The following is a 163561-nucleotide window of genomic DNA, read 5'->3' as shown; positions in this document are numbered from 1 at the left end:
TTCCCTTCGGTATTTCGTGTTCCCGACTCTATCAGACTCTTTCGTGTCCGACTTCCTCGGTGCCTTTCCGGTTCTCCCTCTCGGGTTTCCCTTTCCGGCTGTTCCGACTCTATCAGATCCTTTCGGGCCTGATTTCCGGTCTCCCGGGTCCAAGTCGGCTTGTCTTCCCGGCTGTTGGGCCGTTCCGACTCCCGAACTCTAGCGGATTTTCCCGGCAACCCGTAATCGGGGCTTCCGGTCCGATCGAAATGAATTCGGCATGCCGAAAACACTCCCGGTCGGGAGATCGTGCTGAGTTGGGTGGCCGCAGAATCTGCGGCGGATGACTGTTGCAGAACCGTATCGGCTCCGCGACAACTCGAAGAACCTTACGGATCGGGGAGATCCGTGTCAACCCCGGCCCTGGCTCCTGTCCACTGGTTTTTTCAGTCGAGGTCGGTGAGGCGGCCGCCCGCGTCCGGCTGGGCGTGCTCCACCCTGCGGAGCAGGCGGATCAGCATCTCGCCGAGGAGGCCGCGCTCCTCGGCGGACAGGTCCTGGAGGAGGTCCTCCTCGAAGTCGCTGGCCATGCGCATGGCCTCCAGCCACTTCGTACGGCCCTCATCCGTCAGCTCGACGATGACGCGTACCCGGTTGTTCTCGTCACGGTCGCGCGTGACCAGGCCTTCGCCGGCCATGCGGTCGATGCGGTGCGTCATCGCGGCCGGTGTGAGGCCGAGGCGCTTGGCGAGTTCGCCGGGGCCCAGGCGATAGGGCTCGCCCGCCAGGAGCAGGGTCTTGAGGACCTCCCACTCCGCGTTGCTGATGCCGAGGGCGGCCACTTGGCGGCCGTACGCCACGTTCATCCGGCGGTTCAGGCGGCCCAGGGCCGAGACGACCTTTTCCACCTGGGGGTCGAGGTCGCGGTACTCCCGCTGGTACGCGGCGATCTGCTCGTCGAGGGTCGGCTCCTGGGGGCCGTCGGGCTCGGCGGGCTCGGTGGTCTCAGCCATGTCGCGAGTATGGCACGGGGTCCGTTGGCGTCTAAGTCCTTGAGTGTGTATTGTTAAGGATCTAATTTTAGTATTGAAGTCTTCAGAGCTGAGCCCTTCAGGTTCAAGTCCTCCAAGCTTCCAGACCCCAAGGTGGTGAAGTGTGACCAAGGCGATGGGTGCAGCGATGCGCCGGATCCAGGCAGGTAACGCGCTGAGCGCGTTTGGACTCGGGTTCACCGTTCCGTACCTCTATGTGTACGTGGCTCAGGTGCGGGATCTGGGCGCGACCACGGCCGGTGTCGTGCTCGCCGTCTTCGCCATGGCCGCGCTTGTCGTGCTGCCGTTCACCGGCCGCGTCATCGACCGGCGCGGGCCGCTGCCGGTGCTGGTCGGCGCCGCGATACTCGCCTCGGCCGGCGCGCTGAGCATGGGCTTCGCCTCCAGCGTGCCCGCCGCTGTCGCTTCGGCCGCGCTGCTCGGCGCGGGCACCGCCGTCATGCAGCCCGCGCTCGCGACGATGATCGTCTGGTGCTCCGGCCCCGCGACCCGCACCCGCGCGTTCGCCATGCAGTTCTTCCTGCAGAACCTCGGGCTCGGCATCGGCGGGCTCATCGGCGGCCAGATCGTCGACGAGAGCCACCCCTCCAGCTTCACCCTGCTCTTCTCCATCGAAGCGGTGATGTTCCTGGTGCTCGCCGGGATCGCCGGCTCCGTGAAGATGCCGCACTCGGCCGTCCTCTCGGACGCGCGTCCCAAGGGTGAGCAGGGCGCCGGCGGCGGGATCCGCACGATCCTCGGGCACCGGGCGATGGTGCAGCTGTGCGTCCTTGGCTTCGTGCTGTTCTTCGCCTGCTACGGGCAGTTCGAGTCCGGACTTGCCGCGTACGGCACCGAGGCCGCCGGGATCCAGCCCTCGACGCTCGGGATCGCGCTGGCCGCCAACACGGCCGTCATCGTGGTCGCGCAGTTCCTGGTGCTGAAGTTCGTCGAGCGCCGGCGTCGCAGCCGGGTCATCGCGTCCGTCGGTCTGATCTGGGCCGTCGCGTGGATCGCGGCCGGATACGCCGGGCTCGGGCACGGCAGCCAGGCGATGGCCACCGCCGCCTTCATCTCGACGTACGCGCTCTTCGGGCTCGGTGAAGCGATGCTGTCGCCGACCGTGGCGCCGCTGGTCGCCGATCTGGCCCCGGAGTCGATGGTCGGGCAGTACAACTCGGCGTTCGCCCTGGTCAAGCAGCTCGCGCTGGCCGTCGGTCCGGCGGTGGGCGGGCCCATGGGCGCCGCGCTGCACGGCCCGTACATCGTGACGTTCGTGCTCTTCTCGCTCGGGATCACCTTCCTCGCGCTGCGGCTCGGCAAGAAGCTGACGCTGGCGCAGGACCATCCGATGCTCGCGGCCAGCTCGCGCGTGGTCGCGGTGCACAAGCCCGAGCAGGCGCCCGCCAACGCCTGACCCGCGCCTAACCGGGCAGCGCGAACTCGCACCACACCGCTTTGCCGCCGCCCGGTGTGCGGCGCGAACCCCAGGACGAGGCGATCGTCGCGACGATCGAGATGCCTCGTCCTGCTTCGTCTCCGGGGTCGGCGCGGCGGCGGCGCGGCAGGTGATCGTCGCCGTCGGTCACCTCGATGATCAGGCGACGGTCGGTGCGGCGCAGGCGCAGGCGCATCGGCGGGGTGCCGTGCTGCAGCGAGTTGGCCACCAGCTCGCTCGCCGCGAGAACGCCCAGGTCGCGCAGCTCCACCGGGAAGCGCCACGAGGCGAGGACGCCGGACGCGAACGCCCGGGCGCGCGGGGCCGCTTCGATGCCGCCGAGCAGGTCGAGCGCCGCGTTGTGGAACAGCTCGGCGGCGGGTCCCGTACGGGCCGGGTGCTGGCAGACCAGGACCGCGACGTCGTCGTCGTGTTCGGCGGTGACCCCGAGCGAGCGGATCAGACGGTCGCACACCACCTGAGGGGTGCCGACCGCGCCGGACAGCGCCCGCTCAAGGGCGGCCACTCCCTCGTCGATGTCCTCTCCCCTGCGCTCGACCAGGCCGTCCGTATAGAGGACGGCGGTCGCACCGGGCGGCAGGTCGATCGTGCCCGAGGTGTGCAGCCAGCCGCCGGTGCCGAGCGGGGGCCCGGTCGGGTCCGCGGCGCGGTGGACGGTGCCGTCCTCGTGGCGCACGAGAACGGGCAGGTGGCCCGCCGACGCGTACACCAGGCGGCCCTCGTTGGGGTCGTGCACGGCGTAGACGCAGGTGGCGATCTGGCTGGCGTCGATCTCGGCGGCCAGGCCGTCCAGGAGCTGGAGCACCTCGTGCGGGGGCAGGTCGAGGCGCGCGTACGCCCTGACCGCGGTGCGGAGCTGGCCCATCACGGCGGCGGCGCGGACCCCGCGGCCCATCACGTCGCCGATGACCAGGGCGGTGCGGCCCGCGCCAAGGGTGATCACGTCGTACCAGTCGCCGCCGACCGCCGCGTCCTTGCCGCCGGGCTGGTAGGTGGCGGCCACCCGCAGGTCGTCGGGCTGTTCCAGCTCCTGCGGGAGCAGGGAGCGCTGGAGGGTGACGGCCGTCTCGCGGTGGCGGCGCTCGCTCGCGCGCAGTCGCTCGGCGGCCTCCGCGTGGTCGGTGACGTCGGCGGCGAAGACGAGCACGCCGCCCTCGTCGTGGCCGGGGATCTCCACCGGGCTGCACGTCACCGTGTACGAACCGGCGGCCTGGGTCTTGCGGGACTTGACCGTACGGGACGTGCCACTGCGCAGCACCTGGTCCATCAGCGGGAGCAGGCCGAGCTCGTCGAGCTCGGGCAGCGCCTTGGCGGCCGGGGCGCCAAGCGGGCGGGTCCCGAAGGCCGCGGCGTAGGCGTCGTTGACGTACGCGATGCGGTGCTCGGGGCCGTGCAGGAGCGCGACCAGGGCGGGGAGCTGGCCGAGGATGTCGCGCACGGAGAGGTCGTCCAGGGGCGGGGGCTCGGCCGCATCGTCCGGCCAGGGCTGCGGCTGCGGCCCGGATTCACCGCGGGCCGCGGGCACGGAGCCCCGGTCTGCGCGGTCGGTCCGTGCTGCGGCGCGGCGCGGCGTACCGGGGAGCCGGGCGCTCCAACGCGTGAAGTTCACGGTGTTCCAAGCCTCGTGTGTTGCTGCGGGTGCTGTGCTGCCGGTCCTTGTGCGGTGCTGGGTCGCTGGATCACTCTGTGCAGGTGTGGGCCCACCTATGGTCACACGTCCAGTGTGACGGACCACACTGACAACCGTCAGTTCTCCTGCGGGGCGGGGCCCTTGGCGGGCGGGCCGCCGCCCGCCGCGATCTCGAACTCGGCGCGCGGGTGTTCCAGCGAGCCGAGCGAGACGATCTCGCGTTTGAAGAGCCCGGCGAGCGTCCATTCGGCGAGGACGCGGGCCTTGCGGTTGAAGGTCGGGACGCGGCTCAGGTGGTAGGCGCGGTGCATGAACCACGCCGGGTAGCCCTTGAGTTTGCGGCCGTAGACGTGGGCGACGCCCTTGTGCAGGCCGAGCGATGCGACCGAGCCGACGTACTTGTGCCGGTACTCCTTGAGCTCTCCGCCCCGTACGGCCGAGGCGATGTTCTCGGCGAGGACCTTCGCCTGGCGGACGGCGTGCTGGGCGTTGGGCGCGCACTCCTTGCCCTTCTCTTCCGAGGTGAGGTCGGGGACGGCGGCCGCGTCGCCCGCGGCCCACGCGTGCTCGGTGCCCGCGACGCGCAGCTCCGCCGTGCACGCGAGGCGGCCGCGCTCGTTGAGGGGCAGGTCGGTGGCGGCGAGGATCGGGGCGGGCTTGACGCCGGCGGTCCACACGACGGTGCGGGTGGGGAAGCGGGCGCCGTCGCTGAGGACGGCGACCCGGTGCTCGCAGCTGTCGAGCCGGGTCTGAAGGCGTACGTCGATGTTGCGGGCGCGCAGCTCGCGGATCGCGTACCGGCCCATCTCCTCGCCGACCTCGGGCAGGATCCGGTCGCTGGCCTCGACGAGGATCCACTTCAGGTCCTCGGGCCGGATGTTGTGGTAGTACCGCGCCGTGTAGCGGGCCATGTCCTCCAGTTCGGCGAGCGCCTCGACGCCCGCGTAGCCGCCGCCGACGAAGACGAAGGTCAGGGCGGCGTCGCGGATCGCGGGGTCGCGCGTCGAGGAGGCGATGTCCATCTGCTCGATGACGTGGTTGCGCAGGCCGATGGCCTCCTCGACGGTCTTGAAGCCGATGGCGTAGTCGGCGAGGCCGGGGACGGGCAGGGTGCGCGAGATCGAACCGGGCGCGATGACGAGTTCGTCGTACGTCAGCTGGATGGCGCCGGTGCCGTCCTCGGGAGAGGCGAGGGTGGTGACGGTGGCGGTGCGCCCGGTGTGGTCGATGCGGTCGGCCTCGCCGATGACGATGTGGCACTTGTCCAGGACCCGGCGCAGCGGAACCACGACATGGCGCGGCGAGATGTTTCCGGCCGCCGCCTCGGGCAGGAACGGCTGGTACGTCATGTAGGGGTCGGGGGTGACCACGGTGATCCGGACGGCGCCGCTCTTCAGCTCTGCCTTGAGCTTCCGTTGCAGGCGCAGCGCCGTGTACATCCCGACGTATCCGCCGCCGACCACGAGAATGCGCACAGGTTCTGTCACCACCCCATGACGCAACGGGCCCCGCTCTTTGTCCACAGGCCCGGCAAATTGTGTGACTGGAGGGAACTGCTGTGGCGGGTGGCTCGTTCTTCGCGCCGCGATGATAGATGCGCAGGTCAGAGCGGGAGTGACACGTGATGGGCCGGGTCCGATTCGGTCAGGTTTCGGTCCTTGGTCCGATCGGGGGGCACACCGTGCGGAAGAACCCCTTCTGAATTGACTCCGGCTCAACTATGTTCGTATCCCGTCGGGGTGTCGGGTTAGGGACCGGTCCCCGGCTGTCAGGGCGGGGAGTCTCCGGGGGGAGACGTTATTACCGGGGGATAAATGCACATTCAGGACTCTCATTGGCAGACTGCCGTCGCGGCTTCCGACGGAAACGGTCGCGTGGGTACGGGTCCGAGCGCGGGCGGATCGCGTTCCGCGCCGCTGCGGGTGGATGCCCAGCGCAATCTTGAGCACGTGCTGCGCGCGGCACGCGAAGTGTTCGGCGAGCTCGGCTACGGGGCGCCGATGGAGGACGTGGCGCGCCGGGCCAGGGTCGGCGTGGGCACCGTCTACCGGCGGTTCCCGAGCAAGGACGTGCTGGTGCGCCGGATAGCCGAGGAGGAGACCTCGCGGCTGACCGACCAGGCCCGCACGGCCCTTGGCCAGGAGGAGGAGCCCTGGTCGGCGCTCTCCCGCTTCCTGCGCACCTCGGTCGCCTCCGGCGCCGGGCGGCTGCTTCCGCCGCAGGTGCTGCGGGTCGGCGTCGACGCCGAGGAGACCGACGGCGTACGTCCCGAGGGTCCCCGGTCTGACGGCCTGCGGGACGGGCTCGACCAGGCGCGGGTTCCGCAGCAGCGTCAGGTGGGCCTCGCCGAGCAGGGCGCCGGCTGGGGCCGGGTCATCGAGCAGCGGACGGCGCCCGAGGCGGAGCTGGACGACGCCGGCGCGGCCGAGCTGCTCGACGTGGTCGGGCAGTTGGTGGACCGGGCGAGGGCGGCCGGGGAGCTGCGCGGTGATGTGACCGTCGCCGATGTGCTCCTGGTGATAGCCACCGCGGCGCCCTCACTGCCGGACGCCACGCAGCAGGCCGCGGCCTCGTCGCGGCTGCTCGACATCCTGCTTGAGGGGCTCCGTTCGCGGCCGTCCTGAGGCTCAACTCCCTTGCACGGAGCGCTGGTTGGCGGCGGTGACGACCGCTCCCGAGCCTGCGGGCCTTCCCCGAAAGAGTGAGGGCCCGTGCCCGGGTGCGGTGGGAGCCCGGGGCTGAACTCCGTCCGGATCGGAGCGCGGCGGGGTTCAGACACAGTCGCTAAGTCTCCCCGGATGAGTGGTTGCCGGTCCTGGGACTCGGCTCCGCTTGTGCTCTGTGGCACGCTTGCCCGGTGGTCGGGTCTGAGCGTGCTTACGGGAGCTTCCGCGATGGGCGTTGAAGAGCGGGACGAGTCGCGCTCAGGCGGCGGCGGTCCGGAATCCGGTGGCCCTGACGGCGGTCTTCCGCCGCGCCAGGTGCCGAGCCAGGGCGGTCCCGGCGGAGGTTCGCCGGGCGGGCCAGCACCCGTTCCAGGGCAGCCCGGCGGGGATTCCGGTTCGGAGTTCGGCGAGCTCGGCGCGACCGTGCTGCCCGGGCCCTGGGGGCCGATGGACGGCGTCGGGGAGCCGGGCTCGACGGTGCCGCCGCAGCGCGAGGGCGGGCTGCGCGAGGGCACGGCCCTGGGGATCGCGGAGGCCGGGCAGTCCGACGCCGACCTCATCCACGCCATGCGGACCGGCGACGACAGCGCGTACGAAGAGCTCTTCAGGCGCCACTCGGAGGCGGTGCGGCGCTACGCCCGCAGCTGCTGCCGCGACGCGCACACCGCCGACGACCTGACGGCGGAGGTCTTCGCGCGGACGCTTCAGGCGGTACGCGGCGGGGCCGGGCCCGAACACGCCGTGCGCGCCTACCTGATGACCACCGTGCGGCGGGTCGCGGCCTCCTGGACGCGGACCGCCAAGCGGGAGCAGCTCGTCGACGACTTCGCGGTCTTCGCCCAGCAGTCCGCGCGCTCGGCCGAGGTGTCCGACGACGACACCATCGATCTCGGCGCCGAAGTGCGGGCCATGCACGAGGCCGAGCAGACGCTGGCCATGCAGGCGTTCCGCTCGCTGCCCGAGCGCTGGCAGGCGGTGCTCTGGCACACCACCGTCGAGGAGGAGTCGCCCAGCGAGATCGCGCCGCTGTTCGGGCTGACCGCCAACGCCACGGCGGTGCTCGCCAGCCGGGCCAGGGAGGGCCTCAAGCAGGCCTACCTCCAGGCCCACGTCTCCAGCGCGCTGACCTCCGGCGGGGACTGCGCGCGCTATGCCGACCGGCTCGGCGCGTACGCGCGGGGCGGGCTGCGGATGCGGGCCGAGCGCGGGCTCAGCAAGCATCTGGAGGAGTGCGCGAACTGCCGGGTCGCGGTCGTCGAGCTCAAGGACGTCAACGCCGGGATTCCCGCGCTGCTTCCGGTCGCGGTCATCGGCTGGTTCGCCGCCGGGTTCTCGCTCAAGGCCGCCGGAGTCGTGGCGGGCGGCGCCGCCGGGGCCGCCGGCGCGGGTGCCGCGGCCGCGGCGACGGGCGGCAGTTCGTCCGGCGGGACGGCGGGAGGTGCCGCGGCCTCCGAGGGGCTTGGCGCCCCGGCCAAGGCCGGGATCGCCGCGGCGGTGGCCGTCGCGGTGGCGGCGGGCGTCGTGTTCGCGCTGACCGGCCACGATGCGCCGCCGGCCAAGCCCGACGCGAAGCCGCCCGCGGTGGCGCCCGTCGTACCGCAAAAGCAGCCGCCGCCCTCGCCGCCCGCGGCCCCCGCGCCGAAGCCCGCGCCTCCGGCGCCGCCCGCGCCGAAGAAGCCGGCGGCCCAGCCGACGCCGCCCAAGCCGACGCATCCCCGGCCCACGCCGCCCCGGCCGGTGCCGCCGCCCAAGCCGACCCCGCCGAAGCCGACGCCTCCCCCGCCGCCGCCCGCGCCGACCGTGTTCCAGGTGAACCGCCTGCAGTACGGCGTGCTCGGCGACGGCACCAAGCCCGAGGTTCGGCTCGGCGAATCCAGCTGGCTGTGGCAGCGCTCGGGCATGCGGATCGGCGAGCAGCGGTATCCGCACGGGGTGACCGTGCACGGCCGGTCCTCGGTGACCATCGACCTCAACCGCCAGTGCCGTACGTACGACGCGTACGCGGGCGTGGACGACCTGACGATGGGGCTCGGGGCGGTGCGGTTCTCGCTGTACGGGGACGGGGCGAGGCTCTGGCAGTCCCCGGTGGTGCACGGCGGCGACCCGGCGGTGCCGGTGCACGCCGACATCTCGGGCCGCGGGACGATCCGCCTCGTCGTCGAACCGGCGGGCCCGTTCGGCGGCGCGACGCTGGCGGACTGGGCACAGTCGCAGATCAGCTGCGAATAGCTCCGGTGGCACCCCGGATCGGCTAGCGGGCGACCGCATCCAGGACCAGCACGACCTCGGCGGGGGTCAATGCCGCTCCGGCGGCCCGTTCCGCCTCGTACCGCTCGGGCGTGAGCGCGCGCCGGGCCCGTGCCGTGACGGATTCCTCGATCTCCTGCTCCGGTACGGAGTGTGGGATTCCGGCGCGCCAGACGGTGGCCGCCGCCAGGACCCGTACCGCGCGGGCGTGCTCGTCGAGGTCGCCGAGGAGCTGGGCCGCGCGCTCGGCCACGTGGGCCAGGACGATCTCGGTGCACTCGGCGCCGGCCGCCGTGCGCAGGGCGTCGGCCATGGCCCGCAGGCCCGGGAGCGGGCCCGACTCGGCGGCGATGATCCGGGCGCCCAGCGCGTCGAGCAGCGCGGCGAAGTGCGGGGGCAGCGGGCCCGTCATGGCGAGTTCGACGGCCTGCTCGCGCAGGGTGCGGGCGGCGGCGGGCTCGCCCCGGTCGAGGGCGATGGTGGCGAGCAGCGAGTGGATGTACGGAGTGGCGTCGCCGACCCGGTAGCGGTCCGCCTCCGCGGAGGCCTCGGCCAGGGACTTCTCGGCGGAGTCCAGGTCTCCGCTGCGGTAGGCGAGTTCGGCGACCCGGGCCATGAGGAACGGCGCCTCGTGGTGGGCGCCCACCTCGCGGGCCAGTTGCAGCGCCTCCTCGTAGGCGGGCTTGGCCTGCTCGGGGAGGCCGCGCATCATCGCGGCCTCGGCGGCGGCGCTGGCCACCTGGGCGCGCATCCAGCGGTCGCCCACCCGGCGGCCGAGCTCGCGCAGTTCGGCGAGGTCGTCGTCGATGCCCGCGAAGCCGCCGGGCGTGTCGATGGCCATGTGCGCACGGAACATCAGGGCCACTCCGGTCGCCCATGCGTCGCCGTGGCGGCGGCAGTTGACGACGACGGCGTCGATCGACTCGCGCACCAGGCCCGGGGTGTCGGTGAAGAACGTGGTGAACGGCCAGAGCAGCCCGGGGAAGCGGGCCGCCTCGGGCCCGCCGACCTCGAAGGCCTGCCGGAGCTGGACGAGGCGGTCCTGCACGACGGGGCTGTCGAGGCCCTCGCGGGGGTTGGCGTCGGAGAGCAGGAAGAACCGGAGCAGGTCGAGGTGGAGCCGTGGCCAGTGGCGCGGGTCGCAGTCCCCGGCGGGCGTCGGCGAGAGCTCGGCGACGGCCCGGCCCCAGGCGGCGCCTTCGGTCCGGTAGTTGCGCAGCCACCAGAACCAGCCCATGGACAGGGCGAGTTCGGTGGCTGCCACCTCGTCGGCGGTGGGCGGGGTCGTCGTGCGGCGCAGGACGGCCCGGATGTTGTCGAGCTCGGCCTCCAGGCGGCCGATCCAGGGGAGCTGGTCGCCCGAGCGGATTCTGGGTTCGGCCCGGCGGGCCAGGTCGCGGTAGTACGCGGTGTGGGCGTCGGCGGCCTCGCGCAGCGCCTCGGGGGTCTCGGCGGCACGCTCGGCGGCGTACTCGTGGATGGTCTCCAGCATGCGGTAGCGCATGCCGGCGCCGTCGGGCGCGGGGACCGCGATGACCAGGGACTTGTCGACGAGGGCGGCGAGGACGTCGGTGGGATCGGCGGCGCCCTGGGCGCCTTCGGTGGCTGCGGCGCCTTCAGCGGCGCCGGCCGGGTGCGTGGTGGCGCACACCGCCTGGGCGGCCGCGAGGTCCCAGCCGCCGGCGAAGACGGAGGCGCGGCGCAGGACGGCGCGTTCGGGTTCGTCGAGCAGGTCCCAGGACCAGTCGACGACGGCCCGCAGGGTCTGCTGTCTCGGCAGTACGGTGCGGCTTCCGCTGGTGAGCAGGCGGAAGCGGTCGTCGAGCCGGTCGGCGATCTGACGAGGTGTCAGTACGCGGAGTCTCGCCGCGGCCAGTTCGATGGCGAGCGGGAGCCCGTCCAGGCGACGGCAGATTTCGGCGACGGCCTCGGGGTCGGCGTCCTGGTCGAAGTCGGGGCGTACGGCGCGGGCGCGTTCGGCGAACAGGCGGTGGGCCGGGACGGGCGGCAGCGGCTCGACCGGGCGGACCGCCTCGCCGGGTACGCCCAGCGGCTCGCGGCTGGTGGCGAGGATGCGGAGCCGGGGGCAGCGGGTGAGGAGCGCCTCGGCGAGGTGGGCCGCGGCGTCGATGACGTGCTCGCAGTTGTCGAGGACGAGCAGGGTGTCCGGGCGGCGGGAGAGGTCCTCGACCAGGCGGGCGGTCGGGTCGTCGTGGCCGGGCGCCGGGCCGGCCTGCGGCAGCAGGATCGTCTCGCGCAGGCCGAGCGCGGAGACCACGGCGCCGGGGACGGCGTCGGGGTGGTCGAGCGGGGCGAGCTCGACGAGCCAGGCGGCCGCGTCCGACCCCGCTGCCGCCTGTTCCGCGAGCCGGGTCTTGCCGGTGCCGCCGGGGCCGGTGAGGGTGACGAGCCGCGACGCGGCCAAGTCGGCCCGGATCAGGGCCAGTTCGGGCTCGCGGCCGACGAAGGAGGTCAGACGGGGGCGGAGGTTGCCTTCCGTGGGGCGCGGGGCTTCGGGCGGCTCGGCGGGGCCGGGGCCTTCGGCGGAGGGCTGGGCGTCCTCGGCGGGGTGCGTGGGGGCGGCCTCCAGCAACTCCGCGTACAGGGAGGTCAGTTCTGGACTGGGGTCCGCGCCGAGAGACTCTGCCAAGATGCGGCGGGCCTTCTCGTACGCCGCCAGGGCGTCCGCCCTTCGGCCCTCGTTCCTCAGCGTACGGATCAGCTGGGCGTGCAGCGTCTCGTCGTACGGGTGCGAGGTGAGCAGCTCCGTCAGTTCGGGGAGCAGCGCGCTCGTGGCGCCTCGCCTCAGGTCGGCCTCGATGCGGTTGCGCTGCGCGGCCAGGCGCTGGGCTTCGGGGCGTACGGCGGCGTCCCGTTCCGGGAGGTCCGCGAGGGCGTCGCCGCGCCACAGGGCGAGCGCCGCGCGCAGGGTGCGGGCGGCGGACTCCGGGTCGCCCCCGGCAAGCTGGGCCGCGCCCGCTGCCGTGCGGTCCTCGAACTCGTGCAGGTCGATCGCGTCGCGCGGGGCGGTCAGGCGGTATCCGGCGGGGCCCGACTCCACGGCCGCTCTGCCGAGGGTGCGGCGGAGCCTTCCCACCAGGGCCTGGAGGGCGGCGGGGGCGTCCTGTGGTGGATCGCCCGCCCATACGTCGTCGATCAGGGTGGGTACGGGTACGGGGCGCGGGGCACGCAGCGCCAGCGCGGCCAGCAGGGTGCGCAGCCTGGGCCCGCCGAGGGGTATGGCGGTGCCGTTGTCGTCGTGCGCCTCTGTGGCGCCCAGGATCAGGTACCGCACGGTTGCCATTGTGACGGGGTTTGCCCGTGCGGGGGGAATCGTTTTCCTCGGCACGGCGGTTTTTCGGGCCGGGGGACTTTCCCACCCGCCCGCCCGTGACGGAGATGGAAATGGCTGGGCCACCAGTGGAGGCGCCTCGCCATCGGCAGCCGCCCCGCCTTGGGGCGGGCAGATATCTCCCACCCGACCGACCGCGACGCGGATCGGAAACGCCGGACCGCCAGCGGCGCCACCTCACCGCCGGTGGCCAACCATCGGTGGGACGACCCGGTGGGACAGCCCCCTCAAGACCGCAACGTAGGCCGCCGAGGCGGAACCACCCCTCCCGCCACCGCCCGCTGCCTCGGCGCTGCCGTGCCCGTCCAACAGGTGCCCCGGCGGGACAGCAGGCGCCGCAGCCACAGTTCCGTCGAGATCAGGTCCGCCAGGCCGTCCAGCGGGAGAGGTTCGCCTTCGGCCGCCGCTCGCAGCGCCTTGCGGATCGTGCGGGCTTCGATCAAACCCGCGTCCGCGAGCAGCGGTGCTTCGAAGAGGGAGATCAGCGGGTCGGCCGACTGACGCAGGCCCGCCCTGGCTGCGGCCGTCGAGGGGGCGTGGGACGGGGTGCCCCAGCCCGGGGGCAGGTCGCGGACCCCGGATGCCGAAAGCACCGTGCGCAGGATCGTCGCGCGGGCGCCCGGCTGGACCCGCAGGGATTCCGGCAGGGCCCGGCACGCCCGTACCACCTGGTTGTCCAGGAACGGGGCGTGCAGGCGCTGGCTGCGTACCTCCGCGGCCTGCTCCAGGATGCGGTGGTCCGCCGCGTAACGGGCGAGCGCCGCCGACGCGCGGGCCTCCCCCGGGCGCTGCGACGGGGCCGGGCGGGTCGCCGAGGCCATCAGGCGAACCGATACTTCGGCGAGTGCTTCCCCGGTCAGCCAGCGGGCCGCCGGGCCGGGGCGCGTCCATGACAGTGCCGCCAACGAGATCGACAGCGGGCTCGCCGCGTCGTCCGGGCGGGGCGAGCCCAGGCCGTCCGCCGCCGACGAGCGCAGCGCGTCCGCCGCCGATTCGATGCCGGTCCGGTACGGGGTCCGGGCCAGGCGGCGGGCCGCTCTGTAGACCGTCAGGGGGACGAAAAGAGAGTTCGCTGTTGGGCCTCCCGCCTTCGCCAGTGCCGTTGCCGGGCGGAGCAGGTGGCGGCGCTGACGGTCCATCAAAAGGTCGGCCAGGCGCGCCGGATGGGCGTCCAGGACTTGGCGGGCGCCGCTTCCCGTGAAGTGGTCCGCGCTGCCCGCGAGGAGGCGCCGGCGGTGGCGGGGGGCCGCGATCAGGGACGGGCCCGGCTCGTCGGTCAGGGGGCCTTCGAGGTCCGCGTACGGCAGGTACTCCTCGTCTCCCGTCACCACCACGTGGTGCAGGCGGGGGTTGGCGGCCATCGCCCCGGCCCGTTCCAGCTCGGCCTGGCGGCCCGCTCCCGGCACCGTGAGGTCGTTGAAGGTGACGGCGAGCAGGCGCTCGCCCGCGCCCGTGCCGTGCCCGAGCACCGTGCCCGGCACCCCGGGCAGCCCCGCCGCGAGCAGCGCGAGGGTCGCGGAGGCGGGGCCTCCGGAGAGGTCGGCCCCTATGCCGGGGGCCGGGCCCCCGCGGGCGGCGCGCCGCTCGGCCGGGCCCATGCCGGGGACCGGGCCGGGGTCGGGCGGCAGGGTCTCGGGGGCGTGCCGGGGTGCGGTGAGCCTGGCCCGTACCGCCGACACGAGGGCGTCGCGGACGCCCTCCACCGCGGCGGCGGGCGCCAGTTGGGGCGCGGCCACCGCGAGCGAGGCGACCGGCTCGTACCCGGTGATCTCGCGCGAGCCCTCGCGCAGGACGAGCGCGTGGCCGGGCGGGATGCGGCGCACACCCGCGTACGGGGTGGAGTCGCCGAGCGCCTCGGGCACGTCGGGGCAGGCGAGCAGGGCGGCGAGGTGGCCGATGTCGAGCTGGGCCTCGATGAGGTCGGCGAGCGGAAGTGCCGCCGTTCCATAGGCCGTTCCGCCCGCCCAGGGGGTGTAGAAGACGGGCCGGGCGCCGGCCAGGTCGCCGACGACCGTGACACGGCGGGCCACTTGGGCGACGGCCGTGTAGCTGCCGGGCCAGGCGGAGAGGTGGCGCAGCGCTCCCCCGCGCGCGGCGAAGAGGCCGACCCTGAGCTCCTCGTCGGTGGCGGCGCAGCAGCCCAGTACGGCCAGGCGGGTGTCGGCGCCGACGCTCACGATGCGGATCTCGTCGGGTCGCCAGTCGCCCACCGCCCACAGCGGATCCGGGTCGCCCCACAGGAGTTGGGCCCCGACGGGGTGGACCGTGCGCCCCTCCTCGGGCTCGCCGACGGAGCCTGCCGTGCCGTACCCGCCCGTACCGTAACCGCCCGCGCGGAAGCTTGCGGCGACGCTGCTCCACCCCACCAACCACCGCATCGCGCCTCCACAGGCTGTGGACAACTAGTGGACAACCCCGGGCCGACCCTCGATGTGACGATCCGTCAGGTGCTCGGCGCCGGGCCCATTACTGGACTCAGCGCTGGGTCCGGTACTGGGCTCGGTACGGGCCGAAGGAGGCCGGGACCCCATGCTGCCACGACAACGGCGCCCCGGAGGGGCTACGGGTAGCGGGCGCAAAAAGTGAATTCGCCTCGGCAGGTGGCCGATTGGTGTCGCTCCCGGGGCGTACGGAACCCGCCACCGGTGATCGACAACCGGCTCCGGGGCCCTCGACCGAGGGGCGATATCCAGCCATTCTCGGAGTGCGGCGGGCTCGTCACACCCGCCTCCGGGGGCCCTCAACACACAGTCCGGGAGGCGCTGTTCGCCTCCCGGACCGGTCCGCCGCCCGCGGGGATTGAGGCGGCGGTGTCCCCCAGCCCGCTGGATCCATGCAGCGGGCCGACCCACGCACCACACATGGAAGCGCTCCCCTGGGGGACCCGCGAGAGCGCACGGCCGGGCGCACGGCCACACGGCAGGAGCGCGGCGGCGGCCGGTCCCGCCTCACCCCCGGCGCAACGGTCCGCCGATCGCGCCGCGCCCGCGGGTGTCAGCAACTGTTCGTACGGAAAACAATCTCGCCATACGGAAGACCGCCTCTTAACGGTCGGGATGCGGCGAACTACGCTGTGTTTACTGCTGTTCCCCACGAGCGGCATATTCCCGAGGGCTCGGCCACATGCTTTTGCGGCCGACGATCCGGACACCACACCGCCCGGGGGAACGCCGTCTGTGTCGAGGGGTGGCGCATGTCCAGGGAGCAACGCGGGCCGAACGAGAAGCTCGGCACCGTTCTCGCCCTCGCGGGAATAAGCAACGCGGGCCTGGCGCGACGGGTCAACGACCTCGGCGCGCAGCGGGGCCTGACCCTTCGCTACGACAAGACCTCCGTGGCCCGGTGGGTCTCCAAGGGCATGGTGCCCCAGGGCGCCGCGCCCCATCTCATAGCGGCGGCGATCGGCGCCAAGCTGGGCCGGCCCGTCCCACTGCACGAAATCGGCCTCGCGGACGCGGATCCGGCCCCCGAGGTCGGGCTCGCCTTCCCGCGCGACGTGTCGGAGGCGGTGCGCTCGGCGACCGATCTGTACCGGCTGGATCTGGCCGGGCGGCGGGCCGGCGGCGGCATCTGGCAGTCCCTCGCGGGCTCGTTCGCGGTCAGCGCGTACGCGACGCCCGCGTCCCGCTGGCTCATAACGCCCGCCGACTCCTCGGTCGCCCGCAGCGTCGAGCTGACCGACCTGCCGCCGCTGAAGGTCGGCCACAGCGATGTCGCCAAGCTGCGCGAGGCGGCCGAGGACGCCCGCCGGTGGGACTCCAAGTACGGCGGCGGCGACTGGCGTTCGTCGATGGTGCCCGAGTGCTTACGGGTCGACGCGGCCCCGCTGCTGCTCGGTTCGTACAGCGACGAGGTGGGCCGCGCGCTGTTCGGCGCGACCGCCGAACTGACCAGGCTCGCCGGGTGGATGGCCTTCGACACCGGCCAGCAGGAGGCCGCCCAGCGCTACTACATCCAGGCGCTGCGGCTCGCGCGCGCCGCGGCCGACGTGCCGCTCGGCGGCTATGTGCTCGCGTCGATGTCGCTCCAGGCCACTTACCGCGGCTTCGCCGACGAGGGCGTCGACCTCGCGCAGGCCGCCGTCGAGCGCAACCGCGGGCTCGCCACCGCCCGCACCATGTCCTTCTTCCGGCTCGTGGAGGCGCGCGCCCACGCCAAGGCCGGCGACGGGCACCCCGCCGAGGCCGCCCTGAAGGCCGCCGAGGCCTGGCTGGAGCGCTCGCGCGACGGCGACTGCGACCCGTCCTGGCTCGGCTTCTACTCCTACGACCGCTTCGCGGCGGACGCGGCGGAGTGCTACCGCGACCTGAAGGCGCCCCGCCAGGTGCGCCGCTTCACCGAGCACGCGCTGTCGCGGCCCACCGAGGAGTTCGTCCGCTCGCACGGGCTGCGGCTCGTGGTGAGCGCGGTGGCCGAGCTGGAGTCGGGCAACCTGGACGCGGCGTGCGCGGCGGGCACCCGGGCGGTCGAGGTCGCGGGCCGGATCTCCTCGGCCCGTACGACCGAGTACGTCCGCGATCTGCTGCACCGCCTGGAGCCGTACGGGGACGAGCCGAGGGTCGCCGAGCTGCGCGAGCGCGCCAGGCCGCTCCTGGTGACCCCGGCGTAGACCCCTCCACCGGACGTTTACCGGGATTGTCAGTGGGTCAGTGCAGTATGTGGTGAGGGGGTCCGGGGCCGTCCTCCGGGAAAGACGCGACCGGGGTGGGAGGTGTGTGGGTGACGACGACGTACGACTGCGATGTGCTGGTGGTCGGCGGCGGGATCGTGGGTCTGTCGACGGCGTACGCCCTCACGCAGGCCTCGCCCGGGACACGCGTGGTGGTCCTGGAGAAGGAGAGCGGCCCCGCCCGGCACCAGACGGGGCGCAACAGCGGGGTCATCCACAGCGGCATCTACTACAAGCCGGGCTCGCTCAAGGCGCGCTTCGCGGTGCGGGGAGCGGCCGAGATGGTCGAGTTCTGCGCACGGCACGGCATCGCCCACGAGGTCACCGGCAAGCTCATCGTGGCCACCGAGCGCGCCGAGCTGCCCCGGCTGCACGCGCTGGTCCAGCGCGGCCGGGAGAACGGCATCCCGGTGCGCGAGCTGGGCCCGGCCCAGATAGCGGCGTACGAGCCGGAGGTCCGCGGCCTGGCCGCGATCCACGTCGGCACGACCGGGGTGTGCGACTACGGGGCGGTGGCGGCCCGCCTCGCCGAGCTGTCCGGCGCCGATGTGCGGTACGGCGCGGAGGTCGTCCGCATCGACCGGCGCCCCTCGCTGGGCGTCGCCGTGCGCACCGCCGACGGCACGGTGCTGCGCGCCCGGGCCCTGGTGAACTGCGCGGGCCTGCACTGCGACCGGGTGGCGCGGCTCGCGGGCGACGACCCGGGGGTACGGATCGTGCCGTTCCGCGGCGAGTACTACGAGCTGGCCCGGCCCGGCCTGGTCAAGGGCCTGGTCTACCCGGTGCCCGACCCAGCGTTCCCCTTCCTCGGCGTCCACCTCACCCGGGGTGTCGACGGCTCGGTCCACGTCGGCCCCAACGCGGTGCCGGCCGCGGCCCGCGAGGGCTACGACTGGCGCACGGTCCGCCCCGCCGAGCTGGCCGGCACCCTCGGCTGGCCCGGCACTTGGCGGATAGCCCGCCGCCACTGGCGCTACGGCGCGGGCGAACTGCACCGCTCCTGGTCGAAGCGAGCCTTCACGGAAGCGGTCCGCCGTCTGCTCCCCGAGGTGGCGGAATCGGACCTGCGCACGGCCCCGGCGGGAGTCCGAGCCCAGGCCGTCCTGAGGGACGGCACCCTGGTGGACGACTTCCTGATCCGGGAAACCCCGAGAGTGGTCCACGTGCTCAACGCCCCGAGCCCGGCGGCGACGGCGTCGTTGCCGATCGGCAGAGAGGTGGCGACCCGGGTCCTGGCAACCCTGCCGCACCCCTAGCCCGGCCATCCGTCCGCGCAGTTCCCCGCGCCCCTAAAGTCCCGGCTCCGTCCGCGGGCCGCGGTCGGTTCTCGCGCGGTTCCCCGCGCCCCTGGGGGTTTCAGGGGGCCGGGGTTAATGGGGGGGACTTCCTCTGGTGTGCGGGCCCGGCAGGTGCCTCCTAGGAGCGCGGGGGTGTGACATTGTGCGGCTCCGCCGCGTGGGCGCGACCAGCCACAGACGACCCGCACCCGACCACAAAGACGCGGAAGCACTCCCGCCCCACCGGGGCAAACCGTAAATACCCGGGGTCCGGGGCCGAGCCCCGCTGACGCCAGCGCCCCCGCCACCACCAGGGTCGTAGAATTGGCCGCATTGTGTCTGAGCACCCCCACACCCCAGAAGCCCCGGCCGCGGCGGCGACCGAAAAGGTCCTGCCCAGGAACAAGGCACCCCGATTCCCGGGCGGCCCGGCGGCCGACCCCGCCGGCTCGCACCACGAACGCCGCATCCGCAGCTTCCAGCCCCGCCGCAGCCGCGTCACCACCGGCCAGGGCGAGCACCTGGAGCGGCTGTGGCCGGTGTGGGGCTTCGACATCGACGGGCTGCGCAAGGTCGACCTGGCCGGGATGTTCGACGGGCTGCCCGTCGTCCTGGAGATCGGGTTCGGCATGGGCGAGGCCACCGCGCAGATGGCCGCGGACGACCCCGCCACCGGCATCCTCGCCGTGGACGTGCACACCCCCGGCCAGGGCAACCTCCTCGGCCTCGCCGAGCGCGGCGGCATGAGCAACATCCGCGTCGCCAACGGTGACGCGATCATCCTGCTGCGCGAAATGCTGGAGCCGGACGCCCTGGACGGCCTGCGCGTGTACTTCCCGGACCCGTGGCCCAAGAAGCGGCACCACAAGCGCCGCCTGATCCAGCCCGAGTTCCTCTCGCTCGCCGCGACGCGGATGAAGCCCGGCGCCCTACTGCACTGTGCGACGGACTGGGAGGACTACGCCGAGCAGATGCTGGAAGTCCTCAGCGCGCACCCCGACTTCGAGAACACGGCGGAGGGCGGCGGCTACGCGCCCCGGCCCGCGTTCCGGCCTCTGACGCGGTTCGAGGGGCAGGGGCTCGACAAGGGCCACGTGGTGCACGACCTGCTGTTCCGACGGGTCGGGCACAGCGGGTAGTGCAGGCACCGTCGCGGATTGTCAGTGACCCTCGTTAGGGTCGTCTGGTGTCCTTCGAGTCGCTTCCGCATCGCCCGCATCCCGGGCAGGCGCCCCAGCAGGCCGGGCCGGCCATTGCGGCCCAGCCCGTTCCGGCGTGCGCGGACGAGCCCCGGTTCGATGCGGTCCCGCCGGACCGGTCGAAGTGGCGCTACCGGCCGCGCCGTGACTTCTGGCGTTCCAAGGCGGTCCGCGCGGGCGCGCTGATCACCCTGCTCGCCCTGTGCGGCCTGGTCATCCTCGCGCTCGTACGGGAACAGACGGGCACCGAGGGGTTCCTCGTGGGGCTCGGGCTCGCGGTGCTTCCGGTGCCGCTGCTCGGCGCCGCGTTCCGCTGGCTGGACCGGGTCGATCCCGGGCCGTGGCGCAACCTCCTGTTCGCCCTGGCGTGGGGCGCCTGCGCCGCCGCGCTGGTGGCGATCATCGCCAACTCGTTCGCGACGCGCTGGATAGCCACGGCCACCGCCGACCCCTCCTCGGCCGACCATCTGGGCGCCAGTGTCATAGCCCCGATAGTCGAGGAGAGCGCGAAGGCGGCGGCCGTCCTGCTGCTCTTCCTCTTCAGGAGACGCGACTTCAAGGGGATCGTCGACGGCGTGGTCTTCGCCGGTTTCACCGCGACCGGCTTCGCCTTCACCGAGAACATCCTCTACTTGGGCAACGCGTTCGGCGAGGACCAGGCCAGTCACAGCGGAGGCTCTACGACGGCGGCGACCTTCTTCGTACGGGTCGTCATGTCGCCGTTCGCGCACCCGCTGTTCACGGTGCTCACCGGCATCGGGTTCGGCGCGGCCGCGCTCGCGCCGCCCGGCAAGCGGCTGCGCCGGGTCGTGTTCCCGCTGGGCGGCCTGGTGTGCGCGATGGGCATGCACGCCCTGTGGAACAGCTCGACGCTGTTCGGGGTGTACGGCTTCTACATCGTGTACGGGGCGTTCATGGTGCCGGTGTTCGGGCTGCTCACCTGGCTCGCGATCTGGAGCCGGCAGCGCGAGCTGCGCACGGTCGCCGCCGAGCTGCCCGCCTACGCCGCGGCCGGCTGGCTCGGGCCCGCGGAGCCGCTCGCGCTGTCGTCGATGCGGGCCCGCGCGGCGGCCCGCGACTTCGCGCACCGCACGTTCGGGGGGAAGCCGGCGGCGCGGGCGGTCGCCGAGTACGAGGCGTTCGCGACCGCGCTCGCCTTCCTGCGGCACCGCGCCTACCGCAGCGCGGGCGCCGTCGGCCCCGGCCCCGACTTCGCGGCCCGCGAGCAGGAGCTGCTCCACCATCTGTGGGAGCGCAAGCCGGTCGCAGGCCCGGCGCTGCTGTACGCGGCGGGGGCCACGGGCCGGATCTGGCTGCCCCCGCAGCCGGGCCCGCCCCACCCCTACACCCAGCACGCGCAGTACGCGCCGTACGTTCCCTACGTTCCGCAGGTTCCCTACGGGCGGCCGGGCCCGGCCGGGGGCCCGGGGCAGTACAACCCGTACCTACGCTGAGGCGGCCGTCAGCTCGGAGAGCTGTGCCTCGGTCAGCTCCAGGTCGGCGACCGCGAGCAGCGCCGGGAGCTGCTCGACGGTACGGGCCGAGGCGATGGGCGCGGCGACGGTCGGCCGGGCGGCCAGCCAGGCCAGCGCCACCGTGGCGATCTCGGCGCCGGTCTCCTGGGCGATCCGGTCCAGCGCGGCGAGCACCTTGCGGCCCCGCTCGGTCTCCAGGTGCTGGCCCGCGCCCTCGGCCCGCTGGCTGTTCACCGACTGGCCCGGACGGTACTTGCCGGTGAGGAAGCCGGAGGCGAGCGCGAAGTAGGGGACGGCGGCCAGGCCGGCGCGGGACGCGGTCTCCTGGAGGGCGCCCTCGTAGGTGCCGCGCGAGACCAGGTTGTAGTGCGGCTGGAGCACCGCGTACTTGGCGAGGCCCTCGCGGTCGGAGAAGTCCAGGGACTCCTGGAGCCGCTCCGGGCTGATGTTGGAGGCGCCGAGGGCGCGGACCTTGCCGTCCCGCACCAGCTGGTCGAGGGCGGTGACGATCTCCTCGACGGGGACGGAGGGGTCGTCGAAGTGCGTGTAGTACAGGTCGATGTAGTCGGTGCCGAGGCGGCGCAGCGACTCCTCCACGGCGGCCTTGATGTTGGCCGGAGCCAGGCCCTTGTACCCGGGCAGGGCGCCGACCTTGGTGGCCACGACCACGTCGTCCCGGTTGCCGCGGGCGGCCAGCCACTTCCCGATGATCGTCTCGGACTCGCCGCCGGAGTTGCCCTCCGCCCAGGCCGAGTACAGGTCGGCGGTGTCGACGAAGTTGCCGCCGCCGTGGGTGTAGGCGTCCAGGACGGCGAAGGACTGGTCCTGGTCGGCCGTCCAGCCGAAGACGTTGCCGCCGAGGGAGAGGGGGAAGACGGAGAGGTCGGAGCTGCCGAGCGTACGGAGAGAGGTCATGGGGTGATCAACTCCCTTACGGGGGCGGCTATTCCGGGGCGCCCCGCGCAAGGACAACCCTGCTAGGGGCGCGGGGAACTGCGCGACCAGCCGCGTACGGCCCGAGCGCGAAAGCGGGGTTAGGGGTTCAGCCCCTTCGACTGGAGCCACGTCATCGGGTCGATGCCCGTGCCGGAAGGCGTGTGCACCTCAAGGTGGAGGTGCGGGCCCGTCACGTTGCCGGTCGCACCGACCCGCCCGATGACATCCCCCGTGGACACCTTCTGCCCCACGCTCACCGCCAGCGACGACTGGTGGCAGTACCAGAGCTCACTGCCGTCATCCAGCGTGATCACCGTGCGGTAGCCGTACGCACCGGCCCAGCCCGCCGACTTGATCGTGCCGGAGTGGATCGCCTTGAGCGGCGTGCCCGTGGGGGCCGCGAAGTCGAGGCCGGTGTGGTGGCCGGAGGACCACATCGAGCCGGCCTCGCCGAAGGTGGAGGTGATCGTGTACGAGCCGACCGGCAGCGAGTAGCTCGCGGCCAGCTTGGCCAGCCGCTCCTCTTCCGCCTTCTTGGCCGCTGCCTCCTCGGCCGCCTTCTTCTCGGTGGCGGCCTTCGCGGCGGCCGCGTCCTGCTTGGCCTTGGCGTCGGCGGCCGCCTTCTCCGCCGCGGCCTTCTGCGCGGCGGCCTTCGCCTCGGCGATCGCACCGGCCTTCTGCTGCTCGGCCTGCTGGAGGATGCGGGCGCGCAGCGCCTCACCCGCGTCGGTGGCGCCCTGCTCGGCCTCGCTCGTGGAAAGACCGGTCATGGTCAGCGGCGCGGCGGCGATCTTCTGATCGGCCCTGGCGGCGGCGGTCTTCGGGGCGTCCGGGCTGTCGTGCGAGACCAGCTCGCCGACGCCGGGCAGCGACCCGAGGTCGGGCAGGCTCTCGGATATGGAGTCCGGCAGCGATATGGAGACCGGCGGCTTGGTCTGCGCGGTGGCCATGCCGCCCGCGCCGACCGCGGCGATGACGCCGACGCCCAGCACGGTGGAGCTGCGGGCGAGCCCGCCGCGCTGCTTGGCCACCCGGTGCCGGCCGCGGACCGGGCGCACGGACTCCTCGGTCGGGTCCCACTCCTCCCAGCTCTCGGTCTCGCCGGGTACGTCCCCGTACAGCGAAACCGGAGATGTGGGGGTGTCGAGGGCAGGCTCGTTGGACGCCACGAGGGCGCGCTCCTTTCCTTCCTTCTCGCCTACCGGGTTAGCTGACGGGTTCGGAGCAGGAAGGTCTCCTACGAGTGCCCATGACGGACGCCCGATTCACCCCACGTTGGTGGTTCCCCGGTTCCCTCGCGGGATTCGGCGCATGCGCACGGTGCCGCCTTTGCGGCGGCTGGGACAACCGCGCTGCGTTATCGAACGTTAATAGACGGCGGGGGTGGAATCCAAGCCGTTCCCACTGATCGTTAACGGTCCTGGCCAGGACTTAGTGCCCCATAACCGGTTCAAACCGGGCGAGTTGACAACCTCTCAGGGTCACCCTCGTCACACCTGCTTTCTGACGGTGTGTCAATTGTTATGCGCAGGGAGACCTTTCGAGCACACACGGTGACGCCCTCACGCCACGGTGACCGTGCTACTTCACGATCCTCACCGTGCGGCGCCGCTCCGGCTGGCCCTCGGCCGGGCGGGCCACCGCGAGCAGCGCCATGTCGTCGCTGGCGCCGCCGCCCGTGTAACGGCGTACGTCGTCGACGAGCGCGTCCAGGACCTCGTCCGGGCCGGGGAAGATCGCGCCGCGCAGCCGGGCTCCGGGGTCGTAGAAGACGCCCGACCCGTCGCGCGCCTCGGACAGGCCGTCGGTGTAGAGCAGCAGCGTCGCGCCCGCCGGGAAGGGGTACGCGTCCGCCCGGTCCGGCCACACCCCGAGGTCTGCCATGCCGAGCGGCAGCGCGGGCTCGGCCGGCACGAGCATGTCGAGGGAGCCGTCCGCGTGCAGCATGAACGGCTCGGGGTGCCCCCGGTTCACCAGGCGTACGGCGCCCTCGCCGCGCGGGATCTCGGCGAGCAGCGCCGTGGTGAACCCCTCGGCCGCATCCAGCCGGTCGCGCCGGGTGCCCTCGCGGGCCAGCGCCCGCTCCAGGCGCTGGGTGACCGCCTCCAGGGAGGACTCCTGCTCGGCGGCCTCCCGGAACGCGCCGATCACCACGGCGACGGCCTCCACCGCCTGGAGACCCTTGCCGCGCACGTCGCCGACGATGAGCCGGACCCCGTACGGGGTGTCCTGCACGGCGAACAGGTCGCCGCCGATGAAGGCGTCCGCCTGCGCCGCCTCGTACCGCGCGGCGACGTTGAGCCCGCCGATGCGGGCCGCGGGCGTGGGCAGCACGGCGCGCTGGGCGGTCTCCGCGATGACGCGCTGGGAGGCGAGCTTCTCGCCGCTGCGGCGCAGGATGCGGTTGATGACGAGGGCGAGCGCGCCCACCGTGAGCACGGTGAACAGCTCGCTGGACCCTTCGCCCAGGTTGGGCAGATCGTGTATGAACCAGAGCGCCACGACGGCGACCACCGAGCCCAGGCCCACGAGAGCGGTGCCGCGGCCCGAGTAGAACGGGGCGGCGGCGACCGGCGCGCCCGCGAACAGCGCGGCGGCGGTCAGGTCGGGCGGGGTCGAGGCGTCGAAGATGAAGCCCACGACGACCAGCAGTACGGGTAGCGCCCGTACCAGGCGCCCTTCGCCCTCTGCTCGCTGCCGCACCCGTCCAGCCTGACGCCTTCCGGTTCCCCGGGCGACCCGGGCGCACCCGAGCGGGTGGTCGGACACAGGCCCTCAGAGCCTGCGGCAGCGGTGGGGCCCCGGGCGTCCCCGGGAGCAGCTTCCCCTGGTGTGGCGATGGTTGGCGCCGTGGTCGGGCACGCACGGCAGCTCGACCCAGCCGCCGCGGTTCAGACGGCAGCCGTGCGCGGGGGCCGCGGACGCGGCGGCCGGCACCCCCTTGACGGGGACGGGCTCCCCCAGGTCCTCACAGCCGCTGAGGACGAAGGCGCACACGGCGAGCAGCAACACGACGGGCACCTTCCGCCGTGTCCCCACCCCTGTCCCCTTACTCGCGCGCTCACTCATGGCGCACGCGAGACTACTCCCCGCAGGCGCCCCGGGCGGCAGGACCATCCGTGAGGTGCCGCTCCGCGTACGCCTTCAGGGCGTCCCGGACGAAGGCCGCCGTGCCCTCGCCGTGCTGGTCGTAGTTGACGCCGAAGCGCGGGTCGTCGACGTACATCTGGCCGAGCCCTACGACGTACGACTTGCCGACACTCGCCGTGGTGGACAGCCAGGCGACATGGCGCCGGGCGATGTCCTGCGCCTCGTCGCCGTCGGCGGCGAGACCGGCCTCGTGCGCCCGGCCCCAGTCCCGGGCGATGTCCTCGTGCTCCTTCAGGAACCCGTTGCGCTGTTCCTCGGTGAGCGAGCGCCACCAGCGGTCGCCCTTCTCGTAGGCGTCCCGCCCCCAGCGCCGGCTCACCTCCTCCTCGTACCGCGTGTGGTCGAAGCCGTCGAACACTTCCTCGGCCATGAGCTCCTCTCCCTTCTCGGTCTTGTGCAGGGTGGTCCGCACGGACGCGATCTGCCGCGTGATGCGCTCACGCTCCTGTTCGAGGAGGTGCAGATGGGTCCGCAGGGCGGCCGCCGGATCGCGCTCGCCCTCCAGGAGCTCGCCGATCACCGGCAGCGAAAGGCCCAGCTCGCGCAGGAGCAGGATCCGCTGGAGCCGGACCAGGGCGTCCTGGTCGTAATAGCGGTATCCGTTGCTTCCGATCCGGCTCGGGGCGAACAGGCCGAGGTCTCCGTAGTGGCGGAGGGTGCGGCTCGTCGTCCCGGCCTTCTTGGCGATCTCCTGGATCGACCACTCCTTGCCGTTCACATCGACCAAGCTAGATCTTGACGTTGCGTAAAGGTCAAGGCGCGGAGGTCGACGACGGGGGAACGCGAAGAGGCCCGGCACTTGATGACAAGTGCCGGGCCTCTTCGTTCAGTAGCGGGGACAGGATTTGAACCTGCGACCTCTGGGTTATGAGCCCAGCGAGCTACCGAGCTGCTCCACCCCGCGTCGGTAAACACAACTGTACGCCATTCGGAGGGGTGCTCCGAACCGTTTGCCCCGCGCCCCTGCGGGGCGCGGGGCCACACCCGGTCGCAGGGATCACATGGACGAGGTACGACGGCGGCGCGCGCCCAGCCAGGCGACCGCTGCGCCGAGGGTGACCAGGGCGGCGGCGATGCCCGCGTACAGGCCCGTGTTGGAGTCGGCGCCGGTGTGGGCGAGGCTGCCGGTGGCGGAGGTGGTGGTGAGGTTGGCGTTGCCGGCCGCCGACACCGGGTTCGCGTTGCCGACCGCGGACGCGGACGTGCCGGGCTTCGCGGAGGGCGTGCCGGTGGGCTTCGCGGACGGCTTGGTGGCGGGGGCGGTGCCCTCGTCGATCGGGCCGAGCGCGAACTGCGCCGTGGCCCCGTCGAACGGGTAGGTGTTGCCCGAGGCCAGCGAGACGCGGACCTCCGCGGTGATCGGGGTGACCTTCTTGATCTGGGTCTTGACGCCCAGGTTGATCCGCAGCGGCAGGGTGCGCACGCCGGAGGCCGAGCCGAAGCCCTTCGGGACGGCGGGCAGGACGACGCTGTCGTAGTCGACCTTCAGGTCCTGCCAGCGGCCGTCGATCAGGCCCTGCACGAAGAAGGCCGGGGTCTTCACCTGGGGGCCGGCGTACGAGAGCTGGAGCCGGGTGGTGAGCGCGCTGCTGAACACGCCGTCGCCGGTGGCCTGGTAGTGCAGGTCCAGGTACTGGCGGTCGTTCGGGCCGTCCATGGTCGAGCCGGGCTTCTTCTCGAACCAGGTCTTCAGGTGGCCCGCCTTGATCTCCGGGTCGGCCTTGAAGGTGTGCGAGGCCTGGTGGTTCTGCGCGACCTCGCCGTTGAGGCTGGTGGCGGTGAGCCTGAAGTCCCCGTCGTTGGTCGGGTAGTTGGCGCCGAGCCCGATGGTGACCTTCCAGGTCAGCTTGCCGTTCGCCGGGACGTCGAAGCCGGCCGAGGCGTTCTTGCCCGCCGGGTAGAAGTAGCCCTGCCAGCCGCCGTCCTGGTGCCCGACGTTGTACGTGGTCGCGGGCGCGCTCACGGGCTCGACCTCGAAGGTGACGTCGTTCGTCCGCAGGGGGCTCGCGCCGGTCGCGTCGCCGAGCATCCACGGGTGGAAGGCCTGCGCCTGCTGCGTCGGGTTGCTCACCGTCAGCTCGAACGTCTCGGCGGCCCCGCCCCGGGTCAGCGGCCCGTTGGGCGCCGGGGTCCCCATCTCCATCACCAGCGGACGCTGGGCGTCGTCGGACGTGGCGGCCTGCGCCGACATCGGCAGCAGTACGGTGCCGGCGACGGCGGCGACGACAACGGCGGTGGCGGCGGGACGGAAGAGGCGGTGGGCGATGCGAGCGGACATGGTGGACTCCCCCCAAGGAGACACAAGGGCGTTCTGCGCGGCGGCAGTCGGCGCAGAAGACAGAGAAGACAGAAGAGAAGACGGAGAGGTTCAGCGCAGGATCGAGCGAAAGATCGGCCGTCTGCGGCAGAGCGCCGGAACGACGGGATGATCTGAGTGATGCGAGGTGTGGTGCAAAGGGTGATGTGAAGGGTGATGCGAAGGTTCGTCGCCGCTTCGCCGGTCTTGCACTCCCCCCGACTGCTGCGATGTGCTCATCTTCTGCCAGAACCTGACCCGGAACAATCTCCACTCTGTCACCGGTGGGCAACAGAGGTTCGGCCTTGTCAGCGGGGGGTCGGGGCCAGGGAACGGGCCAGGCCCAGCCAACGGGTGAGGGTCCGTGCGGCAGCCCCGGAATCGATCGAGTGCCGGGCCTCGCACAGCCCGGCATCGAAGGCGTCGTCCAGGCTCCGCTCCTCCAGCCCCCGGTACGCGGCGAGCGCCCCCGCGGCGTTGGCGAGGACGGCATCGCGGACCGGCCCGGTCTCCCCGTCCATGACGCGGCGGACGGCGAGCGCGTTGTAGGCGGCGTCGCCCCCGCGCAGCGCGTCGGGCGCACACCGGGAAAGCCCGAACTCGGCGGTATCCAGGCATAGTTGACGCACAGACTTCCCCGCGGCGACCCACACCCGGGTCGGGGCGGCGGTGGTGATCTCGTCGAGCCCGTCGTCCCCGCGCACGACCAGCGCACTGGTCTCGCGGGCCGCCAGCATGTCCGCGAGGACGGGGGCCAGGGCGGTGTTGGAGCAGCCGACGACGGCCGTACGGGGCCGGGCCGGGTTGGTCAGCGGGGCGAGGTAGTTGATGACGGTGGGCACGCCGAGGGACTTGCGGACCGGCCCCGCGTGGCGCAGCCCGTGGTGGAAGCGGGGCGCGAAGGTGAAGCCGATGCCGGCCTCGCGGACGCAGCGGGCGACGGCGTCCGGGGAGAGGTCGAGCGGCAGCCCGAGCGCTTCCAGTACGTCGGCGGCCCCGGCCTTGCTGGAGACGGACCGCCCACCGTGCTTGACGACCGGCACCCCGGCGCCGGCCACGACGACGGCAGCCATGGTGGACACGTTGACGGTGTGCGCCCCGTCGCCCCCGGTCCCGACGATGTCGACGACGTCGGCCCCGTCCACGGCCAGGGGAACAACCCTCTCCATCAGCGCGTCGAGCAGCCCGTGGATCTCCTCGGCACTCTCGCCCTTGGCGCGCAGCGCCACCAGGAACCCGGCGAGCCGGGCCGGCTCGGCGGCGTCGTCCATGACCTGCCGCATGGCCCAGCGGGCATCGTCCGCGCCGAGGTCCTCGCCCCGCAGAAGTACGGCCAGCAGGTGCCGCCAGGAGCGGTCGGGCTCGGTCACGATGTCCCCTCGGTGCGGGCACGGCGGGGCCGCGCGATGGTCCCGCCCACGTTATCGGCCACCTCGGCCCCTGCTCGGTACGGGGCAGGCCGATCTGCCGCACCGCGCCCTGCGTCGAACCACTAACGTGCGGCCGTGACCAGTTCCGTGGATCGTCCGCTGCTCTTCCTCGATGTCGACGGACCGCTCATCCCGTTCGGGCGCCCGGGCGGGTATCCGACGTACGACGTGGGGTGCGAACCTCGGGGAGCCGCCTCCAACCCTCTTCTGACCAGGCTGAATCCCGCGTACGGGCCGCGGTTGGCGGCGCTTCGCTGCGATCTGGTGTGGGCCACGACGTGGATGGCCGATGCCAACGAATGCGTCGCACCCCGGCTCGGCCTGCCGGAGCTGCCGGTGGTCAGCTGGCCGGAGGCATACGACGACGAGCGGGGCGGGCTGCACTGGAAGACCCGGGCCCTCGTCGCCCACGCGGCCGGGCGCCCCTTCGCCTGGGTCGATGACGAGATCACCGACATCGACCGGGCCTGGGTGACCGCACACGCTCAAGGACCGGTCCTGCTCCGCCGCGTCGACCCTGAGCAGGGGCTCACGGAGGCGGATTTCGCAGCGCTTGAGGAATGGTTGCGCGCCGCCGGCCGAGGTGCGTCGGCCTGACATTGGACGGGGAAGGCAGCACGCCGGGCCATCGCCACCGCCCTCTTGCGCACACCTCACCCTGCGGACGCTCACGTACGCGTCCGGAATTCGCGGTCCGCTCCAGAGCAATGTGCCCTAGCGTGAAGGTGACAGCAGCCGCGCCCGAGCATCCGGCGCCTCGCCGTCCTGGCCCCCTGCCCCTGGGTCGTGTCTTGACCGACCGAGAGCAGGCTGGAGCCGTATCTCACCGACAACGCAGCTCCAGCCGATGTCCTCGCCGATGCCGCGCCGGGGGTGAATCCCGCCGCCCCCAGGCGCCCGGAGAGGACGATCAGTGCGAGGACGCCGCTCAGCGAACCCGGGGGGGAACTGCGCGGTGTCCTCGCACCCAAGCCCGTTGCTGACGGACCCGGCGACGCCCGCGCCCGCCGTACCGGTTCGTACGATCTGGGTAGGCCGGCAGGGGCGGCAACTCACCTCGGACAGCCCCGCTGCGCAGGTCTGGAAGCGGTGACATCGTGAGCACGAACGCGATCATGGCTCGCATCCTGCGCGACCTCTCGACCGGGAACGGGAACGGCGCCGGTCTCCTCGGCGGCGACCCGGCACGGTGCGCACGGGCGATCGTCGTGGACGGGATCGCGGTGTCGCTGGGTACCAACGGCTCCCTGACCGAGCTGGTGTGGTCCACCCCGGGCCGCAGCTCCGCCCTGGAAGACGCGCAGTTCACCCTCGGCGAGGGGCCGGGGCTCGACTCCTACGTCCATGGCGCCTTGATCGCCGTCTCCGATCTGGAGACGGCCGACCCTCTCCGGTGGCCCGCCTTCCTGCCCGAGGCGGCGCAACTCGGCGTGCGGGCACTGTTCTGCTTCCCTCTGCGCCTGGGAGCGGTCTCCCTCGGCGTCCTCACCGCCCAGCGCGCCACCGCTGCTCCCCTGGACGCCGCCCAGACCGACGACGCGCTCGTGCTGGCCGCCGCGATCACCGCCGCGCTGCTGGCGGGCGGCGGACGGCGGGCGGCATTCGCACAGGCGGAACCGCACACGGCGCTGCACCGCGCCGCCGTCCACCAGGCCACGGGCATCATCAGCGTCCAGGCCGGGGTCTCCCTGGTCGAGGCCATCGCCATCCTGCGTGCCCACGCATACCGCACCGAGGCACCCGTACTGAGGACCGCCGAAGACGTGGTGGCCCGCCGATTGCATTTCCGGGACACTCAAGACGGGACGGCCGCACCGTCCGGAAATAGGGACTGATGACGATGACAAGTCAGCAACGCGTGCTCGACATCCTGGTGGAGGCCGTGGACACGCTCACGGAAGACTTCGATCTCATCGAGTTCCTGCACCGGCTCTGCGCCCGCAGCATCGAGCTCCTGGACGTGGACGCGGTCGGCGTGATGATCGTCGACCAGCACGGCGAACTCCAGCTCATCGCCGCGTCCGACGAGAACACCCGCCTCCTGGAACTCTTCGCCCTCCAGCACGAAGAGGGTCCCTGCGTCCGCTGCTACCGAACCGGCCAGGCCCAGTTGAACATCGACCTCACCTCGGCCCCCGCCACCCTCGGCTTCGGCCCGTTCGCCGCCCGGGCCCGCGACGCCGGCTTCGTCTCCACGCACGCCCTGCCGATGAAGCTGCGCCAACAGGTCGTCGGCGCCGTCAACCTCTTCCACTCCCGGCCCGGCCGGCTCAGCGAATCCGACGTCCAGATCGGCCAGACACTCGCCGACGTGGCGACCATCTCCATCCTCCAGCAGCGCAGCATCGAGCAGAGCTACATCGAGAAGGCGCAGCTCCAGGCCGCCCTGACCAGCCGCGTCACCATCGAACAGGCCAAGGGCATCCTCTCCGAACGCCACCACCTCAGCCTCGACAGCACCTTCGACGCCATGCGCGCGTACGCCCGCCCCCGCCACCTGCGCCTCACCGAGCTCGCCCAACAGGTCATCGACAACACCTTCGACGGCGACCTCGGCGACACCACCACCCCATGAGCCCGTTCACCGGCCGGAGACTTCGCCATCGGGCACCCGGCCGAAACGCAGGAACACGGGGACACGGGGACACAGGAACGCCCCCAGCCGATGATCCCCGGCTGGGGCGTTCCTTCGCAGTTCGGAGGGCCGACCCCTCCCAACGCGACCGGTAGGCCATGTCGGACTCGAACCGACAACCAACGGATTAAAAGACGGGGAGGACGAGTGATGTCGATCAACATCCCATGCCAGCCTATGCCGTTGTGGCTGGTCAGGGGAGGTGCCGCCTGACCCTCACGACCGGCTCATGACACCCGATCCGAGGGCGTCCGGGCTCACATCGGGCTCACTTCGTCGGGTGTCTGAGCTGCACTGATGGGCCGTTTTCTGTTGGGGCAGTTATGCGGACTGAGCCCAGTTACGCATGCCCTCATGCAACCGTGAGGGCGCGGTACTGGGCCCAAGCCGCGGCAGCGGCGATCAGCGCCGCTCTGTGCGGCAGGGGGTCAGCCCGCTCCCGGCTCTCCCAAACAGCGTGCAGAGCGGACGCGAAGGCGCTGACAGCAGCGGGGGATGCGCCGCGGTAGGCAGGCACTCTGCGGGCCAGGGCCTCGGCCTGTTCGGCGGTGTGGCCAGCGTGGATCAAGCGCGGCACGGTGAACGCGGTGTCGGCCCAGTCGGGTCCGGGGCAGGCGAGGGCCCAGTCGACGAGCCGAATGCCGTTGGCGGTGGCCAGCATGTTGAGCGGCGACATGTCCGTGTGCACGAGAGCCCGGCCGGCGAGGTGGTGCGCCCGACCATCCGGGATGAGCGAGCCCCACCGAACGGGGAGCGGTTTCTTGCCGACTTCCTCAGGCCAGTCAGCCGCCGACATGACGCCGAGGGCGTCGACCAGCGGCCCGAGATCGGCGGACCCGGGCGCGAGGTCGGGGTGACGCCCGGGGATGTACTCGTATCCGACGAGCAGCCACCCGCCCGCCTCCGCCTGCCACAGCAACCGGGGTGCAAGCAAGGCGTGTTCCGTGACCCGTGCCTCGATCCGGTACACCCACGCCGAGGTGTCGTCGGCCCGGGTGCCCTTGACGAACACGGGCCCCGACGCGGTGCGCAGGGTACAAGCCAGGTGCGACATCACGCCCTTGTCAGCACTCTCCGCCCCCTCGACCGTGCCCGTGTACGCCTCGACCGCGCGCCGTGCTGCGGGTGGAAGTTCCTGCCACGGTGTGCGCTCCACCCGCGTCTCTCCTCGTACGGAACGGAAGCCGGCCCCCGGCTCGGCCATAGCGTGGCACAAGTCGGGGGCCGGCACAGCGGACTGTCAGACCAGCCGAGCCGCCTTGTGCTTGGGGCTGTTGTGGCAGTTCGCATGGCACTGCGAGCAGTCAGCGATGTCCAGCTCGGGCCAGAAATCCATGTCGACCACAAACCCGGCCGAGGCGATGGCGTCTACCGTGCGGGCGCGCAGCGCCTTACCGCCGCCGTGCTCCTCCTTGTCGAGGAAGCCCGGCTGATGGTGGACGAACTTCCCGAGCGTCTGCTCGCAGAAGTCCTGATACGCCTTGGTGTGCAGCAGGAAGGCGTGCCAAAAATCGTCCACCAATGGGGACGGACTCAACGGGATGGGGCTGTGTGCGCCGGCGGCGAGGAAGGCGAGCATCTGCCCGATGCCCCGGTGCGCCTGCTCCTCGGTCATGTCCTCGAACTTGGCGCGCATGTTGGCCGCGAGAGTCGCCCGCAGCTCCGGGCTGATCAGTGTCCGCGCGTCGGTCGCGGGGCGTTCCTGTACTACGGTCACGGTCCTTTGCCTCCTTGATGGGGTGGTGCGTCGGACATGGGTGATGCGGCACCTGGCCGAAGTCGCGCGATGCGACGCGGGCCGGGACCCGCCCACCCAGTGGGTTGTGTCAGACGCCACTGAGCGGGTGGGAGATCGGAAGCCGGGAGCGTCGTCTACCGGCTGTGGTGTGGGTCTGCCTCGACAGCGAGCCATAGGACGAGAGCCGTGCACAGCAAGATCCATGCCAGAACGGCCAATCGCTGTCTCACTCGTTCTTGCCTTCGCTCACGCATCTGCGGCATCGGCACGGCGGATAGGCGCTCGACATCATCGGCGCATCGCTGCTCGCGGCCGTTCCTACGGCCACCAGCGCACGCTGCCGCACAACCTGGCCGGTCCTCCTGTCCATCTCGTACACGCGCATCGTCATGGCCACGGGATGTCCTCCATGTGTCTCAGAGATCCGTTGCTGCTGCACACGACCAGTGCACTGCTCCGGGAGACACAGCGGGCGCCGGAGGACCGGACGTTTGGGCGGACGTTTCCGCCCTGCTCATTGAGGTCAATTGGCTACGGTGAGCGGACAGTTCACTGTGCAAGGGGAAGCGCATGGCAGACGACGACACAAGCCCCTTGGGGCGGTTACGGCGGGCGTCGGGCTATACACAGGAGTCGTTCGTAGACGCGTTCACGCGGGAATCCACGCGCCTCGGCATCAACGCCTCGGTGAGTGTCCGGCAGCTCCGCCGCTGGGAGCGGGAGACTCCGCCACCGCTCCCCCATCCGAACCAGCAGGCCGTGTTGGAGGCCATGCTCGGGGTGCCGCTTGCCGAAATGGGATTCGACGTCCCCAGCCACCGGAGGACGATCGCAGCGCCAATCAGCGACCCTGGAGAGGTGAAGCGGAGAACATTCGTCGCCGATGCGGGCGGCCTCGCTGCGGCGGCCCTCGTCCCGACCCGCCCAGGACCGCGCATCGGCATGGCCGACCTCACCCGTCTGCGCGCGCGGCTGGACGGCCTCTATCAGACAGATCACGCGACAGGCAGCGTGCCGGCCATGAGACAGGCCCGCCGCATCGAGGGCGAGGTCACCCACGCCCTCGGGTCCGCCTCGTACACCTCACGGATCGGCCGTGAGCTTCAGACCATGCTTGCCGAATTGCACGGCCACCGGGCCTGGTACGGCTACGACGGCGGACACATCGAAGCCGGCCGAGCCGCGTGCCTGGAGGCGCTGACAGCGGCGCAGCTGGTCGAGAACCCGCTGCTCCAGGTCTCCGTACTGGAGACGCTCGTGCTCCTCTCCCTCAAGGCCGGACGCGCTTGGGAGGCGGCGAGCGCAGTCGAGAACGCCTACCGACTCGCCAGCCGCGCGGGCGCCGGCCCGACCGTGCACCTGGTGATTGCCCTGCGCGATGCCAACGTCGCCACGCACACAGGAGACCTGTCCGGGGCGCGCCGTGCCCTGAGCCGTGCGGTGAGCCACCAAGGGCGCGCGGACTGCGACGTCGAGGTGCCCAACTGGGCCCAGTTCGTCGGCCCGTTCGAGGTCGACTACGCAACGGCTGACATGTATGTGCGGGCTGATCAGCCCAGACGCGCCGTGCCGTTCCTCCAGGCGGCCGTGCGGGGCATCGGGGGAAATTTGGCGCGCAACAGCGCCTCGTACCGCGTCAAACTCGCAGGAGTGCTGCTTGCTGCGGGGGAAGTCGATGAAGCGTGCGCGGAGATGGGCGCGGCACTCGACGCGTGCGACGGCATTTCCTCACCGCGCCTGGTCGACAAGATGCACGAGTTCGAGCGTGCGGCCAGCCGCATCGACAGCACCGCGGCTCGTGACTGCACGGTCCGCATCCGCGAGACACCGCGAGGGAGTGACGTATGACGGAGCAAGTGTCGTTCTCTGTCGAGAACTTGGACGGGCCGGCAGCGATGCGGGCCGAGGCTGCGTTCCGGTTCGTATACGCCGAGGTGTTCGCCGAGCCGCCCTACTGGGAAACCGAAGACGACGTTTCGGCTACCTTCCGACGCTTCGGCTCCCAGACCCGCAAGCCGACCTTCCGCAGCGCCCTTGCCCGCTCAGCCGACGGCGAGCCAGTCGGCATCGCCTACGGCTACCCACTCGGCCCCAACACGGGCTGGTGGGACCAACTCACCACGCCCGTGCCCGACAACATGCGCCGAGAGGACGGACACCGCACCTTCGGCCTCATGGAACTGGCCGTACGGGCTCCGTGGCAGGGGCGGGGCATCGCCCGCAGGCTGCACGAGGCTGTACTCGACGGCACCGGAGCCGAGCGGGTGCTGCTCAACGTCCATCCAGAGAGCAAGGCAGCCGTAGCGGCATACCGAGCATGGGGGTACCAGAAGGTCGGGGAGGCTCTCCCGTGGGAGGGTGCGGACCTCCATGACGTGATGCTGCTCGACCTGCGCTGAGCAGAGCCTTGGGAGGTCCACGTGAGAGTCGGAATCACCGGGCACCGGGGCCTGTCCCCGAGGTCGCGCAGCAGATGCGCCGCGCGCTCGTCAAGGCGGTCAAGGCTTGCGCGCCTGCCGAGTTGGTCGGCTTGAGCTGCATCGCGGACGGGCCCCGACACCTGGTTCGCGCAGGCGGTCCTCGATCACGGTGGCCGGATCGAGGTCGCCATGCCCGCTGAGCAGTGTCGCGCCGATCTCCCCGACTGGCACCACCCGACGTATGACGACCTGCTGCACCTCGCCATGAAGGTGCACCGCACGGGCCTCGGCAACTCCGGCTCGGACGCCCACATGGCCGGCAGTGAACTCCTCGTCGACCAAGCCGACGAGTTGCTCGCGGTCTGGGACGGTCACCCCGCACGGGGGTATGGCGGCACGGCCGATGTGGTTGCCTACGCCGAGGGCAAGGGCCTACCGGTGCGCGTGCTCTGGCCGGTCGGGGCAACTCGGGACTAGTCCGTATACGTGGGCCCGCCCTGGGCTCCAACTCCTGCTCCGCATAGTCAAGGTCGTTGAAGTCCACGGCCAAGCCTTGGGCCCGATGTCCCCGCCCGAGCCGCCCCCGAGCTGCGGCCAGCGAAGGCCGGCGCCAAGGGGGCGCGGGCCCCAACCGCACGGAAGGCCTGAGCAACCCGGGATGTCTCGGCGCGCAGCAGTCCCGGGTACGGCCCACGAGTAAGGGCTTGGCCCTGGGCAGACAGGGGGTCCCGCCCTCCGCCGAGGACGGGACCCCCTGTGTCTGTGTTCGACCTGGTATGGGCCGGTGTGCCGTGTCAGGCTTTCTTGACCACGCTGGACTTGAGCTGCATGGGGCCGAACCCGTCGATCTTGCAGTCGATGTCGTGGCCGTCCACGCCGTTCACCAGGCGGATGTTGCGCACTTTGGTGCCCGCCTTGATGCCACTCGGGCTGCCCTTGACCTTCAGGGTCTTGACCACGGTGACCGTGTCCCCGTCGGTGAGTACGTTGCCGACTGCGTCCTTGATCACCCCGTCCTCGGCGCCGGCCGCACCTTCGGCGGATGCGGGCGACCACTCGTGTCCGCACTCGGGACAGACCAGGAGCGCACCCATCTCGTAGGTGTGCGCGCTGGAGCATTCGGGGCAAGGGGGCAGGTTCTCGGTCACCGGATGACCATCTCACGCCAACTATCTGAATTGCAAAATTCTGCAATTCAATAGATGCTGTGCTCTGCCGCGCCCCTAGGTAGCCGGGGGCGCAGCACTGCATGAAGGAGAAGGTTCGTGTCGGTTCCGCTGTATCAGGCCAAGGCAGAGTTCTTCCGGATGCTGGGGCACCCGGTGCGCATACGGGTGCTGGAGCTGCTGCAGGACGGCCCGATGCCTGTACGGGACCTGCTCTCCGCGATCGAGATCGAACCGTCCGCGCTGTCGCAGCAGCTGGCAGTGCTGCGCCGCTCCGGCATCGTCGCCTCCACCCGGGAGGGCTCGACCGTGGTGTACGAGCTGGCCGGTGGTGACGTCGCTGATCTGATGCGGGCCGCGCGGCGGATCCTGACCGAGCTGCTCGCCGGGCAGAACGAGCTCCTGACCGAGCTGCGGGAAGCCGAGGTCGCGGCGCAATGAACACCTCGCTGACGAGGCTGCTGCGGGTCCGGGTGTGGAACCCGGTACGTTCCCTGCTGCCCGCCCGCGCCGATCTCGCGGAGATGGGCCGCAGCCCGCGCCGTGATCTGCTGGCCGGTCTGACCGTGGCGATCGTTGCGCTGCCGCTCGCTCTCGGCTTCGGGGTCTCCTCCGGCCTCGGCGCCAAGGCCGGGCTCGCGACCGCTGTGATCGCAGGCGCGCTCGCGGCGGTCTTCGGCGGCTCCAACCTCCAGGTGTCCGGCCCCACCGGCGCGATGACCGTCGTACTGGTACCCATCGTCGCCCAGTACGGGCCCACCGGCGTCCTGACCGTCGGCCTGATCGCCGGGCTCATGCTGGTCACGCTCGCCGTACTCAAGGCAGGCCAGTACATGCAATACGTGCCCGCCCCCGTGGTGGAGGGCTTCACCCTCGGCATCGCCTGCGTGATCGGCCTCCAGCAGGTGCCGAACGCGCTGGGCGTGGCGAAGCCCGAAGGCGACAAGGTGCTGGCGGTGACCTGGCGGGCTATCCAGGAATTCGTGCACACGCCGAACTGGACCGCCATCGCCCTGACCTTGGGCGTGGCGCTACTCATGCTGGTCGGCGGCCGGCTGCGGCCCACCATCCCCTTCTCCATCGTCGCAGTGATCGCCGCGACGATCACTGCCCAGCTCTTCCACCTCGACGCCGCGAAGCCGATCGGTGACCTGCCGTCCGGGCTCCCAGCCCCCTCGCTCGGCTTCCTCGACCTGTCCGCGGTGGGCTCGCTGCTCGCCCCGGCCGTCGCGGTCGCCGCGCTCGCCGCGCTGGAGTCGCTGCTCTCGGCGCAGGTCGCGGACGGGATGACGGTGGGGCAGAAGCACAACCCGGACAAGGAACTGCTCGGGCAAGGCCTGGCCAATATCGCCGCGCCGCTGTTCGGCGGCGTGCCCGCCACCGGTGCCATCGCCCGCACCGCCGTCAACGTCCGCACCGGCGCGGGCTCGCGACTCGCAGCCCTCACCCACGCCGTCGTCCTCGCCACCATCGTCTTCGCCGCCGCACCCCTGGTCTCCAAGATCCCCCTCGCCGCGTTGGCCGGGGTACTGATCGCGACCGCGATCCGGATGGTCGAAGTCGGCTCGCTGCGCGCCATGGCGAAGGCCACCCGCTCGGACGCCCTGATACTCGTCCTGACCGCCGCCGCCACGCTCGCCCTCGACCTCGTCTACGCGGTGATCATCGGCCTGGTCGTGGCCGGAGCTCTCGCCCTGCGGGCGGTGGCCAAACAGGCCCACCTGGACCAGGTGCCACTGGACAGGGGCGATCACAGCGAGGAGGAGCACACCCTGCTCGCCGAGCACATCGTCGCCTACCGCCTGGATGGGCCGCTGTTCTTCGCCGGGGCTCACCGCTTCCTGCTGGAATTGAGCGAGGTTGCCGATGTCCGGGTCGTCATCCTGCGCATGTCGCGGATCACGACCATGGACGCCACCGGCGCACTCGTCCTCAAGGACGTGGTGGAGAAGCTGAACCGGCGCGGCATCGCGGTGATGACCTCCGGCATACGGCCCGGCCAGCGCCAAGTTCTCGACTCCGTCGGCGCGCTGGACTTGCTGCGCCTGGAAGGGCGCGAGTACGCCACCACCCCCGAAGCCATCGCCGGGGCCCGCACCTACCTGGAGGACGCCGGTATGCTGCCCGCCCCTCCTGCCCACTCGGCCCGCACCAGCGTCCAGGAGCACGCCCGATGACCATCCCCACACCCCGTCGTATGGTCGAGGTCTCTGGCACCGAAGCCCTGTGGCTGCTCGAAGGCGCCGTCCAGGGGCGCCTTGTGTACGTCCAGCGGGAGAGCGCGGTCGTGCGTCCGGCCGTGCACCGGCTCGAGTACGGTCGTCTGATCGTCCGTTCCCCGGCCCAGGCCGCCGCCCTGTCCGGCCGGCCCGCGCTCACCTACCAGGCGGACGAGATCAAGGTTGCGGGTGGCACCGGCTGGACGGTCACCGCTGTCGGCCCTGCCGAGGTGATCACCGACCCGGACGAGGCCGCGCACTACCGGCGTACGCTGTTCGGCTGGGCGCATGGCCCGCACGACACCCTCGTCCGTATCCAACCCCAGCGGGTGACGGGCTACCGCCTTGCCCATGCGGAGAGCGTCCGATGACCGTTCCGCTCGAAACCCTGCCCCACCGGCACGTGCTGACCCTGCCCCCCATGGGCTCCGCCGTCCGCATCGCCCGCGAGACCACCGAACAGGTCCTGGCCGAATGGGGCATCGCCCGGCGTCACCCCATCGTTGATCCCGCGCTTTTGATCCTCAGTGAGCTGGTCGCCAACAGCATCCAGCACGCCGCCGACGTCTCTCCGATGATCACCGTGATCTACGCGGCGGGCGCCGACACCTTCGCCTTCGCCGTTCACGACCGCCACCCCTACCAGCCCGTCCTGTTCTCGGCGGTCACCGGTATCGGTGGCAGCGGGCTGGGCACGGTTATGGAACTCACCCTCAACCTGGGCGGCACCGCTGTGGTACGCGGCGACGCGGACGGCAAGGGCAAGAGCATCTGGATCACCCTCCCCCTGTGAACATCCTGAACTCCCGCAGGTCCCGGCACGAATGAGGCAGCGAGCATGACCATCCAGTGGCGCTACACCACCCACGACAACCTCGGCGTCCTGTCCGTGGCCGGGCACCTCGGCGGCGAAGCGGTCGATCGGTTCACCGGCGCAATCGGCTGGGTGACGGCACGCGGTACCGGGCCGGTCGTGCTCGACCTGACCGAGCTGCGCGGCTGGTCCGCCTGCGGCCAGCTCGCCATCGCCCAGGCCGCCCAACTACTCGCCGTCCAGGGACGTTCCTTGGAACTCGCCGCGATCCCGGCCGACGGCTCCATCGTCCCCGACGGCACGCACCCGCCCATCCCCGTCCACTGCGACCTGCCCGCCGCACTCACCGCCCATCAAGTCTCCGAGGAACAGCGCCAGTGGCGCACCGCCGACTGGCCTGAAGAGCGCAATGCGGCGAACCGGAGTCCTCGGTAGGCGAGCAGCAGGAACGTCTTCAGCACCACCAGGCAGACGAGCCTGCTCAGTGGATGAGCCGGGTTCATCGGCGGGGCCGGTGCAGGGGCGCAACCGGCTGGTGCGGCCGCTGGTGAGGCGGTATCGCCCCTATTTCTGCAGTGTGGACGGCGTCATATGGCGGGCGCCGACAAGGAAAGGCGACATCTCGTGCTGATTGCTCAGCGTCCTGCACTGACCGAAGAGTTCATCGAAGGGTTCCGTTCGCGGTTCGCCATCGAGCCGCTGGAGCCGGGCTTCGGCTACACCCTCGGCAACTCCCTGCGCCGTGCGCTTCTTTACTCGATTCCTGGCGTCGCAGTCACGTCCGTCAGGATCGAGGATGTCCTGCAGGGGTTCACCACCGTGCCGGGCGTCAAAGAGGACCTTGCCGACCTCCTCCTGAACGTCAAGCAGCTGGACCTCTCCTCGGAGCACGACGACCCGGTCGTGATGTACCTGCACAAGCAGGGCCCGGGTGTGGTCACCGCTGCTGACATCGCCCCGCTGCCCGGTGTCGAGGTGCACAACCCCGACCTGGCGCTCGCCACACTCGACGGCAACGGCAGGCTGGAGATGGAGCTGACCGTCGAGCGCGGCCGCGGCTACGTCTCCGCCGTGCAGAACAAGCAGGCGGGCCAGGAAACCGGCCGCATCCCGGTCGACTCCATCTACTCCCCGGTGCTCAAGGTCACCTGTCAGGTCGAAGCGACCCGCGTCGAGCAGCGCACCGACTTCGACAGGCTGATCCTCGACGTCACCACCAACCAGGCCATGCGCCCGCGTGACGCCATGGGATCGGCCGGTAAGACGTTGGTCGAGCTGTTCGGTCTGGCGCATGCGCTGAACACCGACGCCGATGGCATCGACCTGGGCCCGTCTCCGGCGGACTCCGCACTGGCCGCCGGCCTGGCGGTGCCGATCGAGGAGCTCGAGCTCACCGTTCGCTCCTACAACTGCCTCAAGCGTGAGGGCATCCACTCCGTGGGTGAGCTCGTGGCGCGCTCCGAGGCCGACCTGAGCGACATCCGCAACTTCGGTGCGAAGTCGATCGACGAGGTCAAGGCGAAGCTGGCCAGCAGGGGCCTGGCCCTCAAGGACAGCCCGCCCGGATTCGACCCGACCGCCGCCGCGGACATCTTTGGCGGTGCCGACGACGCTGCGGACGCCGGAGTCTTCGAGCCTGAGCAGTTCTGGTCGCCATAGCAGGTCTGACGGGAACTGGAGCGCGCTGGCTGGCGCACAACGGGCACTTCGAGCTGGCCCCGCGGTCTGGACACTGTGGCTGAGCGGTAGTTGAAGGGCGCCGCTGAGCGGGAGCGGCGCCCGCCGACACGGCTGCGGTATGCGCAAGCTGTGATCCGGCCGTGCAGATCCACTCGGCTGTCGCAGCAGGGCCGAACCGTACCCTGGTGCGTGTGCAAGAACTCCACGACGTTGCGCTCGCCCCGCTGACCACGTTCCGGCTCGGTGGTCCCGGCACCCGTCTGATCACCGCGACAACGGAGGCCGAGGTGATCGAGGCCGTCCGCGCCGCTGACGCCGCCGATACGCCGCTGCTTGTCATCGGTGGCGGCTCCAACCTGGTCATCGCCGACGAGGGGTTCGACGGTACCGTGCTGCGCATCGCCACGACCGGCTTTGCGCTGGAGGGCACGCAGTTGGAGCTGGCCGCTGGCGAGGTCTGGACGGATGCCGTCGCCCGTACAGTCGAGGCCGGACTGGCGGGTCTCGAGTGCATGGCTGGCATCCCCGGCTCGGCCGGTGCAACCCCGATCCAGAACGTGGGGGCATACGGCCAGGAAGTCGCCCAGACGATCGCCGAGGTGGTCGCGTACGACCGCACGACGAGCACCACCATCGCACTGACCCACCCTGAGTGCGACTTCTCCTACCGTCACAGCCGCTTCAAGGCCGACCCGTACCGCTACGTCGTGCTGCGCGTCCGCTTCCAGCTGGAGGACGCGGGTGGGCTCTCCGCCCCCATCCAGTACGCCGAGACCGCCCGCGCCCTGGGCGTCACCCCCGGCGACCGTGTGCCGCTGGCGCACGCGCAGCGGATGGTGCTGAAGCTGCGCGCGGGCAAGGGCATGGTCCTGGACCCCGCCGACCACGACACATGGTCGGCGGGCTCGTTCTTCACCCACCCGATCCTGGCCGACGACGAGTACGCCGCCCTCTGCGCGCGCGTGCGAGAGCGGCTGGGCGAGGACGTCGCTGCGCCCGCGCACCCGGCGGGGCCGGGCCGCACCAAGATCCCAGCCGCCTGGCTGATCGACAAGGCCGGCTTCACCAGGGGTTACGGCACGGGACCGGCCCGCATCTCCACCAAGCACCCGCTGGCTCTCACCAACCGGGGTGGCGCCACCACCGAGGACCTGCTCGCGCTCGCCCGCGAGGTAGTCGCGGGGGTACGCGAAACTTTCGGCATCACGTTGGTCAACGAGCCGGTGACGGTTGGCGTGAGTCTCTAGGTTTGTCCGGGAGCGTACGCGCGCGCCCATCCGGCAGGCCGTTGGGCACGGACCGCGCGGGCGCCCGGGTGAGGTTCTGGCCGAAGGGTGAACCTCGGATACACCTCCCTGCCCTGCTGGCCACCACCCCAATCAGCCTATCCTCGATCGTGCATGAGTCCTCGTCGGTGTGCTGACGGGGACTCTGCGTTTACGAGGTGCGGTCTTTTCGGGGCTGGGGCAGGTTGACGGCGCCGGGTGTCCTCACCCGCCGGGGCGGGCCGCTACGTTCGCAGAGGTGGGGGTCAGCGGGCGGGGACGAACGTTCCCTCGCTGTCCAGGACGGGCACCACGATGCACGAGTCCACGCCAGCGGCGATCACGACGTCCTCGACGTATCCGAGCGCGGCCAGCTGCTGGCTGGTGGCGCAGGCGGCGATGGCCATGCCGAGGTCGACGGTGGCCTCGCAGGCAGCCTTGGCGGTGGCCGCCTCGACGGACAGTGGGCCGGCTCCCTGGGCAGCCAGTTCGGCGATGAGGGCTCCGGCGCCGAGCAGGTCCTCGGTCGCGGGGCGCAGGCTGGCACCTGGCCAGTGCTCGCCTGCGGCGATCACGGTGACGGGGCGGGCCGAAATTCCGTACCCCTGGGAGATGAGCCAGCTGCCGACTGCTTCCACGTTGCGCAGGCAGGCCGCCACGACGGTGGCCCCCGTGGTGGCGGCCAGGGCGGCGATGGCCGAGCCGTCCGGGCAGGGCAGCACCAGTCGCGCGGCGGGAGGTGCGATGCGCAGGCCGGCCGGGGAGAGCGACCACGGGGCCCTGGGGGTCACGTCGTGGCGGGCGACCGCGAGCTTCGCGCCTTCGCGGCGTGCGTAGGCCGCGGCGATCTCATCGCCGGGCGCGCAGGGGTAGATACGGGTGCCCAACTGTGCGGCGACGCTCACTGTGGTGGAGAACGACAGCACGTCCACGACCACCAGGCAGCCGTCTGGGTCGGCGAGCCGGGCGGCGCCGTGCATGCCCCATTCGAAGCGGACGCCCTTGCCCGGCTGCTCCGCCCACCAGATGTGTTCCTGCATGGGGCTGGTCAGCGGCCGTCCGACTCGTCGGCGGCAGGCGGCTGAGGCTGGGTGCGGCCGCCGAAGGCGAGCTTGAGCATGCGGGCCTGGCCGCAACGCGGACACAGTCCGTCCGCCCCGACGGCGGTGGGCCGGCACTTGAGGCGGCAGGCGGGGCACTTGAGCCACGCGACGCCCCTGCCGCGCAGCGGGGTGATTCTCACGCAAGCCTCCCTCATGGAGCCTATGGAGTTGCTAATCTTAGCAATTCATGAGGTCGGCACCACTGAATTTCGGCGGTTCCGTCCCAGTGCGCAGGTTCGGCCCGGCCCGTTTCACACGCGAGGATGGGCCGCATGTTCGTGATGTGTGGGTGGATACGATGCGCCAAGGACCAGCCGGTGCGGCCGCAGTGCTGCGCCGGAGAGGGGGCGGCACGGTGAGCGCGCCGCTGTACCAGCTGAAGGCCGAGTTCTTCAAAACCCTGGGCCACCCGGTCCGGATCCGGGTGCTGGAGCTGCTCAGCCGACGCGAGCACACGGTGTCCGAGATGCTGCCCGAGGTCGGAGTCGAAGCCGCCCACCTCTCCCAGCAGCTGGCCGTGCTGCGCCGGGCCAACCTGGTGGTCAGCCGCAGGGAAGGCTCCACCGTCGCCTACGCGCTGGCCAACCCGGAGCTGGCCGACCTTCTCAAAGTGGCCCGCTCGATCCTCTCCGGCGTCCTGGCCGGACAGGCCGAGCTGCTGGCCGACCTGCGGGCCGCGCAGCCGGACCGCACACCGCCCCCGTAAGCCGGGGGTCTTGGACCGGCGGTCGCCTCTTGTCCGATGGACAGCTCTGGACGGCTGGAGGCGACCGCCCTCTCCCTTCCTGCATCTGCACGGCCCGTTGCTTGCTGTCGGACCTGAGTGGCCAGTTGAGGGCGACAGCCAGACGGCGACGCCGAGTTCGCGGCGGGTCCGCTGGGCGAACTCCCGGACGGCTGACTCGCACCGCCACGGGGCGAGGGCGGCGTTGAACTCGCGGACGTAGTCCAGGGCCCGGATTGACTGGACGCGGGCGAGAATGTCGACGCTGCGGTGGCCGAGTTCGAGGCCGTGGTCGTCATCGCGGCCGTGGCCGTGTACGAGGTCTGCTACACCTTGCACGGCAGTTGACTGGTGCTGGTATTCACTGCCTTTGCGCCGAGGGGAAAGGTGGCGCGCTCTGGCCTGCCGCATCTGCCGTAGACGGGTCACGACAGCTGACCACCCCTCAGCTTGGATACAGAACCGCACCTTAGGGTGAATCAGGCATTCAGAACTCGCGCAGATAGGTGCGGCGCCCCTGGCAGGTAGGCAGGCGCAGGTCAGCCGGACTGGGCGATGGCGCGCAGGGCGTCGAAGGTCTCCTGCTCGTCTTGCTGGTCGCCGTGGTCGCTGAGTTTCACGACGACGGTCCTGTTTACGGGGTCGACGTAGATGTACTGCCCGTATACGCCGAGGGCGGAGTAGTCCTTGCCGTTGCCGCCGGGGGGATGCCACCACTGCGCGGAGTAGCCCCAGCCGTCGACTTCGTGGGGTGCTGGGGTGGCGATGCGCTGGATCCATGCCGGCGGGATGATCTGTCTGCCCTGGGCGCGGCCGTTGTCCAGGACGAGCTGGCCGAGCTTGGCGTAGTCGCGCGCGGTGGCGTTGATGCAGCAGAACGCCTTCTCGTCGCCGCCTTCGTGGTCGAGGTTCCAGGTGGCGCTGTCCTGTGCTCCCATCGGTACCCAGATGGTGTCCGCCAGGAGGTCGGCCAGCGGCCGTCCTTGGACCTTGGCCAGGACCTGGCCCAGGAGTTCGGTGTCGATGCTGCGGTAGGCGCCTTGGCTGCCCGGCGGGAACTGCAGGTCGCGATGGTCGTGTGCGAAGGCGGGCAGGTCACGGGTGAGGTACATCCGGGCGGTGCCGGTCAGCGGGTAGTACTCGTTGTAGTTCTCCGGGACGTCCACGCCCGAGGTCATGTCCAGCAGGTCGCGCACGGTGATGGCGTCGTAGGCCCCGCCGGTCTTCAGCCGGGGCAGGATGTCGACCAGCCGGTCGCTCTCCCGGAGTCGGCCCTGCTCGATGGCCTGCCCGGCGAGCAGGGACACCACCGACTTGGCGGCCGACCAGGAGGACAGGCGGGTGGTGGGGCCTATCCCGTCGCGGTACCACTCGTGGGTCAGCCGGCCGTCCCGCAGGACGAGGAAGGCGTTGGTGTGAGTGGTCGCCAGGAACTGCTCGACCGGTATCCGCTCGCCCTTCCACGGCACGGTGGCAGGAAGCGGCTCGTCGTGGACGGGCAGCGGTATCGGTGTGGCTGAGGCGGGGATCGTGCGGGTGGCGAACAGGTCGCCCTGCCGGGAGGGCTCAGTGGTCAGCAGTTGGGCCAGCATGGGCGGAGAGGGGATGTCGAGCAGCGCGGTGGCCGTGTAGGAGCCGGCCACCAGCACGCCGAGCGCCACCGGCAGCGCGATGAGGGTGCGCCGTAGTGCACGCAGTGCCCGCGGCTTCACTGGCCGCGAGGCGGCCGCGGTGTGGTCGGCCGGCGCGGCTCCCCGGGCGGCGGGGGCGTCAGCCGGAGCGGTCCGGTGGTTCACTGCCGGCTCGGGTCCGCTGCCCTGCGGAGCTTTCCGGTCCGTGTCGGCGGCTTCCTCGGCCGGGTGGTAGTCAGGCATCGGCGTCCTTGGCGGTGTTGCCGGCGGTCGCGTCGACGGCCAGCCAGAACGCCTCCATCAGCGTCTGGAAGACGGCCTCGTCGTCCTGCGCGGCCAGGTGGGGCAGGTGCGCGGTGATCGCCGGATAGTGCTCGGGGGAGATGGTGGCGTAGGCCCCGGCCCAGGCATGCTCGTCAGCTGCGCGCACGTCCTGGGGGAGCGCGGCATACCCGGCACGCATGCCCGCGTACGCCAGCACAGTGTCGGCGAGCATCCGCTGGTACCGGGCCACACTGCCCTCGTCCAGACCGATCTCCTCCAGCGCCGCGAGCATCATCTCCATCGCGGCGAACTCCCCCGGGCCACAGGTGGTCCGGCACGCAACGGCCGCACCGACATACGGGTGGGCCTCAAAGACCTCCACCAGGGAACGGGCCAGCTCCTGCAGCACCTCCCGCGGCCCCATGCCGTCGGGCACACGCTCCACGGCCATGGCCAGCAGCCGGTCACCCACCGCCAGCAACAGCGCGTCCCGGTCCGCGAAATGCCGCCAGACTGCCGATCGGTCCACGCCCAGTTCCTCGCCCAGAGCCCGTCCGGTCAGCCCGTCCGGCTCCGCCCGCGCCGCGATCCGCACGGCCGCCTCCACGATCAACTCCGGCGACAACCGCACCGCCCGGCCCTTGCCCACAGCCATATCCGCCCACCCTCCAAGTCATCAGCGTTGTCATCGATGATGACAACACTGATACGAGATGGTCAACCCCAGAACGGCGCGACCAGGATGCGGCGACGTTCGGGAAGGACCTATCAGTCGGACGCAGGCAGTCGAGGCGATCGCTGCCGCCAGCCCCAGCGCGAGGCTCTGTGATCACCGGGGAGACCTGTGCCCGTCCTTCCGTCATGGCTGACCGAACCGCTGTGGGACCAGTTCTCGGCGCTGCTGCCTCAGCGGCCGCTCTACCACCCGGACCATCCTCTGCGCTGCCACCGTCCGCGCATCAGTGACCGGATCGTGTTCGACAAGCTTCTGCAGTTGCTGCGGTTCGGCTGCCCCTACGAGGCGATCGCTGACACGGCCTGCTCGGCCAGCACCATCCGCAGCCGTCGCGACGAGTGGATCCGCCTCGGCATTTTCAGCCAGTTGAAGCAGACCCCGCTCGACTCCTACGACCGCATCGTCGGCCTAATGCTGGATCAGGTCGCCATCGATGGCTCCATCACCAAGGCCCCCGGCGGTGGTGAGGCCGCCGGGCGCTCCCCGGTCGACCGGGGAAAACAGGGCCTGAAACGCTCCGGCATGACAGACGGCTGCGAAATCCCGCTCGGCCGTGTTCTGGCCGGGGCGAACTGTCACGACTCTCCGCTGTTGGGCCCCGACCCTGGACTGGCCAGGCCGACCCACCACGCCCGTCTCGCGCGGCGCACTGGGAACCCCTGATCTTGGAGCGGAGCCTCAGGGGCCGTTCGCCATGCAGCGATGGGAATCCAATACCAGGTCCAGTCCGTGACGTTGGTGCGCACGATCTCGTTGTGGTGTCTCAAGCCAGATCGGAGTCCTTGGACATGCCAAGAGCCCCGGCACGGCCTGTCATTGGTCGGCGGCAGCAGGAGGACCGGCGGGGGGAGGCGGCGTCGCGCACGAGCCGGGCGCTGAGATCTTCTTCAAGGAGCGCCAGGTTCCACGGGGCGAGGTCACCATGCCCCACGACAGCGGTCATGACTGGTTGTTCCCTACTTGTGGGCGTGCTCGCCGACGTAGAACAGCAGCCACACGAACCCGGCGAACAAATGCGTGCCGAAAATGTAGAAGAAGGCCCGCAGCGCGACGCCGCTCTCCTTCTGTTGCTCCACGTCTTTCGCGGCCTTCTTGCCGCGTACCGGCCGCGCGTCGGTGGTCTCGTCACTCATCGCGTCACCTCCACAGTCGTCACGAACATCGCAAGCCTCACCTGGGGACCTCGAACCGGACAAGAACGATCTTCCCGCTGTGGTGGAAGGCCGGCTCACAGCTGAGGTCCCCGTCGTAGTCCGCGGCCAGCTCGGCCACCATGCGCAACCCCGCGCCCATGCCGTCACCGGACAGCTCAGGCATGGAGGGCCCGGTGTCCTCCACGCTGATCACCAACTGTCCCGAGCCGACCGTTATCCCGACACCGGCGAAGGGTGAGCGCGGCGCGTGCCGCAGCACGTTGGCGACCAGCTCACTGACCACCAGCAGCACCACATCGGCGAACGCCGACCGGGCCATAACCCCGGCCTCCGCGAAGCGTGCAGCCACCGCCTCCCGGGCCCGGGCCACCGCCTGCGGTCCCACCGGCACCGACACGACATGCCGCCGCACCTGGGGCGGCACATGCTCCACCGCCGCGACCGGCTTGCCCCTGCGCCACGGCCGCAACCAGCCCGTACCCGTCACGAGGTGGCCGCCTCGTCCGCCTCATGCAGCTGCGCCAGCAGGTCCTGCTGCCCGGCCAGCAGCGCCGACAGAATCCGCCGCGCAGCGGCCAGCAGCTCCGCGACGTCCCCGCCGGCCAGCTCATACACCACGGTCGAGCCCTCCCGGGTCGCGGTCACGATGCCGGAGCGGCGCAGCACCGCCAGCTGTTGAGACAGGTTCGACGCCTCGATCTCGATCGCCGCCAGCAGATCCCGCACCGGCAGCGGCCCGTCCTGCAGCAGCTCCAGCACCCGGATGCGCACCGGATGCCCCAGCATCCGGAAGAACTCCGCCTTCGCCTGATACAGCGGAACCGGCACCCCGATCACCCTTCCTCCGCCCCGACGTCGATCCCGTGTTTCCGGGCCAGCCGCAGCGCATCCTCCAGCTCGCCCTGCGCCAGCGACACCTCGTAGGCATCCTCCGCCTCCAGGGCCGCCTTCAGCGCCTCCCGCGCGTTGCGCACGCGCTCTTGCAGCGCCTCGGTGAACCCGCCCACTACTGACCGCTTCCTCCGTGACTTGTTCACCACGGCAACTAGCGAATTGAAGAACTCTTCAATTCTAGAGGACTCTGCCCGCAAGAAGGCCATTCCTGGCTACAGCAGCACCTCGTGGCGCGTCCTGTCTGGTCCGTGTCCGCCAGGGATCCGGGCTCAGCTGCGCCTTCGGCCCGAGCACGGCAACGGCCCTCGCGGCACGACGACGGAGCCTGGGTTCCTCCGCCTGCGGTGGATCACCGCGCCCCGCAGGTAGTTCAGCCGTCCGAGCGCGGCAGCTGCCAGTACGTGGAGCAGCACAACCAGCGGCGGCCACGGCACGGGGACACATCGATGCCCCCCCTTCCTCAGCACGTCCTCGCGCGAGCCGTCCTCACCGGCCGACCGCGGCTGCGGGAGAGCCCCCGGCGGGACACGTCGGCCGACAGGCCGATGGGGGCGCCGGGCGTCCGTCGCTCGAAGGGCCTCACGCCCAGCGAGACCGCCCCTCGCAAGGCTGCCCGTTTCCTCATCTGCCCGTTGGCGGCGCGAGATCGTGAGCGCATCCCGGGTGCCCAAGGGGTGGCGAACCGTCCCTTGGGTACCCGGCGCATGGTCAGGCGGCGCGCACCCGGATCAAGTGCGACTGCCCGGCACGAGCTCCCTTGAGGCGAAGCTGGGCAAGCTCGCGCCGGATCTGGGCTGGAATCGGTCCGCCGGCGGCACTTCCTGATGTGGACCACCCTGGGCCTCTGCCGAGCCGACGCTGACCGCTGGGGGCGGTGAGTCCGCTGGCCACCGCAGCGCGGGAGGCTGACAGTTCAGAGCAGTACGCTGCCGCGTCGTCGGCGTCAGCGGTCGGCACGGGGTCCACGTGCCGGCTCAGAAGTTCTCCCCGGAAAGGCGCCCACGCGGCGAGGATGTCGCCCGGCTCGATCGGCCGGAACTGCGCCGAGCGATCACCCTCACGCTGTTCGTAATAGCGGCGTACCGCGCGGGCCGCATCCCAGTGGCACGCACTAACTGTGGAGGGGACGTTGGCCAGTGGTGTGGCCCAGTTGCGTATGGTCTCCGCGGCTTGCTGCTCGTTGGTCATGTGGCGTCGTATGCGACCGTCCAGCTTGCCTGCATAGGCCAACAGGGCTGCGATTTCACCGTGCTTCACTCGGCGCCGCCTTCCGACGCGTAGGTGCGGACCACAGAGCGGATACCCGGCCAGCCGAGGGCAGATGCAATGGCTCGGAGATTGTCCACCCCCCGCCCCTCGCCGGTGGCGGCATCGTCGGCTTGGTGCCCGACGTCGATCGGCGCGTACAGCCTGCTGCTTTCGGCGACCGACGAGTGGTTCAACAAGGCTGCGGCCTCCCGGCGGTTCACTGGGCGATTCCTTCCTGCTCGGCGAGCAGAACGAGACCTGCGGTCAGGAGGTCGGTGTGGCTGTGAGGGGTGGTGGGGCGCAGATGAAGGACGTTCGCGCCTCGGTCTGCGGTGTTGTCCGGCCTGTGGTCGAGGTCGCCCCAGACCTTCAGCCAATAGCGGGCCGGCTTGGGCATGTCGGCTGCGCCACCTCGGTTCAGGGCGCGGTTGACGAGCACGGCGACGCCGTGCCGTTCCACTAGGCCCTCCGCCTCCCGCTGCTCACTCGTTCCGCCATTCCATCGGACGGAAATCCCGGCCGTCTGCAGGGCGGAGTCAAGTTGCTGCACTCTGCAGGGGAGGACAGTGGCCGAACGGGGCGTGCGCTGCTGTTCCTTGTGTTCTTCCTGGTTCTTTGCGTTCTGGGGGCAGATATCCGCTCCCCCGGTGATCGGTTTCCGCCCCCCACCGGGACCGGATTCCGATCCTCGGCGGGCCGGTTTCCGATCCGGGGCGAGATCCGGCCCGGACCGGATTCCAACTCCCTGGAGACCAGGCTCTTGGGACGTGAAACGAGAGTGCCCGACGGCATGTGGAAGGCGGTACACCGTCTCGCCACGAGGCCCCTTGGCGCCCACGACCATCTCCAGCTCGCCCAGGGCAATCAGCTTGTCGATCGATTCCCTGACGGACGTACGTGACGCGTTGACGTATCGCATGAGCATCGCTGTACCGGCGTAGGCAGTGCAGTCGGGGCCGGGGCACTTGTCCGCGATGGCCACCATGACCATGCGGGCGTTGCCCTTGGCAGCGGACCGGTTCCACACCCAGTCCATGGCGTCGAGGCTCACGCGACGACCACCTTGAGACAGTGAGGCTGGGTAGGCTTCTTCATGAGGAAATCTCCGTGCGGCGGTACGGGGCGGGCTTGGTCGTTCGCACCCCGTGCCGCCGTTCTCTCGTAGAGGTTTAGAACGGGGACGGCATCACGCGGCTTGAGTCTCGCCAGGGCTGGTGTGGTCAACCGGGATGGGTTCAAGGCCGAGGTAGCGCAGCAGGTCGTAGCGGGTGACCCGGTAGGCGCGGCCGTGTTGGAGGACGCGTACCGGGTAGGTGCCGGTCTTGGCCATGAAGTAGCCATTCGTCCGGCCGATGGCCAGGGCGCGGTTGGCTGTCTCCAGGGGGAAGCTAACCGGCAGGGCGAGCAGCTCGGTGTGGGTCATCTCTCGGGTGTGCTGGGCGTGAGCCACTCACGTCTCCGATCATGTCGATTTGCACAGTCGACGGTTCGAATCGACCTTGATCACAAAGTACGTCACCGAATGACACGACGCAATCTGATGCGCTAGCGTGTCGATATGCACAGCCACGAGATCTTGAGCGACCTGGTCGCCGACCAGATCCGGATGCACCGCACGCGCCTCGGGCTCAACCGCGAACAGCTCGCGGAGGAGTGCGCGCGGATCGGCGCGCCAGAGCTGACGTATGCGGCCATCACGAACATCGAGACCGGCCGCCGGGACAGGGAGGGCAAGCGCCGCCGCGAGGTCACCGTCGACGAGCTGATGACCTTCGGGTACGCGCTCGGCGTGCCGCCGCTCCTGCTGGCACTGCCGCTCGGCAGCGCGGACCGTGTGCCGTCGCCTGCTCGTTGGGGCGGGTTGCACCCGCACTACGCCTGGCGATGGATCACCGGCGAGGAGCCGCCGGCCTTCCGCACCGCAGAGGGCCGGATGGTCGTCGACGACACGAGTATCGGAGGCAAGGACGGGCCGGACCGCATGGGGGTCTGGCAGAAGGTCTCCGTGCCCGCTGATGTGTACCGCAGCCTCCAGGCCGCGCAGACCGCGCTGCGCAAGGCCAGCGGTCAACACCACTTCGCCAGTGAGCGGCACGGCGAGAACGCGGCAGAGACTCAGAAGGCCCGCGGGGCGTACCTCGACCGGCTCCAGGACCTCGCCACCGTGCTCAACGAGATGACCGACCTCGGTCTCCGTCCCCCTGCCTATGACGCCAAGTGGGTTGATGACATGCGGCAGTTCGAGATGCTCAAGCGCCCCGAGGCCGTGCAGGTCTACCAGCCTGCGAGCAAGGAGGGCCGGGGTTGAGCGGCTCGACCTTCCGGAGATGCGCGTGCCGGAACCCGGAGACAGGCAAGCAGTACGGGCAGTCGTGCCCGAAGTTGAAGAACCGGCGTCACGGCCTGTGGAACGTGCGCCAGGAGCTGCCGCCCGGCGAGGACGGGAAGACCCGCCGCATCTTCCGCCGCAGCGGCTACGACTCCCAGACGAAGGCGCAGGGCGACCTCGACAAGTTGCGCGCGCTACTCGCGACCCCGGACGAGGACGACGCCGACGGTAGGCAGCGCATCGGCGATCTACTCGCCCAGGTGTCGGCCGACAAGGAGCCGATACCGGACTACGACGAGACCAAGCGCCGCTTCCCCCCGGGGGAGGGGGGCTCGACAAATGGATCGGGGGAAAAAAGCCCCGCCGCAGGACGACCGGCGGGTACGCCTCGCACATCAAGGTGCACTTGAAGCCGCGCATCGGGCACATACGGCTTGACCGGCTCAACGTCCGCCACCTGGTCCGCATGTTCGAGGCCATCGCCGACGAGAACGAGGTGATCGCGGCCGAGAACCAGCAGCGGCGCGAACAGGTCGTGCGATGCAAGCCGAGCAAGGCGGGACGACCCGTCGCAGCCGAGCGGGAGCGGCTCGCCGCCGAGCGGGCCAAGCTCGCCGAGATGAAGCCGTACTGCCGGATCACTGGACCGGCGACGCGGCAGAGCATCCGGCGCACCCTGCGCGCCGCGCTCAACTCCGCGATCTCCGAGCAGCTGATCACCTTCAACGCCGCTGCCCACGTCGAACTCGAATCCGGCAAGCGGCCCAAGCCGCTGCTGTGGACCGCCGAGCGGGTACGGCGCTGGCGCGAGACGGGCGAGATCCCGAGCGCGGTCATGGTGTGGACGCCGGAGCAGTTCGGGGAGTACCTCGACGCCGCCGAGGACGATGACCTCTACGCCTTCTTCCACCTCGTCGGGACCCGCGGCCTGCGTCGAGGCGAAGGGGTCGGCCAGGACTGGACCGAGGTCGACCTCGTCGGCGGCAGCATCACGCCGGCCAAGGAACTCGTCGTCGACGGCTGGGACGTGTACGAGTCCGAGCCAAAGACCGACGGCAGCGCGAGCACGATCGCGCTCGACAGCCTGAACGTCACCGTCCTGACGGCGCATCGGCAGCGCCAGGAGGAGACGAAGCGGGCCCGACTCGCGCGCGGCGAGACGTGGCACGACACCGGCAAGGTCTTCACTCAGGAAGACGGCTCGTGGCTGCACCCCGAGACCGTCTCCGAGACCTTCCGCCGCATCCTCGCGACCACCGACCTGCCGCCCATCACGCTCCGGGACCTGCGGCACGTCGCCGCGACCCTCACGCACGGTGGGGGCGGCGACATCCACGCGGTGAAGGAGACCCTGCGGCACTCGACCATCGCGCTCACTTCGGACACGTACACGAGCCTGCTCCCGGAGCTGGATCGGGAGATCGCTGAGAAGGCCGCCCAACTCATCCCTCGCCGGGCCGCCCGCACTCCCGGGCTCACCTCGCTCACGCACGGGGGCCGAGAACGCAGAAGCGCCCCGCCCAGCAAAGCCAGACGGGGCACTGAAGCGCAGGTCAGGAGCTATGAAGCCCTTCCCGCGACCGGTAGGCCATGTCGGACTCGAACCGACAACCAACGGATTAAAAGTCCCGGCAAGATCATGCCAGACGGTTTTGACCGCTCCCCTGTCGTCCTATTTTGCCTAGTCAGCGAGGACCGGCTTGCTGGTCGGTCCGGCCCAGGATGGCGTGTGCTCGCGCGTCCGCTCACGCATCGCTCACGCATTCAGCGGGGCTGACCAGCAGTGCAGCGTTAGCCATCTACTCGCCAGCAGGAGTTGTTCAGCCGCGTTGCGGGATCGCTTCACGACCATCCCAACCCGTATGGCCCACCCTACGTTCCCGACCAGCTAAAACCCTAGCGGAAGCACTGCCGAAGGGTGCCTCCCACAGGATGGAAAACACCAGCGCAGCATCACGCAACCATCAGTACAGAAAGAACCAGTGACAGCAGACGCCACTTCACCGAGTGACGATCACCCAACAGGAATCGAGTGGCAGTTTCGAGCCAAGGCTTGTGCCAATCGAATGATTCCGTTAGGTGCCTAGGAAGGTTCAGGGCAGGGGTGCCCGATGGTGACACCTGGCCCGTTTTACTGGCTAGTGTCCCACGCGACCTCTCTTCGGGACGGTACGTGACTGGCCTGAGGAGGGCTCCACTTGGCGATTATTTTCAGCCGTTTCCTTGTTCGAGTAGGCCAAAACTCCTTGATTCCCCGCCGGTCAACCAGCAAAGATCTCGTACCGCTGCACGCATCTGATAGTGGATGCATGCCGAGGGGGAGGCTCGTAGTGATTTCTGTCAATTCGATGCAGTATGTGGTCGTTCAGTGTGCCGTCTGCGCAGCTCGCACTAGCGGAGCGCCGGGCACTCGATTTCTGAAGTGTTTACGCCGAGGGTGATTGCGGGGCGTAGCTACCTGTGGCATCGGTAGATATAGCCGGACCGGCGTTCTTCAGGACCGTCGGGCAGTAGGTAGCATCAGGTTTCCGTGCTCATTGCGTTGCGCATCAGTGCTGATGTATATGCAGATTCTGACCCAATCTGCGGCGATTGCAATGTAATTCTTTGCGCCGGTCGAGAGCCGTCACCTGGGCAGGAAGTCGCGCTATCAGTCACGATAGTGCGCCTCGAATCCGGAGGTGCCGAGCATCAGGCTGTTTCATACTCTTATGCGGCATGGACTACAACGGGGGGAAGATCGTGCCAAAGGACTTTAACACCACAGACCAGGAAAACTGCTGCTCCGGGATGCCACTTCTGGGGCTCCTCGGTGAAGTAGACATATCTCGACTGACCGGCAGAGAGCGGGAAGTGTTGCATCTGCTGGGAGTGGCTAGCAGTAATATGCGCATAGCGCACCGTCTGGGAATTTCGGAGCGCACCGTTAAAAAGCATGTGGCAAATATCCTGGAGAAGCTGGGCCTTTCCTCCCGATTGGAAGCCGCCCTGGTGGCCATAGTGCAGCATGACCTGGTCTGCCTGCAATAGGTGTCCTTCCGGACACTGGCCTCAAGCACACCGCCCCAATGTGCACTATCGGGCTGTGATCCCAATCCGCAAGAATCATGCATGCCTGCCGAGAAGTCCGGTGGGTCGGCCGGTCATTCTTCCTCCTTGTTGAGTGGTTTCGGCAATTTCATCACGCATGAGGAGAGTTCTGTGCGGAAGAGTGTGCGTTTTGCCTCAGCGGCGATTGTAGCTGCCATTGCGATTGGGGTTGCCGGCCCTGTTGCGACAGCGGCAGAGCAGGAACCGGTAGTTCCTGTCGTGGCTGTTGCAGGGGACGAGGAGTACGAGACCGTTGAACTGACGCAGGCCGAGCTCGATGAGGTGCAGGCTCTCTCGCAGGAGATCCAGAACGATGCCAGCCTCACCCAGCAGGCCGAAGGCCGGGGCGATATGGCTGCCGCGCAGGCCCTAAACGCAGGCGCGGGCAAGAAAATAATCAAGCTGCTCCAGAAATCCCCGAAGGTCTTCAAGGCGGCGATCCGGTATGCAAAGGCCGGGAACAAGGCGTTCAACGGCTGGATGTCTAAGCAGAACTGGGCAATCCGTGCCGCATGGTGGGCTCTCAATGGCAGTGCGCAGAGCTGGGTAATTGATTACCTCGCCCACCAAATATCCTGAGTTCGCCCCCGACCTGTACGGGGGACGGTGGTACGGCGCTATACAAGGAAGGATTCCCAATGTCTCGTACTGTCTCACGCAGGTCGGCTGTTCAGGATTCAGTAGCAGTGTTCGGCACCTTGCCAGTCATTCTGGCAGGAATCCTGCGTATGGCTTCGCGACATGATCACCCTGGCTATCTGGCGTGGGCCTGGGGCCTTCAAGGAATTGCTCTGTGCTTCATCGTAGCCGGCTTCATCATTGGCGCCGTCAAGAACGAAAAGCCGTCGCCGGGGATCTGGGGCGTGCTGGCGATTTGGGTAGTGTGCGCCATATTTGGCCTCACATACAGCACATCATGAATCTGTAGGGAGGATTCAGGGCCTGCCCCCCCCCCGGCCTGGGGGGCGGAGGACCCCCCTCCCGATTCTTGACGCTCTTCCCTGTCGCTTCTATGTGGCTCAGGGTCCGTACTTTGTTAACTTGCCGTGCGTGCACTGCTCGACGAGATTACACCCCCCAGTGGGGCCTTTAGTTGACACTCGGTCGCATGTGCGTAGTGTCGATCTCGCTGGGAAATCGCCTTCGCCTCCTTTTGGGGAGTCTCAAGTGGGCTACAAGACTCGGAGGAACTATGAAAATCTGGAAGACCTCGGCCGTGGTGGCCGCAGCTCTCGGACTCACCCTTGGGGTGAGCAATGTCAGTCAAGCGGATAGTCCCTATGAGACAACCCGCAACGTCGGTACTGGCAAATGCCTCGAAGTTCAGAACTCCAGTTCGAGCAACGGTGCGCCGGTTCAACAGTGGTCCTGTAACGGACAGTCTGGCTCCTACTGGGCGGGCTATATTGCCGGTTGGGATGGCAATGAGCCGTATTCCGTAATCGTAAATAACAGCGGAAAATGTCTGGAGGTTGCGGACTCCCGCACGGATTTGGGTGCGCCCGTGCAGCAATGGGATTGTGTCTCCAAGCCAACCCAGCAATGGTATTGGAAGACCGGATGCCAGGGTCATCACTTCCTTGAAAATAGGAATAGTGGCCTAGTCTTGGAGGTGAATAATGGCACCACGGCTAACGGTGCAAGGGCGCAGCAGTGGGGTGCTGTAGGGTCGCTCCACCAATGCTGGGACCGCCCTTAAGGAAGTCTCTCAGGTTGGCATGTGTGAGAGGGCCCCGCCCATATGGGCGGGGCCCTCTCACACATGCCAACCACCGGCGTCGCTGAGGTGATAGGAGTGGCGACCTATCAGTTGCAGGCCGCCTCGGAGGGAGCGAGGGCTGGGGGAGTCAGCCTTGATGGTCGACGCCCCAGACCAAGCGTTTAGAGCTGCTCAGCTCATCAGGCCCTGGACGAATCGGAGTACGGAAAGTGTCCGGCCCCGTTCGATGCCAGTGGGTTCGGCTCCGATCCGCCGCAGTACGGCCTTCGTTTGCTCTGCGACGGTGCTCTCATCCAGGCCGAGCAAGTGAGCCATGGATGCGTCCGAATGCCCCTGAACCAGGAGCGACAGCACTCTTCGCTCGCTTCGGGTCAGATGTTTCAGTTGGCTGTTTCCGGCAGGCTGTGCATCAAGATCGATGTCCATCGCCGTCCCGCCAGCTACGACGCGTCTCAGCGTTTCCATCAACTCCGCACCATCGACGATCCGCCGGTTTGAAAGATACCCGAGACCGCATTCGGCGTTACCCAAAAGCTCGATGGCGTGGCAGCGATCGACGAGTGGTGACAGCAGCATGACAGAGGTTGAAGGCCACTCTCGCTGGATCACCAGGGCAGCATATAGTCCCTCGTCCGTGGCCCCCGGCGGTCTACGGAAATCCAGAAGGACGGCATCCGGTCTGTGTTGCTCAACAGCCCTCAGCGCGGATTCTGCATCCTCCACCACGGCGACAACGTTATAGCCTGAGGCGATCAAGAGATTCCGCAATCCACGCCGCAGGAGGGGGGCACCCTCGGCGACTACGATCCGCATGGCAGCTCCACAGTGATAACCGTCGGGCCTCCGACCGGGCTGGAGATACTGAACCCCCCGTCGACTGCTGCGACGCGCTTGGACAGGCCAATGAGACCCGACCCGCCTGATGGGTCAGCGCCCCCGCAACCATCGTCCCCTATGACAACGAGCAGCGTCGCGCCGATGCGCTCGACGGTGACATCAACCCGACTGGCCTCGGCATGCTTGACGACGTTCGTCAGCGCTTCAGAGACCACAAAATAGGCCGCGGACTCGATGGTCGGGCTTGGGCGCGACGGCAAGTCCACCATCAGCCTGACCGGGATGGGTACGCGGCCCGCGATTCCAGAGAGGGCAGCATCCAGCCCTCGGTCTTCGAGGACTGCGGGATGCAGGCCGCGTACGAGGTTGCTCAACTCCACGATGGCCTCCTTCGCTTCGCGATGTGCCTCGTCTATGACGTCCCAGGCGTCTTCAGGGAGATCGGAGAGCTGGACCCTGGCCATCCCGAGATTGACTGCGAGTGACACAAGGCGTTGCTGTACGCCGTCGTGCAGGTCCCGCTCAATTCGACGTCGTTCTGCGTCCGTTGCTTCGATGATGGCAGCGCGGCGCTGGGTGAGCTCGTCGACCCGGGCGACCAACTGTTCGGCGAAGGTGGGCCTGAGAAGGTTCATTGCCATCCGGATGTCACATCGCGCAAGCCGTATCGACAGGCACGCAGCGCTGTACACCGCAGTTATGCCCGCAACCGTGACGTAGGCAGCCTGGGTTGAATAGCCGACATCACTCATCCGCCAGTTGGCTGGCAGCGCCCACACCCAGAGATAAATGGTCGAAGCCCCCACTCCTGACAGCCACAGGAGCATGAGAAGGACCGCACCCAGCGCAACCAACGGTCCGACCAGCAGATGGTATTGCACCTGCCGCAAGGACATTCTGGCCTGCAGCCAGGATGTCGCGCGCTCCCGGAGTGTACCCCCCTGCTGGCCACTAGCCAGCAAGGGAAGCTCAACCCCGAGACCCCTGAACCGGCGGCGCTGAATAGCAGTGAGAAGTGGTGACGCAAAGGCAAGAGAAACGAGTGGTATGAGAATAGCGATGAGGACGCTGAGCGCCTGGCTTGGCCCGCCGGTAAGCCAGGGGACCCCGATGACCAACAAAGCCACAGCCTGCACAGGGATGCCGGCGACCAGGAAGGCAATGTATCGCCGGGACTCGCTGAAGGGCCGCAGCACACCACGCGCGGCAGAGGGGAGGTCCATGTCTAGGACGCTATCTCCGTGAGTCTCGGGGCACGATAACGGTGCTGCCAGCCTTGATGGTGTAGCTAGTACCACCAGTGCCTTGGTGAGTCGCTGTGCCGGTTCTACGCGCTGCCTGCCCTCCCGGCCATCGACGCAACCAGCCCACCTCGGCCGTCACGGGAGGCCGCCGACGATCTCGCCGCCGGGTGGCCGCGCCTCGACGGGACATCGGACTACTCGACCGTGGCGACGCAGTCCGTCCTCGACGCGCACGCACGTGCCGACTGGGCCGCCGCCCGCCGGCCCGCCACGATCCCCGAAATCACGGTCGCCCTCCACCGCACCCCGCTCTCGCCCGCCCTGCTCGGCTCGACCATCCGGCTCCGGATTCGTGACCTGTGGTGGCCCGAGGGCCTCGACGCCCGGTACCGGATCGTGGGGCTGTCCATCCATTTCCTGGTCAGCTGAGGTTGGCTTGCTGGCCGGTCCGGCCCAGAACAGCACATGCCGACGCGTCCGCTCACGCATGAGCCCGACGGCGCCGATGCCATGAGTGGATCTCTAGAGCGCCAATCACCGGGCACGGGCGGGTGCCAAGGACAGCCTTGGGCGCGTGAACATGCGGCCATCCGCGAAGTAGAGGTGTCCTTCGAGACAGGCTGCGCAGTCAGCCTGCGACACGATCCGCCAGCAAGAGAGCAAGAGGGCCGGCCTGGAGAAGGAAGCGACCCTCCCCAGCAGCTCGGATGGCGTCCGGCATGAGCCACCATGACAGTTTGAAGTCCTCTTCTGTCGGGGTGAGTTGCTGCGGGCCCAAGGTCAGCCCGCGAGCTTCGTAGAGGTGGATGCGGGCTGTCGAGTCCAGAGTGATCGCGTACGTCCCAAGGGGGCGCCAGTGGTCTGCGGTGATGCCGGCTTCCTCGCTCAGCTCGCGCCGTGCGCACTCCTCTGCGGTCTCGCGGTCCTCCCGGCGCCCGCCTGGCAGGAACAGGTACTCGCCGCCCTGACGCGGGAAGTTCGCTGTCAGGATGGCCACTTGACCTTCCTCGTCCCGTGCCACGATCACCGAGGCGTCGCGGAGCGGGCGGGTGCGTTCGTCGCTCATGCCCCGCGAGCGTAGCGGGGTTCAGCCGCGCACCAGGGCCGCGTACGGCACGTTCATCACGACGGGATGGGCGATGCCCCGGCCGTGGAAGCCGTCCTCGCCAAAGGCGTCGCCGTGGTCCGCGCACAGGATGATCAGCCAGCGGCGGCGGGCCGTGAGCGTGGTGATGAGGCGGCCCAGGTGCTGGTCCGCGTAGGCCAGGGCGGCGCGCTGGGAGGCGGCGCTGTCGTGGCTGTCTCCGAGGTAGTGGCCGTGGGGGACGTGAGTGGCGGAGACGTTCACGAACAGGAAGAGGGCTTGCTCGTCGAAGAGGTCGGCGATCTCCAGGGCGCGGTCGACCTGGTGGCGGGTCGAGTCGGGGTCTGGGGAGCAGAAGTTGGGGCGCCAGTGGTCCTCGTCGAACATGTCCGGCAGCACGGAGCCGAGCGGGGTCTCGCGCGAGAAGTAGGTGACGCCGCCGACGCAGGCGGTGCGGTAGCCGTGCTGGCCCAGCCCGGCGAGCACGTTCGGGGCGTCGAAGACGAACGTCTCCGGCGGGACCGTCTTGAAGGCGGGCGGGCGGCATTCCCACAGCCGGGTGGGCTGTTCGGGTTGCGGGAGTTTGGGCAGGAAGCCGGAGAAGAAGGCCATGTGGGCGGGGAGGGTGAAGGTGCCGGGTGTCTGCCGTCGCTCCCAGCCTCCCTCGGGCAGCAGCTCGGCGAGGTGTGGAGTTGTGCCCTCCTCCAGGGCGGTGCGGGCGCTGTCGTAGCGCAGTGAGTCCAGGGTGATGAACAGGATCGGGTCCCGGTTGCCGATGATGTCGGCAGCGTTGATCACCGCGCGGCCCCTTTCTCTTGCTCGGCTGGGTGCGGGTAGTGCTCGATGCGGCCCTTGGCCGTTTCGTTGACCGGGATGGGGACACGGTCGCTGGCGATCAGGTGCCGGATGCTCGCAAGGCCGGTGTCCTCGTCGAGGGGTTTGCCGTCGGGCCCGTACAAGACGATCGAGACGGTCTCCTCGCCCTCCGGTCCGGTGGTGGAAACGCGGGCTCCCGGCACGCCGCCCAGCTCGGCCATCGCCCGCAGCAAGGTGTCCTCGTCGGCGACGCGGAGGGTGAGCACCGTGCAGGCGTAGTGCTGGGCGTTGATCGCCCCCCGGCACAGCCGCTGGTGAAACAGGACGCTGGTGGCACGGCCGCCGTGGGCGACGGCGATGCGGTGGGCCTTGAGGGTGGTGACGAGGCAGGCGCCGAGCCACCAGCCAACCGCCTCATGGATCTCGTCGGGGAAGCGGCCGTGTGCGCCACCGTCGCGGATCACCGCGTCGGCGTTGATGGGGTTAAGCACGGCCGCCCTCCACGTACGTGAGGATCTCGTCGGCGAGCTGGTCGGGGGTTCGGCCGTCGGTGTCCAGGACCACGGCGGTCGGGTCGCCGGCGGCGACCGTCTCGAAGTTCGCGAGCAGCTGCTTGAGCCGGTGGGGGACCTCGAAGAGGTCTGTGTCGTCCTGCTTCAGGTCCTGCTTGCTGCGCATCCGCTCCCGCAATGCCTCCTCGGAACAGCGGAGATAAAAGGTGCGGTCCGGGGCGGCCAGGTAGTCATCGAACGGGTCGAGCAGGCGAGTTACGTCCTCCGCTGCGACGCCGTGGGCTGCTGCGTGGCAGGCGATCACGGACGACCTGTACCGGTCGGCGATGACCGGTCCGGCCGTGAGCTCCTGTCGGGCCCGGTCCGAGGTGTGGAGCAGGCCGGACAGGTAGAAGCCGAACTGCGGCAGGGCGCGTAGCCGCAGCCTCGCCTCCTCCGCCCATCCCTGGTGCGGCAGTGTCAGCGTGTGCAGAGCGGTCGCGCCGAGCCGCTTGGCCAGGACGCGGGCGAGGGTGGACTTGCCGACGCCGGAGACCCCTTCCAGTACGCCGAAGAAGCCGCGAGGGAAGTCGTCGTACGGGATAGGTGCGTACGCGGGCGGAAGGCTCACAGGGTCCCCTCGGTGAAGGCGGTGACGTGGCGGGCGACGGCTTCGGCGAGCCGGTCCGGGTCGCTCAGCGCGTCTTTGATGTCCAGGCGCAGATCGCCGCGCAACAGGCAGGGCTGGAGGCCGGCGGCGTGGTCGGCGCGCAGGGCCCAGAAGCCTTCGACGCAGTTCGAGCGCACGGGGCAGGTGCCGCACTGGCCGACGTGGTGGCGGCCGAGACCGCGTTCGATGACGTCGATCTCCACCCCGTCGATGCGGAAGACGCGTCGGCCCTGGCCGACCCCGGCGACCTCGATGTGCTCGTCGGTGGTGAGGGTCCGGAGGTGCTGGACGATCTGCTCGGCCGGGACGGCGTTGTCGGCGTCGCCTTCGTTGAAGTCGGTGGGCACCAGCTCGATGAACTGCACCGGCAGGCTGCGCGCCAGGGCGTGGTCGAGGATGGCCCGGACCTCGTGCTGGTTCTGGCGCAGCAGAAGGCAGTTCAGCTCGACCCGTTCGAAGGTCTCGCGGGCGGCTTCGATCCCGTCGAGGATCGGCGCGATGCCCGTGCGGACCCCGGCGATGTCGAGGAGCGAGGCGTCGGAGAAATAGTGGAGCGAGACCTTGACCTTGTCGAGGCGGGTCTGGGCCAGCCATTCCTGGTTTTGGCGGATGCGGGTGCCGTTGGTGATCAGCGTGTACGAGCCGTCCGCGCCGATCTCCGGGAGGTTCGCCAGCACCTCGCGGGCCAGCGGCGACACCAGCGGCTCCCCGCCGCTGAAGTAGCCGCGCCGCAACCCGGCCTTGATCATCGCCCGGATGAAGGTCAGGAAGTCCTCGGCGGTCACGACACGGGGCCGTGGCTGCTTGGTGCGGTCGCGCAGCGTCAGGGGCGGCGGAACGTCGTCCTCGTTGTGGCAGAAGAAGCAGCCGAGGTTGCACCGGGGAGTCAGGGAGATCCGGAACTGGCCGCGCAGGGCGGCGAAGTTCCGCAAGGCGGTCCAGTCGACCGCCTCGGGGGCGGCCAGGGCTTCGGTAGTGCTCACGGCGTCCTCCGGACGAGTGGGCGGGGTGATGGCAGGTGCAGGGGCGGCGGGGTGGGCCGATGCATACGCGCTCGGCGGGTGCCGGCCACGGCCCGCCCGTTCTCGGGGGAGGCGTGGCCGTGACCGGCGTGGGCGCCGAGCAGGAAGGGCGCCCCGTTCCTCCCGCGCCCTGTCCTTCTTCGGGGAGCATCACGCGGGAGACCTGGAGGTCAGCCGCTCTCGGCGGCGATGGCGATCGTGAGGGCGGTGATCAGTACGACGAGGACCAGGACGTACGCCGTGACCACCCGGTGTGGACTCACAGGTCGGGCCGGAGCGGACGCGGCCCGTTGCGGGCCTGGAGGAACTGCGTGAACGAGCGGACCGCGCGGGCCAGCGCCCGCAGGTACGTCCAGTTCGCGAAGGGCCCGTCGCCAGGACCACGGTCGAGCAGCTCCGCCCAGTCCTGCAGCGCCCCAGCGACTCGTGCGTCCCGCCCCGATTCGGGCAACCTCGTTACGACACTGACCAGTTGCTCGCCACAGCCGAGCATGACAACGATCTGGCGGGCGTTCTCCTCGGGATCGGGCTGGTGCTCGAACCCGACCAGCGCCCGGTCGCAGTCCAGCGCGATCAACTCCAGTTCGCCCGCCGACGGCACGGCAGTCGGCGCGCTGTCCGCTGCTTTCTGATGCGTCACTGTGCCCACCGCGCTCCTCCTCGAAGCGGCCCTCGACGAGCCATCCGATCGGTCACAACGACCGTATGAGCGTGGGGAATGCGATAGGACTGACCCCGGGTACGTGTTATGCGGAGCGCCACGCCAGGACGGGAGGGCGTCATGGGCCACAAACCGCAGCCACGCAGGATCGACATCAGCGGGATCGTGTCCGGCTACGTGCTGCGCCTTGCCCGCGAGAGCATCCCCCGCACCCAGACCGGCCTGGCCGAGGATCTGCAGGTCGACCTCGCGACCCTCCAGGGCTGGGAGTCGGGCCGTCGCCCCCTGGCCAACATGAAGGCTGGCGCCCTGCTCGATCTGCGCCGCCGCTTACCCGCGCTCGGCGCGGAGACCGAACTGGTGCAGCTCCTGGACGCGGCGATGGACGCGGACCGCATCCTCAGCGGCGCGCTCAGCCCTCCGCTCCGGCTGGAGCAGCATCCGTTGGCGGAGTGGGTCCATACCCGTGCGACGGCCCATATGTTCGCCTGGGCGGTCAACGGAACCCCGCCCCCGATGCTGGCGAACCGGCCGGCGCCGCGTCGCCGTGGAGCCGTGCCGGAGGCGCCAATCATCCCTGTCCAACAGCGACTTGATCTCTTCACCCACCTGCGAGATGTCGCGGAAGGCGCATCCAGCACGAGCGGGACCGGAGTGCTGCTGCGCCGCCAGGCGGCGTATCTCACCTCGTACGACGACAGCCCCGACACCTCCGCATGGACGGCTCACGTGCTGCACAAGGGCCGGGGCGCGCTGTCCGTTCACGGCTGGTCGTCCCTGTGGCCCGAAGCCCGCTCGACCGCAACCGCCCTTGCCCGCCAGGGAGATCCGCAACCACTACGCGACTTCATCGAGCGCGCACTCGTGGACGACGATGCGGGCGAGGCGGCGAACCTGAACTACTGGGCGTACTGGCTCGGTGCCGCTTCCCGTCCCCAGCCCAGCGACCTGTTCATGCGGGACCGCGAACTCACCGGCTGGGACCCCATAACGCTCCTGCGCCTCCTGGCCCGAGGTCTCCAAGAAGCCCCTACCTATGTGGAGTTGTACGCCCACTCGATCTGGGCGCTGGTGCACGCGCATCCGTGGCTTCCGCAGGCCGCCCCTTCCGTGGCCGGCGTACTCGGTGAGAGGGTCGGGAAGATCCTCGACACCGGCGTGATCTCCCCCAGGTCCCGGCGCGATCTCTGCGCCGTGCAGTACCAGCTAAGCAACCGCACATGAGCAATGGAGGGCCACACATGGCAGACGACCAGAGCCGCGGCACCGCAGGGTTCCTGTTCGAGATGGGGATGCTCAAGAGGGCCAAGCGGTCCGGCTGGTGGATCGTCGGCGTCAAGGACCCCGAGACCATCGCGGAGCACAGCTTCCGCACGGCGATCATCGGGAGCGTCCTGGCCATGATGGAGGGCGCCGACCCCGCCAAGGTCGCCCTGATGTGTGTCTTCCACGACACCCAGGAGACCCGCGTCAGCGACATCCCCCGCATCGGCCGCCGCTACCTACAAGCCGCGACCAACGAAGCGGTGACCGCCGACCAGGTCTCCGCCGCCCACCCGGCCGTCACCGCCGGCGTGCAGCGCATCGTCAAGGAGTACGAGACCGGCGACAGCCCCGAGGTGATCGTGGCCCACGACGCCGACAAGCTCGAATGCCTCATCCAGGCCGTTGAGTACCGGGAGCAGGGCCACCAGAACGTCCAGAACTGGATCGACACCAGCCTCGCCAGCCTCAAGACCGCCTCCGCCAAGGAGCTGGCCGAGGCGGCCCTGAACATGCCTTCGCTGGAGTGGCAGCAGACCTATCTCCGGTAGGGGATGCGGCTCGACTGTGATCAACGCCGTCGCGCCGTTGGCGCCTGCGGCAGCGGAATGGCTGCCACAGGTTGATTAGGAGCGGCCCGGCGCTGCGTGACGCCGTAGGTCTTAGCTGCCTGGGCACGAGGGCTGGGTACGTGGCGTGGCGCTCGCCGAGGCGGCGGATGCGCCAGGTCAGTGCGCAGGCGAGGCTGTGGACATCGTCCAGGGGGCGCTGGCCGAGCGCTTGGTCGAGGACGGTGGCCGCGTTGTGCCCGGCGGCCTCTGCGTCGGCGAGCCCCTCCACCGACGACATCGCCCCGCACCCTCCCAGCCAAGCACCGCACACAGCCAGCCGTCAGCGACTTACCAACATCACCCGCAGAGTCACGGCATTGCATCAGGCGGGACGCCATCTGCTGGGGTGTGCCGGCCACGGCCGAGGCGAATGAGACATCATCGCGGCTTCCAAGAACAGAGGGTTACCCACGAGAGACCCTCCACTTCCCCCACCGGCTGGTGCCAACTGGCCAGCGTCTACGGCTACTTTCGCGTCCGTTACAGCCTCGAATAGGCACCTTAATGCTTAGGTTCAATAGGAGTGAATAAGCCAACTTCCTTGACTTGAGGGAGATCTGAGGGGGAATTGTGGCTTCCGTCACGGCTCTGCGGGTGAGGGAGTGGTGAAGTCGTTCGCGACCGCAAGGCATGATTCACCCTCTCTTTCTACAGGGGTTTGAGGGTTGAATTATGTCTGAAAATGCTTGTTCAAAGGAGGACGGCGCGTGCAGAGCAGCACTCACCGACGCAAGTTCAGCGCAGCAATTGCCGGAGTTGTTGTCGCGGCAATCGTTGGCACGGGGTTGGTCGGATCAGCGGAGGCGGCCGATCGCGGGAGCGATGGCGGCGCCAGGTCGGTGGCGATATCTCAGATGTCAGGTGAGGTTGACGCGTCCACCCCTGCCGAGTCGGGGCTGGACGGCGTGAGCGATGCGGAAGGTATTGCCGCGGTTCAGCGCGCGCTCGACCGCATCGCTGCGATCCCCGAGGCGCTGATCCAGAGAGTCGAGGCTGGCGACCCTGACGCGGTTCGCGAGGTGAGCGACTGGCTGGAGCGAAACCCGCAGGCTGCGCAGGCCATCCAGGCATTCGGGTGGTTCGGATGCGCGGCCGGGGTCGCGAAGTTCGCTGCCGAAAACGGAATCGGCGTCGCCAAGGCGTGGCGGCTCGTCAAGAACGGCAAAAAGGTGGCACAGGCCATCTGGGCGTACGTCAAGCACGGCCAATACCCTGGTAGGGGAATTGACGATGAAATCGTGAACCTCATCGTCAATTCCACGGGGCTGCCTGACTTGGCCCATGCATGCCTGTAGACGCGCACGAGGGAGGAACCTCTGATGAAGCGGACCCCGGAGCCGTCGCGCGCGCAGGACTCGGCTGACGAGCTGGGTGCTGCCGGCAGCGGTGTGGTCCTCACCGTCACGTTCCTGCTTTTCGCGTACATCCCCGCAACCTTCATCGGCGAACTCTTCGGCAACCGGGGCGTTCCGGCGTCCCCCTGGCTGGTGGCACCGGTGGTGGGGTTCGGACTGGCCGTGATGATGCTGTTCGAGCCGTATCTGCAGGGCCGTTCGTGGTGGAAGCGGGTTGACGATGTGTGGGGCGCCCTCTTGATGGGCCTGAGCGTCGTGGCCCCGATCGTCGTCGGTGTGGTGTGGCCGGTGTCCTTGTGGACGTGGCTGCCGCCGCTGGTCCCTACAGCGCTGTCCTTCGTGCCCATCGTGTTCGCCCGGTGGTTGGTCGCGCGCTGGCACGGGCATCTGCGAAAGCGGCAACGGCCTCGACTCGGCCCGTTCAAACCCGTTCCGAGGGTCGGCGAATCGGATTCCGGAGATTCCTGACCGGGGCCCGACTCAGATCGGCCTACGCACACATCATTGGGGCGCCCGGCAGCCTGCTGGGCGCCCCACCAAAGACGTCCGGTGCCGCCGCTGCCGCCGCCGGGCATGAAGATCGACCGCACCGTCCTCAACGCCGCGACCGTGCCCGGCTATGTGATCGAGGGCTTGTACAAGGGCCACGGCTTCGGCGGCGCGTTTTCGACGAGCCTGTTCGGTGGGGCGGCATGGGTGGCGCCGTAGGTACGGGGCAAAGCAAGCTCCTACGTCACGGGAACCCGCCCTGGTCACGGAGGTACCTGGTCCTCTCCCGCAGTTGTGAGCCCCATCATCTGTGCGGGTTTCACCGTCCTCGCCCCTGGGAGCCGGAGCCAGGAAGGCCGGCCCCCAGGGGTGCGTGTCGTGTCAGGCCGGAGCGGTCAGGCTCTGGATGAGAGCGCGGGCTTGGGGCGTGAGCCCGTTGAGGACATCCCGCGTATAGGGGGTGTCGGGTCGAGCGGCGAGGTCTTGGACGGTGGCCCAGTTCTCGGCGATCACCCGGAGGTCCTGTTGTGCTTGATGGATGGCGTTCTGCCGGTGGGCGAGGAAGTGTTCGGCACGCTGGTGGGCCTGGTCCCAGGTGATGTCCCCTTTCTCGACGAGGTGGACCGCGGGCGGGGCGGTGTCGCCGTCGGCACGGCGGAGGGCGTCGGTGTCCCGTACGTGGTGCCGGATTTGCGCCTCGTCGAGGGTGAGAAGGCCCTCGGTGACCTGCTCGGCGAGGTCGGGGGCGTGCTCGCGCAGGCGCTGGTACTGGGCCTCGACAGCGGCAGCGCGGGCCTTGTATTCGAGGGCGGTGTTGTAGGCGGCGTCGAGTTTGAGGGCGCCGGTGCGGACCTGTTCGGCCAGGTGCGGGGCGTGCTTGAGGACGGTGGCCGCGTTCGAGATGCGGGTCAGGCTGATGCTGTGAAGCTTGACGTGGTGGCGCAGGGAGTGTTCCGAAAAGGAACGAGCCATCGCGATGATCATGGCCCGCTGGCCCTTGCTGAGGCTCCGGCGGCGCAGGTTATAGGCGAGGATCAGCCCCTTGGGGTCGTTGCCGGTGTAGGTGGTGAAGCGGGGCTTCACGCCGGCGAGCTCGCAGGCGGCGAGACGGTTGCGGCCGTCCAGGAGGACGCCGTCGGCGTCGAGGACGATGTCGTGGTGCTGGCCCAGGGTCTTGATGGACTCGGCCAGGTCGTGCAGCTCGTCCTCTTCGAGCATCGGGAACATGGCGGTGGTGGGGTGGATCTTCAAGGGGCTCCTTGGCGGGCGGGTGTACTGCGGTGTGGTGGGGCCGGGGTCAGGCTGCGCTGAGGGGCTGGTGGTTATCGGGTGTTCCGGTGGCTGTTGGTGCGGGGAGTCGGGCCGCCGGGCGCGGGTGTCGTGCGTGCCATCGCGGGCTGCGGGTTTCCGGGCTGGTGTGTCTGGAGCGGGGTCGTCCTGGTCGTGCGGAGGCGGGCGGCTTCGGCGCTGCGGTTACGGGCGGGGTTGTGGCTGGTGTGTTGGATGCGGGTGATCAGGACGCGGGCGGGCTGGCGGGCGCTGTCCAGTTCGCGCTGGCCAGCGGCTTCCTTGAGGAGCCGGTGGGGCTTGTGGCCGCGGGCTTCGGCGTCGGCGAGGACAGCTGCGAGTGCGGGCCAGGCGGGGTCGGCGAGGATCCGCTCGGCTTGATCGGGCACGGCGGCGCGTACGTCACTGACGAGCACCAGGAGCGCTTGCCGTCTGGGTGGGCGGGCTTCGAGGTCGGCGAGCACCGGTACGAGTGCGGCGTCGGCTGCTGCTTGGAGGTGCTGGACGGTCTGGCGGGCGGCGTCGGCCTGCTGGGCATGTCCCTTGGCCTCGTGCCACCGTCCGGTGACGATCACTGCCCAACACACGGCCGCTAGCAGGGCGGCCAGGGCGCTGCCGTCGGGGCCGGTGGCGGTGTGCACGATGTCGCGGGCCGCGCTGCGCAGGGCCTGGGCGGCCCGGTCTTCGGCCCGGATCTGGGAGCGCTGGGCGCGGGCGAACACCTTGGTGGCGGCCCGGAGTTCGGAGCGCACCGCAGCCGGTGCCTGCTGGGCGGTGGCTTCGATCAGCTCGCCGAGGGCGGTGATGTGGGCCTGGGCCCGCGCATCCCCGCCATCATCTGTGCCTGTGCCGGTGTTGGCGAGGTCGGTGTGGAGGGTGTCGAGGGCGTCGGTGGCTCGCCGCCAGGGGGTGGTCGGCCGGTTGCGGCGGGCGGTGGGGTGCTCCTCCGGCACGACGCTTTCCAGGCGGGCCTTCAGCTTGGGCAGGGTGAGGTCGGGGGCGATCTTCCCGCCGGGGTGGAAGATCTGCTCGCCGTCCTTGTTCACATCGCCGGGCCGGCCGACCGCGTACCCGAGGAGGTCGCTGGACGGACCCCGCCGCGGCTTGACCACAATGTCAGCGGCTTCCAGGTAAGCCAGGAGCTCCTCGGCGCTGCGGGCGTGGGGGATGGCGGCGCGGATGCGGTCCTCCAACCAGGCGCGGCTGGTCTCCTCCCAGCCGAGGCGTTTCGCCTTGTGCATCTCGGCCTGGGTGGGGCGGCGTGTGGCGGTGCGGTCGCCCTTCTTCAACTGCCTGAGTCCGTAGTCCTTTTCGATCTGGCGGCATGCGTCGCCGACGCGCAGGCCGCTGTCGTGGAGTTTGGGGCGGCGGCCGTCTTCGCGGACGGTGGTGGCCAGGATGTGGATGTGGTCATCCGCGTGGCGCACCGCGATCCAGCGGCAGCCCAGGTCGTCCCCGGCCGGGGCGATACCGGCGGCCTCGACGATGCGCCGGGCGATCTCGCCCCACTCCGTATCGGACAGGTAGCGGTCTTCGGGAGCCGCCCGTACGGGGCAGTGCCAGACGTGGTCAGTGACCGGCTTGCCGAACTCGCTGTTCCGAAGGTGGACAGGTGCATCGAGGTGGCGGCCGAGTTCGGTCAACGTGGCGTTCTCGTCGCGGCCGGGGTCTGGCATGCCGAGCATCGCGAAGGAGGCCACGATGTGCGGGTCAAGATGCTCATCCTGACGGCCGGGACCGTAGAGGTAGGCGAGCAGGCCACGGGTGTTGGCCCCGGCCGGTTTGATGGCGGCGATCATGCGGCGGCCTCTCCTTCGTCCGGCTCGGCGCTCTGACGCAGGGCCTCGGCGATCAGCTCAAGGAGCTGCTGGAGCTCGGTCAGCTGCCGGCGGATGTCGGGTGGCGTGAGGTCGCTGTTGAGAGCGCGGGCGATCTGATTGACGTTCACGCCAATCCGGTTGAGCTGGCGCAGTACCTGGGCGCGGAAGTGGTGGGTGCGCCGGCGGTCCTCGGACAGCGGCAGGTTGGCGGTGAACCGGCCGTCCATGAAGGCCAGGACGACATCGGCGGCGAAGCCGGAGTCGCCCTTGTAGCCGTGCTCGGCGGCGACGTTCTGGAGGCGGGCACGCTCCGCATCGAGAAACCGCAAGGGGCCGACGCGTGCCGTGCGCTTGTCGCCGGTGAAGCGGCGGATCGTGGGCTGTGCGCTCTTCACGGCGGGCTCACCGCCGACACTCTCGGCGGCGCGAGCGGGGTGCAGGATGTCGCGCTGGGCGGCATGCACCGTGTCCGGGTCGGGGCCGCCCTCGGCCCCGACCTCTCGGCCTGGCGCCCCCTGGCGCTGGGCCGTCTCCGCCACCCCCGGGGCGGAGATCCCCGAAGACCGGCCATGAGTCGGACTCGGGGTACTACTGGCTCCGCCCGGGGCACCCCGACCGAACGCCCGCCGCCAACGCTCCATCAACGTAGGCGACTTCGTCAGTGGCAACGGCTCGCCTGGAACGTCCTCGGGGTGGTGCGGGTCGTGTGACATGGGCGGTTCTCCGGGGAGGGCTGAGGGCAGGCGGATGAACAAGGCCGGGGGGCCTGGGCGGGAGGCTGCCGCCGCCCTGTCCACAGGTGTGGATATACGGGCGGCGAGTGGGTTGGTGACCGGCTGGGCGGGTGACCGGAAGGGTTCCGATCACCCGGTGGAGCGGGCGGTCAGCCGCTGGTGGAAACGGTGATGCCAGCGGCTTCGAGTTCCGGCCGGAGGATCTTCATCACCCTGGTCATCCGTCCGCTGCCGATCGTGAGGTCCCTGTCCTCCACGGCCTCTCGGAGAAGGGCCCGGGTGAGCCTGCGGTGCTTATAGGCAGCGGTCCGGCCGATCTGAGCAAGCTCCTCGATCGTGGCCTTGGGCGGGCGGCCACCGCGCGGCTTGCTCTCCGTATCCTCGGTTGGTGGTTCCGCCCGCTGGGCGGATGTGACAGCCGGTGGATCGCCGGGGCCGGTGAATGCGGCGTCCAGCTCCGGACCGGAAGCGTTCAGTTTCTGAACGACACCTGCCTCCGGCTGATCGGAGACCGGATCCGGGTGCGCGGCGGGGTGGTCGACGAGCTGGTGGATCTGCCGCATCAGGACACCGAAGGCCAGTAGCGCTGCGGTCGGGGGAACTGCGGCGACCACGTAGTCGAGCCACGGCACGGTACTGACGTCGCGGCTGCCGCTGACCCCAGCCACATTCAGCGCGATGGAGCCGACCGATCCGATGGCGGTGACGGCGATGGCCCCCTTGTCGGTGACCCGACGCAGGCCCGCGTGGAGCATGAGCAGCTCGCCCGCGATGATGAACGCGTCCAGGGTGGCGGGCCAGGCCCAGCGGCGCACTGGCGACCTGCCCAGCCCGTGCTGGCCGGCGACCTCGGCCAGGTGCGCGTACGAGAGCCAGAACGCTCCGGCGGTCAGGACGACGATGACGGCCCCAGCCGCGAGGAGCGCGCGCCGCTCGGCGGCCTGCTTCGTCATCGCTCGCCGGTCTTCGCCGAGCTGGGAGCCCGGTGGCTGACGGCGCGTGAGGCGGAGAGGGAAAAGGGTGGTCAAGCGGGAAACTCCTGGGGTAGTCGTAGGTGCCGTCTTGGCAGTCTTGGCCGTTGCAAGCGCAGGTCAGAGCCGGTACGGCAGCAGTCCTGTTCTCCCGTCCCGGCGGGCGCTGCTCGCGCCTTGGGTCCTTCACTGCGGGGCTCAGGCCGCTCGTCGAACCCGGGCCCCCGCGGTGTGGCCCGGCGGGCCGGGACGGCGCCGTTGCGTCTCCCGTCCTGGCGGGCAGGGCTGCGGCCTGGGGCGATACGGCAAGGACGCTCAGGACGGCACAAGACGGATGCGTGCGGCGTCCTGGCGGGCGGCGCGGCGGTTCTTGATCGCGTTGCCGTCTTGGCCCCGGCTGCCGTCTTGCCTGTATGCCGGTTGACCTGCGAGATCACGGCAGGGACGGCAAGGACGGCAACCAGGGGTGCGGGGTCTCAGCCCTCGCCGAGAGCGGCAAGGCGCGTGTCCCTAGACGGGGCAGGCGAGGTGTTCCCTCAGGGAACAGGCGGGGCGTCCACTGAATGGACGGTGGGGCAGTAGCGCCGCCAGGCGTCGAGGAACTTGTTGCGCATGTAGCCCTTGCGCTGGGTTCCGTCAGCGAGGCGGACGTTGCCGGATTTGATGCCGTACTCGCGCAGCATCGCCCCCAGCTCGCGGGCGGTCAGCCCGCTCCGGCCCCACTCCGCCCAGGGGCCCTCGGGGTCCTGGCGCAGGTGGTGGAGGAGTTCGTCGGTGGAGAGGCTGTCGACCTCGCGCTGGGCGGCGAAGACCCGGCGGATGTCGGCGAGGATCCTCGCCCCGCTGGAGTGGTCCTCCTCGGCCGCCACCTCGGCGGCGACCATCCGCGCACACGCCGCGCGGGCCCGGCGCGGCCAGGACCCGCCCGCCAGGTCGGCGACGATCACCAGCGGCTCCCAGGTGTCGGCGGCACGGTCCTCCACCGGCATCTCCGGCTCCAGACCGGCCGCCTCGTCCAGCAGCGGCCGGGCCCACCCGGCAATCCGATCCCGCAGATCGTGCAAGGCAGGGGTGTCGCGTCGGGAGCGGAAGGGCTTGACGCTCTCGCCCTCGGCCCGGCGGCGCATGCGGATCACGATCGACCGGTCCATGATCGTGTCCGGCAGGTCGCCTATTCCCGCGATGGCCGCCATGGCGAACGTGGCGAACTTGTGCGGGGTGTGGTCGTTGCCGACGACCCGCGTGACGTACCGGTTGCGCTGGTGGCCGGCGTTGAGCAGGCCGCGCATCTCCTCGTTCTTCTCCGCCGCCTTCGGCGTGCCGAAGATGGTGTCCGCCTCGTCGACCAGCAGCGTCGGCGGGTTCTCCTCCGTGATGGACCGGAAGATCGCCGCCGGTGTGGTGTTGATGGTCAGCATCGGCGCGTGGACCGTCTCGGTCAGTACGTCAAGGAGACGCGACTTGCCGCATCGCTTTGCCGGTCCGACCACGGCCAGGCGCGGCGCGTGCTGCCACGCGGGCTGCAGATGCGTCCCCGCCACCCACAGCGTGACCGCGTCCAGCGCCTCTGGCGAGGGAAGGATCACGAACTGCGCTATCTGAGCCCGTAGTTCGTCCAGCAGTTCCGAGCCGTACGTCGGCTCCGGATCCGACACCGCCTCCTCCACGGGCACCTCCGCCGGAGCGGGGTTCTGCGCCACGGCCTCGGCGGCGGGTGCAGCTTCAGGTGTGGGTTCGGGGGTGTGGCGGCTGGGCCGGCCGGGGACAGCGGTCGGCGGCCACACCGCCGGAGCGGGGGTGGAATAGGACTCGGGGTTGGTGGGTTGCACTAGGCAGCTCCTCGGCTGGAGGTGGCGGGCTCGCACGCCCTGGCCACCGGGTTGGTGAACATCAAGCCGCTCTGGGGAGTTGATGGGGCCTCCGGCGTCGCACCGCCGGGGGCTTCCCCCTGCCCTGCGGACGCTGGGCCGCAGCGAGGGACCACGAACCGTACGTCCAGCACCCACCGCAGTCCAGCGTTTCTGTGTCAGCTCAGCGCAGAACCCTCTGCTACGTACACGTACGGTCATGCGGCCAGGCCCAGCAGATCCAGCAGGTCGGCGGTCACCACCCGGTAGGCATTACCGAGACGCAGCACCTTGCACGGGTACAGGCCGCGCTTCGCCAGCTCGTACCCCTTGCTCCGACCCAGCCGCAGGGCTCGGTTGCCGGTCTCCAGGTCAACGGCGGCAGGCAGGGCCAGCAGCTCCTCCCGGCTCATCCCCTTCGACCGGCCGGCGATCTCGTCGTCGCGCATACGCACTCCATCCATGGCACAGCCCTCGGCGAACGCGACGATCACGTCCGGCTCCAGGCCACTAAATCCAGGATGGCGAAGCTATTGTGTTTCCATGACACAACGCGATTCCGATGCTGGATACGACGACGAAGACGAGGACGACGTCCCCGAGTGGCCGGACCAGGTCATGGCCACCGTGGCGGGCGAAGTCCGGCGCCTGAGGAAGGAGTTGGGAATGAGCGCGCAGGACCTGGCGGACCGCTGCGAAGAGATCGGCCATCCGATCCCGCGCAATGTCATCGCCAACATGGAATCCGGCCGCCGTGCCAACCTGCCCCTGGTCGACGTCATCGTCCTGGCCGCAGCCCTGCACGTGTCGCCGGTCTGTCTGATCTACCCGCTCGGATACGTGGGCCGGGTTCAGCGGCTTCCGCTACAGCACTCCGTGCCGACCTGGGACGCCATGCGCTGGTTCACCGGCGACGACCCCGGCTCCAATGCCGTCAACCTCATGCTCGGCCTCTTCCGTGACCACGAACGCGACCAGCGTGCGGTCCTCGCCGCGCTCAAGGGCGAACGCCGCGAGCGCTGGACGGCGGAAGCCGCAGCCACCCCTGCCGAACGGGACGAGGCCCTGCGCGCCCAGGCCGACTACGCCGAAAAGGGAACCCTCGCCAAGTACCGGCTACGCGTCACCCGCAGCCGCATCCAGGAGGAGGGCGGAACCCCTCCCCACGTTCCGCACCAACTCATCGGTGCCTCCCCTGAAACCACCGGGCCCCAACTGCCCACTTACCTTGAAGAGATGGACATTTGAAGGGTTCCACCCACCGCCGCTGCTACTGTCGCGACGCGAACACCGGCAAGCCGCTCGGCAGGAACTGCCCCAAGCTGGCCGGCCGCAAGCACGGCTCGTACTCCATACGCCAGGAGCTCCCGCCCCGTGAGGACGGCACCCGCCGTTCATTCAACCGCGCGGGCTACGAGTCGCTGAAGGCCGCCCAGGCCGACCTCGACCACGTCCGTGGCTTGGTCGCCCTGGCCGACGCCGACGAGCCTGAGGATCTTGAGCGCATCGTCGCCCTGCTAGAGCAGGTCGTCGAGGACAAGGCCCCGCTCCCCGACATCGAGGAGACCCGGCGCCGCCTTCGGGCCGGGCAGGACCTCGTCGGCAAGATGACCGTCGGCGAGTGGCTGGACATCTGGCTGGCCGGCAAGAAGAGCCGCAAGACCACCATCAACGGGTACGCAGGACACATCCGTGTGCATCTGAAGCCCCGCATCGGCCACGTCCGCCTGGACCGGCTGAACGTCGGCCACCTGGTGGAGATGTTCGACGCGATCGCCGACGACAACGAGGTGATCGCGGCCGAGAACGAGGCCCGGCTCGCGCAGATCGCCCGGTGCAAGCCGAGCAAGCCGGGGCGTCCGGTCGCGACCGAGCGTCAGCAATTGGCCAAGGAGCGGGCCGCGCTCGCGGAGATGAAGCCGTTCCGGCGGCAGACCGGACCGGCGACGCGGCAGAGCATCCGCCGCACCCTGCGGGCCGCGCTCAACGCCGCGATCAGCCGCCAGTACATCACCTTCAACCCGGCGTCCCACGTCGAACTGGAGTCGGGCAAGCGGCCCAAGCCCCTGCTGTGGACCGACGAGCGGGTGGCACGCTGGCGGGCGACGGGCGAGAAGCCCTCCCCCGTCATGGTGTGGACCCCCGCTCAGATCGGCGTCTTCCTCGACGCCGCCGAGGGCGACCGGCTGTACCCGCTCTTCCACCTCATGGGTACTCGCGGGCTGCGACGCGGCGAAGGCGTCGGCCAGGAATGGACGGACGTCGACCTCGACGCCGGTCAGATAACCCCAGCCAAGGAGCTGGTCGTCGACGGCTGGGACCCGTACGAATCGGCGCCCAAGACGGACGGCAGCGCGAGCACCATCGCCCTCGACAGCCTGAACGTGGCTGTGCTGCGGGCACATCGCGAGCGTCAAAAAGCGGAGCGCGACAAGTGGGGCGCCGCCTGGAAGGAGACCGGCAAGGTCTTCACGCAGGAGGACGGCTCGTGGCTCCACCCGGAGACGGCTTCGGCGACCTTCCGGCGCATCCTCGCCACCACCGACCTGCCGCCGATCACCCTCCGGGACCTCCGGCACGTCGCCGCGACGATCACACACGGAAGCGGCGGCGACCTCCACACGATCAAGGAGACGCTGCGGCACTCCACGATCACGCTGACCTCGGACACGTACACGAGCCTGCTCCCCGAGGTCGACCAGGCGGCGGCCGAAGCGGCGGCGAACCTGATTCCCCGCACACGACGTGCCCGCCCGTCCGCCTCCTGACCAGGCCCTGACGGCGCATCCGCTCACGCATCGCTCACGCACCGGCCCCAACTGACCCTCAGAACACAGGAGCGCCCCGGCCGATGATCCCCGGCCGGGGCGCTCCTGTGCAGGTCAGAGGGGGTAGCCCCTCCCCCACTCGATGTAGGCCATGTCGGACTCGAACCGACAACCAACGGATTAAAAGTCCGCTGCTCTGCCAATTGAGCTAATGGCCCTTGGCGAGTCACCCCCGAGCATAGCCGGACGGCGCCCGGCAGCCGATCGGGTATCGGCTGTCGGGCCCGTCGCGGGTCGAACACCCGGGCCGCAAAGCCCCTCCGGCCCCGGGCACAGCGGGTCGAATCACCCGAAGCCGGCGGAGCCGCGGGGCGTCGCGGCACCCGGCACTTCATTCCCGCAACTCCCCCGCATCCACCGGCCGCAGGAACCAGTGCCGGGCCGATGCCAGCCACCACACCGTCGCGAAGCCCAGGACCGCCAGGACCGCGAGCGGGGCGTAGTTGAAGGTTTCCCAGGTCACCGGGGAGACCTGCGGCAGCATGAACAGGACTGTGATGACCGCCACCCAGGCCACCGCCACGATGCCGATCGGGCGGGACCAGCGGCCCAGGTGCCAGGGGCCCCGCGCGAAGGCGTCGCCGCGGAACAGGCGCAGCAGGGTCGGGATCACGTACGCGATGTACAGGCCAATGACCGCGATCGAGGTCACCGCCGCGTACGCCGTCACGTTGATGAGGTAGGGCAGGCCCAGGACGAGCGCCGCGCCGGCCGCCAGCCATACCGCTGCCACCGGCGTGCGGGTGCGCGGGCTCACCGTGTGCCACAGGCGCGAGAACGGCAGCGCGCCGTCGCGTGAAAAGGCGTAGATCATGCGGGAGTTGGCGGTCACCGAGGCCATTCCGCAGAAGAGCTGGGCGCCGATCACCACCAGGAGCAGGAGCTTGCCGCCGGTCGCTCCCAGGGAGTCCAGGAGGATCTGGGCGGGGGGCGCGCCCGTGTCCGAGTTCAGCTGGGTGTCGTACGACCCGATCGCGTACGTGAAGCCGAGGAGGAGGACGAAGCCCGCTATCCAGGACGTCCAGATCGAGCGGACGATGCCGCGCGGGCCGGCCGTCGAGGCGTCGTGGGTCTCCTCCGTCATGTGCGCGGAGGCGTCGTACCCGGTGAAGGTGTACTGGGCCATCAGCAGGCCGATCAGGACCACGTACACGCTGTTCGTGAAGCCCGTCTCGTTCACGAAGCGGGTGAAGACGAAGGACGTGGACTGGTGCTTGTCGGGGACGAGTGCCAGCGCGGCCACGATCGCCGCGACCCCGAACACGTGCCACCACACGCTCACGCTGTTCAGGATGGCGACGATGCGGACGCCGAACGTGTTCAGGAGGCCGTGCAGGAGCAGGATCGCCGCGAAGAGGAGGATCGTGCGGGCCGGGGTGACCTCGAAGCCGAACTGGAGGTTCAGGTACGCCCCGAGGAACGACGCCGCGCCGAAGTCGACCCCCGCCGTCACTGCGATCTGGCCGAGGACGTTGAACCAGCCCGTGAACCACGCCCACGCGGCGGCCTGGCGCGGCGGGGCCAGGCGGTGGGCCCAGAAGTAGAGGCCCGCCGAGGTGGGGTAGGCGGAGCAGATCTCGGCCATCGCCAGTCCCACGACCAGCGTCATCAGGCCCACCGCGACCCAGCTCCACGAGATGAGGGCGGGGCCGCCGGTCTTCATGCCGTACGCGTACATCGTCAGGCAGCCGGAGAGCACCGAGATGATCGTGAACGAGACGGCGTAGTTGGAGAAGGCCGACATGCGGCGGGCGAGGACCTGCTTGTAGCCCAGCTGCGCCAGGCGTTCCTCGTCCGACCCCGGCGCTCCCTCGGGCGCGCCCTCACTGGTGGTGCCGACGTCACTTGTCATGCCCCCGGTGATGCCCGCACCGGGGGCCCGACATGCCGTCGGCCGGTGACGGATCGACTGGATCCGGACGGCCGGGGGATCAACGTGTCTGTTAATACAGCGACTTGTACATGTTCCAGCCACCACCGAGCAGCTTCCGCTCACCGAACGCGCCGTTGCCCGCGCCCGGGTACAGCCAGAGCGTTCCGCTCTTCTCGCGGGCCAGCAGATCGGGCCTGCCGTCGCCGTCGAGGTCGCCCGCGCCCACCAGGGCGTCGAAGCTGCCCCAGCCGGCGCCGAGCCGGATCCGGTCGGCGAAGCCGCCCTTGCCGTTGCCGGGGTACGTCCACAGAACGCCGGCCGAGTCCCGGGCCAGCAGGTCGCCCTTGCCGTCGCCGGTCAGATCGCCGGCGCCGACGACCAGGAGCCCGCCCCAGCCCCAGCCCGCCTTGACCGGGTCCTTGAAGCCGAGGGCGCCGTTGTCGGAGTAGACGTACAGGTCACCGCCGGGCGTGCGGGCCACCAGGTCCGCGCGGCCGTCGCCGTCCACGTCGCCGGGCGAGACGAGGGTGTCGTACGCGTTCCAGCCCTTGCCCAGGCTCTTGTACGCCGTCGTGGGCGTCAGCGCGGCGCCGCAGCCCGGGGTGTACGCCCGCAGCTCGCCGCCCGCCGTCCGCACCAGGACGTCGTTGCACCGGTCGCCGTTGACGTCGCGGTACGGGATCGCGGCGGTCAGCGCGTTCGCCCCGGTCCAGCCCTCGCCCTGGGCCTGCGCCTCGCCCGCGACGCCGGGGCCGGTCCGCAGGTCGAAGCGGCCGGACGGGGTCAGCGCGAGGAGATCGGCGCGGCCGTCGGGGCCGCCCGCACCGACGAAGTCCCGCGCGACGGGGGCGCCGCCGGTCAGGCCGACCGTCCCGGTCCGGGTCAGCGCCGCGCCCTGCCCGTCGGCCGGGGTCACGGTGAGCGTCCAGGCGTAGGCGCCGTTGGCGGCGTACTGCCCGCCGTCCGCCTTCCCGTCCCACGCGGGCCGCACCAGGCCGCGCGCCTCACCGCCGGTGAGGGTGCGGACGGTGGCGCCCGCGCTGTTCTTGAGCGTGAGCTGCCAGGAGGCGGCGGGCTTGTTGAGCCACCAACGGGGCGTCCAGGAGCCGGAGTTGGCGTTCATGCGGGCGGGCGCGTCCGTGTCGAGCACGCTCAGCGCGGAGGTGGGGATGCCGGTGGGCGCGATGTGAACGGCGTCATCCGCATCCGTGTAGGCGACCGGCCCGCCGAACCGGTCCACGGCCCAGCCCTTGCCCGGCTCGCCCCGCTTGGGCGTACCCAGCGCGCGCGTGCCCGAGGCGCCGCGCACATCGGTGACGCTGAGCACGCCACCCTGCTGCCACGCCACGTACCCGTCGCCGAGCCGGGCACTCTGGTGCGCGGGCAGCGCGACGTTCCGCCTGGCGGCGGTGTCGTACACCCCGGAGGCCGAACTCCCGCACTCCCAAAGGAGATTGGTGCCGTTCGCCTGGAGGGAGGTGATGTCGCAGTCGCTCACCTTGGCGGTGGCGAGGGTCTTCCCGGTACGCACGTCGAGGGCCTCGGCGGAGCCGGTGGCGGTCTCCAGCCAGAGGGTGGAGCCGTTCAGGGCGAACGCGTCGCCGGAGTCGTGGCCGCTGTAGACCATCTCGCCGTTGTCGAGGTCGAACACCCGCAGAGCCGGATAGTTCGTCGTGGCCGCGTACCGTCCCGACACGTCGAGCGGGCCGAGCCAGCCGAACCGGCTCCGGTCGACCACGGTCCTGCCGGGCAGCGAAGCGCCCTCGCCGACGACCCGCAGGCCGTCCTCCGTCCGGTACACGAGCCGCCCGTCGCCCGTGGGCTGGAGCGGGGGGCAGCTGTCGTCGGCGCAGCCCTTCGCGAAGACCTTCGCGTCCACGCCGCGCTCGACGCGCTCGCCGGCCTGCGGCGTGCCGGAGACCGCGAGGTCGGTGCCGCGCAGCCGGACGGGGCGTTCGTCATCGGCCAGCACGTGGTCGAGGGTGCTCAGCCGGCCCTGCGCGAGGGACGTCCCGAGCGTGACGGTCCGCACCAGCGGCGCGGGCGCGACCTCGGTCACCGCGAACGTGCCGTCGGCGCCCGGCGCCCCGACCGCGACGACGGCCTGCTTGCCTTCCTCGGCCCGGGCGATCAGCATCGTCCCGTCCGTCCTGAACTGGGGCATCGCCGTGGTCCGGGCGAGGATCTCCCGCTCCGGCCCGCCGCCGAACGGCACCGCGACGAGGCGGTAGTTGAGCGAGGAGTACGTCGTACCACCGTCCGCCGCGATCCGGCGGGCCAGCACGACGTTGTCGCCGACCGTGCCGAGCACCCGGGCCCCGTCGGTGCGCGGGACCTTGAAGTCGAAGGCCGGCTTGAGGCCCGGGTCGCCCGCCTGGGCCAACTTGTTGATGTCCGCCTTGTTCCAGACCGTCATCCGGCCGTCGTCGTGCCACTGGGCGATGTGCGACCCGCTCAGCACCGTGCCGTACGGGACGTCGTCGAGGTGGGTGCTGCCTCCGAAGCCGCTCGCGGGCGCCCACTCCACCCAGCCCAAGTCGCCGTACTTGGCAGTGAAGAGCAGGCCGTCCTGGTCGGAGTCGAGCGGCAGGATGTCCGCGGACTGGGATCCGCCGACGTAGTTGTCCCGGACCGTCCCGTCGCGCCAGGACAGCCGGTGCACGGAGTGGCCGGAAATGCCGATCTGCTCGGTCATGACGGTCTCGCCGACGACCGCCAGGAAGTTCTGGTCCGGCGAGATGGTCAGGCTCCGCGACGAGCCGTTCTTCATGTTCCGCTGGACCACGGTGCGCCCGTCGTCACCGGTGAAGGCGACCCAGTCGGAGCCGGTCCCGTAGGCCACCGTCATGCCGTACGGCATGGTGAGCGGCTTGGTGACGCCGTCGGCGTACGTCGTCCAGTTGAAGCCGTCCTGCTTCCAGCCGGACAGATAGCCGGTCTCGCCCGCGCCGTTCAGGACCGCCGCGTTGTGTTCCGGCCGCTGCTCGGCGGGGATCGTCACCCCGGGCGGGGTGTCGGCGGCGAAGGCCGCCCCTGCGGTCAGCGGCGTGATGGCCGAGGCGAGGCCTATCGTGGCGGCTGCCGCGACAGCGGCGCGGAACAAGGTCTGACGTCTCACGTCGGTACTCCCCAGAACCCTTCGACGCAGGGGAGAACGCTGCGTGCGTCCGGCACCCTCGGTGCACGGAGAAAAGCCCCCCGGCTTCCCAAACCCCCCAGAACACCTCGACCCTAACAGCAGCCTCACAGAAACCAGCAGCCGGTTTCGAACCCGTTCAACCACCCCCGAGCCGCTCACGGCGGGACGTACGCAAACAGGGCCCGTACAACACCGAGGAGGTGTCGTACGGGCCCTGAGGAGCCGTCAGGCAGCGGGACTAGCCGTTGCGCTTCCAGCGGGGCTTGTCGTCGCGGCGGCCGAAGGAACCGGTGTTGGTGCCGGTACCACGGTGGTCGTCACGGCGGCCCTGCGGACGGTCGTGGCCGCCGGAGCGGAAGCCGCCGCCCGAGGGACGGTCGTCACGACGGTCGCGGTTGAACGGACGGTCGCTGCCGCCGCGGTTGAAGCCGCCACGGTCGCCACCGCGGTCATCGCGGTTGAAGCCACCCGAGGGACGGTCGTCACGACGGAAGCCACCGGAGGGACGGTCGTCACGGCGGAAGCCGCCACGGTCGCCACCGCGGTCGTCACGGTTGAAGCCACCCGAGGGACGGTCGTCACGACGGAAACCACCGGAGGGACGGTCGTCGCGACGGAAGCCACCCGACGGACGGTCGTCGCGGCGCTGGAAACCACCCGAGGGGCGGTCGTCGCGACGGAAGCCACCGGAGGGACGGTCGTCGCGGCGGAAGCCGCCACGGTCGCCACCGCGGTCGCCACCGCGGTTGTCACGGCGGTCGAAGTTGCCCCGGTCGTCACGGCGCTGGAAGCCACCGCGGTCCTCGCGGGACTCCTGCTGCACCGGCACGGCAGCGGCGGCGGCAGCAGCCGCGACCTCGGCCTCGGCCTCTGCTGCGACCTCGGCGACCGCGGCCTCCGGGTCCTCGCCGCGCTCGCGGGCGGCACGGGCCACCAGGCGGTCGGCCTCCTCGCGGAGCTCACCGGCCCGGCGCGTCAGGCGCTCCAGCTGCTTGGTGAGGTCGGCGACCTCGCGCTCGGCCTGCTTGGCCGAGTTGTTCGCGGAGTCGGCCTGGACCTCGGTCAGCGAACGGGCGCCGGTGATCTCGGCGACCTCCGGGTCGAACGCGCCGGCGCTCTGGATGATGTGGCGCGAGGCGTCGACGCCCGCGTCCTCCATCAGCCGGAAGATCTGGCGACGCTGGTGCGGCAGCGAGAGCGACACGACGACACCGGACTTGCCGGCGCGGGCGGTACGGCCCGAGCGGTGCAGGTAGTCCTTGTGGTCACCGGCCGGGTCCACGTTCAGGACCAGGTCGATGCCGTCGACGTGGATGCCGCGCGCGGCGACGTCGGTGGCGACGAGCGCGTTGACGTAACCCTTCTTGAAGTCCTCAAGAACGCGGGTACGGGCGCCCTGGGTCATGCCGCCGTGCAGCGCGTCGGCCTTCACGCCCGACTCGCAGAGCTGCTCGGCGATGCGGTCCGCGCCCAGCTGGGTGCGGACGAAGATGATCGTGCGGCCCTTGCGGGCGGCGATGGCGGCCGTGACCGGCGCCTTGTCCTTCGGCTTCACGACCAGGACGTGGTGGGTCATCGTCGAGACGTTGCCCTGCGCGCTGTCGACCTCGTGCGTGACGGGGTTCGTCAGGTAGCGCTTGACCAGCGTGCTGATCTCGTTCTCCATGGTGGCGGAGAAGAGCATGCGCTGGCCGCCGCCGGGGATCTGGTCGAGCAGCTCGGTGACCTCGGGCAGGAAGCCCAGGTCGGACATCTGGTCGGCCTCGTCGAGGACGGCGACCTGGACGTTGGCGAGCGAGCAGGCGCCGCGGTTGATGAGGTCGCGCAGACGGCCCGGGGTGGCGACGAGGACGTCGACGCCGCGCTCCAGGGCGTAGATCTGGTTGCTCATCGACGTACCGCCGCAGACGACCTTCATCTTCAGGCCGAGCACGTCGCCGTACGGCTGGAGGGCGTCCGCGACCTGCATCGCGAGCTCACGCGTCGGCGTGAGGATGATCGCGCGGGGCTTCTTCTTCTCGGTGTGCCCGCCGGCCAGGGCGGCCAGGGTGGGCAGACCGAAGGAGAGGGTCTTGCCGGAGCCGGTACGGCCACGGCCGAGGATGTCCTTGCCGGCCAGGGCGTCCGGGATGGTCGCGGCCTGGATCGGGAAGGGGGTGGTCACCCCGTTCTGGGCGAGCTTGCGCACGACGCCCTCGGGCAGACCGAGGTCCGCGAAGGTGACGGTGGGCTCGGTGTTCTCGTCCGCCTCGGACTCGACGATCTCGACGACCTCGATGACGTCGGTGGCCGCTACGGCCTCGACGACGTCGTCCTCGCGGATCGCGACGGAGTCGTTGTTCTCGTTCTCGGGCAGGACGGAGTGATCAGTGCTGGAAATGGACATGCGAAATGCGAAACCTTCCGGAGTCTCGGCACGCGCCCGTCAACTCCGTGAATTCGCAATTCGACCGCCTCAATGCGGTCAGCCACGGCTAGGGAGAGTACGCGCCACACGGCGCTCTTCTGTGTCGGCGCCGGGCAATGGGATCAAACGATCTACTACCATACGCACCCTCACCCCCCTAAGGCAAACCGAGTCCCCCTAAACCGGTCCCACCTGCGGTGATGCCGTCGGCTCCTGGTCGATCGGAGCCTGGTAGGCGCGCAGCGCGCTGGTGTGCGTGTCGGCCCCCGGAGTCGTCGACGGCGAGGCCGGCGGGGTCGGAGGCACCGGGCTCGGCGACGGCGAGGCGGGCGGGGTCGGAGGCACCGGATGGCTCGGCGACGGCGACGGCCGCGCGGGCCCGCCCTGCGGAGGCTTGGCCGGGCCCGGACCGCCGCCCGGCTTCGGGGCACCCGGCGAGGGCGTGGCCGCCGCACCCGGCGCCCCGGGCGACCCGCTGGCGCTCGGGGCGCCCGAAGGACTGCCCGGCGCCTTCGGGTCGTGCCTGCCGGCACGCCCCCTGCCCTCGCCCTGGCCACCCTTGCCCTCCTCGGCCCTGGCCGCGTCCCCGTGCCGCCCGGCGGACGCCGACGGCTTCGGCCCGCCCTGGTTGTCGCTCACGCTCATGCAGCCGGCCGACGCCGTGAGCACCAGGACGGTCACCGCCAGCTCGGCCAGGCGGACAGGGGTGGTCAACTGGCGCACAGGGGCACCTCCGGAACACGGGATCGGTGGGGACGTAGGTTCCAACTCCCCGCCCCCCGCCGGGGACACGCCCGGGCCGCACCCGGCTTGCGCCCGACATCCGTCCGAGCGGAATCAGGGGGCCGGGCGGGCGCACAGGGCCACCGGCCCGCAGAGGCTCACCCGTAGCCGAGCGCGTGCAGCCGTTCGTCGTCGATGCCGAAGTGGTGGGCGATCTCATGAACCACCGTCACCTCCGTCTCGGCGACGACCTCCTCGCGCGTCGCGCACATCCGCAGCGTGGGGCCCCGGTAGATGGTGATCCGGTCCGGGAGCACCCCGGCGTACCACTCGCCGCGGTCGGTGAGCGGGGTTCCCTCGTAGAGGCCGAGCAGCTCGGGGTCGTCGGCGGCCGGCTCGTCCTCGACGAACACCGCGACGTTGTCCATCAGCCGCGTCAGCTCCGGCGGGATCCGGTCCAGCGCCTCGCCGACCAGTTCCTCGAACTCCTCGCGCGTCATCTCCAGCACCCGGCCATTGTCGGTCACGCATCGGCATACCGACCCGCCCGCGGGGGCATATGGCCCCAATGCGACACATGTCCGCGACTCGCCAGGCCCTGGCACGGGCCGCGGGCCTGTGCTGCGTCGTAGTGATCGGCGCCTGGCTCGGGCTCCTGGTCGTCGGCAACGTACGCACCCCCGTGGGCCCCATGGACACAACCATGACCCTGCGGCCCTCCCTGACCGGCGGCACCAAGATCAACGTGTCGCCGCTCGGCGCCCTGGAACTGCGCTCGCACCTCGCACCGCTCCGCCTGGACGTCGACGTCGACCGGCTCGACCCCGAACGCGCCCAGGCCCTGGTCAGCCACCCCGAGCGGATCTCCGGCCTCCAGCAGGAGATCGCCCGCGACGTCGGTCACGGCACCCGGGACGTGGCTTGGCGCTCCTGCGTCGCGGTCGTCTCCGGCGCGATGGCGCTCGGCCTCGCCGTCTACCGCCGCCCCCGCCGCGCGATCGCCGCGGGCGGCCTCTCCCTCGCCCTGCTCGCCGCCTGCGGCGTGTCGGCGTACGCGACTTGGAACCCGGAGTCGGTGATGGAGCCGAAGTACTCCGGGCTGCTCACCTCGGCCCCGCAGGTCGTCGGCAACGCGCGCTCCATCGTGACCGAATTCGGCGTCTACCAGCAGGAGTTGGCGAAGCTCGTCACCAACGTCACCAAGCTGTACGACGCCGCCTCCACCCTCCCCGCCTACCAGCCGGACCCGGCCACCCTGCGCGTCCTGCACGTCTCCGACATCCATCTGAACCCGGCCGCGTGGCACATCATCGCCTCGCTCGTCACCCAGTACCGGATCGGCGTGATCATCGACTCGGGCGACACCATGGACCACGGCAGCACCGCCGAGAACCGGTTCCTGGACGCGATCCCCGACCTCGGCGCCCCGTACGTCTGGGTGCGCGGCAACCACGACTCGGAGGAGACCCAGCGCTACGTCGCCGGCCTGAAGAACACGCACGTCCTGGACGACGGGCAGGCCGTCACGATCGCGGGCGTACGCATCGCGGGGATGGGCGACCCCGAGTTCACCCCGGACCGCTCGACGGGGGACACCGACCCCGATGGCGCCGAACGCGCGGCCGGGGGCCGGCTCGCCGCCGCCCTGCGCGCCCAGGCCCGCGCGGGCACCCCGGCCGACATCGCCGTCACCCACGAGCCGGCCGCCGCGCGCGAGACCGACGGCACGGTTCCGCTGGTCCTCGCCGGGCACCTGCACCGCCGCGAGACGGAGGTCATGAAGCGGGGCACGCGCCTGAAGGTCGAGGGCTCGACGGGCGGCGGCGGCCTGCGCGCCCTGCAGAACAAGGAACCGGAGCAGGTCCGCGCCTCGGTCCTCTACCTCGACAGCAACACCCACCACCTCCAGGCCTGGGACGAGGTGACCCTGGGCGGCCTGGGCCTGACCACGGCCGAGGTCAGCCGCCATCTGCCGACGCCCCGATGACCTCCCCGGAAACCGTTTTGGCGATACCTCCCCGCATCCCATATGCTTCTCACGTCCCCGACGCGCTGCAAAGCGCCCAGGCGGGCCAATTAGCCCTCATCGTCTAGTGGCCCAGGACGCCGCCCTTTCAAGGCGGTAGCACGGGTTCGAATCCCGTTGGGGGCACGCACAAACCTGTGCGAGACTTGTTCTCGCGCAAGCTTGGTCCTGTGGAGCAGTTTGGAGTGCTCGCCACCCTGTCAAGGTGGAGGCCGCGGGTTCAAATCCCGTCAGGACCGCTGTAGTTCACTTCGGTGGACTACGTGGCTGGGTAGCTCAGTTGGTACGAGCGATCGCCTGAAAAGCGATAGGTCGCCGGTTCGACCCCGGCCCCAGCCACCACCCGAAAGCCCCGTTCATCGAACGGGGCTTTCGTCGTATCCAGGGCGTTCCGGGGAGGGGCCCGCCCCCCCCCAAGCGGGCCCCTCCCCTCTCAACTCCGTCAGCTCTCCTCCGGCTCCCGGGTTCGCGCCCGCCAGCCCCGTACGCCCAGGACGACCGCTGCCAGTGCGGCCAGGGCCGTCAGCAGCGCCCAGTCCGGGACCGCGTCCGCGATGCCCTTCGTCCACTCCTCCACCGCGTACGAGTCGTCCACGTCCAGCAGGCCGGGCAGGGCCGTCGCCCCGTCGTACGCCAGGAACAGGGCGCCCAGGGCGATGAAGAACAGGCCTGACAACAAGGACGTCGTGTGGAGTTCGAAGCGGGCCACCTTCAGGACCCGGCCGCGCAGCCACTTGCGGCCGCCCAGTTCGAAACGCTCCCAGAGCAGGGCCAGGAGGAAGAGCGGGACCGCCATGCCCAGGGCGTACACCGCGAGCAGCAGGCCGCCGTAGACCGGGCTGCCGCTCACCGCCGCCACCGTCAGGACGCTGCCCAGGATCGGGCCCGCGCAGAAGCCGGCGAGGCCGTAGACCGCGCCCAGCGCGTACACCGACAGCGCGGTCGTGGGGCGGATCTTCCCGGACAGTTCCGTCATGCGGCGGCTCGCGAAACCCATGCCGACGATCTGCGCGACGCCGAGCGCGATGATCAGCCAGCCGCCGAAGAGGACGAGCTGGTCCCGGTGGCCGTAGAAGATCCGGCCCGCGTACGAGCCCGCCGCGCCCAGCGGGACGAGGGTGGTGGCGAGGCCCGCGTAGAAGATGCCGGTGCGGGCGAGCAGCTTGGTGCGGCTGGAGATCGAGTACGCGAAGAACGCGGGCAGGAGCAGCGCGCTGCACGGGCTGAGGAGGGCGAGGAGGCCGCCCAGGAACGCGGCGAGGTAACCGATGTTCGGCGTCACTTCTTCGCCTTCGCCGCTGCCTCGATGGCCTGCGCGAACGCGTCCATCGGCTGGGCGCCCGCGATGGGGGTGCCGTTGATGAGGAAGGAGGGCGTGGAGCTGGCGCCGAGGCCGTACGCCTCGTCCTGGTCCTTCTTCACGGCCGCCTTCGCCGCGTCGCTGTCGAGGTCCGTCGCGAAGCGGGCCGCGTCCGGCACGCCGGCCTCCTTGGCGAGCTCCTTCAGGCGGTCCGCGCCGAACCCCTTCTCCTTGGAGCCCTCCGCGTACGCCGCCGCGTGGAACTGCCAGAACTTCCCCTGCTGCCCGGCCGCCCACGCCCCGCGCGCGGCCGCCTCCGACTCTGCGCCGAAGATCGGGAAGTTGCGCCACTCGATGCGCAGGGTGCCGTTGTCGACGTACTTCTTCACCAGCTCCGGCTCGGTGTCGCGGGCGAACTTGCCGCAGTACGAGCACTTGAAGTCGGCGTACTCGATCATGACGACGGGTGCGTCCGCGCGGCCCTGGGCGAGCGGGTCCTTGGCGTCGCGGCGGGCCAGCTTCTCCAGCTCGGGGTGGGCGCCCGCGGCCGGGTCGGCGGTGGACGCGGAGTCGTTGACGGTGGGCTTCGTGTCCGGGGAGGTCGCCTGGTAGGAGGCGATCCCGAGGACGGCCGCGGCGGCCACCGCGGCGATGCCGATCAGGATCGGCTTGCGGGACTTGGCGGCGGGCTTCGCGGTAGTCCTGCTCGGCTTGCTGTTCTTGCTGGACTTCGTGTTCTTGGGCATGCGGAACTCCGGTGCGTACGGCAATCGCGTACGAGAAGAGACGGAAAGGGGACGGCGGTCGCGGGAGGCGGGACCGGCGTCTAGACCCTGAGCACCGAGAGTTCGACGGGGGTGGGCGCGCTGAGCGTGGGCCCGCGCACCGGCGGGTTGCGGTGGGCCGCGTACAGGCCGCACAGCGCGCCGGGGGCGACGCGGTCCTCCAGGACCGGGGCCTGGTCGTGGGCGGTGCGGGCCCGGACCGGCGCCGCGGGGTCGGAATCCTGGTGCGAGCCACCCTGCTTGCAGCCCGGCGCGGCCGAGCCGTCCGTGAAGGCGGGCGCCGATGCCTTCTTCACCAGGACGCCGCCGGGCGCGGCCGAAGCCGTCGGGGCCGGCCCGCACAGCGCCACCGCGAGCACCCCGAGCACCATGAGCAGCGCCGCGGTGAGGCGGCGGCGCGGGGCACGGGAGCGGGGCATGCCCGAAATGGTACGGGTGGGCTCCGGAGCGCGCCTAAATGCGTTCGCCACTCGTCCTCGGCGGGTGAGATCCTGAACCAGGTATGTCTACTTCCTTCGCCGATCTCCAGACGCTGCTCGACGGGGCCTCGCTGCGCGACGCCCACCGCCTCGGCCGCCGTCTCGAAGGCGCCCGTCGCATCCGCAAGCCCGAGGCCCGGCAGGCCGTGCTCGACGAGATCGCGGCCGAGGCCCAGAAGTCCGCCGAGCGCATCGCCCGGCGGTCCGCCCGCGTGCCCGAGGTCAGCTACCCCGAGCAGCTCCCGGTCAGCCAGAAGCGGGACGAGATCCTGGAGGCGATACGCGACCACCAGGTCGTGATCGTCGCGGGTGAGACCGGCTCGGGCAAGACCACCCAGATCCCCAAGATCTGCATGGAGCTGGGCCGCGGAGTGCGCGGCATGATCGGGCACACCCAGCCCCGCCGGATCGCGGCCCGCACGGTCGCGGACCGGATCGCGGAGGAGCTCAAGGTCCCGCTGGGCGAGGCGGTCGGCTGGAAGGTCCGGTTCACCGACCAGGTCGACCAGGACGCGACGTTCGTGAAGCTGATGACCGACGGCATCCTGCTCGCCGAGATCCAGACGGACCGCGAGCTGCGCGGCTACGACACGATCATCATCGACGAGGCCCACGAGCGGTCCCTCAACATCGACTTCCTGCTCGGCTATCTGGCCCAGCTGCTGCCGAAGCGCCCCGACCTGAAGGTCGTCATCACCTCGGCGACCATCGACCCCGAGCGCTTCTCGCGGCACTTCGGGGACGCCCCGATCGTCGAGGTCAGCGGCCGTACGTATCCGGTCGAGGTGCGTTACCGCCCGCTGCTCGAAGAGGACTCCGAGGATTCCGACCGCGACCAGATCACCGCGATCTGCGACGCCGTGGACGAGCTCCAGTCCGAGGGCCCCGGCGACATCCTGGTCTTCCTGTCCGGCGAACGCGAGATCCGCGACACGGCGGACGCGCTGATCAAGAAGAACCTCCGCTCGACCGAGGTACTCCCCCTCTACGCACGCCTCTCGCACGCCGAGCAGCACCGTGTCTTCCAGCAGCACAGCGGCCGCCGGATCGTGCTGGCGACCAACGTCGCCGAGACCTCGCTGACCGTCCCCGGCATCAAGTACGTCATCGACCCGGGCACGGCCCGCATCTCGCGCTACAGCCACCGCACCAAGGTGCAGCGCCTGCCGATCGAGCCGGTCAGCCAGGCCAGCGCCAACCAGCGCAAGGGCCGCTGCGGCCGTACGAGCGACGGCATCTGCATCCGGCTGTACAGCGAGGACGACTTCGTCACCCGGCCCGAGTTCACCGACGCGGAGATCCTCCGTACGAACCTGGCGTCCGTCATCCTGCAGATGACCGCGGCCGGCCTCGGCGACATCGAGAAGTTCCCGTTCATCGACCCGCCGGACCACCGCAACATCCGCGACGGCGTCCAACTCCTGCAAGAACTGGGCGCGTTGGACCCTTCCGAGAAGGATCCGAAGAAGCGGCTCACACAGCAGGGCCGCAAGCTGAGCCAGCTTCCCGTGGACCCGCGCCTGGCCCGCATGGTCCTGGAGGCCGACCGCAACGGCTGTGTCCGCGAGGTCATGGTCATCGCGGCCGCGCTGTCCATCCAGGACCCGCGCGAGCGCCCGAGCGAGAAGCAGGCGCAGGCCGACCAGCAGCACGCGCGCTTCAAGGACGAGACGTCCGACTTCCTGGCCTACCTCAACCTGTGGCGGTACGTACGCGAGCAGCAGAAGGAGCGCGGCTCCTCCAGCTTCCGCCGGATGTGCAAGCAGGAGTACCTGAACTTCCTGCGGATCCGCGAGTGGCAGGACATCTACTCGCAGCTGCGGACGGTCGCCAAGACCATGGGCATCCACCTCAACGAGGAGGACGCGCCCGAACAGTCCGTCCACACCTCGCTGTTGGCCGGCCTGCTCTCGCACATCGGGCTCAAGGACACCGACAAGAACGAGTACCTGGGCGCCCGCAGCGCCAAGTTCGCGATCTTCCCGGGCTCGGCGCTGTTCAAGAAGCAGCCCAAGCTCGTGATGTCGGCGGAGCTGGTCGAGACGTCCCGCCTGTGGGCCCGGGTGAACGCGAAGGTCGAGCCCGAGTGGATCGAGCCGCTCGCCCAGCACCTGGTCAAGCGCACCTACAGCGAGCCGCACTGGGAGAAGGACCAGGCCGCGGTGATGGCGTACGAGCGCGTGACGCTGTACGGCGTGCCGATCGTGGCCAACCAGAAGGTCAACTACGGCCGCATCGACGCCGAGGCGTCCCGCGAGCTGTTCATCCGCAACGCGCTGGTCGAGGGCGACTGGCGCACGCACCACAAGTTCTTCTCGGACAACCGCAAACTCCTCACCGAGGTCGAGGAGTTGGAGCACCGCGCCCGCCGCCGCGACATCCTGGTGGACGACGAGACGCTGTACGACTTCTACGACCAGCGGGTGCCCGAACACGTCGTGTCCGGCGCGCACTTCGACTCCTGGTGGAAGCACAAGAAGCGCGACGAGCCCGAACTCCTCGATTTCGAGCGCGAGATGCTCATCAACGAGAAGGCCGGGGCCGTCACCAAGGACGACTACCCGGACTCGTGGCGCCAGGGCCCGCTGAAGTTCCGGGTGACCTACCAGTTCGAGCCGGGCGCGGACGCCGACGGCGTGACCGTGCACGTGCCGCTCCAGGTCCTGAACCAGGTCACCGACGAGGGCTTCGACTGGCAGATCCCGGGCCTGCGCGAGGAGGTCGTCACGGAGCTGATCCGCTCGCTCCCGAAGCCGATCCGCCGCCATTACGTACCGGCGCCGAACTACGCCGCGAAGTTCCTGGAGCGGGCCGTCCCCTTGCAGGAGCCGCTGCCGGTCACCCTCGCCCGCGAGCTCAAGCGCATGGTGGGCGTCCCGGTCACGGCCGACGACTTCGACCTCACCCGCGTACCGGACCACCTCAAGATCACGTTCCGGATCGTCGACGAGCGGCGCCGCAACCTCGCCGAGGACAAGGACCTGGAGGCGCTCAAGCTCCAGCTGCGCCCGAAGGCCCGTCAGGCCCTCTCCAAGGCCGCCGCGGCGACCGCCGGGCCCTCGGGCGAGTCCATCGAGCGCTCGGGCCTCACGGACTGGACGATCGGCACCCTGACGAAGGTCTTCGAGACGCGCAGGGCCGGCCAGCCGGTGAAGGCGTTCCCGGCGCTGGTGGACGCGGGCGAGAGCGTCTCGGTACGGCTCTTCGACACCGAGGCCGAGCAGCAGCAGGCGATGTGGCGCGGCACCCGGAAGCTGATCCTGCTGAACATCCCGGTGAACCCGGCCAAGTTCGCCTCGGACAAGCTGACCAACCAGCAGAAGCTGGCCCTGTCCCGCAATCCGCACGGCTCGATCCAGGCACTCTTCGACGACTGCGCGACGGCGGCGGCGGACAAGCTGATCGCGGACCACGGCGGCCCGGCGTGGGACGAGGAATCGTTCCGCAAGCTGTACGACAAGGTCCGCGCGGACCTGGTGGACGCGACGGTGCGCACGGTCGCGCAGGTCCAGCAGATCCTGGCCGCCTGGCAGGCCTGCGAGCGCCGCCTGAAGGCCACGAACAGCCTGACCCTGGTCAACAACGTCACGGACGTACGGAACCAGCTGGCGGCCCTCGTGCCGCCCGGCTTCGTGACGAAGACCGGCCTCAAGCGGCTTGCCGACCTGATGCGCTACCTGGTCGCGGTGGACCGCCGGCTCCAGCAGATGCCGACGGCCGTCCAGCGCGACACGACGCGCATGGAGAAGGTCCACGAGATGCAGGACGAGTACGCGTGGCTCCTTGAGCAGTTGCCGCAGGGGCGGCCCGTTCCGCAGCAGGTCCTGGACATCCGCTGGATGATCGAGGAGCTGCGGGTGAGCTACTTCGCGCACGCGCTCGGCACGGCGTTCCCGGTCTCCGACAAGCGCATCGTGAAGGCGATCGACGCGGCTGCGCCGTAGCGCGGCTATCGCTGTGAGTGAGTTCGACCTGACCCGCTGACCTGCTGTACAGTCTCATTCGCAGCCAAGCACCAACGGGCTGCGAAACAAGGTCCTGTGGAGCAGTTTGGAGTGCTCGCCACCCTGTCAAGGTGGAGGCCGCGGGTTCAAATCCCGTCAGGACCGCAGTAGAACCGGAGCCCGCATCCCTCGGATGCGGGCTCCGGTCGTTGCCGGGTGCGGCCCCCGGAGGCCGCGCCTCGCGGCGGAGCCGCGAACGGACACAGCAAATCCCGTCAGGACCGCCACCGTTTCCGAGCCCGCGCCCCTCGCCGGATGCGGGCTCCGGTCGTTGTCGGGTGCGGCCCCCGGAGGCCGCACCTCCCACCCCCGGCACCCAAGGCCCGGCTCCCCCAGGATCCGGGCCTTCTCGCCGTCTTGACGGGGGCACCTGCCGCCGGTACCCCTGCAAGGGAGGGAAACGGGGGCTCCCTCCCAGGAGGTGGTGCATGACGGCGTCGTCGAGGCACGAGACGCGGGCGCTGCTGCGCGCCCATCTGTCGGCCGCTCTGGGCTACCGCCACCTCACCCGCCACTGCGCGGTCTGCCATCGGCTCCTGAGGCTCGCCATGGAGGTCGCCGAGCCCGCGCGCCCCGAGGACGAAAGTCCCCCCAACCGGTGACCTATGGCGGGCCGATGGCCGCCCGCGCGGTGGGAGGCTCTGAATGGATGGCTCCTGACGGTGTGACGGGAGTCACGGAATGAGTTTCCGGAACGACTGAACTTACGCACCCCATACAACGCCCCGATTTAATATGTGCAATTGCACCGCCCTGGAGGGTGGGGCCACGGAGCCGACGGAAGGCCCCCCTCCGGAGCGCTCGCGGCGGGCCCCGGGAAGCTGCCGGAAGTGCCGGACAAGGCCGGACATAAAAAATCGCGCTGGACCCGGCGGAGTCCAGCGCGATCAGTGACGCAGCCCGTTGGGGCGGGCTGGGCGTCATGTGGAGCTATAGGCGGGCCGGGTCGGGGTGGGGGCCCCGGATGGCCCGGATTATTGGGGTGTTGTTCAGGCCTCGCTGCGCTGCTGCGGAATACCCGCCAGCAGTGCGCGGACCTCTGCCTCGCGGTACCGGCGATGCCCACCCAGCGTGCGGATGGACGTGAGCTTGCCGGCCTTGGCCCAGCGGGTCACCGTCTTCGGGTCCACGCGGAACATCGTGGCAACCTCAGCCGGGGTCAGCAGCGGCTCGGCATCAGGGGTGCGAGCGGTCATGAGCGGCCTCCTCGGGAGAACCGAACCTTCTCGGTTCTTTCCTCTAAATTCTGCACCTTGACCCGCGTTGCCCGAAATGGCGGACGCGAGCCGAGTCGGTTATAGGACGAACGGCTTGTCCTCGGCACTACAACTACACCATCCGTCCAGCCACGTCGGCCAAACCGATGGAATTGCCCTCCCAGGTGTTCATCAGCGACGGAAGCCGATGGACCATGCCATAGCGGACAGTCACGCCACAGTGACGATCAGTCACAGAGCGATCAGGAGTCGTCAGACCCCCCATAGCAAGCAATACCGAGCAATCCGCCCTTAGTTGGGCGGAAGGGATCCTCCCCGGACCCCTTGTCCTATTTTGGCACGAGGGTGGGGTCTGGGCGCAAGGGTGAGATAAGTGCGGTCCGTCACGCTTAGGGCAAAGGCCCGGATCAGGACCTACGTCCTGCGGAGACCCCGCGAAGGCCCCCCGGAAGGCTCCCGAAGATCCCACGGATGGCCTCATGAAGACCCCCCGTCGGCCCCTCCGAAGGCCCCTCGGAACCGGCCGGGTGACCTCAGTTGGCCATCCGGCGTTCCTTGACGGCCCGCCAGCGCTCCGTGAAGCGGCCGTACGCCTCCTCCGCACCGGCGTCGTCGCCGGCCCGCAGCGCGGCGATCCCCTCGGCCACGTCGGCCGCCGAGCGGTCCGCCTCCAGGCTGTCGTGCGAGAGGGCGTGCACGAGGCCGCCGTAGTCCAGCTCGACCAGCGAGCGCGGATGGAACTCCTCCAGCCAGCGCCCGACGTCCACCAGACCCTCGGTCAGCGGCCCCTCGTCGATGTGGTCCCGCAGCGTCCGCAGCGCCCTCGCGAGGCGACGGCGGGCCTGGACCATCGGGGTGCGGTAGCGCAGCACGGGCGCGGTCGCACCCTCACCCGGTGCATACTCGCGCTCTTCGTCCGAAAAGACCGTGAACCAGCTCACAGGAACGTGCCAAACACTGGTCAAGATCCACGGCCGGGCGTCCGGGTTCCGCTCCCGCCAGCGCTCGTAGTCCGCCTCGGCCTGCCTGCGCACCACCGGAGGCAGCAGCGCGTCCAGGACCGGCTCGGGGAACTGGCCCGCGAGGCCCTCCAGGGCCTGCCAGCCGCGCAGCCGGGTCCGCCAGGGACACACGCACACCACCCCGTCGACCTCGGCCACGAAAGCGTCCCCGCTCTCGTGCACGGGCACCGGGACGGGCGGGGTGGGCACCAAGTCGGCCAGTGCGCGCCGGAGTTCGTCCTGGGCTCCTGGGGTGCGCCCGCGCTCGGCGTAGCGCTGCCAGTGGCCGCGCTCGGGTTCGGGAAAGGCGGCAAGGGGCTCGTACACCCGCAGGTAGGACGCGTACGGAACGATCACCGAGGACACCACCGCCATGCCCCGCATCGTCCCACGGGCACGCGCCCCTGTGCTCCTGGTGGGGGTGATCCTCAGCACTGCGCCTGATCTACGGGCGCGTAGGACTTAACCTGCTCCCGAACCAGGCCTGCCCCACCCGCAGGCGGGCCGTCAACCACCGCTTCGTACTTGGGAGTCACCACCGTGACCGATGTGACCGGAGCCGATGACGTACTGCACACCCTCTTCCGCTCCGACCAGGGCGGACACGAGCAGGTCGTGCTGTGCCAGGACCGAGCCACCGGGCTCAGGGCCGTCATCGCCATCCACTCCACCGCCCTGGGCCCGGCCCTGGGCGGTACGCGCTTCTACCCGTACGCGACCGAGGCCGAGGCCGTCGCCGACGCGCTCAACCTGTCGCGCGGAATGTCGTACAAGAACGCCATGGCCGGGCTCGACCACGGCGGCGGCAAGGCCGTGATCATCGGCGATCCCGAGACGATCAAGACCGAAGAACTGCTGCTCGCCTACGGGCGGTTCGTGGCCTCGCTGGGCGGGCGCTACGTGACGGCCTGCGACGTCGGCACCTACGTCGCCGACATGGACGTCGTGGCGCGCACCTGCCAGTGGACGACCGGCCGCTCCCCCGAGAACGGCGGCGCGGGCGACTCGTCCGTGCTCACCGCGTTCGGCGTGTTCCAGGGCATGCGGGCCTCGGCCCAGCACCTGTGGGGCGACCCGACGCTGCGCGGCCGCAAGGTCGGCGTCGCGGGTGTCGGCAAGGTCGGCCGCCACCTCGTCGGGCACCTCCTCTCGGACGGCGCCGAGGTCGTGATCACGGACGTGCGCGAGGAGTCGGTGCGCACCATCACCGACCTGCACCCCGAGGTCGCCGTCGCCGCCGACACCGAGGCGCTGATCCGCACCGAGGGCCTGGACATCTACGCCCCGTGCGCGCTGGGCGGCGCCCTGAACGACACGAGCGTGCCGGTGCTCACCGCGAAGGTGGTGTGCGGCGCGGCCAACAACCAGCTCGCGCACCCGGGTGTGGAGAAGGACCTCGCGGACCGCGCGATCCTGTACGCACCCGACTACGTCGTGAACGCGGGTGGCGTGATCCAGGTGGCCGACGAGCTCCACGGCTTCGACTTCGACCGCTGCAAGGCGAAGGCCTCGAAGATCTTCGACACCACGCTGGCCATATTCGCTCGTGCGAAGGAAGACGGCATTCCGCCGGCCGCCGCGGCCGACCGGATCGCCGAACAGCGCATGGCGGAGGCACGTCAACACTGAGCCCCCCGGAGGACCCGTCGGCCGCGCTGAGAGACATGCCTCACGCCGGTCGGCGGGTCGGACGCCAAGAAGAGGTTAAAATCGCGGTTGACCAGCGAGGACAGGGCGCTTTGTTGGTTCTGCCAAGTGGCGCGTCATGCGGGCGGCGTACCGTATGGCCGCGGAAGCAGGTACCGTTGAAGCCCTACGGACGCGGTCTCTCTACGGAGAGTCCGTTCCGGATCATGAACGCGTGTCAAGACTCTGGGGCCGTCGAGCCCCGTCACCGAGGGGGTCGAGCCATGGGGCGCGGCCGGGCAAAGGCCAAGCAGACGAAGGTCGCCCGCCAGCTGAAGTACAGCAGCGGCGGGACTGACCTGTCGCGTCTGGCCAACGAGCTGGGCGCATCTACTCCGAACCCGACAGTGAGCCAACCGCCGAACGCGGAGCCACTGGAGGACGACGAGGACGACGACCCGTACGCCCGCTATGCGGATCTGTACGGGAATGACGACGACGAGGACGAAGAGTCCGGTCCGTCGTCGCAGCGCCGCGGCGCTTGACTTCGCTGATCCCGCTTTCGCAGCAACGCTTCTCTTCGCTGCTCTGAGCACACTGACCCGGTCCGGGGCCTTCGCCCCCGACCGGGTTTCGTGCTGCCTGTAGCGGCTTACTTGGAATAGTCACCGGTCAGCTCGGCGCCGTCGCGGTGGTCGCCCCGCTCGACGATCTCGCCGGCGACCCAGGCGTCCACACCCCGGTCCGCGAAGGTCTGGAGCGCGACGTCCACCGAGGCCTCGGGGACGATCGCCATCATGCCGACGCCCATGTTGAGCGTCTTCTCCAGTTCGAGCCGCTCGACGTTGCCCGCCGTGCCGACGAGGTCGAAGACCGCGCCCGGCGTCCAGGTCGAGCGGTCGACCGTGGCGTGCAGGTGGTCGGGGATGACCCGGGCCAGGTTGTTGGCAAGACCGCCGCCGGTGATGTGGCTGAAACCGTGCACCTCGGCGGTGCGGGTCAGCGCCAGACAGTCCAGCGAGTAGATCTTGGTGGGCTCCAGGAGCTCCTCGCCGAGCGTGCGGCCGAATTCCTCGACGTGCTGGTCCAAGGTCATCTTGGCCCGGTCGAACACCACATGCCGGACGAGTGAGTACCCGTTCGAGTGAAGACCGGAGGACGCCATGGCGATGACCGCGTCGCCCTCGCGGATGCGGTCGGCGCCCAGGAGCTGGTCGTACTCGACGACGCCGGTGCCGGCGCCCGCGACGTCGAAGTCGTCGGGGCCGAGCAGGCCCGGGTGCTCGGCGGTCTCGCCGCCGACCAGCGCGCAGCCCGCCAGGACACAGCCTTCGGCGATGCCCTTCACGATGGCCGCGACCCGCTCGGGGTGGACCTTGCCGACGCAGATGTAGTCGGTCATGAACAGCGGCTCGGCGCCGCACACGACCAGGTCGTCCACGACCATGCCGACGAGGTCGTGCCCGATGGTGTCGTACACGCCCATCTTGCGGGCGAGGTCGACCTTCGTGCCGACGCCGTCGGTGGCGGAGGCGAGCAGCGGGCGCTCGTAGCGCTTGAGGGCCGAGGCGTCGAAGAGTCCGGCGAATCCGCCGAGGCCGCCCAGGACCTCGGGGCGCTTCGTCTTCTTCACCCACTCCTTCATCAGCTCGACGGCGCGGTCGCCCGCCTCGATGTCGACACCCGCGGCTGCGTAGCTGGCACCGGTGCCCGCGTGCGGAGCACGCTCATTGGGTTCAGCAGATGACATGGCTCTGGAGAACTTTCGTGTCGTACTGCAGGGTTTTACGGGCGGCGCAGGGCGTCGGCCGCCGCGGTCGCGGCGGGGCCGGACGCCAGCTCGGACTCCAGGAGCTGCTTGCCAAGGAGCTCGGGGTCGGGGAGCTCCATCGGGTACACGCCGTCGAAGCAGGCGCGGCAGAGGTCGTCCTTGGGGATCGTCGTCGCTTCGATCATCGCGTCGGTCGAGATGTACGAGAGCGAGTCGGCGCCCAGGGACGTGCCGATCTCCTCGATGGTCATGCCGTTGGCGATCAGCTCCGCGCGGGTCGCGAAGTCGATGCCGAAGAAGCAGGGCCACTTGACCGGCGGCGACGAGATCCGGATGTGGACCTCGGCGGCGCCCGCCTCGCGGAGCATCTTCACCAGGGCGCGCTGGGTGTTGCCGCGGACGATCGAGTCGTCGACGACCACCAGGCGCTTGCCCCGGATGACTTCCTTCAGCGGGTTCAGCTTGAGCCGGATGCCGAGCTGGCGGATGGTCTGCGAGGGCTGGATGAACGTACGGCCGACGTAGGCGTTCTTCACCAGGCCCGAGCCGTACGGGATGCCGCTGGCCTCCGCGTATCCGATCGCGGCGGGGGTGCCGGACTCCGGAGTCGCTATCACCAGGTCGGCCTCGACCGGTGCTTCCTTGGCGAGTTTCCGGCCCATCTCCACTCGGGAGAGGTAGACGTTCCGGCCGGCGATGTCGGTGTCCGGGCGCGCCAGGTAGACGTACTCGAAGACACAGCCCTTGGGCTTCGCTTCTGCGAATCGGGAGGTGCGCAGGCCGTTCTCGTCGATGGCGACGAGCTCGCCCGGCTCGATCTCGCGGACGAAGCTGGCGCCGCAGATGTCGAGCGCGGCGCTCTCCGAGGCGACGACCCAGCCGCGCTCCAGGCGGCCGAGCACCAGCGGACGGATGCCCTGCGGGTCACGGGCGCAGTACAGCGTCTGCTCGTCCATGAAGACCAGCGAGAAGGCGCCCTGGACCTGAGGCAGGACCTTGGCGGCCGCTTCCTCGACGGTCAGCGGCTTGCCGTCGTCGTCCGTCTGGCCCGCTAGCAGCGCGGTGACCAGGTCGGTGTCGTTGGTGGCGGCGAGCTGGGTGGCCCGGCCGTTCTCCTTGGGCAGCTCGGCGACCATCTCCGCGAGCTGCGCGGTGTTCACCAGGTTGCCGTTGTGGCCGAGCGCGATCGAGCCGTGGGCGGTCGCCCGGAAGGTCGGCTGAGCGTTCTCCCACACGGAGGCACCGGTGGTCGAGTAGCGGGCGTGACCGACCGCGATATGACCTTGGAGGGAACCGAGCGAGGTCTCGTCGAAGACCTGGGAGACAAGTCCCATGTCCTTGAAGACGAGGATCTGGGAGCCGTTGCTGACCGCGATGCCCGCGGATTCCTGGCCCCGATGTTGGAGGGCGTAGAGCCCGAAGTAAGTGAGCTTCGCGACCTCTTCACCCGGAGCCCAGACACCGAAGACGCCGCAAGCGTCCTGGGGGCCCTTCTCACCGGGGAGCAGGTCGTGGTTGAGTCGTCCGTCACCACGTGGCACGCCACCGAGTGTAGGCGAGATCGACCACTGGTCCGAATTGGGGATACGGACAGCCGGGCGCCCTGCCCGCATTTGTAGCTTTCGCGCCTCGCCCCCTCGCGGCGTGTCCCCGCCGGCCCCTCGGACACGTCCGTGCAGGTGGGCCCGGGTGCGCCTGGACCGGTCGCGATGTTTGCGCGTGCTTGCGACGGCGGATGTGCGAACGGTGCGAGTGTGACGGAGTTCGCTTCACGCCCCGAGCCGGGAAGGGCGGCCGGTAGGGGCGTGCGTGCGCTGCGTGAGGCCACTCCCGCGCTCAGTCCGGGGTCGCTGACAGGCCCTTGCCGCCCGGGGTGGCGGTGAGGATCAGCGTGCGGTGGTCCAGGCGATAGCCGACCTTGCCCCGGAGGACGCCCAGAACGGCCTGTTCGAGCTGCATCTCGGGGCCCGCGCACATCATCCGCGTGGTGCCGAGAGGGCCGAAGGTGATGGTGTGCTCGTCTGCGGAGACCGTCGCCGCACCGCGGACCGCATTGCACCCGGCGTTGCCCTGCACCTGCCCGTCCTTGCCGAAGGTCAGATACGCCCTGCCGGCGGTGCCGTCCGGGAGGGGCCGGGTGACGTCCGCGTCGAGGAGTCCGTTCACGGTCCACCGGGTGGTGGTGAGCGGTGCGTCCGGTTCGGCGCTCCGTAGCACGTGCTCCCTCGGAGGCTGGGGTCGCCCGGGGTCCGCGTCGCAGGCCGAGACGGCGAGCAGCCCGGCGAGGACGGCCGCGGTGGTGCTGAGCTTGCAGCTGGGCTTTCCCATGCGGATGGGACGGGGCGGGCGGGGGCCCGGTTCCGCGCGGGTGGACGTATGTACGGCTACGACGTCGGCGTAGGTACGGCTACGGCATCGGACTAGGCGGCTGCGCGACCGCGATGTCCGTGCCGCCACGCCATCACGACATCACCGGCAGCACCGCCGCCAGGTCCGCCCGCTCGCCGCTCGCCGCGACCTTCGCCGAGTCCAGCGCCTCGGCCCATCCCGTCCGGCCGGTGGCGAGCCGGATCCAGGTGAGCGGGTCGGTCTCGACGACGTTCGGCGGGGTGCCCCGGGTGTGCTTGGGGCCGGCCACGCACTGCACCACCGCGTACGGCGGGATCCGCACCTCGACCGAGCCACCGGGCACCTTCGTTGCGAGCGCGTCGGCGAGCAGCCTGGTGCACGCGGCGAGCGCCTGCCGGTCGTAGGGGACGCCGAGTTCGGGCAGCGCGTCGTTCAAGTCGTCGGTGTGGACGACGAGTTCGACGGTCCGGGTCACCAGGACGTCGGCGAAGGTCATCGCGCCGAACCGGGTCGGCATGAGCCGGGTGTCGGGGGTGGCCGCGAAGAGCTCCTCGGCTCGGGCCGCCCGCTGCTCGAAGAGCGCGTCGAGATCGGCGACAGAGGACGCCAACTCCCTTGTTCCATCCGCCACTTGGCCACCCACGTCCGCTGTGCGGAACGGCCAGTCGAGCAGCGCGACCTGCTGCGTCGGCGGCTCGTCCTCGGCGAGGTAGCGATCCAGCATGCCGAGCGCCATCGTGTGGTGCACGGCGAGCTCGCGCACCGTCCAGTCGCCGAGCCGGGTGGGCCGGGCGAGCTGCTCGGGCGTGAGCGTGCCGACGGCCTGGCGTACGTGGCCGAACTGGGCGAGGACGGCGGCCCGGGTCTTCGCCGGGTCGTACTTGCGGGCGCGCTTCTTGGCCGGGGACATGAATCCGAGCCTACGCCGGGCCGGGATAGCTCCCCAGACCATTTTCGACCTGCGCGAACGCCCGCTCGGCGCGCTCCGCTGCATCGGTGGCGACCCATCGCGCGGACTCCCCGCCGAGAATGCGGCGGTGGTGCTCGTTGATCAGCGCGTTGCGGGCGCCGGTCAGCTGGGCGGCCGCGACGGCGGCGAGCAGCTCGGCCAGCTCCCGCTACGCCTCACCGAAGGCGAGGGAGGCGCGCTGGAGCAGCACCGGTGTGTTCTGGATGAGCTGGCGGGCCTGGAGGGAGCGCGGGTCGTCGTTGAGGCCGACCGACGGGTCGCGCAGCTCGATCATCTCCAGCAACTGGCGGCGCACGGCGGCCACGGCCGACTCGCCGGGCGCCGCCCGCGACACCGCCGTGCACGGCTTCATCTCCGCGCTGGACGTGGTCTTCCTGGCCGCGGCCGGGATCATGGCGTTCGCCGCCGCTCTGGCCGCCCGCCTCCCCGCCGAGACCCGGCCGGCGGCCGCTGCCCGAGCGGAGACCAGGCAACTCGTCGACGCCTGAACGCGCTTCGGCCCCGTACCTCGTCAACCGAGGTACGGGGCCGAGGAGTTGGCGCGTGCTAGGCCAGCAGGGCGGGGATGGTCGCCTCGTGGGCCGTGCGCAGTTCGGTCAGCTCCAGGGTGAACTCGCCCTGGACGTCGATGGATTCGCCGTCCACGACACCGATCCGGGTCGCCGGAAGGCCGCGCGCGCCGCACATGTCGGTGAAGCGCAGCTCCTCGGAGCGCGGCACGGACACGATCGCGCGCCCGGCCGACTCGCTGAACAGGAACGTGAAGGCGTCGAGCCCGTCCGGCACGACCAGGCGCGCGCCCTTGCCGCCCTTGAGGCAGGACTCGGCCACGGCCTGGACGAGCCCGCCGTCGGACAGGTCGTGCGCGGCGTCGATCATGCCGTCGCGCGAGCCCGAGATCAGGATCTCGCCGAGCAGCTTCTCGCGGTCCAGGTCGACCTCGGGCGGCAGACCGCCCAGGTGGTCGTGGATGACCTGGGACCAGGCCGAGCCGCCGAACTCCTCGCGGGTGTCACCGAGGAGGTAGAGCAGCTGCCCCTCCTCGGCGAACGCGATCGGGGTGCGCCGGTTCACGTCGTCGATCACGCCGAGCACCGCGACCACGGGGGTCGGGTGGATCGCCGTCTCACCGGTCTGGTTGTAGAGCGAGACGTTGCCGCCGGTCACCGGGGTGCCGAGCTGGAGGCAGCCGTCCGCGAGACCACGGGTGGCCTCGGCGAACTGCCACATCACGTCCGGGTCCTCGGGGGAGCCGAAGTTCAGGCAGTCCGAGATCGCGAGCGGCTTCGCGCCGGAGGCCGCCACGTTGCGGTAGGCCTCGGCGAGCGCGAGCTGGGCGCCGGTGTACGGGTCGAGCTTGGCGTACCGGCCGTTGCCGTCGGTCGCCATGGCCACGCCCAGGTTCGACTCCTCGTCGATCCGGACCATGCCCGCGTCCTCGGGCATCGCGAGCACCGTGTTGCCCTGCACGAAGCGGTCGTACTGGTCGGTGATCCAGGACTTGGAGGCCTGGTTCGGGGAGCCGACCAGCTTCAGGACCTGGTCCTTCAGCTCGTCGCCGGTCGACGGGCGGGGCAGCTTGCCCGCGTCGTCGGCCTGCAGCGCGTCCTGCCAGGAGGGGCGCGCGAACGGCCGGTTGTAGACCGGGCCCTCGTGCGCCACGGTGCGCGGCGGCACGTCCACGATCTGCTCGCCGTGCCAGAAGATCTCCAGCTGGGAGCCCTCGGTCACCTCACCGATGACGGTGGCGATGACGTCCCACTTCTCGCAGATCTCCATGAAGCGGTCGACGTGCTGCGGCTCGACGACCGCGCACATGCGTTCCTGCGACTCGCTCATGAGGATTTCCTCGGGCGAGAGGGAGGAGTCCCGGAGGTGCACGGTGTCCAGTTCGACGCGCATGCCGCCCGAACCGGCGCTCGCGAGCTCCGAGGTCGCGCACGACAGGCCCGCGCCACCCAGGTCCTGGATGCCCGCGACGAGCTTCTCCTTGAAGATCTCCAGGGTGCACTCGATGAGGAGCTTCTCCTGGAAGGGGTCGCCGACCTGGACGGCCGGGCGCTTGGCCGGACCGGTCGACTCGAAGGTCTCGGAGGCGAGCACGGACACGCCGCCGATGCCGTCGCCGCCCGTGCGGGCCCCGTACAGGATGACCTTGTTGCCCGGCCCGGAGGCCTTCGCGAGGTGGATGTCCTCGTGCTTCATCACGCCGATGCATCCGGCGTTGACCAGCGGGTTGCCCTGGTAGCAGGCGTCGAAGACGACCTCGCCGCCGATGTTCGGCAGGCCCAGGCAGTTGCCGTAGCCGCCGATGCCGGCGACGACGCCGGGCAGTACGCGCTTGGTGTCGGGGTGGTCGGCCGCGCCGAAGCGCAGCGGGTCCACCACCGCGACCGGGCGGGCGCCCATGGCGAGGATGTCGCGGACGATGCCGCCGACGCCGGTAGCCGCGCCCTGGTAGGGCTCGATGTAGCTGGGGTGGTTGTGCGACTCGACCTTGAAGGTGACCGCGTACCCCTGGCCGACGTCGACGACGCCCGCGTTCTCGCCGATGCCCACCAGCATGGCGTCGTTGGCGGGGACCTTGTCGCCGAACTGCTTCAGGTGGACCTTGCTGCTCTTGTACGAGCAGTGCTCGGACCACATGACCGAGTACATGGCGAGCTCGGCACCGGTCGGGCGGCGGCCGAGGATCTCCCGGATGCGCGCGTACTCGTCCTCCTTGAGGCCGAGCTCCTTCCAGGGCTGCTCGACGTCCGGGGTCTCGGCGGCGTGCTTGACGGTGTCCAGAGTCATGCGTTGACCAGCTTCTTCAGGATCGAGGTGAAGAATCCGAGGCCGTCGGTACGGCCCGTACCGATCAGCGGCTCCACGGCGTGCTCGGGGTGCGGCATCAGGCCGACGACGTTTCCGGCGGCGTTGGTGATGCCGGCGATGTCACGGAGCGAGCCGTTGGGATTGACGTCCAGGTAGCGGAACGCGACCCGGCCCTCGGCCTCCAGCTCGTCCAGCGTGCGCTCGTCGGCGACGTACCGGCCGTCCATGTTCTTGAGCGGAACCTGGATCTCCTGGCCGGCCTCGTAGTCGGCCGTCCAGGCGGTCTCCGCGTTCTCCACCCGCAGCTTCTGCTCGCGGCAGATGAAGTGCAGGTGGTTGTTGCGGAGCATGGCGCCCGGCAGCAGGTGCGACTCGGTGAGGATCTGGAAGCCGTTGCAGATGCCGAGGACCGGAAGGCCGGCCTTCGCCTGCTCGATGATCGTCTCCATCACCGGTGAGAACCGGGAGATGGCCCCGGCCCGCAGGTAGTCGCCGTAACTGAACCCGCCGGCCAGGACGACGGCGTCGACCTGCTTGAGGTCCTTGTCGCGGTGCCAGAGCGAAACCGGCTCGGCGCCCGCGATGCGCACGGCCCGCAGACTGTCCCGGTCGTCGAGCGTGCCGGGGAAGGTGACAACGCCGATGCGTGCAGTCACTTGGACTGCTCCTCGACCTTGACGGTGAAGTCTTCGATAACGGTGTTGGCGAGGAAGGTCTCGGCCATCTCGTGGATGCGGGCGAGGGCGGCCTCGTCGACCGGTCCCTCCACCTCCAGCTCGAAACGCTTTCCCTGACGTACGTCGCCGATCCCCTCGAAGCCGAGACGGGGCAGTGCGCGCTGCACCGCCTGTCCCTGCGGGTCGAGGATTTCCGGCTTGAGCATGACGTCGACTACGACGCGTGCCACTGGCACTCCCGGTGTGGTGTGGTGCGAAGGCGGTTCCCTCAGAGTACCCGCCCAAAAAATCTACGCGGGTAGATATAGTTGACCTCCGATCACGTTCCGGTTTCGGCCGCGACAACACGTGGGAAAAATCCCGAGAAAAAGTCGCCGAAGTCATTGCGTCGGGACACGCTGATGCAATTGGCTGGGCTTCACATTGCAATGGGTGCCGCTGTACAAAGGAATCCCAGCGAAAGCAACATTGCTCCATAACAGCCGGAAGGCCGGTATCGCCGCACGTCAGGCACGTGGGGGCGGCGAGGCCGTAGGAAGGATCCGATATCCGTGGCTCAGCGCGTAGTGGTCACACTCTCCGATGACATCGACGGCGGAGAAGCGGCGGAAACGGTCACGTTCGGCCTGGACGGAAAGGTCTACGAGATCGACCTCAATCCCGCCAATGCAAAGAAACTGCGCAAGGCGCTCGCGCCTTACGTGACAGCGGGACGCAAGCATGCGAAGTCCGGGAAGACCTACCGGCACACGGCCGTCGCGCCCGACCCGGCGGCCGTCCGCGCCTGGGCGCGCTCCAACAAGATGGACGTGCCGGCCCGCGGCCGGATCCCGAAGAAGGTCTACGAGGCCTTCGCCGAGGCGAGCTGACCTCCCGTCCGGGGCGGCCCTGCACCCGCCCCGGACACCGGAGTTGCAATCCCCCCCTGCTGATCAGCTAGAGTCTGGAGCACGCCGAGGGGCAAGGCCGAAAGGCCCGGTCCACCGGAGCGTGCGGGTGTAGTTCAGTAGTAGAACATCCCCCTTCCAGGGGGAAGGCGCAGTGTGCAATTCCTGTCACCCGCTCTGCATTGCGTACCGATCCATCTTGTGGATCAGGTAGAGTAGTGCTCGCACCACGCGGTGAAAGCTGTGTGGCGGCATGCGGACGTGGCTCAGTTGGTAGAGCATCACCTTGCCAAGGTGAGGGTCGCGAGTTCGAATCTCGTCGTCCGCTCAGGAAGCACTAAAGGCCCCAGTTCATCGAACTGGGGCCTTTAGTCATGTACCCGGCCAAGTGCCGCTCCCCTCCTGACATTTGTCATGTGCGGTGATGACACCGCGCACTGCCCGCGCCCCGCTTCCCGCGGAACGCTGAAGTCATGGCAGGCACAGCGAATGTGATCGAGGCCGAGGAGCTGCGGCGGACCTACGCCGGGGGCTTCGAGGCCGTTTCCGGAATCTCCTTCTCGGTGCGTCGGGGCGAACTCTTCGCGCTGCTCGGCACCAACGGCGCGGGCAAGACCTCCACCGTCGAACTCCTCGAAGGTCTCGCCCCGCCCAGCGGCGGCAGCGTCCGGGTGCTCGGGCACGACCCGTACACCGAACGGGCCGCCGTGCGCCCCCGGACCGGCGTGATGCTCCAGGAAGGCGGCTTCCCCTCCGAGCTCACCGTCGCCGAGACGGTACGGATGTGGGCGGGCTGCACCAGTGGGGCCCGGGCCGTGGACGAGGCGCTGGAGCTCGTCGGCCTGGAGCGGCGCTCCGACGTACGGGTCAAGCAGCTCTCCGGGGGCGAGAAGCGGCGGCTCGACCTGGCGCTCGCGCTGCTCTCGCGGCCCGAGGTGCTCTTCCTCGACGAGCCGACCACGGGCCTGGACGCCGAAGGGCGGCGCGACACCTGGGAGTTGGTGCGGGCACTGCGCGACGGCGGCACCACCGTGCTCCTGACCACCCACTACCTGGAGGAGGCCGAGGCGCTCGCCGAGCGGCTCGCGATCCTCCACGAAGGGCGGATCGCGGCGAGCGGCCGGGTCGACGAAGTCGTCGCCGCCCAGCCCTCGCACATCGCCTTCGAACTGCCCGACGGCTACCACCTCGGCGATCTGCCGCCGCTCGACCGGCTCGGCGTCAGCAGCCACGAGACGAGCGGCCGCACCGTACGGCTGAGGACCACAGCGCTCCAACACGCCGCCACCGGGCTGCTGTTGTGGGCCAGGGACAGCGGGGTCGAGCTGCGGGGGCTCGATGTGCGCTCGGCCTCGCTCGAAGAGGCGTTCTTGAAGATCGCGCAGGACCAGCGCGGAGAAATGGAGGCCGCTCGATGAGCACCACCCTGGACGCGGTGCGGAGCCCGGTTCTGGCGCCCGCGCGGTCCCTGAAGACCGCGGCGGACCGCATGAAGGCACTGGCGCGGGCCGAACTCACCCTGCTCGGCCGGAACAAGTCCGCCCTGTTCACCGTCCTCGTACTGCCGAGCCTCATGAGCTACGCCATGTACTCGGCCGTGCAGGGTCTCGACCTGAAGCAGACCGGGCTCAGCGTCGGCACCGTGGTGCTGCCGGGCGCCCTCGGCTACGTCCTGCTGTTCGCGGTGTACTCACCGCTGGTCGGCGTCTATGTCGTACGCCGAGAGGAACTCGTCCTGAAGCGCCTTCGCACCGGGGAGCTGCGGGACCTGGAGATCCTGGCGGGAGCGGCGCTGCCCTCGGCGCTCATCGCCCTTGCGCAGTCCGCGCTGCTCGCGGTCGCCTGCTCGGTCCTGCTGCACGTTCCGATGCCGGGGTCGGCATGGCTGGCGGTCGTCGGGCTCGCGCTCGGCGCACCGATGATGGCCGCCCTCGCCGCGGCGACCTCGGCCATCACCAAATCCGCCGAGGGCGCCCAGATCGCGGTCATGCCGATGATGATGCTCTCGATGGCGGGGTCGGGCATGGTCGTACCGCTGGACGTCATGCCGGACAAGCTGGCCACCGTCTGCGAGATGCTGCCGCTGACCCCTGCGGTCGAACTGATCCGGAGCGGCTGGACCGGCGGCGCCGGCGTCGGCGACGTACTGCGGGAACTGCTCGTCATGGTTGTCTGGACGCTCATCGCGGTACTGGTCGTGCGCAAGCGCTTCCGCTGGGAGCCGCGGCGCTGAGACAGGGGGGACGGCAGGGTGTTCGGGCGGATACGGGCGTGGCACCGACGGCACTGGCGCGACCGCAGCAGGGTCGAGAAGGTCGAGGTGCAGAGCCGGCTGATCTGGCGGTGCTCGACCTGGTTCCTCTTCCTCAGCTGGGACGTCCCGTTCATCCTGGAGGGCCTGCGCAACGATCCGCTGCCGCTGGCCCTCGGCACCGCGACGGTCGTGACGGGCGCGGTGCAGGCCTTCCAGGGCAACAAGGTCCACCGGATGGCCGTCGACCACTACCTGGGGCGCGTCGAGGCGCCGCGGCGCGCACTGTTCGTGGCCGGGGCACTCTGCGCGCTCTCGCTCGCCCTGCTCGCGGGGCTCCGGGCGGCGCACGGCATCACGGATCCGACGCTCCTGCTCGTCGTGATGTACATCATGATGCCGCTCGGAATGACGTACTGCCTGCTCGTCCCGCCCCGCACGTTCCTGTGGCGGTTCGCGCTGCTCGGCATCGCGGCCGTGACGGTGTTCGCGCCGGCCGGAGTGCCGGGCGCGCAGCTGATCGGCCTGGCGATCGGGGTGGCCCTGTCCGGCACGTACGCCCTGATGGTGTCGCGCTGCGGGGCCTGGACGCTGTCGGTGCTGTGGGAGTCGGACCGGGCCCGCGAGACCGAGGGCCGGCTCGCCGTCGCCGAGGAACGGCTGCGCTTCGGGCGGGACATGCACGACGTGCTCGGCCGCAACCTCGCCGTCATCGCCCTGAAGGCCGAGCTCGCCGTGCAGCTCGCCCAGCGCGGCCGGCCCGAGGCGGTGGCGCAGATGGTGGAGGTGCAGCGCATCGCCCAGGAATCGCAGAAAGAGGTACGGGAAGTGGTGCGCGGCTATCGCGAGGCGGACCTCGGCGTGGAGATCGAGGGCGCCCGAGGGGTCCTTGAGGCGGCCGGGATCGGCTGCGCCTACAGCGGCCCCTCCGACGCGCTGACCGTCGAGGTGCAGTCCGCGCTCGGCTGGGTGGTGCGCGAGGCCACCACCAACGTGCTGCGGCACGGCGACGCCCGCAGCGTGGCGATCAGGCTCGCCGTCGACGGGCGCACCGCGAGGCTGGTCGTCGAGAACGACGGCGTACCGGAGCGGCCGAACACCGCCCCCGGCTCCGGCCTCGCGGGCCTGCGCGAACGCCTTTCCGCGCTCGGTGGCACCCTGGAGGCGGGCCCGGCGGGCGAAGGACTTTTCCGGCTGACCGCGGAGGTGCCCAGATGAGCCGCGTACGGGTGCTGCTCGCCGACGACGAGCACCTGATCCGGGGTGCGCTCGCCGCGCTCCTTGGCCTGGAGGACGACCTGGAGGTAGTCGCGGAGGCCGCGTCCGGGCCCGAGGCGCTCGCGATGGCGCGGGCCCACCGGCCCGATGTGGCGGTCCTCGATCTGGAGATGCCGGGTGCGGACGGTGTGACAGTGGCCACAAAACTGCGGGCCGAACTGCCGTCCTGCCGGACCATGATCGTGACCAGTCACGGGCGCCCCGGCCACCTCAAGCGGGCCCTGACGGCGGGGGTGCGGGGCTTCGTGCCGAAGACCGTGAGCGCCCGGCGGCTCGCCGAGATCATCCGGTCCGTACATGCCGGAAACCGTTACGTCGACCCGGAGTTGGCGGCCGACGCGATCTCCGCCGGGGACTCCCCGCTGACCGTGCGCGAGGCCGAAGTCCTGGGGTTCGCGGCCGACGGGGCGCCCGTCGCGGAGATCGCCGAGCGGGCCGCGCTGTCGCAGGGGACGGTGCGGAACTACCTCTCATCGGCCGCCGCCAAGCTGGGCGCCGAGAACCGTCACACGGCGGTGCGTCTCGCCCGCGAGCGAGGTTGGGTATAGTGGTCTCCGCGCCACGGCGCATGCGAACGTAGCTCAGCTGGTAGAGCACCACCTTGCCAAGGTGGATGTCGCGAGTTCGAACCTCGTCGTTCGCTCAGAAGGAAGAAGCCCCCGGCCACTGGCCGGGGGCTTCTTTTCGCTTACGACCAGCTGCTGCCGGTGAGCTGCTCGTACGCCTCGATGTACTTGCCCCGGGTCGCGTCCACGATCTGCTGCGGCAGCGCCGGGGGCGGCTGCTCGCTCTCGCGGTCCCAGCCGGAGGCCGGCGAGGTCAGCCAGTCGCGCACGTACTGCTTGTCGTAGGACGGCTGGGCGCGGCCCGGCTCCCACGTCGCGGCCGGCCAGAAGCGCGAGGAGTCCGGGGTGAGCACCTCGTCGGCGATGACGAGCTCCTCGCCCGCGAAGCCGAACTCGAACTTGGTGTCCGCGAGGATGATGCCCCGCTCGCGCGCGATGTCGCGGGCCCGGCCGTAGACGGCGAGGGTGGTCTGGCGCAGCTGGGCGGCGGTCTCCGCGCCGATCTGGCGGGCCACCTCCTCGTAGCTCACGTTCTCGTCGTGGTCACCGACGGCGGCCTTGGTGGCGGGCGTGAAGATCGGCGCGGGCAGCTCGGACCCGTTGGAAAGGCCCTCGGGCAGCGCGAGGCCGCACACCGTGCGGGACTCGTCGTACTCGACCAGGCCGGAGCCGGCGAGGTAGCCGCGGGCGACGCACTCCACCGGGACCATCGCGAGCGACTTGCACACCAGGGTGCGGCCCGCCCAGTCGGCGGGGGCGCCCTCGGGGAGCTCCTCGGAGATGACGTGGTTGGGCACCAGGTCGGCCAGCAGGTCGAACCACCACAGCGAGAGCTGGGTGAGCACGCGGCCCTTGTCGGGGATCTCGGTCGGCAGCACCCAGTCGTACGCGGACATCCGGTCGCTGGCGACCATCAGGAGGTCGCCGGCCTCGTTCTGATAGAGGTCACGCACCTTGCCCGTGTGCAGGTGGGTGAGGCCGGGAACCTGAAGCGGCTCGGGCTTTTCTACGAATCCGGACACGGTTCCTCCGCGTAGGTTGATCCAGGAGCGATTCCGATTCTCTCGCATGCGGCCGGGTACCCAGGTCGCGGGTCTTGCGCGGCGGCGTTCTTCGGAGTCAGTCCCGCTTGCAGATGCGGTCGAGGAGGTTGGCCGTGGCGCGCTGGATGCGGCTGTCCACGTGGCCGGGCCGGTCGAGCGCCGGTGACCAGGCGAAAGTGCCCGAGGCGAAGACGAGTGCGCCGGAGGGGGCCCGGTACAGCGACGTCTCCTGGTGGCGGGCGTGCTGCTCGCCGTCCCGGTAGGGGGAGTGGGCGAGCAGGATGCGGTCCTGGTGCTCGGGGAGCGCGGTGCGCGGGTAGTAGCGGTCGGCCTCGCCCGCCACCAGGCCGTCGATCTCGTCGCCGTCACCGGCCCCGGTCGCCTCCCACAGCCAGTGGTCCGCGTTGCGCACGACCATGGGGTACGGCTCGGGGACGCGGCCCGCGTACTGGATGCCCAGGAGCTGCTGCTCGGGCCGGGCGACCTCGCGCCACAGGGCGGGGCGGCCGGGGCCGCGCCGCTTGCGGCAGGTGAGGAGCCGGTCGGGCACGCCGGACGGGGACGGCCCCAACTCCACCTGCCAGTAAAGGGAGTTGGCGGACAGGAAGACTAGCGAGGTGCCGCCGTCGCGGGCCAGCTCCACGGTGCGGCGCATCGGCGCCGACCAGTACTCGTCGTGGCCGGGGAAGACGAGGCCCCGGTAGCGGGAGGGGTCCACGCGGCCCGCGTGCAGGTCGCGGGCGTCCGCGTAGGCGAGGTCGTAGCCGTAGCGCTCGGCCCAGCGGATGAAGTCGTAGGCGTGGCCGACGTGCAGCGGCAGGCCCGCGCCCGCGTACGGCCGGTCGAAGGAGACGGTGATCGCCGCGTCCTCCTCGCCGAGCAGCCGGCCCTCCTCGTCCCAGGCGTGGTAGAGGCTGGCGCCGGTGCGGCCGTCCTCCGGGAAGAGGTTGTAGGCCTGCCAGGTGATGTCGGGCAGCAGCAGGAGCAGATCGGCGGGGTGGCTGTCGCGGACGGTGAACGGGATGTGCGAGCGGTAGCCGTCGGCGGTGGTCAGCACGGCGACATGGGCGCCGATCGACGCGTGCGAGGGGACCTGGTAGCGCCAGGACTGCCACCAGTGGTGGCAGGAGACGGTGCGGTCGGCGGCCAGCGGGGGCGGCTGGACGATGCCGGAGAGCCGGGGACTGGTGGCGATCTTCGCGGCTCCGTCGCCGCCGTAGTGCCCGATCCGGTAGACGTCCACGGTGAACTGCTGCGGGGGGTCCACGGTGATGTGGAAGTCGATGGCCTCGCCGGGCTCGACGGCCCCGCTGGAGGCGAACCCTTTGATCTGCTGGCGTACGTCGTCGGCGGTGCGCGGCCCGGCGACCCGGGCGGTGCCGCGTTGGGCCGGAACGTGGTCGACGTACCAGGGCACCACGTGCCCGGTGTCGTCGAAATAGGTTTCGCTGCCGCGCAGCCAGGGCAGCGGGCCCTGTCCGAAGGGGTCCGAGACGGCGTGCGCGAGGGCACCCGACTCCCAGCGCCGGATGTGGTCCGACCGTTCCACCCCCATGTCACTCCCCTCCCTCGATCCCCCGAGACAACAGTGATGCGACTGTGGTGCGCCGTCTGACAGCTACCGGTCCCCAGCACATCACATAACGCACGCACTCCGTCACCGTTCGTCGCGAATTGACGTTAAGGGGAAGGCATCATTCCGGATGTATTACGGATGCGCGGGGCCAACTCGGCGTAGTGGGGGGCCTGTTGGGGGCGGGGCACCCACGTCGGCCGGGGGCGACCTCGGACAGCCAGACCGGCCTTGGGCGGGGACCCGTCAGACCAGCCGTACCGGCTTCTCCGGGCGGATGCCGACGGAGGACAGCCAGACGCGCAGCGCCTCCGCGTCGCCGTCCTCGACCAGGGTCAGTACCGGCGAGGCCAGGTCCGAGCGGCGTACGTCGTCGACGAGGAGCGAGGGGCCGTCCAGCCAGTCGAGCCCGGGCAGCGCGCCCGCCGTGTCGACCGCGGCGCAGCACACCATCGCCGTCACGTGGTCGGCGAGCAGCTCGCGGCCGGTGCGGGGCGGCTGGAGCGGGAAGAGCGGCATCGCGTCCGCTCCCCAGGACTCCGGGCCCGGCGCGGGCGGCGCGGACGCGGCCTCCTCGCCGGCCACTTCCGCGGCGATCCCGGCGGCCAGGCGCTCCCCGGCCTCGTCGTCGGCGGCGGTGAGATGGTCGATGACGCGGGCCAGCGTCGGGGCGGCGGGCTCCGTGTCGCGGCGCTCGCCCAGCGCGTCGAGGACCCGGTGCAGCCGGGCCGCCTCGGTGCGCCATTTGCGGTCGACGACCTCCTCCGGGTACGCCGCCCAGTCGACCGGCGCCCAGGCGGGGCCGGGCTCGGCGGGGCCGCCGTGGAACAGCCGCGCGGCGAGCAGCGAGGTCGCCTCGTCGGCGGCCCCGGGCTCCTCCAGGAGGTCGCAGGCCGGGCGCTCACCGAGCCGGGACGTGAAGCCCTCGGCCAGGCGGTCGCGCCGGGACAGCTCGGTGAGCGCCGAGACCACTCCCGCATCGAGCCGGGAGGGCCAGCGCCCCATCCGCCAGGCGGGCAGCGCGACCCGCGTCAGCAGCCGGTCCCAGCCCGCGTAGGCGAGCCCGACCTGCTCCTGGGCGACGATGCGGACCCCGTAGTCCACCGCCTGTGCGCGCTCGGAGGCGGCGGCGGCGACCCCGCGCTCCATTTCGGCGGCGTGCACCCGGCACCCGCGAAGGAGCAGCCGGGCGATCGACCCGACGAAGCCGAGCGGTATGCGCCGCAGCGGGCCGAGCCCGGGCCTGGTGGCCACGCCGACGGCCGCGTCGAGACCCCGTACGAACCGGCGGGCGGCGGCTATGTCCGGGTGCGCGGAGGGGCCCGTACCGGCGACGACGGGGGCGAGGATCGCGCGCAGCTCGCCGACGCGCATCCACCACATGAAGGGCGAGCCGATGACCAGGACCGGCGCGGCCGGCACCCGCCGGGCGCGACCGGAGCGCACATCGGCGCCGCCGCGTATGAAGCGAGCGGGCATCGCCCCCTGCTCGGCGGCCGCGTGCGCCGGATGCGTACGGTCCTCCAGCCAGCTGTCGCAGTCCGGCGTCAGGGCTATCGCGGAGGGCGGGGGCACATCGAGCCGCTCGGCCAGGTCCCTGACCAGGCGGTACAGGTCGGGGGCGGCCGATTCGGCGAGGTCCACCGTCGGGGACAGGGCCGGTCTGGCCCGTACGATCACCGCCGCCACGGCGGCCGCGAGCAGCAGCACGAGCAGCGCGGTGGCGATGACCGCCCAGCGCGCGCTGTCCCAGCCGCTGCCATCGATGCGGCCCTGCGCGGCCGCGACGATCAGCACGACGGCGACGGCCGCCGGCAGCAGGGCCACGGCCAGCGCCCTGCTACGGATGCGCAGCACGGCGAGAGCCCGCGAGCGCGCATGCTGCGCACCCGCCTCTCCACCCATTCCGGTACCGGACACGGCCGGACTTCACCCCCTCTGCCCTGCGGCGGCGTTGCTCACTCCCCCACTGTGGCACCCGCCACTGACATCGCAATGCCGGTGGGCCAAGTGCCGGAACGCCTTCGCCGCACCCTAGTTGGGGCGTCGGCAGGAGTCATCCGGATGGGCCACTCGTCACCCGATGGAATGGCTTTGGGCAAAGGTGCGGTTGTTCCGGGCCTGGCCGCTGCGGGCCTCCCACCGGGATTCCACGGAGCCAATACGGGCTACTACCGGCTTCCATGGGCTTTCGCGCGGCTGCTGCGGGCGTGGGCCGGGCGCCGCGGGGCTCCGGCGGGAAAACACGAGGGCCCCGGCGTGCACCGGGACCCGCGGAATTCTGGCGGAGTTCAGCCCTGTGCCCCGGCCGCCTCGCGCGCGATGTCGGTGCGGTGCTGCGAGCCGTCGAGCCGGATCCGGCCGACCGCCGTGTACGCCCGCTCCCGGGCCTGGGCGAGGTCCTTGCCGGTCGCGGTGACCGAGAGGACCCGGCCGCCCGCGCTGACGACCGCGTCTCCGTCCCGCCTGGTCCCGGCGTGCAGGACGTACGCGGTGGGCGCGTCCTGGGCCGCGACGTCCGCCAGGCCCTCGATGGGGTCGCCGATGCGGGGCGTCGCGGGGTAGTTGTGCGAGGCGATGACCACGGTCACGGCCGCGTCGTCGCGCCAGGTCAGCGGCGGTTCGGCGTCCAGCGTGCCGTTGGCCGAGTGCAGCAGGACGCTCGCGAGCGGCGTCTTGAGCCGGGCGAGCACGACCTGCGTCTCGGGGTCGCCGAACCGGGCGTTGAACTCGATGACCCGCACCCCGCGCGAGGTGATCGCGAGGCCCGCGTACAGAAGGCCGGAAAACGGCGTTCCGCGGCGGCGCAGCTCGTCGACGGTCGGCTGGAGCACGCTCGCCATGACCTCGTCGACGAGCTTCGGGTCGGCCCACGGAAGCGGCGAATAGGCGCCCATGCCACCGGTGTTGGGGCCCTCGTCGCCGTCGAGCGCGCGCTTGAAGTCCTGCGCGGGCTGGAGCGGCAGGACGGTGACGCCGTCGGTGATCGCGAAGAGCGAGACCTCGGGGCCGTCGAGGAACTCCTCGATGACGACGCGTTCGCAGGCCAGCGCGTGCTCCCGGGCGGCGGCGAGGTCGTCCGTCACCACGACGCCCTTGCCGGCCGCGAGACCGTCGTCCTTCACCACGTACGGGGCACCGAAGGCGTCCAGCGCCTCGTCGATCTCCTCGGGGGTGGTGCACACGTAGGAGCGGGCGGTCGGCACGTTCGCCCCCGCCATCACGTCCTTGGCGAAGGCCTTGGAGCCCTCCAGCTGGGCGGCCGCCTTCGAGGGGCCGAAGCAGGCGATGCCCGCGGCGCGTACGGCGTCGGCGACCCCGGCGACGAGGGGGGCCTCGGGCCCGACGACGACCAGGTCGCTCTTCAGCTGGGCGGCGAGGCGGGCGACCGCGTCCCCGTCCATCGGGTCCACGGGGTGGAGCTCGGCGACCTCCGCGATCCCGGCGTTGCCGGGGGCGCAGTACAGCGCCGTCACGTCGGGGTCGAGGGACAGGGAACGGCACAGGGCGTGCTCACGGGCACCGCCGCCGATGACAAGGACCTTCACGGCAGCCAGCCTAGCCGCCGCGATGGCGTGATCTTTGTGCGGGCCACCAGGTGGACCCCTACCCCTCGTTCGTATATTCCTCCACCACGGTCGCTCCGAGCTCGCGCACGATCAGGTCGTGCCCGGACAGCGCGTTGTCCACGAGGTCCGGGTCGTCGTCCTCCGGAGTGTCGTCCTCCAGCCGCACCGGCGGGGGCTCCTCCTGCCGCACGTCGTGCCGTACGGGAGCGGCGGCCTGCGGCTGCTGCTGCGTGGGCTGTACGGGAGCGGGCGCGGCCGGGGTCGCGGGCCGGGGGGCCTGCGGAGGCGGCTGCGGGGGCTGGTACTGCTGAACGGGCGGGGACGGGGGCCGGGGCGCGCCGCCGCCGAAGTTGCCCGCGGCGGGCGGGGGCTGGACGCCGCCCGACGGGTCGATGATCGCCTCGACCTTCCACTGCACCCCGAACCGCTCGGAGAGCACGCTGCGCAGCACGTCCTCACTGCCGCTGCTCGCGAAGTTGTCCCGGGCGCCCGCGTTGATGAAGCCGAGCTGGACGGTGGTGCCGTCGAACCCGGCCACCTGCGCGTTCTGACTGAGCAGGATCCAGGTGAAGCGCCGCTTGTTCTTGACGGCCTCCAGGATGTCCGGCCACATGTTGCGCACCTGCATGGCGTTGCCCTGGGCAGCGCTCCCCTGGGCGACGGGGGCGGGCGCCTGCTCGGCGGGGGCGGCGGGGGCCGGGGCGGGCTCGGGAGCGGGCGCGGCCGAGGGCCAGGCGCCGGCGGCGGGAGCGGGGGCCGATGCGCCGGGCCACGCTCCGGGACGGCCGCCCCCCTGCCCGGGCGCGGCAGCGGACGGCCAGGCCCCGGCGGGCTGCTCCGCGGGCGGAGCGGGCTGAGGCTGAGCGGGCTGAGCTGGCTGGGGCTGAGCGGAGGGCGCCTGCTGAACGGGCTGCTGCTGAACGGGCTGCTGCTGAACGGCGGGTTGCTGCACAGGCGCCTGCTGCACCGGCGGCACGGGAGGCGCGACGGGTCCCGGATGGGCGGGCCCGCCCACCGGCGCCGGCCCCCCCGCCCCCGCACCCCGCACGGCAGCCCGAGCGGCCTCGGGCCCGCCGGGTCCGCCCTGCATCGGCGCATGCGCCTCGGGCCCGGGCACGTACCCCATGGCGGGCCCGCCGGCGGGCGCCGCCTGGAAGTTGACCCCGCGCTCCAGACGGTCGATACGGGCCTGGAGCGAGCGCTCGTCGTCGTACGCGGCGGGCAGCAGCACCCGGGCGCAGATCAATTCGAGCTGGAGCCGGGGCGAGGTGGCCCCGCGCATCTCGGTGAGCCCGGCGTTGACGAGATCGGCGGCCCGGCTCAGCTCGGCGGCCCCGAACACCGAGGCCTGCGCCTGCATCCGCTCGACGACATCGGCAGGGGCGTCGATGAGCCCCTTCTCCCCGGCATCGGGAACGGCGGCGAGGATGACAAGATCCCGCAACCGCTCCAGAAGATCGGCGACGAAGCGGCGCGGATCGTTGCCCCCCTCGACGACGCGATCGACCACCTCGAAGGCGGCGGCCCCGTCCCCCGCGGCGAACGCATCGACGACGGAATCGAGCAGCGACCCGTCGGTGTACCCCAGCAGGGCGGTGGCCATGGCGTACGTCACACCGTCCTCGGCGGCGCCGGCGAGGAGCTGGTCCATGACGGACATGGAGTCACGCACGGACCCGGCCCCGGCCCGCACGACGAGCGGCAGCACGCCGTCCTCGACGGGAATGCCCTCGCGCCCGCAGACGTCCCCGAGGTACTCCCGAAGCGTCCCCGGCGGCACGAGCCGGAAGGGATAGTGATGGGTGCGCGACCGGATGGTCCCGATGACCTTCTCGGGCTCGGTCGTGGCGAAGATGAACTTGAGGTGCTCCGGCGGCTCCTCGACGACCTTCAGGAGGGCGTTGAAGCCGGCCGAGGTCACCATGTGCGCCTCGTCGATGATGTAGATCTTGTACCGGCTGGACGCGGGCCCGAAGAAGGCCTTCTCGCGCAGCTCACGGGCGTCGTCGACACCACCGTGCGAAGCGGCGTCGATCTCGATCACATCGATGGAACCCGGCCCGTTGCGCGCGAGGTCCCGGCAGGACTGGCACTCCCCGCAGGGCGTGGGCGTCGGACCCTGCTCACAGTTCAGACATCTGGCAAGAATGCGGGCACTGGTCGTCTTGCCACAGCCACGCGGCCCGCTGAACAGGTACGCATGATTGACCCGGTTGTTCCGCAGCGCCTGCTGCAGCGGGTCGGTGACATGCTCCTGCCCGATGACCTCGGCGAACGACTCGGGGCGGTAGCGGCGGTACAGCGCAAGGGACGACACACATACGAGGTTATCGGGGCCCACTGACAACCGGCCCCGCCGACGGCGTCCCGGCCGCCGTGCGCCCGCCGAAACAGCGACCCACGCAGGGGAAACGAAGTCCCCCGCCCCACAAAATCAAGCGCCCCCCACGCACCCGCCAGAGCCAACCTACCCTTGCTGCCTTCCGGCCCTGGGGGAGTTCAGTCAGATAGCGCCACGTGAGGGGCTCCGCACAGGGTACCCGATCCCTGACGTGGGAACGAGTTCGCGAGCACCCCTCAACGTCTTGTATTGTTTGCCGCGGAGGATTCGCCTAGTGGCCTAGGGCGCACGCTTGGAAAGCGTGTTGGGGGCAACCCCTCACGAGTTCGAATCTCGTATCCTCCGCCAGTGCCTCACCGGGCACGATGTCGAAGGGCCCCACCGTTCGCGGTGGGGCCCTTCGACGTTCGCGGTTGCAGTTCCGGTGCCGGCCCGGTGGCACACCCGCCTTCCCAGGCACAGGCAGGCACAGGCACACCGACGGTCAGCGCTCAGCCCGAACGCGTACAGCAGACAGCCCCACTCCGCAGGATCAGCGCGTGGCTGCACGTCGTTCGACGCCGACCGGCACCCCGGCACTCACATCTCGACCGGCCGTCGCGAGTTGGAAACGCCTTCCCACCTCTCGACAAAAGTTGGACCGCGCGGACCTTCGGGAGCCCTAAGCAAGGGCCATCACGCGAGATATACTCAGCACACAAGTTGATATCAAAGGAGGTGTCTCAATGAGTCGGACCGTGATCGACCTCGACGACGAGTTGCTCGCCGACGTGGCCCAGGCCCTCGGCACCAGCACCAAGAAGGAAACCGTCAACACCGCCCTCCGCGAGGTGCTGGAGAACCGCCGCCGGGCGCTGGCCCTCACTCGCCTCCGCGCGGCAGCCGACGAAGGCGCTTTCGACCTGGATCTGCTCGACGACAAGCGGAACTACCGCCGGTGAGCGCGGCCCAATTCCTCATCGACACCAGCGCGCTCGCACGCTTCATGCGCCCCGACGCAGAGCAGTACGGCTGGGACCAGGCCGCTGCCGCAGGACTCATCGCGACCTGCCCCGTCACCGAGCTGGAGTTCTTCCACAGTGCCCGGTCCGCTGAGGACAGGGCAAACGGCATCGAGGACATGCGGCTGCTGTTCAGCTGGGTTCCGGTCGATGATCGTGCGTACGACCGGGCCTGGCAGGTCCAGGAAGTCCTCACCAAACGAGGGCAGCATCGGAACGCGGGCGCCGTCGACCTCGTCGTGGCTGCAACGTCTGAGCTCCAAGGGCTGACGCTGCTGCACCGCGACCGGGACTTCGAATGCATCGCGGCTGTCACCGGGCAGGCACTCCAGTGGTACGGGCCTGAGCCCGGCAAGTAGAGATACCTGGTTGCAGTTCTGGTTGCAGTTCTGGTTGCAGTTCTGGTTGCTTCACCGTCGTACTGCACCGTCCAGAAGCCCCACCCACACCCACTGCACCGTAGGTCGGAACGCTCCCGCACACCCCCGTGCGGCTACCGGCCCCTTCCTGGCCGAAGGCCGTCTTTCCAGGGGTGAAGGTGCGGTCTAGCGTTTCTCCTGGCCCCGGACCCCGGCCATGTCTCAGACGTGGAACGTCGATCCGGCGGCCGAAGCAGGGGTGGGGGCATTGCGACAGCAGCCGCACGCTGCGGGCGGTGCGCTGCTCGTTGGACGCGGCCCTTGGCCGACGGTACGGAGCGAGCCCGGGGCGATCCGCGCCCCTCGCGTCCTCCCTGCCCTCTCCAGCTCCCCCGATCCCGCGCTTGCCGCCATATGGTGCGCGGGCACATGTCGCACCGCCCTGTGTGGCCTGGCCACATCGCGCGGGACCACATGGTGCGCGGCCACGTGGTGCGCCCCCACACCTCGGCCGCCCCTGGACCGGGACCAAGACCGGGCCCAGGACAACACTCAGCCGCACCGAAGCTCCCAGAACTCCCATGGGGCGCCGGAACACTCCCGCTGTTTCGGCGCCCCACGGTCGAGGGCGGGCCTGGCCTCGCGGCGGAGCGCCGGCAGGTGGAGGAGACCAGGGCCGCGAACAAGCACGGGGCAGCCTCCTGGTCACGCCGGGGGCTTGACGACCCCCCATAGGTGCGCGGCTCAGGAAGGTGGCGATATCCGGCCCCGTCCAGGACCCGCCGGGAGCCGTCAGGCGTCGGCCGGTCCCCGGCGGGAAACCGGGCCTCAGGGCCCGCCGGGCAGGGCGAGTTCGTGGTCGCCGTCCGCCAGGGTCGGCGGGAGCCGGTCGAGGACGACGAAGGCGGAGTCCAGGCCCGTGAGCCGGAACAGCCGCATGACGCCGCGCGTCCCCCGGACCAGCCGCAGGGTGCCGCCTCGTGCGGCCACGCCGTCCTGGACCTCGCCGAGGAGCCGCAGGCCGCCCGCGTCCATGAACGTGACCGGCCGCAGATCGACCACTACTTCCGGCGCCTCCCGGTCGATTATTCGCTGCACCGCGGGGCCGAGGACCAGCTGGGCCTCGATGTCGATCTCCCCGAACAACTCCAGGACGGTGGTCGCTTCCACCGCCCGATCCCACAGGCCGAACCCGGACACGTCGGCGCACATGAGGAACCCCCAACGACCCCCTCGGGAAAACGATCCCTCGGGACGGACAGACAGCACACGGACCGGCCGGTCACTCCTCAATGCCGGAGCAGAACAGAGCCACCAGGGTCCGGGGCCGCACTGCTCGTGGTGCCCTTCCATCATGCCCGTTTATCGCCCATCAGACCCGCTTCCGACCGGAGTTGACCGGACCTGCCCAGCCAGTTGCGTACCCGGACGTACCCGATTCATGGCGCTTCGTTCCGGCGTGCCCCCAAAGAACCCCGAAACATCACAGTTCTGCCCAGAACCACCCCGGGCCGGATCCTCACAGTGGCGGCTCCTCCGACTGGCGGGGCACGCGAATCGTTTCCGTAGGGCGCAACTGGCGTCGCCTGGCCGGGAGTTGAGCGGGTTCCGCCGGGTGGTTGCGGGGGCCGCGGCCGCGGGGCGCAGGGCCGGCCAGGAGGGTGCTCGTGCGGTACAGGTACTGGACCTTGATGCGCAGGGCCCAGGGGTCGAGGGGCTTGATCAGGTAGTCGGCGACGCCCAAGTGCAGGGCCTGGGCCGCCATTTCGCTGTCCTGGCCCATGCCCGTCACCAGGATGACGGGGATCAGCTGGGTCTGGGTCAGACGGCTCAGATAGCGGGCCACGTCCAGACCGCTCACGCCCGGCATCACGACGTCGAGGATCGCGACCGCTATCCCCCCGTGCAGCGCGGCCTTGAGGGCGGCGTCCCCGCTGGTCGCGAGCTCCAGCGGATATCCGAGCGGCGCGAGGATGCTCTCCATGGCGAACAGGTTGTCCTCATGGTCGTCGACCAGTAGCACCTTCATGTCCGCGGACATGGCCCCATCACCTTCACTCGGGAGCGCCGGATAGGCATATGCCCGTTCGCGGCCGCTCGTACGCAGTCGTGGAGCACCACCGTGGCGTGCATGTGGGGGATGCACATGTGGCATGCATGTGCCGGGTCGGTCCGCACATAGTCTTCGGCTGGCTTGTGTGGACCGAATTCTCGCACCGGGCGCCCCGGAACATCAGGGTGTCGACAATGCCGGTTCCGCCTCCCTTGGCGACATCGGGTGCCGACACGCACGTGCCACTGGCCCATGTCCCGCCTCGCTCACACCTACGGGTGAACCCCCGGGACCCCGCTCCGGAGCCCGTCGGAGCTGCGAAAACCCCAAGATCCGCTCCCATCGGACGCGGAATCCCGGCTTCCTGTGGTCTGAACCACCGTTCACCGTGCGGAACTTGATCCCGATCAACCGTCAGAATGACCGGATGATGATCCCGTCATCCCCTTTCGCACGGTACGTGGCCAGGAACGGCGAGCGATGAACACACCCGCCTCCCCCAACCTCTCGACTTCGTTCGAGCAGGGGGGACCCCCCTCGGTCCACGACCGCTCGGCCGCCCTCACCCCCGCGGTGATCGGCGCCGTGCTCGTGCTCGTCGCCGGCTGGCTGCTCCTCGCCACCGTGCCCCGCGCGCTCGACGAGGACCGGGCGTTCGCGTCGTCGGCCGACTGCCCGGTCGCCGAGGTCTCCACGGAGTGCAGATACACCGTCGCGGCCACGGTGACCTCCGCCGCGGCCGACCACAAACACCGCTCGACGTACTACTGGCTGGGCATCGGCCACGTACAGGACGGGCCCGGTGCGCTGCCCGGGCGGCTCAAGTCCGGCCCTCTGATGAGCAGTTCGGTGAGGAGCGGTTCGGTGACGGGGGCCGCCGAGGCGGCGCCGCGCCGCGTCAAGATGGAGGGCCGCACCCCGGTGTTCGCCGCCGTGCGGCCCGGCGCCCCGCTCCAACTCACCTACTGGCACGGGGAGATCAGGTACGTCGGGTTCCAGGGCCTGCGCCAGTACACGGCGGCGGATCCGCGGGGCGGCTACCGGCTGCCGCTGGCCGCTGCGCTCGTGCTGCTCTCCGTAGGAGGGGCGTGCCTGCGCAGCGCTTACTGCTGGGTTCGCCGCGCCGACCCGGCCGCGCACGAGCCCTGGCGGCTCACCGTGCCGCTGGCGTCGGTGCTCCTCATCTCGTGCTTCGCCTTCAGTACGCCGTGGGTCACCGGCGGGGTGCCGACCGCCCTGCTGCTCACGGCGATCGGGGCCGTGCCGGTGCTCGCCGGGGCCGTCTGGCTGGCGCGCCGCCATCATCGCCGCACCACCGACACGATCAAGGTGACCCCGCTGGTCCCCCTCGGCGAGGCGTGCTTCCCCGGCACGATCCTCGGCGAAGTCCCCTACAGCCACGAAGGGTTCGGCCATCTGGTGGCCGCCCCGGGGCTGCTCGCCGCCACCCCCGATCCGGCCGGCCGGTTCGCCCGCCGTCCGGTGCCCCGCACCCTCACGGCCGTCCGGGTCCGCCCGCCGTACTGGACCGACCCGGGCCCCCGGCCCGCCCCCGGCGCGCAGGTGGTGGAGTGCCGGGACGGGGCGACCCCGGTGTATGTGGTGACCGAACAGCGCTACACAGCCTGGGTGTTGGGCGCTCTCAGGCGCCCGACGGAGTCCCAGCTCAGGGCGGGCAGCGCCGTTATGTGGGCGTAGTGCCCATATAACGACCGCCCACACAGCGGCCGACCATAATGGGGGCTGACCATATGGGGGCCGTTATACAGAGGCCGGGCGGCCGGGCCTGCGCCCCCAGCCATGCCGAGTCTCCCCCGAGGCACGACGCCCCCCTACACCCCGAACGGTGCCGGGTAGCGGATCACGCCCGTCGGAGCGGGCGCCCCGTCCGGACGCAGCCGGAGCGCCATCATCGCCTCGTCCGGTACGTCGAAGGAGGCCCGGATGCCGAGGCCGGAGGCCGGGGTGAAGCCGAAGCGGGGGTAGTAGTCCGGGTGGCCGAGCACCAGGACCAGGTCCTCGCCCAGCTCTCGCGCGGCATCGAGCGCGGCCCGCACAGCGGCGGAACCGGCGCCCGTGCGCTGATACTCGGGCGCCACCGCGACCGGCGCGAGCGCCAGCGCCGGGGCCTCACCGACCCGGCACCGGGTCAGCAGGGCGTGGCCCACGACCGTGCCGTCCGGTGCCTCGGCCACGATCGACAAGCCGGGGATCCACGCCTGGTCGTCCCGCAGCGCGTCCACGAGGTCGGCCTCGTGCGCGGTGGGGAACGCGGCCAGGTTCACGGCCCGTACGGCTGCCCTGTCCGCCGCCCCGGCGGGCGTCTCGGGCCGCGTGGTCCAGGTGGTGCCGGAGGACAGCTGCGCGGAAGACACGGGGCCGGAAGCCATGTGCGAGGGCGACATGTGCGAGGGCGACATGCGGTTGGAAGACTCGGGCGAGGACGACGTGTGGCCGGAAGGCATATGTGGGGTATCCATATGCTGCCAATCCTTCCATTTACCCCAGGCCCCGGCCATCGAATTACCGCCCAAGCACCGGTCAAGGGCCAGTCCAGCACCGGTCACGGGTCACGCTCCGCCCCCGCCGGACTCGCTCCCCACCCCCGCAGGGCGCCTACTCGCCCACCCGTCTACTCGTCCGGGACCTCCGCCGGACAGCTCGTCCCCGCCTCCGGCACCGTGCCGTTCACGAAGAAGGCGTCCACCTTGGCGCGGATGCACTGGGAGGCCGAGTACGCCCCGTGGCCCTCACCCTCGTATGTCATCAGGACACCGGAGCCGAGCCGTTTGGCTGTGTCCTGAGCCCATGGGTACGGCGTCGCCGGGTCGCCCTTGCCGCCGACCACCAGGATCTTGGGCGCGCCGGGGTGGTCTATCCGCCGGATGTAGTCGGTGCCCGCCGGCCAGCCCGCGCAGGCCACGGCCCGCCCGGCCGATCCCGCCCCGAAGTACGGGGATTCCCGCGTGAGTTGCTTCTGTACGGCGTCGAACTCCTTGGCCGGGTCGGCCGGCCGCACCGGGTCGTCAGCGCAGTTGATCGCGAGCATCGCCTCATTGGAGTTGTCGGCGGGCGCGTAGTCGATGTCCTCGTTGAGCGAGGCGAGGACGGTGGGGTCGTCCTCCTGAAGGAGGGCGGCGATCCCCGCGGACAGCGTGGGCCAGGCGGCCTGGCTGTAGAGGGCGGCCTGGACCGCGCTCTGGAGGTCGTCGCCGGTGAAGTCCTGGTTGTCGGCGCCCGTCACCACGTTGCCGTCGGCGAGCTTCGCGACCGCCGTCTCGAAGGTCGCCCTGACCTCCGCCGGGCTGGTGCCGAGCTCGCAGTTCTGCTGGGCGCAGCCCGCGAAGAACGCGTCGAGTGCCCGCTGGAAGCCCTTGACCTGCGCCAGCGCGTCCTGCTCGGCGGTGCCCTGCAGGGTGTCGACCGCGTCGAGGGCCATCCGCCCGGTCTTCTTCGGGAACTGGCTCGCGTAGACCGCGCCGAGCCGTGTCCCGTACGAAATCCCCAGGTAGTTGAGCTTCTTGTCGCCGAGCACCTGGCGCAGTATGTCCATGTCGCGGGAGGCGTTGATGGTGCCGACGTGGTCGAGGAGCGGGCCGGTCTTCTCGCGGCATGCCTTCGCGATCGCCTCTGCCTCGGCGACCGCGGCGGCCCCCGTGTCCGGCGCGCCCTGGCTCTGGCCCTCCAGTCGCGCCGGCTCGTCCTCGCCGCCGCACCGCACGGGGGAGCTGCGCGCGACCCCGCGCGGGTCGAAGCTCACCAGGTCGTAGTGCTTGCCGATCCCGGCGGCCTCGGCCCGGAACGCGGCCAGGCCGTCGACCCCGGAGGCGCCGGGCCCGCCGAAGTTGAAGACTACGGAGCCCTTGCGGTCCTTACCTTGTGCCGTGGTCCTGAAACGGGACACCGCCAGCGAGATGGCTCCCTTGCCGAGGTCCCCGTAGTCGATCGGCACACTGAGCGTGCTGCACTCCATCTCCCGTACGGAATCGAGGAGTTCGCCGGTCTGACCCTCGGTGGGCTTGCACGGTTCCCAGCCGATCTTCTGCCGGTAGAACTGCCCCAGGTCCTGCTCCGGCCCGGCGGCGCGGGTGACGGCCGCGGGGCCGATGAGCGCCAGGGCCGCCGCAGTGGCCCCGGCCGCGATCGCATGTCGAGCGAGCATCGACTCACCCTTCCAGGAGGCCAAGTCCCTCGTTCAGGCTAGACACCGCCGCCGGAACCCGCTCGCCGGGCCGCACTCACGCTCCGTAGCCGGCCGTGGCTGCCCGCTCCCTCAGCCACTCCGCGAAGGCCGTGACCCCCTGGGCGTCGGGGCGGGCGGAGGCGAGGTGGCCGGCGCGGAGGGCCCGGCCCATGCGGCCGGGGACGGGAGCGGGCAGCAGGGCGGCCCGGCGCGCCGTGGCGGTGCGCCAGGTCGCGGCCAGGGTGCGCAGATCGGTCCGCTCCGGGCCCGCGGCCTCGATACGGTCGTGGCGCGGGGCGGCCTCGGCGGCGTCGGCCACGGCCCGGGCGGCTTCCACGGCGGCCATCGGCTGCATGATCACGTTCTTCGAGGCGGGCAGGAAGCGGGCCCGGGCCGTCGCCGTGAACACCCCCGCGACCAGCTCGTGGAACTGTGTGGCCCGCACGATCGTCCACGGCACCGGGCCCGCCGCCACGGCCTCCTCCTGCGCGACCTTGACCTTGTAGTACGGCATCGGCACCCGGTCGCAGCCCACGATCGACACGCACACGTGGTGGCCCACACCCGCCGCGCGCTCCGCCGCGACCAGCCGCTTCGTGCCGTCCACGAGGGTGGCGCGCATGGTGCGCGGGGAGACGGAGTTCGCCGCGTCGACCACCACGTCGCAGCCCGCGAGCGCGGCCTCCAGGCCCTGGCCCGTGGACAGGTCGACCGGGTACTGGGCCGAACTCCGGCTCAATACGCGCACGTTGTGCCCGCGCGCCCGCAGCTCCTCGACGACATGCCGGCCCAGCGTGCCGGTGCCTCCGGCGACGGCGATGTCCAGCGGGTGCGTGTGGCCGGCGCCATTGGTGTGGTTCGCGTCCATGGGGTTCATGCCCAAGGGGTCTATGGGGTTCATGTCCAAGGGACGGGACAGCCCCGCCATCTGTGACACATGGGCGGTGACCATCAGGTGTGGAGGGACTCCGCGGCCTCGCTGTGGCCCTCGGGTTCCAGCTGGATCGTGGAGTGGGCCACGTCGAAATGGTCCCCCACACAGCTCTGGAGCCGGGTGAGCAGCGCACCGTATCCACCGTCCAGGGCGGCCTCCTTCACCACCACATGTGCGGTGAGCACAGGCATCCCCGAAGTGACCGTCCAACCGTGCAGATCATGTACGTCGACCACACTCGGCTCGTCGAGGAGGTGGCGGCGCACCTCGGCGAGGTCGACGTCGTCCGGGGCCGCCTCCATCAGCACGTGCAGGGCGTCGCGCAGCAGTCCGTACGTCCTCGGCACGATCAGCAGCCCGATGACGATGGAGGCGATCGGGTCGGCGGCCTGCCAGCCGGTGAACAGGATGACCAGGCCGCCCACGATCACCGCGACCGAGCCCAGCGCGTCGCCGAGCACCTCCAGGTAGGCGCCGCGCAGGTTGAGGCTCTTGTCCTTGGCGTCCTTGAGCAGCCACAGGCCCACGAGGTTCGCGGCGAGCCCGCCCACCGCGACCGCGAACATCAAACCGCCCTTGACCTCGACCGGCTCGCTGAAGCGGCGGATCGCCGACCACAGCACCCAGACGAAGATCGCGGCGAGGAGCAGGGCGTTCAGGACGGCCGAGAAGATCTCCACCCGGTAGAAGCCGAAGGTCCGGCGCGGTGTCGGGGCGCGCTGGGCGAGCGTGATCGCGCCCAGCGCGAGGGACACCCCGATCGCGTCGGTGAGGCTGTGCGCGGCGTCGGCGAGCAGCGCGAGGCTGCCGGAGAGCAGCGCGCCGACCACCTGGATGAGGGTGATCGACGCGCTGATCCCGATGGTCCACAGGAGCCGCTTGCGGTAGGTGCCGCTGAGCGTGCCGGATGCGGCGGAGGGCGCGCCGTGGTCGTGTCCCATGCGCGCCTCCTCGTGCGGGTGTGGCCCCCGCACATTAGAGGATCACGAGGTGTGGGCTCCCGCCACTGAAGGCACGACCGCCGTCGGCACCTCGGGCAGCCGCACCCGGTCCGCCGAGGTCCCCGTCCCGGTGGGCCGCATCCACCCCGGGGCCGCCCCCGTCTGAGCGGCGGTCTGTGGGTGGCTGCCGTGCGGCAGGGCGTCCGGGAGGTCCTCGGCGCTGTACCGGCGTGCCGAGCGATGCCAGTTCAGGATGCCCGCGATCCAGTCCTGGAGTTCGGCCACATAGGTGTCGAGCGCCGCCCGCCCCCGCTCGTCGAGCTCGAAGTCCTCGTAAAGAACGGGCAGTTCGTTCTCGATGACGTGCTGGAACTGGCGCAGCCGCGAGCGCATCAGGTCGTCGACGATGCGCAGGCCCGTCGGGTAGTCGCAGTTGAAGAAGTTCTGGACGACCAGGACGCCGTTGTGCAGCTCGCCCTCGTACTCGATCTCCTTCTGGTACGAGAAGACGTCGTTGAGGAGGCAGCAGTAGTCGGCCGCCGCGTTCTCCATGCTGCGGATGGGGCCGCTCTCGTAGATCCCGGGCGGCAGTTGGCCCGCGTGGCGGAGCCGGGACAGGCCCATAGTGAGGTCGGAGCCGAAGGTGTTGCGGCGCATCTCGATGTAGTCGACGGGGTCGGGGATGCGGTGCTGGGCCTGGTTGTGCAGCTCCCAGAGCCAGCTCTCCAGCATCGCGTCGACGGACCGGCGGAAGGCCGTGCGGGCCTCGGGGGGCATCGGCCCGGCGGTGCGCGCCCACAGGTCGGCGAGGCCGCGCTCCATGGGGGTCCGGGCCGCCGCGAGCCCGGCTTCGGGCTCGTCGACCGGCATGCAGGCGGAGAGCCGTTCGTTGTTCGCCCGCGCCCCGGCCAGGTTGCGCGGGCGCCCGTAGAACAGGGGGTAGTAGTCGTCGCCGTACGTGCCCCAGGTCAGCCACTGGGCGCTGAGTTCGAGCTCCTCCGGCGTCGCGTCGGGGTCGAGTCCGGCGGAGCAGAGCGCGAAGTCGTAGCCCGCCAGCTTCTCCTTGTCCCAGACGTCGTGGAGCAGCCCCATACGCTCCGCCCAGTCGACGGACGCCACACGTGCGCGGGCCACATGGGGGCTGAGCGACAGTGGGTAGGGCACATCGAACTCGGGCAGCAGTGACGGGCCGACCTTCTGCATCGGCACGTGTGTGAAGCTGCGCTGCCGGGCCGCGGCCGGGCGCCCGAACAGCGTCGTGATGTCGAGCGCCGAGGTGCCGAGCACGCCCGCGAAGAGGGAGGGACCGGTGACGGCGTCCTCGTTCATGTAACGGCTGGAGCGCATGTGCCACTCGTGGCCGCCGGACTGCCAGTCCTGGAGCCCCTTGACGTACGCGGCGACGTCCGCGCACTGTTCCGGCGTGAGGCCCTTCTCCAGGCACAGGGCCGGTACTTCGGTGAGCGCGGTGTTCTCGAACTGCTGGAGCCGCGAGGTCAGCAGGTCGTTGACGGCCTCGGCGGCCTCCTGTGTCGTGCACCCGAGAAAGGTCTCAAGTACCAGTACGCCATTGCTGAGTTCGCCCTCGTCCTCGACCTCGCGCTGGTAGGAGAACAGGTCGTTGCGCAGGTGGACGGCGTCGGCGAAGGCGTCGGTGAGGACCCGCAGCGGCCTCGACTCCGCCACGGACGCGGGGAGTTCGGCGTTCGCGGCGTACTCGATGAGGCCGGCCGACCAGGGCGCGCCGCCCACCTTGCGGCGCATTTCGATGTACTCGACGGGGTTGGCGATCCGTCCCGCGTTGATGTTGGCGAGCTCCCACAGCGACTCGTTGAGCAGGTTGCGGGTGCTGATCGCGAAGCGCTCGCGCCACGCCCCCGTCATCGAAGGGACGGTGCGCGCCCACAGGTCGGCGAGGCCGGCCTCGACCGGGTTGGTCGCCTCGGGGAACCCGTCGGCGAGGTCCATCGGCATGAACGCGGGCAGCCGGTCCAGGTACTCCTTGCCGCCCTTGCGGTCCAGGGTCCGTTTGAACATCTCCAGGAAGTGGTCGTCGAAGAAGAACACCCACACGTACCAGTCGGTGACCAGGGCGAGCTGTTCCGCGTCGCAGTCGGGGTGGGTGTACGAGCAGAGCAGCGCGTAGTCGTGCGCGTCGAGGTCCTTCTGCTCCCAGATTCCGGAGCCTTCCAGCATGCCCATCTGCCGGGCCCAGGTGCGGGAATGCGCTCTGGCGGACTCCAGATGGGGATTGAGCCGGGCCGGATACGGCAGATAGAAATCCGGCAGGACAAAAGGCTGGCTCACTGCGGCGGCCCCTCCTGAATACGCACGTGCCCGATCTGCACATGGCTGGGACGCACATGCTTGGTACGCACGTGATGGTCCGAGCCGAGCTACCCCGCCGGGCCGGGGTCATTCGGGGGCCGTACGTCTGTCATACGAAAGCGTGAGTCGTGGCGAGAGCCGATTCGAACGGGCCCTCCGCCGCCGGACAGGGGGCGCGTCCGGCGGTGGTCCGTGTCCGGGGGGCCACGTCCGGAGGCGCCCGCATCCGGCGGTGTCCGCGTGCGTCGCGGTCTTCGGCCGTCGATCATCTAGGCATGAACACAACCCTTCGGCTCGCCCAGCAGCCCGAGGCCGACGAGCTGCTCGGCCGCAGCCCGCTGGCCGCGCTGGTCGGCATGCTGCTCGACCAGCAGGTCCCCATGGAATGGGCGTTCTCCGGCCCGTACACGATCGCCCGGCGCATGGGGGCGGACGATCTCGACGCCGGGGCCATCGCCGCGTACGACCCGGAGGCCTTCGCGGAGTTCCTCAAGGAGAAGCCGGCCGTACACCGCTACCCGGGGTCCATGGCCAAGCGGATCCAGCAGCTCTGCCAGTTCCTCGTCGCGCAGTACGAAGGCGACGCGGCGGCGGTGTGGACGGGCGTCGCGACCGGCGCCGAGCTCCTGGCCCGCCTCCAGGCGCTGCCCGGGTTCGGCGAGCAGAAGGCGAAGATCTTCCTCGCGCTCCTGGGCAAGCAGCTCGGGGTCCGGCCCAAGGGGTGGCGCGAGGCGGCCGGGTCCTACGGCGAGGCGAACTGCTTCCGCTCGGTGGCCGACATCACCGGGCCGGAGTCGCTGACGAAGGTACGGGCGTACAAGCAGGAGGCGAAGGCCGCGGCGCGGGCGGCGAAACCGGCGAAGTGAGCGGCCCGGGGCACCCCGGGGCTCGGGGTTGCCCAGCGCACAGGCCCACAGGGGCGCCGACCCGTTCGTTGGCCCAGCGCCGCGCCGCGCAGGGCAGGGCGCAGGGAACCCCCAGCAGACCCCCTAACGCCTCCGCGTCCCGAAGAGCGATCGCGAGATCTCCCGCCCCAACTGCGTCCCCAGGGACCTCGCCAGCGAGCGGAAGATCCCGCTGCCCACCACCTGCTCCGCAAGCGACGCGTCCTGCTTCTTGGGGCGCGCCGAACCCTTTTCCGAGGGGGGTGTTCAGGGCGGCCTCCACCGACGCCGCCTGTCTCGTCCGCTCCGCTGCCGACAGCTTCTCGAAGGCCGACTCGCGGTCCACCGGTTCCGCGTAACGGCCGTACAAAAGAGAGGACTTGACCGCTGCCTCAAGAGCCGCCGCGTCAATGGGGGCCATCAAAGACTGCGGGGCCCGCAGGCGCGTCGCCGCGACCGGGGTCGGCGCGCCGTTCTCGCTGAGTACGGTGATGACCGCCTCGCCCGTGCCGAGCCCGGTCAGCAGCTCCTCCAGGTCGTACGGGGAGTTCGGGAAGGTCCGTACCGTCGCCTTCAGGGCCCTCGCGTCGTCCGGGGTGAAGGCCCTCAGCGCGTGCTGGACGCGGTTGCCGAGCTGGGCGAGGACGTCTCCGGGGACGTCCTTCGGGGTCTGCGTCACGAAGAAGATGCCCACGCCCTTGGAGCGGATCAGCCGTACCGTCTGCGTGATCGACTCCAGGAACGCCTTCGACGCGCCGCTGAACAGCAGATGCGCCTCGTCGAAGAAGAAGACGAGCTTGGGCCGGTCCACGTCCCCGACCTCGGGCAGTTTCTGGAAGAGGTCGGCCAGCAGCCACATAAGGAACGTGGAGAAGAGTTGGGGTTTGTCCTGGACGGCGGGAAGCTCCAACACCGACACCAGCCCCCGCCCGTCCGGAGCCAGCCGCAGCAGTTCGCTCGTGTCGAACTCCGGCTCCCCGAAGAACGATTCCGCTCCCTGCTGCTCGAAGGCGGTGATCGACCGCAGAATCACCCCGGCGGTGGTGGACGACAGACCGCCGATTCCTTTCAGCTCCGCCTTTCCCACGTCCGAGACCAGGAAGCCGACCACCGCCTTCAGGTCCTTCAGGTCGTACAGCTCCAGGCCCTTGCTGTCCGCGTAATGGAAGATCAGGCCCAGCGACTGCTCCTGGGTTTGATTGAGTTGGAGCACTTTCGACAGGAGAACCGGGCCGAAACTCGTGACCGTGGCGCGCAGCGGGATGCCGGGGCCGATGCCGCCGAGGCCGTAGAACTCGCAGGGGAAGCCCGCCGCCTCCCAGTCCTGGCCGACCTGCGCGGACCGCTCGGCCACCTTGTCGCCCGCCTTGCCCGGGGCCGAGATGCCCGACACGTCGCCCTTCACGTCGGCCAGGAAGACCGGCACGCCGTTGGCGGAGAGCTGTTCGGCGATGAGCTGGAGGGTCTTGGTCTTGCCGGTGCCGGTGGCCCCGGCGACCAGGCCGTGCCGATTGAGCATGGCGAGGGGGATGCGGATCGGCGCGCCGGGCAGGCACTGGCCGTCCCAGAGGAGGGCGCCCAGCTCCATCGCGGGGCCGGTGAAGCCGTATCCGGCGGCGATCTCGGCGGCGGCCGGCGGCAAGGAGGCGGAGCCGGGAGGGGGCGCGGACGCGGCGGCGGGCGCCGGAGTCCGATCCCGCGCTCCGGTTTCGTCCGGCCCGGCGGCACCCATGGGCTCGGGAGCGGCCGCGGTCTGGTCGCTGTCGGTCATGACGGGCCCCCGCGTCGGGTTGCGTCGGATTTGCTGGCTCTTGCCCAGGATTGCACTCGCCCTCCATGGCTGCGCCCGGAGCCGCTCGCCCGGTAGGCTTTCCGTGTGATCTTCAAGCGCATCGGAAGCGGGCGGCCCTACCCCGACCACGGCCGGGAAAGCACCCGGCAGTGGGCGGATGTCGCGCCGCGCCCGGTCCGGCTCGATCAGCTCGTGACCACCAAGGGGCAGCTCGACCTGGAGACCCTCCTCGCGGAGGACTCCACGTTCTACGGCGACCTCTTCGCGCACGTCGTGAAGTGGCAGGGCGACCTCTACCTGGAGGACGGGCTCCACCGGGCGGTTCGGGCGGCGCTCCAGCAGCGCCAGGTTCTGCACGCCCGCGTACTCGAAATGGACTGAGTGCGACAGCCGGGTGAGCCTTTCGGACCCTTTGAGGCGCATACGGGCGCACACGCGCGCCAACCGTTGATCATTTAGTAGGCATCGTCCCGGGTCGGCACTACCCTGCGCCTATGAGCATGCTCACTCCCCCCGGCATGGGCGGAAAGTACCGCATCAAGGGTGACACGTACCCGCGGATGCGACGTCCTCGTAGGCGCGGCCGGCTGGTCCTCGCGCTCGTCGGGGCGATCGTGGCCCTCGGCCTGATCGGCTGGGGGACGATCCAGCTCATCGACGTGTTCGGCGGCGGCGGGAAGGCGAAAGCGGCAGCCCACCAGAAGGACTGCCCCTCGCCCGGCGCCTCGGGCGCCCCCCAGGCGCTGCCCAAGCCCGCGCAGATCACCGTCAACGTCTACAACGCGACCCCGCGCGCGGGCCTGGCCAAGACGGTCGCCGACGAGCTGAAGAAGCGCGGCTTCGCGATCGGCAAGGTCGGCAACGCGCCCGAGGCGTACGACAAGAAGGTCCCGGGCAACGGGATACTGCTCGGCGCCCCGGCGGCCGCCGGCGGCCCCTTCTCCGTACTGGGCGCACAGCTCAAGGGCGCAACGCCGAAGACCGACACGCGCAACACGCCGGACATCGATCTGATTCTGGGCACGACGTTCGCCGACCTGAACACGCCGAAGGACGCGGACACGGCCCTGGCCGCTCTGGCCAAGCCCGCACCCGCGCCCTCGGGGAAGTGCTGAGAACCCTCTGACGGGACCGCGCCGGCGGTCCCGTACGGGAGACCGCTAGTCGGCCGTCCCGTACATCCGGTCGCCCGCGTCACCCAGGCCCGGCACGATGTAGCCGTGCTCGTTGAGGCGCTCGTCGACCGAGGCGGTCACCACGGTCACCGGCGTGCCCGCCAGCTCGCGCTCCATGATCTCGACGCCCTCGGGCGCGGCGAGCAGCACCACGGCGGTGACGTCGTCGGCGCCGCGCTTGATCAGCTCGCGGATGGCCGCCACCAGCGTGCCGCCGGTCGCCAGCATCGGGTCCAGGACGTACACCTGGCGGCCGGAGAGGTCCTCGGGCATGCGGGTCGCGTACGTGGAGGCCTCCAGGGTCTCCTCGTTGCGGATCATGCCGAGGAAGCCCACCTCTGCGGTCGGCAGCAGGCGCACCATGCCGTCGAGCATGCCGAGGCCGGCCCGCAGGATCGGGACCACCAGCGGACGCGGGTACGAGAGCTTCACGCCCGTCGTCGGCGTCACCGGGGTCTCGATGTCCACCTGCTCGGTGCGCACGTCCCGGGTGGCCTCGTAGGCGAGCAGGGTGACCAGCTCGTCGGCGAGCCGCCGGAAGGTCGGGGAGTCGGTGCGCTTGTCGCGCAGCGTGGTGAGCTTGTGCGCCACGAGAGGGTGGTCGACGACATGGATCCGCATGACGTCCACAGTAGCCGGGGCGTAGCCGCCCCGCGTCCCACCTGGTGCCCTTACGCACTGGCGTCAAGCGCCCGAACGGGGGGAAGGTGGGAGGCAGGAGACGACCCGGGGCGGTGTGAGCCAATGCCGGACGAGCACGACACGGAGCGACAACCGGAGAGCGACGCGGACCGGCGACGGCGGCGCGCCCAGTTCCTGCGCGAACTGCACGAGGCGAAAGCGCTGCGCGACCGGGTCCAGCCCCGGCGCGCCCGCGCCGCCCGGATGCGCCAGGCCATGCGCATGCGAACCTTCCGCTGGTGACCCCGCGAAACGGCGCGCCGGGCCCGTGATCACGGCGATCGGGAACCCTTGACGGCGGCGGCCCGAAGGCGTGGTCCCGGCGCGTCGGACCCCGTGATCACGGTGCGTCGGAGACCGTGATCACGAGGGGTCGAACCCCGCGTTCGCGACGACCGGAAAAACGCAACCGCGGAAGAACTCTCGCAACGGCGGTGTTTTCTGCCACGATTCCGAATGAAGCCACAGCCGGGGGGACCCCCAACCGGCACGCCTATGACCAGTGGGAGAGTCACGGTGTACTTCGCCGCACTGCTCGCGCGCACCGAAGACGGGTGGGAAGCGAGCGACACAGAGCTCGACGATGTGGAGACGCTGTCGGATCTGGCCGACCTGGCCCGGGAAGCAGCAGCCGACGGGGCCGACGACACGGTGCTCGTCTTCATCGAGCAGGAGGACGCCTGGTTCGGCGTCGTCCGCGTCGACGGCGAGGAGGACCCGCGCGTCTTCGTCTCCAACGCCGCCGTCGCCGCCCGCTCCTCGTACGGGGCCATGCTCACCGACGAACTGCTCGGCCACGACCAGGACGACGAGGAGGACGAGCTGGACACCCTTGACCTCGACGGCACGGAGGACGGCTACGAGGACGAAGCGGCCGGGGCCGCGGACGAGCCGGACGGCGGCGGCGCGTCGGACGGCGCCGCGCCGGCCGGGCCGCTCGGCGAGAGCGCGATCCTCGCCGACCTCGGAGTGAGCGAGCGCCGCCTCCTGGCGCTCGACGGCGACGCCCTCGTGACGATCGCGGACGCGCTGGGCGCGGCCGAGGTCCTGGAGGCCGTCCGCTAGTGCTCCACCCGCACGATCCCGTACGCGAACGGTGGGCGGAGCCGATGCGCTCCGCCCTGGCCGGGGCCGCACAGGCCGAGTCGGCCGGCGATGTGCCGGTCGGCGCGGTCCTGCTCGCCCCGGACGGCGCCTTCCTCGCGGCCGGGCACAACGAGCGCGAGGCGACCGGCGATCCGACCGCGCACGCCGAGGTCCTCGCGATCCGGCGCGCGGCGCGCAGGACGGGCGAGTGGCGGCTGACCGGCTGCACGCTCGTCGTCACCCTGGAGCCGTGCGTGATGTGCGCGGGCGCCATCGTGCAGTCCCGGATCGAGCGGGTCGTCTACGGGGCCCGCGACGAGAAGGCGGGCGCGGCCGGTTCGCTGTGGGACCTCGTGCGCGACCAGCGCCTCAACCACCGCCCCGAAGTGATCGCGGGCGTCCTCGAAGAGGAGTGCTCGGCGCAGCTGACGGCCTTCTTCCGGCAGCGGTGACCCAGCTCTCCCCGAACCGATTTCAAACCACGGCCCACCTTGGGCTAAGCTCTCTCTCGGTAGCGTGTCCGAGCGGCCGAAGGAGCTCGCCTCGAAAGCGAGTGTGGGGAAACTCACCGAGGGTTCAAATCCCTCCGCTACCGCTTTCAACACCCCTCTGATCTGCGGAAACGTGGTCAGGGGGGTGTTTTGCGTGTGGACGCGGTGTGGACGAGTCCACACCGGCGGGGATTCCGAGCCTCCAACTCCCTTGCGATTCATGTGGCTTCACGTGCAGCTACCGAGGGATCTGTCCACCGCATCCCGAGAGGGAGGCAACCTTCCGCGAAAGCGCCCTCGTCGACCGACGGATCCGTGCTGTTGGACAGCGGGCCCGTCAAGCCCCAGGGGACAGCCTCGTCGCTGTTGGTGGCCGGTCCGCACAGCGGCACGACGTTCGACATCATCGGCAGTCTGGGAGTCGCCATCACCGTGCTCGTGTGCGCGATGGTGGCTGTGGACCGGGCCACCAGGCACCGGTGGACCGGGTGAGCCCTGTGCGTCACACCGGCAGTCCGCGCTCGTAGACATCGCCCCCGTATGCTGAATAACACATGGGAAGGAGCCGCTGATGAGCGTCGATGCGATCATGCACACCGAGTTCCCCGCCGGATACACGGTCTTCTTCGGTGCCGACGGGAAGGTGATCATGACCCCGCAGAGCGAGGAACACTCCAGCACCATCCGCTCGATGCAGATCGACTCCCTCGCCCTCGGCCGGCACGCGAAGGTCACTTCCGACGTCTACATCGACTTCCCCGCCGACGAGAACTCCGCTCCCGACCTGGCGATCCTGCGGGAGGACGCCCAGAAGCACGGCAAGCGTTACAGCTTTGAGGACGTGCTGCTGATCTCCGAGGTGGTCTCGACCTCCTCCGCTCGCAAGGACTACGACGACTGCACCGCGAAATACGGCCGCTACGGCATCCCGGTCTACGTGATCGTGGACCCGTACGCCGCGGAGGTCGTCGTCCACACCCAGCCCACCGGCACCGGCTACATCACGGCCCACACCCACAAGTACGGCACGGGCAAGCTCCCTATCGAGCTGGCCGACGGGCGCACCTACACGCTCGACCTGGACGAGCTGCCCCGCCCCGAGCCGGAGACCGGCACCCGCTGACCGAACCGGCCCGGGAACAACCGCATGAGGCCGTCGACAGGCACTACGAGCATGGCGACCAGCGTCAGGTCGAAGGTGGAGGAGGGTCTTCACTGAGGCGTGGAGCACCAGCCGCTGCACCCGTCCAAAGGGTCCGCCGTCCGTGTGGACACGTCCACACGGACCCCGATCGAGCAGGACGGGACAGGACGCGAAGAAGCCCCGGTCGGGGGGAGTGACCGGGGCTTCGACGTCAGGACGGGGGGAGCGGCATCGGGGGGACAAGCCGCTCCCCCCGATGAGAACAGAACCTGCAAGCCCTGCGCCGCAGTCAGGGGGGAAGCTCGCGGCGCGGACCCCGCAGTGAGGCCCTGTTCCTCGCCCGCCGCATTCCTGCCAGATGTGGTGGGCTCAAGAACCATCCTGCTCTCCCGTCACGTCCGTACCGTCGGGCAAAGGGCCCCGATCACCGGGCCCTTGGTCCTTAAAGGCCGGGTGAGTACCGGCCAAGTGGCGGTTAGACTCACCCGACCGCACAGGGGTAACGCCGTCGCCGGGGAGGGGCAAGGCACAGTGGACGTCAAGAAGGTCCTGCTCTACATCGCCGTGGTTTTCGTGCTGTACACGATCATCACGTCGCCGGTGCAGGCCGCCGGGATGGTCCAGACCGGGTTCGAGGGCATATCCAGCGCGGCCAAGGGCGTCGGAGAGTTCATGACCAACCTGGTCCGTTGAGCCCGTCCACCCTGTCGTCACAGACGTAGTCGTAGGAGAAGCGATGATCCGCCACCTGGTCCTGTTCAAGCTCAACGAGGGCGTCGGGCGCGACGACGAGCGTGTGGTCGCCGGCGTGAAGGCCTTCCAGGAGCTCGACGGCCTCGTGCCCGAGATCGAGTTCTGGGAGTGCGCCTGGAACATCACCGACCGGCCGATCGCGTACGACTTCGCCATCAACTGCGCCGTGGCGGACGCGGACGCGCTCAAGCGGTACATCGAGCACCCCGCGCACCAGGCCGCAGCCGGCCAGTGGCGCGAGTTCGCCACCTGGGTGATCGCCGACTACCCGTTCTGAGCCGGTGCCCGATCCCTCGACGGATCCGGTACGCAGCCCGGCCCCGCGCCTGAGAGGTGCGGGGCTTTTTCGTGCCCCCGCGACCCTCCGACCGGGGCCATCTGCCCCAACTTGCCCTCAACACGTGGTTATACGGTGCTTGCACACAGTGGACATGTCTTGTGATGCTATGACCGCTTTTGACGGATGAGTTGACCGAAGACTAAGGGGTGGCGTGACCGTGCCGGCCAGTACTACGCCTCAAGTGCCGCCCCAGAACGAGCCCCAGGACGCCCCCGAAGTGCCCGCCCAGGACTCCTCGGAGGGCCCCAGAGGCCCCGTCAGGACCTCCACGAGGGGCGCCGACACCCGCGCCCTCACCCAGGTCCTGTTCGGCCAGCTCAAGGGGCTCACGCCGGGCACCGCGGAGCACGGCCGGGTACGCGGGGCGCTGATCGAGGCCAACCTGCCGCTGGTGCGGTACGCGGCCGCCCGGTTCCGCAGCCGCAACGAGCCCATGGAGGACGTCGTCCAGGTCGGCACGATCGGCCTGATCAACGCGATCGACCGCTTCGACCCGGACCGCGGCGTCCAGTTCCCCACCTTCGCGATGCCCACCGTCGTCGGAGAGATCAAGCGGTACTTCCGCGACAACGTCCGCACCGTGCACGTCCCGCGCCGCCTGCACGAGCTCTGGGTGCAGGTGAACGGCGCCACCGAGGACCTGACGACCCTGCACGGCCGCTCCCCCACCACCGCCGAAATCGCCGAGCGGCTCAGGATCGGCGAGGACGAGGTGCTCGCCTGCATCGAGGCGGGCCGCTCGTACCACGCGACCTCCCTGGAGGCCGCCCAGGAGGGCGACGGACTGCCCGGCCTGCTCGACCGGCTCGGTTACGAGGACCCCGCGCTCGCCGGCGTCGAACACCGCGATCTGGTCCGCCACCTTCTCGTACAACTGCCCGAACGCGAACAGCGGATCTTGATGCTCCGCTATTACAGCAATCTGACGCAGTCCCAGATCAGCCAGGAATTGGGAGTGTCGCAGATGCATGTGTCAAGGCTCCTGGCCAGGAGCTTCGCCCGACTTCGATCCGCAAATCGAATCGAGGCATAACCGGTTCGAGTGAGCCGGGCTCCCGTCTCGGGCCGGTAAAAAATTTCCGACCGAAAAACCCCACACCCCCTGTTTCCTGCACGTACTCGGGCCCACCTTGTCGACATGTCACTACAGCGTGTTGCCGACATGTGACATTCTGCGGAAACCGCGTTTGCCGCAGCCCCGCCTCCGGTATTCAGGTGGAGGCTGCTTCCTCCGATGGTCGTGGCCCAACGCGACCGTCCGCGACCTCAAGGGGGTGGCATGTCCGCAGAACAGGGCAGCTCGAAGGTGCTCACGCTCACCAAGAGCGCACCCGCACCGACCGTGCGCCGACACGCCGCAAACACCGCAGCAATCGACACCCGCACGCTGTCCCGCTCCCTGTTCCTGCGCCTCGCCACGCTGGACACCGACAGCCCGGAGCGCACGTACGTACGCGACACGCTCATCGAGCTCAACCTGCCGCTCGTGCGGTACGCGGCGGCCCGGTTCCGCAGCCGCAACGAGCCGATGGAGGACATCGTCCAGGTCGGCACGATCGGCCTGATCAAGGCGATCGACCGTTTCGACTGCGAACGGGGCGTGGAATTCCCCACGTTCGCGATGCCCACGGTCGTCGGTGAGATCAAGCGGTTCTTCCGCGACACCTCTTGGTCGGTGCGGGTGCCGCGCCGCCTCCAGGAGCTGCGGCTCGCCCTCACCAAGGCCAGCGACGAGCTCGCCCAGAAGCTCGACCGCTCGCCGACCGTCCCCGAACTGGCCGCCGTTCTCGGCGTGTCCGAGGAGGACGTGGTCGACGGGCTCGCGGTCGGCAACGCCTACACCGCCTCCTCGCTCGACTCCCCGGCCACCGAGGACGACGGCGGTGAGGGCTCGCTCGCGGACCGGCTCGGCTACGAGGACACGGCGCTCGAAGGCGTCGAGTACCGCGAGTCGCTGAAGCCGCTGCTCGCCAAACTCCCGCCCAGGGAACGGCAGATCATCATGCTCCGCTTCTTCGCGAACATGACGCAGTCGCAGATCGGCGAGGAGGTCGGCATCTCGCAGATGCACGTCTCGCGCCTGCTCACCCGCACGCTGGCCCAGCTCCGCGAGGGCCTCATCTCCGACTGAGCCCTCGCCGACTCCCGTTTCCCTCTGGTTAATTGACGCTCCGTCAGACACACTGGCGCGATGCGACGACGTGCTGCGCTGATCGGCGTCTCGGCGGTGGTGGTACTGGGCCTGGGCGGTACCCTCGCCGCCTGTGCCGGCGGCGGGGAGCGGTCCGGGTACGTGGCGGTCGGGGCCGCGGGTCCCGGCCCCTCGGCCCCGGACCACGCGGTGCCGCCGCGGGACGGGGTTCAGCTGGTCCCGCTGGACGGTTCGGCCGCGCCGGGCCCGTCCGGATCTTCGGGTACGGGCCACGGTGCGGGCCCTGGTACCGGTACCGGTACGCCTTCGGCGCCGCCGGGGCCCGGCGCTCCGGCCGGGCAGACGCCCGCGACCCCGGTGGTTCCGGGCCCCGCCAAGTCCCCAGCCGCACCCGGGCGTTCGCCCTCGGCCGGCTCACCGGGCGCGCCCAATGCGCCGGGCAGTCCCACTGCTCCGTCCGGTACGCCTTCCGGCTCCGGCGGGCCCGCCGGGCCCGCGGTGCTCACCCTCGGGGCGCCAAGCCGTTCGGCGGGGGATCACCGCTGGTGCGAGAACGTGACCGTCCAGTTCCGCAACAGCGGGGGTACGGCGGTGAAGTCGGGCAGCGTCATGTTCGCGACGCACATCATCGGGCTGCTCGGGGTGGACTGGGCGACCATTGCGTCCAGCCAGCCGCTCCCGGTGCCGATTGCCGCGGGGGCGGTTTCCTCACATACGTACGGGGTGTGCGTGGAGGCCTGGCGAGTGCCGCTGGGGATGCACGTGGAGACGCGGTCGGTGACGGCCAGTTGGAAGTGACCTCGCCCGGATCCGCCGGTCAGCCCAGCGCCAGCCAGGCCACCGCCGCGAGGATGACGATCACCGCGACCACTCCGACGATCATGCCGACGCGCGGGCCTGCCGGAGCCGCCGCCGGGGTTGCCGCCTGGCGGCCCTGCGGGGCGCCCTCGTCGACGAAGGCGCGGAACATCTGTGTGGAGCCCGCCGGGTCGTAGTTGCCCTCGGGACCCTGGGGCGCGTGGGGGTTGTGTGCCATGGGGCAGGACCCTAGCGAAGATGGGGGTCCGGCCCAACCCCCGCCCCCGCGCGAACACGCCCGCGAGCCAACCCCCACACCCTCGTGAAGACTCCGCGAAGACGGCCGCAACACGCCTCACCTGCAGCTTGGGTTTTCGTATGCAAAGGCTTTGCCTTTCTTTTGCCGCCCGTACCCGCATTTAGTTTGCCTTCGGCAACCAACAATCTTATGGTTGCCCGAAGCAACAAGATGTCGGGAGGTGTCGTCCATGGCCGCACAGAGCCTTTACGAGGAGCTCGCCCGGCAGCTCAGCGCCATCGGGGCCGTCAAGCGCGGGCTCGCGCGGATTCTGCCGCCCGAGTGCCCCGGCGGGTCCGCCGCCGTGCTCACCCTCCTGGAGCGACACGGCGAGATGCGGATCAGCCGGCTCGCCGAACTCCTCGCGGTGGACATGTCGGTGACGAGCCGTCATGTCGCGCACGTAGCGCAGCGCGGCTGGATCGAGCGGTCCGCCGACCCCGCCGACAAGCGCTCGCGGATCCTGCGGCTCACCCCCGCCGGCCAGGTCATGATCGACGATCTCGGGCTGCGCACCACGGAGATGTTCGCGCACACCCTCAAGGACTGGACCGACGACGAGGTCGGGCAGCTCAACACGATGCTGGCCCGCCTGCGCGACTCATTCGGGGACTGCCGGGCTCCCCACGTCCGGGCCCCCGAGCCCCGTCCGCCCGCTTAGCACCACCAGCACCACACCCGTACACCTGCCCAACAGACGTACAAGACAAGGAACTTCATGGCTACGACCACACCAGCCGGTGTGCGGGGCGGCCACGCCAAGCACGGCGGGCACGCGCCCGCCGGTGACGGCGCGCCGATGACTCACCGGCAGATCATGGAGGCGCTGTCCGGGCTGCTGCTCGGCATGTTCGTCGCCATTCTGTCCTCGACGATCGTCTCCAACGCCCTGCCGCACATCATCAACGACCTGGGCGGCGGCCAGTCCGCGTACACCTGGGTCGTGACGGCCTCGCTGCTCGCGATGACCGCGACCACCCCGCTGTGGGGCAAGCTGTCGGACCTCTTCAGCAAGAAGCTGCTGGTTCAGATAGCCCTGGTCATCTACGTCTCCGGCTCGATCGTGGCCGGTCTGTCCCAGAGCTCGGGCATGCTCATCGCCTGCCGAGTCGTCCAGGGCATAGGCGTCGGCGGTCTCTCCGCGCTCGCCCAGATCATCATGGCCGCCATGATCTCGCCGCGTGAGCGCGGCCGTTACAGCGGCTACCTCGGCGCCACGTTCGCGGTCGCGACGGTCGGCGGACCGCTGCTCGGCGGCCTGATCACCGACACCGACTGGCTCGGCTGGCGCTGGTGCTTCTACGTCGGCGTGCCGTTCGCGATCATCGCGCTGATCGTCCTGCAGAAGACCCTGAAGCTCCCCGTCGTGAAGCGGGACGTCAAGGTCGACTGGATCGGCGCCTTCCTGATCAGCGCCGCGGTCTCGCTGCTCCTGGTCTGGGTGACCTTCGCGGGCAACAAGTACGACTGGATCTCGTGGCAGACGTACGCCATGGTCGGCGGCTCGATCGTGCTGGGCGCGCTGTTCGTGCTCGCCGAGTCGAAGGCCAGCGAGCCGATCATCCCGCTGCGCCTCTTCCGCAACCGCACCATCACGCTGGCCTCTCTCGCCTCGCTCTTCGTGGGTGTCGCGATGTTCGCCGGCACGGTCTTCTTCTCCCAGTACTTCCAGCTGGCGCGCGGCAGGACGCCGACGATGTCCGGTGTCATGACGATCCCGATGATCGGCGGGCTCTTCATCGCGTCCACCGTCTCCGGGCAGGTCATCACCAAGACCGGCAAGTGGAAGGCCTGGCTGGTCAGCGGCGGTGTGCTGGTGACGGCGGGCCTCGGTCTGCTCGGCACGATGCGCTACGACACCCCGTACTGGCACCTCGCGGTCTACATGGCGCTGATGGGCCTCGGCATCGGCATGATGATGCAGAACCTGGTCCTGTGCACCCAGAACCAGGTCTCCCCCGCCGACCTCGGCTCGGCCTCCTCCGTCGTCGTCTTCTTCCGCTCCCTCGGTGGCGCGGTCGGCGTCTCGGCGCTCGGCGCGGTCATGGCCAACCGGGTCACCCACTACGTCACCGACGGCCTCACGGCGCTCGGCCCGCAGGGTGCCGCGGCGGCGAAGAGCGGCGGCTCCGGCACCATCCCGGACCTGGCCACGCTGCCCGCGCCGATCCGTACCGTCATCGAGAGCGCGTACGGGCACGGTGTCGGCGATGTGTTCCTGTACGCGGCGCCGTGCGCGCTGCTCGCGTTCTTCATCACCCTGTTCATCAAGGAGATTCCGCTGCGTACCAACGCGGTCGGAGCGGCCAAGACCGAGACCGAGCAGGCGCCCGCGGCCACCCCGACTCCGGCCACGGCTTCAATTCCCGCCCAGGCGACGGCAGTTGAGACGCCTGCGGCCAGCACCGCGATACTCGAAGGCACTCCGGTGCGGGGCACGGTCCGGGCGGCCGAGGGGGCGCCCGTGGCCTCCGCAGCCGTCACGCTGATCTCGCTCGGCGGCAGCCAGCTCGGCCGCGCGGTGGCGGGCCCCGACGGCGGGTACCTGCTCGCCGCGCCGGGCGCCGGTTCGTACGTCCTGATCGCGGCCGCCGACGGCTTCCAGCCGCAGGCCTCGACCGTGGTCGTGGGCACCGAACCGCTCGCGTACGACATCCTCCTGTCCGGCACCAGCGGCCTCACCGGCGCGGTGAAGGCGGCCGAGACCGGGGCGCCCGTCGAGGGCGCGATGGTGATCGTGACCGATGTGCGCGGCGATCTGCTTGCGACGGGCAAGTCGGGCGCGGCGGGCGAGTTCACCTTCGGTGAGCTGGTTCCCGGCCAGGTCACGGTGGCGGTCAACGCCGACGGGTTCCGCCCGCTGGCGCTGCCGGTGGAGATCGCGGGCTACGGCGTGACCCGCATCGAGGCCGCGCTCCAGGCCGGCGCGCTGGTCCAGGGCACGATCCGGGGCGGCGGCGACCGGCGTCCGCTGGCGGATGCCCGGGTCACGCTCCTCGACGCGGCGGGCAACGTGGTCGCGGGCACGACGACGGGCGACGACGGCGCGTACGCCTTCGCCGACCTGAACTCCGGCGAGTACACGCTGATCGCGACCGGCTACCCGCCGGTGGCCGGCTCGCTGACCGTGGCCGGCCGCGGCGTGGACGGCCACGACGTCGAACTCGCCCACCCGGGCGAGTAGTTCGGCGAGCGGTTCACAGACCCCCGGGTGCGGCGCCGCTTCGAGCGGACGCGGTGTTCGCACCCGGCGTGGAAATGGGCCCCGGGGAAGGGGCGGCGGGCAGGGGACGGCCGGCCGTCCCGCCCCCGGGGCCCGGCCTTTGCACATGGCCTTTTGCACTTGGCCTTTTGCACTTGAGTTGCACTTGAGGAGAGAAAACGGGATGGGACTGCGGGCACAGGTACGGACGCGCGACGGCTGGGCGGTTTCGCACGCCGTGGTGACGATGACCGACATGACCGGCACGCAGGTGCTGCGCGCCTCGGCGGCGGAGGACGGCTCGGTGTCGGCGGACGTGGCGCTCGCGCCGGGCCCGTACACGGTGATCGTGACGGCCGTCGGGTACGCGCCCGCGGCCTCGACCGCGCTGGTCACGGCGAGCGGCCGGGCCGCGGTCGGCACGGTGGTACTGGCCCGGTCCGGCGGCGTCGAGCTGCCTCCGCCGGGCCCGTGGACGATCGACCCGGCGCACTCGTCGGTCGGCGCGGTCGCCCAGCACCTGGGGATCTCCAGTGTGCACGGGCGGTTCGGGGAGTTCGGCGGGCGGATCGAGATCGCGGAGGACCTGGAGAAGTCGCGGGTCGAGGCGGTCATCGGCGCGGCCTCCATCGACACGGGCAACGCGATGCGCGACGGGCACCTGAAGTCCCCCGACTTCCTGGACGTCGAGCGCTTCCCCGAGATCACCTACCGCAGCACGGACCTGGTCCCGGCCGGGCCGGACCGCTGGACGGTACGGGGTTCGCTGTCCCTGCACGGAGTCCTCCGCGAGGTAGACCTCGACCTCTCCTACCTTGGTACGGGTCCGGACCCGTGGGGCGGGGTGCGAGCCGCCTACCGGGCGACGGCGGAGCTGCGGCGCGAGGACTTCGCGATGCATTACAACCAGGTGGTGCAGGCGGGGATCTCGGCGATCGGCACGACGCTGCGGGTGGAGCTGGACATCCAGACCGTGCAGGGCGAGACCCTGCCGGGCGTCTGACCCTGACGGGTCGGGGGGTGCGGTGAGTTTCGACTGCGGGCCGTCGCGGGCTGGCCGCTCCCCCAAGTTCTCGGCTTCGCTCGAACAGGGGGGACCCCCATCGCGGCGGAGCCGCACGATGTCACAGCCCCGCGCCCCTGGCGGGGCTGGTGTCGGCCCAGTACTGGCATCTTCAGCCCGCCATGGGGGTCCCCCTGGCCCTTGAGGCCTTGGGGGAGTTTGAGGACGAGCGCCCTTGAGGCGCGAACGGGGTCTGGGGCGGAGCCCCCAGAAGCTCCATCGCCCCCGGCGGGTTTCGGGAAGGGGCGGGGTGGGGGATTCCCCGGGTCAGGCGGAGCCCCGCGTGCTCAGTGCCTCGATCCCCGCCACGAGCAGCGACAGCGCGAAGTCGAAGTCCCGCTGCCGCATCTCCGCCACCGTCTCCCCACCCCGCGCCGCCATCAACTCCGCCGCGTCCTCGAACTGCGCCCGGTATTCGGGCCGTTCGTTCAGCGCCCCCATCGCCTGGGCGAAGTACTCGTCCTGCGTGACCCCCGCGTCCTCGCAGCGCCGCACGAACGTCCCCTCGATCGTGCCGAACCCGTACACGAACTGGAAGACCGCCGAGAGCCCGCCCATCTGCCCGTGCGGTGGCAGCCCGGTGCGGGCCAGGATCCGCTGGGCCGTGTGCGAGAAGGCCATCGAGTGCGGCCCGATGTTGAGGTAGCGGCCGATCAGCGCGGACGCCCACGAGTGGCGGACGAAGATCGCACGGTAGCCGACGGCGATCGCGCGGAGCTGGTCGCGCCAGTCGGCCGACTCGTCCTCCATGTCGGGCAGCTCGATCTCGGCGAACAGCGAGTCGAGGGCGAGTTCGAGGAGGTCGTCCTTGGTGTCGACGTACCAGTACAGGGACATCGCGGTCACGCCGAGCTCGCCCGCGAGCCGCCGCATGGAGAACTTGGCGGACCCTTCGGCGTCGAGCAGCCGTACGGCCTCGGCGGTGATCCGGTCCCGGTCGAGGGCCGGGCCGCCCTCGGCGGACGCGGGGGCTTCCGCCCGCCGCGCCCGGTTCCCCGCCTTGCTCCCGAGCCACACGCTGGTACGCGCCGCATCCTTCGTACGGTCCGCCGCCGACACCATCGCCGCCCTCCTCGGGCCTTGGTCCTGCCGACCCCTCGGGGTCCTGTTCGTAAGGGCCACGCCCCTCAGGGGGTATGTCCGGAATTCGGGGATCTCACCCCCCTCGATGCTATGCGGCGGTGGCCGCCTCGGCGGGAGCGGGCGCGGTTCGTTCCGCGCGGTGCAGCAGGACCGCCGCCAGCAGCCCGCCCGCGAGCACCGCGACCGCGCCGACCAGCTGGCTGGTCTCCAGACCGGAGGCGAACGCGTCCGCGATCCGGCCCCGTTCGGCGTCGCTCTTCGCGGCGGCGAGCGCGGCGGGCAGCGAGGCCGCGGCCACCGGCACCAGCGCCGCGAACCGCGAGTTGAGCACCGCGCCGAGCACCGCCACGCCGAGCCCGTTGCCGAACTCGCCAAGGGTGCCGTTCACGCCCGCGCCCACGCCCGCCTTCTCCGGCGGGATCGCGCTCATGATCGCGTTGGCCATGGCCGGCATGGAGAGCGCGATGCCCGCGCCCATCACGACCAGGCCGAGCAGCGTGCCGCCGTAGCTGTGCCCGCCGAGCAGCGCGATCGAGGCGAGCCCCGCCGCGTTCGCGGTCATGCCGATGGCTATGGCGCGCGGGGTGCCGACCTTGGTGACCAGCTTCGCGCCGACCCCGGACATGTTGAGCACGACGACGCTGAGCGCGAGCGGCGCGGTGCGCACACCCGCCTCCAACGGGCCGTATCCGAGCACGAATTGGAGGTGCTGGGTCAGCAGGAACAGCGAACCGCCCATGCCGAACGCGACCAGGATCGAGCCGGCCACCGCACCGATGAACTTCTGGTTGCGGAAGAAGTGCATGTCCAGCATCGGGTGCTCGATGGACAGCTCCCAGCGTACGAACGCCGCGAGGAACACCAGGCCCACGGCCGCCGAGGCCAGCACGTGGCCGGAGAGCCAGCCGTGGCCGGGCCCGGAGATGATCGCGTACACGACACCGGTCATGCCGATGGTGGAGAGCAGCGCCCCGAGCAGGTCGGGCCGGTCGCCCTGCGGGTTCTTCGACTCCGGTACGAGGGCGACGACGGCGATCAGGCCGAGCACCGCGACCGGGATGTTGACCAGGAAGATCGCGCCCCACCAGAAGTGGTCGAGCATGACCCCGCCGATCAGCGGCCCCGCGGCGAAGCCGAGCGAGTTGACGGTGGCCCAGATGCCGATCGCCTTGACCCGGGACTCGTCGTCGAAGATCTGGACGACGACCGCGAGCGTGGTGGTCATGAGGAGCGCCCCGCCGACGCCCATGCCCGCGCGGGCGGCGATCAGCTGCCCCGAGTTCTGCGCGAGGCCTGCGGCCAGCGAGCCGATGCCGAAGAGGGCGAGGCCCGCCGCGAGCATCTTCTTGCGTCCGTAGCGGTCGGACGCGCTGCCCGCGGTGAGCAGCAGGCCCGACTGGACCAGCGAGTACGCGTTGATCATCCACTGGATGTCGGCGGTGGACGCGCCGAGCGAGGTGGTGAGCGAGGGGATGGCTACGTTGAGGACGGTGTTGTCGAGCAGCACCGTGAGCTGGGCCACGCAGATGACGCCGAGGATCAGCCAGCGCTGCGGGTGCCCGGTGGGGGTGGTCGGATTCTCGGCTGTCGTTGCCGTCATTGCGGCTCCCTGACTCCTTATACGGCGTAAGTGGGCGAGCGATGTACACCGTAAGGGAAGTTCTTGTACGCCGTAAAGCGATTTATGGGCGCGGTGGGTTGAAGGCTTGCCGAACCAAACGGTCGAATGCCTCAACTGGCCGCAACAACCGGCTTGTTGAAGCCCACGCTCGCGCCTCCGGCGCACATGCGCCCCGAGCGCCGGGGAGCCCCCACCCCGCCCCTTCCCGAAACCCACCGGGGGTTGGAAAGGGGGAAGCCGGTTTTCCTGGGGCTCCGCCCCAGACCCCGATCGCGCCTAAAGGGCGCTCGTCCTCAAACTCCCCCAAGGCCTCAAGGGCCAGGGGGGACCCCATGACGGGCTGAAGATGCCCGTGCGGGCCAGCACCAACCCTGTTAGGGGCGCGGGGCTGTGACATCGTGCGGCTCCGCCGCGATGGGGGTCCCCCCTGTTCGAGCGAAGCCGAGAACTTGGGGGAGCGACCAGCCACGCACGGTCCGCAGTCGAAGGCGGGTTTAGGGGCGCGGGGAACTGCGCGACCAGCCACCCACGGTCCGCAGACTGACGGCCGTCGGGGGTCCGGGGCGCAGCCCAGGGGAGCCCGCCCCGCGCCGCACCCCGCCGAGCGCCTAGCTCACCCGCACCGTCAGGTCGTAGAACGTCGCCGTCCCCACCGTCACCTTCTTGAAGGACGACTCCACCCAGCTGCTGATCGCGCTGCCACCGGCCCGGCCTTCGCCTCCGCCGCCGCCCATCATGCCGCCCCCGCTGGAGATGAAGTAGTGGATCTTTCCGTCGGCCACGTACTTCTTGAACTGCTCCAGCGTCGGCGACGGGTCGCTGCCGTTGAAGCCGCCGATCGCCATCACGGGCTTCTCGGTGGCGAGTTGGTAGCTCGCGGCGTTCTGCGAGCCGATGGCGGCCGCGGCCCAGGTGTAGCGGCCCGCGTCCTTCTCCAGGAGCGCCTCGGCCTCGGCGCTCACCTTCGCGCCGTCGAGCAGACCGCCCATGCCGCCGCCCATGCCCCGCATGCCGCCGCGCTCCCCGGCGCCTCCGCCGGGCAGGCCGGTCTGGCCCGGTGCCGTGGGCGCCTGGCCCATGCCGCCGCCGGGCATGCCCTGGCCCTGGCCTTGACCCTGGCTCGCCCCTCGGCCCGGCCAGCCACCGTTCTGGCCGCCGTTCTGGCCCCCGGTCCGGCCGCCGTTCGCGCCGCCGCCGAACCGCATCCGGCCGCCTCCCCCGGGCCCGCCCACGCTCGCCCCGGCGGGACCCGCCGTGACGATCGAGCCGGTGTGGCCGGTGTTGAGCGTGCTCACCGAGTACGCGGCGGGGCCGGCCAGCGAGGCCACGAGGCCGACCCCGGCGACGCCGAGCGCCGCCCTGCGGTTCAGCCGACTCGCGAGCGCGAGGCCCATCCCCGTCGCGAGGCCGCCGATCAGCACCGCCCAGCGCAGCCACGGCAGATAGTCCGGGGTGCGTCCCAGCAGCACGTACGACCAGACGGCCGTGACCGCCACCGTCAGCCCGAGCGCGAGCGCCGCCCAGAGGCGCGAGCGCTCCTCCCACAGGACCGTGACGCCCATGCCGACGAGCGCCGCGACGTAGGGGGACAGGGCCACCGTGTAGTACTGGTGGAAGATCCCGGCCATGAAGCTGAAGATCACCGCGGTCATCAGGAGCGCCCCGCCCCAGGCGAGGAACGCGGCGCGCGCGGTGTCGGTGCGCTTGGCCCTCCAGGTGACGACGAGGCCCGCGATCAGCAGGAGCAGGGCCGCGGGGAGCAGCCACGAGATCTGGCTGCCGATCTCGGAGTTGAACATGCGGCCGATGCCGGTCGCACCCCAGCCGCCTCCTCCGCCACCGCCGCCGCCCTGCCGCATTCCCGCCGGGAGTTCCATGCCTCCGGCGGCCCTCGCGGCCCCGCCGCCGACGCTGCCCGTCTCGTCGCCGTTGATCCGGCCGAGCCCGTTGTAGCCGAAGGTCAGCTCAAGGAAGGAGTTGTGCTGCGAGCCGCCGATGTACGGGCGCGACGACTTGGGCCACAGCTCCACGGCCGCCACCCACCAGCCGCCCGACACGATCAACACGCCGGTGGACAGGGCGAGTTGGCCGAGGCGGCGACGTACCGAAGTGGGTGCGCACACCGAGTACAGGAGCGCGAGCGGCGGCAGGATCAGGAAGGCCTGGAGGGTCTTCGTCAGGAACGCGAAGCCGATCGCGACCCCGGCCCACACCAGCCACTTCGTCCGGGCTTCCTCAAGCGCGCGCAGCACGCAGTACACGGTGACCGTCATGAGGAGCGCGAGCAGCGCGTCCGGGTTGTTGAAGCGGAACATCAGCGCCGCGACCGGGGTCAGCGCGAGCACCGCGCCCGCGATCAGACCCGCGGCCGGGCTGAACCGGCGCCGCACCGCCGCGTACAGGACGGCGACCGTGCCCACACCCATCAGCACCTCGGGCAGCAGGATCTGCCAGGAGCCGAGGCCGAAGAGGCGTACCGACAGGGCCATCGGCCACAGCGACGCCGGGGGCTTGTCGACGGTGATCGCGTTGGCCGCGTCCAGCGAGCCGAAGAAGAAGGCCTTCCAGCTCTGGCTGCCCGCCTGGACGGCCGCCGAGTAGAAGGAGTTCGCGTACCCCGAGGCGCTGAGGTTCCACAGGTAGCCGGCGAAGGTGGCGGCGAGCAGCGCGAGGAGCGCGGGCCGCACCCAGGCCGGGTCGTCGGGGCGGCCGCGCCACAGCCGGCTCCGGGCGGCCCGGGGGCCGGCCGCCGCGACCCCCTCGTGCGGATCGGCCTGACGGGAGGTCGTGGTCATCGTGCGTCGTCCTTCGAGTGGGGGTGGTGGGGAGATTCCGGCCGGTCGGGGAAGACCCAGGCGCGGAACAGCAGGAAGCGCAGGACGGTCGCCGCGAGGTTCGCCGCGACCAGGACGGCCACCTCGGTGGAGTGCGCGGCGTCCGGGTTGGCGGCGTCCAGGGCCGCGAGCGAGCCGCTGGTGAGCGCGAGGCCGATGGCGAAGACCGCGAGGCCCTGCGCCTGGTGGCGCACCGCCCGGTCCCGGCCGCGCACCCCGAAGGTGAGCCGTCGGTTGGCCGAGGTGTTCGCGACCGCCGACACCAACAGGGCCACGGCGTTGGCGAGTTGGGGGCCCATCGCGGTGCGCGAGAGCGAGTACAGCAGGAGGTAGCAGAGCGTGGAGAGCGCGCCGACCACGCAGAACCCGACGACCTGGCGGGCCAGGCCCCCCGGCACCCCGCTGAGCTGCCGGTCCCTCGGGTCGTCGCCGAACGGCCGCGACAGCCGGTCGAGCGGCAGCGCCCCGACGGCGAGCGCCCGGCCGACGCGCCACACCCCCTTGAGGTCGTCCATCGCGGTGCTGACGATGTGCACGGTGCTGGCCGGGTCGTCGACCCAGTCCACCGGCACCTCGTGGATCCGAAGGCCGGCCCGCTCGGCGAGCACCAGCAGCTCGGTGTCGAAGAACCACCCGGTGTCCTCGACCATCGGCAGCAGCCGCTGCGCCACATCGCGCCGGATCGCCTTGAACCCGCACTGCGCGTCGGAGAACCGCGCCGCGAGCGAGCCGCGCAGGATCAGGTTGTACGTACGCGAGATGAACTCCCGCTTGGCGCCGCGCACCACCCGCGAGGAACGGGCCAGCCGCGAGCCGATGGCGAGGTCCGAATGCCCGGAGATGAGCGGCGCGACCAGCGGCAGCAGGGCGTTGAGGTCGGTGGACAGGTCCACGTCCATGTACGCGAGGACCGGCGCGTCCGAGGCCGACCACACGGTACGCAGCGCCCGCCCGCGCCCCTTCTCCTCAAGCCGGAAGGCCCGCACTTCGGGAATCTCACGCTCAAGTCGCGCTGAAATCAAAGGAGTCGAGTCGGTACTCGCATTGTCGGCGACCGTGATCCGGAAGCCGTACGGGAAGGTCCGCGCGAGGTGCTCGTGCAGCCGCCGCACACACCGCTCCAGGTCCTGCTCCTCGTTGTAGACGGGGATCGTCACGTCGAGTACGGCGGTGCCGGCGGGCTGCACGGGCAGGTGCCGGCGGGCCGGGAGAGCCGCCGGATGCGCCGGGTTCACCGCGTGCGGCGCGGGCGCGGCGCCCGGGGCGCAACCGGCACGGGCCGTACCGGCGGCGCTCGTGGCAGAGGGTTCGGTTCGCATACCGCGACCCTCGCGAGGGCCGCTGTCACACCTGTGTGGTCGGCCTGTGCCCAGCCTGTGAGAACGGTGTCCGGGCCGGGCCTTCGGCCTGTGAGGGGAGCGTCGGGGGCAGGCTCCCGGCGTCGGGCGCGCCCGGCAGGTGGACCCCGAACACCGTCCGCCCGGGCCCGCTTCGTACCGTGACCCGTCCCCCGTGCGCGGCGACGACGGCCTGCACGATGGCGAGGCCGAGGCCGGTGGACCCGGCGTTGCGGGAGCGGGACGCGTCGCCGCGGGCGAACCGTTCGAAGACGTGCGGGAGCAGCTCGGGCGGGATGCCGGGTCCGGTGTCCTCGATCTCGACGAGGACCCGGGGCCCGCGCACCTCGACCCGGGCGGTGACGGTCGTCCCGGGCGGCGTGTGCGTACGAGCGTTGGCGAGCAGATTGACCAGGACCTGGTGGAGCCGCTCCCGGTCCCCGCGTACGGCGACGGGCTCCCCGGGCAGTTCGAGCAGCCACTTGTGGTCCTGGCCCGCGGCATGCGCGTCCCCGACCACGTTCACCACCAGGGCGGAGAGATCAGTGCTCTCATACGAGAGCGGGCGTCCGGCATCGAGGCGGGCGAGCAGCAGCAGGTCCTCGACGAGCCCGGTCATCCGGGCCGCCTCCGACTCGATGCGGCCGAGGGAGTGCCTGGTGTCGGGCCCGACGTCCTCGCGGCCGCGCCGGGTGAGCTCGGCGTAGCCGCGGATGGAGGCGAGCGGCGTCCTGAGCTCGTGGCTGGCGTCCGCGACGAACTGCCGTACCCGCGTCTCGCTCTCCTGCCGCGCGCTGAGCGCCTCGTGGACGTGGTCGAGCATCCGGTTGAGCGCGGCGCCGACCTGGCCGACCTCGGTCCGGGCATCCGCCTCGGCCCCCGGCACGCGCTCGTGCAGCGCCACCTCCCCGCTGTGCAGGGGGAGTTCGGACACCCGGGTGGCGGTGGCGGCGACCCGCCGCAGCGGCCGCAGGGCCACCCCGACGATGGCCGCGCCCGCGATCCCGGCGGCCACGAGCCCGGCGGCGGTCACGCAAATGACCACGAGGACAAGGGTGTTGACGGTGGCGTCGAGCCGGTCGGTGGGGAAGCCCAGGACGAACGTGTGGTCCTGATCCCACATGGCCCGGTAGTCGCCGAGGCCGGGGATCGTGACGGCGTGCACATGGCCGTCCTTGGGGACGGCGGCCAGCGCCCGGACCTGCTCGTCGGACATCGGCTGGGTGCGGCTCTCGCCCTCCCGCTCCGGCTGCGTGCTCTGCAGCCCCGAGAGCGGCGTCCCGCCGGGCGGCGCGCCCGCGCCGACGGTGTGCAGCGGCTGCCCCGGCTTGGACACGATGAAGTCGAGCCGGTCACCGTCGGGCTGAACCTGCCCGAGGCCTCCGTGCCCGAGCCCCCGCATGGGCAGCCCGGCCCGCAGCTGGTCGTCGAGCTGCCGCTGGAGGTTGGCGCCCATCGCGAGCACGGTCACCGTGCCGATGACCGCGCCGACCACCGCGAGCAGCGCCACCGCCGACACGACGAGCCGGGTACGGAGCGACCAGGGCCGCCGGAACCTGCCCACGCGCCGCTACTCGCCGGGCTTGATCAGATATCCCGCGCCGCGCCGGGTGTGGATCATCGGGGAGCGCCCGGCGTCGATCTTCCGCCGCAGGTAGGAGATGTAGAGCTCGACGACGTTGGCCTGGCCGCCGAAGTCGTACGACCAGACGCGGTCGAGGATCTGCGCCTTGCTGAGCACCCGGCGCGGGTTGCGCATCAGGAAGCGGAGCAGCTCGAACTCTGTCGCGGTGAGGTGGATGTTGACCCCGCCCCGGGTCACGTCGTGGCTGTCCTCGTCGAGCGTGAGGTCGCCCACGGCCAGCACGGATTCGCTCCGCAGGGCCGCCGTGCCCGAGCGGCGGATGAGTCCGCGAAGGCGAGCCACGACCTCCTCCAGGCTGAACGGCTTGGTGACGTAGTCGTCGCCGCCCGCCGTGAGCCCGGCGATCCGGTCCTCCACGGAGTCCTTGGCGGTGAGGAAGAGCACCGGCACGTCGGGGAGCTCGCGGCGCAGCCGCCCGAGGACGGCGAGCCCGTCCATGTCGGGCAGCATGATGTCGAGGACCACGGCGTCCGGCCGGAAGTCCCGGGCGTCGCGCACCGCCCCGGCCCCGTCGCCGGCGCTGCGCACTTCCCAGCCTTCGTAGCGCAGTGCCATGGAGAGCAGCTCGCTGAGCGGCGCCTCGTCGTCGACGACGAGCACTCGGACGGGACTGCCGTCCGGCCTGAGCATTTCGGTCCGCCCCTGGGGCGAGGAGGTAACGGTCATGGCCCCACCCTGTGAGCGGGCGGTGAGAACATCCTTGCCCGATCCTGTGATTTGCCTGAGAAATTCCCTCGCGGGTGCGACGAGGGGGCTCAGCCGTAAGGGGACTTAGCCGGGCGGCCGGCTCGGGCTCGGCAGGGTGCGGTCCGGCAGGGTGCGGCCCGGCAGGGTGCGGCCCGGCAGACCGAAGAGCCGGGCCCCGTTCCCGTGGCAAACGGCCCGAAGCCACTCGTCCCCGAGCCCGAGCTGCTCCAGCGCCTCCAGCTGATGGAGATAGGGGTACGGAATGTTGGGGAAGTCGGACCCGAAGAGGATCCGCTCCCCCAGATCGAGCAGCCGCCCCCGCTCCCGCACCGGGAAGGGCGCACTACGCTCGCTGAAGTCGGTGAAAGCCATGGTGGTGTCCAGCATGACCGAGCCGTACGTCTCGGCGAGGTCGAGGAAGTCGGCGTACTCCGGCATCCCCATGTGCGCGACGATCAGCCGCAGCCGGGGGTGGCGCGCGAGCACCCGCCCGACCGGGCCGGGCCCGGTGTACTTCCCGGCCGCGGGCCCGGACCCGCAGTGAATGACGACAGGCACCCCGGCCTCGGCGAGCACCCCCCAGACGGGATCGAGCAACGCGTCTCCCGGGTCATAACTCCCCACTTGCACATGGGACTTGAAGACGCGGGCGCCGGCGTCGAGGGCGTCGCGCACGTACGCGGCGGCCCCGGGCTCGGCGTAAAAGGTAGCGGTGTGAAGACAGCCGGGAGTCCGGTCGGCGAACCCAGCGCTCCACCCGTTGAGCCACTCGGCCATGCCTGCCTTGTGGGGATAGATCATCGAGGTGAAGGCGAGCACCCCGAACTCCTCCCGGAGCAGCCGCACCCGCTCGGCCTCCTCCTCCCGATAGGTGATGGGCCACTCGACCCCGCCGACGAGCTCCCCTGCGGAGTCGAAGTACTCCCACACCTTGTTGAGCACGCGCTCGGGCATGAAATGGGTGTGCACATCGACGAGCCCCGGCACCCCGAGCCGCCCCCAGAACGCCCGAACGGCGGCCCCGCTACTGCTTCCGCTCAAATCCATAACTCCGCTCGACCTTGGCGACATGGACGCTGTAGCCGTCGTACCACTCGGCCCGCCCGCGCCGCTGCGCCTGCTGATGCTCGACGCGCCCCCGCCAGGCGGCGACGGCCTCCTCGTCCCGGAAGTACCCGACGGTGATCCCGAGCCCACCGGGATTCCGCGCGGTCTCGTACCCGAGATAACCGGGTATCTCGGTGACGAGCTCCCGCATCAGGACGGAGGTCTCCTCATACCCGCCGCCGTCCTCCCTGTCCTCCCTCAGGAGGGAGGTGAACACGACGGCGTAGTAAGGAGGTTGGATGCCGGAGACGAGCCCGTGTACATGCCCTTGATCGCTCATGCCCCCACCCTCGACCGCCCCCGCGGACGCTGTCCAGATCCCTTACCGGAAGGGATCCAAAGGGGATCCAGTTCTTGACCATCACTGACAGAGGGCGCCGGCACGCGCACCCGCACCCCCCGAACGGCAGGGCCTCGCCCCCTCAGACTCAAAACAACAAGCCCCGCGTCCCGCACAGCCCGACCGGCACGACCGGCACGACCGGCACGACCGGGATGACCGGCCCGCACAGCCCGGCCGGCATGGACCTCGGGCAGCGGCCCCTAAGCCCCACAGCCCATCAGAACCTCAACCCTTCAGAACAACAGATCCTGCACCCCGCCCTCACCCTCCTTGGGCACCGCCCGCACAGGCACAGTGACGCCCCCGTCCGCTCCCGCATCCGCGCCTACGGCGGCAAGATCCCACCCGCTCATGAGCCGCGTATCCAGTACGAGAATGCCGCTCCCCTGCCCCACCTCCAGGTGGAGATCGGGCCCGGCGGCAGCGACGAGCCGCCCACCCACGACCCCGCCGTCGACGAGCTCAGTGACCACCCCGGAGGCCGGCCCGAGCCCGGCAAGCCCGAACTCCCGTGCGTGGTCGACGACTTGACACTGAACCCGCTCCAGCGACTCGGGCCAGCCGGCGAGCGCGAGAGCCCGCGCATGCAGTTGGGCGACCTCGGCCGCCCGCTCGTCCACCCCGGGAAGCCGGGCTCGTACGGCCCGCTTCTCGGCGTAGGGAATCCGGTCGGGCACCCCGAGCGCGGCCCTGAGCAGCTCCTCGCAGCGCCGGGCCGCCATCAGCGGGCCCCGCCCGAGCCAGCCGAAGGCCACCGCCCCCTGTTCGAGCAGCCGGGCCGAACCCCGCTCCTCGGCGGTGATCCCGACCTTGACCATGCCGCTCCCGAACCAGGCGAGGTAGACGCGATAGATCCGCGGATCGTCGAGGTACGTATCGGCGGCGACGGAGTGCGCCCGATCAAGCCGCGCGCACTCGGCACACCGCGCCTGAGTGCTGCGCCCCGGCACGCCCGCCGCCACAGGACACCGATTCCCCCGAGCCCCCACACAGCTCCGCTCCCCCACCACCCGAAACGCCAGGCCCCGCCCATAACCGAGCGAACTGCTCCGCCCCTCCTCCCAAAGGAGCCGAGGCACCCCCTCACCCCACCGAACCCCCGCACACCGCCACAACCCAGCCACGTTCCGAAGCTACCTCCCACCACTGACAACGGGACGGCCGCGGAGGAACGCGAGAGGCCCCCGGATCACTCCGCCCTCGCCGCCCTCGGATCCGAGCCCTGGCTCAGGCACCCACGTTGGCCAGCACACAGACGTACTCAGGGGGTTGCGCACCGCGATCGTTCGGGAAGTCCAGGACGGCCGGGTAGGTCATCCTGGTGTCTGGGTAGGAGTCCGCGCAGTCCGGGGGGATGGCGGTGAAGACGGACGTGCCGTCCGCTTGAATCGCCTGCCCGTCCGCACCGACGAGAGCAGCCCCGCACTGGTATCCCGGTGCGTTCATCAGGAGAGCGGCACCCTTCCCGGTGCCCTCGCCACTGCCCGTCCAGGCGAGGCAGTAGCTGGAGCCGGGATCTCCCCCGGTGGCCGGCTCCGAGATGATGTGAACGGCCTGGAGAGGCGTGGGTCCCCCGCACAGGGCCAGGATGTCGGCTACGTACCAGGGTGCCCCGGGGGCGCAGATGTCCGCCTTCGGCTTACAGCCGGCAGGGCCGTTGGGCAGCTTGAACCGTACGTGAAGGCAGGACGCCGCTCCGTCGGTGGAGGGGGACGGGGCCACCCGCAGCGAAGGAGTCCGCGTCGCGGAAGGGGAAGCGACGGCGGCCTTAACACGCCCGGTGGGTGCGGCACTGGGCCTGGGCCTGGCATGCGCTTCGGCACCGGATCCGCGGCCGTCCGCCGCGGGGTGGTCCAGGACCAGCGCAGCACAGAAGCCAACGACGACCGCGCCGACTCCCACAGCCATCGTGGCCTTCCAGGGGAAGCGCTGAGGCGGGGCCTCCCGTATGACAGGGATGTTCCCCAGCGTGTCGCCGTTGTGAAAGGCAAGCACTTCATCCGGACGCGGTGGCCTCTGCGGCTGTTGCGGAGTACCCACGATGCTGCCCCCCTTGCTCGCTGTGCGTGTCGGCCACGGTAGGACACGGCGGTTGCCGACGTGGCCGGAACGAGCGGGGTACCAACCGCCTCCTCGCTGCTTGGTGCGCTCTTCGCACCACAACGCTTCCACGGCCAGGTGCACAGCTGCGGCGGACTCAAGGCGTTGAGCTGAGCCTTGGGCCCCGTTCACGCGTCAACGCACCCCCGCGAACGGGCTGGCCGCTCTCGCCACGGAAAACACCAGAGGCCCTCAGGATTTCTCCTGAGGGCCTCTGGCCTGCTGTGCACTCGGCAGGATTCGAACCTGCAACCTTCTGATCCGTAGGATCGGGCACGGCGTCAGGAGGGGGCTCCGCCTTCCTTCGGGCTAATTGCAGACGATAGCGATCAATGGGCTCCGTGTGCGTCGTTGCCGTCAGCGCTGCCGTCAACACCAAACGGTGGCGCCTCCGCCATGACGGCTTTCGGGTCCGCTCCAGCCACATCGGCACTTGCATGTCGATCTTGGGCCAGACAGCGGCCAGCGCGCGCGTATCTACCCCAGGTGTAATAGCGCGGCGTCAGGCATTCGCCGGGCACATACTCACCAAGGGGTTCTTGCTCGCTCGAAGATGACGGACCAAGCCGTTCCCGTCGTCTTGGGGAGATGGGGCGCAGGCTCGGCCTCCAAGACATGCCACCCCCGCGCTTCGTAGTCGGTGTTAGCCACGACGTGGGCTACTTGCTGCTCCTTGGTCATCGACTCCAGATAGCCCGCGCGGGTGGTAACTACTATCGACGTGTAGATCGTCACTGGGGCAAGTGGCACAGAGATGGCCCGTCAATTCGGTCGGTCCCAGGCCGAGAGTTCGGCGCGCGCAATCCTTGCAGCAGAAGCGAACCGCAGGGTTCGGGTATGTAATCGCGTCTTCCGGCGCTAGGCCCACGTAGCCTTCGCCTGTTGACGCGCCACACGTGTCACACCGGGCAGTAGGGGGCCACCCGGCGTGAATACTCCGCCGCCCATCCAAGATCAGGACGGGTTCCGTGCGGGTGCGTGGACAGTAGCGAGGCCACTCGTCGCCGGGGTGAGTCATGGACGGAGGATACGACCTGTTGAGCCTCGAAGGGACGAGTCAGCGAAGAATGAATGCCGGTGGATTCGGAACCTTTCCGACTCCCGGGAGACGAGGAGTCCGGGAACTCCATCTGCCCCCTGGACCATCGTGCTCCTGATCGAGAACATCGAACTGGTACGCCTGTGCCCAGCGAGCTAACGTCCGCCACGGACAACGGCCTTGCGGCCGTCCTCGATGCGGGCCGTGCGGGGATCATCGGTGACCAGGTCAGTGGCAACCGGGCGCCGAACCGGCTCACCGCAAGTCGGCCTGCCAATCACCCCTAGCTCACCTTGGCCTCCCAAGCTGAGCTCTCACGCACGCCAGATGATGACGCTTTGACACCATCCGGGTCGAGCCCGCCGCACGGACGCGATGAGGCGTCTCCTGACATCAGCCGCCCCAGCCACCTCACGTCGGCTGCCTTGCGGTCGCGGGCACTCGGCCACACGTGCGAGCTGGGCACCGAGGTAGTGCCCACTCACTGTCCGCTTGAGCCTTCCTGCGCTCCACCGGCCGGCGTCTCAGGTGGCGACGCCGAATCATCCGCGTCTTCCTCGGCTGCTGTCTCCGGGTATAACGACGGAGCCACACCAAAGGCAGCTCGGATTTTCGTTCCAACTCCGGCAGCTGTAGCGTTACCAGCTTCGGTAACTATTGGGGTAACAAACTTAACGAGAAAGATCCCCCCAATGTAAGCCCCAAGCAGAACTGGGACATTACCACCACCCCATGTGACACCAATACCGATTGCGGAGGCCTGCTCCGCAGCATTCCTCAAGGGCACCCATGCAGAGGGCGGGGAGTTGAAGCTCGGAACCAAGGCCTCGCCGCTATACAGCAGGTCAACGAGTTGGCGCTCACGGTCCGACGAAAGGCCGCCATGCAGGTCTGAAGTCAGCGAGATGAACAAGTCGATCGCTTCGCTCATGCCCTCGAATACACGAACGTTATTCTGAACAGAGGTGGCGGATTTCCTAGGGAGCGGGAGACGGCCGACGTCGACTGCGGTCCTCGCATGCTGAATTTTCTCTGCTTCTGCATGCGATAGGCGGCCATCCGAGCCACTTATCTCCAGGACACCTGAGAAATGATCGCCAAAGCCAGGGAAATCAACGTCGACACGTAGGGTCACAGATCGGCGAGGCACGACGAGTCCTCGCCAACCCAGAACGGCCGCGGCTCGCCGCAAAACCTCCGGATCGGATACACCACGAGCGGGTCCGGGCACTGCACGAGGGGTCGCCTCTCGTCCCGCTCGGCTAGAACCCCCGAAGGACGGTTCCGACATGCATCCCCCTTGCCTGACACGGCGCAGAGCTACGAGTAACCCAGCGAGAGCACACTCTTGCTCGGAGGGACATCATGCCCATTCATCTCTGGCGCCACCAGGTACCAGTAGCGCTGACCGCGCGCGGGCACGCCAGGTGTCGGAGCCCGCTCTGACGCACAAGAGTTGGTTGTCTCACTGGACGCAGCACTTGCCCGGCTGACCGCTTCCCGGGCGACACCGCTCTGCACCAATACCGAACCAGGTCGAGCGGGGAACAGCAGGGAACCACGGGCCACGCGATGCTCGGCATCGCCCGCATGCACAACCTTGCCCTCGTCGAATAGGCAAGAGCCGCACGGCTACCCGCCCCGCGGTGGCTCGGCGATCATTTACAGGACAGCCCTTAGTAGGACTCCGTTAGGTCTTCCCGTGGGGCCTGTTCCGGAGGCATGTTGGGCATGTGGACGCACATGAAGTGATGCGTGTTCGGGCGAAGTTGGCGCTGT

At 70.4% G+C, this 163561-nt stretch carries 148 protein-coding genes, 11 tRNA genes, 1 other RNA gene, 4 pseudogenes and 1 riboswitch; of the genes and pseudogenes, 75 read left to right on the top strand and 89 right to left on the bottom strand.

Annotated features, from left to right (window positions below; translation table 11 throughout):
* Nucleotides 1-425: 425 nt before the first annotated feature.
* Nucleotides 426-992 carry a MarR family winged helix-turn-helix transcriptional regulator gene (locus ADK54_RS14270; RefSeq protein ID WP_053725975.1) on the bottom strand — a complete coding sequence of 189 codons (567 nt, stop codon included), beginning with the start codon at nt 990-992 and terminating at the stop codon, nt 426-428.
* A 154-nt stretch (nt 993-1146) separates the two neighbouring features.
* On the opposite strand from ADK54_RS14270, the gene ADK54_RS14265 reads away from it, so the two are divergent.
* Nucleotides 1147-2427 (top strand): MFS transporter, encoded by a 1281-nt coding sequence (locus ADK54_RS14265; protein WP_199826960.1) that lies wholly within the window; start codon nt 1147-1149, stop codon nt 2425-2427.
* Nucleotides 2428-2434: 7 nt separating this feature from the next.
* Here the strand turns inward: ADK54_RS14265 and ADK54_RS14260 are convergent, their stop codons facing one another.
* Both ADK54_RS14260 and ADK54_RS14255 read right to left on the bottom strand, forming a co-directional pair.
* A complete protein-coding gene (locus ADK54_RS14260) occupies nt 2435-4078 on the bottom strand; it encodes an ATP-binding SpoIIE family protein phosphatase (RefSeq protein WP_053725973.1) in 1644 nt (547 codons plus the stop codon).
* Between the two features lie 137 nt (nt 4079-4215).
* Nucleotides 4216-5589, bottom strand: a complete 1374-nt coding sequence (locus ADK54_RS14255) for an NAD(P)/FAD-dependent oxidoreductase (protein ID WP_199826956.1) — start codon at nt 5587-5589, stop codon at nt 4216-4218.
* A gap of 324 nt (nt 5590-5913) precedes the next feature.
* On the opposite strand from ADK54_RS14255, the gene ADK54_RS14250 reads away from it, so the two are divergent.
* Nucleotides 5914-6723 carry a TetR/AcrR family transcriptional regulator gene (locus ADK54_RS14250; RefSeq protein ID WP_053725972.1) on the top strand — a complete coding sequence of 270 codons (810 nt, stop codon included), beginning with the start codon at nt 5914-5916 and terminating at the stop codon, nt 6721-6723.
* Nucleotides 6724-6993: 270 nt separating this feature from the next.
* On the top strand, nt 6994-8994 hold the full coding sequence (locus ADK54_RS14245) for a sigma-70 family RNA polymerase sigma factor (RefSeq protein ID WP_078966374.1): 2001 nt from the start codon (nt 6994-6996) through the stop codon (nt 8992-8994).
* Nucleotides 8995-9016: 22 nt separating this feature from the next.
* On the opposite strand, the gene ADK54_RS14240 is transcribed toward ADK54_RS14245, so the two are convergent.
* A complete protein-coding gene (locus ADK54_RS14240; protein WP_053725994.1) occupies nt 9017-12307 on the bottom strand; it encodes an AfsR/SARP family transcriptional regulator in 3291 nt (1096 codons plus the stop codon).
* A 284-nt stretch (nt 12308-12591) separates the two neighbouring features.
* Nucleotides 12592-14742, bottom strand: coding sequence for an asparagine synthase-related protein (locus tag ADK54_RS14235; protein ID WP_107090528.1), 2151 nt, complete (start codon nt 14740-14742; stop codon nt 12592-12594).
* Between the two features lie 815 nt (nt 14743-15557).
* Between ADK54_RS14235 and ADK54_RS14230 the strand changes: the two genes are divergently transcribed.
* The 4 genes from ADK54_RS14230 (at nt 15558) to ADK54_RS14215 (ending at nt 20963) form a co-directional block, all read left to right on the top strand.
* Nucleotides 15558-16973: a hypothetical protein gene (locus ADK54_RS14230; protein ID WP_053725971.1), complete on the top strand. Its 1416-nt coding sequence runs from the start codon at nt 15558-15560 to the stop codon at nt 16971-16973.
* A 110-nt stretch (nt 16974-17083) separates the two neighbouring features.
* Nucleotides 17084-18289: an L-2-hydroxyglutarate oxidase gene (gene lhgO / locus ADK54_RS14225; RefSeq protein WP_234392057.1), complete on the top strand. Its 1206-nt coding sequence runs from the start codon at nt 17084-17086 to the stop codon at nt 18287-18289.
* Between the two features lie 353 nt (nt 18290-18642).
* Entirely contained in the window at nt 18643-19449 is an 807-nt protein-coding gene (trmB, locus tag ADK54_RS14220; protein WP_420717305.1) for a tRNA (guanosine(46)-N7)-methyltransferase TrmB, read from the top strand.
* Between the two features lie 47 nt (nt 19450-19496).
* On the top strand, nt 19497-20963 hold the full coding sequence (locus tag ADK54_RS14215) for a PrsW family intramembrane metalloprotease (protein ID WP_420717303.1): 1467 nt from the start codon (nt 19497-19499) through the stop codon (nt 20961-20963).
* Here the strand turns inward: ADK54_RS14215 and ADK54_RS14210 are convergent.
* From ADK54_RS14210 to trpD, 8 genes are all read right to left on the bottom strand, one after another.
* Nucleotides 20955-21899, bottom strand: coding sequence for an aldo/keto reductase (locus tag ADK54_RS14210; protein WP_053725968.1), 945 nt, complete (start codon nt 21897-21899; stop codon nt 20955-20957). The genes ADK54_RS14215 and ADK54_RS14210 overlap by 9 nt on opposite strands.
* A 119-nt stretch (nt 21900-22018) precedes the next feature.
* Nucleotides 22019-23089, bottom strand: coding sequence for a M23 family metallopeptidase (locus ADK54_RS14205; protein WP_053725967.1), 1071 nt, complete (start codon nt 23087-23089; stop codon nt 22019-22021).
* A gap of 11 nt (nt 23090-23100) precedes the next feature.
* A riboswitch (cyclic di-AMP (ydaO/yuaA leader) is annotated at nt 23101-23240 on the bottom strand.
* 261 nt (nt 23241-23501) lie between these two features.
* Complete coding sequence (locus ADK54_RS14200) at nt 23502-24623, bottom strand: PP2C family protein-serine/threonine phosphatase (RefSeq protein WP_053725966.1); 1122 nt, start codon at nt 24621-24623, stop codon at nt 23502-23504.
* Nucleotides 24624-24695: 72 nt separating this feature from the next.
* Nucleotides 24696-24959 (bottom strand): hypothetical protein, encoded by a 264-nt coding sequence (locus ADK54_RS14195; RefSeq protein ID WP_053725965.1) that lies wholly within the window; start codon nt 24957-24959, stop codon nt 24696-24698.
* 43 nt (nt 24960-25002) lie between these two features.
* Nucleotides 25003-25788 (bottom strand): MerR family transcriptional regulator, encoded by a 786-nt coding sequence (locus ADK54_RS14190; RefSeq protein ID WP_053725964.1) that lies wholly within the window; start codon nt 25786-25788, stop codon nt 25003-25005.
* Between the two features lie 112 nt (nt 25789-25900).
* A tRNA-Met gene (locus tag ADK54_RS14185) sits at nt 25901-25974 on the bottom strand.
* A gap of 93 nt (nt 25975-26067) precedes the next feature.
* Entirely contained in the window at nt 26068-27348 is a 1281-nt protein-coding gene (locus ADK54_RS14180) for a hypothetical protein (RefSeq protein ID WP_053725963.1), read from the bottom strand.
* 326 nt (nt 27349-27674) lie between these two features.
* A complete protein-coding gene (gene trpD / locus ADK54_RS14175) occupies nt 27675-28736 on the bottom strand; it encodes an anthranilate phosphoribosyltransferase (RefSeq protein WP_053725962.1) in 1062 nt (353 codons plus the stop codon).
* 135 nt (nt 28737-28871) lie between these two features.
* On the opposite strand from trpD, the gene ADK54_RS14170 reads away from it, so the two are divergent.
* The 3 genes from ADK54_RS14170 (at nt 28872) to ADK54_RS14160 (ending at nt 31371) form a co-directional block, all read left to right on the top strand.
* Entirely contained in the window at nt 28872-29393 is a 522-nt protein-coding gene (locus ADK54_RS14170) for an HAD domain-containing protein (RefSeq protein WP_053725961.1), read from the top strand.
* Nucleotides 29394-29893: 500 nt separating this feature from the next.
* Nucleotides 29894-30631, top strand: a complete 738-nt coding sequence (locus ADK54_RS14165) for an ANTAR domain-containing protein (protein WP_053725960.1) — start codon at nt 29894-29896, stop codon at nt 30629-30631.
* A 5-nt stretch (nt 30632-30636) separates the two neighbouring features.
* The gene (locus ADK54_RS14160; RefSeq protein WP_078966376.1) at nt 30637-31371 is read left to right on the top strand and encodes a GAF and ANTAR domain-containing protein; all 735 of its coding nucleotides are present in this window, start codon (nt 30637-30639) and stop codon (nt 31369-31371) included.
* Between the two features lie 412 nt (nt 31372-31783).
* Here the strand turns inward: ADK54_RS14160 and ADK54_RS14155 are convergent, their stop codons facing one another.
* The 3 genes from ADK54_RS14155 to ADK54_RS45960 all read right to left on the bottom strand — a co-directional run bounded on the left by ADK54_RS14155 (nt 31784) and on the right by ADK54_RS45960 (nt 33566).
* The gene (locus ADK54_RS14155) at nt 31784-32587 is read right to left on the bottom strand and encodes a hypothetical protein (RefSeq protein WP_053725958.1); all 804 of its coding nucleotides are present in this window, start codon (nt 32585-32587) and stop codon (nt 31784-31786) included.
* Between the two features lie 84 nt (nt 32588-32671).
* A complete protein-coding gene (locus ADK54_RS14150) occupies nt 32672-33148 on the bottom strand; it encodes a glycine-rich domain-containing protein (RefSeq protein ID WP_053725957.1) in 477 nt (158 codons plus the stop codon).
* A gap of 247 nt (nt 33149-33395) precedes the next feature.
* Nucleotides 33396-33566: a hypothetical protein gene (locus tag ADK54_RS45960; protein WP_159047760.1), complete on the bottom strand. Its 171-nt coding sequence runs from the start codon at nt 33564-33566 to the stop codon at nt 33396-33398.
* 461 nt (nt 33567-34027) lie between these two features.
* Between ADK54_RS45960 and ADK54_RS14145 the strand changes: the two genes are divergently transcribed.
* The 3 genes and pseudogenes from ADK54_RS14145 (at nt 34028) to ADK54_RS14135 (ending at nt 36066) form a co-directional block, all read left to right on the top strand.
* On the top strand, nt 34028-35017 hold the full coding sequence (locus ADK54_RS14145; protein ID WP_234392056.1) for a hypothetical protein: 990 nt from the start codon (nt 34028-34030) through the stop codon (nt 35015-35017).
* Nucleotides 35014-35568: a GNAT family N-acetyltransferase gene (locus ADK54_RS14140; protein WP_053725955.1), complete on the top strand. Its 555-nt coding sequence runs from the start codon at nt 35014-35016 to the stop codon at nt 35566-35568. The genes ADK54_RS14145 and ADK54_RS14140 overlap by 4 nt, the downstream gene beginning before the upstream one ends.
* Nucleotides 35569-35589: 21 nt before the next feature.
* Nucleotides 35590-36066, top strand: a pseudogene (locus ADK54_RS14135) (hypothetical protein).
* A 317-nt stretch (nt 36067-36383) separates the two neighbouring features.
* Here ADK54_RS14135 and ADK54_RS14130 read toward each other — a convergent pair.
* Nucleotides 36384-36737: a zinc ribbon domain-containing protein YjdM gene (locus tag ADK54_RS14130; RefSeq protein WP_053725954.1), complete on the bottom strand. Its 354-nt coding sequence runs from the start codon at nt 36735-36737 to the stop codon at nt 36384-36386.
* A gap of 117 nt (nt 36738-36854) precedes the next feature.
* On the opposite strand from ADK54_RS14130, the gene ADK54_RS14125 reads away from it, so the two are divergent.
* The 7 genes from ADK54_RS14125 to ADK54_RS14095 all read left to right on the top strand — a co-directional run bounded on the left by ADK54_RS14125 (nt 36855) and on the right by ADK54_RS14095 (nt 42715).
* Nucleotides 36855-37196: an ArsR/SmtB family transcription factor gene (locus tag ADK54_RS14125; RefSeq protein WP_053725953.1), complete on the top strand. Its 342-nt coding sequence runs from the start codon at nt 36855-36857 to the stop codon at nt 37194-37196.
* Entirely contained in the window at nt 37193-38932 is a 1740-nt protein-coding gene (locus ADK54_RS14120) for a SulP family inorganic anion transporter (RefSeq protein ID WP_053725952.1), read from the top strand. The genes ADK54_RS14125 and ADK54_RS14120 overlap by 4 nt, the downstream gene beginning before the upstream one ends.
* Complete coding sequence (locus ADK54_RS14115; protein WP_234392055.1) at nt 38929-39345, top strand: pyridoxamine 5'-phosphate oxidase family protein; 417 nt, start codon at nt 38929-38931, stop codon at nt 39343-39345. The genes ADK54_RS14120 and ADK54_RS14115 overlap by 4 nt, the downstream gene beginning before the upstream one ends.
* Entirely contained in the window at nt 39342-39767 is a 426-nt protein-coding gene (locus ADK54_RS14110; RefSeq protein WP_053725950.1) for an ATP-binding protein, read from the top strand. The genes ADK54_RS14115 and ADK54_RS14110 overlap by 4 nt, the downstream gene beginning before the upstream one ends.
* A 45-nt stretch (nt 39768-39812) precedes the next feature.
* The gene (locus ADK54_RS14105) at nt 39813-40223 is read left to right on the top strand and encodes an STAS domain-containing protein (RefSeq protein ID WP_053725949.1); all 411 of its coding nucleotides are present in this window, start codon (nt 39813-39815) and stop codon (nt 40221-40223) included.
* Between the two features lie 189 nt (nt 40224-40412).
* Nucleotides 40413-41447 (top strand): DNA-directed RNA polymerase subunit alpha, encoded by a 1035-nt coding sequence (locus ADK54_RS14100; protein WP_053725948.1) that lies wholly within the window; start codon nt 40413-40415, stop codon nt 41445-41447.
* Between the two features lie 212 nt (nt 41448-41659).
* Complete coding sequence (locus tag ADK54_RS14095; RefSeq protein ID WP_053725991.1) at nt 41660-42715, top strand: UDP-N-acetylmuramate dehydrogenase; 1056 nt, start codon at nt 41660-41662, stop codon at nt 42713-42715.
* Nucleotides 42716-42999: 284 nt separating this feature from the next.
* Here the strand turns inward: ADK54_RS14095 and ADK54_RS14090 are convergent, their stop codons facing one another.
* Together ADK54_RS14090 and ADK54_RS14085 are read right to left on the bottom strand one after the other, a co-directional pair.
* Nucleotides 43000-43773: a 2-phosphosulfolactate phosphatase gene (locus tag ADK54_RS14090; RefSeq protein ID WP_053725947.1), complete on the bottom strand. Its 774-nt coding sequence runs from the start codon at nt 43771-43773 to the stop codon at nt 43000-43002.
* 8 nt (nt 43774-43781) lie between these two features.
* The gene (locus tag ADK54_RS14085) at nt 43782-43976 is read right to left on the bottom strand and encodes a hypothetical protein (RefSeq protein WP_053725946.1); all 195 of its coding nucleotides are present in this window, start codon (nt 43974-43976) and stop codon (nt 43782-43784) included.
* 215 nt (nt 43977-44191) lie between these two features.
* On the opposite strand from ADK54_RS14085, the gene ADK54_RS14080 reads away from it, so the two are divergent.
* Nucleotides 44192-44542 carry an ArsR/SmtB family transcription factor gene (locus tag ADK54_RS14080; protein WP_053725945.1) on the top strand — a complete coding sequence of 117 codons (351 nt, stop codon included), beginning with the start codon at nt 44192-44194 and terminating at the stop codon, nt 44540-44542.
* A gap of 557 nt (nt 44543-45099) precedes the next feature.
* Here the strand turns inward: ADK54_RS14080 and ADK54_RS14075 are convergent.
* Together ADK54_RS14075 and ADK54_RS14070 are read right to left on the bottom strand one after the other, a co-directional pair.
* Complete coding sequence (locus ADK54_RS14075; protein WP_078966372.1) at nt 45100-46434, bottom strand: serine hydrolase domain-containing protein; 1335 nt, start codon at nt 46432-46434, stop codon at nt 45100-45102.
* Nucleotides 46427-47110, bottom strand: coding sequence for a TetR/AcrR family transcriptional regulator (locus ADK54_RS14070; protein WP_063801971.1), 684 nt, complete (start codon nt 47108-47110; stop codon nt 46427-46429). Before ADK54_RS14070 ends, ADK54_RS14075 begins: the two co-directional genes overlap by 8 nt.
* A 189-nt stretch (nt 47111-47299) precedes the next feature.
* On the opposite strand from ADK54_RS14070, the pseudogene ADK54_RS14065 reads away from it, so the two are divergent.
* Nucleotides 47300-47791 (top strand): annotated as a pseudogene (locus tag ADK54_RS14065) (transposase); the annotation flags it as partial.
* Nucleotides 47792-48147: 356 nt separating this feature from the next.
* Here ADK54_RS14065 and ADK54_RS46750 read toward each other — a convergent pair.
* The 8 genes from ADK54_RS46750 to ADK54_RS14040 all read right to left on the bottom strand — a co-directional run bounded on the left by ADK54_RS46750 (nt 48148) and on the right by ADK54_RS14040 (nt 51910).
* A complete protein-coding gene (locus ADK54_RS46750) occupies nt 48148-48324 on the bottom strand; it encodes a DUF6126 family protein (RefSeq protein ID WP_199826954.1) in 177 nt (58 codons plus the stop codon).
* Between the two features lie 37 nt (nt 48325-48361).
* The gene (locus ADK54_RS14060; protein WP_234392054.1) at nt 48362-48832 is read right to left on the bottom strand and encodes an ATP-binding protein; all 471 of its coding nucleotides are present in this window, start codon (nt 48830-48832) and stop codon (nt 48362-48364) included.
* A complete protein-coding gene (locus ADK54_RS14055; protein WP_053725988.1) occupies nt 48829-49173 on the bottom strand; it encodes an ArsR/SmtB family transcription factor in 345 nt (114 codons plus the stop codon). The genes ADK54_RS14060 and ADK54_RS14055 overlap by 4 nt, the downstream gene beginning before the upstream one ends.
* A gap of 5 nt (nt 49174-49178) precedes the next feature.
* On the bottom strand, nt 49179-49352 hold the full coding sequence (locus ADK54_RS46745; RefSeq protein ID WP_199826953.1) for a hypothetical protein: 174 nt from the start codon (nt 49350-49352) through the stop codon (nt 49179-49181).
* A gap of 595 nt (nt 49353-49947) precedes the next feature.
* Entirely contained in the window at nt 49948-50427 is a 480-nt protein-coding gene (locus ADK54_RS45955) for a hypothetical protein (protein ID WP_234392053.1), read from the bottom strand.
* Between the two features lie 65 nt (nt 50428-50492).
* Complete coding sequence (locus ADK54_RS14050) at nt 50493-50708, bottom strand: hypothetical protein (RefSeq protein WP_053725943.1); 216 nt, start codon at nt 50706-50708, stop codon at nt 50493-50495.
* Entirely contained in the window at nt 50705-51538 is an 834-nt protein-coding gene (locus ADK54_RS45950; protein ID WP_159047758.1) for a hypothetical protein, read from the bottom strand. The genes ADK54_RS14050 and ADK54_RS45950 overlap by 4 nt, the downstream gene beginning before the upstream one ends.
* Nucleotides 51539-51673: 135 nt before the next feature.
* Nucleotides 51674-51910 carry a hypothetical protein gene (locus ADK54_RS14040; RefSeq protein ID WP_053725941.1) on the bottom strand — a complete coding sequence of 79 codons (237 nt, stop codon included), beginning with the start codon at nt 51908-51910 and terminating at the stop codon, nt 51674-51676.
* Nucleotides 51911-52045: 135 nt separating this feature from the next.
* On the opposite strand from ADK54_RS14040, the gene ADK54_RS14035 reads away from it, so the two are divergent.
* The 6 genes and pseudogenes from ADK54_RS14035 to ADK54_RS48785 all read left to right on the top strand — a co-directional run bounded on the left by ADK54_RS14035 (nt 52046) and on the right by ADK54_RS48785 (nt 57605).
* Complete coding sequence (locus ADK54_RS14035) at nt 52046-52795, top strand: hypothetical protein (protein WP_053725940.1); 750 nt, start codon at nt 52046-52048, stop codon at nt 52793-52795.
* A pseudogene (locus ADK54_RS14030) lies at nt 52792-54287 on the top strand (site-specific integrase); the annotation flags it as partial. The gene ADK54_RS14035 and the pseudogene ADK54_RS14030, both read left to right, overlap by 4 nt.
* Nucleotides 54288-55534: 1247 nt before the next feature.
* On the top strand, nt 55535-55846 hold the full coding sequence (locus ADK54_RS43360) for a helix-turn-helix domain-containing protein (RefSeq protein WP_078966371.1): 312 nt from the start codon (nt 55535-55537) through the stop codon (nt 55844-55846).
* Nucleotides 55847-55927: 81 nt separating this feature from the next.
* Nucleotides 55928-56485: a hypothetical protein gene (locus tag ADK54_RS45945; RefSeq protein ID WP_159047757.1), complete on the top strand. Its 558-nt coding sequence runs from the start codon at nt 55928-55930 to the stop codon at nt 56483-56485.
* A gap of 107 nt (nt 56486-56592) precedes the next feature.
* Nucleotides 56593-56826, top strand: a complete 234-nt coding sequence (locus ADK54_RS45940) for a hypothetical protein (protein ID WP_159047756.1) — start codon at nt 56593-56595, stop codon at nt 56824-56826.
* 188 nt (nt 56827-57014) lie between these two features.
* A complete protein-coding gene (locus tag ADK54_RS48785; protein WP_078966370.1) occupies nt 57015-57605 on the top strand; it encodes an RICIN domain-containing protein in 591 nt (196 codons plus the stop codon).
* A 192-nt stretch (nt 57606-57797) separates the two neighbouring features.
* Here ADK54_RS48785 and ADK54_RS43350 read toward each other — a convergent pair whose 3' ends face one another.
* Both ADK54_RS43350 and ADK54_RS14020 read right to left on the bottom strand, forming a co-directional pair.
* Nucleotides 57798-58439: a response regulator gene (locus tag ADK54_RS43350; RefSeq protein ID WP_078966369.1), complete on the bottom strand. Its 642-nt coding sequence runs from the start codon at nt 58437-58439 to the stop codon at nt 57798-57800.
* Nucleotides 58427-59686, bottom strand: coding sequence for a sensor histidine kinase (locus ADK54_RS14020; protein ID WP_053725938.1), 1260 nt, complete (start codon nt 59684-59686; stop codon nt 58427-58429). The genes ADK54_RS43350 and ADK54_RS14020 overlap by 13 nt, the downstream gene beginning before the upstream one ends.
* 225 nt (nt 59687-59911) lie before the next feature.
* Between ADK54_RS14020 and ADK54_RS14015 the strand changes: the two genes are divergently transcribed.
* On the top strand, nt 59912-60136 hold the full coding sequence (locus tag ADK54_RS14015; protein WP_053725937.1) for a hypothetical protein: 225 nt from the start codon (nt 59912-59914) through the stop codon (nt 60134-60136).
* 199 nt (nt 60137-60335) lie between these two features.
* Here ADK54_RS14015 and ADK54_RS14010 read toward each other — a convergent pair whose 3' ends face one another.
* The 6 genes from ADK54_RS14010 to ADK54_RS13985 all read right to left on the bottom strand — a co-directional run bounded on the left by ADK54_RS14010 (nt 60336) and on the right by ADK54_RS13985 (nt 64439).
* Complete coding sequence (locus ADK54_RS14010; RefSeq protein WP_053725936.1) at nt 60336-60773, bottom strand: NUDIX hydrolase; 438 nt, start codon at nt 60771-60773, stop codon at nt 60336-60338.
* A gap of 21 nt (nt 60774-60794) precedes the next feature.
* Nucleotides 60795-61589, bottom strand: a complete 795-nt coding sequence (locus ADK54_RS14005) for an STM4013/SEN3800 family hydrolase (RefSeq protein WP_053725935.1) — start codon at nt 61587-61589, stop codon at nt 60795-60797.
* Entirely contained in the window at nt 61586-62098 is a 513-nt protein-coding gene (locus tag ADK54_RS14000) for a hypothetical protein (protein ID WP_053725934.1), read from the bottom strand. The genes ADK54_RS14005 and ADK54_RS14000 overlap by 4 nt, the downstream gene beginning before the upstream one ends.
* Nucleotides 62091-62729, bottom strand: coding sequence for a dTMP kinase (locus ADK54_RS13995; RefSeq protein WP_234392052.1), 639 nt, complete (start codon nt 62727-62729; stop codon nt 62091-62093). Before ADK54_RS13995 ends, ADK54_RS14000 begins: the two co-directional genes overlap by 8 nt.
* Nucleotides 62726-63751: a radical SAM protein gene (locus ADK54_RS13990; protein WP_053725933.1), complete on the bottom strand. Its 1026-nt coding sequence runs from the start codon at nt 63749-63751 to the stop codon at nt 62726-62728. Before ADK54_RS13990 ends, ADK54_RS13995 begins: the two co-directional genes overlap by 4 nt.
* A gap of 298 nt (nt 63752-64049) precedes the next feature.
* Complete coding sequence (locus ADK54_RS13985) at nt 64050-64439, bottom strand: DUF6415 family natural product biosynthesis protein (protein WP_053725932.1); 390 nt, start codon at nt 64437-64439, stop codon at nt 64050-64052.
* A 132-nt stretch (nt 64440-64571) separates the two neighbouring features.
* Here ADK54_RS13985 and ADK54_RS13980 point away from each other — a divergent pair, with 132 nt between their 5' ends.
* The 5 genes from ADK54_RS13980 to ADK54_RS45935 all read left to right on the top strand — a co-directional run bounded on the left by ADK54_RS13980 (nt 64572) and on the right by ADK54_RS45935 (nt 68388).
* Complete coding sequence (locus ADK54_RS13980; RefSeq protein ID WP_234392051.1) at nt 64572-65675, top strand: XRE family transcriptional regulator; 1104 nt, start codon at nt 64572-64574, stop codon at nt 65673-65675.
* A 17-nt stretch (nt 65676-65692) separates the two neighbouring features.
* On the top strand, nt 65693-66265 hold the full coding sequence (locus ADK54_RS13975) for an HD domain-containing protein (RefSeq protein ID WP_053725931.1): 573 nt from the start codon (nt 65693-65695) through the stop codon (nt 66263-66265).
* 767 nt (nt 66266-67032) lie between these two features.
* Nucleotides 67033-67620 carry a hypothetical protein gene (locus ADK54_RS13970; RefSeq protein WP_053725930.1) on the top strand — a complete coding sequence of 196 codons (588 nt, stop codon included), beginning with the start codon at nt 67033-67035 and terminating at the stop codon, nt 67618-67620.
* Nucleotides 67621-67644: 24 nt separating this feature from the next.
* Nucleotides 67645-68148, top strand: a complete 504-nt coding sequence (locus tag ADK54_RS13965) for a hypothetical protein (protein WP_053725929.1) — start codon at nt 67645-67647, stop codon at nt 68146-68148.
* Between the two features lie 81 nt (nt 68149-68229).
* Entirely contained in the window at nt 68230-68388 is a 159-nt protein-coding gene (locus tag ADK54_RS45935; RefSeq protein WP_159047754.1) for a hypothetical protein, read from the top strand.
* A gap of 162 nt (nt 68389-68550) precedes the next feature.
* Here ADK54_RS45935 and ADK54_RS13960 read toward each other — a convergent pair whose 3' ends face one another.
* The 6 genes from ADK54_RS13960 to ADK54_RS13935 form a co-directional block, all read right to left on the bottom strand.
* A complete protein-coding gene (locus ADK54_RS13960) occupies nt 68551-69420 on the bottom strand; it encodes a ParB N-terminal domain-containing protein (protein ID WP_053725928.1) in 870 nt (289 codons plus the stop codon).
* Between the two features lie 71 nt (nt 69421-69491).
* On the bottom strand, nt 69492-71255 hold the full coding sequence (locus ADK54_RS13955; RefSeq protein ID WP_053725927.1) for a relaxase/mobilization nuclease domain-containing protein: 1764 nt from the start codon (nt 71253-71255) through the stop codon (nt 69492-69494).
* On the bottom strand, nt 71252-71815 hold the full coding sequence (locus ADK54_RS13950) for a MobC family plasmid mobilization relaxosome protein (RefSeq protein ID WP_053725926.1): 564 nt from the start codon (nt 71813-71815) through the stop codon (nt 71252-71254). Before ADK54_RS13950 ends, ADK54_RS13955 begins: the two co-directional genes overlap by 4 nt.
* A 344-nt stretch (nt 71816-72159) precedes the next feature.
* On the bottom strand, nt 72160-72963 hold the full coding sequence (locus tag ADK54_RS13945) for a DUF2637 domain-containing protein (protein ID WP_078966368.1): 804 nt from the start codon (nt 72961-72963) through the stop codon (nt 72160-72162).
* Nucleotides 72964-73517: 554 nt separating this feature from the next.
* Nucleotides 73518-74810, bottom strand: a complete 1293-nt coding sequence (locus tag ADK54_RS13940; protein WP_053725924.1) for a DUF3631 domain-containing protein — start codon at nt 74808-74810, stop codon at nt 73518-73520.
* 236 nt (nt 74811-75046) lie between these two features.
* Nucleotides 75047-75277 (bottom strand): hypothetical protein, encoded by a 231-nt coding sequence (locus tag ADK54_RS13935; RefSeq protein WP_053725985.1) that lies wholly within the window; start codon nt 75275-75277, stop codon nt 75047-75049.
* Nucleotides 75278-75371: 94 nt separating this feature from the next.
* On the opposite strand from ADK54_RS13935, the gene ADK54_RS13930 reads away from it, so the two are divergent.
* Nucleotides 75372-76076 (top strand): helix-turn-helix domain-containing protein, encoded by a 705-nt coding sequence (locus tag ADK54_RS13930; protein WP_053725923.1) that lies wholly within the window; start codon nt 75372-75374, stop codon nt 76074-76076.
* Nucleotides 76073-77596 (top strand): site-specific integrase, encoded by a 1524-nt coding sequence (locus tag ADK54_RS13925; RefSeq protein ID WP_053725922.1) that lies wholly within the window; start codon nt 76073-76075, stop codon nt 77594-77596. The genes ADK54_RS13930 and ADK54_RS13925 overlap by 4 nt, the downstream gene beginning before the upstream one ends.
* Nucleotides 77597-77741: 145 nt before the next feature.
* On the opposite strand, the gene ADK54_RS13920 is transcribed toward ADK54_RS13925, so the two are convergent.
* From ADK54_RS13920 to ADK54_RS13895, 6 genes are all read right to left on the bottom strand, one after another.
* A tRNA-Lys gene (locus ADK54_RS13920) sits at nt 77742-77814 on the bottom strand.
* A 173-nt stretch (nt 77815-77987) separates the two neighbouring features.
* The gene (locus ADK54_RS13915) at nt 77988-79508 is read right to left on the bottom strand and encodes an amino acid permease (protein WP_053725921.1); all 1521 of its coding nucleotides are present in this window, start codon (nt 79506-79508) and stop codon (nt 77988-77990) included.
* A gap of 91 nt (nt 79509-79599) precedes the next feature.
* The gene (locus ADK54_RS13910; RefSeq protein ID WP_159047753.1) at nt 79600-82647 is read right to left on the bottom strand and encodes an FG-GAP-like repeat-containing protein; all 3048 of its coding nucleotides are present in this window, start codon (nt 82645-82647) and stop codon (nt 79600-79602) included.
* A gap of 259 nt (nt 82648-82906) precedes the next feature.
* A complete protein-coding gene (locus ADK54_RS13905; RefSeq protein ID WP_199826952.1) occupies nt 82907-85054 on the bottom strand; it encodes a DEAD/DEAH box helicase in 2148 nt (715 codons plus the stop codon).
* A 198-nt stretch (nt 85055-85252) separates the two neighbouring features.
* The gene (locus ADK54_RS45930; protein WP_053725919.1) at nt 85253-85798 is read right to left on the bottom strand and encodes a hypothetical protein; all 546 of its coding nucleotides are present in this window, start codon (nt 85796-85798) and stop codon (nt 85253-85255) included.
* A gap of 158 nt (nt 85799-85956) precedes the next feature.
* On the bottom strand, nt 85957-86307 hold the full coding sequence (locus ADK54_RS13895) for a metallopeptidase family protein (protein WP_053725918.1): 351 nt from the start codon (nt 86305-86307) through the stop codon (nt 85957-85959).
* Nucleotides 86308-86357: 50 nt separating this feature from the next.
* On the opposite strand from ADK54_RS13895, the gene ADK54_RS13890 reads away from it, so the two are divergent.
* The 4 genes from ADK54_RS13890 (at nt 86358) to ADK54_RS13875 (ending at nt 88166) form a co-directional block, all read left to right on the top strand.
* Nucleotides 86358-87785, top strand: coding sequence for a metallophosphoesterase (locus ADK54_RS13890; protein ID WP_107090527.1), 1428 nt, complete (start codon nt 86358-86360; stop codon nt 87783-87785).
* Between the two features lie 92 nt (nt 87786-87877).
* Nucleotides 87878-87950: transfer RNA gene (locus ADK54_RS13885), tRNA-Glu, on the top strand.
* Nucleotides 87951-87988: 38 nt separating this feature from the next.
* Nucleotides 87989-88063: transfer RNA gene (locus ADK54_RS13880), tRNA-Asp, on the top strand.
* Nucleotides 88064-88089: 26 nt separating this feature from the next.
* Nucleotides 88090-88166: transfer RNA gene (locus ADK54_RS13875), tRNA-Phe, on the top strand.
* Between the two features lie 100 nt (nt 88167-88266).
* Here ADK54_RS13875 and ADK54_RS13870 read toward each other — a convergent pair.
* From ADK54_RS13870 to ADK54_RS13860, 3 genes are all read right to left on the bottom strand, one after another.
* Nucleotides 88267-89106, bottom strand: a complete 840-nt coding sequence (locus ADK54_RS13870; protein WP_053725916.1) for a cytochrome c biogenesis CcdA family protein — start codon at nt 89104-89106, stop codon at nt 88267-88269.
* Complete coding sequence (locus ADK54_RS13865) at nt 89103-89870, bottom strand: DsbA family protein (RefSeq protein WP_053725915.1); 768 nt, start codon at nt 89868-89870, stop codon at nt 89103-89105. Before ADK54_RS13865 ends, ADK54_RS13870 begins: the two co-directional genes overlap by 4 nt.
* Before the next feature lie 80 nt (nt 89871-89950).
* Nucleotides 89951-90328, bottom strand: coding sequence for a hypothetical protein (locus ADK54_RS13860; protein WP_053725914.1), 378 nt, complete (start codon nt 90326-90328; stop codon nt 89951-89953).
* Between the two features lie 83 nt (nt 90329-90411).
* On the opposite strand from ADK54_RS13860, the gene hrpA reads away from it, so the two are divergent.
* From hrpA to ADK54_RS46740, 3 genes are all read left to right on the top strand, one after another.
* Entirely contained in the window at nt 90412-94332 is a 3921-nt protein-coding gene (gene hrpA / locus ADK54_RS13855) for an ATP-dependent RNA helicase HrpA (RefSeq protein WP_053725913.1), read from the top strand.
* 90 nt (nt 94333-94422) lie between these two features.
* Nucleotides 94423-94497: transfer RNA gene (locus tag ADK54_RS13850), tRNA-Asp, on the top strand.
* A 323-nt stretch (nt 94498-94820) separates the two neighbouring features.
* Nucleotides 94821-94994, top strand: coding sequence for a DUF6274 family protein (locus tag ADK54_RS46740; RefSeq protein ID WP_199826951.1), 174 nt, complete (start codon nt 94821-94823; stop codon nt 94992-94994).
* Between the two features lie 387 nt (nt 94995-95381).
* Here the strand turns inward: ADK54_RS46740 and bldC are convergent, their stop codons facing one another.
* Together bldC and ADK54_RS13840 are read right to left on the bottom strand one after the other, a co-directional pair.
* A complete protein-coding gene (bldC, locus tag ADK54_RS13845) occupies nt 95382-95588 on the bottom strand; it encodes a developmental transcriptional regulator BldC (RefSeq protein WP_003949541.1) in 207 nt (68 codons plus the stop codon).
* Nucleotides 95589-96142: 554 nt separating this feature from the next.
* Complete coding sequence (locus ADK54_RS13840; RefSeq protein WP_053725912.1) at nt 96143-96985, bottom strand: hypothetical protein; 843 nt, start codon at nt 96983-96985, stop codon at nt 96143-96145.
* Nucleotides 96986-97150: 165 nt separating this feature from the next.
* Between ADK54_RS13840 and ADK54_RS13835 the strand changes: the two genes are divergently transcribed.
* Nucleotides 97151-98239 carry a Leu/Phe/Val dehydrogenase gene (locus ADK54_RS13835; protein ID WP_053725911.1) on the top strand — a complete coding sequence of 363 codons (1089 nt, stop codon included), beginning with the start codon at nt 97151-97153 and terminating at the stop codon, nt 98237-98239.
* A gap of 281 nt (nt 98240-98520) precedes the next feature.
* Entirely contained in the window at nt 98521-98781 is a 261-nt protein-coding gene (locus ADK54_RS13830; RefSeq protein WP_053725910.1) for a DUF3073 domain-containing protein, read from the top strand.
* A 107-nt stretch (nt 98782-98888) separates the two neighbouring features.
* Here ADK54_RS13830 and purM read toward each other — a convergent pair whose 3' ends face one another.
* The 5 genes from purM to ADK54_RS13805 all read right to left on the bottom strand — a co-directional run bounded on the left by purM (nt 98889) and on the right by ADK54_RS13805 (nt 103678).
* Nucleotides 98889-99986 carry a phosphoribosylformylglycinamidine cyclo-ligase gene (gene purM, locus ADK54_RS13825; protein WP_053725909.1) on the bottom strand — a complete coding sequence of 366 codons (1098 nt, stop codon included), beginning with the start codon at nt 99984-99986 and terminating at the stop codon, nt 98889-98891.
* Nucleotides 99987-100021: 35 nt separating this feature from the next.
* Nucleotides 100022-101548: an amidophosphoribosyltransferase gene (gene purF / locus ADK54_RS13820; RefSeq protein WP_053725908.1), complete on the bottom strand. Its 1527-nt coding sequence runs from the start codon at nt 101546-101548 to the stop codon at nt 100022-100024.
* Between the two features lie 295 nt (nt 101549-101843).
* Nucleotides 101844-102335, bottom strand: a complete 492-nt coding sequence (locus ADK54_RS13815) for an META domain-containing protein (RefSeq protein ID WP_053725907.1) — start codon at nt 102333-102335, stop codon at nt 101844-101846.
* 133 nt (nt 102336-102468) lie between these two features.
* Nucleotides 102469-103266 carry a maleylpyruvate isomerase family mycothiol-dependent enzyme gene (locus ADK54_RS13810; protein ID WP_053725906.1) on the bottom strand — a complete coding sequence of 266 codons (798 nt, stop codon included), beginning with the start codon at nt 103264-103266 and terminating at the stop codon, nt 102469-102471.
* A 208-nt stretch (nt 103267-103474) separates the two neighbouring features.
* On the bottom strand, nt 103475-103678 hold the full coding sequence (locus ADK54_RS13805) for a hypothetical protein (RefSeq protein WP_053725905.1): 204 nt from the start codon (nt 103676-103678) through the stop codon (nt 103475-103477).
* Between ADK54_RS13805 and ADK54_RS45925 the strand changes: the two genes are divergently transcribed.
* Nucleotides 103665-103814: a hypothetical protein gene (locus tag ADK54_RS45925; protein ID WP_159047752.1), complete on the top strand. Its 150-nt coding sequence runs from the start codon at nt 103665-103667 to the stop codon at nt 103812-103814. The two genes, ADK54_RS13805 and ADK54_RS45925, sit on opposite strands and share 14 nt — an antisense overlap.
* Before the next feature lie 58 nt (nt 103815-103872).
* On the opposite strand, the gene purL is transcribed toward ADK54_RS45925, so the two are convergent.
* Genes purL through purS form a run of 3 tightly spaced genes read right to left on the bottom strand, consistent with a single transcriptional unit; the run spans nt 103873 to nt 107056 of the window.
* Nucleotides 103873-106122 carry a phosphoribosylformylglycinamidine synthase subunit PurL gene (gene purL / locus ADK54_RS13800; protein ID WP_053725904.1) on the bottom strand — a complete coding sequence of 750 codons (2250 nt, stop codon included), beginning with the start codon at nt 106120-106122 and terminating at the stop codon, nt 103873-103875.
* A complete protein-coding gene (gene purQ, locus ADK54_RS13795; RefSeq protein WP_053725903.1) occupies nt 106119-106799 on the bottom strand; it encodes a phosphoribosylformylglycinamidine synthase subunit PurQ in 681 nt (226 codons plus the stop codon). The genes purL and purQ overlap by 4 nt, the downstream gene beginning before the upstream one ends.
* A complete protein-coding gene (gene purS / locus ADK54_RS13790; RefSeq protein ID WP_078966365.1) occupies nt 106796-107056 on the bottom strand; it encodes a phosphoribosylformylglycinamidine synthase subunit PurS in 261 nt (86 codons plus the stop codon). Before purS ends, purQ begins: the two co-directional genes overlap by 4 nt.
* Nucleotides 107057-107371: 315 nt before the next feature.
* On the opposite strand from purS, the gene ADK54_RS13785 reads away from it, so the two are divergent.
* From ADK54_RS13785 to ADK54_RS13750, 8 genes are all read left to right on the top strand, one after another.
* Nucleotides 107372-107689 carry a histone-like nucleoid-structuring protein Lsr2 gene (locus ADK54_RS13785; protein WP_053725901.1) on the top strand — a complete coding sequence of 106 codons (318 nt, stop codon included), beginning with the start codon at nt 107372-107374 and terminating at the stop codon, nt 107687-107689.
* Between the two features lie 123 nt (nt 107690-107812).
* A tRNA-Gly gene (locus ADK54_RS13780) sits at nt 107813-107884 on the top strand.
* Between the two features lie 78 nt (nt 107885-107962).
* Nucleotides 107963-108035, top strand: a tRNA-Gly gene (locus ADK54_RS13775).
* Between the two features lie 145 nt (nt 108036-108180).
* On the top strand, nt 108181-109125 hold the full coding sequence (locus tag ADK54_RS13770) for an ABC transporter ATP-binding protein (protein WP_053725900.1): 945 nt from the start codon (nt 108181-108183) through the stop codon (nt 109123-109125).
* Complete coding sequence (locus ADK54_RS13765; RefSeq protein WP_053725899.1) at nt 109122-109940, top strand: ABC transporter permease; 819 nt, start codon at nt 109122-109124, stop codon at nt 109938-109940. The genes ADK54_RS13770 and ADK54_RS13765 overlap by 4 nt, the downstream gene beginning before the upstream one ends.
* Before the next feature lie 18 nt (nt 109941-109958).
* Nucleotides 109959-111176 carry a sensor histidine kinase gene (locus ADK54_RS13760; RefSeq protein ID WP_053725898.1) on the top strand — a complete coding sequence of 406 codons (1218 nt, stop codon included), beginning with the start codon at nt 109959-109961 and terminating at the stop codon, nt 111174-111176.
* On the top strand, nt 111173-111784 hold the full coding sequence (locus tag ADK54_RS13755) for a response regulator transcription factor (RefSeq protein WP_053725897.1): 612 nt from the start codon (nt 111173-111175) through the stop codon (nt 111782-111784). The genes ADK54_RS13760 and ADK54_RS13755 overlap by 4 nt, the downstream gene beginning before the upstream one ends.
* Nucleotides 111785-111806: 22 nt before the next feature.
* Nucleotides 111807-111879, top strand: a tRNA-Gly gene (locus ADK54_RS13750).
* Nucleotides 111880-111924: 45 nt separating this feature from the next.
* Here ADK54_RS13750 and ADK54_RS13745 read toward each other — a convergent pair.
* The 6 genes from ADK54_RS13745 to ffs all read right to left on the bottom strand — a co-directional run bounded on the left by ADK54_RS13745 (nt 111925) and on the right by ffs (nt 120517).
* Complete coding sequence (locus tag ADK54_RS13745; protein WP_053725896.1) at nt 111925-112824, bottom strand: phosphoribosylaminoimidazolesuccinocarboxamide synthase; 900 nt, start codon at nt 112822-112824, stop codon at nt 111925-111927.
* Between the two features lie 97 nt (nt 112825-112921).
* Nucleotides 112922-114400: a N,N-dimethylformamidase beta subunit family domain-containing protein gene (locus tag ADK54_RS13740; protein ID WP_053725895.1), complete on the bottom strand. Its 1479-nt coding sequence runs from the start codon at nt 114398-114400 to the stop codon at nt 112922-112924.
* Nucleotides 114401-114664: 264 nt separating this feature from the next.
* Complete coding sequence (locus tag ADK54_RS13735; RefSeq protein WP_053725894.1) at nt 114665-116338, bottom strand: hypothetical protein; 1674 nt, start codon at nt 116336-116338, stop codon at nt 114665-114667.
* Nucleotides 116339-116709: 371 nt separating this feature from the next.
* Complete coding sequence (purD, locus tag ADK54_RS13730; RefSeq protein WP_053725893.1) at nt 116710-117966, bottom strand: phosphoribosylamine--glycine ligase; 1257 nt, start codon at nt 117964-117966, stop codon at nt 116710-116712.
* 58 nt (nt 117967-118024) lie between these two features.
* Nucleotides 118025-120304 (bottom strand): DNA polymerase III subunit gamma and tau, encoded by a 2280-nt coding sequence (locus ADK54_RS13725; protein WP_053725892.1) that lies wholly within the window; start codon nt 120302-120304, stop codon nt 118025-118027.
* A 114-nt stretch (nt 120305-120418) separates the two neighbouring features.
* An RNA gene (gene ffs / locus ADK54_RS42655) (signal recognition particle sRNA small type) lies at nt 120419-120517 on the bottom strand.
* A 71-nt stretch (nt 120518-120588) separates the two neighbouring features.
* On the opposite strand from ffs, the gene ADK54_RS13720 reads away from it, so the two are divergent.
* From ADK54_RS13720 to ADK54_RS13710, 3 genes are all read left to right on the top strand, one after another.
* Nucleotides 120589-120676, top strand: a tRNA-Ser gene (locus ADK54_RS13720).
* Between the two features lie 377 nt (nt 120677-121053).
* On the top strand, nt 121054-121269 hold the full coding sequence (locus ADK54_RS13715; protein ID WP_053725891.1) for a type II toxin-antitoxin system VapB family antitoxin: 216 nt from the start codon (nt 121054-121056) through the stop codon (nt 121267-121269).
* Complete coding sequence (locus ADK54_RS13710) at nt 121266-121688, top strand: PIN domain nuclease (RefSeq protein ID WP_053725890.1); 423 nt, start codon at nt 121266-121268, stop codon at nt 121686-121688. Before ADK54_RS13715 ends, ADK54_RS13710 begins: the two co-directional genes overlap by 4 nt.
* An 828-nt stretch (nt 121689-122516) precedes the next feature.
* On the opposite strand, the gene ADK54_RS13705 is transcribed toward ADK54_RS13710, so the two are convergent.
* Complete coding sequence (locus tag ADK54_RS13705; RefSeq protein WP_053725889.1) at nt 122517-122900, bottom strand: STAS domain-containing protein; 384 nt, start codon at nt 122898-122900, stop codon at nt 122517-122519.
* Nucleotides 122901-123207: 307 nt separating this feature from the next.
* Nucleotides 123208-123729, bottom strand: coding sequence for a response regulator (locus tag ADK54_RS13700; RefSeq protein ID WP_053725888.1), 522 nt, complete (start codon nt 123727-123729; stop codon nt 123208-123210).
* Nucleotides 123730-124221: 492 nt separating this feature from the next.
* On the opposite strand from ADK54_RS13700, the gene ADK54_RS13695 reads away from it, so the two are divergent.
* A complete protein-coding gene (locus ADK54_RS13695; protein WP_053725887.1) occupies nt 124222-125439 on the top strand; it encodes a hypothetical protein in 1218 nt (405 codons plus the stop codon).
* A gap of 134 nt (nt 125440-125573) precedes the next feature.
* Here ADK54_RS13695 and ADK54_RS13690 read toward each other — a convergent pair whose 3' ends face one another.
* From ADK54_RS13690 to ADK54_RS13670, 5 genes are all read right to left on the bottom strand, one after another.
* Nucleotides 125574-126131, bottom strand: a complete 558-nt coding sequence (locus ADK54_RS13690; RefSeq protein ID WP_053725983.1) for a GNAT family N-acetyltransferase — start codon at nt 126129-126131, stop codon at nt 125574-125576.
* Between the two features lie 242 nt (nt 126132-126373).
* Nucleotides 126374-127903: an alpha/beta hydrolase gene (locus tag ADK54_RS13685; RefSeq protein ID WP_053725982.1), complete on the bottom strand. Its 1530-nt coding sequence runs from the start codon at nt 127901-127903 to the stop codon at nt 126374-126376.
* 76 nt (nt 127904-127979) lie between these two features.
* Complete coding sequence (locus ADK54_RS13680) at nt 127980-128801, bottom strand: SDR family oxidoreductase (RefSeq protein ID WP_234392048.1); 822 nt, start codon at nt 128799-128801, stop codon at nt 127980-127982.
* 74 nt (nt 128802-128875) lie between these two features.
* Nucleotides 128876-129799 carry a cation diffusion facilitator family transporter gene (locus ADK54_RS13675; protein WP_053725885.1) on the bottom strand — a complete coding sequence of 308 codons (924 nt, stop codon included), beginning with the start codon at nt 129797-129799 and terminating at the stop codon, nt 128876-128878.
* A gap of 42 nt (nt 129800-129841) precedes the next feature.
* Entirely contained in the window at nt 129842-132106 is a 2265-nt protein-coding gene (locus ADK54_RS13670; protein ID WP_053725884.1) for a terpene synthase family protein, read from the bottom strand.
* 296 nt (nt 132107-132402) lie between these two features.
* On the opposite strand from ADK54_RS13670, the gene ADK54_RS13665 reads away from it, so the two are divergent.
* Complete coding sequence (locus tag ADK54_RS13665) at nt 132403-132993, top strand: HhH-GPD-type base excision DNA repair protein (protein WP_053725883.1); 591 nt, start codon at nt 132403-132405, stop codon at nt 132991-132993.
* 123 nt (nt 132994-133116) lie between these two features.
* On the opposite strand, the pseudogene ADK54_RS13660 reads toward ADK54_RS13665, so the two are convergent.
* A pseudogene (locus ADK54_RS13660) lies at nt 133117-134743 on the bottom strand (helicase HerA-like domain-containing protein).
* A gap of 144 nt (nt 134744-134887) precedes the next feature.
* Between ADK54_RS13660 and ADK54_RS13655 the strand changes: the two are divergent.
* Nucleotides 134888-135184, top strand: coding sequence for a type II toxin-antitoxin system VapB family antitoxin (locus ADK54_RS13655; protein ID WP_053725882.1), 297 nt, complete (start codon nt 134888-134890; stop codon nt 135182-135184).
* A 113-nt stretch (nt 135185-135297) separates the two neighbouring features.
* Complete coding sequence (locus ADK54_RS13650) at nt 135298-135918, top strand: LytR C-terminal domain-containing protein (RefSeq protein WP_053725881.1); 621 nt, start codon at nt 135298-135300, stop codon at nt 135916-135918.
* A gap of 45 nt (nt 135919-135963) precedes the next feature.
* Here the strand turns inward: ADK54_RS13650 and upp are convergent, their stop codons facing one another.
* Nucleotides 135964-136599 (bottom strand): uracil phosphoribosyltransferase, encoded by a 636-nt coding sequence (gene upp / locus ADK54_RS13645; RefSeq protein ID WP_053725981.1) that lies wholly within the window; start codon nt 136597-136599, stop codon nt 135964-135966.
* A gap of 123 nt (nt 136600-136722) precedes the next feature.
* Between upp and ADK54_RS13640 the strand changes: the two genes are divergently transcribed.
* From ADK54_RS13640 to ADK54_RS43340, 11 genes are all read left to right on the top strand, one after another.
* Entirely contained in the window at nt 136723-136902 is a 180-nt protein-coding gene (locus tag ADK54_RS13640) for a hypothetical protein (protein WP_107090526.1), read from the top strand.
* A 273-nt stretch (nt 136903-137175) separates the two neighbouring features.
* On the top strand, nt 137176-137724 hold the full coding sequence (locus tag ADK54_RS13635; protein ID WP_053725979.1) for a hypothetical protein: 549 nt from the start codon (nt 137176-137178) through the stop codon (nt 137722-137724).
* A 44-nt stretch (nt 137725-137768) separates the two neighbouring features.
* On the top strand, nt 137769-138197 hold the full coding sequence (tadA, locus tag ADK54_RS13630) for a tRNA adenosine(34) deaminase TadA (RefSeq protein WP_053725978.1): 429 nt from the start codon (nt 137769-137771) through the stop codon (nt 138195-138197).
* Nucleotides 138198-138255: 58 nt separating this feature from the next.
* A tRNA-Ser gene (locus ADK54_RS13625) sits at nt 138256-138340 on the top strand.
* 211 nt (nt 138341-138551) lie between these two features.
* On the top strand, nt 138552-138728 hold the full coding sequence (locus ADK54_RS45920; protein ID WP_159047751.1) for a hypothetical protein: 177 nt from the start codon (nt 138552-138554) through the stop codon (nt 138726-138728).
* 79 nt (nt 138729-138807) lie between these two features.
* On the top strand, nt 138808-139359 hold the full coding sequence (locus ADK54_RS13620; protein ID WP_053725880.1) for a Uma2 family endonuclease: 552 nt from the start codon (nt 138808-138810) through the stop codon (nt 139357-139359).
* 552 nt (nt 139360-139911) lie between these two features.
* A complete protein-coding gene (locus ADK54_RS46735) occupies nt 139912-140073 on the top strand; it encodes a hypothetical protein (protein WP_189965863.1) in 162 nt (53 codons plus the stop codon).
* A gap of 43 nt (nt 140074-140116) precedes the next feature.
* Complete coding sequence (locus tag ADK54_RS13615) at nt 140117-140410, top strand: Dabb family protein (RefSeq protein WP_053725879.1); 294 nt, start codon at nt 140117-140119, stop codon at nt 140408-140410.
* 220 nt (nt 140411-140630) lie between these two features.
* Nucleotides 140631-141506, top strand: a complete 876-nt coding sequence (locus ADK54_RS13610) for an RNA polymerase sigma factor SigF (protein WP_053725977.1) — start codon at nt 140631-140633, stop codon at nt 141504-141506.
* A 246-nt stretch (nt 141507-141752) separates the two neighbouring features.
* Nucleotides 141753-142604, top strand: coding sequence for an RNA polymerase sigma factor SigF (locus tag ADK54_RS13605; RefSeq protein WP_053725878.1), 852 nt, complete (start codon nt 141753-141755; stop codon nt 142602-142604).
* A gap of 60 nt (nt 142605-142664) precedes the next feature.
* Complete coding sequence (locus ADK54_RS43340) at nt 142665-143423, top strand: hypothetical protein (RefSeq protein ID WP_078966362.1); 759 nt, start codon at nt 142665-142667, stop codon at nt 143421-143423.
* A gap of 19 nt (nt 143424-143442) precedes the next feature.
* Here the strand turns inward: ADK54_RS43340 and ADK54_RS13595 are convergent, their stop codons facing one another.
* Entirely contained in the window at nt 143443-143661 is a 219-nt protein-coding gene (locus ADK54_RS13595; protein WP_053725876.1) for a hypothetical protein, read from the bottom strand.
* 250 nt (nt 143662-143911) lie between these two features.
* Between ADK54_RS13595 and ADK54_RS13590 the strand changes: the two genes are divergently transcribed.
* The 3 genes from ADK54_RS13590 to ADK54_RS13580 all read left to right on the top strand — a co-directional run bounded on the left by ADK54_RS13590 (nt 143912) and on the right by ADK54_RS13580 (nt 147926).
* Complete coding sequence (locus ADK54_RS13590; protein ID WP_053725875.1) at nt 143912-144382, top strand: MarR family winged helix-turn-helix transcriptional regulator; 471 nt, start codon at nt 143912-143914, stop codon at nt 144380-144382.
* Nucleotides 144383-144439: 57 nt separating this feature from the next.
* Nucleotides 144440-146905 (top strand): MFS transporter, encoded by a 2466-nt coding sequence (locus ADK54_RS13585; protein ID WP_053725874.1) that lies wholly within the window; start codon nt 144440-144442, stop codon nt 146903-146905.
* 202 nt (nt 146906-147107) lie between these two features.
* Nucleotides 147108-147926, top strand: coding sequence for a YceI family protein (locus ADK54_RS13580; RefSeq protein ID WP_053725873.1), 819 nt, complete (start codon nt 147108-147110; stop codon nt 147924-147926).
* 327 nt (nt 147927-148253) lie between these two features.
* Here the strand turns inward: ADK54_RS13580 and ADK54_RS13575 are convergent, their stop codons facing one another.
* The 11 genes from ADK54_RS13575 to ADK54_RS45910 form a co-directional block, all read right to left on the bottom strand.
* Nucleotides 148254-149048: a TetR/AcrR family transcriptional regulator gene (locus tag ADK54_RS13575; protein ID WP_053725872.1), complete on the bottom strand. Its 795-nt coding sequence runs from the start codon at nt 149046-149048 to the stop codon at nt 148254-148256.
* A gap of 109 nt (nt 149049-149157) precedes the next feature.
* Nucleotides 149158-150669, bottom strand: coding sequence for an MFS transporter (locus tag ADK54_RS13570; RefSeq protein ID WP_053725871.1), 1512 nt, complete (start codon nt 150667-150669; stop codon nt 149158-149160).
* Between the two features lie 629 nt (nt 150670-151298).
* Complete coding sequence (locus ADK54_RS13565) at nt 151299-153485, bottom strand: ArnT family glycosyltransferase (RefSeq protein ID WP_053725870.1); 2187 nt, start codon at nt 153483-153485, stop codon at nt 151299-151301.
* Nucleotides 153482-154843, bottom strand: a complete 1362-nt coding sequence (locus tag ADK54_RS13560) for a glycosyltransferase (protein WP_078966361.1) — start codon at nt 154841-154843, stop codon at nt 153482-153484. Before ADK54_RS13560 ends, ADK54_RS13565 begins: the two co-directional genes overlap by 4 nt.
* A 25-nt stretch (nt 154844-154868) precedes the next feature.
* Entirely contained in the window at nt 154869-156425 is a 1557-nt protein-coding gene (locus ADK54_RS13555; protein WP_053725869.1) for a sensor histidine kinase, read from the bottom strand.
* 6 nt (nt 156426-156431) lie between these two features.
* A complete protein-coding gene (locus tag ADK54_RS13550; protein ID WP_053725868.1) occupies nt 156432-157172 on the bottom strand; it encodes a response regulator transcription factor in 741 nt (246 codons plus the stop codon).
* A 105-nt stretch (nt 157173-157277) separates the two neighbouring features.
* On the bottom strand, nt 157278-158240 hold the full coding sequence (locus ADK54_RS13545; protein WP_053725867.1) for an amidohydrolase family protein: 963 nt from the start codon (nt 158238-158240) through the stop codon (nt 157278-157280).
* Nucleotides 158218-158580 (bottom strand): antibiotic biosynthesis monooxygenase family protein, encoded by a 363-nt coding sequence (locus tag ADK54_RS13540; protein WP_053725866.1) that lies wholly within the window; start codon nt 158578-158580, stop codon nt 158218-158220. The genes ADK54_RS13545 and ADK54_RS13540 overlap by 23 nt, the downstream gene beginning before the upstream one ends.
* A 296-nt stretch (nt 158581-158876) precedes the next feature.
* Nucleotides 158877-159767: a DUF2797 domain-containing protein gene (locus ADK54_RS13535; RefSeq protein WP_053725865.1), complete on the bottom strand. Its 891-nt coding sequence runs from the start codon at nt 159765-159767 to the stop codon at nt 158877-158879.
* 103 nt (nt 159768-159870) lie between these two features.
* On the bottom strand, nt 159871-160551 hold the full coding sequence (locus ADK54_RS47480) for a hypothetical protein (protein WP_234392047.1): 681 nt from the start codon (nt 160549-160551) through the stop codon (nt 159871-159873).
* Nucleotides 160552-162263: 1712 nt separating this feature from the next.
* Nucleotides 162264-162713 carry a hypothetical protein gene (locus tag ADK54_RS45910; protein WP_159047749.1) on the bottom strand — a complete coding sequence of 150 codons (450 nt, stop codon included), beginning with the start codon at nt 162711-162713 and terminating at the stop codon, nt 162264-162266.
* Nucleotides 162714-163561: the final 848 nt, after the last annotated feature.

Origin of the sequence: Streptomyces sp. WM6378, from assembly GCF_001279695.1 — a bacterium.
GTDB lineage: Bacteria > Actinomycetota > Actinomycetes > Streptomycetales > Streptomycetaceae > Streptomyces.
The sequence above is the reverse complement of the archived record's forward strand: the minus strand, read 5'-3'. Positions and strand labels throughout refer to the sequence as shown.

What these genes read in the sequence shown, in the direction of transcription:
- ADK54_RS43360 (WP_078966371.1), top strand. Translation starts at nt 55,535, where the DNA reads ATGGACTACAACGGGGGGAAGATCGTGCCAAAGGACTTTAACACCACA.
- hrpA (WP_053725913.1), top strand. Translation starts at nt 90,412, where the DNA reads ATGTCTACTTCCTTCGCCGATCTCCAGACGCTGCTCGACGGGGCCTCG.
- ADK54_RS14160 (WP_078966376.1), top strand. Translation starts at nt 30,637, where the DNA reads ATGACAAGTCAGCAACGCGTGCTCGACATCCTGGTGGAGGCCGTGGAC.
- ADK54_RS13740 (WP_053725895.1), bottom strand. Translation starts at nt 114,400, where the DNA reads ATGGGGGTGGAACGGTCGGACCACATCCGGCGCTGGGAGTCGGGTGCC.
- ADK54_RS14210 (WP_053725968.1), bottom strand. Translation starts at nt 21,899, where the DNA reads ATGACCTCTCTCCGTACGCTCGGCAGCTCCGACCTCTCCGTCTTCCCC.
- ADK54_RS48785 (WP_078966370.1), top strand. Translation starts at nt 57,015, where the DNA reads ATGTGCGTAGTGTCGATCTCGCTGGGAAATCGCCTTCGCCTCCTTTTG.
- ADK54_RS46750 (WP_199826954.1), bottom strand. Translation starts at nt 48,324, where the DNA reads ATGAGTGACGAGACCACCGACGCGCGGCCGGTACGCGGCAAGAAGGCC.
- ADK54_RS13605 (WP_053725878.1), top strand. Translation starts at nt 141,753, where the DNA reads ATGTCCGCAGAACAGGGCAGCTCGAAGGTGCTCACGCTCACCAAGAGC.
- ADK54_RS13765 (WP_053725899.1), top strand. Translation starts at nt 109,122, where the DNA reads ATGAGCACCACCCTGGACGCGGTGCGGAGCCCGGTTCTGGCGCCCGCG.
- ADK54_RS13550 (WP_053725868.1), bottom strand. Translation starts at nt 157,172, where the DNA reads ATGACCGTTACCTCCTCGCCCCAGGGGCGGACCGAAATGCTCAGGCCG.
- ADK54_RS45910 (WP_159047749.1), bottom strand. Translation starts at nt 162,713, where the DNA reads ATGAGCGAAGCGATCGACTTGTTCATCTCGCTGACTTCAGACCTGCAT.
- upp (WP_053725981.1), bottom strand. Translation starts at nt 136,599, where the DNA reads ATGCGGATCCATGTCGTCGACCACCCTCTCGTGGCGCACAAGCTCACC.
- purL (WP_053725904.1), bottom strand. Translation starts at nt 106,122, where the DNA reads ATGACTCTGGACACCGTCAAGCACGCCGCCGAGACCCCGGACGTCGAG.
- ADK54_RS13915 (WP_053725921.1), bottom strand. Translation starts at nt 79,508, where the DNA reads ATGACAAGTGACGTCGGCACCACCAGTGAGGGCGCGCCCGAGGGAGCG.
- ADK54_RS13685 (WP_053725982.1), bottom strand. Translation starts at nt 127,903, where the DNA reads ATGCTCGCTCGACATGCGATCGCGGCCGGGGCCACTGCGGCGGCCCTG.
- ADK54_RS13620 (WP_053725880.1), top strand. Translation starts at nt 138,808, where the DNA reads ATGAGCGTCGATGCGATCATGCACACCGAGTTCCCCGCCGGATACACG.
- ADK54_RS13975 (WP_053725931.1), top strand. Translation starts at nt 65,693, where the DNA reads ATGGCAGACGACCAGAGCCGCGGCACCGCAGGGTTCCTGTTCGAGATG.
- ADK54_RS13570 (WP_053725871.1), bottom strand. Translation starts at nt 150,669, where the DNA reads ATGACGGCAACGACAGCCGAGAATCCGACCACCCCCACCGGGCACCCG.
- ADK54_RS13700 (WP_053725888.1), bottom strand. Translation starts at nt 123,729, where the DNA reads ATGTCCGCGGACATGAAGGTGCTACTGGTCGACGACCATGAGGACAAC.
- ADK54_RS14090 (WP_053725947.1), bottom strand. Translation starts at nt 43,773, where the DNA reads ATGCAGGAACACATCTGGTGGGCGGAGCAGCCGGGCAAGGGCGTCCGC.
- ADK54_RS14250 (WP_053725972.1), top strand. Translation starts at nt 5,914, where the DNA reads ATGCACATTCAGGACTCTCATTGGCAGACTGCCGTCGCGGCTTCCGAC.
- ADK54_RS13805 (WP_053725905.1), bottom strand. Translation starts at nt 103,678, where the DNA reads ATGAAGCCGTGCACGGCGGTGTCGCGGGCGGCGCCCGGCGAGTCGGCC.
- ADK54_RS13955 (WP_053725927.1), bottom strand. Translation starts at nt 71,255, where the DNA reads ATGATCGCCGCCATCAAACCGGCCGGGGCCAACACCCGTGGCCTGCTC.
- ADK54_RS14075 (WP_078966372.1), bottom strand. Translation starts at nt 46,434, where the DNA reads ATGCCTGACTACCACCCGGCCGAGGAAGCCGCCGACACGGACCGGAAA.
- ADK54_RS13770 (WP_053725900.1), top strand. Translation starts at nt 108,181, where the DNA reads ATGGCAGGCACAGCGAATGTGATCGAGGCCGAGGAGCTGCGGCGGACC.
- ADK54_RS13945 (WP_078966368.1), bottom strand. Translation starts at nt 72,963, where the DNA reads ATGACGAAGCAGGCCGCCGAGCGGCGCGCGCTCCTCGCGGCTGGGGCC.
- ADK54_RS14230 (WP_053725971.1), top strand. Translation starts at nt 15,558, where the DNA reads ATGTCCAGGGAGCAACGCGGGCCGAACGAGAAGCTCGGCACCGTTCTC.
- purM (WP_053725909.1), bottom strand. Translation starts at nt 99,986, where the DNA reads ATGTCATCTGCTGAACCCAATGAGCGTGCTCCGCACGCGGGCACCGGT.
- ADK54_RS13675 (WP_053725885.1), bottom strand. Translation starts at nt 129,799, where the DNA reads ATGGGACACGACCACGGCGCGCCCTCCGCCGCATCCGGCACGCTCAGC.
- ADK54_RS13935 (WP_053725985.1), bottom strand. Translation starts at nt 75,277, where the DNA reads ATGCGCGACGACGAGATCGCCGGCCGGTCGAAGGGGATGAGCCGGGAG.
- ADK54_RS14035 (WP_053725940.1), top strand. Translation starts at nt 52,046, where the DNA reads ATGCACAGCCACGAGATCTTGAGCGACCTGGTCGCCGACCAGATCCGG.
- ADK54_RS13595 (WP_053725876.1), bottom strand. Translation starts at nt 143,661, where the DNA reads ATGGCACACAACCCCCACGCGCCCCAGGGTCCCGAGGGCAACTACGAC.
- ADK54_RS14105 (WP_053725949.1), top strand. Translation starts at nt 39,813, where the DNA reads ATGACCATCCAGTGGCGCTACACCACCCACGACAACCTCGGCGTCCTG.
- ADK54_RS45955 (WP_234392053.1), bottom strand. Translation starts at nt 50,427, where the DNA reads ATGACCAACGAGCAGCAAGCCGCGGAGACCATACGCAACTGGGCCACA.
- ADK54_RS13815 (WP_053725907.1), bottom strand. Translation starts at nt 102,335, where the DNA reads ATGGGAAAGCCCAGCTGCAAGCTCAGCACCACCGCGGCCGTCCTCGCC.
- ADK54_RS13840 (WP_053725912.1), bottom strand. Translation starts at nt 96,985, where the DNA reads ATGGCGGTGGTGTCCTCGGTGATCGTTCCGTACGCGTCCTACCTGCGG.
- ADK54_RS14115 (WP_234392055.1), top strand. Translation starts at nt 38,929, where the DNA reads ATGACCATCCCCACACCCCGTCGTATGGTCGAGGTCTCTGGCACCGAA.
- ADK54_RS14110 (WP_053725950.1), top strand. Translation starts at nt 39,342, where the DNA reads ATGACCGTTCCGCTCGAAACCCTGCCCCACCGGCACGTGCTGACCCTG.
- ADK54_RS43340 (WP_078966362.1), top strand. Translation starts at nt 142,665, where the DNA reads ATGCGACGACGTGCTGCGCTGATCGGCGTCTCGGCGGTGGTGGTACTG.
- ADK54_RS14245 (WP_078966374.1), top strand. Translation starts at nt 6,994, where the DNA reads ATGGGCGTTGAAGAGCGGGACGAGTCGCGCTCAGGCGGCGGCGGTCCG.
- ADK54_RS13545 (WP_053725867.1), bottom strand. Translation starts at nt 158,240, where the DNA reads ATGGATTTGAGCGGAAGCAGTAGCGGGGCCGCCGTTCGGGCGTTCTGG.
- ADK54_RS13715 (WP_053725891.1), top strand. Translation starts at nt 121,054, where the DNA reads ATGAGTCGGACCGTGATCGACCTCGACGACGAGTTGCTCGCCGACGTG.
- ADK54_RS13930 (WP_053725923.1), top strand. Translation starts at nt 75,372, where the DNA reads ATGACACAACGCGATTCCGATGCTGGATACGACGACGAAGACGAGGAC.
- ADK54_RS14265 (WP_199826960.1), top strand. Translation starts at nt 1,147, where the DNA reads ATGGGTGCAGCGATGCGCCGGATCCAGGCAGGTAACGCGCTGAGCGCG.
- ADK54_RS13690 (WP_053725983.1), bottom strand. Translation starts at nt 126,131, where the DNA reads ATGGCTTCCGGCCCCGTGTCTTCCGCGCAGCTGTCCTCCGGCACCACC.
- ADK54_RS14140 (WP_053725955.1), top strand. Translation starts at nt 35,014, where the DNA reads ATGACGGAGCAAGTGTCGTTCTCTGTCGAGAACTTGGACGGGCCGGCA.
- ADK54_RS13640 (WP_107090526.1), top strand. Translation starts at nt 136,723, where the DNA reads ATGCCGGACGAGCACGACACGGAGCGACAACCGGAGAGCGACGCGGAC.
- ADK54_RS14235 (WP_107090528.1), bottom strand. Translation starts at nt 14,742, where the DNA reads ATGCGGTGGTTGGTGGGGTGGAGCAGCGTCGCCGCAAGCTTCCGCGCG.
- ADK54_RS47480 (WP_234392047.1), bottom strand. Translation starts at nt 160,551, where the DNA reads ATGGCTGTGGGAGTCGGCGCGGTCGTCGTTGGCTTCTGTGCTGCGCTG.
- ADK54_RS13695 (WP_053725887.1), top strand. Translation starts at nt 124,222, where the DNA reads ATGAACACACCCGCCTCCCCCAACCTCTCGACTTCGTTCGAGCAGGGG.
- ADK54_RS13590 (WP_053725875.1), top strand. Translation starts at nt 143,912, where the DNA reads ATGGCCGCACAGAGCCTTTACGAGGAGCTCGCCCGGCAGCTCAGCGCC.
- ADK54_RS13615 (WP_053725879.1), top strand. Translation starts at nt 140,117, where the DNA reads ATGATCCGCCACCTGGTCCTGTTCAAGCTCAACGAGGGCGTCGGGCGC.
- ADK54_RS13650 (WP_053725881.1), top strand. Translation starts at nt 135,298, where the DNA reads ATGAGCATGCTCACTCCCCCCGGCATGGGCGGAAAGTACCGCATCAAG.
- ADK54_RS13755 (WP_053725897.1), top strand. Translation starts at nt 111,173, where the DNA reads ATGAGCCGCGTACGGGTGCTGCTCGCCGACGACGAGCACCTGATCCGG.
- tadA (WP_053725978.1), top strand. Translation starts at nt 137,769, where the DNA reads ATGCGCTCCGCCCTGGCCGGGGCCGCACAGGCCGAGTCGGCCGGCGAT.
- ADK54_RS13680 (WP_234392048.1), bottom strand. Translation starts at nt 128,801, where the DNA reads ATGAACCCCATGGACGCGAACCACACCAATGGCGCCGGCCACACGCAC.
- ADK54_RS13810 (WP_053725906.1), bottom strand. Translation starts at nt 103,266, where the DNA reads ATGTCCCCGGCCAAGAAGCGCGCCCGCAAGTACGACCCGGCGAAGACC.
- ADK54_RS43350 (WP_078966369.1), bottom strand. Translation starts at nt 58,439, where the DNA reads ATGCGGATCGTAGTCGCCGAGGGTGCCCCCCTCCTGCGGCGTGGATTG.
- ADK54_RS13540 (WP_053725866.1), bottom strand. Translation starts at nt 158,580, where the DNA reads ATGAGCGATCAAGGGCATGTACACGGGCTCGTCTCCGGCATCCAACCT.
- ADK54_RS13575 (WP_053725872.1), bottom strand. Translation starts at nt 149,048, where the DNA reads ATGGTGTCGGCGGCGGACCGTACGAAGGATGCGGCGCGTACCAGCGTG.
- ADK54_RS13705 (WP_053725889.1), bottom strand. Translation starts at nt 122,900, where the DNA reads ATGTGCGCCGACGTGTCCGGGTTCGGCCTGTGGGATCGGGCGGTGGAA.
- ADK54_RS13865 (WP_053725915.1), bottom strand. Translation starts at nt 89,870, where the DNA reads ATGCCCAAGAACACGAAGTCCAGCAAGAACAGCAAGCCGAGCAGGACT.
- ADK54_RS46740 (WP_199826951.1), top strand. Translation starts at nt 94,821, where the DNA reads ATGACGGCGTCGTCGAGGCACGAGACGCGGGCGCTGCTGCGCGCCCAT.
- ADK54_RS14010 (WP_053725936.1), bottom strand. Translation starts at nt 60,773, where the DNA reads ATGAGCGACGAACGCACCCGCCCGCTCCGCGACGCCTCGGTGATCGTG.
- ADK54_RS14270 (WP_053725975.1), bottom strand. Translation starts at nt 992, where the DNA reads ATGGCTGAGACCACCGAGCCCGCCGAGCCCGACGGCCCCCAGGAGCCG.
- ADK54_RS13560 (WP_078966361.1), bottom strand. Translation starts at nt 154,843, where the DNA reads ATGCGAACCGAACCCTCTGCCACGAGCGCCGCCGGTACGGCCCGTGCC.
- ADK54_RS13860 (WP_053725914.1), bottom strand. Translation starts at nt 90,328, where the DNA reads ATGCCCCGCTCCCGTGCCCCGCGCCGCCGCCTCACCGCGGCGCTGCTC.
- ADK54_RS14020 (WP_053725938.1), bottom strand. Translation starts at nt 59,686, where the DNA reads ATGGACCTCCCCTCTGCCGCGCGTGGTGTGCTGCGGCCCTTCAGCGAG.
- ADK54_RS13580 (WP_053725873.1), top strand. Translation starts at nt 147,108, where the DNA reads ATGGGACTGCGGGCACAGGTACGGACGCGCGACGGCTGGGCGGTTTCG.
- ADK54_RS13830 (WP_053725910.1), top strand. Translation starts at nt 98,521, where the DNA reads ATGGGGCGCGGCCGGGCAAAGGCCAAGCAGACGAAGGTCGCCCGCCAG.
- ADK54_RS14120 (WP_053725952.1), top strand. Translation starts at nt 37,193, where the DNA reads ATGAACACCTCGCTGACGAGGCTGCTGCGGGTCCGGGTGTGGAACCCG.
- ADK54_RS13890 (WP_107090527.1), top strand. Translation starts at nt 86,358, where the DNA reads ATGGCCCCAATGCGACACATGTCCGCGACTCGCCAGGCCCTGGCACGG.
- ADK54_RS14070 (WP_063801971.1), bottom strand. Translation starts at nt 47,110, where the DNA reads ATGGCTGTGGGCAAGGGCCGGGCGGTGCGGTTGTCGCCGGAGTTGATC.
- ADK54_RS13585 (WP_053725874.1), top strand. Translation starts at nt 144,440, where the DNA reads ATGGCTACGACCACACCAGCCGGTGTGCGGGGCGGCCACGCCAAGCAC.
- ADK54_RS13905 (WP_199826952.1), bottom strand. Translation starts at nt 85,054, where the DNA reads ATGTCCATTTCCAGCACTGATCACTCCGTCCTGCCCGAGAACGAGAAC.
- ADK54_RS13965 (WP_053725929.1), top strand. Translation starts at nt 67,645, where the DNA reads ATGAAGCGGACCCCGGAGCCGTCGCGCGCGCAGGACTCGGCTGACGAG.
- ADK54_RS45945 (WP_159047757.1), top strand. Translation starts at nt 55,928, where the DNA reads ATGCCTGCCGAGAAGTCCGGTGGGTCGGCCGGTCATTCTTCCTCCTTG.
- ADK54_RS14040 (WP_053725941.1), bottom strand. Translation starts at nt 51,910, where the DNA reads ATGACCCACACCGAGCTGCTCGCCCTGCCGGTTAGCTTCCCCCTGGAG.
- ADK54_RS13565 (WP_053725870.1), bottom strand. Translation starts at nt 153,485, where the DNA reads ATGACCACGACCTCCCGTCAGGCCGATCCGCACGAGGGGGTCGCGGCG.
- ADK54_RS13665 (WP_053725883.1), top strand. Translation starts at nt 132,403, where the DNA reads ATGAACACAACCCTTCGGCTCGCCCAGCAGCCCGAGGCCGACGAGCTG.
- ADK54_RS14180 (WP_053725963.1), bottom strand. Translation starts at nt 27,348, where the DNA reads ATGTCCGCTCGCATCGCCCACCGCCTCTTCCGTCCCGCCGCCACCGCC.
- bldC (WP_003949541.1), bottom strand. Translation starts at nt 95,588, where the DNA reads ATGACCGCTCGCACCCCTGATGCCGAGCCGCTGCTGACCCCGGCTGAG.
- ADK54_RS13980 (WP_234392051.1), top strand. Translation starts at nt 64,572, where the DNA reads ATGGGCCACAAACCGCAGCCACGCAGGATCGACATCAGCGGGATCGTG.